At 42.2% G+C, this 230,686-nt stretch carries 185 protein-coding genes, 2 tRNA genes and 5 pseudogenes (2 of these 192 running past the window's edge); 83 read left to right on the forward strand and 109 right to left on the reverse strand.

The window, feature by feature from the left end; translation table 11 throughout:
- Positions 1-1,993, forward strand: the end of a protein-coding gene (locus tag NSTC745_RS15385; protein ID WP_445637907.1) for a PAS domain S-box protein. Its footprint begins 2,960 nt before the window's first position; the window shows 1,993 of its 4,953 coding nt (coding positions 2,961-4,953); its start codon lies off the left edge, out of view; it ends in the stop codon at positions 1,991-1,993.
- Positions 1,994-2,016: 23 nt separating this feature from the next.
- On the opposite strand, the gene NSTC745_RS15390 is transcribed toward NSTC745_RS15385, so the two are convergent.
- The 4 genes from NSTC745_RS15390 to NSTC745_RS15405 are packed head-to-tail and all read right to left on the reverse strand — an operon-like array spanning position 2,017 to position 4,003.
- Positions 2,017-2,310 (reverse strand): antibiotic biosynthesis monooxygenase family protein, encoded by a 294-nt coding sequence (locus NSTC745_RS15390; RefSeq protein WP_445637908.1) that lies wholly within the window; start codon positions 2,308-2,310, stop codon positions 2,017-2,019.
- Between the two features lie 32 nt (positions 2,311-2,342).
- The gene (locus NSTC745_RS15395; protein WP_445637909.1) at positions 2,343-2,483 is read right to left on the reverse strand and encodes an AAA family ATPase; all 141 of its coding nucleotides are present in this window, start codon (positions 2,481-2,483) and stop codon (positions 2,343-2,345) included.
- Positions 2,484-2,541: 58 nt separating this feature from the next.
- On the reverse strand, positions 2,542-3,075 hold the full coding sequence (locus NSTC745_RS15400; protein WP_445637910.1) for a GAF domain-containing protein: 534 nt from the start codon (positions 3,073-3,075) through the stop codon (positions 2,542-2,544).
- Between the two features lie 7 nt (positions 3,076-3,082).
- Positions 3,083-4,003: a metallophosphoesterase family protein gene (locus NSTC745_RS15405; protein ID WP_445637911.1), complete on the reverse strand. Its 921-nt coding sequence runs from the start codon at positions 4,001-4,003 to the stop codon at positions 3,083-3,085.
- Positions 4,004-4,139: 136 nt separating this feature from the next.
- Between NSTC745_RS15405 and NSTC745_RS15410 the strand changes: the two genes are divergently transcribed.
- Positions 4,140-5,078, forward strand: a complete 939-nt coding sequence (locus tag NSTC745_RS15410) for a hypothetical protein (protein ID WP_445637912.1) — start codon at positions 4,140-4,142, stop codon at positions 5,076-5,078.
- A gap of 334 nt (positions 5,079-5,412) precedes the next feature.
- A complete protein-coding gene (locus tag NSTC745_RS15415) occupies positions 5,413-6,243 on the forward strand; it encodes an ATP-grasp domain-containing protein (RefSeq protein ID WP_445637913.1) in 831 nt (276 codons plus the stop codon).
- Positions 6,244-6,344: 101 nt separating this feature from the next.
- Here the strand turns inward: NSTC745_RS15415 and NSTC745_RS15420 are convergent, their stop codons facing one another.
- Positions 6,345-8,477, reverse strand: coding sequence for a GAF domain-containing sensor histidine kinase (locus NSTC745_RS15420; protein WP_445637914.1), 2,133 nt, complete (start codon positions 8,475-8,477; stop codon positions 6,345-6,347).
- A gap of 311 nt (positions 8,478-8,788) precedes the next feature.
- Between NSTC745_RS15420 and cobN the strand changes: the two genes are divergently transcribed.
- Both cobN and NSTC745_RS15430 read left to right on the forward strand, forming a co-directional pair.
- On the forward strand, positions 8,789-12,904 hold the full coding sequence (gene cobN, locus NSTC745_RS15425; RefSeq protein WP_445637915.1) for a cobaltochelatase subunit CobN: 4,116 nt from the start codon (positions 8,789-8,791) through the stop codon (positions 12,902-12,904).
- A 9-nt stretch (positions 12,905-12,913) separates the two neighbouring features.
- The gene (locus NSTC745_RS15430) at positions 12,914-14,023 is read left to right on the forward strand and encodes a peptidoglycan-binding domain-containing protein (protein WP_445637916.1); all 1,110 of its coding nucleotides are present in this window, start codon (positions 12,914-12,916) and stop codon (positions 14,021-14,023) included.
- Between the two features lie 131 nt (positions 14,024-14,154).
- On the opposite strand, the gene NSTC745_RS15435 is transcribed toward NSTC745_RS15430, so the two are convergent.
- From NSTC745_RS15435 to lipA, 4 genes are all read right to left on the reverse strand, one after another.
- A complete protein-coding gene (locus NSTC745_RS15435; RefSeq protein WP_073643287.1) occupies positions 14,155-14,610 on the reverse strand; it encodes a Fur family transcriptional regulator in 456 nt (151 codons plus the stop codon).
- Between the two features lie 465 nt (positions 14,611-15,075).
- On the reverse strand, positions 15,076-16,326 hold the full coding sequence (gene sigC, locus NSTC745_RS15440) for an RNA polymerase sigma factor SigC (RefSeq protein WP_445637917.1): 1,251 nt from the start codon (positions 16,324-16,326) through the stop codon (positions 15,076-15,078).
- Between the two features lie 605 nt (positions 16,327-16,931).
- Positions 16,932-17,879, reverse strand: coding sequence for an NAD(P)H-dependent glycerol-3-phosphate dehydrogenase (locus NSTC745_RS15445; RefSeq protein ID WP_445637918.1), 948 nt, complete (start codon positions 17,877-17,879; stop codon positions 16,932-16,934).
- Positions 17,880-17,934: 55 nt separating this feature from the next.
- Entirely contained in the window at positions 17,935-18,819 is an 885-nt protein-coding gene (gene lipA, locus NSTC745_RS15450; protein ID WP_445637919.1) for a lipoyl synthase, read from the reverse strand.
- 136 nt (positions 18,820-18,955) lie between these two features.
- Here lipA and NSTC745_RS15455 point away from each other — a divergent pair.
- Positions 18,956-19,029, forward strand: a tRNA-Pro gene (locus tag NSTC745_RS15455).
- 16 nt (positions 19,030-19,045) lie between these two features.
- Here the strand turns inward: NSTC745_RS15455 and NSTC745_RS15460 are convergent.
- The 3 genes from NSTC745_RS15460 to NSTC745_RS15470 all read right to left on the reverse strand — a co-directional run bounded on the left by NSTC745_RS15460 (position 19,046) and on the right by NSTC745_RS15470 (position 20,767).
- A tRNA-Ala gene (locus NSTC745_RS15460) sits at positions 19,046-19,118 on the reverse strand.
- Between the two features lie 27 nt (positions 19,119-19,145).
- Positions 19,146-19,871 carry an HAD family hydrolase gene (locus NSTC745_RS15465; protein ID WP_445637920.1) on the reverse strand — a complete coding sequence of 242 codons (726 nt, stop codon included), beginning with the start codon at positions 19,869-19,871 and terminating at the stop codon, positions 19,146-19,148.
- Positions 19,868-20,767: a class I SAM-dependent methyltransferase gene (locus NSTC745_RS15470; protein ID WP_445638615.1), complete on the reverse strand. Its 900-nt coding sequence runs from the start codon at positions 20,765-20,767 to the stop codon at positions 19,868-19,870. The genes NSTC745_RS15465 and NSTC745_RS15470 overlap by 4 nt, the downstream gene beginning before the upstream one ends.
- A 271-nt stretch (positions 20,768-21,038) precedes the next feature.
- Between NSTC745_RS15470 and NSTC745_RS15475 the strand changes: the two genes are divergently transcribed.
- Together NSTC745_RS15475 and NSTC745_RS15480 are read left to right on the forward strand one after the other, a co-directional pair.
- Positions 21,039-22,220 carry an RtcB family protein gene (locus NSTC745_RS15475; protein ID WP_445637921.1) on the forward strand — a complete coding sequence of 394 codons (1,182 nt, stop codon included), beginning with the start codon at positions 21,039-21,041 and terminating at the stop codon, positions 22,218-22,220.
- Between the two features lie 334 nt (positions 22,221-22,554).
- Entirely contained in the window at positions 22,555-23,367 is an 813-nt protein-coding gene (locus NSTC745_RS15480) for a class I SAM-dependent methyltransferase (RefSeq protein WP_445637922.1), read from the forward strand.
- 104 nt (positions 23,368-23,471) lie between these two features.
- Here the strand turns inward: NSTC745_RS15480 and NSTC745_RS15485 are convergent, their stop codons facing one another.
- The 4 genes from NSTC745_RS15485 to NSTC745_RS15500 form a co-directional block, all read right to left on the reverse strand.
- Complete coding sequence (locus NSTC745_RS15485; RefSeq protein WP_445637923.1) at positions 23,472-23,909, reverse strand: hypothetical protein; 438 nt, start codon at positions 23,907-23,909, stop codon at positions 23,472-23,474.
- Between the two features lie 128 nt (positions 23,910-24,037).
- The gene (locus NSTC745_RS15490) at positions 24,038-24,907 is read right to left on the reverse strand and encodes a zinc metalloprotease HtpX (protein WP_445637924.1); all 870 of its coding nucleotides are present in this window, start codon (positions 24,905-24,907) and stop codon (positions 24,038-24,040) included.
- Between the two features lie 431 nt (positions 24,908-25,338).
- Positions 25,339-27,408 carry a potassium channel family protein gene (locus NSTC745_RS15495; protein ID WP_445637925.1) on the reverse strand — a complete coding sequence of 690 codons (2,070 nt, stop codon included), beginning with the start codon at positions 27,406-27,408 and terminating at the stop codon, positions 25,339-25,341.
- Positions 27,409-27,560: 152 nt separating this feature from the next.
- Positions 27,561-27,764, reverse strand: coding sequence for a hypothetical protein (locus tag NSTC745_RS15500; protein ID WP_445637926.1), 204 nt, complete (start codon positions 27,762-27,764; stop codon positions 27,561-27,563).
- Positions 27,765-27,805: 41 nt separating this feature from the next.
- Here NSTC745_RS15500 and NSTC745_RS15505 point away from each other — a divergent pair, with 41 nt between their 5' ends.
- From NSTC745_RS15505 to vapC, 3 genes are all read left to right on the forward strand, one after another.
- A complete protein-coding gene (locus NSTC745_RS15505) occupies positions 27,806-28,993 on the forward strand; it encodes an MFS transporter (protein WP_445638616.1) in 1,188 nt (395 codons plus the stop codon).
- 111 nt (positions 28,994-29,104) lie between these two features.
- Positions 29,105-29,365 (forward strand): hypothetical protein, encoded by a 261-nt coding sequence (locus NSTC745_RS15510; protein ID WP_445637927.1) that lies wholly within the window; start codon positions 29,105-29,107, stop codon positions 29,363-29,365.
- Entirely contained in the window at positions 29,362-29,769 is a 408-nt protein-coding gene (gene vapC / locus NSTC745_RS15515) for a type II toxin-antitoxin system tRNA(fMet)-specific endonuclease VapC (protein WP_445637928.1), read from the forward strand. Before NSTC745_RS15510 ends, vapC begins: the two co-directional genes overlap by 4 nt.
- 134 nt (positions 29,770-29,903) lie before the next feature.
- On the opposite strand, the gene NSTC745_RS15520 is transcribed toward vapC, so the two are convergent.
- Both NSTC745_RS15520 and NSTC745_RS15525 read right to left on the reverse strand, forming a co-directional pair.
- Entirely contained in the window at positions 29,904-30,035 is a 132-nt protein-coding gene (locus tag NSTC745_RS15520; protein WP_445637929.1) for a hypothetical protein, read from the reverse strand.
- A gap of 120 nt (positions 30,036-30,155) precedes the next feature.
- Positions 30,156-31,391, reverse strand: a complete 1,236-nt coding sequence (locus NSTC745_RS15525; protein WP_445637930.1) for an LL-diaminopimelate aminotransferase — start codon at positions 31,389-31,391, stop codon at positions 30,156-30,158.
- Positions 31,392-31,553: 162 nt separating this feature from the next.
- On the opposite strand from NSTC745_RS15525, the gene dnaN reads away from it, so the two are divergent.
- A complete protein-coding gene (dnaN, locus tag NSTC745_RS15530) occupies positions 31,554-32,717 on the forward strand; it encodes a DNA polymerase III subunit beta (RefSeq protein ID WP_445637931.1) in 1,164 nt (387 codons plus the stop codon).
- Between the two features lie 440 nt (positions 32,718-33,157).
- Here the strand turns inward: dnaN and NSTC745_RS15535 are convergent, their stop codons facing one another.
- The 9 genes from NSTC745_RS15535 to NSTC745_RS15575 all read right to left on the reverse strand — a co-directional run bounded on the left by NSTC745_RS15535 (position 33,158) and on the right by NSTC745_RS15575 (position 43,543).
- Positions 33,158-33,310 (reverse strand): lmo0937 family membrane protein, encoded by a 153-nt coding sequence (locus tag NSTC745_RS15535; protein WP_096539168.1) that lies wholly within the window; start codon positions 33,308-33,310, stop codon positions 33,158-33,160.
- Between the two features lie 303 nt (positions 33,311-33,613).
- Positions 33,614-36,922 (reverse strand): GAF domain-containing protein, encoded by a 3,309-nt coding sequence (locus NSTC745_RS15540; RefSeq protein WP_445637932.1) that lies wholly within the window; start codon positions 36,920-36,922, stop codon positions 33,614-33,616.
- A gap of 362 nt (positions 36,923-37,284) precedes the next feature.
- Positions 37,285-38,463 (reverse strand): TRC40/GET3/ArsA family transport-energizing ATPase, encoded by a 1,179-nt coding sequence (locus NSTC745_RS15545; RefSeq protein WP_445637933.1) that lies wholly within the window; start codon positions 38,461-38,463, stop codon positions 37,285-37,287.
- Between the two features lie 229 nt (positions 38,464-38,692).
- The gene (locus NSTC745_RS15550; RefSeq protein ID WP_445637934.1) at positions 38,693-38,974 is read right to left on the reverse strand and encodes a hypothetical protein; all 282 of its coding nucleotides are present in this window, start codon (positions 38,972-38,974) and stop codon (positions 38,693-38,695) included.
- A gap of 203 nt (positions 38,975-39,177) precedes the next feature.
- Positions 39,178-39,918 (reverse strand): Uma2 family endonuclease, encoded by a 741-nt coding sequence (locus NSTC745_RS15555; protein ID WP_445637935.1) that lies wholly within the window; start codon positions 39,916-39,918, stop codon positions 39,178-39,180.
- A 159-nt stretch (positions 39,919-40,077) separates the two neighbouring features.
- Positions 40,078-40,464, reverse strand: a complete 387-nt coding sequence (locus NSTC745_RS15560; protein WP_445637936.1) for a DUF2358 domain-containing protein — start codon at positions 40,462-40,464, stop codon at positions 40,078-40,080.
- Between the two features lie 228 nt (positions 40,465-40,692).
- On the reverse strand, positions 40,693-41,253 hold the full coding sequence (locus NSTC745_RS15565) for a hypothetical protein (protein ID WP_445637937.1): 561 nt from the start codon (positions 41,251-41,253) through the stop codon (positions 40,693-40,695).
- Positions 41,254-41,284: 31 nt separating this feature from the next.
- Entirely contained in the window at positions 41,285-42,211 is a 927-nt protein-coding gene (locus tag NSTC745_RS15570) for a phosphodiester glycosidase family protein (RefSeq protein ID WP_445637938.1), read from the reverse strand.
- 84 nt (positions 42,212-42,295) lie between these two features.
- Positions 42,296-43,543, reverse strand: coding sequence for a DUF4912 domain-containing protein (locus NSTC745_RS15575; protein WP_445637939.1), 1,248 nt, complete (start codon positions 43,541-43,543; stop codon positions 42,296-42,298).
- A 791-nt stretch (positions 43,544-44,334) separates the two neighbouring features.
- On the opposite strand from NSTC745_RS15575, the gene NSTC745_RS15580 reads away from it, so the two are divergent.
- The 4 genes from NSTC745_RS15580 (at position 44,335) to NSTC745_RS15595 (ending at position 51,245) form a co-directional block, all read left to right on the forward strand.
- Entirely contained in the window at positions 44,335-47,685 is a 3,351-nt protein-coding gene (locus NSTC745_RS15580; protein ID WP_445637940.1) for a PAS domain-containing protein, read from the forward strand.
- 306 nt (positions 47,686-47,991) lie between these two features.
- Positions 47,992-48,489, forward strand: a complete 498-nt coding sequence (locus NSTC745_RS15585; protein WP_445637941.1) for a response regulator — start codon at positions 47,992-47,994, stop codon at positions 48,487-48,489.
- Positions 48,455-50,344 (forward strand): response regulator, encoded by a 1,890-nt coding sequence (locus tag NSTC745_RS15590; RefSeq protein ID WP_445637942.1) that lies wholly within the window; start codon positions 48,455-48,457, stop codon positions 50,342-50,344. Before NSTC745_RS15585 ends, NSTC745_RS15590 begins: the two co-directional genes overlap by 35 nt.
- 415 nt (positions 50,345-50,759) lie before the next feature.
- Positions 50,760-51,245, forward strand: a complete 486-nt coding sequence (locus NSTC745_RS15595) for a nuclear transport factor 2 family protein (protein ID WP_445637943.1) — start codon at positions 50,760-50,762, stop codon at positions 51,243-51,245.
- A gap of 220 nt (positions 51,246-51,465) precedes the next feature.
- Here the strand turns inward: NSTC745_RS15595 and pyrR are convergent, their stop codons facing one another.
- From pyrR to NSTC745_RS15610, 3 genes are all read right to left on the reverse strand, one after another.
- A complete protein-coding gene (gene pyrR / locus NSTC745_RS15600; RefSeq protein ID WP_445638617.1) occupies positions 51,466-52,008 on the reverse strand; it encodes a bifunctional pyr operon transcriptional regulator/uracil phosphoribosyltransferase PyrR in 543 nt (180 codons plus the stop codon).
- Between the two features lie 141 nt (positions 52,009-52,149).
- Positions 52,150-53,133, reverse strand: a complete 984-nt coding sequence (gene cbiB, locus NSTC745_RS15605; RefSeq protein ID WP_445637944.1) for an adenosylcobinamide-phosphate synthase CbiB — start codon at positions 53,131-53,133, stop codon at positions 52,150-52,152.
- Between the two features lie 75 nt (positions 53,134-53,208).
- Positions 53,209-53,652, reverse strand: coding sequence for an Rrf2 family transcriptional regulator (locus NSTC745_RS15610; RefSeq protein WP_096539147.1), 444 nt, complete (start codon positions 53,650-53,652; stop codon positions 53,209-53,211).
- Positions 53,653-54,152: 500 nt separating this feature from the next.
- Between NSTC745_RS15610 and NSTC745_RS15615 the strand changes: the two genes are divergently transcribed.
- A complete protein-coding gene (locus NSTC745_RS15615) occupies positions 54,153-54,566 on the forward strand; it encodes an AbrB family transcriptional regulator (RefSeq protein WP_096539146.1) in 414 nt (137 codons plus the stop codon).
- Positions 54,567-54,717: 151 nt separating this feature from the next.
- Here NSTC745_RS15615 and NSTC745_RS15620 read toward each other — a convergent pair whose 3' ends face one another.
- Positions 54,718-56,589 (reverse strand): chloride channel protein, encoded by a 1,872-nt coding sequence (locus NSTC745_RS15620; RefSeq protein ID WP_445637945.1) that lies wholly within the window; start codon positions 56,587-56,589, stop codon positions 54,718-54,720.
- A gap of 548 nt (positions 56,590-57,137) precedes the next feature.
- Here NSTC745_RS15620 and NSTC745_RS15625 point away from each other — a divergent pair.
- Complete coding sequence (locus NSTC745_RS15625; RefSeq protein WP_096539144.1) at positions 57,138-57,521, forward strand: hypothetical protein; 384 nt, start codon at positions 57,138-57,140, stop codon at positions 57,519-57,521.
- A gap of 230 nt (positions 57,522-57,751) precedes the next feature.
- Here the strand turns inward: NSTC745_RS15625 and NSTC745_RS15630 are convergent, their stop codons facing one another.
- The 4 genes from NSTC745_RS15630 to NSTC745_RS15645 all read right to left on the reverse strand — a co-directional run bounded on the left by NSTC745_RS15630 (position 57,752) and on the right by NSTC745_RS15645 (position 62,755).
- Entirely contained in the window at positions 57,752-58,759 is a 1,008-nt protein-coding gene (locus NSTC745_RS15630; RefSeq protein WP_445637946.1) for a hypothetical protein, read from the reverse strand.
- 262 nt (positions 58,760-59,021) lie between these two features.
- Positions 59,022-60,638 carry an ArnT family glycosyltransferase gene (locus tag NSTC745_RS15635; protein WP_445637947.1) on the reverse strand — a complete coding sequence of 539 codons (1,617 nt, stop codon included), beginning with the start codon at positions 60,636-60,638 and terminating at the stop codon, positions 59,022-59,024.
- Between the two features lie 459 nt (positions 60,639-61,097).
- A complete protein-coding gene (locus NSTC745_RS15640) occupies positions 61,098-62,390 on the reverse strand; it encodes a recombinase family protein (RefSeq protein WP_445637948.1) in 1,293 nt (430 codons plus the stop codon).
- A gap of 104 nt (positions 62,391-62,494) precedes the next feature.
- Positions 62,495-62,755 (reverse strand): hypothetical protein, encoded by a 261-nt coding sequence (locus NSTC745_RS15645; protein WP_096534244.1) that lies wholly within the window; start codon positions 62,753-62,755, stop codon positions 62,495-62,497.
- A 248-nt stretch (positions 62,756-63,003) separates the two neighbouring features.
- On the opposite strand from NSTC745_RS15645, the gene NSTC745_RS15650 reads away from it, so the two are divergent.
- Positions 63,004-65,058 carry a tetratricopeptide repeat protein gene (locus NSTC745_RS15650; RefSeq protein ID WP_445637949.1) on the forward strand — a complete coding sequence of 685 codons (2,055 nt, stop codon included), beginning with the start codon at positions 63,004-63,006 and terminating at the stop codon, positions 65,056-65,058.
- A 74-nt stretch (positions 65,059-65,132) separates the two neighbouring features.
- Here the strand turns inward: NSTC745_RS15650 and NSTC745_RS15655 are convergent, their stop codons facing one another.
- The 3 genes from NSTC745_RS15655 to NSTC745_RS15665 form a co-directional block, all read right to left on the reverse strand.
- Positions 65,133-65,861: a hypothetical protein gene (locus NSTC745_RS15655; protein ID WP_445637950.1), complete on the reverse strand. Its 729-nt coding sequence runs from the start codon at positions 65,859-65,861 to the stop codon at positions 65,133-65,135.
- Between the two features lie 273 nt (positions 65,862-66,134).
- Positions 66,135-67,724 carry a DUF1565 domain-containing protein gene (locus tag NSTC745_RS15660; RefSeq protein WP_445638618.1) on the reverse strand — a complete coding sequence of 530 codons (1,590 nt, stop codon included), beginning with the start codon at positions 67,722-67,724 and terminating at the stop codon, positions 66,135-66,137.
- 497 nt (positions 67,725-68,221) lie between these two features.
- Positions 68,222-68,347: a hypothetical protein gene (locus NSTC745_RS15665; RefSeq protein WP_445637951.1), complete on the reverse strand. Its 126-nt coding sequence runs from the start codon at positions 68,345-68,347 to the stop codon at positions 68,222-68,224.
- Here NSTC745_RS15665 and NSTC745_RS15670 point away from each other — a divergent pair.
- Both NSTC745_RS15670 and NSTC745_RS15675 read left to right on the forward strand, forming a co-directional pair.
- Positions 68,346-68,483, forward strand: a complete 138-nt coding sequence (locus NSTC745_RS15670; protein WP_445637952.1) for a hypothetical protein — start codon at positions 68,346-68,348, stop codon at positions 68,481-68,483. The genes NSTC745_RS15665 and NSTC745_RS15670 overlap by 2 nt on opposite strands.
- Positions 68,484-68,622: 139 nt before the next feature.
- Positions 68,623-68,955 carry a hypothetical protein gene (locus NSTC745_RS15675; protein ID WP_445637953.1) on the forward strand — a complete coding sequence of 111 codons (333 nt, stop codon included), beginning with the start codon at positions 68,623-68,625 and terminating at the stop codon, positions 68,953-68,955.
- A gap of 32 nt (positions 68,956-68,987) precedes the next feature.
- Here NSTC745_RS15675 and mnmA read toward each other — a convergent pair whose 3' ends face one another.
- The gene (gene mnmA / locus NSTC745_RS15680) at positions 68,988-70,043 is read right to left on the reverse strand and encodes a tRNA 2-thiouridine(34) synthase MnmA (RefSeq protein ID WP_445637954.1); all 1,056 of its coding nucleotides are present in this window, start codon (positions 70,041-70,043) and stop codon (positions 68,988-68,990) included.
- Between the two features lie 331 nt (positions 70,044-70,374).
- On the opposite strand from mnmA, the gene NSTC745_RS15685 reads away from it, so the two are divergent.
- The gene (locus NSTC745_RS15685; RefSeq protein WP_445637955.1) at positions 70,375-71,232 is read left to right on the forward strand and encodes a hypothetical protein; all 858 of its coding nucleotides are present in this window, start codon (positions 70,375-70,377) and stop codon (positions 71,230-71,232) included.
- 274 nt (positions 71,233-71,506) lie between these two features.
- On the opposite strand, the gene NSTC745_RS15690 is transcribed toward NSTC745_RS15685, so the two are convergent.
- Positions 71,507-71,692 carry a hypothetical protein gene (locus tag NSTC745_RS15690; RefSeq protein WP_445637956.1) on the reverse strand — a complete coding sequence of 62 codons (186 nt, stop codon included), beginning with the start codon at positions 71,690-71,692 and terminating at the stop codon, positions 71,507-71,509.
- Positions 71,693-71,888: 196 nt separating this feature from the next.
- Between NSTC745_RS15690 and NSTC745_RS15695 the strand changes: the two genes are divergently transcribed.
- Positions 71,889-75,419, forward strand: coding sequence for a WD40 domain-containing protein (locus tag NSTC745_RS15695; protein WP_445637957.1), 3,531 nt, complete (start codon positions 71,889-71,891; stop codon positions 75,417-75,419).
- 20 nt (positions 75,420-75,439) lie between these two features.
- Here NSTC745_RS15695 and hemL read toward each other — a convergent pair whose 3' ends face one another.
- The 6 genes from hemL to hemF (NSTC745_RS15725) all read right to left on the reverse strand — a co-directional run bounded on the left by hemL (position 75,440) and on the right by hemF (NSTC745_RS15725) (position 82,133).
- Positions 75,440-76,738: a glutamate-1-semialdehyde 2,1-aminomutase gene (gene hemL / locus NSTC745_RS15700; protein WP_445637958.1), complete on the reverse strand. Its 1,299-nt coding sequence runs from the start codon at positions 76,736-76,738 to the stop codon at positions 75,440-75,442.
- Positions 76,739-76,898: 160 nt separating this feature from the next.
- Positions 76,899-77,471 carry an SOUL family heme-binding protein gene (locus tag NSTC745_RS15705; protein ID WP_445637959.1) on the reverse strand — a complete coding sequence of 191 codons (573 nt, stop codon included), beginning with the start codon at positions 77,469-77,471 and terminating at the stop codon, positions 76,899-76,901.
- 35 nt (positions 77,472-77,506) lie between these two features.
- Positions 77,507-78,253, reverse strand: a complete 747-nt coding sequence (locus tag NSTC745_RS15710) for a DevA family ABC transporter ATP-binding protein (RefSeq protein ID WP_445637960.1) — start codon at positions 78,251-78,253, stop codon at positions 77,507-77,509.
- Between the two features lie 106 nt (positions 78,254-78,359).
- Positions 78,360-79,550 (reverse strand): ABC transporter permease DevC, encoded by a 1,191-nt coding sequence (gene devC / locus NSTC745_RS15715; RefSeq protein ID WP_445637961.1) that lies wholly within the window; start codon positions 79,548-79,550, stop codon positions 78,360-78,362.
- A gap of 136 nt (positions 79,551-79,686) precedes the next feature.
- Positions 79,687-80,877 carry an ABC exporter membrane fusion protein gene (locus NSTC745_RS15720; RefSeq protein WP_445637962.1) on the reverse strand — a complete coding sequence of 397 codons (1,191 nt, stop codon included), beginning with the start codon at positions 80,875-80,877 and terminating at the stop codon, positions 79,687-79,689.
- 218 nt (positions 80,878-81,095) lie between these two features.
- Positions 81,096-82,133, reverse strand: a complete 1,038-nt coding sequence (gene hemF, locus NSTC745_RS15725) for an oxygen-dependent coproporphyrinogen oxidase (RefSeq protein ID WP_445637963.1) — start codon at positions 82,131-82,133, stop codon at positions 81,096-81,098.
- A gap of 389 nt (positions 82,134-82,522) precedes the next feature.
- Here hemF (NSTC745_RS15725) and NSTC745_RS15730 point away from each other — a divergent pair, with 389 nt between their 5' ends.
- Positions 82,523-82,702, forward strand: a complete 180-nt coding sequence (locus NSTC745_RS15730) for a hypothetical protein (RefSeq protein ID WP_445637964.1) — start codon at positions 82,523-82,525, stop codon at positions 82,700-82,702.
- Between the two features lie 180 nt (positions 82,703-82,882).
- Here the strand turns inward: NSTC745_RS15730 and NSTC745_RS15735 are convergent, their stop codons facing one another.
- From NSTC745_RS15735 to NSTC745_RS15780, 10 genes and pseudogenes are all read right to left on the reverse strand, one after another.
- Positions 82,883-83,788: an alpha/beta fold hydrolase gene (locus NSTC745_RS15735; protein ID WP_445637965.1), complete on the reverse strand. Its 906-nt coding sequence runs from the start codon at positions 83,786-83,788 to the stop codon at positions 82,883-82,885.
- Between the two features lie 48 nt (positions 83,789-83,836).
- Positions 83,837-84,829 carry a porphobilinogen synthase gene (hemB, locus tag NSTC745_RS15740; protein WP_445637966.1) on the reverse strand — a complete coding sequence of 331 codons (993 nt, stop codon included), beginning with the start codon at positions 84,827-84,829 and terminating at the stop codon, positions 83,837-83,839.
- Between the two features lie 158 nt (positions 84,830-84,987).
- Positions 84,988-85,974: a hydroxymethylbilane synthase gene (gene hemC, locus NSTC745_RS15745; protein WP_445637967.1), complete on the reverse strand. Its 987-nt coding sequence runs from the start codon at positions 85,972-85,974 to the stop codon at positions 84,988-84,990.
- Between the two features lie 5 nt (positions 85,975-85,979).
- Positions 85,980-87,032, reverse strand: coding sequence for a uroporphyrinogen decarboxylase (hemE, locus tag NSTC745_RS15750; RefSeq protein WP_445637968.1), 1,053 nt, complete (start codon positions 87,030-87,032; stop codon positions 85,980-85,982).
- A gap of 182 nt (positions 87,033-87,214) precedes the next feature.
- The gene (locus NSTC745_RS15755; protein WP_445637969.1) at positions 87,215-88,333 is read right to left on the reverse strand and encodes an aromatic ring-hydroxylating dioxygenase subunit alpha; all 1,119 of its coding nucleotides are present in this window, start codon (positions 88,331-88,333) and stop codon (positions 87,215-87,217) included.
- Positions 88,334-88,373: 40 nt separating this feature from the next.
- On the reverse strand, positions 88,374-89,798 hold the full coding sequence (locus NSTC745_RS15760) for a glutamyl-tRNA reductase (protein WP_445637970.1): 1,425 nt from the start codon (positions 89,796-89,798) through the stop codon (positions 88,374-88,376).
- A 97-nt stretch (positions 89,799-89,895) separates the two neighbouring features.
- A complete protein-coding gene (locus NSTC745_RS15765) occupies positions 89,896-91,329 on the reverse strand; it encodes an FAD-binding protein (RefSeq protein ID WP_445637971.1) in 1,434 nt (477 codons plus the stop codon).
- A gap of 5 nt (positions 91,330-91,334) precedes the next feature.
- Entirely contained in the window at positions 91,335-92,072 is a 738-nt protein-coding gene (locus NSTC745_RS15770; protein ID WP_445637972.1) for an L-2-amino-thiazoline-4-carboxylic acid hydrolase, read from the reverse strand.
- 767 nt (positions 92,073-92,839) lie between these two features.
- A complete protein-coding gene (gene hemF, locus NSTC745_RS15775) occupies positions 92,840-93,844 on the reverse strand; it encodes an oxygen-dependent coproporphyrinogen oxidase (RefSeq protein WP_445637973.1) in 1,005 nt (334 codons plus the stop codon).
- Between the two features lie 724 nt (positions 93,845-94,568).
- Positions 94,569-95,082 (reverse strand): annotated as a pseudogene (locus tag NSTC745_RS15780) (ISAzo13-like element transposase-related protein); the annotation flags it as partial.
- Between the two features lie 301 nt (positions 95,083-95,383).
- Here NSTC745_RS15780 and NSTC745_RS15785 point away from each other — a divergent pair.
- From NSTC745_RS15785 to NSTC745_RS15795, 3 genes are all read left to right on the forward strand, one after another.
- Positions 95,384-95,701: a hypothetical protein gene (locus NSTC745_RS15785; protein WP_445637974.1), complete on the forward strand. Its 318-nt coding sequence runs from the start codon at positions 95,384-95,386 to the stop codon at positions 95,699-95,701.
- Positions 95,698-96,531 (forward strand): hypothetical protein, encoded by an 834-nt coding sequence (locus NSTC745_RS15790; RefSeq protein ID WP_445637975.1) that lies wholly within the window; start codon positions 95,698-95,700, stop codon positions 96,529-96,531. The genes NSTC745_RS15785 and NSTC745_RS15790 overlap by 4 nt, the downstream gene beginning before the upstream one ends.
- 188 nt (positions 96,532-96,719) lie before the next feature.
- A complete protein-coding gene (locus NSTC745_RS15795) occupies positions 96,720-96,902 on the forward strand; it encodes a hypothetical protein (protein ID WP_445637976.1) in 183 nt (60 codons plus the stop codon).
- Between the two features lie 251 nt (positions 96,903-97,153).
- On the opposite strand, the gene NSTC745_RS15800 is transcribed toward NSTC745_RS15795, so the two are convergent.
- From NSTC745_RS15800 to NSTC745_RS15830, 7 genes are all read right to left on the reverse strand, one after another.
- Complete coding sequence (locus NSTC745_RS15800) at positions 97,154-97,339, reverse strand: hypothetical protein (protein WP_445637977.1); 186 nt, start codon at positions 97,337-97,339, stop codon at positions 97,154-97,156.
- Positions 97,340-97,688: 349 nt separating this feature from the next.
- Entirely contained in the window at positions 97,689-97,961 is a 273-nt protein-coding gene (locus tag NSTC745_RS15805) for a GlsB/YeaQ/YmgE family stress response membrane protein (protein ID WP_445637978.1), read from the reverse strand.
- A gap of 337 nt (positions 97,962-98,298) precedes the next feature.
- Positions 98,299-98,526 carry a hypothetical protein gene (locus tag NSTC745_RS15810; protein ID WP_445637979.1) on the reverse strand — a complete coding sequence of 76 codons (228 nt, stop codon included), beginning with the start codon at positions 98,524-98,526 and terminating at the stop codon, positions 98,299-98,301.
- A 335-nt stretch (positions 98,527-98,861) separates the two neighbouring features.
- Positions 98,862-99,962, reverse strand: coding sequence for an ABC transporter ATP-binding protein (locus NSTC745_RS15815; RefSeq protein ID WP_445637980.1), 1,101 nt, complete (start codon positions 99,960-99,962; stop codon positions 98,862-98,864).
- 89 nt (positions 99,963-100,051) lie between these two features.
- Complete coding sequence (locus NSTC745_RS15820) at positions 100,052-100,915, reverse strand: carbohydrate ABC transporter permease (protein WP_445637981.1); 864 nt, start codon at positions 100,913-100,915, stop codon at positions 100,052-100,054.
- Positions 100,916-100,917: 2 nt separating this feature from the next.
- Positions 100,918-101,826, reverse strand: coding sequence for a carbohydrate ABC transporter permease (locus NSTC745_RS15825; RefSeq protein WP_445637982.1), 909 nt, complete (start codon positions 101,824-101,826; stop codon positions 100,918-100,920).
- Positions 101,827-101,913: 87 nt separating this feature from the next.
- A complete protein-coding gene (locus NSTC745_RS15830) occupies positions 101,914-103,302 on the reverse strand; it encodes an ABC transporter substrate-binding protein (protein WP_445637983.1) in 1,389 nt (462 codons plus the stop codon).
- Between the two features lie 308 nt (positions 103,303-103,610).
- Between NSTC745_RS15830 and NSTC745_RS15835 the strand changes: the two genes are divergently transcribed.
- Entirely contained in the window at positions 103,611-104,378 is a 768-nt protein-coding gene (locus tag NSTC745_RS15835) for a GNAT family N-acetyltransferase (RefSeq protein WP_445637984.1), read from the forward strand.
- 145 nt (positions 104,379-104,523) lie between these two features.
- Here NSTC745_RS15835 and NSTC745_RS15840 read toward each other — a convergent pair whose 3' ends face one another.
- A complete protein-coding gene (locus NSTC745_RS15840; protein WP_445637985.1) occupies positions 104,524-107,634 on the reverse strand; it encodes an nSTAND1 domain-containing NTPase in 3,111 nt (1,036 codons plus the stop codon).
- 325 nt (positions 107,635-107,959) lie between these two features.
- Between NSTC745_RS15840 and NSTC745_RS15845 the strand changes: the two genes are divergently transcribed.
- Both NSTC745_RS15845 and NSTC745_RS15850 read left to right on the forward strand, forming a co-directional pair.
- Complete coding sequence (locus NSTC745_RS15845; RefSeq protein ID WP_445637986.1) at positions 107,960-109,843, forward strand: ArsA family ATPase; 1,884 nt, start codon at positions 107,960-107,962, stop codon at positions 109,841-109,843.
- A 45-nt stretch (positions 109,844-109,888) separates the two neighbouring features.
- Positions 109,889-110,173 carry a hypothetical protein gene (locus tag NSTC745_RS15850; RefSeq protein ID WP_445637987.1) on the forward strand — a complete coding sequence of 95 codons (285 nt, stop codon included), beginning with the start codon at positions 109,889-109,891 and terminating at the stop codon, positions 110,171-110,173.
- Between the two features lie 3 nt (positions 110,174-110,176).
- Here the strand turns inward: NSTC745_RS15850 and NSTC745_RS15855 are convergent, their stop codons facing one another.
- The 3 genes from NSTC745_RS15855 to NSTC745_RS15865 all read right to left on the reverse strand — a co-directional run bounded on the left by NSTC745_RS15855 (position 110,177) and on the right by NSTC745_RS15865 (position 112,239).
- Positions 110,177-110,338 (reverse strand): hypothetical protein, encoded by a 162-nt coding sequence (locus NSTC745_RS15855; protein WP_445637988.1) that lies wholly within the window; start codon positions 110,336-110,338, stop codon positions 110,177-110,179.
- 22 nt (positions 110,339-110,360) lie between these two features.
- Positions 110,361-111,686: a DUF6745 domain-containing protein gene (locus tag NSTC745_RS15860; RefSeq protein WP_445637989.1), complete on the reverse strand. Its 1,326-nt coding sequence runs from the start codon at positions 111,684-111,686 to the stop codon at positions 110,361-110,363.
- A 301-nt stretch (positions 111,687-111,987) separates the two neighbouring features.
- Complete coding sequence (locus tag NSTC745_RS15865) at positions 111,988-112,239, reverse strand: gas vesicle protein GvpG (RefSeq protein ID WP_445637990.1); 252 nt, start codon at positions 112,237-112,239, stop codon at positions 111,988-111,990.
- A gap of 212 nt (positions 112,240-112,451) precedes the next feature.
- Between NSTC745_RS15865 and gvpN the strand changes: the two genes are divergently transcribed.
- From gvpN to NSTC745_RS15960, 19 genes and pseudogenes are all read left to right on the forward strand, one after another.
- Positions 112,452-113,624 (forward strand): gas vesicle protein GvpN, encoded by a 1,173-nt coding sequence (gvpN, locus tag NSTC745_RS15870; RefSeq protein ID WP_445637991.1) that lies wholly within the window; start codon positions 112,452-112,454, stop codon positions 113,622-113,624.
- Positions 113,621-113,968 carry a gas vesicle protein gene (locus NSTC745_RS15875; protein ID WP_198126684.1) on the forward strand — a complete coding sequence of 116 codons (348 nt, stop codon included), beginning with the start codon at positions 113,621-113,623 and terminating at the stop codon, positions 113,966-113,968. Before gvpN ends, NSTC745_RS15875 begins: the two co-directional genes overlap by 4 nt.
- Positions 113,955-114,389 carry a gas vesicle protein K gene (locus NSTC745_RS15880; RefSeq protein WP_445637992.1) on the forward strand — a complete coding sequence of 145 codons (435 nt, stop codon included), beginning with the start codon at positions 113,955-113,957 and terminating at the stop codon, positions 114,387-114,389. Before NSTC745_RS15875 ends, NSTC745_RS15880 begins: the two co-directional genes overlap by 14 nt.
- Before the next feature lie 35 nt (positions 114,390-114,424).
- A complete protein-coding gene (gene gvpF, locus NSTC745_RS15885; protein WP_445637993.1) occupies positions 114,425-115,195 on the forward strand; it encodes a gas vesicle protein GvpF in 771 nt (256 codons plus the stop codon).
- A 321-nt stretch (positions 115,196-115,516) separates the two neighbouring features.
- Positions 115,517-117,340, forward strand: a complete 1,824-nt coding sequence (locus tag NSTC745_RS15890) for an AAA family ATPase (RefSeq protein WP_445637994.1) — start codon at positions 115,517-115,519, stop codon at positions 117,338-117,340.
- Positions 117,341-117,423: 83 nt separating this feature from the next.
- A complete protein-coding gene (locus NSTC745_RS15895; protein ID WP_445637995.1) occupies positions 117,424-118,113 on the forward strand; it encodes a GvpL/GvpF family gas vesicle protein in 690 nt (229 codons plus the stop codon).
- 240 nt (positions 118,114-118,353) lie between these two features.
- Complete coding sequence (gene gvpA, locus NSTC745_RS15900; RefSeq protein WP_086756007.1) at positions 118,354-118,575, forward strand: gas vesicle structural protein GvpA; 222 nt, start codon at positions 118,354-118,356, stop codon at positions 118,573-118,575.
- 79 nt (positions 118,576-118,654) lie between these two features.
- Entirely contained in the window at positions 118,655-119,350 is a 696-nt protein-coding gene (locus NSTC745_RS15905) for a gas vesicle protein GvpC (RefSeq protein WP_445637996.1), read from the forward strand.
- Between the two features lie 429 nt (positions 119,351-119,779).
- On the forward strand, positions 119,780-121,186 hold the full coding sequence (locus tag NSTC745_RS15910) for a response regulator (RefSeq protein ID WP_445637997.1): 1,407 nt from the start codon (positions 119,780-119,782) through the stop codon (positions 121,184-121,186).
- Positions 121,187-121,307: 121 nt separating this feature from the next.
- On the forward strand, positions 121,308-121,670 hold the full coding sequence (locus NSTC745_RS15915) for a response regulator transcription factor (RefSeq protein WP_445637998.1): 363 nt from the start codon (positions 121,308-121,310) through the stop codon (positions 121,668-121,670).
- A 14-nt stretch (positions 121,671-121,684) separates the two neighbouring features.
- Entirely contained in the window at positions 121,685-122,203 is a 519-nt protein-coding gene (locus NSTC745_RS15920; RefSeq protein ID WP_445637999.1) for a chemotaxis protein CheW, read from the forward strand.
- A 283-nt stretch (positions 122,204-122,486) separates the two neighbouring features.
- Complete coding sequence (locus NSTC745_RS15925; RefSeq protein WP_445638000.1) at positions 122,487-127,724, forward strand: GAF domain-containing protein; 5,238 nt, start codon at positions 122,487-122,489, stop codon at positions 127,722-127,724.
- 130 nt (positions 127,725-127,854) lie between these two features.
- A complete protein-coding gene (locus NSTC745_RS15930; protein ID WP_445638001.1) occupies positions 127,855-131,001 on the forward strand; it encodes a hybrid sensor histidine kinase/response regulator in 3,147 nt (1,048 codons plus the stop codon).
- 53 nt (positions 131,002-131,054) lie between these two features.
- Positions 131,055-131,413: pseudogene (locus NSTC745_RS15935) on the forward strand (four helix bundle protein).
- A gap of 62 nt (positions 131,414-131,475) precedes the next feature.
- Complete coding sequence (locus NSTC745_RS15940) at positions 131,476-132,495, forward strand: chemotaxis protein CheW (RefSeq protein ID WP_445638002.1); 1,020 nt, start codon at positions 131,476-131,478, stop codon at positions 132,493-132,495.
- A gap of 211 nt (positions 132,496-132,706) precedes the next feature.
- Positions 132,707-133,960 (forward strand): GAF domain-containing protein, encoded by a 1,254-nt coding sequence (locus NSTC745_RS15945; protein WP_445638003.1) that lies wholly within the window; start codon positions 132,707-132,709, stop codon positions 133,958-133,960.
- 137 nt (positions 133,961-134,097) lie between these two features.
- The gene (locus NSTC745_RS15950) at positions 134,098-136,320 is read left to right on the forward strand and encodes a hypothetical protein (RefSeq protein ID WP_445638004.1); all 2,223 of its coding nucleotides are present in this window, start codon (positions 134,098-134,100) and stop codon (positions 136,318-136,320) included.
- A 291-nt stretch (positions 136,321-136,611) separates the two neighbouring features.
- The gene (locus NSTC745_RS15955; protein ID WP_445638005.1) at positions 136,612-137,319 is read left to right on the forward strand and encodes a Uma2 family endonuclease; all 708 of its coding nucleotides are present in this window, start codon (positions 136,612-136,614) and stop codon (positions 137,317-137,319) included.
- An 883-nt stretch (positions 137,320-138,202) separates the two neighbouring features.
- The gene (locus tag NSTC745_RS15960) at positions 138,203-140,065 is read left to right on the forward strand and encodes a glycoside hydrolase family 2 protein (RefSeq protein ID WP_445638006.1); all 1,863 of its coding nucleotides are present in this window, start codon (positions 138,203-138,205) and stop codon (positions 140,063-140,065) included.
- 185 nt (positions 140,066-140,250) lie between these two features.
- On the opposite strand, the gene NSTC745_RS15965 is transcribed toward NSTC745_RS15960, so the two are convergent.
- Positions 140,251-141,822, reverse strand: coding sequence for an adenosine deaminase (locus tag NSTC745_RS15965; protein WP_445638007.1), 1,572 nt, complete (start codon positions 141,820-141,822; stop codon positions 140,251-140,253).
- Between the two features lie 141 nt (positions 141,823-141,963).
- Entirely contained in the window at positions 141,964-142,143 is a 180-nt protein-coding gene (locus tag NSTC745_RS15970) for a hypothetical protein (RefSeq protein WP_445638008.1), read from the reverse strand.
- A gap of 54 nt (positions 142,144-142,197) precedes the next feature.
- Between NSTC745_RS15970 and NSTC745_RS15975 the strand changes: the two genes are divergently transcribed.
- Positions 142,198-142,965: a DUF1350 family protein gene (locus NSTC745_RS15975; RefSeq protein WP_445638619.1), complete on the forward strand. Its 768-nt coding sequence runs from the start codon at positions 142,198-142,200 to the stop codon at positions 142,963-142,965.
- A gap of 298 nt (positions 142,966-143,263) precedes the next feature.
- Complete coding sequence (locus NSTC745_RS15980; RefSeq protein ID WP_445638009.1) at positions 143,264-144,400, forward strand: SpoIIE family protein phosphatase; 1,137 nt, start codon at positions 143,264-143,266, stop codon at positions 144,398-144,400.
- Here NSTC745_RS15980 and NSTC745_RS15985 read toward each other — a convergent pair whose 3' ends face one another.
- From NSTC745_RS15985 to NSTC745_RS16005, 5 genes are all read right to left on the reverse strand, one after another.
- A complete protein-coding gene (locus NSTC745_RS15985; protein ID WP_096534222.1) occupies positions 144,401-144,727 on the reverse strand; it encodes an STAS domain-containing protein in 327 nt (108 codons plus the stop codon). It lies immediately after the preceding gene.
- Positions 144,728-145,177: 450 nt separating this feature from the next.
- Positions 145,178-147,187, reverse strand: coding sequence for a PAS domain-containing sensor histidine kinase (locus NSTC745_RS15990; RefSeq protein WP_445638010.1), 2,010 nt, complete (start codon positions 147,185-147,187; stop codon positions 145,178-145,180).
- Between the two features lie 327 nt (positions 147,188-147,514).
- A complete protein-coding gene (gene grpE / locus NSTC745_RS15995; RefSeq protein ID WP_445638011.1) occupies positions 147,515-148,165 on the reverse strand; it encodes a nucleotide exchange factor GrpE in 651 nt (216 codons plus the stop codon).
- A gap of 144 nt (positions 148,166-148,309) precedes the next feature.
- Positions 148,310-148,801 (reverse strand): Dps family protein, encoded by a 492-nt coding sequence (locus NSTC745_RS16000; RefSeq protein WP_190956924.1) that lies wholly within the window; start codon positions 148,799-148,801, stop codon positions 148,310-148,312.
- 191 nt (positions 148,802-148,992) lie between these two features.
- The gene (locus NSTC745_RS16005; protein ID WP_445638012.1) at positions 148,993-149,256 is read right to left on the reverse strand and encodes a chromosome partitioning protein ParB; all 264 of its coding nucleotides are present in this window, start codon (positions 149,254-149,256) and stop codon (positions 148,993-148,995) included.
- 121 nt (positions 149,257-149,377) lie between these two features.
- On the opposite strand from NSTC745_RS16005, the gene NSTC745_RS16010 reads away from it, so the two are divergent.
- On the forward strand, positions 149,378-151,045 hold the full coding sequence (locus tag NSTC745_RS16010) for a SpoIID/LytB domain-containing protein (RefSeq protein ID WP_445638013.1): 1,668 nt from the start codon (positions 149,378-149,380) through the stop codon (positions 151,043-151,045).
- 237 nt (positions 151,046-151,282) lie between these two features.
- Here the strand turns inward: NSTC745_RS16010 and NSTC745_RS16015 are convergent, their stop codons facing one another.
- Positions 151,283-151,582 (reverse strand): ferredoxin, encoded by a 300-nt coding sequence (locus NSTC745_RS16015; RefSeq protein WP_445638014.1) that lies wholly within the window; start codon positions 151,580-151,582, stop codon positions 151,283-151,285.
- Between the two features lie 359 nt (positions 151,583-151,941).
- On the opposite strand from NSTC745_RS16015, the gene NSTC745_RS16020 reads away from it, so the two are divergent.
- The 3 genes and pseudogenes from NSTC745_RS16020 to NSTC745_RS16030 all read left to right on the forward strand — a co-directional run.
- Entirely contained in the window at positions 151,942-152,970 is a 1,029-nt protein-coding gene (locus NSTC745_RS16020) for a Gfo/Idh/MocA family protein (RefSeq protein WP_445638015.1), read from the forward strand.
- Positions 152,971-152,976: 6 nt separating this feature from the next.
- Positions 152,977-153,765 (forward strand): type I methionyl aminopeptidase, encoded by a 789-nt coding sequence (map, locus tag NSTC745_RS16025; protein ID WP_445638016.1) that lies wholly within the window; start codon positions 152,977-152,979, stop codon positions 153,763-153,765.
- 407 nt (positions 153,766-154,172) lie between these two features.
- A pseudogene (locus tag NSTC745_RS16030) lies at positions 154,173-154,493 on the forward strand (hypothetical protein); the annotation flags it as partial.
- Positions 154,494-154,554: 61 nt separating this feature from the next.
- On the opposite strand, the gene NSTC745_RS16035 reads toward NSTC745_RS16030, so the two are convergent.
- Complete coding sequence (locus tag NSTC745_RS16035; RefSeq protein WP_445638017.1) at positions 154,555-155,907, reverse strand: pentapeptide repeat-containing protein; 1,353 nt, start codon at positions 155,905-155,907, stop codon at positions 154,555-154,557.
- Between NSTC745_RS16035 and NSTC745_RS16040 the strand changes: the two genes are divergently transcribed.
- Positions 155,906-156,049 (forward strand): hypothetical protein, encoded by a 144-nt coding sequence (locus NSTC745_RS16040; RefSeq protein ID WP_445638018.1) that lies wholly within the window; start codon positions 155,906-155,908, stop codon positions 156,047-156,049. The genes NSTC745_RS16035 and NSTC745_RS16040 overlap by 2 nt on opposite strands.
- 93 nt (positions 156,050-156,142) lie before the next feature.
- Positions 156,143-157,684: a WD40 domain-containing protein gene (locus tag NSTC745_RS16045; RefSeq protein WP_445638019.1), complete on the forward strand. Its 1,542-nt coding sequence runs from the start codon at positions 156,143-156,145 to the stop codon at positions 157,682-157,684.
- Between the two features lie 1,347 nt (positions 157,685-159,031).
- Here the strand turns inward: NSTC745_RS16045 and NSTC745_RS16050 are convergent.
- The 6 genes and pseudogenes from NSTC745_RS16050 to NSTC745_RS16075 form a co-directional block, all read right to left on the reverse strand.
- Complete coding sequence (locus NSTC745_RS16050; protein ID WP_445638020.1) at positions 159,032-161,233, reverse strand: tetratricopeptide repeat protein; 2,202 nt, start codon at positions 161,231-161,233, stop codon at positions 159,032-159,034.
- Positions 161,234-161,622: 389 nt separating this feature from the next.
- The gene (gene psb34, locus NSTC745_RS16055; protein WP_445638021.1) at positions 161,623-161,793 is read right to left on the reverse strand and encodes a photosystem II assembly protein Psb34; all 171 of its coding nucleotides are present in this window, start codon (positions 161,791-161,793) and stop codon (positions 161,623-161,625) included.
- A gap of 226 nt (positions 161,794-162,019) precedes the next feature.
- Entirely contained in the window at positions 162,020-162,913 is an 894-nt protein-coding gene (locus NSTC745_RS16060) for a thiazole synthase (RefSeq protein ID WP_445638620.1), read from the reverse strand.
- Positions 162,902-164,134 (reverse strand): annotated as a pseudogene (gene thiO / locus NSTC745_RS16065) (glycine oxidase ThiO); the annotation flags it as partial. The pseudogene thiO and the gene NSTC745_RS16060, both read right to left, overlap by 12 nt.
- 92 nt (positions 164,135-164,226) lie before the next feature.
- A complete protein-coding gene (locus NSTC745_RS16070) occupies positions 164,227-164,601 on the reverse strand; it encodes a hypothetical protein (RefSeq protein WP_096534210.1) in 375 nt (124 codons plus the stop codon).
- A gap of 16 nt (positions 164,602-164,617) precedes the next feature.
- On the reverse strand, positions 164,618-164,956 hold the full coding sequence (locus tag NSTC745_RS16075) for a 2Fe-2S iron-sulfur cluster-binding protein (RefSeq protein WP_445638022.1): 339 nt from the start codon (positions 164,954-164,956) through the stop codon (positions 164,618-164,620).
- 76 nt (positions 164,957-165,032) lie between these two features.
- Between NSTC745_RS16075 and cimA the strand changes: the two genes are divergently transcribed.
- Positions 165,033-166,694 carry a citramalate synthase gene (gene cimA / locus NSTC745_RS16080; protein WP_445638023.1) on the forward strand — a complete coding sequence of 554 codons (1,662 nt, stop codon included), beginning with the start codon at positions 165,033-165,035 and terminating at the stop codon, positions 166,692-166,694.
- Between the two features lie 444 nt (positions 166,695-167,138).
- Here cimA and NSTC745_RS16085 read toward each other — a convergent pair whose 3' ends face one another.
- Positions 167,139-167,372 carry a hypothetical protein gene (locus tag NSTC745_RS16085; protein ID WP_096534207.1) on the reverse strand — a complete coding sequence of 78 codons (234 nt, stop codon included), beginning with the start codon at positions 167,370-167,372 and terminating at the stop codon, positions 167,139-167,141.
- A gap of 164 nt (positions 167,373-167,536) precedes the next feature.
- Between NSTC745_RS16085 and NSTC745_RS16090 the strand changes: the two genes are divergently transcribed.
- Positions 167,537-169,738 carry an NAD(P)/FAD-dependent oxidoreductase gene (locus NSTC745_RS16090; protein ID WP_445638024.1) on the forward strand — a complete coding sequence of 734 codons (2,202 nt, stop codon included), beginning with the start codon at positions 167,537-167,539 and terminating at the stop codon, positions 169,736-169,738.
- Between the two features lie 161 nt (positions 169,739-169,899).
- Here NSTC745_RS16090 and NSTC745_RS16095 read toward each other — a convergent pair whose 3' ends face one another.
- A complete protein-coding gene (locus NSTC745_RS16095) occupies positions 169,900-171,384 on the reverse strand; it encodes a hypothetical protein (protein ID WP_445638025.1) in 1,485 nt (494 codons plus the stop codon).
- 996 nt (positions 171,385-172,380) lie between these two features.
- Here NSTC745_RS16095 and NSTC745_RS16100 point away from each other — a divergent pair.
- A complete protein-coding gene (locus tag NSTC745_RS16100; protein WP_445638026.1) occupies positions 172,381-173,835 on the forward strand; it encodes an aminotransferase class V-fold PLP-dependent enzyme in 1,455 nt (484 codons plus the stop codon).
- 51 nt (positions 173,836-173,886) lie between these two features.
- Positions 173,887-175,185 (forward strand): sulfite oxidase, encoded by a 1,299-nt coding sequence (locus NSTC745_RS16105; protein ID WP_445638027.1) that lies wholly within the window; start codon positions 173,887-173,889, stop codon positions 175,183-175,185.
- Here the strand turns inward: NSTC745_RS16105 and NSTC745_RS16110 are convergent.
- A complete protein-coding gene (locus tag NSTC745_RS16110; protein ID WP_445638028.1) occupies positions 175,164-175,334 on the reverse strand; it encodes a hypothetical protein in 171 nt (56 codons plus the stop codon). The genes NSTC745_RS16105 and NSTC745_RS16110 overlap by 22 nt on opposite strands.
- A 42-nt stretch (positions 175,335-175,376) precedes the next feature.
- On the opposite strand from NSTC745_RS16110, the gene NSTC745_RS16115 reads away from it, so the two are divergent.
- Positions 175,377-176,156 (forward strand): sulfite exporter TauE/SafE family protein, encoded by a 780-nt coding sequence (locus NSTC745_RS16115; protein ID WP_445638029.1) that lies wholly within the window; start codon positions 175,377-175,379, stop codon positions 176,154-176,156.
- Between the two features lie 111 nt (positions 176,157-176,267).
- On the opposite strand, the gene NSTC745_RS16120 is transcribed toward NSTC745_RS16115, so the two are convergent.
- The 3 genes from NSTC745_RS16120 to NSTC745_RS16130 form a co-directional block, all read right to left on the reverse strand.
- Entirely contained in the window at positions 176,268-177,767 is a 1,500-nt protein-coding gene (locus tag NSTC745_RS16120; RefSeq protein ID WP_445638030.1) for a hypothetical protein, read from the reverse strand.
- A 150-nt stretch (positions 177,768-177,917) separates the two neighbouring features.
- Entirely contained in the window at positions 177,918-178,691 is a 774-nt protein-coding gene (locus NSTC745_RS16125; RefSeq protein ID WP_445638031.1) for a TIGR03943 family putative permease subunit, read from the reverse strand.
- A 96-nt stretch (positions 178,692-178,787) separates the two neighbouring features.
- Positions 178,788-179,840: a permease gene (locus NSTC745_RS16130; RefSeq protein WP_445638032.1), complete on the reverse strand. Its 1,053-nt coding sequence runs from the start codon at positions 179,838-179,840 to the stop codon at positions 178,788-178,790.
- 815 nt (positions 179,841-180,655) lie between these two features.
- On the opposite strand from NSTC745_RS16130, the gene NSTC745_RS16135 reads away from it, so the two are divergent.
- On the forward strand, positions 180,656-182,017 hold the full coding sequence (locus tag NSTC745_RS16135) for a sensor histidine kinase (RefSeq protein ID WP_445638033.1): 1,362 nt from the start codon (positions 180,656-180,658) through the stop codon (positions 182,015-182,017).
- A gap of 286 nt (positions 182,018-182,303) precedes the next feature.
- Here NSTC745_RS16135 and NSTC745_RS16140 read toward each other — a convergent pair whose 3' ends face one another.
- Positions 182,304-183,374: a Photosystem Q(B) protein 1 gene (locus NSTC745_RS16140; RefSeq protein WP_445638034.1), complete on the reverse strand. Its 1,071-nt coding sequence runs from the start codon at positions 183,372-183,374 to the stop codon at positions 182,304-182,306.
- 397 nt (positions 183,375-183,771) lie between these two features.
- On the opposite strand from NSTC745_RS16140, the gene NSTC745_RS16145 reads away from it, so the two are divergent.
- Positions 183,772-183,894, forward strand: a complete 123-nt coding sequence (locus NSTC745_RS16145; protein WP_445638035.1) for a hypothetical protein — start codon at positions 183,772-183,774, stop codon at positions 183,892-183,894.
- Positions 183,895-183,954: 60 nt separating this feature from the next.
- Here NSTC745_RS16145 and NSTC745_RS16150 read toward each other — a convergent pair whose 3' ends face one another.
- Positions 183,955-184,548 (reverse strand): Uma2 family endonuclease, encoded by a 594-nt coding sequence (locus tag NSTC745_RS16150; RefSeq protein WP_445638036.1) that lies wholly within the window; start codon positions 184,546-184,548, stop codon positions 183,955-183,957.
- Positions 184,549-184,763: 215 nt separating this feature from the next.
- On the opposite strand from NSTC745_RS16150, the gene NSTC745_RS16155 reads away from it, so the two are divergent.
- Positions 184,764-185,531, forward strand: a complete 768-nt coding sequence (locus NSTC745_RS16155) for a Uma2 family endonuclease (RefSeq protein WP_445638037.1) — start codon at positions 184,764-184,766, stop codon at positions 185,529-185,531.
- A 22-nt stretch (positions 185,532-185,553) separates the two neighbouring features.
- Here NSTC745_RS16155 and NSTC745_RS16160 read toward each other — a convergent pair whose 3' ends face one another.
- The 3 genes from NSTC745_RS16160 to NSTC745_RS16170 all read right to left on the reverse strand — a co-directional run bounded on the left by NSTC745_RS16160 (position 185,554) and on the right by NSTC745_RS16170 (position 186,708).
- Positions 185,554-185,895, reverse strand: coding sequence for a ribbon-helix-helix protein, CopG family (locus tag NSTC745_RS16160; protein ID WP_445638038.1), 342 nt, complete (start codon positions 185,893-185,895; stop codon positions 185,554-185,556).
- A gap of 226 nt (positions 185,896-186,121) precedes the next feature.
- Positions 186,122-186,439, reverse strand: coding sequence for a type II toxin-antitoxin system RelE/ParE family toxin (locus NSTC745_RS16165; protein ID WP_445638039.1), 318 nt, complete (start codon positions 186,437-186,439; stop codon positions 186,122-186,124).
- 5 nt (positions 186,440-186,444) lie between these two features.
- On the reverse strand, positions 186,445-186,708 hold the full coding sequence (locus NSTC745_RS16170; protein ID WP_445638040.1) for a type II toxin-antitoxin system ParD family antitoxin: 264 nt from the start codon (positions 186,706-186,708) through the stop codon (positions 186,445-186,447).
- Positions 186,709-186,880: 172 nt separating this feature from the next.
- On the opposite strand from NSTC745_RS16170, the gene NSTC745_RS16175 reads away from it, so the two are divergent.
- Positions 186,881-188,896: a hypothetical protein gene (locus NSTC745_RS16175; protein ID WP_445638041.1), complete on the forward strand. Its 2,016-nt coding sequence runs from the start codon at positions 186,881-186,883 to the stop codon at positions 188,894-188,896.
- A gap of 100 nt (positions 188,897-188,996) precedes the next feature.
- Entirely contained in the window at positions 188,997-189,737 is a 741-nt protein-coding gene (locus NSTC745_RS16180) for a type I restriction enzyme HsdR N-terminal domain-containing protein (protein WP_445638042.1), read from the forward strand.
- Positions 189,738-190,012: 275 nt separating this feature from the next.
- Here the strand turns inward: NSTC745_RS16180 and NSTC745_RS16185 are convergent, their stop codons facing one another.
- From NSTC745_RS16185 to NSTC745_RS16195, 3 genes are all read right to left on the reverse strand, one after another.
- Positions 190,013-192,226, reverse strand: a complete 2,214-nt coding sequence (locus tag NSTC745_RS16185; protein ID WP_445638043.1) for a phosphoketolase — start codon at positions 192,224-192,226, stop codon at positions 190,013-190,015.
- A 249-nt stretch (positions 192,227-192,475) separates the two neighbouring features.
- Positions 192,476-192,631, reverse strand: a complete 156-nt coding sequence (locus NSTC745_RS16190; RefSeq protein ID WP_445638044.1) for a hypothetical protein — start codon at positions 192,629-192,631, stop codon at positions 192,476-192,478.
- A gap of 359 nt (positions 192,632-192,990) precedes the next feature.
- A complete protein-coding gene (locus NSTC745_RS16195; RefSeq protein WP_445638045.1) occupies positions 192,991-194,475 on the reverse strand; it encodes an eCIS core domain-containing protein in 1,485 nt (494 codons plus the stop codon).
- A gap of 247 nt (positions 194,476-194,722) precedes the next feature.
- On the opposite strand from NSTC745_RS16195, the gene NSTC745_RS16200 reads away from it, so the two are divergent.
- The 6 genes from NSTC745_RS16200 (at position 194,723) to NSTC745_RS16225 (ending at position 202,234) form a co-directional block, all read left to right on the forward strand.
- Positions 194,723-194,962 (forward strand): hypothetical protein, encoded by a 240-nt coding sequence (locus tag NSTC745_RS16200; RefSeq protein ID WP_445638046.1) that lies wholly within the window; start codon positions 194,723-194,725, stop codon positions 194,960-194,962.
- The gene (locus tag NSTC745_RS16205) at positions 194,962-195,486 is read left to right on the forward strand and encodes a phage tail protein (RefSeq protein WP_096540383.1); all 525 of its coding nucleotides are present in this window, start codon (positions 194,962-194,964) and stop codon (positions 195,484-195,486) included. The genes NSTC745_RS16200 and NSTC745_RS16205 overlap by 1 nt, the downstream gene beginning before the upstream one ends.
- A gap of 23 nt (positions 195,487-195,509) precedes the next feature.
- Positions 195,510-199,001 (forward strand): hypothetical protein, encoded by a 3,492-nt coding sequence (locus NSTC745_RS16210; RefSeq protein WP_445638047.1) that lies wholly within the window; start codon positions 195,510-195,512, stop codon positions 198,999-199,001.
- Between the two features lie 33 nt (positions 199,002-199,034).
- Entirely contained in the window at positions 199,035-199,586 is a 552-nt protein-coding gene (locus NSTC745_RS16215; RefSeq protein ID WP_445638048.1) for a CIS tube protein, read from the forward strand.
- Between the two features lie 174 nt (positions 199,587-199,760).
- A complete protein-coding gene (locus tag NSTC745_RS16220; RefSeq protein ID WP_445638049.1) occupies positions 199,761-201,548 on the forward strand; it encodes a VgrG-related protein in 1,788 nt (595 codons plus the stop codon).
- Positions 201,549-201,841: 293 nt separating this feature from the next.
- Positions 201,842-202,234 (forward strand): hypothetical protein, encoded by a 393-nt coding sequence (locus NSTC745_RS16225; protein WP_445638050.1) that lies wholly within the window; start codon positions 201,842-201,844, stop codon positions 202,232-202,234.
- 207 nt (positions 202,235-202,441) lie between these two features.
- Here NSTC745_RS16225 and NSTC745_RS16230 read toward each other — a convergent pair whose 3' ends face one another.
- Positions 202,442-203,047, reverse strand: a complete 606-nt coding sequence (locus NSTC745_RS16230; RefSeq protein WP_445638051.1) for a PEP-CTERM sorting domain-containing protein — start codon at positions 203,045-203,047, stop codon at positions 202,442-202,444.
- Between the two features lie 259 nt (positions 203,048-203,306).
- Here NSTC745_RS16230 and NSTC745_RS16235 point away from each other — a divergent pair, with 259 nt between their 5' ends.
- The 5 genes from NSTC745_RS16235 to NSTC745_RS16255 all read left to right on the forward strand — a co-directional run bounded on the left by NSTC745_RS16235 (position 203,307) and on the right by NSTC745_RS16255 (position 209,724).
- On the forward strand, positions 203,307-203,720 hold the full coding sequence (locus NSTC745_RS16235) for a GPW/gp25 family protein (protein ID WP_445638052.1): 414 nt from the start codon (positions 203,307-203,309) through the stop codon (positions 203,718-203,720).
- A 131-nt stretch (positions 203,721-203,851) separates the two neighbouring features.
- Positions 203,852-206,053 carry a putative baseplate assembly protein gene (locus tag NSTC745_RS16240; protein ID WP_445638053.1) on the forward strand — a complete coding sequence of 734 codons (2,202 nt, stop codon included), beginning with the start codon at positions 203,852-203,854 and terminating at the stop codon, positions 206,051-206,053.
- Between the two features lie 101 nt (positions 206,054-206,154).
- A complete protein-coding gene (locus NSTC745_RS16245) occupies positions 206,155-207,186 on the forward strand; it encodes a phage tail protein (RefSeq protein ID WP_445638054.1) in 1,032 nt (343 codons plus the stop codon).
- 110 nt (positions 207,187-207,296) lie between these two features.
- Positions 207,297-208,496: a DUF4159 domain-containing protein gene (locus NSTC745_RS16250; RefSeq protein WP_445638055.1), complete on the forward strand. Its 1,200-nt coding sequence runs from the start codon at positions 207,297-207,299 to the stop codon at positions 208,494-208,496.
- A gap of 634 nt (positions 208,497-209,130) precedes the next feature.
- Positions 209,131-209,724, forward strand: a complete 594-nt coding sequence (locus tag NSTC745_RS16255) for a PEP-CTERM sorting domain-containing protein (RefSeq protein WP_445638056.1) — start codon at positions 209,131-209,133, stop codon at positions 209,722-209,724.
- 400 nt (positions 209,725-210,124) lie between these two features.
- On the opposite strand, the gene NSTC745_RS16260 is transcribed toward NSTC745_RS16255, so the two are convergent.
- The 8 genes from NSTC745_RS16260 to NSTC745_RS16295 all read right to left on the reverse strand — a co-directional run bounded on the left by NSTC745_RS16260 (position 210,125) and on the right by NSTC745_RS16295 (position 220,977).
- Positions 210,125-210,997, reverse strand: a complete 873-nt coding sequence (locus NSTC745_RS16260; protein ID WP_445638057.1) for a bile acid:sodium symporter family protein — start codon at positions 210,995-210,997, stop codon at positions 210,125-210,127.
- 156 nt (positions 210,998-211,153) lie between these two features.
- Positions 211,154-213,490 (reverse strand): arylsulfatase, encoded by a 2,337-nt coding sequence (locus NSTC745_RS16265; RefSeq protein ID WP_445638058.1) that lies wholly within the window; start codon positions 213,488-213,490, stop codon positions 211,154-211,156.
- Positions 213,491-213,493: 3 nt separating this feature from the next.
- The gene (locus NSTC745_RS16270) at positions 213,494-214,504 is read right to left on the reverse strand and encodes a formylglycine-generating enzyme family protein (RefSeq protein WP_445638059.1); all 1,011 of its coding nucleotides are present in this window, start codon (positions 214,502-214,504) and stop codon (positions 213,494-213,496) included.
- Between the two features lie 469 nt (positions 214,505-214,973).
- Positions 214,974-215,708: a hypothetical protein gene (locus tag NSTC745_RS16275; protein ID WP_445638060.1), complete on the reverse strand. Its 735-nt coding sequence runs from the start codon at positions 215,706-215,708 to the stop codon at positions 214,974-214,976.
- Positions 215,709-215,964: 256 nt separating this feature from the next.
- A complete protein-coding gene (locus NSTC745_RS16280) occupies positions 215,965-216,216 on the reverse strand; it encodes a hypothetical protein (RefSeq protein ID WP_445638061.1) in 252 nt (83 codons plus the stop codon).
- A gap of 51 nt (positions 216,217-216,267) precedes the next feature.
- Positions 216,268-216,882, reverse strand: a complete 615-nt coding sequence (locus NSTC745_RS16285) for a HEAT repeat domain-containing protein (RefSeq protein WP_445638062.1) — start codon at positions 216,880-216,882, stop codon at positions 216,268-216,270.
- Between the two features lie 62 nt (positions 216,883-216,944).
- Positions 216,945-218,960 carry an eCIS core domain-containing protein gene (locus tag NSTC745_RS16290; RefSeq protein ID WP_445638063.1) on the reverse strand — a complete coding sequence of 672 codons (2,016 nt, stop codon included), beginning with the start codon at positions 218,958-218,960 and terminating at the stop codon, positions 216,945-216,947.
- Positions 218,961-219,168: 208 nt separating this feature from the next.
- Positions 219,169-220,977: an eCIS core domain-containing protein gene (locus NSTC745_RS16295; protein ID WP_445638064.1), complete on the reverse strand. Its 1,809-nt coding sequence runs from the start codon at positions 220,975-220,977 to the stop codon at positions 219,169-219,171.
- Positions 220,978-221,299: 322 nt separating this feature from the next.
- Here NSTC745_RS16295 and NSTC745_RS16300 point away from each other — a divergent pair, with 322 nt between their 5' ends.
- Positions 221,300-222,691, forward strand: coding sequence for an MATE family efflux transporter (locus NSTC745_RS16300; protein WP_445638065.1), 1,392 nt, complete (start codon positions 221,300-221,302; stop codon positions 222,689-222,691).
- 108 nt (positions 222,692-222,799) lie between these two features.
- Here NSTC745_RS16300 and NSTC745_RS16305 read toward each other — a convergent pair whose 3' ends face one another.
- The 4 genes and pseudogenes from NSTC745_RS16305 to NSTC745_RS16320 form a co-directional block, all read right to left on the reverse strand.
- Positions 222,800-223,783, reverse strand: coding sequence for a D-alanine--D-alanine ligase family protein (locus tag NSTC745_RS16305; RefSeq protein ID WP_445638066.1), 984 nt, complete (start codon positions 223,781-223,783; stop codon positions 222,800-222,802).
- A gap of 259 nt (positions 223,784-224,042) precedes the next feature.
- On the reverse strand, positions 224,043-224,237 hold the full coding sequence (locus tag NSTC745_RS16310; protein ID WP_445638067.1) for a hypothetical protein: 195 nt from the start codon (positions 224,235-224,237) through the stop codon (positions 224,043-224,045).
- 165 nt (positions 224,238-224,402) lie between these two features.
- Positions 224,403-226,172, reverse strand: a complete 1,770-nt coding sequence (locus tag NSTC745_RS16315; protein ID WP_445638068.1) for an ATP-binding response regulator — start codon at positions 226,170-226,172, stop codon at positions 224,403-224,405.
- 742 nt (positions 226,173-226,914) lie between these two features.
- Positions 226,915-227,376, reverse strand: a pseudogene (locus NSTC745_RS16320) (RNA-guided endonuclease InsQ/TnpB family protein); the annotation flags it as partial.
- Positions 227,377-227,399: 23 nt separating this feature from the next.
- On the opposite strand from NSTC745_RS16320, the gene NSTC745_RS16325 reads away from it, so the two are divergent.
- The 4 genes from NSTC745_RS16325 to NSTC745_RS16340 form a co-directional block, all read left to right on the forward strand.
- Positions 227,400-228,005, forward strand: coding sequence for a YdcF family protein (locus NSTC745_RS16325; RefSeq protein WP_445638069.1), 606 nt, complete (start codon positions 227,400-227,402; stop codon positions 228,003-228,005).
- 429 nt (positions 228,006-228,434) lie between these two features.
- Positions 228,435-228,632, forward strand: a complete 198-nt coding sequence (locus NSTC745_RS16330) for a DUF2795 domain-containing protein (RefSeq protein ID WP_445638070.1) — start codon at positions 228,435-228,437, stop codon at positions 228,630-228,632.
- A gap of 275 nt (positions 228,633-228,907) precedes the next feature.
- Positions 228,908-229,696, forward strand: coding sequence for an SAM hydrolase/SAM-dependent halogenase family protein (locus NSTC745_RS16335; protein WP_445638071.1), 789 nt, complete (start codon positions 228,908-228,910; stop codon positions 229,694-229,696).
- A gap of 315 nt (positions 229,697-230,011) precedes the next feature.
- Positions 230,012-230,686, forward strand: the 5' portion of a protein-coding gene (locus NSTC745_RS16340; RefSeq protein ID WP_445638072.1) for a DUF1206 domain-containing protein. The gene runs 174 nt beyond the window's last position; 675 of the gene's 849 nt are visible here — the first part of the coding sequence; it begins with the start codon at positions 230,012-230,014; its stop codon lies beyond the right edge, outside the window.

Here is a 230,686-nt window from a genome sequence, read left to right on the forward strand (position 1 = left end):
AAATGGCCGTTGCCTAACGAAAATCTTGGATCGGTCAAATGACCAAACGCAAAATACTTACCTCCAAGATCTGTACGCCCAAGGTGCAAGTTTCAGGTGCATCCCAGATATCTACAACGCTGGGCTTCATCCTGCTTATATCAAACTCTTGGAACGGTTTCAGGCAAAGGCTTACATTATTGTTCCGATTTTATCTGGCGATCGGCTTTGGGGGTTGCTAGCAAGTTATCAAAATTCAGATTTCCGCCAATGGAAACCAGAAGAAGTCAACATAGTAGTTCAAATTAGCAATCAGTTGGCAGTTGCTTTACAGCAAGCGCAATTGCTGGCACAAATGCAAAGGCAATCACAAGCACTGCAAGAAGCTGCGATCGTTGCCGATGCTGCTAACCGCGCCAAAAGTGAATTCCTCGCCAACATGAGCCACGAACTGCGTACCCCACTCAACGCCATCCTTGGTTTTACGCAACTCATGAGCCACGATGATGCTTTATCTACCGAACATCAACAAAACCTAGCAATCATCAATCGCGCAGGCGAACATCTTCTCAACTTAATAAACGACATTCTGGAAATGTCTAAAATCGAAGCTGGGAGAATGACATTGAATCTCAGCAGTTTTGACTTAATTCACCTTTTGCAGAACCTCGAAGAAATGTTGCGTTTCCGCGCCACTTCCAAAGGATTAGAGTTGGTATTTGAATATACATCTGACCTTCCCCAAGTTATTCAAGCCGACGAAAGTAAACTGCGTCAAGTTTTGCTCAACCTCTTGGGAAATGCAATTAAATTTACTGATGCTGGAAGGGTGCTGCTGCGCGTGGGAATGGGGCATGGGGCATGGGGCATTGGAGATGAGGGAGACAAACAATTCAAAATTCAAAATGACGCTCTCTACGAGACGCTACGCGAACGCGGACACGGCTTAGCTGGGCTAACAACATTCAAAATGAAGAACCATTCTTCTGCGTCCTGCCTCCTACCTCCTGCTTCTGGCAATGCCCAATGCCCAATGCCCAATGCCCATCTCTACTTCGAGATCGAAGACACTGGTTGCGGTATAGCTCCACAAGAAATTAACTTGTTGTTTCAAGCTTTTGGGCAAACTGAAACTGGAAGAAAATCACAACAGGGTACAGGGTTGGGTTTAGCGATTAGCCGCAAATATGTGCAACTTATGGGGGGAGATATTAGTGTTAGCAGCGCTATTGGGCAGGGAAGTAAATTTAGCTTTGATGTTCAAATTGGTCTAGGCGCAGCCAGTGAAGTGAACGTCAAGCAGACTAGACGGCGAGTTTCCAGTTTAGCGCCTGGTCAAAATCAATACCGCATTTTAGTAGTTGATGACTCTACAGATAGCCGTTTAGTGCTAATTAAAATCCTCGACTCCATCGGTTTTGTTGTGGAAGAAGCTGCAAATGGTCAAGAGGCGATCGCACTTTGGGAGCAATGGCAACCACACCTCATATTAATGGATATGCGGATGCCGATTATGGACGGCTACCAAGCTACAAAAATTATAAAAACTAGAGAAATTCAGCGCAGAGAAAATATTTTGCAATGCCTCGTTTCCCATACCCATACTATAATTATTGCCTTAACTGCTCATGCCTTCGAGGAACAAAGAGAGGCAATGATCGAAGCGGGTTGTGATGATTTTATTAACAAGCCCTTTCGCGAGGAAGAATTACTAGAAAAATTGCAACAATATTTAGAAGTTCAATATATTTATCAAGAACAAAGCTATCAGAGCGTAAATCCAAACCAAGACAAAGCAGAATTAATATTAACGCTGACAGATTTAGCTCCGATGATATCTGCTATGTCATCTGAATGGTTGAAAAAGATACACAATGCCGCAGCTCAATGTAGCGATGACTTAATTTTAGAGTTGATTGAGGAAATCCCATTAGAAAATGCTGCCTTGCGACGCTTTATAAGCGATTTGGCTCATAATTTCCAATTTGAGAAAATTATGGAGTTGGCCAAATAATTACAGGGCTGAGTAATTAGTATCTAAATTTCAACTTTTTGAAAATGTTCAACTGTGGGAAATGGATCGTAAAAATGATGTAGAAGTTTTTTCCACTCTTGATACTCAACAGAACCTCGAAATCCTACAGTATGAGATTCTAAGCTTTCCCATCTCACAAGTAATAAATATTTTCCTTCTACTTCTATGCATCTGTGCAATTCATGAGATAAATATCCATTCATAGAAGAAATAATTTTGGCAGCTTTTTTGAAATTACTTTCAAAATCTGGTTCCAAACCTGGTTTCACATTCAGTATTGCAGCCTCAAGAATCATATAATGTTTGTTTAGCGAGAATTAAGTTTATGTTATACCGATTCTCCATCAAGAATACTCGATTTACCCACGCCATTAATACCAATAAGTACTGTTGGCTGGGTTTCATCGAACTCTAGTGTCAAATCGCTGATTCCACGGAAGGATTGCATTTTCAAACGCTTGACTTTCATAGTTTTTACTTGGCTGAACTTAATTTAATACAGCTAAGAAATCGGTTGCAAAAAACACCTAATTAGAAGCAGACTTGACATAATCAACTGTCAAAGGTGTGATTTTTTCCACAATCTTATTAATCACCACTCGTTCGTATTCACTCCAAATTCTGGGATGACCAAAAATGCTTGGTTGTAAAACACCCCAGAGTTGACCATCCTGTTGAATGTGGGCATGAATTAAAGCGCGATGCCCAAAGTTCTCCTGTTCAAATTTGCGATTTAAAACTTGAGAATCAGCCGTTTCCACATCTTCTACAAAGATTGAAGGTTTGCCACGCAGTGCAGCGGCAAACATGGGATCTTCATCTGAAAAAGATAGAGGTTGCGGTTCCCAATTTTCACTGTAAATCGTCGGTATGTCTGGCGTGCGAACCCAACAAAAGGCAACTTTACCAAGATTTAATTGGGGATTGTGCAAATATACAAAACATCGATCGCACTGCAAAAACTCAACCACAGCTGGTAACAATTCAGAAAATAGAACATCCGGTGTTGGAGATGATTCTATAATATTGGCGATCGCCGCAGGAATATCTGGCTGATTCATAGTCTAACTAAGCTAATTTTAATTGAATAATACCTTTATCAAAAACGCGATTATCGGTAGCGATCGCACTTACTTCTATTCTATCTGGATACACTTCATACGCCGCAAAACTCAACCTTTCGGCAGAATATTCTGTCCACTCAGAACGCCCCACAGGACGAGTACCCGCACCACCACCAGTAATTAAATAAGTGGTTCCATTAATTGCACGGGTGCGTTCGTAATGATGTTCGTGGCCATTTATATAAACTTGAACGCCGTATTTTTGAAACAGCGGAGTAAAAGTTTTAATAAACTCTGGATTACTTCCATATACACCAGATGCATAAATTGGATGATGCCCAAATACAACTTTCCAAGCGGCATTACTGCGACTTAATTCTTTCTCTAACCAAGGTAGCTGATTTTTCCAATCAGCATTACTATTAGTATCTAAAGCGAAAAATTGTACAGTTCCACGACGAAATGTATAATATCTTTTTCCGTTCATATTAAAACCGACATATTTCACTTGTGCTTCGCCATTTCCAGTGCGAATATCGTGATTGCCTAAACAAGCTTGAAATTTTACGCCCTGCTTGAGCAAAGCTTGATAGGGACGTTCAAAAACTGCACTAATTTTCTCAATTTCGCCGTTATTATAAATGTTATCTCCAGCTAAAACGACTAAATCATAAGGATTTTGTTTGTGATACAAATTCATTGCCCCAGCCACCGCATACTGTCCTTTAGCACCAGTTCCTGTATCTGCAACAGACACAAAACGTAATAACAAGTCTTTTTTCGGTGGGTTGGCGGCTATGGCTGTTGTAGAATCGCTAATCTCAGCATTTTGATAATTTTTTTGACTTAACATCCAGCCCAAAAATCCCGTACTTATAGCACCCAGGCTACTTAAAAATAAAAATTGACGGCGTTTCAGGTTCATAACTCACCAAATTTAATAAATAGTTAGTTTCCAGAGAAGTAATGTGCTTTTGAAGTGATACATTAAGGCAAAAGAGGCAGCACCAGTAATAATGTACGTTGTTTGTCTTTGATTCGCTGCTTTTGGTGAAAGTTCCATGTCACAAGACAATCCAAAACCGACCGATGAGCAGGTAAATAAACCTCCCCAAAAACCTTACCAGAGAGTTCAGCCAATTTGGAAGGCTAAAATTATCCAAATTCTTCGCGGGACAATTGGGGTTTTAGAAGTAACAGTCGAGAAACTGGAGACAGCACCGCCACCTGGCGCACAAGAAACTCCTGGTTTTTTGCAACAGCTTCAGTCGCGCTGGGGTGGACTATTAAGGACAGTCCGCTTATTTTTGCCATCAAATTTATCAACAAAGTTATCAGATACAGCTTTGACGGGAATTATTACTGGAATTGCCATAATTCTCGTTTGGACAACTACAACTATCTTCAGTAGTAAACCTACGGAAGTAGCAACACTTCCACCAGTTGAAGAGATTCCGACACCAACGCCAACCATAACTACTCCACCGGAGTCAGTCACGCCAGAACCACAGCCACCAGAACCACAGCCGCCAGAAGAAATTACGCCGCCGCCAGAAGAACTTACGCCGCCAGAAGCACAACAACCACCCCAAGAAATTACGCCGTCACCAGAACCAGAACCGGAACCAGAAGTAATTCCCACGCCAACGCCAACGCCAACACCAACACCAACTATAGAATTGACACCCGAACAAGCCTTAATTGTGGCTATTGAAAATCAGGTAGCGGAAATTAGCGATCGCATCGCCTCTGGTCTGATAAAGTCAATTCAAGCCAACTTCCGCACTAGTAATCTCACTGTCAAAATTAATGACGATTGGTACGCTCTGCCAGAATCTCAACAGGATCGACTCGCTGCCGAGATTTTACAACGTTCTCAACAGCTTGATTTTACTCATTTAGAAATTATCGACTCCCAAAATCGCCTGGTAGCGCGTAACCCAGTAGTTGGGAATGAAATGGTAATTTTTAAACGACAAACAATAAGTTCAACAACTTAGAAATTGGCGTTGCATATATTGAGAACCAGGATTTTTAGATTTCAATATCTAAATTCCATACCTTATTTGTGCAACGCCCTAAAAGCATAAAATTGTGAAAAAATAAAATAAAGAATAAATTATTTAATTAAGTATCAAATCTTTGTTTATCTCATTTTTGTATTCACTAGAAAATTGATGATAAACTATTGCATTATCTAATATATAGGTGTATTTTAGAGATTGACTTTTTCAAAAATTACAAAAAGGCTCAATTGATATTTATCAATTGCAGCAAAGCTTGTCTTGTGAATTCCTATAATCACCTAATTTAAAAGTAGAGCTTCAAGCATTTATGTTAGACAACGTTTCGCTACTGCTCCAAGCTTGTGAAAACTTAAATATCAGCTATGAAATTATTCATCCTACTGAAAATTTAATTAAAGTAAAATTGAATAATAAACACCATTATTTTTGTAATTATAGCACTCCGTTAATTAATCAAGCAGTAGCAAAGATTTTGAAAGATAAGGAATATACTTATCATATTTTAAATAAAAAAATTAAACTTCCTCGAACAATCGGTTTTCTTTCGCCTTACTGCGATCTTCAATATAAAATATACTTAAAATTTCCAACTATTGAAGATATTATATTAGAAATTCAAGATAACTTTAAAACACCTGTGATTGTCAAAAGAAATTCTGGTTCCAGCGGACACAACGTCTTTTTATGCCAGAATCAAGATGAAATTGAAAATGCTATAAAACAGATTTTTGATATCAATCACAAGTATGATTATGTAGCTCTTGCTCAAGAAGTAATTCACATCAAATCAGAATATAGAGCAGTTTTCTTAAATAAAGAGTTAGTTTTACTCTATGAAAAAGATATAAGTAACGCGAATTTTATAGGTAACTTAAGTCCTCTCCACTGGGATGGCGCTAAAGCCAAATATATCAGCGATCCACAAATATTGTCAGAAATTGATAATTTTGTCAGACCAATTTTTGAAGAATTAGACCTTGATTATTGTGGTTTAGATATCGTATTAGATAGAGATAATCAATATTGGTTAATTGAAATTAATTCTCATCCTAATTATACGATTTTTACCAGAGACAATGGTAAAGAATATGTGTTGAAAGTGTTTGAAAAAATGCTAACAAATTTAGCGTCAAAATAATTTAGAGCATTGGGTATAGGGCATGGGGCATAGGGAGACAAAGAAGAACAATTGTTAACTTCTAACTCCTCACTCCTAACTCCTAACTTTTAACTCCTAACTCAGCACTCACTACTGTGTACTTTCACTGCCTGAGTTGGTATCCATACAGTAAAAATTGAGCCAACACTCACCGTTGATTCTACTTCGATTCGACCGCGATGGAGTTCTACGAGTTGTTTAGTTAAAGCTAGTCCCAGCCCAGTACCTTCATAGCGGCGGCGATAGGGTGTATCGAGTTGCTGGAATTTCTCAAACAGTAGTGGTAATTTTTCTTCAGGAATGCCAATTCCGGTGTCTTCAACTTGAAAAATAGCAGTATCGTCTTCTACCCAAAGGCGTAGAGTAACATTGCCATTTTCGGGAGTGAATTTAATCGCATTAGTTAACAGATTCCAGAGAATTTGTTCTACTCGTTCGGAGTCAGCAGTAAAGCGATCGCGCTTTTGATCGATTTGCAAATCAAGTTTAAGATTTACTTGTTGGCTTGTTGCTTTTTGTCGCAGTGATTCTACAGCTTTTTGGGCAACATTCACCAAAGAAAACTCGGAAATGCTTAAAGCTGTCTTACCAGCCTCGATTTGTGATAAATCGAGGATGTCATTGATCATTTCTAATAAATGTTCTCCACTATCGTGGATTGTTTGCAGATAATCCCGTTGTCGTTGACTTAATTCACCCAAAGGCCAGCGTAACAACGTCGAAGACATGCCAATCACATAAGTTAAAGGCGTAAGTAATTCATGACTGATGGTAGCGAGAAATTCATTTCTCAGGCGGCTAGCAGCTTCGGCGGCTAACAAGGCGTCGCGTAACGCCCTTGTACGTTCAATAACTCGTTCTTCCAGGGTTTGTTTTTCTTGGGTGAGGGTTTGCATTAACTCAGCTTGATGAATAGCGATCGCTAATTGTTCGGCGATGGAAGTGAGCAAATTTTTTTCACTATCAGCCCACTGACGCGGTTTATCGCACTGATGAGCAATTAGCAATCCCCAAAGTTTTTCCTCAAAGATAATCGGTGCAGCCAACTTTGCCCGGACTTTGCATTCCCTTAAAAAATTTAACAAACACTCTTCTAAAGCATAAGTTTTTTCGACATCATCCACAGCTAAAGTAAAGCCTTGGCGATACTTCTCCCAACATTGAGAAGTTGGGAAAAAGCAATTTCTTTCTCTGTAATTCAATACCGATGTAATACTATCTTTACCACGGGCTTCATAGACAACATAACCCCGATATTTTTGATGTTCTTCTGGCAATGGGCTATTAGCTGGCACAGACATCGGGAGTCTGCGGTTATTGCGATCGCCAGAAAAATCCAAGTCTTGACTTTCTCCAATTGAGATTTCCGGTTTGATACCACTAGCTAAAATTCCCTCTGTTGTAGCCACTGCCGTACCATTGAAATCAGCGTTATCAAACTGGTATTGTTGAGTCTTGACTTTGGAACCCTGAAATTTATAAATTACTAATCTGTCTAATTCCAGAAACTCGCGCACCTGTGTAATTGCCGTTGCCATAATTACTGGCAAATCAAGGCTTTTGCGGATCTGCGTTGTTACTTGGTTTAACAGCTGTTCTTGGGAAACTTGTTTTTTTAGGGCATCTTCTACTGGCTGACAAATATAAACAGCCGGCCCAATTGCACTAGGAGGTGGTATTATTTCTTGGCTTGGCTGAGTTAGAAAATATTCTAATAACAACAGCGTAAATTTACTTTGCAGCGTCGGATCGTTAGGCTTAATAACTTGGCGATAGCCTTCGAGATTTTGATAAGTATTAGAATTGCACTCAAACAAATCTCTCAATTCTAATATAAAAGAGGCGATCGCCTCCATATTAAATGTCAATGTAGTAGAGACGCGATTAATCGCGTCTGTACAAGAGACAGAATTAATCGCGTCTGTACAAGAGACAGGGTTAATCGCGTCTGTACAAGAGTTATCAGCAGGTAGTTGTTCTCCCTCATCTCCCTTCAAATTCCCCAACAACAGCGCACTAAAACCCTCAGAAAGTACTACTGTAAACCTTTGGCTTTCCCACTCCACAGGTAGGCGAATCGACGCCAACATAGCTTCTGTCATTACCACCGGACTTCCCAGCGTTTGAGCCATCTGCTCTAACAATTCCCCAAGCTGATTGAATACAACAACAGGCAAGGTTCGAGAAAGGCTCAAATCAGGAGAACTCAGCATTTTCAATCATTCTGGTAAGAGAGGGCTGAATGCAAGGACGAAAGTTTATTTTTCTTAAGAAAAAACTCAAAACTCAGGAGCAAAGATAGAGATGCTCCGCCAAGGCGTCAGAATTCAGGAGAAATCAGAGCTTGAGTCGGTGATGAGTATTAGTCGAAACTTCGTCCACTTGTGGGCGAAACAAAGTTCAAAATTCTTCCTTGTTAAAACTCCATACATTAAAGTATGGAGCCTTCTGAATTCGGAATTCTGAATTCTGACTCCTTTTTTATTGTGTACTAATCAATAGTTTAAGACGGTAATAGAAGATTATGCATCGTATTAGTGGCATATCAGGTGGATTGAATCAGTCAGAGAGTTTAATTTTTATAGAACAAACTCCAGCGACCTTAGTCTTGATTACGGCTGCTGATACCGACATTCAAACCTTGGCGGCTGCGCTTGGCAAATTACCTGCACCCTTTCCCACATTCAGAGTCGCCAACCTGTTGCAATTGCAGCAACAATTAACTATAGATACTTACGCAGAGCAAGTTTTAGAACATGCCGAGGTAATAATTCTGCGCCTCTTAGGAGGACGTTCCTACTGGGCTTATGGCTTAGAAGTAGTGCAGGAAATTGTGCAACGTAATGGTACAACCCTCATTGTAATGCCCGGAGACGACAGTCTCGATCCCGAATTAATCTCCCAGTCTACCGTGCCTTTAGGCATTGTTAACCAGGTATGGCAGTATTTTAGTGAAGGCGGCGTAGAAAATTTTGTTAATGCTTTGCAATTTATCGCCGACACTTGTCTGTTAACTACATACAATCCTCCACCACCCCGGCGCATCCCGCGTGTGGGATTGTATGAATGGGGAGTGAGGAGTGGGGGAGCAGAGGAGCAGAGGAGCAGGGGAGCAGGGGAGCAGGGGAGCAGAGGAGAGTTTGAACTGGATTCATCCACTTCGGAACTGGATTTATCCACCTTTAAACTGGATTCATCCACCTCGGAACTGGATTCATCCACCTTTGAACCTCAAAGTTTACAATCCCCAGTCCCCAATCCCCAATCCCCAATCCCCAATCCCCAGTCCCCAATCCCCAAAGTCGGCATCCTCTTCTACCGCGCTCATTATTTAGCGGGAAACACTAGGGTAATCGATGCTTTATGCCAAGCCTTAGTAGAGAAAAATTTACAACCCGTACCAATTTTTGTTTCCTCATTGCGCGAACCGGATGTTCAAGTCGAGTTGAGTGAATTTTTTCAACCCAAAGAAGCGGAAGCAATTGGGCTGCTGCTCAATACCACCAGTTTTTCTCTAGCAAGGTTAGAAAGCGAGACACCCCAAACCGAACTATGGGAAAAGTTAGATGTGCCTGTATTGCAAGTTATCCTCAGCGGCGGCTCGGTTGAACAGTGGGAGTTACAGTTTAAAGGTCTTTCTCCCCGCGATATTGGGATGAATGTAGCGCTACCAGAAGTAGATGGGCGAATTATTACTCGTGCTGTGTCTTTTAAAGCGGTGCAAGCTCGTAATTCCGATTTAGAGACAGATGTGGTAGTTTATGAACCGCTGAGCGATCGCATCGAGTTCGTTGCTCAACTAGCAGCAAATTGGGTGCGCCTCCGTTCAAAACCACCCCAAGAGCGCCGAATTGCCCTAATTCTGGCAAACTACCCCAACCGCAATGGACGCCTAGCTAATGGCGTAGGACTCGATACCCCAGCTAGTTGTGTAGAAATCCTGCAAGCGTTACACCAAGCAGGGTATCAAGTAGAAAATCTACCTGCTCATGGAGATGAGTTGATTCAACGGCTAACATCTGGCATCACCAACGATCCCGAAAGTCGAGAATGGCGTCCGGTGCAGCAAAGTCTCTCTTGGGCAGAGTATCAACAATATTTCGCTTCATTACCGCCAGCAGTGCAACAAGGTATTAGCGAACGGTGGGGAAATTTAGAGCAGGGAAGTAATCAAGAATTATTCCCCCCTGCCCCCCTGCCCCCCTGCCCCCCTGCCTCTTTCCCCATTCCCGGAATTCAACTCGGCAACATCTTCGTGGGAATTCAACCACCAAGGGGTTATGATAATGACCCCAGTTTGAATTATCATGCACCAGATTTAGAACCAACCCATGCTTATTTAGCTTTTTACTATTGGGTTAGAGAATGTTTCGGTGCTGATGCTGTAGTTCATGTGGGCAAACACGGAAATTTAGAATGGCTACCGGGTAAAAGTGTGGCTTTATCGAGTAATTGTTATCCAGAAGTAGCTTTCGGCGCACTTCCCCACCTGTACCCGTTTATTGTCAATGACCCTGGTGAGGGTTCCCAAGCCAAACGCCGCGCCCAAGCTGCGATTATAGATCACCTGACGCCGCCCATGACTCGCGCAGAACTTTACGGTTCTTTGCAACAGTTAGAAAATTTAATTGATGAGTATTATGAAGCGGAAAGTTTAGATCCTTCCCGTTTACCAACAATCCGCGATCGCATCCGGGAATTGATTCTTCAAGAAAATTTACATCTCGATTTAGGAATCCAAAACGAAGAAATTTTAAATTCTGAATTTAGAATTTTGAATTCATTAGATGGTTATCTTTGCGAACTCAAAGAAGCTCAAATCCGCGACGGCTTACACATTTTTGGGCAATGTCCAAAAGGACAGCAATTAAGAGATTTAATAGTAGCGATCGCTCGCATACCCAATCGCTATTCTTCAGGTATTACCCGCGCCATAGCCCAAGACTGGGGTCTAGACTTCGACCCCCTCACAGCAGACCTTTCCATGACTAGCGGTCAATATTCCGTAGTCAATGGCACAGAATGTCGCACCATCGGTGATATTGTTGAAGTCCTAGAACAACACGCCGCCCTGCTAGTAGAACAAATCATTAACCAGAATTCAGAATTCAGAATTCAGAATTCAGAACTCCCAACTCCTAACTCCTCACTCTTAACTCCCCACTCAGCACTCAGCACTACCTTAGACTGGATACGCGATCGCCTCCTTCCCGCTTTACAAAAAACTGACCAAGAGATTACCTATTTATTACACGGACTCGATGGCGGATATATCCCCAGCGCCCCATCTGGCGCACCCACCCGCGGACGCCCGGAAGTTCTACCAACAGGTAAAAACTTTTATTCTGTGGATATTCGCGCCATTCCCACAGAAACAGCTTGGGATATCGGTAGGAAAGCCGCCGAAACCCTTGTTGAATATTACACCCAAGAACATGGCGAGTATCCAAAAACACTAGGCTTATCATTGTGGGGAACTGCCACCATGAGAACTGGAGGCGATGACATTGCCGAAGCCTTGGCTTTACTGGGAGTCAGACCTGTATGGGATGGTGCAGCCCGGCGAGTCGTGGATTTTGAAATTTTGCCTCTGGCAGTTTTGGGGCGTCCCCGCGTAGATGTCACCTTGCGAATTTCCGGATTCTTCCGCGATGCATTTCCCAACTTAATTGATTTATTCGCTCAAGCAGTGACAGCGGTGGCAAACTTGGATGAACCCCCAGAACAAAACCCTCTCGCCCTTGCAGTTCGCCAAGAGACTGATTTGTGGACTCAACAAGGTTTAACTTTAGAAGCAGCAAAAGTGCGATCGCTTTATCGCATCTTTGGTTCTCGCCCAGGTGCCTACGGCGCCGGACTCCAAGGCCTAATAGAATCGCAAAACTGGACAGATGACCAAGACTTAGCCCGCGCCTACATCAACTGGAGTTCTTACGCCTATTCCTCAGGAGGGGTAGCAGGGGAGCAGGGGAGCAGAGGAGCAGAGGAGCAGGGAGCAGGGGGAGCTGAAACTCTTCCTAATTCCCAATGCCCAATGCCCAATGCCCCATTCCCAATGCCCACTCCCGAAATCTTCGAGCAACGCCTAGCCCAAATGCAAGTCGTACTCCACAATCAAGACAACCGCGAACACGACTTACTCGATTCTGATGATTATTACCAATTCCAGGGAGGCCTAACTGTTGCGGTGCGTTCTCTACAAGGAAAAAATCCCCAAACCTATTTCGGGGATCATTCTATACCCGCCCAACCGCGAATCCGCCAACTAAGAGAAGAAATCGCACGAGTGTATCGTTCTCGCGTAGTTAATCCTAAGTGGATTTCGGGAGTCATGCGTCACGGTTATAAAGGTGCTTTTGAAATGGCAGCAACAGTGGACTATTTATTCGCCTATGATGCTACAACTAAATGTGTCGAAGATTATATGTATCAAGGCATTGTACAAGCTTATTTACTCGATCCGGTTGTTTTAGAATTCATTGAGGAAAAAAACCCATATGCACTGCGTGATATTGCTGAAAGATTATTAGAAGCACACAAGCGCAATTTATGGCAGGATGTAAATATAGGAACACTAGAAACCTTGAGAAACCTAGTACATCAAGCTGAAGCAGTTATCGAAGAAAAATCAATGGTGTAGGAAAAAAATATGGAGAATCTTGCGTATTTACACCTAGCTCACGCCTATGAAGACGGCACGCCCAGTGAACTGATTTCCCTCAGTTCTTTGTTAAACAATGCAACTGCACCAGACTGGGGACGGCTTTCTGGAAAGGCTTGGAAGTATATGCTGCCCCTTGCTCTGTCTTTGTCTATTCTTAGTGCTGTCAGCAGCGTCATGGCACTGGAAAGAGGCGACCAAGGGCCTTCTGTCAGAAATTTACAACAAAAGTTAAAATCAGCAGGTTTTTATCAAGCTCCCATTACCCAAGTATATGACGCATCCACAGAACAATCTGTGCGCCGCTTCCAAAAGGCTGCTGGCATACAAGTAAATGGTGTTGTTGGATCGACCACTTTACAAAAATTAGAAAGCTGGCAAGCTAAAAAGCCTAGTCCCACAACTACACAAGCTAAAAAAACTAGCGCTACAAGTTCAGCTAGTTCAGCAACCAACCAACGCCGCGATTCTAACTATTTGATGAAGGGAGATGAAGGCGAAAATGTTAGAGTTTTGCAAGAACGCTTAAGAGTCGCAGGCTTCTATTACGGGAACGCTACGGGAATATTTGGCCCGATTACTGAAGAATCTGTTAAGCGCTTCCAAGATTCTTACAACTTAAGCGTTGATGGGATTGTTGGCCCGGCAACATTGAGTAAATTGCCACCAGTTGGTGTTGGTGATGGAGAAGAAGCTCCTAAAAAGGTAGCAGATCGAAGCAAACTCCGCCTTGGCGATCGCGGTGAGCCAGTAAGATTACTTCAAGAACAGCTAATTCAAGCAGGATATTTAGAGGGAGAGCCAAATGGCTACTATGGCCCCTACACTGCCGATGCCGTCAAGAGATTTCAAGCAGCTAATTTTTTGGCAGCAAGCGGTGTTGCTGGCCCAACTACTAGAGCTAAATTATATAGCTCGATAAATACTGCCCCAAAAAGCGACTTTAGCGTCCTGGAAATCCAAACGCGATTGCGGGAGCGCGGTTTTTATAAAGGCAAGCTCAACGGTGTAATGGCAGATGACACCAAAAAAGCAATTAAACAAGCCCAAGAATTCTACGGCATTAGCCTCAAGGATCTTAAGAGCGGACGCTTTTAGCATCCGCTTTGGTGTTGTTAGTATCAGTCCTCAACTGGTTGCTTGCCTCCAGTAACAGTAAACAAAGGAACTGCTCAAAATTCCATTTATTTGGTTAATTTGAGTAGTTTCGTTTTTTATCTACCCAACTGCTAAAGCGGCATCAGCGCTCGTTGGCACTTGGGACATACAGCATGGATGGTCATTTGACAGTCAAGTAAATGAAAGCCTTCTTTTTGAGCAGTTTTCGCCCCAATTTTTAAAATAGAGTCGTTTTTAAACTCAATCGTTGAGTTACAGCGAACACAAATTAAGTGATGGTGGTGATGTGGATAGGGCTGGTTGAGTTCATAATGCTTATGTCCCTCACCTAGTTCTAGTTCCCGTAGAATCCCCATTCTCGCCATCAACTTCAAAGTCCGATAGATAGTTGACAGACTGATCCCTTCGCCATCAGTTTCTAACCGATGATAAAGATCTTCCGCACTCAGATGTTCACCTTGCGGAAGTTCTTGAAAAATGTGTAAAATTGTTTCGCGCTGCGGAGTTAAACGCCAGCCTCGTTCGTTCAGTTCTGCTTTGAGTGAAGTAGTTGTGTAGGCAGTCATAGCTAATATTTCTCAACAAAGCTTGTTAGTTGAGAATATAACAAATCTTGGGAGCAATTTGCAACAATCATTGCTTATTGAGAATCTTTACTAAAGGCTCAAGAAAAATTCATCAAATATTGATAAATAATCAGCTAACAATCGATCCCCACCTTCAAGATATTCTGAGCAAAGGTCTGGGGAAAGTGCTGTAAGCTTAGATGCAAATAATTAGCCATAAGCTTGTAATAAGTTTTGTGTATGCCGATCGACATGGAGTCTCAATACTTGTCGGGTTTTGGGGAAAAGGGGAAAGAAAAAACCTTTAACCTTTTCCCCAAATCCAATTCCGAGTTAAAAATCCACTGAAGCAGCAGTATTGCATACAGTCTTTTATTGCTAGTCACATGACAAGACACAAAGTCTGAACGTGGCTTGCCGACGTTCAGACTTTGTAAAAAAGGACTAATGACAAATGACCATTGACTAACTTAGAGACTCCAAATAATCGCGGATGAGGTTGCGGCGCTTGGGTTGGCGTAGCTTTTGCAAAGCCTTGGATTCAATTTGTCGTACTCGTTCCCGTGACAAATCGAGAGCGCGTCCAATTTCTGCTAAAGAATAAGGATGACCATCTGCCAAACCAAATCGCATCAAAATTACGTCGCGTTCGCGGCTAGTCAAATCTGACAGAAGATGATGCAAGTCTTTTTGTAAAGATTCTCGCATTAACATCTCTTCTGGAGTTACATTGTCAGTTTCTAGTAATTCTCCTAACTCAGTATCTTTATCTTTTCCTACTTTGGTTTCCAAAGACACGGAGCGAGGAACCCGCAACAAAACTTCACGTACTTGAGTAGGTGTCATTTCCAACTCAGTTGCTAGATCCTCTAGAGTCGGAGTGCGACCTTTTTCTTGAGCAATTTTGCGTTGGGCTTTTTTGATTTTGTTTAATTTTTCTGTAATATGAACAGGTAGGCGGATTGTGCGACTAGAAGTAGCGATCGCCCGTGTAATTCCCTGACGAATCCACCAGTAAGCATAGGTGCTGAAGCGATAACCCTTAGTGGGGTCAAATTTTTCTACAGCCCTTTCTAAACCTAAAGTACCTTCTTGGACTAAATCCAACAATTCCAAACCACGATTTTGATACTTCTTAGCAACAGACACAACCAGGCGAAGATTAGCCTTAATCATGTGTTCCTTTGCCTGGAGTCCTTGGGACTGGATTTGTTCCAATTCTTCTACTGTCAACTTGGCAATTTCAGCCCAGCGACGTTTACCCTCTGCCAAAATCGGTCTGAGATCCGATACCATGACACCAGCAGTGGCAGCCCACCTTTCCAAAGACGGTCGATGTCCTAGTTCTGAAGTCAAACGCTCTTGAACTTCAATTAACTTTTGATAAGGTGAAATTACCTCATCTCCTTGCTTTGCTGCATTAGCAAGCACTATCCGCATCCGCAAGTAGCGCTGAACTTTTTGAGCTTCTGAAACCTCTTCATCCCGCCCTAACAACCTAACCCGACCAATTTCCTGAAGATATAGACGTACAAGATCTGTACTCCGGCGGTTAGCGTTAGCAGCAAAGCTAGCATGGTCTACAGAAGCCATTTCTAACTCTTGTAGATCGTCTACCGATAACTCACTTTCGTCAACTGTGAGATCCGAGTCCAAAACCTGGCGGGACTTTTGGGTATTGTAGGCGGCATCTGCATAAAAAGATGTTGCTGGCATAAAACGTCTCAATGGCTCCAGGTAACAATAGATTAGGGTCAGCTTAAGATTACGGTCAGCTATTCAACTGTTGCTATTGTTCCCGTGATTTACGATGAACTAACACGGTAGAGAATTCCATTACTATTAATTTTTTGATAAAATTAGGGTAATGGTTTTATTGAATACAGTATTACTGAACTTAATCGGCTGCTAAGTTTCTGATTGAACCAATAGCTATTCAATTCCGCAGCAAGGCTTTCAATATCTAAACTACTTAGTTAAGATTTCAAATTTGATGGTTTTTGATAGTTACTTTTGTAACATTGTATAAACATAATTCAGTGAATATCTTGTTTATATTTGTCATAGTCACATTTACATGGCTACCAAAGTAATATCCTGACGATTTATCAATTTTTTCTCAGGATTATTTGGGAATAAGTTTAACTAATAGATCTGGAAGAACTGATTAGTGGAGGAAGAAGACGCGGTGACGCAAAAACAGAAGAAGAGGCAGCGCTGAGAGACTTTTTGCTATGAAGCCTCAGTATCATCAATGGTGTCCGTGTCCCCGCGTCCCCGCATCCCCGTGTGCTCTTTCCCTGCGTCGCCGTGTCTGCTTATTAGTAGTTATACTCAGGTTTGATATCTCGCAGCATCAGTTCATCAAGTGCTTGTCTGGGTGTGATATCACCCTGAAGTAAGCGATAAACTTGCTCGGTAATTGGCACAGCAATGTTTTGTTGCTTGGCTCGTTGTATCAAAACCCGACAAGTGTTAACTCCTTCAGCGGTTCCTTGTAAATTTGCCAGAATTTCTGTGAGTGTCTTACCGCCAGCTAGCTGATAGCCGACTTGGTAATTGCGACTTAAGGGACTGTTGCAGGTTGCTAACAGATCTCCTAGACCGGATAAACCATAAAATGTTTCCGTCTTCGCGCCCCAGTCGTTACCGACGCGAATTATTTCTGTAAGTCCGCGGGTGACTAAAGCAGCTTTGGCGTTAGTTCCTAGTTGTAAACCATCGCACACACCAGCAGCGATCGCAATCACATTTTTCAGAGTTCCCCCTAGTTCTACACCAAGGGGATCGAGATTGGTATATACCCGGAAACGATGTGAAGAAAATACTAACTGCACTACTTCAGCAGCCGTGGGAATATTACTCGCTACCACCGTTGCTGCTGGTAATTCTTGTTCAATTTCTTTAGATAAATTCGGCCCTGATAGAACAACTACTGCATGGCTAGGGAATATTGTTTGCCAAATTTGCGACGGGGTACAGGTGGTTTCGGGGTCTAACCCTTTCGTTGCTGTGATGAAAATTGTTTCTGGAGAAAGGGGAAAAGAGTGGACTTGGCAAGCAACATCTCTGACACCTGTCATAGAGATAGCCGACAGGATTATTTGGACATCTTTTAATACTGCTTCAAGAGTTTGAGAGCCGTGACGCGACCAAAGACGCACCTCATGACCATTCGCCGCTGCTAGATTTGCCAGCGCCATACCCCAAGCACCCGCACCCAGAATTGCAAGGGAGAATTTTGAGTTGGAGTACATCTGCTCACTCATAACTTTATAATTCCTAACTCCCAACTTCCAACTCTCAACTCCCAACTCCCAACTCCTAACTCCTAACTTTTGAGCGTGGATAACGTTCCATCAATTCCCTGACTTGTTCTGCGTGATATGAGCTTCTTGTCAATGGTGAAGAAACAATTTGTAAAAATCCTATTTCTTCGCCGAATGCCTTCCAAGCAGCAAATTGTTCTGGGTGGATAAATTCATTTACTTTCAGGTGTTTTTGACTGGGTTGGAGGTATTGCCCAATTGTTAAAATGTCGCAATCTACAGTTCGTAAGTCTTGCATGACTTGGCGAATTTCGGCATCGGTTTCACCGAGTCCAACCATGATACCGGATTTAGTGTAAGTGCTAGGAGAAAGTTGGCGAGTTCGCTGCAATAATTCTAATGTGCGATCGTAGTTTCCTTGAGGACGCACCCGGCGATACAAGCGTGGGACGGTTTCCGTATTATGGTTTAACACCTCTGGTGCAGCTTGTAAAATCACCTCTAAAGCATCCCAATTACCGCACAAGTCAGGAATTAGCACTTCAATTGTGGTGTTGGGTGAGACGTTACGAACTGCATTAATACACCCTACAAATTGAGATGCACCGCCATCTGGCAAATCATCTCGGTTTACAGAAGTGATTACCACATGATTAAGTTTCATCCGCCGAACAGCTTCCGCTAGCCGCGCAGGTTCAGTGGGGTCTAGTGCTTTAGGTTTTTTCTCAAAATCGATATCGCAGTAGGGACAAGCACGCGTACAAGCCGGCCCCATAATCAAAAAGGTGGCAGTACCAGCGTTGAAGCATTCACCAATATTCGGACAGGACGCTTCCTCGCAAACTGTATTGAGGGCTAAATCCCGCAAAATGTCTTTAACGTTACCGATGCGCTCACGCTGAGGTGCTTTCACCCGCAACCAGTCTGGTTTTACAGTCACAATCCGCTTTTACCACTAAAGTTATACAAATTTTATGGTAGCAAGCAAAGCCTTTGGTGAAGCGATCGCATATAGATGTAATTTTGTTATTTGGCATAGCTTGTGATATTTTAGATTTATAATGCCATTTTTATGGCGGGATGTAGCGCAGCTTGGTAGCGCACTTCGTTCGGGACGAAGGGGCCGCTGGTTCGAATCCAGTCATCCCGATTTGTAGAGCGACATATGGAGAATAGGGAACTCGAATCCCTGACCTCTGCGGTGCGATCGCAGCGCTCTACCAACTGAGCTAATTCCCCGTAATCAATTCACCAATCAATATTTTATCATTCAGTTACTGATGGCTGGGACTGTTTTTGAGAATAAACTTCCTCGACGCGTTCGAGTTCCAAATCGCTGAGATAATCTACAGTCCAGTTACAGCAGCGCTGAAGCATGTGGAAGGGGTAAGTATTCGCTACACCCACAACTTGCATGTGCGATCGCTTTGCTGCTTGAATACCAGCTGGTGTATCTTCAATTGCTAGACACTCTTGGGGTTGCAGATTCAATTCCGGATATTCTTGGTTCAACTTTTTCACCGCCAGTAGATAACCATCGGGTTCTGGTTTACTGGTAGTGATGTCATCACCCGCCACAATAATTTTAAAATGTTCGGTCAGTTTAACCCGATTGAGTACCAGTTCTATTTCTTTGCGAATAGCACCGCTGACTAATCCTAATTTCAGATTGCGCGATCGCACTTTAAATATCAAGTCTTCTACACCTGGATATAAAGGCAGTTTCTCTATTTTTTCCAGTTCTAGTGCGTAAGCTTCGGCTTTGCGGTGCAGCAGTTGAGTTAAATATTTTTCGGTAACGACTCTACCACGATTGGCGAATAGTTGAGTAAAACAAGCGCTATCGGTGCGTCCCAAAGAAGCTTGACGCTCATCAACCCGCTGCGGCTGGAGATTTTCTTGAATGAGAATCTCATCAATCAGTTGCAGGTGGATGCGCTCATCGTTAATGATGACACCATTAAAATCAAAGAGAACTGCCTTTAAACTCATGCGATTATGCCAAAAGCTGGCGATCCAAGTTCCTCCAAATTATTATTATCTATTGTGGTGTCTATTGAACTTGCACTATATTGACGGATATTTTCGGATGTTATGGGTTTAATGCCGCTAGTTACCTGATTTATCCACCAAACATCTTGAGTTCGCACTGCTTCAAATCCTGCTGCACCCATATTCGCTTCAACGCTACCATTGGCATATTCACGAATATATGGTTCTTCAAAAAGGTCATTGAGCCATTCTAATTGACGCAGAGTCTTTTGATTGCCATCTTGAATTAACACTTGTCCTCCAGTTACCAGCAACCGGAAGCTTTCTCGCAAAATTGCTAATGATACTGCATCTGGTATTTCGTGAAATAGTAAAGAAGCTATCACCAAATCAAACGAAGCATCACTCAAACCGGTTTTCTCAGCATTCCCATGTCGCCAGACTATATCTAAACCAGCAGTTCGGCTTTTATCTTCTGCCCTTACCAACATATAAGGTGATAAATCCAAACCAATAACTTCAGCTTCGGGAAAAGCCTGTTTTAACATTAAAGTAGTGGTACCCGTACCGCAACCTAAATCGAGTATGCGTCGTGGTTTCACCTTCACAGCATCAATTAAAGCCTGACGAACAACACTTTCGCTAGGCGGCAGAACATATTGGGTTATGGGATCGTAAGTAACTGCTGCATCGGAGGTGAGATATCCGCCCTTAATTCCGTGAAAATTTTGGCTGCTGTAGTACGATGGAATTATGACATCAGCTCGGCGAAAGCGATCGCTTTCTTTCTCCCAATCAATACTCTGTTGATAACGCCGCAACCCATCTTCATCAATGAAAAAACGCGCTACAGGCGATAAAAAACGTTCCCAGATTGTATCTTGACGCACTGCCATAGGTATATCACCAAGTGTAAAGACTGTTTTAATTAGAGTCATTTTCTTTACAAATTTTAATACATATTTTCATTTTGTGGCGATCGGGCTGACGCTTAAAACCGAAACATACTACACTTATAATACAAAATGGTATTTGTAAGCTGGGCATTAATAATGTTGACTGAGGAATTTGCTGTCCTCCCCCTGCCCCGTGCCTCCTACCTCCTACCTACCTGATGCCAAATTACCAATTTAAAAACTAAAATTGAAAATCCAAAATTAGAAAATTATGCCCTACGAAAAGTTAGAAATTACTACACCAGCACCCGTTTTATCTTGGGCGAATCACGCTTTGGGGGCAGAAGAAACCAAGATGGCAAAGAATGTGGCATCGCTGCCATTTGTATTTAAACACCTAGCTTTAATGCCAGATGTTCATTTAGGTAAAGGCGCTTTAGTCGGTTCTGTAATTGCCACCAAAGAAGCAATTATCCCTGCTGCTGTGGGGGTGGATATTGGTTGCGGGATGTGCGCTATCAAAACGCCATTTACTGGCGAACAATTGGAAGGTAAACTCAAAAAAATCCGCTTGGATATTGAAGCAGCAATTCCTACAGGATTTAACGAAAACAAAGATGTTGAAAAACCTGTCACCAATTGGCAAGGCTGGAATGATTTTAAAGACTTGCATCGCGGCGTACAAGACATCCAAAGCAAAGCGATGAAACAAATGGGTTCTCTGGGTGGAGGGAATCATTTTATTGAAGTGTGTCTCGATACAGAGAATCAAGTTTGGTTAATGTTGCATTCTGGTTCGCGCCACATTGGCAATAATCTAGCTCAGTGTCACATTAACACAGCCAAGGAATTAGCCAAGATGGCAGGTGAGAAATTACCAGATCCCGATTTGGCTTACTTTGTCGCTGGTACGCCAGAATTTCAAGCATACTGGCACGATTTACAATGGGCGCAAGAGTATGCGCGTGTCAACCGCGATGTGATGATGGCGCGTTTTAAGCACATAGTCGAGAAGCATGTTGCAGGTGGAAAGGCTACTAAACCTTTATTAGAGGTGAATTGTCATCACAATTACGCCGAAAAAGAAGTGCATTTTGACGAGGATGTTTACGTTACTCGTAAAGGTGCAGTCCGCGCCCAAACAGAAGATTATGGCATTATCCCTGGTTCAATGGGGGCAAAGTCTTTCATTGTTAAAGGTAAAGGTAATGCCCACAGCTTTTGTTCTTGTTCTCATGGTGCAGGCCGTTTATTGTCTAGAAATAAGGCAAAAAATGTCTATACACTTGATGATTTGATTGAGCAAACTCAAGGGGTAGAATGCCGAAAAGATAGCGGGGTTTTGGATGAAATTCCTGGTGCTTATAAACCGATAGAACAAGTGATGGCAAATCAAGCAGATTTGGTTGAAGTTGTAGCAACGCTAAAGCAAGTTATGTGTGTGAAAGGATAAAAAAGGGGAAAAGGTTAAAGGGTAAAGGGAAAAGGAATGAACTATCCGCCCAGGATTTCATTTACTTTTAACTTTTATCCTTTGTGTTACCGTTATTGATAAATTAGCTAGGTGGGTAATTCCCACCTTCTTGATTTTTGTAACCTAGAGTTACACACAAAAATATATGATTGTGTTGAGTAAATCAACTTAACAAATTGAGCGATCGCCAAGTGCTAACGAAAATAAATTAATGACCGATGCTGCTCAATTGCTAGGGTTCCTATTAACGAAATAGACAATAGCTTTACTGGTCATGTATTCTGATACTGAATCAGTAAAAAGCAATAACATTATGCCAAATAACCAATACGAGCAACAGTACAAGAAAAAAGTAATTGATTTTTTTGATAGCAGAACTACCTACGATAACGATCGCACAATTCATCGCGCTCTTCCTTTACTAGATTTAGTCCCACTGCAAAAAGGACAAAAAGTATTGGATATGGCAACAGGTACAGGTATCATTGCCATTACTGCTGCACAACTTATCGGTTCTGAAGGAAAAGTAATTGGAGTGGATTTTTCTTCAGGAATGTTAGCTCAAGCACAACAAAAAATTACAGAATTAGGCTTACAAAACATTGAACTAATAGAAGCCGATGCTGAGTATATTGACTTTAATGATGAAAGTTTTGATATTATTCTTTGTTCTACAGCAATAGTATATTTTAAAGATATTCCTGCCGCTCTACGGAAATGGTATCGTTACCTGAAACCAGGAGGAATCGTCGGTTTTTCTTGTTGCTCTGAAGAATCTTGTGGAACGCCACTGATTATTGAAATTTGTGGCAAACATGGCATTTCACTGACGAGTATTAATGAGCCAACAGGTACACCTGAAAAATGCCACCACCTGCTTGCAGAAGCTGGTTTTGAAAATATTGAAGTGAAGATTCAACAACTAGGTTACTATCGTAATCTAGACCAAGCGGGAGAATGGAATGGAGGATGGTTTCATCCTAGAGAAAATCCTTTATTAAAGGTTTCCTCAGAGCAAATGGTAGAATTGAAAGCAGAATATCGTCAAAAAATTGAAGCAGAAGCAACCGAGCAAGGATCTTGGTATGAAAATCTGACTTTTTTTGTAAGTGGTCGAAAGCTTTAGAGCAAACTTTAAATCGGAGTTTTTTCGTAGATTAATACTAAAACACAATAGGGTAGCACAGTTAGCTGTGCTACCCTAAATTAATCTGCGATCGCATTATCTATTTAATTTTGAGAATAAGGGTGATTAAAAGCTTCCCAAGCAGCTTTAGCAGCCTTTTGTAGGCGATAATTAAAGTCTACTAAATCTTTCATCATTAAGTACCAATTTCTTTGGGCTTCGTCTTGAATCACCACCCAAGCATTTTCTAATTGAAGGCGATCGCGTTCTATAACTTTCCTTCCTTCAATCAATTCTCTTGCTCGACGCACAGTATTTAAATAGGTTTCGTGAGTGAGAGTACCTGCGGAATCAGCCTCAGTTTGAGCGCGTCTTCTTAGAGCCTCAATCAGTGCTTTGGTTTCGCGCTTTACTTCATCACTTTCACCAGCCATTTCAATTTCCACTAATTCATCAGTTTGAGAACTGATTTCTACAATTACTGTAGTTTCAGTAGATTCAACAAATGTAGCTTCAACGGATTCGATGTTGTTATAAGTCATCTTTAAAACCTCCTTAATTACAAAGCTTTGTCATTTGTCAGTTGTCATTTGTCAGTTGTCATTTGTCATTTGTCACATGTCAGTTACTAATAACCAATGACCAATGACCAATGACCAATGACCAATGACTAATGACCAATGACTAATGACTGTTGTTCTAATTTTAGTAATGCCGCAACTCGCGCTTCCGTAGCAGGGTGACTGGAGAATAAGTTACCCAAAAATTGTCCAGAGATTGAATTAATAATTAATAATGGCTCGAAAGCTGGATTAGCATTTAAAGGCATCTGTCTGGCTGTAGCTTCTAGCCTTTGTAAAGCTCTAGCTAAAGCGCGGGGATTACCAGTTAATTTAGCAGAACCGGCATCAGCAGAAAATTCTCTTGTGCGTGAAATTGCCAGTTGAATAATTGTTGCTGCTAATGGCGCAAGCATTACTGTTAATAAAACACCCAAAGGATTTCCACCTCTGTCGTTGTCTCGCGAACCACCGCCGAACCAAAGGCTGTAACTCACCATTTGTGCTAGGAATGAAATCGCACCAGCTACTGTAGCAGCAACCGCTTGTGTGAGGGTATCACGATTAATAATATGTGTGAGTTCGTGGGCAATAACGCCTTCGAGTTCGTCCTCTGGTAATATATTCAAAATCCCTTCGGTAACAGCAACAGCAGCGTGTTCTGGATCGCGTCCTGTAGCGAAGGCGTTAGCAGTTTCACTAGGAACAATATAAACTCTCGGTGTAGGAATATTCGCACGACGAGACAACTTTTCTACCATTCGATAAAGTCCCGGTGCTTCCCTTTCACTTACAGGTTGCGCCTGATATACTGCAAGGGCAATTTTATCTGATTGATACCAGGAAAACAGATTTGTTACTGCTGCTAAGCCGATTCCAATTAACAAGCCAGTAGTACCACCAATTACCCAGTAACTAATCGCGATCAAAAGACCACTTAGTGCAGCTAGCAAAGCAGCTGTTTTGAATTGATTTCCCATATTTTTGCTCTCCTGCTAATGCTGTATGGTTTTTCTAGAAAACAGCATTCATTAAGCCACACTTTGATTGTATCCAGCTAGAATTAGATAGTAGGATGCAGAAAACCTATCCAATATGTACGGTTTTTACCCTGCAATTTATAAAGAAGGATTCAGAATTCAGGAGTCAGAATTCAGGAGGAATTAAAGTCGGAATCTTGGATGAGTGTTGTAAACTCGAAGCCTTAGCTTCGACTTTTTGCTTTCTTAGTGAAGTCTTCACCAATTGTGATTTTGTATTATTTATTTTTCCTAAAATATAATAGAATGCAATAAGAAATTGCATCTGTCTGTAGTGGTACATTTTCTGAATAACTGACAATATTAATTTTCCAAAAAAGAATTCATAATTAAATCATCCGCACTGTTGATTCTGAATTCTGCATTCTTCTTCAGTTATCAGAAAAGGGTTTCAACCGAGCTGTAACCCTTAATTTAGTGAGTCTCCGCACTAGGCGCAAAGCTTGTTGTTTATATAATGCTTTTGGTAGTTGTCCAGGCAAATTATCCATCAATTTTCTCGCTGTGCCGATGCTGCATCCTGAAATTATACTTATTTCGTTAGCGCCATCAAAAATAGCATCTTGAACTAACGCTTTTTCGATTTCTACTTGCCAAGTTCTGTTATACATTTCGCCTCGCTCAATGCGCTGAAGGCTATTAGTATTGGCTAGAACGATGAGGCGATCGCCAACAGCAAGTTGTATATTATCAGAAGGCATTAACTTGACTGGCGATCGCTTGAAACTTTGGTATAAAATTGGCACAACTCCATAACCATAGGCAACCTCAGCCAAGAGTAATCCGTTGAGTGTATCGCCAGCTTCAATGGCGTACTCGACTACCAAAATAGTTTGACTATCAAAGTTAAACAAACTGAGAATATTTTCTCCGAAAGCCGCAGCCGCAAAAACTTCTGCGGAAATAGCAGAGGTGCAAATTACTTGAGCATAAGGAAATAACCGTGCGACATTATCGCGAAAATTTCGGTCGTAAGTCCGAATAATTACACGAGTTGTAGGACTTTGAGCGTGTACCATCAAAGCTATTTCTAAATTCTCCATGTCATCGTCTGTAACTACAACGACACTTTTACTATTAGCTAGATTTACTCTGCCTAGAGCATCGGTAATATTATCAATAATTAGTGGTATTTTGTGGAAAAAATCGGCGTCCAGTGCTGTGTTACTAATACCCACCAGAGGTTGTTTGAATTCTTCTAATAAAGCTGCAACTCTTTGACCAACTCGATTTAATCCAATCAATACAACATGGTTTTTTACGGGTATTAATGGTTGGTAACTCTTGAAAAATTGAAACCTGGAACTTAAGAGAGCATCAGTAAGCAATGCATATAACACCCCAACAAAGCCTACACCAGTTAAAGTTAGTCCCAGGCTAAACAATCGCAACCATCCAGGGATATGTTCTGCTTTTTCTGGTGGGGTTTTAAAATTAATGTCGCCAAATAAATCTCCGTATCCTCCTAAAAGTAAGACAGCAGTACCATAAAATGCTTCTACTATATTACTTTCAGGATAATTTAAGATATAAATAATTGTTCCAAGACACCAAAGAAAAAGTATTGTAAGTCCGCAAATTATTGCCACCCGCAAACTTTGATAACTATGTAATTTTCGCCACAAATATGGAATTTTATGTTTGAAATTATTCCAGACTTTGCCGAAAGCAACTTCTTGCCATAACTGCTGCCAATTATGCTGACGCTTAATAGCAACTTTTTTTAAACTCTGAAGTTGCTCTTTAACTTCAATATAAATAATGGTATCGTCTGGACGTAATTTTGCTTCTGGTTCCCATTGATGAAATTCTTTAGGTAAGATAGATGAAGCGTTAGTGTGATGTAATACCCTACGATGTTGAGTATTTAGTTCGTGTATATGCAGTTGATTGCACCAGCGATCGTGCATTTGAATTTGATGCTTGACTACCCGAAATTGGTGTTCTTCCAATTGGAAATAGCCAAGATGATCGTCTCCAAGGGCTGCAACAGCAAAGCCAGAAGCAGAAATTTGATTCGGCTCAAAGGCAATAAAATTACCAAGAGTCTGACTTAAAAGTTGATTGAGATTTTGTTTGTCAGAACGTATCACTAAACGAACTTGAGGATTTAAAAGCCGCGCCGCAAAGGCAGCTTCTATATTTACTCTTTCATTACCAGTGGCTAAAATTATAGTTCGGCACTGACTAATATTTGCTTGTTCTAAAACACTCGCCTCACGGCAATCTCCAATAAATAAATTTTCTAATAAATTTAATAAATTTCGGATTTGCAAATTTTTAGGTTGTTCTAAATCGATCGCACTAACAACAGCACCATACTCTTTGAGGATAGCAACACAATGCTGACCCAAACTTCCTAACCCGCAAACTAAAAACTTATCTAGTTTTGTTTGAGAATTTTCAACAGGCTGGTAATTAGTTTCTGATGATGACACCATAACTTCGCCCAGGCGTATCAGATATTGCTATTCTAAACTTTCGGGTGCGTAGTCATAAAGGTTGTGAGTCGATAGCTTGTCCTTAGGGAACTTGAAAAAATAAATAATCTACTTAAATTTGTTAACCGTTGACTGTTCGCTGGCATTGTGACTCAATGCAATGGCATTGCTACTCGATGTAATGGCATTGTCACTTGATGCAATGGCATTGTGACTCGATGCAATAGCATTGCCATTAGATGCAATGGCATTGTCACTCGATGCAATGGCATTGTTACTTGATGCAATAGCATTGTGACTCGATGCAATGGCATTGTGACTCGATGCAATAGCATTGTGACTCGATGCAATGGCATTGTTACTCGATACAATGACATTTGTCAGAGAAACACGCAATATGCAGCTACAAAATAAATTTTTTCAGGAAATTCCCCGTACCGTTTGGGTGTTGGGGTTCGTCAGTCTGCTGACAGATATAAGCTCCGAGATGATTAATTCGCTGTTACCGTTATTTCTGGTGTCAGCTTTAGGCGCGAATGTGTTGACTGTCGGCATTATTGAAGGGATTGCGGAAGCAACAGCTTCAGTTTTGAAAGTCTTTTCGGGAGTATTGAGCGATTACTTGGGACATCGCAAAGGTTTAGCGGTGTTTGGATATGGGTTATCTACCTTTGTTAAACCTCTATTTGCTGTAGCTACCAGTCCAACTGGGGTGTTGATAGCGCGATTTGGCGATCGCTTTGGCAAAGGTATCCGAGTCGCACCCCGCGATGCTTTAGTTGCTGATTCTACTACATCAGAGGTACGCGGTGCAGCCTACGGATTGCGTCAATCTCTCGATACTATCGGCGCATTCTTGGGGCCTTTAATAGCATTTGCCTTGATGGCTGCTTTTGCAAACAACTTTCGCCTGGTTTTTTGGCTAGCACTCATCCCAGGTTTCTTGGCGGTGGCTTTATTAACAGTGGGAGTCAGCGAACCGCGAACAAATGAAACCGAAGCCAAGCGAAGCAATCCTTTGCAATGGCAAGCTTTACGCAGCTTAGGTGAAAAATATTGGGTACTTGTAGCAGTGGCGCTGCTATTCAATTTAGGCAACTCCAGCAATGCGTTTTTGTTGCTGCGAGCCGAACAAATAGGCATCTCTGCTTCACTGATACCGTTGACATTTGTAGTGATGAATATGGCTTATTCCTTCAGCGCCTACCCAATAGGAATACTTTCCGATCGCTTCGGTAAATTTGGGTTACTGGTAAGCGGATTTCTCCTATACGCTTTAGTTTATCTGGGCTTCGCCTTCGTACAAGCACCTTGGCAAGTTTGGGGATTGTTTGCCCTTTATGGTTTGCACTTGGGTATGAGCAAAGGATTGCTGTTGGCGCTAGTAGCAAATAGCATACCTGCAAATCTGCGCGGCACCGCTTTTGGATTTCTCAATTTGGCTATAGGAATAGCACTTTTACCTGCTAGTTTCTTAGCTGGTGGATTGTGGGAAACACTGGGAGCAAAGGCAACATTTATTGTTGGGAGCTTGTTGGCGATCGCATCTGTATTATTGTTAGTTTCTCAGAGAAATAAATATTAAATTCGGTCAAAAGCAAAATGCCATCACTTCAGATGTGCTGAAGACTATTTATCAAACTTTAAGACTAAGAACTGAGATGCTATATTTAATCAAATAATAGGGAGTTAGAGTATGGAAAGTATCAAAATACGTTCTTATGTAGGCGAAGACGGAGTGTTACATCTAGATATCCCTCTAGAAATGAAAGAAACTGAATTAGAAGTCACAGTGACATTGAAACCTATAAAAAAACAAACTGCTTCTTTAGAGGACGAAAAATTAACTCAATTAGAATGGCATGAGTTTATTGATAAGACTTATGGTTGTTTAGCAGATGACCCAATTATGAGACATCCTCAAGGAGATTATGAAGAAAGAGAAGCGTTAGAATGATTTATCTTTTAGATACGAACGCTTGTATTATTTATCTTAATGGTAGAAATCTGAGTTTACGGCGCAGGCTAGAAAGCCACAGTGATTTAAATATTGTTGTTTGTTCTACTGTTAAAGCTGAATTATTTTATGGGGCAAAGAGAAGTAATAATCCAACTCGCAATCTAGCTTTACAAAAAGAGTTTTTGAATAGATTTATTTCTTTGCCGTTTGATGATATTGCAGCAGAAATATTTGGCGATATCCGCTCTCACCTGGCTAACTTAGGAACTCCCATTGGCCCTTATGATTTACAAATTGCAGCGATCGCTTTAGCAAATAATCTTATTTTAGTAACTCATAATGTAGATGAATTTAGCCGTGTGCCAGGATTACAGTTTGAGGATTGGGAAATAGAAAGATAAGTATGCAATTGCTCAAAATACTCCCTACTGAATCAGAATTCAGATATTCCGTTGAGTCCTCATTGATTTTGTAGCATCAATTTTAATACGATCGATTAATTGGGGGAAACGATCGATGTCTACTTGCCCATTTACTAAATCATTGCTTCCAATTCTTGCAAAATAGATTCAAATTCTTCCCAGCTAACATCAGGAATAGTTACAGTGCTACCAGGCGACAATTGCATCTGGCTAACAGGTTTGACAACGGGAATGGCAGCAGTCATAACCAAAATATAAGTAAGCTAAATCTCAATATTTACCTATCAGGTTGCGGTGGATAATATACCCCACCGTAACCTTTACTAATAGAATGAGTTTAACAAAAGCAGCTAAAAGCGATCGCTCTACACTTTAAACTTCTCAGTAATGCGTTTCATCGCTTCTTCGACATTCTCGCGGCTATTGAACGCGGAAATCCTAAAGTAGCCTTCACCCGCAGCGCCAAAGCCAGAACCGGGTGTTCCCACAACGTTGACGGTTTGCAGCAATTTATCGAAGAATTCCCAACTGGATAAACCATTAGGCGTTTTCACCCAAACGTAAGGTGCATTCACGCCACCGTAAACTGATAATCCCGCAGCTGTGAGTTTCTCGCGGATAATTTTGGCGTTTTCTAAATAGAAACTAACCAATTCTTTGATTTGTGCTTGTCCTTCTGGGGAGTAAACCGCCTCGGCTCCCCGTTGGACGATGTAAGAAACGCCATTAAATTTGGTAGACTGGCGACGATTCCACAGTTTCCACAGTTCGACATCAGAACCATCGGCGGCTTTGGCTGTAAGTGTCTTCGGTACCACAGTTAACGCGCAACGAGTTCCTGTAAAGCCTGCATTCTTGGAGAAAGACCGAAATTCGATCGCAACTTCTCTTGCACCTTCAATTTCATAAATTGAATGGGGAAGCGATGCATCGGTAATGTAAGCTTCGTAGGCTGCATCAAAGAAAATAATTGAGTTATTAGCTTTGGCGTAGTCCACCCATGCCTTTAAATATTCCTTTGTAGCAGTTGCGCCAGTAGGATTATTGGGAAAGCAGAGATAAATTAAATCGACTTTCTTTGAGGGAATCTCGGCGGTAAAGTTGTTATCAGCAGAAATCGGTAGATAAACTAAACCTTCAAACTCGCCTTTATCGTTAGCATTCCCTGTATTTCCCGCCATAACATTAGTATCTACGTATACGGGATAAACGGGGTCGGTAACGGCTATAGTGTTGTCATGACCAAAGATTTCCAGAATATTGCCGGTATCGCACTTAGAACCATCGGAGATAAAAATTTCCGATGCATCGATTTCGGCTCCCCGTGCTTGGAAATCTTGAGCAGCAATTTTTTCTCGCAACCAAGCATAGCCTTGTTCTGGGCCGTAGCCTTTGAAGGTATTGCGATCGCCCATTTCTTGGACAGCTTTAATCATCGCTGTCCGGCAAGCTTCTGGCAGAGGTTCAGTAACATCACCAATGCCCAACCTGATGATTTTAGCATCAGGATTAGCTTCGGCAAAAGCATTCACCCGCCGAGCAATTTCTGGAAACAGATAACCTGCTTTCAGTTTCAGGTAGTTGTCGTTAATACTTGCCATACTAAATTATGAAAAACGCCCTAAAATAGCTTACTGCTAATTTATCAGGGCGATAACTTTTGAGTAGGGATGAGTAATTCTGTCTGAATCCTGAATTCTGGATTCTAAATTCTTTATTGTGGATGAATGTTAGGATATTTTTTCACCAGCTGGATCTGACTTATGAAATTAGTTTGCGCCCAAAGCGACCTCAGTACAAACCTCTCACTCGTCAGTCGTGCTGTGCCTTCACGACCGACTCATCCGATACTTGCCAATGTGCTGTTACAAGCGGATGCAGAAACTAACCAAGTAAGCTTAACAGCATTTGATTTGAGCTTGGGTATCCGTACTAGCTTTAATGCTGAGGTATGGGAAGGAGGAGCGATCGCCCTTCCTGCTAAGATACTTGTAGATATCATTTCTCGTCTTCCAGAGGGAGAAATTACTCTCGATGATGGCTCGGACGCCACTAGTCCAACATCAAGTGGGGAAGGTGTGAGTGTAACAATCACACCCAAGAGTGGATATTATGAAGTACGAGCAATGACTCCAGAAGAATTTCCGGAACTACCTATAATTGAAAATACAGAAGTAATCCATCTCACCACCACTGCATTAATCGAGGGATTACGGGGTTCATTATTTGCCACCAGTGCTGATGAAACCAAACAAGTACTTACGGGAGTGCATTTAACAGTTAAACAAGATACTTTAGAATTTGCAGCTACCGACGGACATCGCCTAGCAGTAGTAGAAACGAGCAACGAGCGTCCTCTAGATGGAACTAGCCAATTAGAAGTCACAGTCCCAGCTAGAGCATTACGCGAACTACAACGAATGCTAGCTCACAACGCCTCATCTGATGAAACTGTAGCTTTACATTTAGATCGAGGTCAAGTCGTGTTTGAATGGCAGAATCAACGCTTGACTAGTCGCACATTAGAAGGGCAATATCCCACCTATCGACAACTGATTCCGCGTCAATTTGAACGACAAGTCACAATAGAACGGCGACAATTCATCAGCACCTTAGAGCGAATTGCTGTGCTAGCAGACCAGAAAAATAATATTGTCAAACTCAGCATTGATAGCGAAGCCCAAGAAATTGTTTTATCTTGTGAAGCTCAAGATGTGGGTAGTGGTAGAGAGCCAATGCCAGCACAAATTTCTGGGGAAAATATAGAAATTGCTTTTAATATTAAATATTTAATGGAAGGCTTAAAAGAATTACCATCTTCCGAAATTCAAATGCATTTGAATCAAAGTCTAACTCCAGTGATTTTTACGCCACTGGGTGGTTTGAAAATGACTTATTTAGCGATGCCAGTGCAACTAAGAAGTTAAAATTGATTGAAAATCTTGGCAATTACAGCAATTTGCAGTTGAATAGAAGACCACAGTAGGGGCACAACAATGTTCATTGGTGTCCACTTAAGCTCAAACGCTTATCCCACAGGCATTTTACCCCACCCCCAACCCCTCCCCTTGCTAAGGGGAGGGGAGGTTTTGCGCCAGCAAAACCGGGGTGGGGTAACGCGGATCTTGATGGTAAGTGAGTAGAACTCGCTTATTAGGTTTTCACCAGGGTTTCAGGTTAAGTTGACACCAATGAACATTGTTGTGCCCTTACGATAATTTAGTATTCAAGTATGTATTCCATCCAAATGAAAAGCGCTGTAATTGTGGCTGGCGATCGCCAGCCACAAGCAAAACTGAAAGTTAATCTCTCAACTAGTCTATAAACACAGAGAATTAATTCAAAAACGATGTTGTAATTTCTTAATTTACACATCACGCGTTTTGAGAAAATTGTAAATAGCCAGTGCAATAGCTACAAGCAATACCGCATGAATTAAATTTCCGGCAATATGAAGTACCAATCCTAATGCCCAAAAAGCAACCAGCACAACAACAACGCCCCAAAGTATACTCAACATATATTTGCTCTTATTAAAGTGATTTTTACTTGTTCAGATATATTATCGTCTCGGTTAAGTTATATTCTATTTGTCCTAAGATAGGTTTTAAAATTTAAATCATCTATCTTGAGGATTAAAATTCACTCTAGCAGTCGGTTTTGAGGCCAACCTAATAGGTAGTTACCTGAAATCGTCGTAGAGACGTAGCATTGCTACGTCTCTACATTCTTTTTCACCAGATGTATAGTTTTCTTGCAATATATTTATTTACAATAATCCAATTTTAAAAAATTGCTTGCCAATCTCCGAAACTTGATGGTACTATTTGCTAATTTGTTTTATCGGAATTTCAATCCAAAACTCTGTACCTAATCCTGGTTGCGAATCGCATTTAAATACACCGCTGTGTTTTTCAACAACGATTTGATAACTAATTGATAACCCTAAACCAGTGCCCTTTCCTACTGGTTTAGTAGTAAAAAATGGATCGCAGATTCTTACTTTCAGGTCTTCGGGTATTCCTGGGCCGTTGTCTTTTATGCGAACTACTACACTCTTGATATTACCTTCTATTTCCCCAACAGTAGTAGTAATGGTAATTTGACTGGTATGAGTTTTAGATGTATCTCTATATTCTTCTAAAGCATCGATCGCATTGCTTAAAACATTCATAAATACTTGGTTCAACGGCCCGGCATAGCATTCCACTAAAGGAAGCTGACCATACTCTTTGACTAATTTAATTGCCGGACTTTCTGGTTTTGCTTTCAAGCGATGCTGCAAAATTAGCAAGGTGCTATCAATACCCTCATGGATATCAACTGGTTTTTTTTCTGCTTGGTCAAGGCGAGAAAAATTCCGCAAACCCGAAACAATTTGCCGGATGCGATCGATACCAATTTTCATTGAAGAGAGAGTTTTCGGCAAATCCTCAGTCAAAAATTCTAAGTCTATTTCTTCTGCGCGATCGCGAATTTGTGGGTCGGGGTTAGGGCAGTTTTGCAAATATAAATCTAGAATTCCCAGCAAATCATGGGCATATTCGCTGACATGATTAATGTTGCCATAAATAAAGTTCACTGGGTTATTAATTTCGTGAGCAACACCAGCTACCAATTGACCCAATGAAGACATTTTTTCTGTCTGAATCAGTTGGGTTTGAGTTTGCTTTAAATCCTCCAAAGCTTGAGCCAATTTTTCTTTCTGCTCTTTAGTTTGATTGAGCAATTCGATTTGTTGGAGTGCAACCCCAAGCTGATTGGCAATTTGAGTAATAAACTGAATTTCTGAAGTTTCCCAGTGACGGGGTTCAGAGTTTTGGTAAGCTGCTAGCAAACCCCAAAGTTTCTGCCTAATGAAAATTGGGGCGATAGCATAGGCTTTTGCTTGAATTTCCTCTAAAGCCCCAACGTGACATTCAGAGTGATTCGCTTCATAAATATTATCAACTACAAAGGTTTCATTATGGCGATATCGCCCACCTTGGGTTTGCTGCAAGTAGCTATCTCGCCAAATTATATTAGTACCAGGATTTACTAACTTTATCCAACCTTCATTCACAAACTCAGCAATGTATTCGCCACTCCAATCAGCTTGGAAGCGGTAAACTGCAACTCGATCCGCTTGTATTGATTTACAGATTTCTTGAGTAGTTGTCTGAAAAATCGCATCTAAATCCAGAGATTCTCTAACTTTGGCAACAACTTCAAACAATACCCGTTGTTGTTCTGCTGCTTGTTGCAAATCTAACGCCTGTTCTCGTGTCTGAGTAAGTAATTCAGCTTGCTGGAGTGCTACCCCCATTTGAGCCGCAATCTGACTGAGAAAGTGAACTTCTGGGGCTTTCCATTGACGAGGACCAGTGTGTTGATAAGTTGCCAGTAAGCCCCAAAGCTTTTGACCAACAAAGATCGGTGCAAGTACAAAAGCGTAAATTTGAAACTGCTCTAAATTGTCGATATGACATTGAGTAAACCCGATTTTGTAGATGTCATCGACTGCAAATGTTTCATTGTTGCGGTAGCGTCCTCCGTGTGTATCTTGTAAGTAGGTGTCATTCCAAATGGTATTAATGCCTAGATCGGATTCATTCGACCAGTATGGACTAGAAGCCTCGAAATCTCCGACAAATTCGCCACCCCAATCAGCATCAAAACGATAAACAGAAACGCGATCGGCTTTGATTAATTGACAAACTTCTTTAGTAGTTGTTTGAAAAATTGTGTCTGTGTCCAAAGATTCACGAATCTCGGCAATAACTTTAAACACAGCTTGTTGTTGTTCGGCTGTGCGTTGTAATTCGATTGTGCGTCTTTTAACTTGATGTTCTAAATTTTCATTGAAGACTTGTACTTGTTGGTACAATTCATACTGCTGAACTGCGGAAGCGAAGTGTTTACCGAGGTTTCTAGCCAGTTCAATTTCTTCTGGCGTCCACGGCTGCAACTGTGCTTTTTTAGATTCGCGCCAAGCTTCAAAAGATCGCCGGGGGTATAATTGCCTCTGGTCGCTGTCATACTGTCCCGCCCACAGGGTTTCGGTATCTATTTCGTTACGGAAAATACTTAAATAACCCAACAACTGCTGACGATAGTGGAGTGGAATCACCAGCATACTGCGAATTTTAGTTGGTTCAAAAGCAACTTGCAAACTTCGCCAGCCTGGAGTTTGATAAATATCTAAAATCGGCCAAACATCATATTCTCCAGAGGAATTGAAGCGTTCCTGCCAAGCACTATACTGCTCTATGAGTGGATATATGGTTTGTCCTGGTACTACAGGTTGCTGACCGCAGGTATACAGTTTTATACAAGTATTTCCAGGGATTAAGCATTCTGTAAAGCTGGCGACGCTACCATTGTGGTAATCAAAAGCTGCACTTCTAATGCAAAGCCGACCACCAGCACCATCAAAGGCGGCAACAGCAGCTTCGAGGGCTGGCTGCAATACAATTGTCGGTAGTGAATGTAGCAGGCTAGCAATGCGGTTAACGATCGCTTCTTGTGCGGCTGTTTTGCGGACTTGAGCCAAGAGGGTACTTTGAGCGATCGCCACTGAGAGTTGATCGACTACTATTTGTAATGCTTCTATTTCCGATTCTAAAACCAAACGCGCCTGGGAATTATGAGACACCAACAGTCCCCAGAGTCTATCTTGGTAAAGAATAGGGGCTACCATACTAGACTTTACCCCCATTGCTTTTAAATATTCAATATGGCAAGGGTCTACGGGACGGTAACAGATTTCCTCTCTCGTGGTTTCTCCATTTTCCAGATCGTATAAGTGACTTTGACCAATTTCTTGAGTATCAACATTGACAACAGAACGCACCCGCGATTTAACAAAGAGTTCGCGGGCGGCGGGTGGAATATCATCAGCAGGGAAATTTAGTCCTAGTAGCGACGGTAAACGATTGTTGTAGATAGACTCAGCAATGACCTGACCGCTACCATCGGGATGAAATTTGTAAATCATCACTCTGTCAGTTTGCAGTAGCGATCGCACCTCTGCTGTTGTGACTGTGATAATATCTTCTAATTCTAAACTTCGCCGGATACGGTTTGTAATCCGGTGGAGTAAAGTTTCTTCATGGCGAGTTTCCCGCCAATCTTGCTCAGAGTTCGAGGTCATTGCTGATAATATCTTCAATTAATAATTTGGAAATACATCATGATTAAAAGAGAATTCAGAATGGCTGCGCCCCGCTGCGCTAACAGAATTCAGAATGTAATCAGTGGGACACTTAAACTCCTTTATTGATTCACGAGCCGCTAACAGGGCTTCTGAATTCTTTATTCTTAAATCTAATGATATTTTTGAATTAATTTCATCAATTTGTCTTCAGTAAAACTACGGCAAATCACTAACTAAATTCATAAAAAATTAAAAGAAAGACGCAATTTTACTTGCGTCTATTTCCGATATTAGAAAAGATGTTTGCTTTTTAGTTTTAAGTTTTTGTTGATCGTTTATGTCTCAACAAAATTAAAATCTTACATTGGTGCAAAGCTAATTTTTAGATAGTCATTTTCCATCTTTGCTCCTGCTGGTTGTAGTGCTGCTAAGGCTTGCGGCAAAACTAAGTTACGTCGATGATTGCCAATAGTAATATTTAATTCGTCACCAGTTTTACTCAGTTGAACCTGGTTTTTAGGAATGCCAGGTAAATAAAGTTCTAAACTGTATTGATTTTTCTCTTGTATGACTCGAATAGTCGTTTCTTGGTAATAAACTTGAGTTGGATCTTCATCTTTATAAAGGGTTTCCTTCAACCGTTCTAATGCAGCCAATCCGCACATCTCCTCAGAAAAAAGCGGAACTTCTTTTACTGGTAAAGGGTGGAAATTATCATGAATTTCTTGGCGATACTGCTCCTGATTTTCCTTCCAACGTTGAAAGAATGGGTCTTTTACTTCGCTTGGAATGATGCGATTTGCCACAACTAAATCTGTGGCAACATTATATAAACTCAAATAAGCATGGGCGCGGAGAGACTCTTTAATCACCATTTTTTCGGGATTAGTCACAAGACGCACTGAGGTTTGAGTATTATCTGTTAATACTTTTTCTAGAGCTTCAATTTGTTCGTAAAACTCATAAGGCGCATCCATTACCTCTTTATCTGGTAGCGAAAAACCAGCAATTGGTTTAAAAAAGGGTTCGACCAAAGGTCTAAGTGCTACCGAGATATTTTGAAAGGGTTTGTAAAAACGGCGCATATACCAACCGCCGACTTCTGGTAAACTCAGCAAGCGCAGTGCTGTGCCGGTGGGGGCTGAGTCGATAATCAAGACATCAAACTCGCCTTCATCGTAGTGGCGTTTCATCCTTACCAAGCCAAAAATCTCATCCATACCTGGTAAAATTGCCAATTCTTCCGCTTGTACCCCTTCTAAACCTCTGGCTTGTAAAACTTGGGTAATGTAACGTTTCACCGCACCCCAGTTTCCCTCTAGTTCTTGCAGCGCGTCTAATTCTGCACCCCACAAATTTGGGCGAATTTTTCGGGGTACATGTCCCATTTCCAAATCAAAACTGTCTGCCAAAGAGTGAGCGGGATCTGTACTTAACACCAACGTCTGATAGCCTAATTCTGCACAACGGAGTCCAGTTGCAGCAGCAACGGAAGTTTTACCTACACCGCCTTTCCCAGTCATTAAAATTACACGCATGGATGGTTCTTTCCTGCCTGAGGATTTTTTACATTTATTTACAATTATCGGCTGTTTAAGGAAAATAAATGCTGCTTCAGCACGTTTAAGCGCGAACAGTTCAATAATAAATACAAGGGATAATCCAGCTATATTGCGATATTGACTGCTATTTATATAGTAGTGGATTAGGGAAATACGGTAGGAGGCGGTAAGTCAAAACCAAAAACTAACCTAATATCTGCTGTATTTACCTTAACTCATCTGTTGGGTTTTGCTGTAATAGCAGATCGAGCTTTGTTTCAATTGCTGAAAGTTTTTTGAGAATTGTGGGTCGATCGCCATCAACAGCGACTAGTAAATTAGTTATCTTATCTTGTATGTTGGTTAATTGTGCCACTGCATTTTGAAGTTGGATCATTCCTTCTCGGAGTTCTTGGCGTTCCTGTCGGGCTTCACTGATTTCATCCAACATAGCTTGGACTGTTTTAGCATTACTCTCAATTAGATGTTTGAGTTCTTTATCAGTCATTGCGATCGCACTTTGAAGTTGAATTTATTATTTATCATAAGTTGTAGGTTGAATAGAGCGATCGCTAAACTCAATATTTACAGCACAAGTCAGAAGTCAGAATTCAGAATGAGAAGAGACTTTCAGTCAGTCCAGCTACTACTAGATGGTGTACTTGACTTTCCTTGAAATGTGCTACAAACACAAATTTTCGCAGTGACGCACTACTCTAACTGTTCAGTATCAACCCCCAACCCCTTCAATCTAGCTTTGAGTTGTTCCACTTGCTGCTGTACAAGTTCCCTCTGTTGTCGTTCAGCCTCAGCTTCTCGTTCTGCTACTTGCGCCCTTTCTTCTGGAGTCGCTATTAACTGCTTATCCGCGTTGAAAAACCGTAATTTTGACTCATAAATTCCTAAGAATAACTCTAGTTGCTGACTCCACAACCAACCATCAGCATTTGCTTCCAAAGGTTGATACTTACCACCCACTAAACGAAAGCCTTTAAACTCCAAAGTATCGGGGTGAAACCAAAAATATTCCGGCGTGCGAAAAGTCTCTTGGTAAAGTTCAAACTTCAGACCTTTGTCAACTTTGGCAGTGCTGTTAGAAAGTAATTCAATAATCACATTTGGATATTTTCCTTGTTCTGCCCATAAAACCCAACTTTTACGGGGGCGATTTTCACATCCCAAAACAACAAAAAAATCTGGGCCTCTAAAGTCTCGCTTGGTAATCTGCTCCGGACTAAAATAAATCGTTAAATTTCCAGTAGCATAAAAATCAGTCCGGTTACGCCACCACCACTTTAAACAAGCTAATAGTAGTTCGATTTGGTCGCGGTGCAGATCGCTTTCCAAAGGAGGCTCATCACTCCATAACTCACTAGGTGGAATGATAATATCTTCTGCTTCCGTATGTATAGTTAATTCACCGGATATTTCAGGATTTTTAGCAGCCGTCATAAAGATTAATGGCTTTATTTGTTGCCTCTAGTGTAATAGTAATCCGCTATTAAATTCTTCCAATATCGATAGATATTTGGTGAAATTAAATATACGTTATCCAGAACCCTTGTAGAGACGTAGCACTGCTACGTCTCTACATTCGTTTTCGCCAGATGCCTAATTTTTTGAAGAGAAAAAATGCTGCTTTACCACATCTAGGCGCGAACAGTTCCAATAATCGATATGAGAGACAATTAAACCATCAGAATTGAGAGTTAATTCACTCCAACCAGGAATATAAATACGTGGCTTCCAAGGGACAGGGGTATTCCAACTGAGCGTCCACTCTGTTTTAATTGTGTTTCCCAAACGTTGTATATTATGTAAATCCATCTTGGGATTTAAAAACCAAGTTTCAATAAAATTAATCATTACTTTATAGCGTTTGACTCCCCGAAATTTATTCAATGGGTCTTGAAAATAAACATCTGGAGCATAAATACTATAAGTTTGATTGACTGGGAATCTTTGATAGTCTTCTTTGAGGATTTCAATGATATCCATAATTTATTAAGAAGAATTCAGAACTCAGGAGTCAGAATACAGGAAAGTTATTTTGTGCGACTTTTGGGCGAATATTGCTTTCAAACCGGACTTGTACTGCTACGCTAACCCCCTTGATGGGCGAAATTATTATTAAATCTTCTTTCTTATTAAAACTCTATCGCTTTATGGGTAGAATTTTCATCAATTCTGAATTCTGACTCCTGAATTCTGAATTCTTATTCAAATTTATACCTCGTCCCATAAGCGTTCTAACTGACGCCGCCAAGCAGCTAGGGTTTGTTCTTGGGCTTGGGCGGTTTGGTCGATTTCGCCCATGATTCCTTCTGCATAAAAGCGTTCTAAGTTTTGGATGGTAGCTTGCAAAGATTGTCCTTGCAGTTTTGCTGCTTTGATAACTTGGCGGATGCGGGTTTCAACTAACCGATTGAAGGCATTATCTATACCTATTTCATGTAGAGAAACTAGTCGAGCGATCGCTCTTTCAAAATCTACTTTTACCAAAGTGGTAATGTTATGGTGAAACACTGCCCAAATTTGCCCATCATGCAAAGCATACCGCACTTCCTGGGTTTCATCAAAGTTAGCTGACAAAAATTCTGCCAAAAAAGGTTGGGCTTCTTGTAATGGTAATATTGGTAGCAAAACTCGCAGCCAAGTATTATCTTTGGACAATAGCACTAAGAGTTGAAAACTATAAGTGTTTACTTCCCAGGAATCAGGAGCGATTGCACTAACATTTGTGCCAAATAATTCTGTTAAACTAGCCGTAATTTCTTCAGGTGTCATATGTATTTTTTAGAGCAAGTTGTAATTTTTTTTATTTTTTATAAATCAAAAAAACTGAACCAATCGGCCCATAATTTTCTACATAGATTTTTTGGTTGTAATACAATCCTGGGGACATACCTCCATCAAATAAAATTCCTTCTTGAATCTTCCCCAAACAGTTGTTGTTAGCAATGCCCTGCAAGACATTATCAAATTTATCTGGTAGTAATTCTTGATTAATGTTAGATAGTTCTATCTCGGAATTAGCTTTCGCGTCATTTACTAATAGTATTACATATCCTTGATTAGTAATAGCTGCCATAGACCGATTAGTTGCACTTTTACAAGCAAATTCTCCCAAATCTTGACAAATATCTTTAAATTTACCCTGGCGATAAAATCTACCATTTCCTCCTACTAAATTGTAATTGAGAACTTCGCTGTTTCTTCTACCAGCTTGGATAGTAGCTTGCCGCTGCGTGGGCGAACCTCCTGATATACCAAAGGAAGAACGTTTATTTTTAAATGCTCCTGAATATTCTACGCCACGAGAAATATTTAAGCCTTGTGGTTTATCGGCGGTATCTATATAGTCGGCGTTAATTGCCGCAATGGGTAGCTGTCCATTTAATTTAGCATTATCGCCAACTATGAGTTCGCGAAATTGTTTTGCTACATATTCTTTTCGTAATTTTCCTTGAGTATCTTTGGCGTAGAGTTTATGAGATAAACCAAGATTAACTTTAAAATCTAATTCTGGCGATTGAGGATTAAAAATAATTACGTGGTTAATACCTTTGGAATTTTTCTGCCCTTGATTATTAGTTTTAAAAAAATCAATACTGAATTTGGGATTTTTGCCAGGACAAATTTTAGAGGCTTTTGGAACTGAATTAGCTGCAATTTTTTGACAGCCTGATAAAAAACTGGCAGCAGCGATCGCTATAAATAACAAAAGTAAATTTTTTTTTAACATGATCGTACAAAAAACCCGCTACAGAATTACTATAGCGGGGAATAATTTAAAATTTCAGTCTGGAGTTAATCTGAGAACTAAAACTTAAGAAAACCACTCTAAAACGGCTTCTTCTTTGGTGTTAGTGTTCCGGGATGGTGTTTCACGATTGAATTTCATTTGAATTGAGCGAGTTTGCTCGCCATCAGCAGCCACAGCCACAATTGGATAGTCAATTAAACCATCTTGGAAGGACATCTGGAAGCGGAATGTACCATCTGGATTCAGTTGAATTGGACGGCCGCCAATGGTTACGGTAGCATCGGGTTCGGTTGCACCGTAAACGATCAATTCAGCATCGGCTATTAACCAGAACTTGCGCGGACGCACTGGTACGGCGGAAGCTGAGAAGCCTACACCCGACATTCCCACACCGGACATGGTTAAACCAGATGTGGTGGGAACAGCCCACATACCTACACCAGAGGGGAATATGTAGGAACTGATAGCTTGTTCGTGGCGTACTGAACCAGCTTGTTGCATGGAGCCAAACAGAGAACCAGCAACGCGTTGTGCTTCGGCAGATTCGGCTAAACCAAAGATTTGGTCGTAGATGGGGTTACCGCCATTTACACCATTTGCAGCAGTCGCAACTTTCTTAGCGGGTGGAACCAGTTCGTATTGAGTTGTGCCGCGTAAATTTTCTTCAAAGTTGACGGTGATGAAGACATCTTCAATCCAGTCAGAAGGATATACGGGAGGAATATGTACTCTGGCGGAACGAGCGAGTACCAACCAACGACCATCAGTAGCACGATAGCCAATATCAATGACATAATCGCGATCGCTGACTGGAATTGGTAAATACCATTCTCTTGCTAGTTCGTCAGCAGGATATTCTTGAATGCTGTGGGGACTTTGAAAATCGATATTGATGTCGGTAACGTCATAAATCCGCAGTGCCAGTTGTTGTCCCCCTTGGCGGCGCAGTTCTTCTTTGTGTTCATTGGGAACATCCCAGTAAGTGTAAGCCCATTGAGGATCGCGGGGTAAGAGTACAATCCGGCTTTCACCATAACCAGAAGGCAGATCTGGGAGTCCTTCATCAACATCAGCAAGAGATCCACCAGTTCGATCTTCCTGACCTAATTCAAACTTAGCTGCTTCCACGGTTTCCTGTGCCTCCAATGAACGAGATGGACTGAGCGAAATTTTGCTGCGCTGGACTTCTTGAATTGATGCCAGCAGTTGGGATTTACGCATTCGGCTATAGCGAGAGATGCTATATTCGCTGGCGACTTTACGTAGTTGCCGTAAGGTCATCTCCTCTAGTGGCGGGCGTTCTTTTGCCATTAATTTTGGCCTCCAGTAGTTTAAGCGGTAAATGATTTTCCCTGGTTAAAGAATGCGATATAAAATGTCATCCACTCCAGATGAATTTCTTATTCCTGACTCCTGGTTTTGCCCAGTTTTTAAGTTTTTAGTCTGTTTTTAAATTGAAGTCGTTTCCTATCAATTCCTTTAGCTATGCCGAAATTAGCATTTCTTTGGGATCGGAGGATCTGTATTTGTTAAGTCAATATTAACCACTAAGCATATCTAGGGATCAAGGGGTTTGAGCAGATTTTTTGGCTATTCCACGAATTTATCAGCCCTTGTGGGATCGCAATGTTATGATTTTATGACATTTGCATGAGGAGCGGCTGATTTTCAGGCAAAAATGTCAAGATTTCATAACATTAGTTTCAGGCCAGCCCAAAACCGCGATCGCAAAGGACTTTTGAGTCGGGAGCGGGGATTGTAAGAGTCACAGATTGAGAAATTAATAATTGTACTCAGTACAATAAGGTCTAGACCGTGTTTTCACCAAGAACGGAACAGGGAGAAAGAATCTATTTTCTTCTAACAAAATTAAATAGTCTAAGTCCTCTACTAATTGGATGGTAAATTCCAATTACTCGTGGGCGTTAGTGAAGTGTTACACTGCAATATGCGTAATACTTATTTTAAGTTCTCTGTTCCCTTTTACACTTTTATACTGTTTCACTTTCAGGTTGATATAAATACCTTGGTAGGGTAGCAAAGCTGTGCGCCTAATTCGCCAAAATTATCCCTGAAAATTCTTTGACAAATAACAAAGACAAATGACTAACCTGATTTTGGTTGTAGACGACGATCGTTTAACGCGAATGTATCTGTGTGAGCTATTGAAACAAGCAGGGTATCAGGTAGTAGAAGCGAGTAACGGTTTAGAGGCGATCGCTACCTATACTCGTCTACACCCAGATCTAGTCCTGTTAGATGCCATAATGCCAGAAATGGATGGTTTTAGCTGTTGCGCTCAACTGCAAGCACTCTCCGATGACAAAAAGGCACCAGTATTAATAGTTACCGCTTTTGATGACCCGGCAACCGTGGAAGAAGCTTTTGCTGTGGGTGCAAGTGATTTTATTACTAAGCCGATTCAATGGCCGATATTACGTCAAAGATTGCGCCGTCTTCTAGAAGCTCATCGTAATAAGCAGCAATTACAAGAACAAACTGCCCAGGCACAACTGCGGGAAGCGCAGCTGGTATTAGCATTAGAGTCTGCTGGCATGAGCATTTGGAACTGGGATCTTTTAACTAACGAAATTAGTTATTCAGGTAACCTAGAAACAGCTTTTGGCTCGGAAAGAGGGACTTCTAACGACACCTACGATACTTTTGTTAACCGCGTTCATCCCCAAGACCGCGATTTTGTGAGGCGATCGCACCAGCAAGCTATAAAAAATGAGGTAGGATATGATATCGAATTTCGAGTGATTTTGCTCGATGGTAGCATTCGCCATTTAGCAAGCAAAGGAATTGTCTGCCGGGATGCGTTAGGTGTGGCTGTGGGAATGTCTGCAATAGACGTAGATATCACCAAGCGCAAGCAAGTAGAGGAAGCACTAGAAGTTCATGCTAACCAGCAAGCAATGGTGGCAGAACTCAGCCAAATAGCCCTAGCTGTTACAGACTTAACTACACTGATGAACTTATGCGTGAGCATCGTTGCCCAATGCCTAAAAGTTGAGTATTGTAAAGTTTTAGAACTACTGCCAAATGGTAATGCATTACTGCTAAGGGCTGGAGTAGGTTGGCAGCCTGGTTTGGTGGGAAAGGCCACCGTCAGCGCATTGATGAATTCGCAAGCGGGGTATACCTTACTTTCTAGCGGCCCGGTGATTGTCAATGACCTCCGAAGCGAAACGCGATTTAATGGGCCGCAACTACTATTCGACCATCAAGTAGTGAGCGGAATTAGCGTGGTGATTCATGGCAAAGAGCGTCCTTTCGGTGTCTTAGGGGCACACACAATCAGACACCAGACTTTCACCAAAGATGAAATTTACTTTCTCCAATCTGTTGCTAATGTTCTCGCGGCTGCCATTGAGCGTCAGCGGGTGGAAAACGCCCTCAAAGAAAGCCAAGAACGCTGTCAGTTAGTGGTGCGGGGTACTAATGATGGTATTTGGGACTGGAACGTTCAAAACGATCGAGTATTTTTTTCAACTCGTTGGAAGGAAATGCTTAGTTATGAAGAAGACGAAATTGCCGATGAATTAGATGAATGGGCAACACGAGTACATCCAGATGATAAAGCATTTGTCAGACAAGCGATCGCCGATCATTTTGCTCAGATTACTCCGTTTTTCATCAGCGAACATCGAATTCAGTGTAAAGATGGCACTTACAAATGGGTTTTGAATCGCGGTCAGGCAATCTGGGACGAAGATGGTAATGTAGTGCGGATGACTAGTTGTCAAACGGATATCACCGAACGTAAATTAGCAGAAGAACAATTGCGTCAAAGCGAAGAACGTTTCCAAATAGTCGCCCGTGCTACCAACGATGTGTTATGGGACTGGGATTTGCTGACTAATAAGGTATGGTGGAATCAAGCTTTACAAACATTGTTTGGTTACTCCCTTGAGCAAATAAGTTTTACTGCTGATTGGTGGAGCGAACATATCCATCCAGACGATAGACACAGAATTGCTCGCCAAGCGCGTGCTTTAATCGAGAGCGGTGAAAAGTTCTGGTCAAATGAATACCGCTTTCGCCGCAGTAACGGTTCCTACGCCTACGTGTTCGATCGCGGTTACGTAGTCCGCGACCAAACAGGTAAGCCAGTGCGAATAATGGGGGCAATGATGGATATTACCGAACGCCAAGCCGCCCTGCGCGAACGCAATCGCGTGCAAGCAGAATTACAACGCCAAAATATGCGATCGCAACTATTCGCTAATATCACCTTCAAAATTCGTCAATCTTTACAAATCCATGAAATTCTGCAAACGAGCGTTATAGAAGTGCAAAAGCTAGTGCTTGCCGATCGAGTATTAATTTTGCGCGTACAGCCAGATGGCTCTTTTTTAGCGGTTCAAGAAGCAGTAGTTCCTGGTTTGCCTATTGTTATGGGGCAGGAAATTGCTGACTCTTGCTTTCGTGACAATTACATCGAGCATTACCGCCAAGGGGGAATTAGTTCCATTAGGGACATCAGGGAAGCGGATATCCAACCTGACTATATGGAATTGCTGGAACGATTCGCCATCAAAGCCAACCTTATAGTCCCGATTTTGTTGAAAAATGAACTCTGGGGGCTGTTAATTGCCCATCAGTGCGCCCATCCCCGCGAGTGGACTAGCTGGGAAGTTGAGCTTTTGCAACAACTAGCAGATCAAATCGGTATTGCTTTAGCTCAGAGCCAAATTCTAGAACAAGAAATTCGCCAACGGCAAGAACTCGCCCGTTCCAATCAAGAATTGCAGCAATTTGCATTTGTCGCCTCCCACGATTTGCAAGAACCACTGCGTAAGATTAAAACCTTTGGCGATCGCCTCAAAGTTACCTATGGCGACATCTTGGCCGAACAGGGGCGCGATTATTTAGAACGGATGCAGAATGCTGCTAACAGAATGCAGACATTAATTGAAGACTTGCTGACACTTTCACGGGTTACTACCAGGGCCCAGCCTTTTGTATCGGTAAATCTGGCAAAGATCGCCCAAGAAGTATTGTCTGATTTAGAAATCTATGTCCAGCAAACTAAGGCAACTGTGGAAATCGGAGAGTTACCCACTATCAAAGCCGATCCCCTACAAATGCGCCAATTGCTGCAAAATCTCATCGGTAACGCTCTCAAATTCCACCGCCGAGATGTACCGCCTGTAATCAAAATTTCTGGCAGCATTTTAAACAATCAAACAAATAAACTGTGTAACAGTTCTGACCTTTGCGAAATAGTTATAGAAGATAATGGTATTGGTTTTGAAGAAAAGTATCTCGATCGCATTTTCAACGTTTTTCAACGTTTACACACTAATACTGAATACGAAGGGACTGGTATAGGTTTAGCTATCTGTCGGAAAATTACCGAGCGCCATCATGGAGCGATCGCAGCCCAAAGTACACCAGGGAAAGGATCGAAGTTTTTTGTCACATTGTCGGTTGATTCTCTGGCTTAATTTTTCTTCCTAGAGAGGGATTAAGACCAGACCCAAAAATTAGCTTAATTGTACAATTGTGACCTCTAATTTCTAGGACTTATTGATTGTATAGATTAGCCATTATGTTAACTATTAATAAGATTCAGTCGTTTTCAGTTTTCTACTACCACTGCAACATCCAGCTTGTTGTTAAAAAATGAAGCTTTCATAGCTCAATATATAAATTGCATATTTGCTTATTTTTGTCAATGTGCGAGTTGCCATCTGTGCCAAGTTAATAACTTGATTCATACTAATAAACCAATGCAAAGGAGACGATGCATAGTGAAGGGTCGAGAAACAAACGTCACAATTTTAATGGCTGATGATGACGAAGACGACAAAATGTTGGTTCGGGAGGCATTGGCAGAAAGTCAATTGTCAATCGATCTGTACTTCGTTAGCAATGGTGAAGACTTGATGGACTATTTATACCACCGCGGTCGATATGCTAGCAACAGCGGTAAACCGCCTCCAGGGTTAATTTTATTAGATTTGAATATGCCGAAAAAAGACGGTTTTGAGGCGCTCAAAGAAATAAAAACTGACCCACAGCTGCGGCGAATTCCTGTTGTTATGCTATCAACATCGAGCGACCAAGAAGATGTATATCATACCTACGACTTGGGTGCAAACTCCTTCATCATTAAGCCAGTGACTTTTGCTTCTTTAGTAGAGGTAATGAAAACTCTAGGAAAATACTGGTTTGAAACTGTAAAACTGCCAACAGAAGTAATGGGAGACAAACATGGACAGCAGCCCCATCAAAGTTCTGTTCGTTGATGATGATGAAGATGATTATATTTTGACTCGTTATTGGTTTAGCGAATTCCAGGTAGCAAAGTGCGAACTGCAATGGGTGGATAATTATGAAGCAGCCAAAAGTGCGATTGCTCTACACCAACATGACATTTATCTTGTAGACTACCGTTTGGGGCCGCACAATGGACTAGAACTATTGCGCGAAGCCATTGCCAACGGCTGTTCTTCTCCGATAATTTTACTCACCGGTCAGGGCGATTGGGAAATAGATTTAGAAGCCATGAAAGCTGGAGCCGCAGATTATTTGGAAAAAAGCCAATTGACGGCACCTTTGTTAGAGCGTTCCATCCGCTACGCCATTGAACGCAAACAAACAGAACAGAAAATTCGCGAACAAGCTGCTTTACTCGATGTTGCCACCGATGCAATTTTTGTCCGCGATTTAGACGATAAAATTTTATTTTGGAACAAAGCTGCCGAGCAACTGTACGGCTGGAAAAAAGAAGAAGCCATCAATAAAAAGACACGAATTCTCTGGCAAGAAAAACATCTGTGTCAAGTTCAAGAAGCACTCAGTATTTTGATGAAAAATGGTTCTTGGGAAGGAGAGCTACATCAAAAAACAAAATCAGGTAAAGAAATTATTGTTGAAAGTCGTTGGACATTAGTGCAAGAATTCAGTAAAAAAACACAAACTATCCTCGTCGTAAATACTGATATCACCCAGAAAAAACAACTAGAAGCCCAATTTCTTCGCGCCCAACGATTAGAAAGCATTGGTACCTTAGCCAGTGGTATCGCCCACGATTTGAATAACGTTCTAGCGCCGATTTTGATGACAGCCCAGCTGTTAGAGGCACAAGTCAATGATGAGCGTTCTCGGCGACTGCTGCCAATATTGATTGCTAACGCTAAACGTGGGGCAAATTTAGTCAAGCAAGTATTATCTTTTACCCGTGGGCTGGAAGGCGATCGCACAATCTTACAATTAAAGCATTTAATAATAGAAATTCAGCAAATTATTAAAGAAACTTTTCCCAAATCCATAGAAGTTTTTACCCAAATTTCCCCAAATCTTTGGACTGTATCTGGCGATGCTACGCAACTGCATCAAGTACTGATGAATCTGTGTGTCAATGCTCGTGACGCAATGCCAAATGGCGGAGCTTTAAAAATCTCTGCAGAAAACCTTTTCGTTGATGAAAATTTTACCAAAATGCATATTGATGCTAAAGTTGGCCATCACGTTGTGATTAGCGTTGCTGATGGGGGAATTGGTATTCAAACAGAAATATTAGATCGGATATTTGAGCCATTTTTTACTACTAAAGAAGTTGGCAAAGGAACTGGTCTTGGTTTGTCTACAGTGCTTGGTATTATTAAAAGCCACGGCGGTTTTATCAACGTATACAGTGAAACCGGCAAAGGCAGCCAATTTCAGGTATATTTGCCAGCCCAAGATGCAACGGAGACTATAGAAGAACAACACCAAGAATTACCTCCAGGTCAGGGAGAATTAATTTTAGTTGTCGATGACGAAGCAGCCATTCGAGATGTGACAAAAACATCTTTAGAAAGTCATAACTATAAAGCAATTACAGCCAGCGATGGTATCGAAGCTATAGCCTTATATGCAGAATACCGAGACAAAATATCTCTTGTATTAACTGATATGCTTATGCCATCTATGGATGGACTAACTACCATCCGCACCCTGCGAAAAATTAATCCAGATGTCAAAATTATCGCCGTCAGCGGATTGAGTTCAGCAGATAAAATTGATGCTGCTTATGATATAGGAATCAAAGCCTTTTTGTCTAAGCCTTATACAGCTAATCAATTATTACAAACTATTAGTACAGTTAAAAAAAGTTAGGAGTTGAGAGTTAAGAGTTAGGAGTTAAAAGTTAGGAGTTAAGAATTGAGAATTAGGAGTTAATCAAATTCCAATCCTTGTAAAATGTGTTAGATACAGATTTCGAGATGATTGGTTATAAAAAATAGAGTTCAGATAAGACCAAAATACTTGTAGAGACGGCGATTTATGAGTCAGCGCGTTGCGGAGCGAGTATGGTCTTGGGGGTTTCCCCCATGAACAACTCGCGTTGGGGTTCCCCCCGTTGTAGCGACTGGCATCGCGTCTCGAAAACCCATAATTTGTATAATTAGTCCTCAACTGAACCGTATTGGGTTATAAAAAACATAGCATGAACGCATAAATGTTCACAGCAGCTAATATCGGCGAACGTTCCAGGGAGAAATAAGTTCTCAAACGGTTCAAACAGCTGGGAATGAAGTCAAAATGCTATACATCGAATTCACGTAATTTTACCACTCACAACTTTTCAACACCTTCTAACTCTCAACTCCTAACTCCTAACTATTTAAATCCCATGACCAAAGATGAAGTTTTAGCCGCTAATACAGCTTTTTATCGAGCTTTTGAAAGAAAAGATATTGAGGCGATGAGTGCAATATGGTCACAGGGAACTGGTAGTTTTTGTATTCATCCTGGAAGTAGAGTGTTACGAGGTTGGAAAGAGATTCGCGCCTCTTGGGAGCAGATATTTAAAAACACTGCTTATATCGAAATCAGCACAGATGTAATTGCTACAGAAGTAACTGATAATATCGCTTATGTTGTGCTGATAGAAAATGTCTTTCAAGTCGTAGGTTCGAGAAGACTCGAAGCACAATCAACAGCTACAAATGTATTTCAGCTTTTGGGCGGTAAGTGGTATTTAGTTCATCATCACGGTAGCCCAATTTTGCGGTGAGGTGTGAGGGATTAGGAGATAGGGACAAGGGGAAGCAGGGGAAGCAGGGGTAGAAATAAGGGACTTCCAACTAAAAAAATATTCCATCGCATTTAGGGCAGGGGGGCAGGAGGCAGAGGAAAGGAACAGTCGCGTTGAGTCCAGAAATTGGAATAATTTATTTTTTAGAGTTCCCTAACTAATGACAAATGACAAATGACAAATGACCAATGACAAATAACTAATCTCCCATCAACTCTACTGCATCTCTTCCATCACAATCTTGTAAGTAAACTTTGACAATTTCTTCTTTAGCGGTAGGCAGCTGCTTACCAATAAAATCTGGGTGAATTGGTAACTCACGATGACCCCTGTCTACCAACACAGCCAAACGAATTACCTCCGGTCTTCCGTACTCATTTACAGCATTCAAAGCCGCACGAATTGTCCGTCCTTTGAAAATTACGTCATCCACCAGAACAACGGTTTTCCCCGTCAGGTCAAAAGGAATATCGCTTTTAGCAGGAGTTCGCAAACCAATTTTGTCAAGGTCATCTCGATAAAATGTAATATCCAAAGCGCCGACGGAAACAGGTACACCTTCAAGGGTTTCAATCTGACGCGCCAACAATTCGGCTAATAACGCACCCCTAGTATATATACCGAGAAGCACCAATTGGGATAAATCGCGCGACCTTTCTACAATTTGAGATGCAAGGCGAGTCAAAGTACGGCGAATTTCTTCTGATGAAAGGATCTCAACTACTTTTGCAGACATAGCTATCTTTGGGGAATAGGGCATTGGGCATTGGGCATTGGGCATTGGGCATTGAGCATGAGGATGAAGAGATGAAGAGATGAGGAGATGGGGGAGTGTTGGGAGATTATGAAAAAGCTTCCCGCCGCTCCCACTCTTCCCTATGCCCTATGCCCCATCTCCCATGCCCCATGCCCTAATTAAGATGATAGCGATCGCTATCCCTAACCATAATAAAAAACAATATCGAGTCAGTTGCAAAGCATTGTAAATAGAATTCGGGGTGATGAGATAAATAGCATCTCCTAGTAATGGTTTATATTTAGCTACCCCACGATACCAATTTTTACCACCCATTTGTACACCTAAAATCGCAGCGTAGGCGCACTCACTCCAACCAGAATTGGGACTAGGATCGTTAATTGCATCCCGGCTACAAATTCGCCAAACATACATCGGCCTCCCCGATAACAGCGCAAGGGTAATAACTGTTAACCGACAAGGTAGCCAAGTTAAACAATCTTCCAACCTGGCACTAAACCATCCCAAATAAGTATAAGGTGCTTCCCGATAACCTACCATTGAATCAAGGGTACTGCTGGCTTTGTATGCTAAAGCTAACGGAATTGGCCCCACAAATGGCACAAAGACACCAATAATTGCATAAAAAAGTGGAGCCATTACCCCATCAGTAGCATTTTCAGTGACCGTTTCTAAAATAGCTCGCAAAATTTCTGTTTCTGAAAGATTTTGTGTATCTCGACCAACATAATTACTTAAAATCTGACGCGCTTGTTCTAAATCTCCTGCCGTTAAAGGTTGTAAAACAGCTACTGCTGCTGTTCGCAAACTCCTCGCAGCAAAACAACTAGCCAAAAGAATACTTTCTAAAGCAATTCCCAACAGCGGATGCACCCATTTGGCACTTTGAATCAGAAAAAAACCAACAATACCGCTACCAATTATGAGAATAATGCCTAGTAAAATTCCAGCTAGGCGTTGTGTTAGAGAATTTTGACACAGATGCAGAAAAAATTTGCTTAACCGAGAAATTACCCATCCCATAAATTGTACGGGATGAGGCCAACCCCAAGGATCGCCAATTAAGTAATCTAAAAATGCCGCAATGATTAAAACAACAGCGGATGTCATTAGTCATTTGTTAGTTAACAATAATCAATGCCCTGTTTGGCCAATGCCCTATGCCCAATGCCCTATGCCTAATAACTAAACCACAAAACTTGCTTCTTCTCCAAGGGAAGCTTGCCAACTACGAGCATCGTAATAAAGGTCTGCCAGAGTAATACTGTACAAAGCTTCTTTGAGCTTTTGATTAAGTCTTTGCCAAAGGGTAAATGTTACCCAATCTTCAGCTTGTGTTGGTGCTGGAGTGCCATAGGGTAAATGAGTAATGCTCTCGCCCACTGCTTCTAAAATTTGTCCTATAGATATTTGTATGGGTTCTCTTGCCAATTGGTATCCGCCGATGCTACCACGAATTGAATTCACTAACCCAGCACGACGCATTTCTATTAGTAGTTTTTCGAGGTAAGGAGCTGGGATATCTTGGCGTTTGGCGATCGCTTTTACAGATACAGGGCCATATTTTGGCTGTAAACTCAAATCTAGCAACGCCTTCACACTGTAATGTCCTCTGGTAGTTAGTTTCATTGTTGTTTGTCCTCTGTCAGTTGTCCTTTGTCATGTCCTCTCTTACAAAGTTTTGATGGTCGGAAATCTCTCTTCGAGACGCTACGCGAACCCAAGAGACTTTGCGTTTTGTCATTTATTTAGATCTATGACTAATGACTAATGACTAATGACCAATGACCAATGACCAATGACTAAGGATCAGTTTTGCTTATCATTGTCTGAGTCAGTTATGATTTTCAGCAACTAGTCAACCTATAATAGGTTAGTTTAGAAAACTTAAACAAATATAGTTTAGCAGTAATTCACAAACTACATATATATAGTTATCAGCATTGCCAGCATTCTATAAAATAAATTGTTGGGAAAATATTTAGTAATCGCATAACAATTCTGGCTTTTAGTGTAATATACTTGGCTATGTTGAGATAAAAACTAAAGGATTATCTTCCTATTAGCTCAACCTCAGCTAAAATAAAATCGATTCAAACACTTCAAACATTCGTTTTCGACCTAAGTTGATGCCTAAACAGAAAAAAATTGAACCCCTAGTCGGCGAAGAACTGCTCAGAAAAGTCAAAGAGCTAGAGAACGAGAGCAAGGAAGACAAAGCCAAGAAGTGCGGCTACTATACCGTTACCAAAAATGGTATAGAGCGCGTCAATATGATGAAGTTCTTAAATGCCCTAATCGATGCCGAAGGCATTCAGTTAGACAGTACACCAAGTGCTAATGGGCGCGGTGGACGTAGTGCTAGCTATAGGATTAGCGTGCAATCTAATGGCAACTTGCTTATAGGTTCGGCTTATACAAAACAGATGAATCTCAAACCAGGAGATGAGTTTCTTATTACTTTAGGTAAGAAGCACATTCGTTTGAGACAAGTAGATCCAGAAGATCGGGAAGAGGATGAAGCTCTAGAAGCTACTGCCTAATAAATAGTCATTAGTAAATTGTCAATAGTCATTTGTCTTTGTTAGAAAGTTCTGAGGGTAGATTTTTCTCCATCAGACTTTGCGCTTTGTCTTTTGTCATTAGTCATCTGTGAAAACCAATGACTAATGACCAATGACTAATGACTAATGACTAAGGTAAATAGTGGCGCAGTGCTTTGCGGGTGACTGCTAAATTGCACGTTAATGCAATTTGCTCTTTTTCTAGCAAACCTAAAATGCGATCGGGTTTGTCTCGTGCTACCACTGGTAATTGATGCAAACCTCGCAGACTCATGCGGTCTAAAGCTTCAGATAATAGTTCATCCTGCCATGCGTAAATAATTTCAGTAGTACAAATGTCCTTGAGAGTTTGACTGGATAAATTATCTGAAATTTCAGCTGGTAAATCTGGGTAAGTTTGCCAAAGAGCAAGGGCACGGTTGATATCTTCTACAGAGAGGATACCAATTAATTGGTCAGCTTTATCGACTACTAAAGCACTTCGAGTGCGATCGCGGAGCATTTCCACAGCTGCTTCTAACACACTCAAAGTTGCAGGTAATTTTTTTGGATAGGGATGCATAGCATCTTCTACCAAAATTTCCTGCACAATTTCTGCTCGTTCATCTTTCAATTCCGAAAGACCAATTTGTTGTAGATTGGAATTAGAGTTAAAAGTTGGTTTAATCCTTTCTACTAACCAAACACTCAAACCGACAGCAGCCATCAAAGGTAAAACAATGCGGTAGTCCCGCGTTAATTCAAACAGCATTAAAATAGCCGTTAACGGTGCCCTGACACTCCCAGCCAACATTGCCGCCATTCCTACCATTGCATAAGCTGGAGGAGCTGCCATTTGGTCACAAATTGTTGGGAATAGCACAGCTAAAATTTTGGCGTAAGCCGAACCAAAAGAAGCACCTAAAAACATAGCTGGTGCAAATAAACCACCGATAAAACCGCTACCGGCGCTAATTGCAGTCATCACTAATTTCACCACCAGCAGCACAACTAATAGGTGCAGTGAAAATTTGACATCCTGAAGCATTGCCTCTACAGTTTCATAACCAACGCCCAGAATTTGCGGGAAGTGCAAAGCCACTGCGCCAACAATCACACCGCCAATAATTGGATGAATTGGCTGAGGAATTTGTCCTAAAAATTGAAAGCCCGGAACTTTGCCAGCAAAGCAGGCTTTAGCCAAACGAATTGATTGAGTATAAGTAAGAGAAATTAAGCTAGCCCCTAAACCCAAGCCAAGATAAAGGGGCAATTCTAAAGGACTGCGGACTTGGTAGGCAGGTAAATCAAAAGCGGGTTGTGCCCCCAAACCAATTTGAGCAATTAAAGCTGCTACCACCGCTGCCAGTAGCACCACACTCACAGCAGAAGTAGCAAAGGATGTAGCTCCCATCACCACCTCTAAGGCAAAAAATACCCCAGCGATGGGAGCATTAAACCCAGCCGCTAATCCGGCAGCAGCGCCAGCGCCCAACAGTAAACGTCGTCGTTCCTGAGATACGTTGAGGATCACAGACAACAACATACCAAAATTTGCACCAATTTCTACACTGGGCCCCTCTGGCCCTAGAGAAGCACCGCTTCCCAAAGAAACTGATGCAGCTAACATTTTGGTAACTGGTCGTAGCGGTCGCCTGATCTCTGTTCCCTGAGAAGCGGCGATAAGAGATGAAAGTCCAGGGCCGAAATCTTGAGTACGCCAGCGCATCAAACCAACGATTAATCCGCCGAGAGTGGGAACGCAAGCTAGAGTCCAAGCACCCCAGACACCGATCTGACCCATCAAATTTTCTAGCATTAAATGGTGGATCAGCTCGATCAAATAGTGAAAGGTGACTACACCCATACCAGTGCCACCGCCAATTAGCATGGCTAAAAATAGCACAACGGTTTCTGGGGATGGTTGAAAACGATTGATTAGGTGAGCTAAGCGGGCAGAAGGTGTGGGAAAGGCAGGTTGTTCCGTTACCTTCCTCAGTTGAGTGGGAGGCAAGAGAGTCATTGATAGGCAGGGTAAATGTAAGAAAAAATTTAAATTTTTATCTGTTACTTCTCATTGTGAGCCATTATTTAGCAACCAGACAAGTAGACTTTATTTACTCCATTGACAAAGCCATAGCAAAAAATGTCACTATGCAAAATTTTTGTGGGGAAAATAGTTAAATGGGAGACAATTATTTAGGGGTCAGCGATGCCTACGCTTTTTGCTAGCCTCAGCTGATGGAGTAGAAGTCAACGTCAACCCTGTTTTCCCTAGAGACAGCAGAAGTTCTATGAGCCAGAAACATTAATGAGAAGCCATTTTTGCCTAAATCTAGCTATACTCGTGTTGCGACCATTGAGCCATCCTTGGTAGTAATAAAATGTATGTGTGATTCAGCATTGATGTAAAAATATACTTAGAAGTCATAGGAGTGCTAGATAAGGAAACAACGAGACAAAACTTATAAGATAACCATCTCCCTTTGTCTGTGCTTATCCCTGTCTCACTTTCTCCTTGTCCTCTTCGTTGACCCCAATTCAATATAGCTATTCTTATAGAGCGAGTAAATGAATATACACACGTTTGATAATCATTATGTTACTTGCCCGATTTGCCAAAGAAATGCCACGCCCAAACCAATTAAAACGCGTATTGGCTTGTTTTGTTGTCCCTATTGCCAAGAACGGCTAGTAGTTTGCCAAAGCGGTCATTATGTCCGCGATCCGTTTACTTGGAGACAAATGATGGTGTCTTCGTCGCTGCGTCGTCAAAGCCGACCTTTGGCTAGGATTGTCAGGGATTTTGTCTTACTTAAGCGTCCTATGGTGGCCTTTGCTGTAGGAAGTGCAATTTTTTTTAGTATGATTGCTATCACCCAGGAAAGCACGAGTTCCGATCGCCAAGTGCTTCCTACAGAGCAAATTAAAAAACCACAGGAAAAATCGCCATAATATTGGTTTTTTACCTATGATGAATCAGATTTTACTTTAATCTTTCTAATTTTGCAATCAATAATATTTATTTCAAGCAGTGTTCTATATTTGTCTAATAAATAGAACACTGTTTTATATATATAAATCCGGTTTGATTCGGAAAATTTACTTGTGTAGGCACAAAAGGCAAGAAGCGTTAAGCTATAACCCAACCTTTGTATCTGAGAAGTGGCGAAGGTATCGACTTTCTACGATGCATTATCAGGGAATACTTCGGGTGAGAACATTGCCCATAATGACTGATAGTAAGGGACAAAATAAGCAGCCTGTTGTGGTTCCAAACGAGAACAGATCTCAATGCCTAGCAGCTCGATTAATTGCCTTACTAGATCCCACCTGACTTTTAATCGGGGATATAGCATCACGCATAGTGGAAATAGCTCTTGTTGGACAGCGCTAATGTTATTTTCTAAAATACAAACCCACAGATAAACCTGGAACATCTCCACATCACGCACGCTAGAGATCTTGATGTTAGCGTCATCTAAACGACCTGTGGAACACTCATAGCTCGGATACAGCTGCACTACCCGTTCTACAATCTTGGTGGCAATTTCAGTGCATAACGGCAAGATTTGTTGGACAGCTTGTAACGGTGGCGCGTCGTAAGCGTGTTTTGCTGCTGCTTGGTAAGCACGCTGGAGTGGCATGTAAAGATGATCGTCAATCACCTTCAAGTAAACACTCAACGATGGTTGCTGATTTGGTGGCGTCAATTGGAGGAGCATTTGCCCGCTGTAGTGGAACTGCATACTAATAAACCCCATAACTCTGGGATCGTCTGCTATGTATTTGTGTCGAATATCTCCCAAATCCTTGGCAATCCATGTAGAAAACTTCGGCGGGGGAATTTGTTGAGCATAGGCACTGAGGGCAGTTTGATAAATTTGGTGAGCATCTTTTGTTACCGCCCACGGGTCGATAGATTGAGGGTCAATTTGATGTCGAATAATCTCTTGAGACAAAAGCGCCTCGGTTTTTGCCCAAGCTTGAACGCTCGTGGTTCGGAGTGTCTGCATTAATGTTGTTGCAACTTCAGCAGCTATTTCACTCCGATTGAGGACTTCGACTCGCTCGTCGCGTTCAGCTAGCTTTCGTAAATATTTCTTCGCCCATGCTTGTGAAAATTGTTGGTTTGCTGCTGCCTCAAGCCCTCCTGTTTCTTCTGGAGAGAATGAGATATTTTCTAGTTTCATGTTTAATGAATTAAATATTTCTTAATATTTATCAGCATAGAAAAATTCATCTCACGGGCAAAACCGCAAGATTACGGAGTTCATCATTTCTTCAAAATAGTAAAAGGGCAACAAAGGGAAAGGGGTATGGTTCGACCCTTCTCTACGAGAGGCTTCGCCAACGACAAAGCTCAGGACAGGCAAGCTCACCAACCGGGGAAAAGGGGAAAGATTAAATTTATTCCTTTTCCCTTTAACCTTTTCCCCTGGCCAATGGCCAAATCTATAAACGATTTGTGTCTTTAGTAACTAATTTCCAATCTTCAGCTTGGTCGATTAGCTTGATTGACTCTAGTTGCAGATTTTTGAAAACAGATGTGTGAAGCAGGAAGTAGGGTTGACCGTTGTAGTGCCAATAATATTGCAGTTCGCCAACAGAAGCGGGAATAATGGTGCGATCGCTGTAATAATCCAACGAGGGACGAGAGTAGGGAAAAGATGTATAAATCTTCTTCGCAGCTGGATTTGCCCGCACGATCATCGCGGCTACTGGTTTAACTGGATAAGCCTCAGATAACTCCCAAACCCAATAATTCGATTTCATTAACAGTAGCAGCGAAATATAGCTTCCCCAGAACAAAATTTTCAGAAATTGCCCGTCGCCTCGCTCTGCCAAAATAGATGCTAAGGTCATTGTTAAAGCTACTGCTGCAAAAATTAGCTGTAAGTCGGTTTTCGGTGTTGTACCCCAACTAAAATAAATGCTGCCCGTAGAAGCGACTACGGCCAAAATCGCCAAACCTGCTACCCAACTACGGGGATAGGATGACACTAAAGGCAAATTTTCTGTCTCTGCTAACTGGATACCAAAAGCTAAGGCTAAGCTGGGATAAATCGGGAATGCATACCAGGGAAGTTTGGTAATCATTAAAGAAATTACCAGTAAATAAATACCACTCCACGCCAGTACTAGTTTTGCCCAGCTAAGGTTGCGATTTTCCCAAGTTAGACGTACAGTTTGCGGCAAGAATAATAACCACGGCCATGTGTACTTAAAAAGTTCAATGATATAGAACCAAGGTGGTTCAAAATTCATCTCTGCGACTGTGCCAATTCGGATCGATGAATTTACAAGACCAACTTGGGCGAAGGTATAACCATAGTGAATTAGTTGGGCGCCGTACCAACCAACCACAGGTAAAATGCCGATTAAGATGGCTATCCAGAAATAGTAACAGGTGAGTAATCGTGGTGTATCCCAAAATAAGAATACGATCGCGATCGCACCTAGCAATATGCCCACCAATCCTTGAGTCAGACAAATTAAGCCAAAACCGATGCCAACACCAAGGCAATAACGTAAATCGCGGCGCGATCGCAATACGCACAACATCATCACCATCAAAAAACTCACCACCGCGCCATCTAACATCGCCAAACGTCCATGACGCACCACTGGTAGCATTGTTAGATAGATCGAGGCACTATAAATAGCCGCCCAACGTTGGCGAAATAATTCTCGACCAATACAATACAGTAAAGGTACTGAACTTGATGTTAAAATTGCTCCGGGAAGCCGCGTAGTGAATTCATTTTCGCCCCCTAGATAATAAGCCCAAGCAATTAGCAAATGCATTAAGGGGGGCTTGTTATGGTATGGTTCGCCTCCTAGCGTTGGGTAAAGCCAGCGCATTGAGCCTGTTGGTGCGTGCCAAATTTCTCTGGCGACTTGTGCCACGGTGCCCTCATCCCAATCTCGCAGGGGTAATCCTCCTAGATTGACGCTAAACAGTAACACTGCTGCTAACAGCAACACGACAAGCCATACCCAATCAACCCATCTGCCAACTGTGCGATGCTGTTTTTCTAGATGACCCCAAATAAAGCTTCCTTCTTGCATATTCTCTGGTAATCATTTTACTTGCTGGTTTGATTACATAGAGACCAAAGCGAATCTCCAATGTTGTCACCCAGTAACAACGTCTGTTCTTAACTATTGCTAGTTTTCAAGATTAACTCAACTTTCTTTAATTAGTACTATTTTTCCGGGAAAATTATTTTAATTATTTAACGATCATTTTTATAGATAAATACTAAAAATAAGACGTATAAAAGCTGGCTCAATTCTTTTGGCTGATTCTGTAAATAAATCTACATTGTCTAATATTTTCTCCAGCTTTTTTGTTACTACTAGTATGATAATATTACATAGTATAATTCTGAATTAAGAGTTGTGCGATCGCCGAGAGTAATACACCAAAACCTTTGGTTGGTGCGTTATCTATGTCTCAAAGAGAAAAACAATGTAAAGACGTAGCAGTGCTACGTCTCTACAAGGGTTCTCCTGAATTCTGAATTATTAAAAAATAAAAATAACTTGCAAGTGCCATTTTTGCTCTTGGCGAACAATTTCAATTTCTTTAATGAATTCCCGAAAGTAAAATCGTCGTTCTGTTTCGGATAAATCTAACCAGAATTGCGGAATTGAAACAGCAACAGCAACAGAACGCAAATTAACGGGGGGGAGAATTGCCAACTTGGCTTCGAGTGCAGAAATTTCTGTGAGGAGTTTATAAGCCCTTAATTTTGCTGTTTCGGTATCTAAAATTCCAGTTTCAATTAAAGTAGGTAACTGAGTAAGTATTTCTTGCTGACGAGCGATCGCTTCACCTAAACTATTTTTAACTGCATCCAACTGGGGAAAATTCATTCCCGCTACAGCTAAGGGTAAATCGCGACAAACTATTTCAATTGTCTGTTCTAAAACCTCTTGATAAGGAATACCTGCACACTTAGGGCGTCGGGGACAGCTAAGACAACGTAAATACAGATACTCTTGGTCTTGGTTGCGTTGGGTGACACGGGTAACCGTCAGATGCGATTGACACTCGCCACAGACGACCAATCCAGCTAAAGAACGTGGCGCACTAGCAGTGCGGGGTGGTAAACGACTGTTACGGCGTAAAAGTCGGTCAACTTGGGCAGCTTCTTCCTTAGAAATGATGGGAATATGGGTGTAGGAGATAATTTCACCATTTTGGTAAGCTGTATTGCCACGATAAACTGGATTAGTTAACCAACGGCGTCCAGTGGTAACAGAGATTTTCTTGCCGTATTTCTTCGCCAAATAACGGACAGAACCTCGCAAAGAACCGTAGAGTAAAAAATGGTCAAAAAAATCCTTCACCACTGGTGAAGTACTGCGGTCAATGGTATATTTTCCCTTACCTCTGCGGTAGCCGTAGGGAACTTTACCGGGTGGCGGTGCAGCATCGAGACGATTGCGGGCGTGTCCTTGGCGGATGCGACGACTGCGTTGTTCGCGTTGGATTGCGTGTAGCAAATTCAGCAAGTCAGCGCCAAGAGGCGAATTCTTTGAGGTGTAGGGTTGTTCAATAGCAATTACCGCTACTCCCATCGCTTCGAGTTCATTGAGGCGATCGCTTACTTCTTCTAGATTATCTCCCAATTCTTCCAAGCGACGAATCAGCAGATAATCTGCGCCTTCAGTTTGGCAATCTGTGAGTAATTGTTGTAGTTGCATTCGCTTGCCCAAATCTTGATAGACTCGATCTACTTCCCATCCCCAACTGCTTTCATCGGGGGAAGATTCTAGTAGAGGATCGGTGTAAGAATAGGCAATGATTTTCATTGGGTATGGGGCGTTAGGTCTATTGTATGTCGGGGTGCGTTAGCCTCCGGTGGAACACACCCTACATTTACTGCATAATTGAAAATCCCAAATCCAAAATCGGATTACGCATGAAGGTTGGCTTGTTCTTGCAACCAAGGATCTACTGGTTGTCCATCTTTGCGGCGTAATTCAATTTCCACTACCATTACTTGTTTTGAACCAGGAGGCGCAGGTTTTTGATGGAAAATAATATCATAATCTAGTGGATTATGTTGGCGTTCTTTCAACCAGTCTTGCACTTTAGTTGTGGCAAATAATGATTGTCCCTGCTCAAACATTCGGGTAATCTGCATTTGCAGTGTATAAGGATTAATGCGACCCATTTGTTACCGCCTTTGTTAATTGAATAAGAATTGAGAATTCAGAATCAAGAGTGTGAAGGCCTCAATTTTAAGTAGAGATTGTAAAAAATTAGATATCCCATAAGAGGTAGTTACTGAGATATCAGGTGCGACAGATGAACTCAATGCCTATCCTTTAGTATATTTCACCAGATTACTACTTAATTTTGTTATAGATTGGAGAGAGGCACGCCGCTTCAAGAACTGACCAAAAGATTGAGATGGTTGTTATGAAGAGTAAAAATCAAGCTATTTTCGCTTTATTTCTAAAAAGCGCTATTATCTTTTCACCTTTACTACTATCTGCTAGTATTGCCAGCGGACAATCTGCGCCATTATCCAAACCAGTAAGAACTACTGCTGCGGTGTTATCAAGTCAGGAACGCGAAGAATTAACGCGACTACGAGCTGAAAAGCAAGTTCAATCTGATTTGAAGAGTGCTTTTAGCCGTACAACTATTTTAATCAATATTTGGCTAGTTATATTAAGTTTATTTCCGTTGGCTATCATTGCTTTACTTTGGCTATTGCGACGAGCCATTATCCGTGAAATTGTTGAGCGAGCAATGCAACAATTAGATGGAGTAGAAAAATTACAAAGTCAGCTAACTAATGTTAAACAAGATGCGGAAAATCTGATTCAAGAAGCTAAAAAAATAAATTACGATTTAGAACATGAAACTGCTGCTATTCAAGAAAAAATTAAAAATCAATCAGAAAATTTATCTCTTGTAACATCTGACATAAGTTTAGTTAAAAACCAAATATTAAATCGGTTAGAATCGGAAATTCAAAAGTCTCAAGAAAATATAGCATCTTTAGAATCAAAATTTGCTTCGGCGTTATCTAACTTAGAATTGGAAGCTCAACAACAAAGAGATTTAGCACTGGAAAATCTCGGAAAATTAGCATCTAGTTTGTCTGAAGAACTGTCTACTTTAAATTTGGGTATACAACAACAGCAAGAATTAGCAGTTACCGATCTAGAATTATCAAAATCTGAGTTCGCATCTCAACTGTCTGAATGGCAATCTGATACTCAACAGCAAAGGGATATAATTCTTGAAAGTTTAACTAAATTGCAGTCAGAATTTGTTTCGCAGTTATCAAATTTAGAAATAGATGTTCAACAGCAAAAAAATGTCGCGTTTGAGAAATTAGATAGTGAATTGAAATCTCAAATATCAGAATTACAGACAGATGCTCAAGAGCAAAAAAATAAACTTATTGAAAATTTAACATCACTGCAATTAGAGTTTAGCGATCGCTTGTCTCAATTAGAAGTAGACGCTCAAAAATCTAAAGAGTTAATTATTGAGAATTTAGAAAAATCTGGTTATGAATTTAGTTCGCAATTCTCAGAATTGCAATTCAATGCCCAACAACAAAAAATTCTCATTTTAGAAAAGTTAGAAAAATTAGAAACAGAGTTTGTATCTCAGTTATCTGACTTACAATTGGATGCCCAACAAAGAAAAGATCTCATTCTGCAAGAATTAATTGAGATGACATCTGCATCCATTCCCAAAGAAGTTGAAAAAACAAAAGAAGAACAGCCGCAGTCACTGGAATTCACAGTAGAAGAATATGTAAAACAGGCAGATGCGCTGTTTTCTGAAAAACGTTATCAAGATGCGATCGCCATTTACAACCAAGCAGTTAAAACCCAATCTGACGACCCTGTTATTTGGTTAAAACGCGGCTTAACTCTCGGAAGATTAAAACGCTACAAAGATGCCATCGCCTCTTACGATCGCGCTATTCAAATTGAACCAGAGTATCACCAAGCTTGGTGCGATCGCGGCGTTGCTTTTGGTTATCTACAACAGCATCAGCTAGCCTTTGATTCATTTGATAAAGCTACACAAATCAAGCCTGACGATGCAGTTGCCTGGTTAAATCGCAGTCTTTCGCTAATAGCATTAGAACAATATGAGGAAGCAATCCCATCTTTAGAAAAAGCCCTAGAATTACAACCAAATTCTCCCAAAATTTTGGATAAATATGGCTATACCCTAGTCAGGCTGGGACGCGATGATGAAGCGATCGCCAGTTTTAATAAAGCATTAGAAATTAAACCAGATTATGCCAGTGCCTATTACAACAAAGCAACCTGTTACGCACTCCAAAGACAAATAGAACTATCTTTAGTAACTCTGCAACAAGCGATTGAACTTAATCCCAGATACAAAGAAGAAGCAGCAAGCGACCTAGATTTTGATGATATCGCCGAAGATCCGCGCTTTCAACAATTAATTGGAATATCTGACAAAATTCAGAATTAATTTGTCTAATTTATGGAAGCAGTGCTGGGTGTTGAGTGTTGGGTGCTGACTGAAGAGTTATTCCCCCCTGCCCCCTACTCCCTACTCCCTGCCTCCTGTTCCCCAGACATCGCTTTGAGTTTCGACGTAAAAGACTCAGAGCGATCGCTTTTTTCTGGTGTAAATTGCCCTATTGGGGGACGAATAGCCGCAGGTGATAGCAGTTTTGGCGGTTCATGAGAGACTGATGATACATCTGATGAAGTTTGCCTTTGGCTAACAGCAGGCGGTAGCCTAAGCAAAGAAGCTGAGTCACTTGCAGTGGTAGACTTGAGGGCGCTTTTATCCTCCCTGGCTTGGTGCTTGTCTTCTTCGGCTAGAGATGTCTTTTGTTCGCGGCCGTTCAGTTGTAGAGTTGTAGTATTACTTTTTTGATAACCATTGCTAAGTTTCCCAGGCGGTAATTTAGGCTTCGTTACTTTCTCAAAAACTGGATTTTTCTTGACTGGCGGTAAGGCTGGCGCAGCCAATGAAGTTAGGCTTTGGGGAAACTTGCTACAAACCATACGCTCAAATTCCATGTTGAAATGATATGTAGCCTGTTCCCGACGCTGCCAAAATACTAAAATTTGCTGCACAGAAACCGCTTTATAACGACCTTGATATAGTGCTTCAATCACTGCCAGGTGTAGCCAATTCAGTGGGTATTGCGTTTGCCAACGTTCAACTAGCTCATTGGCAGTATACCCACTGAGATCAAAACTATAGTGAATTAATAACGCGATCGCCAAATTGGCAGAGGTATCTGGAAGTGTTGTTAACATGAGGCTGTTAGCTTTTGGCAATAGGCCTAAGATTTTTCACCCATCGCATATAGCGTATCGTGCTTTTAACTACATGGTTTTTTACCAGAGTTCTCAAGTCGATAGGCAGTGTTTCCCATTCTACTTGTCAACTGGTCAAATGCAAGAGTCTATAGAGTGATTTAACAGTTATCTTTATTACTTAGCAGTCCTCTTCGTTGACAGTTGTATGCCCCTACCATGCATTGTATCCATCAAAACCTGATAAATCCTCGATTAATTGATTTTGAATTCTCAATTCTCAACTGTGAATTCTTCTTTAATCGCAGGCGTTCGCCCAATGGCGACTAATGCCTGATAAACCATGGCCGCAACTTCGCCGCATGTTGCTGGACGTAAAGGTGCAAGCAGTTTTGGGTCTGGATAGTTGACAATTATTCTTTTATGTGTTGCAGTAGCAACAGCTTTTTCGGCATAGTCAGGAATAGTATGGCGATCGCTATACACTTCTAAAACATTGTTATCAGCCTGTGGTAGTCCCAGTCCGTTAACTAAAGAGACAATCACTTGTAGCCGTTTGACATTTTGATGGGGGTGGAAAGTGCGATCGGTAAATCCACCAACAAAGCCACCCCTAGCCGCAATTTGGATAGCATTATACGCCCAAAAATCTTTGGATACATCTACAAAATCCGCTGCTGGGCGTTTAGCAGTAGGCTTAAAAGCAACCGCCACCAAAGCCGCATATTCAGCGCGAGTCATCAGTTTATCTGGCTGGTACGTATCATCAGGCAAACCGTGAATTAAATCCATACTCCGCAATGCCTGAATGAATGGTTCTGCCCAATGGCGATCTGGTTGAACAGACGCGCTTAAAGAGGACGCGGAGAGTGGGAGAGGCTCTGAAGCAAAGACAGAGGAAGACACAATGATTGTTTGTAATACATTCCCCGCATTCTCTCTGCCTGCGTCTTTGTGTCCCTGTGTCTTTGCGTCCTCTTTAAGAGCAATTAATTCCACCAATCCTTTGACTAAAGCAGGATTCAACTGATTACCTACACAAACAAGCTTTTGTGTAGTGACATTGTGTAAATCAAATTCAGTATTATCACAAAAAATATTGTCACCTGGATCTTCGTTACTACCTAAATCAGGGGTTGCATTACCATTGACAAATAGACCACCTTGAGTGTTTTTAGCAATGAGATTTTGACGCAGCACAGGACGGGCATTGCGAGAGAGTGCGATCGCTGTGCGATTTTCTGATAATTTGTTATTGGCGATCGTTGGAGCCGCAAAATCGCTAACTACTATCCCCAAAGGGTTTCTTTGAAATATATTTTCCAATACTTCGCCCTGGCTATGACCTGCCATCACTAAGCCACTGGCAGTATTTTGCACAAATACATTATCTAAAATGGTTGGTTTAGCAGCCCCAGTGGCAAACACGCCTTCACGTCCACAGTTACTTAAAGTATTGTTGGCTAAAGTAGGCGCACCCGATTCAATCCAGATACCAGTACCTTTTGCTGAGGTATTCGTGACAGTTACACCTAAAATACTGGCATTTTCCAACAACAGCAGCGCGATATTTTGCATTCCGAAACTGGGGCTTTGATACTGACCGCTTCCAGAAATTACAATCCCCGCTCCTTTATTAGCTTCATTACCTACCACCTTCACTCCCCCACGGATAACTAGAGGAAATGCCTCGCCACTAGCTACGCTATAAATGGCAGATGCTAAATGAATGATTGTAGGGATTTTAGTTACTTTTAAAGCACGAGTGAGGCTTTTAAACGGACTTAACTTGGAACCGATATTAGTATCATTCCCTGTCATAGGGTTGACATAGAGTGTGAGAAGAAGGGTAGAGTTCACCATTGATGATTGAGGGTCAGTTGTTTGAATTATGACAATCATAAATAACACTACTTCTATCAAACTTTGGGGAGCTAGTATCCCTATGTGTACAAAATGTATCTGCTTTGCCCTTTGTCCAAGCAGATAAGCGTACACAAAAGTTATAGACTCTCATGCAACATTCCAAGTTCTCATTTGGGCGTTCCGGCAGAGGGCAGGAGGCAGGAGGCAAGCCTCTTAACCAATTATGTTTATGCGTCAATACAGTTCAGATAAGACCAAAACACTTGTAGAGACGGCGATTTATGAGCCAGCGCGTTGCGGAGCGAGTATGGTCTTGGGGGTTTCCCCCATGAACAACTCGCGTTGGGGTTCCCCCCGTTGTAGCGACTGGCGTCGCGTCTCATAAACCCACAATTTTGTAGAATTAGCCTTTAACCCAGGCGTATTGGTTTATCCGTTGCCTCGCAATTGAGTTGCGAGGTATAGCAATAGCCAAGGTGGTTAGAAAATTAAGGTTAAGACATGACGCCAGTCGCTACAACCGGGAGCCATTGCGCCCTTGCGGCTTTGCCGACTTGTACCGCTAAAGCGGAACCCGTAGGGTAGCAAGCGGCGTGGGAACCCCAACACGAGTTGTTCATGGGGAACCCCCAAGACCACACTCGCTCCGCAACGGGCTGGCTCATGAATCGCGTCTCTACAAGTAATCTATTTGTCGGATTATTTTTTGCAATTTTTATCAATATAATTACAGCGATCGCCATTCCAAAACTATAAATTTATCGACTGCCAATATTACTAGAAACCCAATTAATTTCCATAATTAATATTTGCAAAACTCCAATTATCCTCACTACAAGTGAAAGTCAATTTCAAATACAATAAAACTATGATTCTTCAGGCGTAAGCAATCAAAATGACCGAAGACAAAAATCGTATCAATCGCATAGAAGACCAACTTATTGATATGCGTCTAGCAGTCAGCGCGCTTTTGGAAACTGTGACGCAGCATCAACGTAATTTTGAGACTATACAGCGTAATTTTGAGACTATGCAGCGTAACTTTGATACTGTTTATACAGAAATTAGAGACATCCGTATCGATATGCGAGAAATGAGAGCCGATATGCAAGAAATGAGAACTGATATGTTGCAAATGCAATCAGAAGTTCGCGGATTACAAACAGAGAATCGCCGCATTCTGGATATTTTACAGAATCGCAACTCTGAAGATGATTCTTTGGTGTAAGAATAAAGACGTTGCATTGCAACGTCTCTACATTAGCTAAACTGTTCGATAATTCCGCCACCTAAGACTTTTTCTCCGTCATACCACACCGCAGCTTGTCCGGGTGTGATGCTGAATTGGGGTTCGTCAAACACCAAACGCACGCGGGAGTTTTCCAGAGGAATCACCGTCACTGGTGTAGGTGTGGAACGATAGCGAATTTGCACTTCGGCATGAATTGGAGTTGATGGTTCGGCAATAGAAACCCAATTTACTCGCCCTACAGTACATTCTGGCTCAGTTACTTTAGTGCGATCGCCAACAACAACTCGATTATTCACCGCATCTAATTCAACCACATACAGCGGCTCGGCAGCAGCAATTCCCAAACCTTTGCGCTGTCCAATTGTATAGTGATGAACGCCATCATGCTGTCCCAAAACTTTGCCTGTGGTATCCACAATATCGCCTGGTTTTGGCGCTAAATATTTATCCAGAAATGCCCGCATAGAACCGTTACTTTCTACTAAGCACAAGTCTTGACTTTCGGGCTTATCAGCAGTTTGTAAACCGTATTCAGCAGCGATACGACGCGTATCAGTTTTTTCCAATTCGCCCAAAGGAAATATACTCGCCTCTAGCAAATCTTGAGACAAATCGTAGAGAAAATAAGACTGGTCTTTGTTACGGTCAACAGCCCTTATTAATTGGTAACGTCCAGTAGCTTCGTCATAATTAATTCGGGCATAATGACCAGTAGCAATGCGATCGCACCCCAACTTTTCGCGGGCATACTGCACCATTGGCCCAAACTTCACCGTTTTATTGCACTGAGAACAAGGCAAAGGCGTGATCCCAGCACTGTAACCAGTCACCAAATAATCAACAATATTTGTTTGGAAGACATCCCGAATATCCACAACTTCGTGGGGAATGCCTAATTGTTCACAGATAACAGCCGCGTCGATCGTGCCTTCAGAGCAACATTGACCTTTGCCTTTCATTAGCCAAAGAGTCAAACCAATTACTTCATAGCCCTGATTTTGCAGGATAGCAGCGGCGGTGGAACTGTCAACACCACCCGAAAGACCAACGACGACTTTTCTCATACAAACCCAACACGGTAGTTGCGTGGTTGTCCAATTGTAGCACAGACTCTTCAAAGCCTTACCAGTAAAGCGCTTTGGTTAACTGTTGACTGTTGATTGTTGACGGTTAACTGTCAACTGTCAACGTGAAATTCCATCTCTTTTGAGGGTGGATGAGCTTAACAGCAACCAAATAGATAGTTGTCACTCACTTACTTATCTAAGATTAGTAACAGATGTATTGTTTAGAACCTAAATGAGGTAATTTAACACTAACGCTATCTAATTGCTACAACAGCAAACTAATTATTTCCTGAAGGAAATTGCCATTTAGATTACTTTCTAACTAATTATGTCTAGTGCAATACCAAGTCAATTTATTCGATCGCAAATCTTCTCCTTGTTAATGGGAGGATGTTTAGTGCTGATCCCTAACTCTACTCCAGCACAAGCACAAATTTCTAATAGCAACCTGCTACTGGCTCAAGAATTTGAACCTTTACCGCCAGTTCCCTTTGGTCAACAATCCCCACAGTTACCACCGGCGGAACCAGCGCAGGATTTTCAACCCTCGCAACCAGAGCAGGATTTTCAGCCCTCGCAACCAGCAGAAAATTATCAACCTGAATCGAATTTTCAGCGTTCTCAACCAACACAGTTTAGTCAATATAACCAAAACTTTGAACGCTACTTAGTTTTTGTGGATGCAAGCGATTTCCAGACCCTAGAACAAATACGTCGCCTAGAACCGAGTGCTTACATTCGACAATATCAAGGACGTAATGTCATTCAATCAGGAGTTTTTAGCAGAGTATCTAATGCTCAACAACGGGTGAATGAGTTACAGTCGCGAGGCATTTATGGCGCACGAATAATCAGCTTTGCAAACGGACAAGAAACCGGCTATTTTGATGGAGGTAATAGAGGTAGCGATCGCCGTTCTGCAAATATCCCAAAACAAGTCTCTAGATATTTTGTCGCCATTCCCACCACTTCACAAGAATTACCTGCGATCGCCGCTCAAATTAGACAGACTTTAGCCCAATTCAGCCAAAATTTAGGACGATCTGGTGGAGTCCTCGAAAGAACTCAACCACGAGGCCCACACGTAGCAGTAGGGCCTTTCGCTGACCGAGTACAAGCAGAAGAATGGAACAAGTATCTCCGAAGCATCGGATATAAGAATGCTAGGGTTTATTACGGCAAGTAAGCTTCCCCACGGCTAGAAGCCGGGGGCTTTCAGGCAGTTTTGCGGTTAGCTCCCACTCTGGCACAAGCTCTTATAAAGGGGGGAAACAAGAAAAATCCGGTTCCCTCACGCCACTTGCTTGGCTGTCGGCACCGTAAGGGCGCAGTGGCTACCCTTTCTAAGGGGAGGGTTAGGGAGGGCTAAAAAATATTTGATACATCAATCGTGACTTTTCAAACATCCTCTGAGTAGTGTTTCCAGAACTTATTTCTATTAAATAATTAAAGCGATCGCCTTACATTGAGCAGTAGAATGCGAGATCTAAAAATAGCGCCTCACAAGTTTTTGCAACACAACCTGTATGAGTGTTGTTATGCCGCTCAATGGACTTGCGACAGGGTTGGATTGTAGTCTGTGAGCCATGTTCGCTACCACCATAGAACGCCCTCACATCACCTTCGGTCAAGGGGCATTGAGCCATAGCCGATCGACTAAGCCAGGGTTAGAATCTTAATTGCAGAAAACGTTTTGGTCTGCGTTGCAATTTGATTGCTGGGCTTTTCAACTATCAACTTTTACTGTTTTCTTGATTCTTGCAAGAGGTCTAATATATTTATGGGTGAAAAAGTACTTAAGTTCTGTGCTAAATATATTTTTGTTTGTAGAGGAATTTGGGTATGCCAAGACGTAAACGCGGAATTATACTCACTTCTGTTGGTTTACAGAAATTTGAGGAAGCAAGGCACAAGCTTGAGTTTCGAGATAATTTTGGCAAGAGATTCACTCTTGAAGAGTTAAGCCACCGCACTAACTTAGATCCTCTAACAATTAGAAAAGTTTTGAACCGTAGGAAGGGAGTTGACAAGCGAACACTTGAGGCTCTCTTTCTTGGTTTTGATAGCTTTTTATCCGAAGGCTACTATTCAAACTCAGATCCCAATGGCCGTCAAGATTGGGGGGAAGCTGTTTCTGTTTTAGCATTTTACGGACGTACAGAAGAACTCAGTACCCTGGATGAATGGCTGCTGAAGGATTCGTGTCGGTTAGTTACCATTCTTGGAATGGGTGGAGTCGGAAAAACTTCTCTGTCGATTAAATTGGCAGAACTAATGCAAGACAAATTTGATTGTATTGTCTGGCGATCGCTGTATGACGCTCCACCTATTGATACATTCTTGGCTAGCATCATTCAGTTTCTGTGTGACGAACAAGAAACTGAGGCACAATTGCCAGAAAGCGTCAGCGAAAAGATTTCCCTGTTGCTTAACTGCTTTAAGGAGATGCGCTGCTTAGTCGTGTTCGATAATGTAGATGCTGTGTTACGCGATGGGAATAGAGCAGGACAATATAGGGTTGGATATGAGCAGTATGGGGAACTCCTCGAACGAGTAGGCGAAGCAAACCACCGCAGTTGCTTACTACTGACAACGCGAGAAAAACCGAAAGAGGTCGCCTCTCTAGAAGGAGAAGCCTTGCCAGTGCGAACTTTGCGATTGGGTGGACTTAAAGAAGGAGAGGGAGAGGAAATTCTTAAGAGTAAAAGGCTTAAGGGTTCAGAAACTCAATTCAGCGCACTGGTTACACGCTATGGAGGCAATGCCTTAGCCTTAAAAATTGTCGCAACTACAATTCAAGATTTATTTGATGGTTATATTTGTGAGTTTTTAAAAGAGGAAACCACCGTATTTGGCGATCTCCGCGATTTATTAGAGCAGCAATTTGAGCGTTTATCTGATGGGGGAAAGCATGTAATGTACTGGCTAGCGATTAATCGGGAGCCAGTTACCCTCTCCAAATTACGAGAAGATTTAGTATCGCCTTTTCCCCAACTCAATTTAGTTGAAACGCTGGAATCTTTGGGAAGGCGATCGCTTATTGAACGACATACAACTTGCTTCACCCTACAGCCAGTCGTCATGGAGTACGTAACAAGTCGCTTGGTCGAACAAGTTTCTGAGGAGATTGCTAACCAGGAGTTCTCGCTTTTTAAAAGCCATGCTCTGATCAAAGCTACTGCCAAAGACTATGTAAGAGAGACTCAAATTCGTCTGATTCTCTACCCCGTAATTAACAGGTTAATTCCAGTTTTTGAAGGCAAAAAAAACTTGGAATATCAACTGACTCAAATCTTACTCAAGCAGCAAGAGAAGTCACCTTTGGAGCCGGGATATGTAGCAGGGAATATTTTTAACTTACTCAATCAGCTAGGAACTAATTTAACAGGCTATGATTTTTCTGGTCTAACTATTTGGCAGGCTGACCTCCGAGATGTAAATTTGCAAAATACAAATTTTGCTTACGCCAATCTAGCCAAGTGTACGTTTACTGAAACTTTTGGTGCTATTCATGCGGTAGCTTTTAGTCCTGATGGAGAACTTCTGGCGCTAGGTGACAGTAATGGAGAAATTCATCTTTACCAAGTCAGCGATGTGCAACCAGTCTTCATCTGCACGCGACACAAGAGTTGGATAACATCACTGGCGTTCAGCCCTGATGGTAAGATTCTCGCTAGCGGCAGCACAGATTACACAATAAAGCTATGGGATGTTAGTACTGGTCAGTGCCTTCGCACCTTAGAAGGGCATACAAATGAGGTTTGGTCGGTTGCATTTAGCCAAGATAATTGCACATTAGCAAGTGGCAGCGATGACTGCACCGTGAAGCTATGGAATAGTAGCACTGGAGAATGCTGGAAAACACTTGAGGGACATTTGAGTTGGGTACTCTCTGTTGTCTTTAGGGGAGATGCTCAACTGTTGAGCGGTAGTGACGATCGCACCGTTAAATTGTGGGATATCAATACTGGAGAGTGCATTCAAACGTTTCAAAAGCATCATAATAGTGGAATCCGGTCAATTACCCCCAGTCCAGATGGTCAGATACTAGCAACTGGCAGCGAGGATCAAACTATTAAGCTATGGAAGACTCAAACGGGTGAATGTCTCAAAACACTTGTGGGGCATTCTAATCGAGTTTTTTCTGTGGACTTCAGCCCGCAAGGCGATTTTTTGGCTAGTGGCGGGCACGATCATACGGTGAAGTTATGGAATGTCAATACGGGTGAATGCTTCAAAACGCTGCAAGGACATTTCAGCTGGGTCTTTTCAGTTGCCTTTAGTCCCCAAGGTAAGCTTTTGGCTAGTGGCGGCCACGATCAAACTGTGAAGCTATGGAGTGTCGAGACAGGTGAATGCCTCAAGACCCTACAAGGATATACCAATCAAATACTCTGTGTTAGTTTTAGTCCTGTTAGTGCCAGTTTACCAAGCATTGGTCAAATTTTTGCTAGTAGCAGCCGCGATCGCACTGTGAGATTATGGGATGTTGCAACTGGCGAATGCCTCCAAGTGTTAAAAGGACATTCCAACTCGGTTCATTCAGTTATCTTTAATCATCAAGGAAATATCCTAGTCAGCAGTAGTGTAGATAAAACAGTAAAGCTATGGGATGTTTCTTCAGGTCAAACCTTAAAAACCTTACAGGGACATCGCGCCGCAGTTTTATCGATTGCCTTTAGTCCAGACAGCCAAACCATCGCAAGTGGCAGTGAAGACTGTACTATAAAACTATGGGACATGCGTTCTGGTCGAGCTTTAAAAACCTTACAGGGACATAACGCTGCGGTTTGGTCAGTTGCTTTCATCTCTCAAGGCGAGATATTGGCGAGTGGCTCTTGGGATCAAACAATCAAATTGTGGGATATTCAGACGGGTGAGTGCCTCAGAACATTGGCAGGACACACGAGTTGGATTTGGGCAATTGCGATCGCTCCCGGTGGTAATATTCTGGCAAGTGCCAGTCCAGATCGAACAATCAGGTTGTGGAATCCAGACACGGGCGAGTGCCTCAAAGTTTTACAAGCAGACACAAACTGGTTGCAATCCATCGCCTTTAGCCCTGATGGCAGAATACTGGCTAGCACGAGTCACGATCTGACAATCAAGTTGTGGGATGTCTCTACAGGTGAGTGTCTGAAAGTTTTGCACGGACATACAGGCTTGGTTTGGTCGGTTGCTTTTAGTCCAGACAACCAAACCTTAGTTAGTGGCGGTGACGATGAAGCGATTAAACTTTGGGATATCGCAGCAGGCAAATGCTTAAAAACCATGAGAGCAAGTAAGCCCTATGAACAAATGAATATTTTCGGAGTTAAAGGTTTAACTGAGGCGACAACTGCCACGTTGACCTCTTTAGGAGCAGTTATCTAAATTCCAATCATTAGCCTAGCTCACTGAGACATAACTATTCGGACTGCTTCAAGGGTGCGATCGATGTCTGCTTCGGTATGAGCTAAAGAAGTAAATCCAGCTTCAAATTGAGATGGAGCTAAATAAATTCCATGTTCCAACATACCGCGATGGAAGCTAGCAAATTTACTTAAGTCAGACTTTTTGGCATCTTCATAATTGCGAACTGGGCTTTCGTTAAAGAAGAAACCAAACATGCCGTTAATGTGACCGCCGCAGGCCGCGTGACCTGTTTGTTTAGCAATTTCGAGTATCCCATTTGTGAGTCGCTTTGTAAGGCGATCGAGATACTCGTAAGTTCCAGGTCGTTGCAACAACTCTAGCGTCTTAATTCCTGCCGTCATTGCCAGTGGATTGCCCGAAAGCGTTCCGGCTTGATACACGTTTCCGGCTGGAGCAACCATCGACATAATTTCTTGGCGACCGCCATAAGCGCCTACGGGTAGACCGCCACCGATGACCTTACCTAAGGTAGTCAAGTCAGGAATAACACCAAATTTTTCCTGCGCTCCACCGTAAGCGATGCGAAATCCCGTCATCACTTCATCAAATACCAGCAGCGCTCCATACTCTTGCGTCAGTTTTCGCAAACCTTCAAGAAAACCCGCAGCAGGTGGAATAAAACCTGCATTTCCAACCACAGGTTCAACAATGACACCAGCAATTTCATCGGGATTTTGCTCGAATAATACTCTTACTGCTTCTAAATCGTTGAAAGGAGCAGTCAGCGTGTTGCTAGTCACGGATTTCGGTACGCCAGGAGAATCGGGCAAGCCAAGGGTGGCAATGCCAGAGCCAGCCTTCACAAGAAACATATCGGCGTGTCCGTGGTAGCAGCCTTCAAACTTGATTACTTTCTCCCGCCCCGTAAAAGCTCGCATTAGACGAAGCACAGCCATACAAGCTTCTGTGCCGGAGTTGACAAAACGCACCATTTCGATACTGGGAACAGCATCGATTACCATCTGTGCCAGTACATTTTCTAGATAACAGGGCGCACCAAAGCTAGTTCCTTTTTCCAAGGCATCGTGGAGAGCAGCAATAACTTCAGGATGAGCGTGACCGCAGATTGCAGGCCCCCAACTGCCGACATAATCGATATATTGATTGCCATCCACATCCCAGATGTAAGCATCCTTGACGCGATCGAACACAATCGGCTGTACGCCAACAGATTTGAAAGCCCGCACGGGAGAACTGACTCCTCCTGGCATTAATTTTTGGGCAGCAGCAAAGATTTCTTGCGATTGGGTGGTTATGAAGCGAGTCGTTGCAATCATAATTTTTTCTCCTGAGATTTTGGCTTGGGTTCTAGAGTTAAAAGTTAATAGGACTTACGCGCAGTTTGTTTTTCTTCCACTCGATTACCTTTTTGTAGATAATGCGATCGCAAAGAGCGAGAATCTAGTTATTAAAAGTGACAATCAAAACGTGCAGATATTATTTCAATTCGAGCATGACTTCATTGCGTCTGAATGCGGGCAAGATGAAGGGAGAGTCATAAAAAGCATAAATCGGTTTACCTTTTGTCTCGATACCTTGCCGAGCCAGAAAAGCAGATAATTTGGCTTCCTTTTCTTTCAATTGTTCATCCCCAGCCGAGCCGGAGAAACGAATTGCCGCAACTTTGTTGCTGGGAACTTCTTTGATAGTAATGCGAGAATCTTTTGGTTTCGGCAGCGTTGCCAGGGTGTATTCTGAGGGCATTACGAACTGTACCGCCCAAGTGCTTGTAGCAATATTTTCTCCCGCTTGTTGTTGAATGACGGGCGCAGTCATAGCGATTTTTTCACTTGGCTGAGATTGCGTGACGGGCGCAGTCATGGCAATTTTTGTTACAGACGTGTTTTCCCCAAATATGTAAGCGGCAAGAATAGAAAATGCAGCTTTGTTTGCTCGATCTCTTTGGGCTTCAATGAGTGTTTCGGCAACAATTTTTGGCTCGTATTGCCGGATTTCAATATCATCATAGGATTGCAATACGCAATATTTTGGTTCTTCGGTTTGACTCATCAGACTTCCACAAATAATTAAAATTAATGCGTTTCTTACTTTCCCACTTCTTGTACTAACCGTCCATCTTCCATGTGGATAATGCGATCGGCAATATCGAGAATTCGATTATCGTGAGTGACTAGTAAAATGGTGCAACCCTGCTCTTTAGCTAAACGCTGCATGATATCTACAACATCGCGACCTGATTTTTTATCAAGAGCAGCAGTGGGTTCGTCGGCAAGAACAATTTTAGGATGACTGACTAGGGCACGAGCGATCGCAACTCGCTGCTTTTGCCCTCCAGAGAGACTGTCTGGATAATAATCGATGCGATCGCCCAAACCAACACTTTTGAGAGTATCCGTCGCCAGCCGATCTATATCTTGCTTTAGGTATTCATCGTGCAGTTCTAAAGATATTCGGACATTCTGCTTTGCTGTTAAGAAAGTCAACAAATTGTGTGCCTGAAAAATATAACCAATCTGCCGCCGCACTTCCATCAATTGCCGCTTACTAGCCCCACACATTTCCTGTCCCAAAACTTTCAAGTTGCCTTCTTTAGCGGCTCTCAATCCACCTATTAGTGTTAGTAAGGTGGTTTTCCCAGAACCAGATGGGCCAGTCATAATCACGATTTCTCCAGAATAAATGTCGAGATTAATATCAAACAAGACTTGCTTGCAGAGTTGTCCCCGACCAAAGTAGTAATCGAGATGGCAAACTGAAATAACTGCTTGTTGGGAAGTATTTTTAACTTTGAGTTTTGAACTTTGAGTTACGAGACTAATTTCTTGCAGCATGAGAATTCAACTGTAAATTTGGGTTTCGTTCTAGAAAACTATGAGTTTTGAAATAGGATATTTTGCTAAACTTCAACTCAAAAATCATCACTCGATCGCTCAAAACTTAGAAGATATCAGCCGGATCGGCTGCTCGTAATTTTTGTATGGCAAGCGTTCCCGCTCCAATACACATAACGAATGTCAACACTAGCACAGTTACCGCACGAGCTAGTTTCATTGCAGTCGGTAAAAACGTCACGGATTGAAAAAAAATGTAAAATCCACTTGAGAGCAAAAAGCCGGGAATAAAACCCAAAATTGCTAAAATAAAAGCTTCTTGAGCGATAACTTTAATTAGATATATATCGCTGTAACCCATTGCTTTTAAAGTTGCATATTCGGGCAAATGATCTGAAACATCAGTATAAAGAATTTGATAAACAATGACTGCTCCAACTAAAAAACCGATTGCGACACCAAGGTTAAAAGTCGGACCAATAGAGGAGCCTATAGACCAATATGCACTTTCACGAGCAGTGAATTCAGCGATGTTTAGTACTAGTAAATCATCCGGTAGCTTGGCTCGTAAATCAGCCTGAATCTGCTCAATGGAGGCATTTGATTCTACGTCAATAATACCAAGATCGATGTCGTTTGCTTGGCGTTGGGGAAAGAGTCGTAAAAAGGTAGAATCACTAACGATCAAATTGCCGTCAGCAGAAAAAGAAGAACCGAGCTTAAATAATCCGACTATTTGAATTTGATAATCGTTAGTTTGGACGATAAGCGGATTCTGTTTTTTCAGCAAACTAGGAACGTCTCCAAGCTGAGGAACCAATCCAGCTCTATCAAATAATGCTCGATTCAATAACTTCAGTTTATTCAATTGTCCATTGACTTCTGGTAAGTCAAATGCTGGCTGATTTGGATTGATTCCATAGACGAAAAGTTTGCGGCTAGCTAGATTTTCAGGATTTCGCCACGATGCTTGACTCACATATAGCGTCGCCAGGGATTTTACACCGTTAACACCTGCTATTTTATAGAGTTTATTTCTGGAAAAACTTTTGATAGATTGCAAGTTATCAGACAGTTTATTGACTAAAAATAAATCTCCTTTAAGCGTGGTATAGGGAGTAACTTGCGAATCAAATAGTGCATCCCTAACTCCCAGTTGAAAAAACATTAAAAAATCGGCAAAGGCGATTCCTGCTATAGCAACTAACAATCGAGTCTTTTGACGGCTCATTTGCCGCCAAGCAAGTGGGGTTTTACGAAATAATTTACCGAATATAGTCAAGTTGCTTCGCTCCAATTCAAAATTATAAATTCAAAATTTAAGCAACATATCTTTGGGTGAAGTGAAGACGCGATGAATCGCGTCTCTACAAAATGGTTTGCTTGCCGCATTATTTTTGATAATTAGTATTAAATTTGCTTGTTCGCTTTTATTAGTTGATATTGTTATTCGGCTGAATGGCAACCTGTACTTGCAAGTTAGTTAAGTTTGCAACTTGTTTGCTAGCTTGGGGATCGAGTGCAATTCTCACTTCAACAACTTTGCGATCGAGGTTTTCTCCAGGTTCGCCGCTAGTGACTTCTTGTTGGATCACCTGTAGTCCAATCAGCCGAACGGTTCCGCGCAACTGTTGGGAGAACGACTCACTCGAAATCGTTGCCTGTTGACCTTCACGAACTTTGCCAATATCAGTTTGATATATCTCTGCGATCGCTTCCATCGAACTGGTTTGTCCGAGTTCGGCAATGCCTTTTTCGCCAACGACTTCTCCGGGTTTGGCCTTAATATCGAGAATGCGACCTGCTATAGGTGCGCGGATATAAACTTCAGCGAGATCGGCTTCAGCTTTTTTGGCTGCGGCGATCGCTTTATTAACCTCAGCCTCAGCTGCTTGCACGTCTACCGGACGTACCTCAGCAATCTTATTTAGGTTTGCCTTAGCTTGCTCGATTTGCTGCCGTAGGGTATCTACACTCTTATTTTGGTTAGCTCTAGCTTCGGTAAGCTGTGCTTGCGCTGTTTCTAAAGCAAGTTGTTTTCGATCTACTTCCACAGCAGAAATCGCGCCATTTTGGTAAAGCGAGGAATAGCGACTATACTCAGTATTGGCAGTTTTAACTTCGGCTTGCCAGCGAGAGATGGTGGCATCTCTAGTAGATATTTCGCCCTTTAACTCTTCTTCAAGGCGATCGATTTCAGCTTTTTGGGCGGCAATCTCTCCAGATTTGGCGCCAGCTTCCACCTTGGCTAACTCTGCTTGGGATACTTTGACTTGTGCTTGTGCTTCCAGTAGAGCATTTTGCAGCCGATCGCGCGAATCCATAATGGCGATCGCTTGACCGGCTTTAACGCTACCGCCCCGCTGTACGAGTAGTTCGGCTACGCGATCGTTGCTTAAGGTAGCAGGCACGGATACTTTGATAACTTCCGTTGCTGGTTCTATCCGCCCTAAAGCAGTAATTTCTTCAATCTTTGGTCTGGGTTGCACAACTTCAACAGATTTGTTGGTTGGTTTTGATTGAGAAACACCGTAGAAAGCGATAATTCCTGTAAGGGCACTACCAGCAACAACTACAGCCAGCATCCATTGTGTTGAAGGTTTTGAGAGCGATTGTAAATTCATGTCAATCCTTCAAATTTCAGCGAGGACTTTAGTAAAATTGTCCTTGGTCATTAGTCATTTGTCCTTTGTAAATACGAATGCCAAATGACGAATGACAAATAACTAATGACAAATAACTAATGACAAATGACAAATGACGAATGACAAATGACGAATGACAAATGACAAATGACCAATGACAAATGACAAATGACATTCTTATGTTTTGACGGCAACAGTTAAACTACAAGAGATGTCAGGCTTGCCCAATCTTGAGGCTTTAAGAATACTTCGTATAACTCGGCTTCTGGGGTGTTTGGTTCGGGTTGATAGCCGTATTCCCAACGCACTAATGGAGGTAAAGACATCAAAATCGACTCTGTGCGTCCGTTAGTTTGCAACCCGAAAATCGTGCCGCGATCGTAAACTAAATTGAATTCAACGTAGCGTCCGCGCCGATATAATTGAAAATTACGTTGGCGATCGCTATACTCCATTGACTGCCGCCGCTTGACAATTGGCGTGTAAGCAGGTAGAAAAGCTTTACCGCAATCTTGTGCGAATGCAAATAATTCTTCCCAATTGCGGGTTGCTGGGATGCCAACGCGATCGCTGTTATATGCGGCTGTTCCTTTGGGATCGGGGCCTCGGTAAAGCTGACCTTCACCGTCTTGATAGTCAAAAAAGATGCCGCCAATGCCCCGCATTTCTTGACGGTGTTTGAGATAAAAATACTCGTCGCACCAAGGTTTAAACACTGGATAATATTCGGGATCGTGCGCGTCACAAGCCTGCTTTAATGTGTAATGAAAGTGAGCTGCATCTTCAGCAAACGGATAGTAAGGCGTTAAATCGATGCCGCCGCCAAACCACCAAACCGGGCCAGCTTCAAAGTAGCGGTAGTTGAGATGAACCGTTGGCACGTAAGGATTGCGCGGATGCAATACCATTGAAGTTCCGGTGGCATAAAACTGATGTCCATTAGCCTCTGGACGTTGTGCCAAGATTGAAGGCGGCAAATGAGAACCCCAAACTTCAGAGAAATTAACTCCACCTTGCTCGAATACTGCACCATCGCGGATGACGCGCGATCGCCCGCCACCTCCTTCGGGTCGTTCCCATGCATCTTCAGCAAACGTGCCTTCGCCATCTAGCTGTTGCAAACCCTGACAGATTTCGTCTTGCAGCTGTCGCATGAACTGGCTGACTCTAGCCTTGGCATCAACTGGAAGTAGAGGTTTGGATTGAGTTGCTTGAGGAGTTAAAGTAGTGTTCATGAGTAATACCTATTTTTCCTATTCCTAATAGCAAACATTTTTGTTTAGCCTCCTAACTTCTTAGATCCCCCTAAATCCCCCCTTAAAAAGGGCGACTTTAAGAGACTCTTTGTCCCCCTTTTTAAGCTACGGTGTATACACAAGTCTCAAGTAGTTGATAAATCCTGGTTTTACCCCACCCTAACCCTCCCCTTATAAAGGGGAGGGAACTAGATTTCTTTTTCCCCCCTTTATAAGGGGGGTAATTCGACTTGTGTATACACGGTAGCTTTTTAAGGGGGGTTGGGCGGATCTAAGACTTTGAAAACACGCCCTAGCCCTTCTTAAAAAGGCTACCGCGTACACAAAAATCTTTTAGAGTTGTTGGGTTACGTAGGGAAAGTTAATTTTTGCAGGTCGATGCATCAAAGTTGCAGGTCGATGCATCAAAGTTGCAGGTCAATGCATCAAAGTTGCAGGTCAATGCATCAAAGTTGCAGGTCGATGCATCAAAGTTGCAGGTCGATGCATCAAAGTTGCAGGTCAATGCATCAAAGTTGCAGGTCGATGCATTAAAGATAAAACTTTAAGAACTCTTGGTGTTCTTGGCGGTAGCCTACGGCAAACTGCTGCGCGATTAAGCAAAGTTGGCTATTTTTGAGTAAGTCCTATCCTAAAAGAAGAGAGGCTTTGAATCTTACTCCCATTCCCTTGTAAGGAAGGGAGTTAGGTCTGTATTGTACTCAACTAAGAAGCGCCATATCAAAAATTTACTGCTTCAACACAGGCAAAAACTTGCGAATTAATCCGATTATTACTTCCGGCACTTCCAGTTCTGGATTCAACCCAACATTTTCTAGTTCGATAAATGCTTGGATTGCTTGTGGATTTAGATTTGCAAGGCGACGCCCTACATCCGGCCCTGTAAACTTCGCTTGGTTTCCCCAAATAAAGATGGTAGGCGTTGTCAATCTTGGAATGTATTCTGATAGATCGAAGGATGAGTTACCTTGTAAAAATGACAAAGCAGCATACTCGGCATTTGGCTGCTGCGCCGATTGCACAAAAGCTTCTACAATTTCGGGAGAAAGACGATTGGGTTGAGCAAAAACTCGCTCAAAAAAGTCACGAATGCCAAAGCTGCTGACTTGTCCTGCATAAAGAACGCGATCGAGAATAGGAACACTGGCAATTTGAGCGAAAAAACTATTGCTATAGTATTGTCTAAAGTCTTTAATGCCTGACGGAAGCGTAAGAATGAGCGATCTAAAGAGGTCGGGACGTTTGACCGCGGCTCGGATTGCAAAAGCTCCAGTTAGGGAAGAAGCAATTATTGTTACAGGGGCTTGGCACGTCTTCTCGATGAACTCAATTAGCATTGCGATGTAGTCGCCTGGAAGATAATTTTGTTCAAGACGATCCGATCGCCCCCAGCCAATCAAGTCGGGTGCCAACACTCTATAATCTCCTGCAAATGCTGGATACACCTTCGACCACCCGTAGGCAGATGCTCCACCTCCAATACCGTGGAAAAATATCAAAGTTTCGTGTAACGTGCCCGATGGCGTATCGCCCACTCCATCGGTTGCCCAAAGTTCACCTTGGTTAGTGTAATAAGCCATCTTTCCCAAGCTAATTAAAACGGAGCGTTGCACAAAACCGAGTGGAATGAACATAATAAATTCCTCCTCTACACGAACGACATGAAATCGAAACTAGAAAGTTTAATTGCCAAGTTTTGCTAACCAACGGGCAGCATCTTTGGCATGATAGGTGAGAATCAAGTCAGCGCCAGCCCGTTTAAAACCAGTCAATGTTTCCATTACCACCCGTTCTTCCTCAATCCAACCGTTGAGGGCAGCAGCTTTAACCATCGAGTATTCGCCAGAAACGTTGTAAGCAGCAACGGGTAGATTACTTGCTTCTTTGACGCGCCAGATAATATCCATGTAGGCCAAGGCTGGCTTGACCATTAACATATCTGCGCCTTCGGTAATGTCGAGTTCGATTTCTTTTAAGGCTTCACGACCGTTACCAAAGTCCATTTGGTAGGTTCTGCGATCGCCAAATTGTGGTGTAGACTCAGCAGCATCTCGGAAAGGCCCGTAGTAAGCCGAAGCATACTTGGCGGCATAAGATAATATCGGCGTATCTTGATAACCCGCTTCATCTAAACCCGAACGAATGGCTTGCACGAAACCATCCATCATTCCCGAAGGCGCGATGATATCTACGCCAGCTTTGACTTGCGAAACTGCCGTTTTTTTCAGCAATTCCAGTGTCGGATCGTTGAGAACGCGCCCAGTTAAATCACCTACTTCTAAATAACCGCAGTGTCCGTGAGTAGTGTATTCGCACAGACAGGTATCGGCAATGACGATTAATTCTGGGACTGCTTGTTTGACGGCGGTGGCAGCTTGCTGCACGATGCCGCAATCGTGCCAACCGCCTGTTGCCTCTGCATCCTTGTCTTCAGGAATGCCAAATAAAATAATGGCTGGAATGCCGAGGTCGTAGACTTCCTTCGCTTCTTCCACGATTTTGTCTACAGAAAGTTGGTAAACTCCGGGCATGGATTTAATTTCATTGGCGATCACCTTACCCGGTACGGCAAAAAGCGGGTAGATTAAATCGCTGGTTGTCAGGATCTTTTCGCGCACCATCCGCCGCAATTGGGGATGGCTTCTCAGCCGACGCGGGCGATGAATTGGAAACATAATATTAAAATGAACGATGAAATAGCCAATAGACTTCTTACAAAAGTGTGGTAAGGGGGAAAGCAGCTCACAAAAAATCCTTTCCCTTTAATCGCATTTTTCCCCTGCCTCCCTGCTCCCCTGCTCCCCTGCCCCCATGCCTACTTAGTTGCAAGCCCCTAACTCCGCTGGACTGTCTGGAAAATTTCAGTCAAAATCTCTGTTGCTCCTTGTTGCCGCAAGTTATGAGCTAATTGAATACCTAAATTTTCCGCTTCGCTAGCAGTGCCTGTAACAGAATTTTTGACTAGACGTTTGCCATCGACGCTGGCGACTAATCCTGTTAATGTAAGATTATTGTCGTCGAGTTGCGTATTAACACCGATTGGTACTTGGCAACCGCCTTCTAATTCTCGCAAGAAGGCACGTTCGGCTAAAACGCGATCGCGGGTGGGAACGTGTTCGATTGCTTTGAGTAATGACAGTACTTGCAAATCCTCAGCGCGGCATTCAATCCCTAACGCTCCCTGACCGACGGCATAAAGAGAGAGTTCGGTGGGCAGAATTTGATGAATGCGCTCGCTCATTCCCAATCGCTGCAACCCTGCTGCTGCCAAAATCAGCACATCGTACTCTCCATCATCCAACTTTGCCAAGCGCGTATTTAAGTTGCCGCGCACGTCCTTAAAAGTAAAGTGGGGGAAGTGATAACGCAATTGTGCAAGGCGGCGTAGGGAAGAAGTACCGATGACTGTGCCTTCTGGCAGGGTATCGATTTGCTTATCTTTGTGTTTTTCATGCACAACTAAAGCATCTGCCGGATTTTCCCGTTCTGTTACGGCTGCTAACGCCAATCCATCTGGCAAACAAGTAGGCAGATCCTTGAGAGAGTGAACCGCAAAGTCAATCTCCTGGTTGAGCATTCCTAATTCGAGTTCTTTGGTAAATAGTCCCTTATCGCCAATCTTGGCTAATGCCACATCCAAGATGTTATCGCCTTGGGTGGACATGGTGTGGACTTCAAAGGAAATATCGGGAAAGTGCTTTTGGAGTTGTTCTCGAACCCAGTAAGTTTGTACGAGTGCGAGTTGGCTTTTACGAGAACCGATGCGGATGGTACGAACGGGAGTCGAGATGTGAGATGAAGCGGGTTGAACTGGAGTCATAACTTTTAGTTAAGATCGTTTGACGAGTAGCTGAGTTGTTTGACTGTCTCGAAAAAGAAAGCAACATTCTCTTCGGGAGTGTTCTGTAAAATCCCGTGACCGAGATTGAGGATGTGCTTTTGGTTCCCCGCTTTGCGGATCGTGTCGAGAATGCGATCGCGGATCAGTTCTTTAGTACCAAACAACACGCACGGATCGATATTTCCTTGGACTCCAATATTTGCACCAAGTCGCTGTCGCGCCACTGCCATATCCACAGTCCAGTCTACGCTGACGATATCAACACCCGATTGCGCCATTAACTCTAAAATTCCAGCACTGTTGTTGATATACAAAATCAGGGGTGTATCCGGGTGTGTTGCTTTAACCTGTTGCACGACTCGTTGCAGGTAAGGTAGAGAAAACGTCTGGAAATCTTCAGGGCTGAGTTGTCCCGCCCAAGAATCAAACAGTTGCACGACTTGGGCACCGGCATCAATTTGGTAGCGGGCGTAAACTGCGATCGCATCTGCCAGTTTCCCTAAGAATTGATGCAGCATTGCAGGTTCGCAAAAAGCCATCTTCTTAATAATGGCGTAGTCTTTCGAGCTTTTACCTTCAATTGCATAAGCAGCTAATGTCCAAGGTGCGCCCACAAACCCCAAAACGGTAGCTTGAGTGTTAACTTCTTGGCGTAGCGTCCTCAGAATTTGCTGCACGAAGGGTAAAGAAGCTTCGGGTTCGAGGGCAGTCAGCGCCTCAATTTGTGCTGGCGTGCGGATTGGTCGCTCGAATATCGGCCCTTTACTTTCAAGAATATCAAACGAGATACCCATACCAGGCAACGGCGTGAGGATATCTGAGAACATAATCACCCCGTCGGGTTGGAAGGCATGGAAAGGTTGCAGCGAGATTTCCACGGCTAGATCGGGGTTTTCGGAGCGATCGCGAAACGAAGGATACTTCTGACGCAAATCTCGATAAACTTTCATGTAGCGACCTGCTTGGCGCATCACCCACACCGGAGGGCGATCGAGTACTTCACCTCGCGCCGCTTGCAGTAACGTATAACTCCCCATGTATTTCTCCCTGAATTTAATAATTTGAGCTGAAGTTAAAAATTCTGGCGTTGCATAAATGCAGGATGAATTGAGATTGTTAGCCTAATACGGTTTAGTTAAGGCTAAATTTTTTTAACGAACCGCCAAGGACGCCAAGGACGCAAAGAGAAGAAAGAAATGCTTAACTGAACCGTATTGCGTTATGGATGGAAGAAATAAGTCAAATCCTCTTCCCTTCTGCCTTCTGCCTCCTGCCTCCTGCCTTGTTTCTGAGGAGAAGGTTGGATTAAATTTCCGTTCGAGTTGTTTGATGGGTTTCGATCGGGTTTCATACCCCATCCCATCGCCAAACATTTTTGCCGAAGTTTGCGATAAGCAAGAGATAAATTATCGCAAGGAACGTGAACTTCGTCTGACAACTTATCTGGAACTGCCATCGGATATTCAGACTCAACCACTCCCTTATCTTCCATCACAACTTTGTAAGCTGCCCGCTGAAAGATGCCATCAGCCCAAGGGAAAGTTAAAAAACTGCGGAACTGAATTCGCTTAGTAATGGTGGTGCGATCGTCAACAGGAACGTGAACAGTAAAATTAACTAGCTTGCCACGACCGAAGTCAACCACTAAGCGCGTGATATTGGGCATATAAAAGCCCAGAGTCACCTTTACATTAGCTTTCAATGGGCGAAAGACAAAGGCGAAAATGTCTTTGGCTTTGGTATAATCTCGGACATTAACTTTAGCGTGACCTTCCCACTCCCCGATATTCAGCTCGTAATCTTCCATTTTTTGCTCTAATGCAAACCCATTCCCGAAAGACTTGGAATGAATAATAGATACGTGAGACATATCCATATCATTCTCTAGCGTGCGGGTGTAGTGAGCGTTGAGTTCGTATTCAAAGAAAATTTTCTGTAACCTTGGGTCTTCAAATTCTGGCAATGGTGGGATTGGCGGACGTTCTTCTTCTGGTAAATCACCATAAAATAGCCAGATAAAACCGTATTTTTCCTGTATTGGATAGCTATCTACACGAGCATTCTTAGGAATAGGAATTCCGGGTTGATTAGCAGGAATATTAATACATTTCCCATCTGCTTGAAACTTCCAGGCATGATAGGGGCAATAGACACAATCATCTTTTACCCAACCGAGAGATAAGGCAGCGCCACGATGGGGACACCGATCTTGTAAAGCGATTAGTTGTCCTTTAGCGTTACGGTAGAAGACAAATTTCTGATTTAATATCCGAACTTGCTTGGGCTTTGTGGTAACGGCGGCGCTGAACTCACAAGCGTACCAGAAGTTTTTTAACATACTTGCTTCCTGTTATTGCTATTAAGAATCATGGAGTTTCTTAAGTTACGCTTTGAGCAATAACTTCTTCAACTTTTGCATGGACTTCAATACTTTCAAGTCTCATTTGAGTAACATTGATGTTTTTTGCTGCTATCTCTACGGTGCTGATTGATAAAGAGGATGTTTGGGCAACAACATTAGATTGCACCTCTGCCGTATCTAGATTAAACAACACTTGTAGAACCTGGAGGACAAGACGTTGAGCTTCCAAATCTCGCTGCGTCCGCAATTGCACCATTGGTTCGTGGAGAATTTTGTTGATAATCCTTTGAGTTAGGGCTTCGACGGCTTCTTGATGTTTTTTAGCAAAATCAGACCCCATACGCGACAAAGCTTTTTCTAACTCTTGTTCGCGAATTTTTTCCATTTTGTCTCGCAAACAGCTAATAATGGAAACAGTTTCTCGCGATCGCAACCAAGTTTGAAACGCTTCTAAATCCACTTGGATTAATGCTTGCGCCTCTATTGCCATTTGCCTGCGACTTTCTTGATTCTGGGCAACAACGGTTTTTAAATCATCAACATTAAACACCCGAACGTGAGGCAACTCATTAACGTCGGCATCAACGTTACGAGGCACTGAAATATCAACCAGCATCAAAGGCTGTTCGGGTTGCAATGCAGCTTTGAGTTTGGCTCTATCAAGCAAGGGTTCAACTGAAGCAGTGCTAGTAAAAACTAAATCTGAAGCTGCCACTAATGACATCAATTCAGCAAGCGGATAATATTGCACTCCAACATCACTAAATTGATTCGCCAATTCCTCGGCGCGTTCGACGGAACGATTGACAATGGAAATTTGAGTTGCGCCTTTAGCGATGAGATGTTGTACCAGTCGCCGAGCCATGTTACCAGCGCCGACAATTGTCACTCGACAAGCCGATAACTTCTCTACTTTGATTTGGGCTAATTCTACTGCCGCAGAGCTAACCGAAACCGCACCCGTACCAATTGATGTCTGCGTTCTCACCCGCTTTGCAGTGGTAACAGCTTGCTTGAACAACTGATTGAGGATGCGTTCGCCTTGATTGTGTTGCTGAACTAATTGGTAGGCGTGTTTAACTTGAGCCAGAATTTGTCCTTCTCCCAACACCAAGCTATCTAAACCAGAAGCAACTTGCATCAAATGTTTAACAGCATCTTGCTGTAGCAGAGTAAACAAGTATTGATGTAAGTCTGAAAAAGGCAGTTTACTGTACTCGCAAAGAAACTCCGTCACCTCAGCAGCTGCTCGGTCTATCTTGTTGACAACTACGTAAATTTCTAAACGATTGCAAGTGCTAAGAATAGCAGCTTCTTCAATGTGAGAGTATTTACACAGTTGGGCGATCGCGTTTTCAATTTGCTCCTCTGGAATACTCAGTTTTTCCCGAATTTCAACTGGAGCTGTTTTATGACTAAGACCTACAAGTGCAATATTCATGTTTCCTCTTTTGAAGTTTGTCCTCTTCTAGAGCCTCGGTCAAGTAATATGGATGGTGAATTAGAGTTGATTTTAAACAAGATGATTGAGAAGTGACTTATACTGCGATCGCAGATTTTGTAGCAACTTCCTTAACAAATTGGTTTTCCGGTTGGGCAATCTGTTCGTATTCAAAAAAGCCAGAGTTAAATGTCCCTTTGGGATCGTACTTCCTTTTAATTTCATTAACTTTTGGCCAGTAATCGCCAAATTGGCTTTGCCACTGTTGAATAGTAAAATCTATCCAGCAAGTTAAATATCTTTTTCCACCCATTTCTAAACTCAGATTACTCAGCTTTTTCAATTCAGCTAAGATGGGTTGAACTTGCGATTTTGGAATGCTGGGATAAATTCCAAACCCAATAATCAGTTCTTCCTCTTTTGGTAAACTAAACATCGGCATCTTATTATTGCGGTTTACCAAACAAAAGCAGCCCATCTGCGCTTTACTAATATCGAGAAAAGAAGGCAACTGTTTGAGAGCCGTTTCGATGTAATCTTTAGCCGATGAGGCCGGAAGAAAAACATCCATCCAAGGGTGAGCAATATCCTTGCTATCTACTTGAATCATTGGTTCAATGAATTTTTCAAATCCCAAGTCTTCAGTATGAATATGACGATAGAAATTTAAGCCAGCAAAAATTTCTTTATCATCAATAGCATCAGGAGAATTTGCTTCAACAGTAATCCGCAACGTGTAAAACCACTGAATCAAAGGTTGCATTATTCCTGTTACTCTAGATAATCCTTGCAAACAGGGAACTGGGAAAGATACGAGATGATCTACTCTTTGTTCGGTTACTAAAATCCGTTTGTCATGCAAAAGAGCATCTAGGTTGTCATAGAACAGTAAATAAGTGCGAGTTTGAGAGGGGAAAATTCTAAGTTTGTGCTGAATTTGGGTAATAATTCCAAACTGACCGTAACCGCAAAGTACGTGATTAAAAAGTTCGCTGTTTTCTTCAGGCGAACACCAGAGAATCTCGCCTTCTGCGGTTACAACTTCTACACCAAGACAATTATCAGCTTGATTTCCATAAAGAAAAGAGGCTGCACCTATACCACCCGCAGAATGAGTTCCTCCTACAGAAACACCAAAATAATTGGTTAATACAGGAGGAACTAAACCATCAGGAATACAAGCATCGATTACTTGATTCCAAAAAGTCCCCGCATCAGCTTTAAACCAAAGTTGCTCTTTTTGGATATCTCGAATTTTATCGAGATTTCTCAGATTTAAAACGATTCCATCTTGGTTTAAAGACTGACCGCCTAAGGAATGTCCCGCAGCACGTGAAGAAACTACTAATCCTTTTTGAGCGGCATATTTAACAGTTTGGGCAATATCGTTAGCGTTTTGAGGAGTGACAACAACTTGAGGAGACTTTTGGAATATACCACCAAAATCTTGAGAAACTTCTGTCAAAATTTCTGAAGCGTTGCTGACTTCACCTGCAATCAAATGCTTGAGGTCTTGAATGATGCCATTCATAAAAATTACGATCCTTTAGAAAGAGACGTTTTTAAAAGATTTATCCCAATCTGCAAGATTTTAGGAGTCAAGCGAATCAAATCGAGAATATGAGAGAATAAGTTGGGTGATTTTTGTGGCTTTACTTCTAACCCTTTGACAGGTCTTTCATACTTGAACATACAAACGCAGTCACCATCTGCCTGTTTACTAATAATTGCGGCTTTCATCCCAGGAAATGCTCTCCTGGTTGCTTCTTGTTCCATCTCACAAATAACTCGGCAAGGACTTTCAAGCCCATATTCTTTGGCAATTGTCAGAACCGGACAAACTCGTTGAATTTCTAGTGCAGCATCTTTTCCTGGTTGGGAAATATCTACAACTTGCATTTTGAAGCCCATGATCCGAAAGATCGGAATTGCATCGGTAAAGCCTTTGGCTATGGTGGTATTGTCAATGAAAGCACCCATGAACGCCTTTTGATGAGCGGGGTAGGCTAACATCATTTGTTCAAAAGCTGCATCTTCTCCAATTTCATCTGCCAGCTTTTTGTAGGCTGCAAATCGATTCCTAAACATACTTACTGCTTTAGAAGAATCCATTTGCATCACGTCGTTCATGGTAATGTCGCCAATACCTATAACGTTGTCCATTGGCACTTCTCCGTATTTTTTACTAATTTGAATGGCTTGGAAAAACGAGGTTATCAATGGGCGATCGCTGCTATATTGAAGATAGCGATCGCCATCAACTCTTTTGCTCATAAATTCTTCCGATTGACTACATAAACTTGTCAATCAAATCTTTGGTATCCTGCTCAAAGATGGAGTTTATTATCCTGACTAATTCAGGGCTAGCATGTCCTTGGCGATTCAGGACTAGCATGAATAGAACTCCATAAGTATAGTAAAACGAGCGTCAACGCTAGATATCTGCTAAAAAACATACACAGGAATACAATGTCAACTTCCCGCAGTTGTTCAATGGAGAAATAACTCAACCATTGAATTGGTAAAAATTTGGTAATTTCAGTTTTGAAGTTGACGACTTCAGTTGAGTTAGACCCACGAAATGATTTGTTAATTTTTAGCCAAATACTCGTCGGCAATTTTTCCATAAACACCTTGTAACTTCCTGTTTAGAGGCTATCTCTAAATAAATGTGAAGAGTAAAAATTAGGCGCTTCTTATACCATTTCACTCAATTTTCGATCCAAATTACTTTTCTTATTTCCCTGCAATCTGTATCAATCTTCAGGTCAAACGGCATTAGGATTTGGGTAGCCATGTTTTCAAATCTGCTGTTAACGCCTTTACCAAAAAGGGGAAAAGGGCAAAAATAAAGAACTTTTCCCCACAAGTTATGGAGCAAGTGTTTTTAAATATGGAGAACAAAAAAGAAGATTGAACAGACACGTAGTGCGTTCGCCCTTGGCGTCTCGCACAGAGAAAAATCAGTGTCTATATTTGCAACCCCTGCTTTTAAGGGCAGGGCTTTCCTTTCCCCTTTACCTTTCCCCCTTTCCCTTTCTTTATACCCACTCTTGGGGATTCCTCAGTACCTCTAGAAGCTTTGCTTCTTCGCTATCAGCAGCGGGTTGGTCGTTATAGTTCCAAAAAGCTTCTCCAGGCATACAATTAAGGACACTTTGGGTACTCACGATGCCGCTTGCCAATCCGAATCGAACACCTCTGTCATGCAGAAGAATAAATTCGGCATAACGTCCGCGTCTGATGCGCTGCCAATATTTCTGCTCTTCGGTAAACTCTATATCCTTACGTTGTTTGACAATCGGAAAATAGGCAGGAATGAAAGCTTCAGAACAAGTTTTTACAAAGGAAAGTAGAGTTTCGGCATCGGAATCTTGTAAATTGTCAAAGAAAATTCCACCTACACCTCTACACTCACTGCGATGAGGAAGATAAAAGTATTCATCACACCACTTTTTCAAGCGTGGATAGAGTTCTGCATCGTGTTGGTCGCAAGCTGCTTTATGTACTTGATGAAAATGAACTGCGTCTTCTTCAAATAAGTAAATTGGTGTTAAATCACCTCCACCGCCAAACCACCAAGAACCAAGTTCAGTACCATCACCCAATTGGAAGTACCGATAGTTAACGTGTGCTGTCGGCACCATTGGATTATATGCATTAATCACAACACTAGTACTTGTCGCGAAGAAAGAAGTACCTTTTTCATCTGGCGTTATAGTTGTTGGGTCAGCCATCACAACATCCGATCCTCGGAAGGTGACACCAGGAGGTAACTCACCCTGCATTGATACGTAGTTGATACCTACTTTTTCAAATACATTGCCACTCCGCAGCGACTTGTCGATATAGATAGCACCGTTACTATTTTCACCTTGTACCCATTGTCCTATCTCATCTCTTGTCCAGCGTTGTTCGTGAAGTTTACTTCCATCTATTTCCTCAATAGCTTGGCAAACATTATCGAACATATCTAACAAAAAACTTTCAACTCTATTACTAACTGGTGGTTGCTTGACTGCTGGATTTTCAAGAATTTGAACCATGACAACTGACCTCGTTGTGACTAAATAATTATTTGCAAAAAAATCAATCTTGGAGTCTATAAAAATTGGAAGTTACTTCTCAACCTTTCATCTTGAGATTTCATTAATTAACTGTGTTTGCCTTGTAGCAAAACTATGGGAAGGAAGGAGCTAGGATTTCGCGTTACCTAAGTCCTTTCGCTATCTATTTTTTTACTTTAGTCAGATTTTTACTAGTGAAGATCTAGACTTTTAGGAAAATTATAAAGAAAATATTAAGAATGAAATGCCCAGCTTAGAGAAGAAAAATCAGATAATTTCAATAGCTACAACCAGTCAGACTTCAAATTAGTATTTGGCATGATTTTAATTTAACTAAAAAATAAGTTATTTTTAGCTTATTCTTAACTTAAGTATAATCACTATCTCAGTCTTTAGATAGACGACAGAATATTATTGTAAAATTACTAGCGTTTATACGAATTTTTTAGCTTTTTCAAGATTGGGCAATTCCAGAAAATAAAATATACAACAAATCAAAATAATCATTTTCACAACTGACAAATCGGTTGCCGTGCAAGATAAACATCTGTACTCAAGAGTAACAAATGGGTGTAGCGAGCAGAATTCTAAACCTTTTTAATGTACCAAGCCTAAATTATTTGTGAGAAAAACTAAGATAAACGATCGATGAGAAAGGACATTCAAGACTAAAATTCTCACGAACCAACTAGTATTGCTATAGAGCTAATTGCTCAAAAATTGCATCAGTTTCAGGTATTTTTTTGAGGTTTAATTTTGGCAATCCCCTTGAGGTGATACCCTAAATCATTTAACTTGACACGAATTGTTTCTGAAGTTGGTAATTCTTCATCATTATAACCAAATTTCTCAATCAATTGATGCCTCACTTCAGCCGCAGAAAGGCGTATATACAGTCTTTGGCTTGGAAGACTTGGATCTATTTGGCTTTGTGAATCGATTAATTTTTTGATATCTTCTAAAAGATTAGGCAGTTTTACTTCTGCTTTATAACGCCCTCTACTGCGATAGTTATCTAGGCAAGTGATACTAGTAGTTAATTCTTTAATTCCTTTACTAATAGTTACACGATTCCACCCTAACTCTCGCTCGGCTAGAGACTGTCCTCCGTGTCCTAATGCTACAACTGTTCGTGCTATAAATTTACGTCTGTCTGCACCTTTTAATTGCTGTGCGGTTTCCTTCAACAACTTTTTCAGTGAATCTGTTAATTGCATTGACACCTCTGCCCACCCAGAAATTCAACCATCATTGAATCTAATACAAAAAAGGGTAATAAACTAGCCGTTGGCGGCCTCTCCCTCCCATTTGGTAATGATTATTGTTAAAATTGTATATTTTATTTTCTGGATTTTCCCTGGAATACGTGCAGTTTTGTGAGTAGTAAATAACTTTTTTCTTAACTTCACTAGTCTTTACTGGTGAAATTTTTTAGAAAACTTACCCTAGATAGCAAAGTACTTTTGAACTTTCGTTCTTGTAACCTGGATGTATAAGGAGAACCTAGAGGCATATGCGGTGATTAAAGGTAGTATGCCGAAAGCGCTTAAGTTTCGGTTTAAAGCCCTCTGTGCACAAAATGGATTAAAGATGAGCGAAGTTTTGGAAGTATTGATCGGCCAATGGGTACAGGCTGAGGGGCCAACTTCTTCTTTCATGACTAACACCTTGGATGAGAACCAAGACAATATCACATACATCAAGGCATATATTCCCTCCTCCCTCAAAACACAATTTAAAGTTCTTTGTGCTCAAAGAGAGGTTATGCAACGCTTTATCCTCTACAACCTTATTCGTGAATGGGTAGAAACAACCCATGAAAGAAACTTGCCATGAATCTATTATTCCGTTCAACTAACATCGACAAACCTAACAAAAGTAACCAATTAAGTCTAAAGAGCAGTAATCCCTTTATCCAACTGATATTTAACAGGGACAGTATATCTAAGACTCGCAAGCTTCTAGATAGAGCTATAATATTTGCTGCGAAAAATACATTACCAAACTGCAAGCCACCTGCCTTAACTCCCTCCCGCTGGATTTGGCAACTTGCCGCTTCTTACCATTTAACTCACTCTACTGGAGTCTTAATGGAAGAAGCAGCTCAACGCTTTGCTGTATTGGGACGTTGGAGTTTAGCACAGTGGGCAGCCCAGAAAGCTCGTGAAGAAGAAGGCCACGATCGCCTTGCCTTACTTGATATTCAGTCGATGGGATATGAGGCGGAAGCTGTAGTAAAAGCACTCATCCCTCCGAATGCTATTGCTTTGCTGAGTTTCTTCACTCAGAGCGTAAAAGCAGCAGATCCAATTAGTTGCGTTGGGTATTGCTACACTATGGAACGTCTAGCAATGAATATCAAAGCAGAGCATATCCAACTAGTGGAAGCGATACTACCACCTAATACACATGCTACTCGCTGCCTGCGAATGCACAGCTGTTTAGGTGGTGACGTAAAGCATGTGGAGGAGACAGTCAAAATAGCGGCAGCACTAACTCCAGAGGAGCGCACTAGCATAACTGTCGCCTGCTATGAAACTGCGCTGTTGTACTTCAACTCGCTGAAGGAGAAGTATATATCAGAAGTGGAATTACAGCAGATATTGAATCAGTTCAAGTTAGATGCTTGTAGTAAGAATAATTCTATTCTTGAACACATTTGCTAGTGCAAATATCGCTAAACAAAGATTAATTTGTTGGCGTTACAGAGAAAGCGGGATGATTTAGGATAAAAACTCTTTGCCTGCTTCCCCTGTACAAGAATTGCTTGCCAAAATTTATCCACTTGTTGTGGAACCCCAATTTGTTTAACCAATTCTTAATCGCATACTTCAAACAACCTGAGGAAAATACAATGAACGTCGCAATTACAAGCTTTGGACAGCAAATTTTCGGCTGGAAATCTTTCGGTTACTTTTTAAAGCACAACTTCAAGACTTGGTTTCAAGTTCCGAATGACGACGAAATTGAACTGGAAGAATTTTTGAAAAATCAATTCGGCCAAGGACTATTTTTTAATATTCCTTCCTCTTTCTAAGCTGACTTTTCACGGAATGTGGAAAAGGGAAAATGGTTCGCGTAAATTATACGCGAACCAATCCTAGAGAAAAATTACTGTTAATTTTAGATATTATACTTCTTGCAAAAGTTACTTAAGAAGATTGGGTTTAGGCTTGCAAGACTTAAACAAAATAGGAAAAAATGGATTCTCTGATATTTACTATTAATTGATTCCAATTTAATTTCTTACGCACCTTGATAACCTGAGTACATAGCTTTATATGCTAATCACGGAGTAAAAGAGCTTAACTTATATTTCTCTGTTTGTAAAACATTACACTCGCATTGCGGTCTATTATGTACCCAAACAATTTGGGAACCATCAAATAACGGAATTTCTACTTGCCACCACTCCCCACCCCGTAGGCGACGATACCAGCGAAAGTTTGAGTAAGCCCAATCCAAAAATTGCATAAGCTAATCTGAAGCTATCTTGTGCTTGGTGTCAGCGACTTTATGTCTACCCCCGTATAGGGTTAGCGTTATCAAAACAGAATTTAGGAGTCAGTCGTCAGAATTCAGTATGAATTCTGTACGCGTGGCGGATAGAGCAGCGATTCGCCGTGTCCGCGAGCATCTGAATAAACGGGTATAAAACCCCCAACTTTGTTGAAATTTAGTGGTCTACAATGAGTGGGGGATTAACCCGCCACTCATTGATTCTGACGCCTGAATTATTCTTCAATGTTTTATTAAATTCAGGGAGAAAAATAGTTAAATTAGCTCCCTGATTTTTATTATTAATTGAGCAATATTTAATTTTTTACAAAGCACTGCGACGATTTAGCAAGTTCCACAAGAAAACAGCGATAATTGCGCCAAGAACTGCTACTGCAATACCAGGAATGCTGAGTGTGGGGGCGGCTAATGTCAAGGTTCCTGTACTGAAGAATACACCCAAACTACCACCAACAAAAGCACCGATAATTCCTAATATGATTGTTCCTAGAATTCCGCCACCTTGATGACCGGGGTAGATAGCTTTTGCAATAGCACCAGCGATTAAACCTAAAACAATCCAAGCAAGAATATTCATTGTTTTAATTTGATAAACGTTTTTGATTGATGAATACAGAATAGCAATCCAAACATTGACATTGAATCTACCAGCAGAACCAATTATTAATAGCCTTGAGGATGAATGCTATTACTTCTCGTGATGAATTACCTAATTAAATGAATGATTTGCCAGGCTAGTAGGGTGCGTTAAGCGTTGCTATAACGCACCGAAAGACATGGTGTCCTGCGGCTAATCTGTACTCTCTCAAAGTCCTAAATCCTTGCTCCCGCAGTAACACGCCCTACCTTAATACTTAGTTTATAAATAGGCTCTGAATGCCAGAAATAGTAATACTTTGACCTCCTACCTCCTGCTATACACCAGATGTAATGCGTTTGTAGCGTTTACGTTCTGTTGACCACTTGTTACATGCTTGTGTAACTGTTTGTCTGTCTTGTTGTGATAAAAGCTCATCTGGTTGACTGTAAGCTAAAATTTGTGCTGCTTTTCGAGCTTGTTCGTACTCCACACCGTATTTGACTAATTCTGTATGAAATATTTTTTCTTTTTCCTCAACTGAGATCCAAAAATTCTGCTGCATAAACTAAGGTTTAAAATATGGTTGTCAAATTACATCTAACCTCTTCTACAATCTCTGTTGTTCTTTCGCCGGACTGATTTGACAACCAGACCAAGATAACTTTTGATTTCTAATATTACAAATATTAAAGTTTTTTAACTTTAGCTTAAGAATATTTGAAAAACTGACAAGATTATGACGTTGGGGAAGCGATACACCATGATTACATCGAATTGTCACTACCAAACTCAGTTGGAATTCATAATAAAGCACTAAGAAAGTTGCTATCGTTTTCCCAGTACAAAGTATTTAATAATACCAACTAAAGCTTAAAGGTTATTGCTTGGGTGAGGTTACTACCCCCTTACACCTAACATTTGCCTCCTGACAAGAGCATGGCCAGACTGAACATCAAACCAGTGAATATCTTCAAGAGGCAAGGTCAGTATAATCTCCTCAGTACTCCAATTTTGGTCTGTTGGTAACAAAGCGCGTAGTATAATTTCTTCAGTTTGTGAACCTTCGACCTTGATACTGACTAAATAGTGCATACCCAAGTTTTCTACTAGATACACTCGTCCTTGAATAGTTTGGGTATCACCGGGTTGGGCAATGCGAACGTTTTCTGGGCGGATACCTAGCACAATCTGGGATGGTACAGTTGGTATATCTGGCAAAGGGACTTGGAAATTACCTAGTATAGCGTATCTTTCTTTACAAAGTAGAGTCAGCAAATTCATCTGAGGACTACCAACAAATCCAGCTACAAATAAATTAGCTGGATGGTTATAGATGATTTCGGGCGGGTCAAGTTGCTGGACATAACCATCGTTGAGCAAAGCTACTTTCGTGGAGAGTGTCATCGCTTCTGTTTGGTCGTGGGTAACATAGACTACAGGGACTTTTTGCTCTGCAAAAATTTGCTTGAGGTCGGCCCGGACTCGTTCCCGCAAGAGCGCATCCAAGTTACTTAACGGTTCATCTAGCAGGTACACATCGGCGTTACGCACCAAAGCACGGCCGACTGCAACACGCTGTCGTTGGCCTCCAGACAATTGACCAGGCTTGCGGTTGATTAACTCTGCTAATCCTAAAATTTCTGCCACTTCTGCCACTCGCTGTTTAATTTCTGGAGGTGGTACTTTTTTGAGCTTGAGTCCAGAAGCGAGGTTTTCGTAAACTGTCATGTGCGGATAAAGTGCATAGCTTTGAAATACCATTGCGATGTTGCGATCGCCTGCTGATTTATAAGTGACATCCACGTCGCCGATTTTAATCTGACCGCGAGTCGGTTCTTCCAGACCTGCAATCATGCGGAGGACAGTGGATTTGCCACAGCCAGAAGGGCCAAGTAAAGTCAGAAACTCATGGTTATCTACTGTTAAGCTAACGTCTTTGACTGGGACGACTTTGGAAGTATAGGTTTTATTCAAATTTTTGAGTTCGAGTTTAGCCATTTTTTATTTGTTATTTGTCATTGGTCATTTGTCATTTGTCATTTGTCATTGGTTATTCTTCTTTGTCCCCTTGTCCCCTTGTCCCACCCTTATCCTTTGACAGCACCAGCAGTCAGACCTTGGACAATCCGGCGCTGGAAAAACAAAACTAGTAAAACCAGAGGTAACGTTCCTATAACAGTAGCAGCAGCGATCGCACCGTAGGGAATTTCAAATACTGTTGCACCACCCAACTGAGCCGCAGCAACGGGAATTGTCTTCATTTCTTCACGGGTCATAAACGTGAGAGCGAAGATAAACTCATTCCAGGCAAAAATAAAAGTGAGAATTCCAGTAGTCACTAAGGCGGGAAGGGTCATAGGCAACACGATTTGCCACAGTAGTTGAAAGGTGTTGTAGCCATCGACCCTAGCAGAATCTTCTAAGTCTTTAGGCAATTGTTGGAAAAAGCTTCTCAGAACTAGAATTGTCAGGGGTAAATTGATGGCAGTGTATGGTATAATCAACGCCAGATAGTTGTTCCCCAGTCTGAGGGCTTGGATAATTTCTAACAGTCCCAGGAACAACAGAATTCCAGGAAATAAAGTCACCATCAAAACGCTAGCGAGAATAGCTCGTTCGCCCCAAGGGCGTAACCGTGCCAAGGCATAGGCGGCGGGTGCGCCGATAGCTAAAGCCAAAGCTGTAGAAGTAATCGACACAAAGGCACTGTTAAAGATGTAGCGCCAAAATGGACGACGAGTGAATAACTCAATGTAATGGCTAAAAGTGAATCGCGTAGGGAAATAAACAGTCGGAACGGCGGCAATATCTTCATTAACTTTAAACGAGGTCAGCAATTGCCATAGGGCTGGCGCTAGGCTGAATAACATTACGAATGCAACAGCTATTAAAAGCAAGATTTTTTTCACAGAAAACCTGGTTTTTGCTGTTGGTTGTGGAGTCGAACTCATGGTTAAATAACTCCTGATGTTTTGGCGCGGGATTTATTAAGTAAGAAACTAGCGATCGCCACCGCAGCAATTAATATTAGAAATGTCACTACTACCAGAGCCGCTCCATAACCAAAATCTAAGTAGCGCATCACCGTTGAATAGATGTATAGCGACACCACTTCAGTTGCACCACCAGGCCCACCCCCGGTCATCACCGCAATCAAGTCGAAAATACCGAAAGCTTGAGCAAATCGAAATAGCACTGCAATTAAAATTTGTGGCAGCAGCAGTGGCAGAGTAATATTGCGGAAGCTTTGCCAAGGATTTGCCCCATCGACAGAGTAGGCTTCGTAAAGGTCTTTTGATATCGACTGCAAACCAGCCAACAGCAGAATACTGATAAAAGGTGTAGTTTTCCAAACATCAGCAAAGATCGCTGCGCTCATAGCCAGAGTTGGATCTCCTAACCAGTTAATTCCAATTTTAATCAGCCCTAACCGCCGCAGAATATCGTTGACAACCCCAAACTGGTCGTTAAAAATCCAAGCCCATGCCAGACCAATCAAAGCCGTAGGCAAAGCCCAAGGTAGAATGGCAGTTGTCCGCACTATGCCCCTTCCAAAAAACGCCTGATTGAGAACTAGAGCAATCAAAAGTCCTAGCAGTAGTTCTAAAAGCACGGATGCTGTTGTGAACGTCGTCGTTGCCCACAAACTCTGCCAGAAACGACCATCCCCCACCATCCGCACATAATTATCCAAACCAGAGAATACCGGTTGTAGTTCCGTTCCCAAATTCCTAGTGAATACACTTAACCAGAACGCTCGTAAAATGGGATAGGCAAATACAAACAACAACAGCAATAATGCTGGTGTTAGTAATATCCAAGCAGTCCGTTGTTCCCGGCTTCGGAGTGTAATATTAGTCATTTGTCATTGGTCATTGGTCATTGGTCATTTGTCATTTGTCATTTGTCATTTGTCATTGGGTACTGGTCATTGGTCATTGGTCATTTGTCATTTGTCATTTGTCATTGGGTACTGGTTATAATTTTTTCCCCCTGCTCCCCTGCTCCCCTGCTCCCCTGCTCCCCTGCCCCCTGCCCCCAGTAGTCGCCGCGTTTCATTAGCAGCAGCTTGCATTGCTCGTTCTGGATTTATCCTACCGGATAGCGCAGCGCTGAGATAACGCTGCAAAATATCGGATGTCTGGGCATATTGGGCAACAGGCGAACGTAAAACTGCATTGTCCACAACCTTTAGTAATTGGGGGTAGTGAGGGTATTTGGCAACAATCTCTGGGTCTGTAAATAAATCCCGGCGACTTGGCACATAGCCTGCACTCAAAATGAATCGGCGCTGTGCTTCCCGACTGGTAAAGTACTGAATTGCTTTCCAAGCTTCTTCGGGATGTTTAGAAGATTTAGAAATCCCTATACCCCAGCCTCCTAAACAAGCTGCACCAGTTTTACCAGGAGCATGAACCATCGGTTTAATTGCTATTTTGCCTTGAATTGGCGAATTCTTTTCTTGGGCTAAAGGCCATGCATAGGGCCAGCTACGTAAAAACGCTACTTGACCGCTTTGGAATAAGCGTCGGGTGTCTTCTTCTTGGTAGGTTGTAACTCCAGGAGGAGAAACGCCCTGGCTGACGGTACTACGCAAAAATTCAATAGCCTGTAATGTTTCTGGTCTATCCAGCCCAACCTCCAACGTTTCCGGATTAACCCAGAAGCCACCAAAGCCATTAAGGACTTCTACAAACATTGCCACGAGTCCTTCATATTGGCGTCCCTGCCAAACATAGCCCCAATTCACCTTGTCTTTCTTCTGCAAGGTTTGGGAAATTTGGAGCAAATCTTCAAAAGTTTCTGGCGGTTTCAATCCTGCTTCTTTGATTAAATCTTCCCGGTAGTAAAGCATTCCCACGTCGGAACGCATGGGAATGCGATATAGTTTGTTCTGGTAACGCCCGCCTTCTACATCCTTGGGTGAAAATGCTGCCAACTCTTGCTTGGAAATGCGATCGTCTAAGGGTAGTAACCATCCAGCAGCAGCAAACTTGGGCGTCCAAATAACGTCCATATTCACCAAGTCATAAGGGGATTCACCTAGTATAAAAGATGAGGTGTAGAGGTCTTCGAGTAAATTTGTGGCATTGGGCCCCTCAACTAAGTTAAGCCGAATGCCTGGGTTCTCAGCCTCAAAGTCCCTAATCAAACCCTCCTTCCAAGGTTGGGCATCAGGGGCGGTAATTAACATATTGAGGGTAACTGGTTCTTGCGGGAGTGCTACCCAATTGAACAATACGATCGCCAACAGAATTGTCAGAAAAATTCCTATATCCAAAAACCAAGTTTTTTGGATGAATTTTTGTAGCTTGTTTATTGGCTTTTGATACAACATTATCAATGTAGCGATCGCTAGTAGTAATAATTATATAGTTACAGCAGTTTTCATTTGCATGAGGTACAGAGTAACTGTTGCAAGCAGGAGGCAGGAAGGAAAAGAAGAATTTCTGGCGTTGCTGAATCAAGGGATGATTCTTGTGGGGTGGGTCGAAAAGCCCGCCCGAAAATACAAGGGACGGGCTTTGCGACCCATTCCACAAAACTAGTAAAATCATCCCACAAAGGGAGCAACGCCGAAAATCATTACCAGAAAGAGTGACACAAGAGGGTTATACCTGTTGCAACAACTTGATATACGTAGATATGGACATACAATTTAGCCCTGTCACATTTTCTGAGATTCGTGAAGCGGTGCAAAGCCACCTTGCGGCACTCCCTGCACGCATTGATTCGTTCCTGGAGAAACATATCCTTGCGTCGCACCATTATCACATCTTCATTGCTCGCCAATCTGCCGGCTTTGCGTCAATTCATGGTGAAAGTTTGCTTACCCAATTTAGCCTGACCGATCGACATAAGCGCTATGGACAAGCCGTGTTTCAGCAACTACGCAAGCTAGAACACGTCTCTGCGGCACTCGTTCCAACGTGCGATGAGTTTTTTCTCGCTCATGCGCTTGATGATTACCGCCAACTTACAAAACAAGCATACTTTTTCAATGTCGTTCCAAATCAAGACCATACAGCAACTCAATCATTTTCGTTGCGCTTGGCTAACCCCGAAGATATTCCCTTCATTCAACAGCACGCGGGTGAGTTTTTCACGCCTGTCGAGAAGCATCTCGCAGCACACACACTGTTTCTGGTACGATCTAGCGATGAGTATGTCGGATTTGGGTTGATTGAATCGAGTAGCCTTTATGGTGATGTCGCCAGCATCGGTATGTACACGATCGAACACTTTCGGCGCACTGGTATCGCAACTGCCACAATCACGTTATTAATAGAGGAATGTCGGCGACGGAAACTACACCCAATTGCTGGGTGCTGGTATTACAACCATCTGTCAAAGAAGACTTTGGAGCGGGCAGGTATGTTCGCCCAAACAAGGCTGCTAAAAATCGATTATTAGTTAAAGGCTTATTCAGACTCGCTAAATATATTAATAGTTTGGTTTTTTCACCTCGTTCGACTTAATTGTCCCGTTGTATACTCATTTATTTGTAAGCTGCTGTATCTTTGAAGGCGATCGCGTAATTGTCTTTACTGCCTATCTTTTATTGATTCCATACATATTTTTGACAAGTTTGGCGGGCAATTTCTAAATCGCTACCATTTTCAGGATTTTGAAAAATGGGATGATAACGTAAGCTGTTGCAGCAAACTTGCAACCACTCTTCCCAGCCACAGCACCACAAGCGCACTGTTCCATCAAAACTACCACTGGCAATCAGTTTACCATCAGGGTTAAAAGCTGCGGATTTTACCCAATACTTATGCCCACGCCAAGGTTGACCAATGGGATTACCTTGAATATCCCACAAGCGCACTGTAGAATCATTGCTGGCACTGATAATAAAGTTGCCATCAGGGCTAAAGGCGACAGAATTCACTTCTTTTTCATGCCCGTGCCAAGGTTGACCGATAAGGTTGCCGTGAATATCCCACAAGCGGACTGTAGAATCATTGCTGGCACTGATAATAAAGTTACCATCAGGACTAAAGGCGACAGAATTCACTTCTTTTTCATGCCCGTGCCAAGGTTGACCGATAAGGTTGCCGTGAATATCCCACAAGCGGACTGTAGAATCATTGCTGGCACTGATAATAAAGTTACCATCAGGACTAAAGGCGACACAATTAACTTCTTTTTCATGCCCGTGCCAAGGTTGACCGATAAGGTTGCCGTGAATATCCCACAAGCGGACTGTAGAATCATTGCTGGCACTGATAATAAAGTTGCCATCGGGACTAAAGGCGACACAATTAACTTCTTTTTCATGCCCGTGCCAAGGTTGACCGATGGGGTTGCCTTGAATATCCCACAACCGCACTGTAGAATCATTGCTGGCACTGATAATAAAGTTGCCATCGGGACTAAAGGCGACACAATTAACTTCTTTTTCATGCCCGTGCCAAGGTTGACCGATGGGGTTGCCTTGAATATCCCACAACCGCACTGTAGAATCATTGCTGGCACTGATAATAAACTTGCCATCAGGGCTAAAGGCGACACAATTAACCCAATTCTCATATTTGCGCTGCGATCCCCCGATGACCCGATCTTGTAATATTCGATGTAGCTCCCACAAGCGCACAGTTTTATCGCCACCACTGACAATTAGCTTGCCATCGGGACTAAAGCTTAGGGAATTAACTTGTCCTTGATGTCCCCGCCAAGGTTGAGTCATGGGGTTGCCATTAATATCCCACAAGCGTATTGTCCGATCGCAGCTACCGCTAACAATAAACTTGCCATCAGGGCTAAATGCTACAGAATTTACATGTCCTTCATGCCCGCGCCAAGGTTGACCGATGGGATTACCTTGTATGTCCCACAACCGCACTGTAGAATCACTACTACCACTGACAATAAACTTGCGATCGGGGCTAAAGGCGACGCAAATAATTTTTGCCTCATATCCGTGCCAAGGTTGAGTGATGAGATTACCTTGTAAATCCCACAAATACACCGTCCCATCAAAACCAACACTGATAATGCGTACCCCGGAGGGGTTGGCGCAGTCATCGCTATTTGGGCTAAAGGTGACGGAAATAACTCCTTCCTTGTGTGCGCGCCAGGGTTGAGTAACGGCGTTACCTTCTAGATCCCACAAACACACCGTTCCGTCAAAACCAACACTGATAATGCAATCGCTATTTGAGCTAAAGGCAACAGAGATAACTCCTTCTTCATGTCCCTGCCACGGTTGAGTAATGAGATTACCTTGTAGATCCCATAAACACAAAATTCCGTCAATACTGCCACTAACAATAAACTTGCTATCAGGACTAAAGGCTAGGCAATTTACCTCTTGCTCGTGTCCGCACAAAATTTGAGCGGTAGGATTGCCTATGATATTCCACAAGCACACCGTAGAATCATTACTGCCACTGGCAATAAAATTGCCATCAGGACTAAAGGCTACACAATTCACCTCTTGCTCGTGTCCGCGCAAGCTATTTGCCTCTGTGGGTGTGTTCATTGCTTCCTTTAAACTTCCCAAAACAGGAGCTAAAAGCTGGTTTGGGTATTTTTCTAGATTTTCACCCATTGTTTGAATTGCCAGCACCAAACCCTCTAGCGGTTGGACATGAAGTAAATTCAAAACCCTCGCGGATTGCTCGCGCAGTTTTAATTCAGTCAGTGCAAGGTTTAACTTTTCAATCTCTTGTTCCTTTTCTTCCAAATGGCAATCGTGCCATTCAACACTAGTATTAATAAATTGATTAGCTTGTTCGTTTAAATAACCAAAGGTTTGCTCTTTTAGTTCTTTATAAGTCTTTATCTTCAAAACCCGGCTGGCAATATTTTCCTTCTCCCACAGTACATTTAGGGTGTATTGCAGAAGTGGTAAAGAATCATTTTGTTGGTGAAAATCATGAATAATTTGCTCAACGAGTCCTTGTTCAAAGGTAACGCCATTTCTCGCAGCAGGTTCAGCGATCGCTAAGTTTAATTCACCATCACTCATGCTACCGAGCATACAACTATATTGATTATAGATACTCGCAAGTTGGGGATATTCACTAAATCTATCTACAAAATTAGATTGCATTGTTAAAACAATTTGGACAGAGCTATCTTGCTGCTGGAGCAGTTGAAAGAGACTAGCAAGAAATTTATCGCGTTCTGGCTTTTGAGTTTTCGTAAACAGTTCTTCAAATTGGTCAATGAAAATGAGAACGCCCTGAGAATATTGTTTGAGTAACGTGACAACTTCGATTAAAGAATTTTTTCTGACTTTTCGAGCAATATCCGCTATTTCTAATTGTTTTCCATAGGTAAAAACCAGACTCTTATAGAGAGATTTAAAAGGACTTTCATCTGGCTGAAAAGTTAGATTAGTTAAGGAATTTTGATTATCTTCTAAGTAAGGGATTAAACCTGCACGAATCAATGATGATTTGCCACTACCTAATGCTCCTAAAAGCAAGATTACATTATCTTTTTTTAAGCGATCGCTCAGATTATCAATCCACTTATCTCGACCAAAAAATTTGTCTTTATCTTTGATTCCAAAAGTTTTTAGTCCTATGTAAGGAGAGTCTGTTTTGAGTGAAAAAAGATGAATCTCCTCAGACTGACTATCAGAAAAAAAGTTATATTCAGAAATACTTTGGGCATCATATCCAATATTTATATTGCCTTTATAACTGTTAACCATCTATATCTCCTTACCTTTGCACACCACTGGCTAAATCTTTTCCTTAGTTATAGTCCCTCGGCTAATCGTTGTAAGTACTTCAACAAAAATAATTACCGAAGAAAGACAGGAGGCGGGAGGCACAAGGAAGAAAATACAATTCTTGCTCTCTGCCAAAAGGGTCTAATCTTAAAGATTGTCTTATGAAGCTTTCCCTGTCCCAGCCGTATATAGAAGTTTTCTGAATCCCATCTGAGAAAAATTAAGGTTTTAAATACCTTTATTCAGAGAAATTACTTAAGGAAATTCTAAAAATATGTAGTAACTTTATCCTAAAATGCCGGAAATGACAAACGAGATGGAAATTTTTGATAACCTACACCTTGCTATGTTTAGCGGCAAAGGTGGAGTCGGAAAAACGACAATCTCCTGCACCTTTGCATATCGTTGGGCGCAGAAATTTGTCAACGAGCAAATTCTTTTAATCTCAACCGATCCGGCTCACTCTCTTGGAGATGTCTTACAAGTTAGCGTTGATGACATTCCTCGTCCTGTAGCGGAACTACCCAATCTATTAGTAAGGGCGTTGGATGCAAAGCTTCTGCTACAAAAGTTTAAAGAACGTTACGGTCAGGTTTTAGAACTTTTAGTAGAGCGCGGTAGTTTTGTTGAAGGCGAAGACTTGCTTCCAGTTTGGGATTTAAATTGGCCTGGACTAGACGAATTGATGGGTTTGTTAGAGATCCAACGTCTTCTCAACGAACAACAGGTAGATCGAGTAGTAGTGGATATGGCTCCTAGCGGTCATACTCTCAACTTGTTTGGCTTGATGGATTTTTTAGACACTTTCCTGCACTCTCTGGAACTGTTTCAAGAAAAGCATCGGTATATTAGCAAGACCTTCGCTGGGAGTTACACACCCGATCGCGCTGACGAATTTTTGCATACCCTAAAAGCTGAACTTTCCCAAGGTCGTCGTCTGCTTCAAGATCCTACCCATACAGCTTGTTTGTTAGTTGCGATCGCCGAACCAATGAGTTGGTTGGAGTCAAAACGATTCCTAGAAGCCTTACAAACCATGCAGATGCCTTGCGGAGGCTTGTTTGTCAACCAAGTCCTTACCAGTGCGACTGACCGCGATCGTTACCAAGAACAACAACCACTCATCGGCCAGTATACGGATCTTGCTAACGGAAAGCCGATTTTTATCGTGCCACAGCAAGATAAGGAGCCTTTGGGAATTGTAGCCCTCAGCCATCTGATCGACCAAATCCATGTTCCTCAGCTTGAACCGCTATTTCCTATCGATCTACTCCCAGTTCAATGGCCGGAAACAATTCCTCCTAGCTTTGGAGATTTTCTCACCCAAGGTCGCCGCCTGTTACTAATTGGCGGTAAAGGTGGAGTAGGCAAGACCACAGTAGCAGCAGCGATTGGTTGGGCTATGGCTCAAAAACATCCCGATCGCAAAATTCGCATGGTTTCCATCGATCCAGCCCACTCCTTGGGCGATGCCTTTGGTCTGAGTTTGGGACACGAACCGTATCAAATAACTGCCAATCTTCGAGGTCAGGAAGTAGATAGCGATCGCCTTCTGGAGCAATTCAGAGCCGATTACCTGTGGGAACTGGCCGAAATGATGAGTGGCGAAACCCAAACAAGCGAAGCTATTGAAATGGCTTATGCTCCTGTTGCTTGGCGCAAAATTGTCGAGCAAGCTTTACCGGGGATTGATGAAATGCTTTCCTTGTTAACAGTAATGGAATTGCTAGAGCAACAAGAAGAAGACTTGATTATTTTAGACACTGCTCCTACAGGACATCTTCTGCGTTTTCTAGAAATGCCAACTGCACTAGCAGACTGGCTAGCATGGATTTTCAAACTCTGGATCAAGTATCAAAATGTTCTTGGTCGTACAGAGTTCATGGGGCGTTTGCGAACTTTGCGACAGCGCGTAGTCAAAGCCCAAAAAGTGCTAAAAGACCCACAACAAGCAGAGTTCATTGGGGTAACACTTAACCAGGCTAGCGTACTTGCCGAACAACAACGCCTATTCAAATCTCTGCAAGAAATAGGTGTGAGCCAGAATTACCTTGTTGTCAACCGCTTTACTTCTACAGCAACCATTAATTGCGATTTTCCAGGTTTAACAATGGTTCGCTTACCAGTGCTTCCTCGCTCAGTTCAGCCTTTAGAACGCATCCAAGCAGCCGCAGGCTGTTTATTTTAACGGCTAATTAGACTAAATACTTTCATACCTAAAGAGAAATTTATTATGCATCGCACTCCAAATCGCGGACAAATTCAAGCCAAACTTAGCTCAATGCCTCCTCAACGTTCACAAGCAAGAGTTTACTTAAATGCTTACAAAATGATGTTGGAAAAAGAGCGTTTAGAGCAGGAACTACAGAAACTCGAAGCACGCCGACATCAGATTCAGCAGCGTCTTGCTATTTTAAATAGTCAAATCATTGCTGAAGAAGACAAGACTCATCAGCAAGCAAATACTGACTTAGACGACAATACACCAAAATTCAACACCATAACATTGGAATACTAAGTACTAAGATTTCATCTGCCTATTCTTCGCAACTTCCTTGCTCAGAGGATGTTTTAAAAGTCGAAACCAGCAGGGGCGATCGCGTTTTTGGATATCTAAATCGTGGGGGAAGACGACATTGGGATGGCAACTAGTGTAAGCATTTAGGTTAAAGTCAGCTTTCATTCCCACTTTGCTAAAAAGATGTTTAAGTTTGCACACTAAATTCTTCAGGAGCAATACCCCAATTTACCCAACAAATAGCATCTTGTGCTGATTGAATATCTGGTGGTACGCGCAATACATGAATCCTTTGGGTACTAGGACAGGTCATTTTTAACAAATAAATTGGTTCTATATCTATATCGGAATTAATTTTAAAAAGTGTGTATTCTTGCCAGGAATCTAATTCAACTGCTTGTAACTGTTCAATAATTCCAGAATAGCCAATACCTTGAATTAATATGCGCCGCAGTTCAGCGTTCTTTTCTTCTAATAACCATTTTGGTTGCCATTCCTCTGGGTGTAATTTACCATATTTCTCTGGTAACTTCACACCGTGATATGCATATATGCTATATCCGTCAGCAAATTGAACTGCTGCTTCTCCTTCTGCATGAATACGCTGTTCATTATCATAGGATATTTTTATAGGTCGATCGCATACAAAGCAAACCTTCTCATAAGGAAATATCCATCCGCAGTGGATTGCTAACGATTGAGCAACTGTCCAGTTATCAGCTTTATAATCACACCCAATTTCAGAAATGTAAAAGTCTATATAGCTATTTTCTCGCGCGCATAATTCTGTGGCAATCATTGATGGTTCATCTGCTTTACTGTCTGAGTTGTCATGTAGATAGTACTCGTCTAATAGCCGATCAAGTTCATGATAGTTAAAAGACGAATAATAGCTCTGATTTTTCCAAAATCCTTCTAGGTCATCCCCGAAATTCTCAATTACATTATTTAAAATAATATCATTTAACTTTTCATTAGCAATAATTATGCTAGTAATAAATTGCTCAATCTCATATTTAATACCTTTACCTATTTGATTAAGTAAAATTGCTTTTCTAGATTTTTGTTTAATATTATCAATTATCGATGATATTAATATAGTCATGAACACAGCCAATAAATTTGTTAAAGTGACTATTATTGACAATTTACTAATGCTTATTGCCAAGTTTGAATAAGTATGCCAATTAAATATAAAAACTAGTGCAGTAAACATAAAAAATAAAGTAAATTTATGATAACGTTTGTTAAATAATATATTCATTGAACTAAAATCATTAAGAGAAAGCTTCTGTAAAAGCTCTATCTTACTTAGTAAAATTTCAGGACTATCTAAGAAAATTATTTTTGGTTTTTGCTTACCTAGTAGAGTGTAAGCATCTTTAATTGCCTGAGCAGCTTTTTCAATATCAATTCTTCCTGTAGAAAGGGCAATATTTCCCCACTTATTTTTATAAATTGGAATTAATGATTCTTGTTCTAGAGTTAATTTTTCAAATTTTTGATTAGACATTTTAATTCAAAATAATTACTATCTAATTCTGGTTAAACTTATATATCCAGCTTCTTGAACAAGAAGATTAGCATCTAAACTCTGTAATATTTCAGTTAAATCTTGCCAAAATTGATGATTTTTTAATTCGAGCCTTGTCATAGTTATGTGGGTTTAATGTTCTGTTACCAAAGCAGGGAAGTGCAATATACTATCAATGAATTTTGCATGAAATCGGCGTAGGCATCGCCACCTTTACCTAAGACTTTAGATTTCAAATCGTAGCCAGATAATAAATCACACAAGCTAGGAAAGAATTTCACTACTCTTGTGTCTCATCGCGTTCCTGCTTTTCTGCTTCCAGAATCGCTAATAAAAGAGCTTCTTCCTGAATTTCAAACTCTTCTTCAGCAATTTCTCCCATATCAAAAGCAAGTTGGAGTGCAAGAAGCTGCTTGCTGAGATTTTCTTTATCATCAATTTCAGTACTTGCTTGTTCTAAAATTTTTTCCCCAAGCCACGTTACCCCCATTAATGGGCCGCTAATCGGTAATAGTAAAAAGCGCAGAACCATATCACTTTACACTTGTGTGGATTTATTAAACCTGTCCTCGCAAGACCGTAATCATGCTGATGACATAAATATAAAACATTACTAGTCTTGTGTTGATGCCAAAATCCGTCAGATTTGAGTCCAGTTAAGGCTTATTGACATCCGTATTTTATATATCCGATGTACAAAAAATTACTTTTACAAAAAATTCCTATTGAGGAGGTACTTAGAGCTTGACAACAGTATTAAATGCATCTCCCCAGCGATTTGTCAATACCCCTGCTATTCAACGCGTCGCTCAACGTGCTTTGCGCTATCTACAGTCAGGTTTTTCAGTGCATTTACGTGGTGCGGCCGGAGTCGGGAAAACTACTCTGGCAATGCATCTAGCTGATTTGCTCAACCAGCCTATCATCCTGTTATTTGGAGATGATGAGTTTAAAACCTCAGACTTGATTGGTAATCAATTAGGTTACACCCGCAAAAAGGTTGTTGATAACTTCATCCACAGCGTTGTCAAAGTTGAGGATGAACTCCGACAACACTGGGTTGATGCACGATTAACCCTAGCTTGTAAAGAAGGATTTACGCTGGTTTACGACGAATTCAATCGATCGCACCCAGAGGTAAATAACGTTTTACTCTCCGTACTTGAAGAAAGGCTATTAGTATTGCCAACAAACCAACATCGAGCCGAGTATATCCGCGTTCATCCTCAGTTTCGGGCAATCTTAACATCAAATCCTCAAGAGTATTGTGGAGTTCATGCAACCCAAGATGCTTTGATGGATCGTGTTATTACCATCGATATGCCTCCACCTGATGAACTGACTCAGCAGGAGATTGTAGTTCAGAAAACAGGCATAGATTCCGAGAAAGCAGACAAAATCGTGCGCTTAGTGCGGATGTTTTGGAGTCGCTCTGGCTCTGGACAAGGCGGTGGGTTACGTTCCTGTCTGATGATTGCTAGAATCTGCCACGAACACGAAATTTCTGTAAACTTTGAAGAGCCTAACTTCCAAGATATTTGTGCTGATATCCTGCTTTCTCGCACGAATCAACCTCGTATGGAAGCAACTCGGCTACTGGAAGAGGTTTTGAGTGAATTGTATCGAAGTACAAATACTCAATCTCAGCCGGCAGAAGAGATAATACCAGACAGTCAAAATCAGATTGTATTGGAACAACGAGTACCTTACGAGCATGAAGTTTATAACTACTTGTGCAAGTCTCCAGGAAGGCGTTTCTCTGATTTGGCAGCAGAATTAGGGATCGATCGCAGTCAAATTGTAGCTGCACTCAAGTCTCTCAGAGAGCAGGGAGTATTATTGCAAATGCAGGGTAATGCAGAACTGCCAAACATATCACAAGTGGCTTTTGATTCAGGCCATTTAATAAACAAATGAGTACTCATACTAACCGGGGAGTTATCACAGCAACTCAAGGTTCTACCTTGGCAGATATTCTCGAACGGGTTTTAGATAAAGGCATTGTTATAGCAGGAGATATTTCTGTTTCCGTCGGTTCCACAGAACTGCTCAACATTCGGATTCGTTTGTTGATTTCTTCTGTTGATAAAGCCAAAGAGATTGGAATCAACTGGTGGGAGGGCGACCCCTATCTTAATAGTCAAACTCGCACTTTATTAACAACTAATCAACAACTTCAAGAGCGTATTGCCAGTCTAGAAACAGAACTGCGATCGCTCAAAGCACTCAATCCTATCAATCATCAGAATGCAGGCGATTAGCAAATCAAAAGGTTCCGATTCCGGTTTAGCACCGTTATTACTGACGGTTGTCGAACTGATACGCCAACTCATGGAAGCTCAGGTGATTCGGCGTATGGATGCTGGCAACCTCAGCGACTCTGAGTTAGATCGGGCAGCTGAAAGCCTGCGACAGCTTGAACAACAGGTTGTTAAGCTTTGCGAGGTATTTGATATTGACCCAGCCGAGCTAAATATTAACTTGGGTGAAATAGGAACTTTACTTCCCCAATCTGGAGGATATTACCCTGGCGAAACCTCTAGTCAACCCTCTATTCTAGAACTCCTCGATCGCTTATTAAATACAGGTGTGGTAGTTGAAGGTGACTTGGACTTAGGACTGGCTCAATTAAACTTAGTTCATGCCAAGTTAAGACTAGTACTTACCTCTAAACCCCTGTAACTTTTTATCTACATTCTTATTGGTAATACATTCCTATGAGTTATGGCTTTTACATTTATGGAATTTTGACCTTGCCTGCTCCGCAAGATTTAAATTTAGAAGGGTTAGATCGGCAACCCGTACAAATTAAAATTTTGGATGATTTTGCAGTAATCTACTCCGAAGCACAGCAAGAGCGTTATTTGGCAAGTCGTCGTAACCTGCTAAGTCATGAAAAAGTCCTTGAGGAAATCATGCAAGCAGGCGATGTCTACGACGGGCTACGCCAACGCAATTTACTACCCGTACAATTTGGACTTTTGGTTGCAAGCTGGGAAACGTTTACACAACAATTAATTCGTCCTCATCAAGAAGAATTAACGCAATTACTAGCAAAGTTATCCGGCCGTCGAGAAGTTAGCGTCAAAGTTTTTTGGGATACCGAAGCAGAAATTCAGGCATTGTTAGCAGAAAATCCAGATATCAAAACCGAAAGAGATAAATTAGCGGGTCAACCTCTGAATATGGAGCAGGTAATCCAAATAGGACAAGCCATCGAACAGGGAATGAGCGATCGCAAACAAGGCATCATCAATTTATTTCAAGGCACGCTCAACTCCATTGCGATCGATGTAGTGGAAAATAATCCCCAAATGGACACAATGATTTACAACGCAGCCTACCTAATTCCTTGGGAAGCAGAATCACAATTTAGCGAACAGGTTGAAGCACTCGATCGCCAATTTGAAGAACGCTTGCGAATTCGCTACAACAATTTCACCGCCCCCTTTAACTTTGCTCGTCTTCGATTATTCAGTTCCAACTAAACAGCAATAAAAATTGAAAATCAAAAGACCTCTTGCACCAATCAGATTATGGCTACTCACAGTTAAGTGAGGTACAGAACGAATGTTTTTAAACGCAAAGGAGCGCAGAGTCAAGCGCAGAGTTACGCAGAGGTTTACACAATTTAGAAAGCGCAGTACTCATTATCTCAGTAGATTAGGAAACGCTAGAAACAGGTTACTTCTCTGTAACTCTCTGTGCCTCTGCGTCTCTGCGTGAGATAAAAAATTCTTCTTTCCAACATTCGTGCAACAAGCCTATTGAAATTAAATTTTTCTCTATCTTTTATTTAAGTAAAATCAATGGACGACATATTTAAAGGATTTGAACAGCTATTAGAAATCGCTAAAGCATTAGAAGAAAAAGCAGAGAAAGGCGAATTAAAAACTTCTATTCAAATTCGCTCTCATAATCTCAGTAGTATTCCCCGACAAGGCAATATTCCGAGACAAAATAGTTCTAGCCGAGTCCGATCCAATTCCACCGATGCAGCAACACCAATGGATGATGCTGAAGTCACCTCCCCATCACCTCGGACAAACTCAAAAACTTCTTGGCAAAATGTCGGCGGCTTGGGTGATGTTCTCAAGGAAATCAGAGAGTTAGTTGAAATTCCCCTAAAACGTCCAGATTTATTAGCAAAATTAGGCTTAGAGCCTCCCCGTGGCGTTTTGCTAGTTGGCCCGCCCGGTACAGGAAAAACTTTAACAGCCCGCGTTTTGGCAGAAGAGTTAGAGTTAAACTACATTGCCATCAATGGCCCAGAGGTGATGAGCAAGTATTACGGCGAAGCAGAAGCTCGTTTGCGAAGCATTTTTGAGAAAGCAACTCGTTCGGCTCCCTGCCTGATATTTATTGATGAAATTGACAGTCTCGCCCCAGATCGCAGCCAAGTAGAAGGTGAAGTTGAAAAAAGACTAGTAGCGCAGTTGCTTGGATTAATGGATGGGTTTGCCAAAACCGAGGGCGTACTCGTATTAGCGGCAACAAATCGTCCCGATTATCTCGATCCGGCGCTGCGTCGTCCGGGACGCTTCGATCGCGAAGTTCATTTTCGCGTTCCCGATCGCAATGGACGATTGGAAATTCTCACGATTTTAACAAGTGCCATGCCCTTGGAGGCTGCGGTTGATTTAGGAGCGATCGCCGATTTAGCCGTCGGTTTTGTCGGTGCGGATATCAAAGCACTTTGTCAAAAAGCAGCCTACATTGCCCTGCGTCGTCAAGTCCCTTCGCTCAACAGTGCCATTCCTGAGAACATGACTGTCATCCACCAGGATTTTCTCGAAGCAATTAAGGAGATAAAACCCTCAGTTCTCAGGTCTGTAGCAGTTGAAGCACCAAATGTAAGTTGGGATGACATTGGTGGTTTGGATGATGTGAAACAAAAACTTCAAGAATCTGTAGAGGGCGCACTCCTCTATCCCGAACTATACGAACAAACCAAAGCCAAGCCTCCTCGTGGGATTCTATTGTGGGGGTCGCCGGGAACGGGAAAAACATTACTGGCAAAAGCGATCGCTTCTCAGGCTAGAGCCAACTTTATTGCTGTGAATGGTCCAGAATTACTCAGCCGATGGGTAGGAGCCGCAGAACAAGCAGTCAGAGAACTCTTTAGCAAAGCTCGACAAGCATCTCCTTGCGTTGTGTTTGTAGATGAAATTGATACCTTAGCACCAGCACGGGGACGATTCAGTGGTGATTCTGGAGTTAGCGATCGCGTTGTCGGTCAACTGCTCACCGAATTGGATGGGTTGCATGAATGCCCGAAAGTCTTGTTAGTCGGAGCAACTAATCGTCCAGAAACCCTCGATCCTGCCTTGCTTAGAGCCGGAAGATTGGACTTACAAATCAAAATCGATCTACCAGATCGAGCCAGTAGATTAGCGATTTTACAAGTTCACAATCTAGATCGTCCTCTGGTTGATGTCGATTTAGAAACTTGGGCAACAGTTACCGAGGGTTGGAATGGTGCAGACTTGGCTTTATTGAGCAATCAAGCTGCTTTAAGTGCAATTCGTCGATACCGCGCCCAGGGATTAAGCGACTCCAGTCTGATTCACATTACCAATGATGATTTTCAAGTTACATACCAAATGCTTGCTAATCAGCATCAATCTGAATAGTGATTCATCGCATTGAAGGCTTATAGATCCCCGACTTATTTAAGAAGTCGGGGATCTGAACACCCCCAACCCATCGAAAATTTATGTCAATATACGCCTATGCTCTTCTAGTACCGATCGCCTCACCGCTTGTTCTCCCTGTAGGGATGGAAAGGAATACCGAACTCGTTTATTCTTCTGGTTTAGCTGCGATCGTAGAGCCGGAAATCTCATTGGAAGCATTACAAGCAACCGATGAGCGTTTACTTCAATCTGTATTAACCCACGATCGCGTAATTCGAGAACTCTTTCAACAAACTCCCCTTCTTCCCTTACGCTTTGGCAGCGGTTTTAACTCTGTTGAAACACTGCTGAATCATCTAGAAAAGCACCAACAGCAATATCTAGAAACCCTAACTCAGCTAAGAGATAAAGTTGAGTACACTTTAAAAGCTACACCCTGTGATTTGCCTGACGATTCTGACACTATTGATGCTAGAGGAAAAGCCTATTTATTAGCTAAAAAACAACGCTACCAAACACAGCAAGCATTTCAAGCACAACAATGGCAACAGTGGGAACTCTTGAACCAGTTAATTCTTAAAACCTATACAAAAGTTACCTCTGAGACTCGACAGCCAGATGTGCGACAAATCCACTTTTTAGCACAGCGCAACAATTCAACGGTTAGTACGGAGCAATTTCCCCTTTGGGAAGTACAATGCTCGCGCTGGCAATTGGCGCTGAGCGAACCTCTGCCACCCTACCATTTTCTCAAAAATACTCTCATATAAATTCATAAAAAATAATATTTAAAATTTGTCAAGAAAACATCAAGACAAGATGATTTTTCCTGTTATTTTTTGTGTAAAAAAATATTGTTAACTTTTTAGTATTTTTTTATTTTATTATATTTATCTCAGATTTTTGGGAACACTAAACTCAGGAAGAATAAAACACATTGTGTAAGTTTTACCTACTGCTCAATCGGAGCAAGTTGAAACCAATAATTAGAGTTATGTGAGGAAAATAAAATGGCTGTTGAAAAAGTTAACTCATCTTCAAGTCTGGCTGAAGTTATTGACCGCATTTTAGACAAAGGAATTGTAGTTGATGCTTGGGTACGTGTTTCTTTAGTTGGTATTGAATTACTAGCAGTCGAAGCTCGCATTGTAATTGCTTCAGTTGAAACTTACTTAAGATATGCGGAAGCAGTTGGTTTAACATCTCAGGCTGCTGTTCCATCTGCTGCTTAATATCACATTAGAAAAAGGGAGTCTTAATTTATGGCTCCCATTTAATTTTTCTAGTTAACAAAATAGGAGATTTCAGCTGATGGCTCTCAAGAATTTATGGGAACAAGAGCGACAAGAGCGATTGCAAATAACTGCTGAACGCCGTCAACAAGTTAACCAGTGGAAACAGCTAACTCAACAAGAATTGCAGCTGCAAGCAGATTTGCTTCATCAAGAATTGAGCAATTTTGTTACCAGCCTTCACAACAACAGAAAGTTACAACAGCAGCAATTTCAGCAAGAGATTGTAGAGCGCCAATTAGAAATATTGCAAATAAAAACAGATGTCTGCCAACGCCAACAAGAATACCGCCAACAGCGGGCAGCAAAGGCTCAGGCATTATTCCAAGATTTGCAAAATTTCCGAGCAATTTTACATAAAAATGTTTGGGGCGAGCGCACTCACGAACAAGTAGTTTCCCCACCTCCTGTTAAAACAGAGAAATTAGTGGCAACGGTTCCAAAGTGGTCAATCTCTCGTTCTGGAATTAAAGCTACTGGTTTTCGTCCTTCCGTCAATACTATGACTAGAAAAGTGCCTACATCGAATGCAGATACTAAATCTAAAGTGCAGCAATATATTCAGCAAGCTGAAGGTGCTACTCTAACAGAAATTGAAGAGGTAATAGGCTTAACCAGGGTGCAAACGATAGATATCCTGCGCTCCTTAATCAAGCAAGGGATACTAGAACAACGCGATCGCCAATACTTTATTCGGCAACAAGCAATTTCTTGACAAACTGGATTCAAGCTCATTTTTTGTAATTGCAGACTAGCGGTTAGGCCATCGCTTGTGGCTTTTGCCTGAAGCCGACATAGTACGCAATTGATAAGCATTAAAGCTGGTCTATGCTTTGTAATATTCAACATTTCCATCTTTTTAAAGTCTGTATTGACAAGCAATTGTCTCAGTATATGTAACATTGCAAAAGTAATATAGATAACTTTGTTCTAATTAAAAAAAGAGCTTAAATCTTTGTTCGAGCTTTTGGCTTTGAACTTTAAAAATGTTCGGATTGGAAAGGAATATAACAAGCTGGGGTAGCTCAATTGAAGTTTTGAACTGTGCTATTGGCGATCGCAGGATGAGGTTAGTAAGCTTGATTGTTTGAGAAATTCTAATCTAAATGCAAAACTCAAGATATATAAGGAGGTGCGATCTATTGTGCATCAATTGATCGAGCAACTTCAAACTAAATTATTCACAGGCAGACTGAATCTTGAAGCAAGGGACGGGCCGACTTGGACGCTATATTTTCGTTTAGGACGATTAATTTGGCAGGGTGGCGGTTCCAATGCCGATGAGCGATGGCGACGGCACTTGTCGCAATACTGTCCTAATCTGGATGTGGCAAAGTTGGAGGGGCTTGTATCTCCCCAGGACAGTTATCGCGAGTATTGCATTCTGAGTAAATTGCGAGAACAAAAATTAATCGAACAACAACAACTTGTTAGCCTGATTACAAGCTTAATAGCTGAAGTCCTGTTTGATATAATCCAGTACGTTGAAGCCAAAAGAAATGGCAACAATCCAGCAGGGCTGTTGTCACCTAGTACCGTTGTTGGTGCAGTTCCAGGGTTTCTCCTAGCTGTACTACCAACTGAGGAAGTCTTAAAACAAGCTACACAAGCCTGGCAAGAATGGCGAGATGCAGGATTGGCAAGTTACTCGCCTAATTTATATCCTGTCATTGACAAACTTGAACTACTCCAAGGACAAGCATCCGCTAAACAGATTATTTCTCTAGTTGATGGCACAAAAACTTTACGAGGTCTAGGGCAAAAAACCAATCGGGATGTCTTAGCCTTGACTCGGTTCTTGATGCCATTAATAAAAGCAGGGGCGATCGCTTTTTCACCCATCCCAAGCCCCAGGAAGGTTGGGATTCAAGAAGCTGGCAACCCGTCCAGTGCACTTAATAATCCCAATTCTTTACCCAAGAGTGAAGAAAACACTGTTATACAAGTTGCACCCCCAGCGGCTAACAAACAAATTGTCAGTCCGTCCAGTCCAGTTAACAATCCCAATTCTTCACCGAACAGAGAAGAGAACACTGTTATACAAGTTGCCCCCCCAGCGACTAACAAACAAATTGTCAGTCCGTCTAGTACAGTTAATCATCCCAATTATTCACGGAATACAGAAGAGAACACTGTTATACAAACTGCCCCCCCAGCAGCTAGCAAACCAATTATTGATGCCTCAAGACCTTTAGTAGCCTGTGTAGATGATAGCCCGACGATCTGCCGCAGTTTAGAGGAAATTCTCAGCCAACAAGGTTACCGCTTTGTTGGCATTCAAGATTCCTTGACGGCAGTTTTAAAGCTAATTAAAAGCAAGCCCGACTTCATTTTTTTGGATCTGTTGATGCCAAAAGTGAATGGCTATGAAATTTGTTCTCAAATCCGTAAAACTCCAAGTCTTAAAGATGTGCCAGTTGTCATCTTAACGGGGAAAGATGGAATAGTAGATCGGATGCGAACAAAATTAGTAGGCGCGACCGACTTTTTGGGTAAACCCGTAGAGGCAGAAAAAGTACTTAATATGCTGCACAAGTATTTAAGCGTTTAGGTTAGACAAATCCGAATTTTAATCTCTTTCTCTGTGCCTGGAGCGTCTGGGCGTGAGACAAAAAAAGTCTCCTGCCTTCTGCCTTATTTTCAAATTCTGAATTAAATAGTTAGGAATAAAAATGAAAAAAGTTCTATTAGTTGAAGATAGCCTCACAGAATCCGAAAAGATGACACGTTACCTGGAACAAGGAGGATATTCAGTTTATGAAGTTCGCAGTGGTGAAGAGGCTCAACTGCGGTTAAAACAACAAAAACCTGACTTGATTTTATTGGATTTGATTTTGCCAGGTCAAAGTGGATTTGAATTTTGCCGCAAGTTGAAAGCCGATCCGATAACAAAAGCAATCCCGGTAGTGATTTGCTCAACTAAAAACACAGATGTTGATAGAACTTGGGGGACTATGAGTGGTGCCGATGCCTATTTAGTCAAACCTGTAGATGAAAATACCTTGCTCCAGACTGTTAGTAAATTTATTCGCTAAAGGAAACTGGGGCAATGGTACAGGCCAACGATCGCTTTAGAGAGTTACCCATTCTGGAAAACTCTCCCCAAGGAAACAACCAGAGGTTTTTAAGATTTCCGTTAAATGGAAAGGTAAATGGCTTACTCTCACTAGCCGATTTGCGGGGAGTAATTCAAGTTGCGCTCACAGAGATTTTACCAGTGCCGCAGACCGCAGAATTTTTGTTAGGCATCATGAATTGGCGGGGAGAAGCTATCTGGATTCTCGATCTAGCAGGTTTACTGGGAGCAACACACTGGTGTCGGCGAGAAAATGTACGCAACTCAGGCATGGCGATGCTGGTTCAAGTCCAAAATCAAACTATCGGGCTGTTGGTGGAGCAAGTCAATACCATTGAAGTTTACGATTCCCAAGAACGGTTAGCGATTTCGGCATCGATGTTACCCGCCCGACTCAAATCTTTCTTACAGGGTTACTTTATGGATGCTCAAGGTAGCCCTTTGATGTTAGTTGACACCCATGCTGTGATTCAAGCCCTTCAGTCTCTTTAACACTAGACCTCTTGCAAAAATAGTTTTGCACTCTTGGGGGAAAGGGTAAAGGTAAAAGGGCAAGGGGGAAAGGGAAAAGGGCAAGGGGGAAAGGGGAAAGGGAAAAGGTAAAAACCTCGCCCCGCACTTCGTGCCGCTACGCTAACGTGGGCTACTTGTTCATTCCTTTTCCCTTTTCCCTTTAACCTTTTCCCCTCTTTCTTACCCCTTTTCCCGACTTCTGCAAGAAGTCTACTCTGCATTCTACTTATTAACTCCGACAACTTTAATAGCAAGAAAGATTATGGTAACGCAACCCAATCTTAGACCTAACCAACCACACTCAACTTCAAGCAACGGTCATCAAGACATCAGTAACGGGCATACCGTTGTACCTACACAACAGCAAGTTATTTCTACTCTAGAAGAATTGCGAACTGAACTAGATCAAGCTGATTGGGTGGAAACAGGGCCATTGCGAGACAGAATTCGCAAGTTAAAAGAATTGGTAAATGTGTTGCCATATCAAGACAAAGGAGATGGATTAGAGGTAGAGCAAGTACAGGCGATCGCTAGTAAAATCCGCCAATTTTCCGATCTAGATACTTTGCTTGCTACTGCTGTCATGGAGGTACAAAACGCCCTGCAAGCCGATCGCGTGGTGCTGTATGAGTTTACGAATCCGACACTGGGGATTGTTGCTGCGGAGGCGATGAGGGATGGCTTTACGCCAATGCTGAAGGAAAAACTGCCCGCCGTTACTTTTGGGTTAGGTTCTAGCAAGCTTTATCAACAAGAAAAATTAGTAGCGATCGCCGATACCTACACTGCAAGCTTGTCTCCTTACCAAAAGCAGCTTGTGGATCGGTTTCAGGTCAGAGCTTGTTTGAGCTTGCCAATCTTAGCGAAAGACGGGGTTTGGGGTTTATTGGTAGTGCAGCAATGTACTGCACCTCGCCAGTGGCAGAATGCGGAAATTAAGCCACTAAAATTACTCGCGCAGGAATTAGAAGCGCAACTGCAAGTTGCCGCGATTCAAACTACATTACAACAAGAAGTAGAAAAAGACCAAATCCTTACCGATGTAGCGAGTAAAATTCTCCAGTCCAAAGATGTGGATACCATCTTTCGCATTGCCACCCAAGAAGTGCGACAGTCATTAAAATGCGATCGCGTAGCAATCTATCGTTTCCAGCCAGATTGGAGTGGAGAATTTGTTGCTGAATCTGTGGGATCTGAGTGGGTTTCTTTATTACAAGAACAGCGAAACAACCCTGCAATTGTCAAAAACGTTAACTATTGCAGTGTGAGGAACTTTGCAGACGAAGGGGGATTAGTTGGGACAACAGGGCGATCGCACGATAGCTACATTCAACACACCCAAGGCAAAACCTTCCATCGCGGACAGGTCTATCGAGTCACTAATGATATCTACAGTGCTGGTTTTTCTGACTGCTATATCAAAATTTTAGAAAGCTATCAAGCCAAAGCATACATCATTGTTGCCATCTTCCAGGGAGAGCAGTTGTGGGGCTTGCTTGCTGCTTATCAAAATTCCCAGTCTCGTCAGTGGAGAGATAGTGAAGTGCGACTGATGGTGCAGGTGGCATCTCTATCTAGTATTGCTATTCAACAGTTGCAATATCAGCAACAACTTTATCAACGCTCTGAAGAGTCAGCCAAACTAATCGAACGAGAACGTACTGTTTTCGGCATCATTGAAAAGATTGGACAAGCAACGGAGCTTCGTACCCTTTTCCGCACTACCACCCAAGAATTACGGCGATTTTTAAAATGCGATCGCGTAGTCGTTTATCAATTTTATCCAGACTGGAGTGGAGAAGTTATCGCTGAATCTGTGGCTGCTGGTTGGTCGTCCCTGTTGGATATTCAGGAACAAGAAACCATTTTAAAAACAGGCATGGTATCTTCAGAGCGTTGCAGTGTTAAGGATTATGGCTCCCCTGGGAAACTCGATGCCGATACATATCTCAAGGAAACCCAGGGTGGAATCTACGCCAAAGAAAGGCGCTTCCGCAAAGTTAATGATATTTATGCTGCTGGTTTTTCACCTTGCTATGTAGAAGCATTAGAGAAATTCCAAGCCAAAGCATACATCATTGTTCCCATTTTCCGCGCTGGTAAGCTTTGGGGTTTGTTAGCAGCCTATCAAAATTCAGATGTTCGCAAATGGACTGATGAAGAGACTGGCGCTTTGTTGCAGATTAGCGAACCGTTGAGCATTGCCCTCCAGCAAGCTGAATATATCGAACAGCTACGGTTAAAAAATTTAGAAATGGCCCAAGTAGCTGAAGTAGAAAACGCCATTGCGCGTATGGCGGAGAGAATGCGTCAGTCCCAACAGCTAGAAACGCTCTACCGCACCACCTTGGCAGAATTGCGGCAATTGTTCAAATGCGATCGCCTGGCAATCTATCGCTTCAACTCTGACTGGAGTGGTGAATTTATTGCCGAATCTGTAGGAAGTGATTGGACACCTCTAATTGGCCCCGATGTCAAGACTATCTGGCAAGATGAATACCTACAGCAAACCCAAGGTGGGCGATATCGCAACAATGAAACCCTTGCTGTCAATGACATTTACACTTCTGGTCATACCCAGTGCTACATTGACCTACTGGAGCAGTATCAGGTTAAAGCCTACACCATCGCTCCGATTTTTACTGGAAACAAACTTTGGGGTTGGTTAGGAGCCTATCAGAATAGCGGGCCGCGACAGTGGAATTCCGAAGAAGTGCGATTGCTGACCAAATTGGGTATTCAGTTGGGTTTAAGCGTGCAGCAAGCCGAGTACATCGAACAACTGAAAACGAAGAATGCAGAGTTGGCGCGAACAGCAGAAGAAGAACAAGTGCTGACAGGGATGGTAGAAAAAATCCGTCAGGCACAGGATACAGACACAATTTTTCGGAATTTGCTGCCGAGTTTACGCAAACAACTACAGTGCGATCGCCTAGCAGTATTTCGCTTTCATCCCGACTGGAGTGTAGAGTTTGTTGCCGAATCCGTAAAAGATCAATGGTTGTCTTTAGCTGGTTCCGGCATCAAAACGATTTGGATGGACGATCACTTGCAAGAAACTCAAGGCGGACGCTATCGCAATCATGAAACCTTTGTTGTCAATGATATTTACACTGTCGGTCACGTTCAGTGCTACCTAGAGATATTAGAAAAAATCCAGGCCAAGGCTTACATAATCGCGCCTATCTTTACTGGAAGCAAACTCTGGGGCTTTTTAGGAGCATACCAAAATACTGGTCCCCGACACTGGAAGCCCAAGGATGTGCAACTGTTGAAAAAAGTAGCCGTGCAAATGGGTATAGGCTTGCAACAGGTTGAGTATATCGAACAGCTCAAGAAGAAGAATGCAGAGTTAGCCAGAACCGCAGAAGGCGAACGAGCCTTGACAAGGCTGGCAGAAAAAATCCGCCAAGTTCAAGAGCTAGATACGATTTTCCGCAATACCTTACCAGAATTGCGATCGCACTTGGAATGCGATCGGCTTGCAGTGTATCGCTTCAATCCAGATTGGGGTGGAGAGTTTATTTCCGAATCCGTAAGTCGTGAATGGGTAGCTTTGGTTGGCCCCGATATCAGGACTATATGGGAAGACGAACACCTCCAACAAACCCAAGGTGGACGCTATCGCCACAACGAGACGTTTGTTATCAATGACATTTACACTTCCGGTCATGCCCAGTGCCACATAAAAATTCTCGAACAATTCCAGATGAGAGCCTATATCATCACCCCGATTATTGCCGGCAACAAGCTCTGGGGTTTGTTAGGAGCATATCAAAATGACGGGCCGCGGCAATGGCAAGATAATGAAATCAACTTAGTAGCGAAAATCGGTACGCAGTTTGGCGTAGCCGTCCAGCAATCGCAATACTTACAGCAAACCTTAAACAAGAATGAGGAACTGATAAAACTGGCAGAACGAGAAGTAGCAAACGCCAGATTTTCCTATCGCTTGCCAAGTCGGTTAACAGAGATGGCTCAAACTCATGGTGATGTTCTGGAATTTGTTCAGTTTGCCACCCACGAACTTCGCCAACTGCTGAAAGTAGATCGAGTTGGGGTTTACCGTTTTGAGCCTGATTGGTCTGGAGAATTTGTAGTTGAGTCTGTAACCGGGGATTGGCCGAAGCTTGTGGGAACTAGCCTTGCCAGAGTTAGAGATACCTTTCTCCAGTACAACAAAGGCGGGCGTTATGCTCGCAAAGAAAGTTTGCGGGTTGACAATATCTATACTGTCGGTCATGACGAATGCCACATCCAATTGTTAGAAACGTGGGGAACTAAAGCCTACATGATTGCGCCGATTTTCCAAGAAGATCGGCTATGGGGGCTGATGGCAGTTTATCAAAATAGCGCAGCGCGCCAGTGGGAGCAATCAGAGGAGGATGTTCTCAACCAAGCCAGCGTCCAGATTGGTATTGCCCTGAATCTTGCAGAGTACCTAAAACAAGTGCGTATCCAAGAGCAGCAACTAGCAGAAGCAGCAGAACGCGAACGCACTGCACGGGAAAAACTGCAACAAGGAGCAGTACGCGTTCTCATGGCTTTAGAACCATCCTTCAGAGGCGATCTCACCGTTCGCGCTCCCTTATCTGAAGATGAAATTGGGACGATCGCTGATGGTTACAACACTACAATCCAAAGTTTACGAGATTTAGTGCGACAAGTGCAGATTGCTGCCAGCAAGGTGAGTGAAAATTCCAGTAGTAACACGACCTCAGTAGTACAACTATCTAACCAAGCTCAACAGCAAGCAGAACGGCTCGAACGCGCTTTAGAACAATTACAAATGATGGTAGCTTCCACCCAGGTAGTTGCTGTTGATGCCCAAAGAGTAGGACAGGCGGTACAAGAAGCTAATAGAACCGTCCAAGCTGGGGATTCTCTGATGGAAAGAACCGTAGATGGCATTTTGGAGATTCGGGAAACCGTGTCCGAAACAGCTAAGAAGATTAAACGCCTCGGTGAAGCTTCTCAGAAAATCTCAAAAGTAGTCAGCCTGATTGAAAACTTTGCCACTCAAACTAATTTGCTGGCTCTGAATGCGGCGATTGAGGCTACCCGTGCTGGAGAGTACGGTAAAGGCTTTGCGGTGGTTGCAGATGAAGTTCGTTCCCTGGCTTATCAGTCAGCGAGTGCCACCACAGAAATTGAGCGACTCGTGCAAGAAATTCAAAGTGGAACCAACGAAGTTACCGAAGCAATGGAAGTAGGGATTACCCAAGTCGTCCAAGGCTCGAACTTGATTGATGAGACTCGTCATTCCCTGATTGCGATCGTGGCAGCTACCAACGAAATTGGTGGACTGGTACAAGGAATTACTCAAGCAGTTTCCACTCAAAGTCAGCAATCTCAGATATTGACAGAAGCGATGATGGATGTATCGGCGATCGCTCGCAAGACTTCCCAAAGTGCCATCCACATTTCCGAGTCTTTTGAGGAACTACGGATGACTTCACAACAACTGGAAACCAGCGTTAGCCAGTTCAAAGTTGACTAATAGTTCGCCAAGGAAACTTGGTGGGGTAAAGGGAAAAGATGTTTACTCCTTTAACCTTTAACCTTTCTCCTTTTCCCGGCCCTCACCTAACAATTTTGGGTTGGCAGACTACTAATCTCGCAAAACTGTTATGAACACCGATCCCAGTAATCAAGCGCAGTTAGAGCAGGCTTTTCTGGCTGAAGCGGCAGAGTTGTTGCAAACCATTGAGCAAAGTCTGATCGGTTTACTTGATGAAAAAACCACAGAAAAAGTTCACGCTTTGATGCGAAGCGCCCACACTCTCAAAGGGAGTGCTGCCAGTGTTGGACAAGAAACGATTAAGACAATTGCCCATCATTTAGAAGATGTATTTCAGGCGTTATACCCTCAAGAGTTGGAAATCGATCCAGAATTGGGTGCTTTGCTTCTAGATGCTTATGAGTGCCTGCGAACTCCATTGAGTGCAACCTTGATGGGCTTATCCTACAATGAGGCAGAAATACTCGATAAAACTGCCTCAATCTTCGCCCAACTCCAACATAAACTAGGCGACTTTTTTGGTCGTGAGGCTCCGCTTCCCAGTTCGGAAGAACTTGGCTTTGATGTGGTAGAGTCAATTTTTTCGGGGAGTGTAACCCAGGATTTGCAACAGCTGGAAGCTGACATTCAAAGCCAAGATCCGCAAGAAATTCAAATAACACTCAACTCTCAAGCAGAATTTTTTGCTGAACTAGCAGCGTCTTATAGCTTATCTGGATTGGGAGAAATTGCCCAAGCGACCCTAAACGCGCTCAATCAGCATCCAGACAAAGTACTGCAAATCGCTCAGGTGGCTTTAGAAAATTTTAAAGCGGCTCAAGCATCAGTACTCGCAGGCGATCGCATTCAAGGTGGAGAGATATTTCCCCAATTGCGGGAATGGGCAGGAATAACTACTCCTGTCCCAGAACCGCAAGGGCAGCCAGTTGCGATCGCTACCCAGCCAACACAAACGACTACAACTGAAAATCAGCCATCTCCTCTCCTCAGTGCCAGCGAAGCCGAATCAATTTGGTCGTTTTTCCCGAAGCGAACTGATAACTCCGTAGCGAAAGCACCAGAGGTACTCGAACCAATTTCTCAGGATTCAGCAGTAGCCCCCTCTGCCATAGATCGGATTTTACAATCAATCTGGATAGGAGATCCCCAGACATCCTGCCGCTACACAGACTCAGAACGGCCCACCTCTCCACCACCAGCACCAAGCCTCCAGGCTCAGTCATCGGCATCGCTTCCTAGTATCCGGGTAGCGATCGAACAACTCGATCGCCTCAGTCACACGATTGGGGAATTGCTAATCAACGAAAACCAACAAAACCTCCAATCTAATCACATTCACAAAGCAGCTCAAGAGACTCTACTACAGTTTTTGCATTGTCAACAACAACTTAGTAAAGTTTCTACTTGGTCGGATCGACAACTGCTTCCCGAACGCGCAAAGCAGCGATACCCACGCTGCTCAATTGTCCGTACTTCCCCAACTACCCAGGCACAATCTAATTTTGATGCCTTAGAAATGGATAGCTATAGCGAGTTGCACATTCTCCTGCAAAATCTGACAGAAGACATGGTGCAATTAGGAGAACGGATTGAGACTTTCAATACTTTAGTTCAGCAATCTCGCTTTAGTCTCGGCAAGCGCAAGCAATTGCTCTCAGGAGCGCAGGAAGATTTGCTGCAAGCCAGAATGGTGCCGCTGGGAACAGTTTTGAATCGATTTCCTCGCCTCCTACAACAGATGGTAGCAACTTATCATAAGCCTGTTGAACTCAAGCTTGACGGTACGAAAGTACTGGTGGATAAAGCCATTTCCGAGCAGCTGTACGATCCCTTGCTGCACATGATTCGCAATGCCTTCGATCATGGCATTGAATCAGTAGAAACCCGTAGACAGCAAGGTAAACCAGAAACCGGAACAATTACAATTCAAGCTTATCATCAAGGCAACCGCACTACTATTGAGGTAAGGGATGATGGGCGAGGCTTTAACTGGGAATCGATTCGTAAAAGAGGTATAGAAAAACACTTTTTAACTTCAGAACAAGCCGCCTACGCCTCCGAAGACCAACTGGCAGAGTTATTATTTGAACCGGGCTTTTCTACTGCTAACCAGATTGGTGAGTTATCTGGTCGCGGTATCGGCTTAGATGTGGTTCGCACGCAATTGCAAGCTTTACAAGGTTCGATTTTGGTGCGATCGCTTTCAGGACAAGGAACCACCTTTACCTTGCAATTGCCCCTGAGCTTGACAACAGCACGCTTGCTCGTTTGTCAATCTCAAGGTATTACTTATGCCTTGCTGTCTGAAGGAATTAGCCAAGTTTTATTACCGCAGCCAGAGCAGATTCAAGTCCAGCAATCATTGCACGGACAAGGTATACAAAAATTCTGGCAGTGGGGAGAAGGGCAAAATCAGCAACTAGTTCCCATCCGCCCGCTTGCCAATTTGCTGGATTACAAATATCCTTTATTCACCCAAGACCACAATTTAACCCTCAGTCCTTTTCCAGTCAAACAACGCAACACCGTCGAACCTCTGCTACTGTTGCAAACAGAGCAGCAATACCTGTGTTTGCAAGTCGATCAGATTTTAGTCGAGCAGGAATTAGTAATTAAATCCCTCGGCAGAGTCCTGACTTTACCTAGTTACATCCAAGGCTACAGCGTGTTAGGAAATGGTAGCCTCACCCTCATCGTTGACCCATTGGAGTTAGTTCGTCAAACCTGGGAGACAGATATAATCGCGACTTCCCCGGCATCAAGTCTTACAACTAAACTCTTGCCTGCGCCTGAGCCTGTTCTGACTCTAGAGGGGCAGCAATCCGAGCTAACTATAATACAACCGCAGCAACAGCCAATAGAAGTCAATACAGCCGTTGCTCAACCTAACCGACTGACGGTGTTAGTAGTGGAAGATTCGGTTGTCCAAAGGCAAAGTTTGGTGCAGACGCTCCAGAAAGCCGATTATCAAGTGTTACAAGCAGGTGATGGTCGAGAAGGAATCGCGCAAATGTTGCAACACGGTAATGTCAATCTAGTGATTTGTGACATTGAAATGCCACGTATGAATGGATTTGAGTTTTTAGAGCACCATCGCCAAGACGAGCGTTTGTCCGGGATTCCTGTGGTGATGCTAACTACTCGTAGCGGCCAGAAGCATCGCCAATTAGCTTTAGCTCTAGGGGCAAAAGCTTACCTAACTAAACCCTATTCCGAACAGAACTTCCTAGCCACCATCGCTGAACTGATTAAGTAGAAGGCAGGGGAGCAGAGGGGCAGAGGAGCAGGGGAGCAGAGGAGTAGATGGAGATGGAAAAAGAACCAATTAAAAATCATCAAGACTTGAAAGTTTATCAAATGGCATTCGATGCAGCCATGAAAATCTTTGAACTCACTAAAAAATTTCCTGTCGAGGAGCGGTATTCATTAACCGATCAGATTCGTAGATCGTCACGTTCTGTTTGTGCAAATCTGGCAGAAGCTTGGAGAAAGCGTAGATATGAAGCAGCTTTTGTGGCTAAACTCAATGACTCTGAAGCAGAGGCAGCAGAAACACAAACATGGATTGAATTTGCTGTTAAGTGCAATTATATGGAATCTACAATCGGCTCTTAGGTGGTTTGGTGAATATGATTACTGACCCCTCACCTTGGCTAATGAAGCGTTAATATTCTTTCTCCCCTGCTCCCCTGCTCCTCTGCCCCTCTGCCCCCCTAACACCAACCGACTTATGCTCAACACTCCCTTTCCGTTTAAGCGATTATCTGGCGCTGTGACCGAAGCCAACTCATTACGAGTCGTTGTTTTTGCGATCGCAGACTATTTATTTGCCCTACCAGTTGGTGCAGTTCTCAAGGTGATTGCTTGTCCTCCTATTAGTAGTACGGTTGAAAGTGGGATCGGGATGGTCGATTTGGGAGCGCAAACTATTACGATTGTGGACTTGCGCCAGAAGCTCATTCCGCAATTACAAACCCAACAGACACACCAAGTTTCTGCGGTTGACACTTCAGGACGCTTTTTACTTCTGACTCAAACGCGGACTGGAGAACTTTGTGGCATTCCTGTGGACAAGCCCCCTGCTTTAATTGATATTCCTTTGGAAACTGTGCGTCCGGTGCCTTGGTCTTATCGGCAAGTGGCAGAATTAAACTTTGTTAGCCACATGGCTGTCTTGTCTGTAGCAACAAACGAAGAACCACTCAAAGTCCTGCTTCTAGGTATGAACCAGATATTAGCTGATAAGTTGGGCTTGCCTGGGACAACTTCAACCTTGGCTCCTGGGCTGACACCATGCGAACAACGGCAAAGATTTCTGCGTTTTTCCTTGGGCGGAGGAAGTGGATTGCTACCATTCCACTCAGTACTGGACACGATTCATATCGCTAGCCAAGAAATTTCCCCAGCCCCGGCCTTACCAAGTTGGATTTTAGGTTTCTATAATTGGCAAGGACAGATGTTGCGGCTGGTTGACTTAGAACATTTGCTTGGTTATGCACCGCTTTTTAAGCGACAGTCACGACCAGAAAAGCCAATAGTTCTGGTTGTTGAGCTTCAAAATCAGGTAGTCGGGTTTTTAGTCGCTCATGTCTTAGATGTAGAGTGGCAGGATTTACAGCAAACACAATCGGCACCAACCGACTTTTCCCCCAACAAACTACTAAATTTTGTTCGAGGTATTCTGCCAGGCGATCGCTGGATTTTAGACACCAAAGCGATCGCCCAGACATTGCAATGGCAAACCCACTGATAAGAGGCAGGGGGCAGGGGGAGGAGGGCAGGGGGAAGTTAAAGGTACAAACCGAACTTCGTTCCGCTCCGCTAACACCCGGAAGTGGCGTGAAAGCTCCCTTACTCCTTTTCCCCGTTGGTTGAAACTTCACCCACAAGTGGCGTGATTTTCCCCTTGCTCCCTGCTCCCCTGCTTTTTTATTTGACTTGATGCTGCCAAGGAGTTTTCTGTGACGATCGCAACTTTAGACCCGAATTTTGAAACCCAGCCTGACAATCAAATCCAGATAGAAGAAATTTTGGCTAATGTGGCTGTACTCAAAGCAGTCTTTCAATCTGCTAAGGGGCCAAAGGTCGCTCAATTGCAGCACAAGGTAAGTCAAATCGAAGCTTTTATCCAAGCTTTGGCTAAGGATTCGCCCAGTGACAATGATGATAATGTTCAAAGGGCTTTTCAGTTCCAGCGAGAACAACTGGCGGCAATTGCTCGGCAAATGCAGCAGGCAAAAAGTCAAACCGCACTTTTGGAAGCTACAGTCACCGCCTTGCAAGATGTTCTCAGTGCCGATCGCATCCTGATTTATCGTTTTGAGGAAGATAATCGCTCTCGTGCGATCGCTGAAGCTATACAACCGGGTTGGACATCCTTGCTCAACCAATCCCTACCGATAAATTTGCTTGTTACTCAACCCGATGTTAGTGACCCAACTGAAGTATTAGAACTAACCCCGCGCCAACAGCAATTTTGGCAACGCTTTCAGGTGCAAGCGAGTCTGTGCTTACCCTTGATTGTCAAACAACAGCCTTGGGGTTTGTTAGTTATTCAGCATTGCCTTACACCCCGACAATGGCAAGAAGCAGAGCGCAGTTTGCTACAACAAGTAGGAATGATGTTGACAATTAACTTGCACTCGGCTGAAATAGTAGCTCCACCTGCTCAACAGCTGTCACCGCCTCCCGAAAAGGCTGAATCCTGCGATCGCTCACAGTTATTAGTGCCATTGCAGCAGGTGAGCCAAGCCGTACAAGAAGGAGTAAGAATCGCCGAGCAAGAGCACGAGTATTTAATGTCTATTCAAGATACTGTTGCTTTTACAAATAAACAGCTGCAATACCTTGGTGAATTTTGCCAGCAAGCTTCTGGTTTTGTCGGCCTTGTGGAAGGCTTGAGTAGCAAAATTCAGATTTTGTCCTTGAATACAGCTATTGAAGCAACAAAAGCTAACGAGCAGGAACTAAGTTTGCTAGCTGCTGCCGAACAGGTGGAAATTCTCGCCCGCCAAGCCCGCGAAAGCACCTTAAATATAGAAGAATGGTTCCAAGAACTCCAAGTAGCAACAAGAGACGTTACTTCTGCTATCGAACCGTGCGATCGCCAAATCAGTGCGGGGCTGGAGTCAATCGCGCAAATCCAGGAGCAATTTAAAGCGATCGCCCAGATTGCTGCTTCTACCCTCAAATCAATAGACCTCTTGCAAAAGTAACTTTTGCAAGAGGGGGAAAGGGAAAAGGTTAAAGGTTAAAGGGAAAAGGGTTTTTCTTAACCCTTTCCCCTTTCCCCCTTCCCCTTTTCCCGACTTCTGCAAGAAGTCTATAGAATTGTCACAAACCAGGAGTTTCGATGAGTACCGATTTTGTCCCCCAACCGCAGAACGACGATCGCTTTCTAGAAGAAGCGATCGATTTGTTACTGTTCTTGGAACAGGAGTTGCCTAACTATACAAAAGACAGTAACCCCGGTACAGCTTTGGCTCTCATGGAAGCTGCTGGCTCTCTGCATTCGATTGCTATAGCAGCCGAGCTAGATACGATTGCTATAGTTGCGGCTGCACTAGAAGAGATTTTTCAGCTTTTGTATCAGTATCGAGCAACTATTGACGGCACAATTGCCTCTTTGTTGTCAGAAGGATTAGATTGCCTACAGATGCTATTGATGGGATTTTTAACAGCCTCGAAAATTGAGGAAGTAGAAATTCTGGAGCGTATGTCTGCCATTGTTGCTCGTCTGCAAGCAGAGTTTAGGGATTCCCAGGAAATAAACCTTGAGACATCGGTAGAGCGATCGCAGGAACATCAATCAGTTATTCAGTTTGACGATTCCTTGGCCGAAGTAGAATCTTCTGCATCTCTACCAGAGCAAGTTGTGGTTAAAGACAAGGAACTAACAAGTCAAATTACACAACCCATTAGTGGCGTTTGTGACTTAGATACTGAGCAGCTTCCCGTCAAAGTAGGGGAACTAGCAAACCTGGAGGAGTATGGGGAAGAAGATTTTCAGGCTTGGTTGGGAGATTTTTTCCTGCCTGCTGAAATATCTGAAGCATCCTTAGTTAAATCTTCGAGCGATAGCCATACAATCTCTTTGCAAGAATTCATTCCCACCATTATTGCAACCAGTATTCCAGCCGCCACACCCATTAATCTTGAACATCTCGAACAACTAAACGCGCTGATTGCAACATTACTAACTAACTACGATCGGCAAGCTTGTCACGAAGAACAACAGCAACATACCATCGGGCAGTTGCTCCGACAAGTGAAGCGATTACAACGCCTGTTGGACAATTTGCAGGAATGGTCAGGACGTTTAGCAGCAATTTCAGATACTCTTTCCCCTCTAGCTGCTTCTCGCTCTCAGCAATTGTACAGTACTCTGCAATCTGTTTTGGCCCAAGCGTCTCAGGTGGCATCAACTGTTCATTCCCTGAATAACGATCGTCACCAACTCAAACAAGAACTCATACAGCGGGAAAATTTACTTAATCAATCTGCTAATTTAGTCAAAAAAGTTACAACTGTTCCTTTAAAAGTAGCCTTAGAACCATTGCATCGGCTTTGGTCTCAGTTACAAGCTCTACAAGATAAGTCTGCTAGACTACATTTACAAATTAGCGATATCCAAGTCGATCGCACGTTTAGCGATCGCCTCCGTGTCCTCCTGTTGCATATCAGTTGCTATTTACTAGAGCAAAGTATAGAGTCTTCCCAAACACGCCAACAGCTAGGTAAAAATAGCAACGGTATTATTGAAATTCAAATCTATCAGCAGGGAAATCAACTAATTATTGATGGCTGTGATGATGGCGCTGGACTTAACTTATCTCAAATTTATCAACAGGCTTTAGCTCAAGGATTCGCCCTGACAAAACCAGGGGATATTTTACAACTGACTGAATTAATACTTGAACCAGAGGTTTCATCTGTTTTGTGCGATCGTGCTGCCCTAGAGTTAGGAGCAGAATTAACTGAAGTTTGCAAGCAATTAACAGCTATTCAAGGAAGAATAGTATTGAAGTCTAAAGCTGGACATGGTACAGCCTTCTCGCTGCAAATTCCCCTGGAGCAAAAAATTGCTCAACTTATCATCTGTCAAGCTAACTCTAGAGTCTATGCGTTTGTTGCCGATTCCGTAGAGCAAATTTGTCTATCCCAGTCCGAACAAATTCTCCAAACTCAAGCGGGACGCATGTTATTTTTGCAGACTTCTGACACCAGTGGCTTCAGGAGTGACGATTACGAGAATCCAACAACGGAAATGCTCGTTCCTATCCATTTACTGACTGATGGGCTGATTTGTCCTAATCACCTTCCCGGCGAAGTTACCACTTACAGTACAGATACACTAAATGCTTTCAAGCAGGATAAGCCGTTATTAGTATTTCGTTACTTAGACAAACGATGTGCTGTAGAAGTAGATTGCATCATCGGCAAGCAATCCTCTACAATCCATCCTCTGGGGGAAGCAATCCCAGTTGCTCCTTATATCCAAGGCACTAGCGTTCTTGCCAATGGACAACTTAGCTTGGTTTTGGATGGTCGCCTTTTTACAAAATCTCTAACTTGACACTCCACCGCCCTATAATGGCTTTGGTCATAAAGGCAAGGTTTACGAGTCGCAAAACTTGATTTACAAGTTGTTGAGATTGCGGCGCGTTTCACTTTGGGACAACGCACCCGACATTAGAGATGCGATCGCATAATCGCAGGTGTGCAAGATGTGAATTTCAAAATTTACATTAAAATTTTGGGTGTTGCTGATTTAAAGTATGAATGCAAAATTTAAACAGTCCAGGGAGTGTCCTAGACAAACGTTTGTTACAGTCAGAAGTATCCAATAACTTGTGAGGATTGGCAAATGGTTAGAGAGTACTCACCCCAAACACAATCCAATTCCACACAGGGACATCTACCTCCACTTCAAAGTGGCGATCGCTTGACTCGTCCGGAATTTGAGCGACGCTATGCGGCTTCTAGCCATATCAAAAAAGCAGAACTAATCGAAGGCATCGTTTACGTGGCATCTCCCTTACGGCACGAACAACATGGCAAACCCCATAGTCGAGTTATTACCTGGTTAGGAGTCTACCAGGCAATGACTCTTGGTGTTGACTTAAGCGTTGAACCTACAGTACGCCTAGATTTAGACAACGAACCTCAGCCGGATGCAGTGCTGTTTATTGAAACGAAGGCAGGTGGACAGACTCAATTGAGCAGTGATGGTTATATTGAAGGATCGCCTGAGTTAATTGTGGAAATTGCCGCAAGTAGCGCCGCCATTGATAGAGGCAGCAAAAAGCAGGTTTATCGCCGTAACGCGGTGTTGGAGTACATCATCTGGCAATCCTACGAAAATCAAATTGAATGGTTTTGCCTAACAGACGGAGATTATCAATTGCTATCTCCCAGTGCAGATGGGATTATTCGCTCTGGGGTTTTTCCGGGGTTGTGGTTAGCGGTGGAGGCGCTGTTAAACAATCAGATGGCACGGGTGTTAGAGGTATTGCAGTTGGGATTAAACTCACCTCAACATGCAGAGTTTGTGGAGCAATTGGGTAAGAAATAGAAAGGCGATCGCTTTTCTATGGCTTTGTTGTATGAAATAAAAGAAAGACACACCAATCTGGCATTATATTACTTGACAAACAAAACAGCATTTTTACTTATAACGGCATCTAGTATAGTTCTATCCTTTCGGTAGAAGCCAAACTAATCAAAGTATTTTTATAATATTAACTAATTAAGTTTTTGGTAACACACAAATATTTGCTTTGTGTGTTACCAAAAACTTATGCAATATTAAATTAATGTAATAACTTAAATATTAACCGAATCTGGCAAATATGTAAGCGGCAGTTAGGGACGAAAGATGCAAGATTAATTGTGTATAGGAAGCGGGGTTATATCTATGGAGATGTTTGCTATAATTGATAGTACAAAGGTTTAAATGGCTGGCTAGTCAACTTAAAACACTAGCTCGTCAAAGCAGCTTTTTAATTTAAAATAATTAAAATAAAATAATTAAAATTTGCATATATAGCAGTCGTATTTTATTTGTGAAAAATATAGAAGGAAACGTAGACGCGCCAGCGGCTTGCCGCAGGCTAACGCAAAGTACGCAGCGAAAAGTCTGTAGCTTGCTTTTTGCAGGGTGCGTCGGCTTTTGGCGTAGACACCCTAAAGGGGGCTTGTCGTCAGACATCGGTTAGCGCAGGATCTTCGACGCAGCGCAAAGTCAGAGCGGAGGTTTCCGACCATTTGAACTTTGCAAGAGAGGAGCGTCACTTTTTGAGACAAAGTACGCAACGGGAAGAAAGAAGAAAGAGATATGTAATTTTTACAAATGATTTAGGATCGCTATAACAAAAACTATTAAATTTAATAATACTTTTAATCAATATCGTTTTTCTTAAAAGAGACTAATTTAATGCAAATAAAAAGAGGTTTTTATGGAGTTATTAGATATTAATAATAATGGAGTTGCGTTATCAGTTAACAGCAATGGTAAGAATGCTCCCGATTGGAAAAAAATAACACATCCACGTCCACAGTTGCAGCGATCGCCTTGGCAAAGCCTCAATGGTTTGTGGAAGTTTGCATTTGATGACGAAGGAAAATGCGTTCAACCCAGTGACCTGAAGCAATGGACTCATCAGATAGAAGTTCCATTTGCTCCTGAATCAACTAAAAGTGGGATAGGTGATACGAATTTTCACCCGAACTGTTGGTACGAGCGCGAATTTGCCATACCAGAAGGAGATGGTAGATTGCTGTTACACTTCGGTGCAGTGGACTACCGCGCTAGTGTCTGGGTTAACGATCGATACATAGCTGAACATGAAGGCGGACATACCAATTTTTCCCTCGATATTACCCACGTCTTAAATGACAGTGGAATCGCAAAAGTCACAGTGTGGGCACAAGACGATCCGCAAGACCTCGCTAAACCTCGCGGTAAGCAAGACTGGCAATTGCAGCCGCACAGTATTTGGTATCCTCGCACGAGTGGTATTTGGCAGACAGTCTGGATTGAGCGAGTGGGTAAGACTTATCTTGGTCACCTGTGCTGGAATTCTGACTTTGAGCGATGGGAGGTTGGTTTTGAAGCGGGGCTAGCGGGTGATGTACCTGCTTGTGGCGTACAAATCAAGATGAAATTGAGCATTGGCGATAAAGTGTTGGCGAATGATACCTACGAAGTGTTAAACGGGGAAATTAATCGCCGCATCGCCTTGGGCGATCCTGGGATTGACGACTTCCGTAATGAATTGTTGTGGAGTCCAGAAAAGCCAACGCTAATTGATGCGGAAATTCAACTGTGGAGCAACGATCGCCTACTGGATGAAGTAAAATCTTACACCGCAATGCGAACAGTCAGCGTACAGCGCGATCGCTTTATGCTCAATGGTCGCCCTTACTATTTACGCTTGGTTCTCGATCAAGGCTACTGGCCTGATACGCTGATGACTCCACCGAGCGATGAGGCTTTGCGACGTGATGTAGAACTGATCAAAGCAATGGGTTTCAACGGAGTACGCAAACACCAAAAAATTGAAGACCCTCGCTTTTTATATTGGGCAGATGTTTTAGGCTTATTAGTATGGGAAGAAATGCCTAGCGCTTATCGCTTTACTCGCAAAGCAGTAGAACGCATGACGCGGGAGTGGAATGAAGTCATCAAGCGAGACTCTAGCCATCCATGTATTGTTGCTTGGGTGCCTTTTAATGAATCTTGGGGAGTGCCGAATTTAGTGGAAACAGCAGCTCACCGCAACTATGTTTTAGCAATGTATCACTTAACCAAAACCCTAGACCCAACTCGTCCAGTAATTGGTAATGATGGCTGGGAAAGTACAGATACAGACATTCTCGCAATTCATGACTATGACACCAAACCACAGCAATTAGTTCGTCGTTACGGGCCAGAAGTGAAGCTGTCGGATATGCTTAATCATAAGCGCCCTGGAGGACGTATCCTCACGCTGGACAATTATCCACATCAAGGGCAACCAGTAATGCTCACAGAATTTGGTGGTATCGCTTATGCCCCTGATGAGAAGCCAAATGCAGCTCAAGCTTGGGGATATGAACGCTGCTGGAGTGTCTCTGAGTTAGAAATGAAATACAGCGCCCTCCTCGAAACCGTCAATAATATTGAACTATTCAGTGGATTTTGTTACACACAATTTACTGATACTTTCCAAGAAGCTAATGGTTTGTTGTACAGCGATCGCACACCAAAATTTCCCCTAGAGAGAATTCGGGCTGCAACCCTCTCAGGAGAAGGATTTTGCACTCCCAGTAGGTGTTAAGATTGGGGATGCTGGGCGAGACAAATACAGAACTTACGCACTCAGATCCCCCAACCCCCTTCAAAAGAGGAGCCACTGCGGTGGGCGGGTTTCCTGACAGCCAAGCAAGTGGCGTGGCTTTACCCTTTTCCCCCAAGAGTGCAAAAACCAATGAAAGCAAGAGGTCTATTTTTCTTAAAAGTCAATCAAAGCGAGTTCTGCAATGACTCAAACCGAGCAAATTCTGACTCTAGTTGCCATTGAATCCGCGCGTGCTCGTTCTTGTACAAAAAAGTACTACATCCCTTAGAAATAGAGGTTTCACCAGGAGTATCGCTTGCACAAGCTGGAACCATTTCCTTAAACTCAGGCGACTTCCAGAGACTATTTCCCGGAGCAAAACTGTATTCTAAGCTATTGCGAGCCAGTTGCTTGAGGTCTTTATATCCCAGCCCATATCTGGTTGCCGCTAACAGATACTCATGACTCAAATCAATGCGGGAAATGCCTTCATCATCGGAAGCAAGGGTCATTGGTACCCCAGCTTTCCAATACTCCCCAAAAGGATGTCGATCTCCTTGGACATTCAAAATGACCTCATTACTGGTCAGGCAGATTTCGACTAACACGTTGCGTCGCTTCATTTGCTGCATCAAATCGAAGGGACGCTCCTCAAAAAGAATATCCACACCATGTCCAATCCGAGATGCTTGTGCTACTTCTACAGCTTGCCGAATATGGAAACGTAAATTCTCGGTGGTCACCAATCCTAGGGTTAACTCTCCAGCATGGAGCGCGACCTTGACATTGGGAAATTGGCGTTTAAAAAATTGTAGTATTTGCATTTGCAGGGTGTAGTCGCGCAGTGCAATCGGGTTATCTTCCGGGGCGACGAGATTGATGCCAACGACACGCTCTTGTGATGAAGCTAATTCAAAAGCATAAGCTAACTGAGCAAACACTTCGACGGGCGACTTTGTTCTTGTCGTTTGCTGTAAATAGCGTACCGTCACTGCACATCCGGGCTGTGCCGATGGAGTGCCGCAACCTAGTGTTTTTGAGACTTCGCGCTCCAACTGTACTATTTGCTGGCTGCCAAGTGTCACTAGTTTGGTTAATCCCCCTTTGAGCAATTGACGGTACATCTGTTGGAAATCTTTATTCCAACCAACTTCACGCCCTAGCTGTCGAACTTCACTGCCCTGAACGGTAAGCATTAGCTCTAGATAATTAATATGCTGCGAAGCTGCCCGATTCGCTACTTTTGCGACCATATCATCCCGACGACTCGCAGAGTCTGAAATTGCCCCAAAACCACTAAAAGCTTCAAAAAATTGGTCGTGTCCGGATTTTCCAGCAAATTGGAGGTTGCGAGTAGACCAACGATTTATCAGGGAATCATAAACAGATGTTCGGTTCAACAATTCTGAGGCTGGAAAATAATTATTGTCTTGCCCGCAAGCTAATGGTTCAACTAAAGTTCCCGCTTTTGGATTCACACAATACCCATCGGTAGCAGCCCACTCCAAATAGTCTTCTGCGTACACAGCCCCGCTTAGATGAGTGTGGATATCTCCGCCCTTCGGCATTCGCTGTACAAATGCTCGTAAAGCCCCTGGTTGAGCGCGATGGGCTTCAAACCAACTAGCAGCTTGAGCTTCTCTTTGAGCCGAGGACTGCTGTGAAGTAGATGGGGCTTGAGCTACTGCACTGAAGATCAAACAGCTAGAACTCGTTAATACTCCTAAAAACAAAGATAAGGGCGCTCGCCTATGCATATAGATATATTTTTTGTCCGATGAAGATATACAAAACCTTACTACTCCAAAGAGAAAGGTCATTTAATTTTTACAGCAATTTAAGGTTATGTAAGCTTTTTAACCATAGAGACGATATACGTAAATTTACGGACAAGTCTGTTAAGGCATTTTAGGTTTACCCTGACACAAGAAAGTAACGCTCACAGTAGCAACAAGCGCTAAGAAGCTGAAACTAGAAGTCGATTCAGGAACAGACTTGGGATTGTCAATTTTGAGAACTTGTCCAACTCCTGGGCGATCGCGTTTAAATCCCAATGCTTTTTCGATAATCCTTCCCACGGTTGCAATCCCCGTCTAACATAAATATTATTCGTGAAGCGATCGCTTATCGGCATGGACTGGAAAGAAGTTAGAGGTAACTGGGTAGTCATTCCCCGAAATCCCATAGGTATCATCCATTTTCTAGGAGGTGCTTTCGTCGCCACTGCACCGCACCTCACTTATCGCTGGCTACTAGAACAACTGGCAAGTAAGGGTTACGTTGTCATTGCCACGCCTTTCGTTAATACCTTGGATCATACAGCGATCGCCAAATCCGTGCTGCTCAACTTTGACCGCACCCTCGAACGCTTACATGACTCTGGGGCATTACGCAAGCTTTACTTCCCCATTTACGGCGTTGGGCACAGTATGGGCTGTAAACTTCACTTATTAATAGGTAGCCTGTATGAAGTTGAACGCGCAGGCAATATTTTAATATCCTTCAACAACTACGCCGCTAAAGAAGCCATTCCCCTAGTAGAACAATTCAATTCCACTTTGAAAATTGAGTTTACTCCCTCACCATTGGAAACTAACAGACTTGTTCTAGAGCGATACAATATCCGACGTAATTTATTAATAAAATTTAGCAACGACACCATTGACCAATCAGCAGCTTTAACCAAAATCTTGCAAGAACGCTTTGCTGAAATGGTGACAGCACAAACTTTACCAGGAACTCACACAACACCTCTAGGTCAAGACATCAAATGGCAAGCTGGAACATCTTTCACTCCCTTTGATGCCTTAGGGCAATGGTTCAAGCAAGAAGCATACCGCGACTTGAATCAGCTAAAAACCAGCATTCTCCTGTGGCTGAATCCGCTTGCACCTCCATAATCTTTTATGACTTTAAAAAATCGTAAATTCGACGGAAAAATCAAAATATGTTAGTAGTATTAATACAGGGATATTACTAATATATTACTAAATTTTGATTGCCATATTATCTATCTATTTTTTTGTCTTCGTTACGACGGCAATAGCTCATTTTAGAGACCAAAAAGACCGTACTGGCTGTTTTTTGCAGTTAGCGAACAAATTAGGTTTTCTTCGAGCATTAAGGGAGTAGTTCAGATGAGAGTTTATTTTTCTATATTGAGAGCAAATTTTTAATTAGTTGTTTCTGCAACGTTCTATGTATCAAATACTAATAATTGATGACGATCCTTCAATAAAAATACTCCTGAAAAGGATGTTGGAAAAACAGGGGTATGAAGTAATTGCTGCCAGTAGCGGCGAGGAGGGAATAGAAAAAGCGCTGGCTTGCCATCCAGCACTAATTATTTGTGATTGGATCATGCCGGGGTTGAATGGTCTGGAGGTCTGCCATCGCATTAAAACAGACCCGAAATTTTCCACCACATTTTTTATTTTATTAACATCATTAGATTCAGTTGCCGATTGTGTTAAAGGATTAGATGCTGGTGCTGATGATTTTATCTCCAAACCCATTGAACACAACGAATTGCAAGCACGGGTAAGAGCAGGATTACGCTTGCATCAATTAAGTAGAGATTTGCAGACTCAAAAGTTGCTTTTAGAATCAGAAATGTCAGAAGCCGCAGAATATGTGCGATCGCTCCTGCCTTTTCCCATGAGTGAACCCTTCAACATAAATTTTCGATTCATTCCTTCACGACAACTCGGCGGTGATTGTTTCGATTATTACTGGCTTGATGCTGATTATTTAGCAATTTATTTATTAGATACTGCTGGACACGGACTCAAAGCCACTCTTCCCTCGGTTTCCGTGATGAATTTGCTTCGTTCTCGTGCCCTCAAAAGTCTCAATTACTATCAACCTAGTGATGTCTTAAAGGCTTTGAATGATACCTTTCAGATGAATTATCAAAATGACAAGTACTTTACAATCTGGTACGGAGTTTACAACCGAATCAATCGCCAGTTAATTTATGCTAGTGCAGGTCATCCACCAGCAGTTTTAATCACCGGCGCATCTCCCAGAAAATCCGAAATTCAACTCTTGAAAACCCCCGGTATGCCAGTTGGGATGTTTCCAGAAGCAAAATATATTGATGCGTTTTGCAATATTGAAAAATTCAGTACCCTTTATATTTTTAGCGACGGTGCTTATGAAATCACTAAATCAGATGGTACGCTTTGGAGTTTAGATGCTTTTATTCAGCTATTAGTTAGCTTACAGAGTTCTGTTGATCGCCAACTCGAACAGGTTCTGAGTTATTTAATCGCTCTCAACTCCAAAGATGGTTTTGATGATGACTTATCTATTTTGCAAGTTAAATTTGATTAATTAATTTTTGGACAATAAAACCTGATTAAAGGCTTCTTGGGTAGGAAATATTTCAAATATCTTATCCATATTAGTCAATTCAAATAGTATCCTGACTTGCTCATTAATTGAACAGATAACAAGCTGAATATCTGCTGCTCTCAAGGTTTTGAAAGCTAAGACTAAAGCTCCCAAACCCGAACTATCCATAAAAGTTACATCTTGAAAATCAAGTAAGACAGTTTTCACGCCAACTTCGAGAATTTTAGTAATATTTTGCCTAAATTCTTGTGAAGTTGTGGAGTTCAGACTCCCACTGAGTTTAATAACTTTGACTTCTTCTTTCATAATTATTTCACGCTGATTTGTGTAAATGTTGTTTGGATTTTGCTATTATATACCGATAGTAAGATTTTTTAACTACCTAAAAATAAAGAATCAAAATCAATGCTGCTAAATTGTTCATTTTTTGAAATTACTAACTGAAATTTTGATAAATATTGGCTGTTGATTGTTTATTTAATTAAAATAGCGATCGCTCTAAAATGTCTTCGTATAAATCTTTCTAAAAATATTAGACTACTCACAATTTAATAATATTATTTAGAAATATGTTGATTTTATTTAAAAGATTGATAAATTGTTATAGCTGCTATTTACTTTATTTATGTTTAATAATCTACATAATTCGATGAATTCAAGTTCCAATTTGAAAAACTAAAGCCAATAATTTTGATTTAGGTTAACGCCAAGCTCAAACATACAAATTAAATCGCTTTCTGGCATGAAGTTAGTAGTTTATTTTTGGCTCAGAGGAATAGTAACCACAAATTCAGCCCCATTTCCTGGCTGCGAAATGCATCCTAAGCTCCCACCATGCTTTTGTGAAATAATTTGGTAGCTAATAGACAAACCCATACCAGTGCCTTTACCAATGGGCTTAGTACTAAAGAACGGGTCAAAAAGTCGCTGTTTCACTTCCTTCGGTATTCCCAATCCATTGTCAGCAATACGAATAACAACTTGTTTTTCCTTGGTGAGTTCAGTATGAATGCGAATCGTTGGAATTAGGCATAGGGCATTGGGCAAGTAGGAGGTGTGGGAGGTGTGGGAGGATGGGGAAGAAATCTTTCCCCCCTCTCTCCCCAAACTTCCTTGTCTCCCCATCTCCCCACTTCCTATTCCCCATTCACTATTCCCCATTGCCTCCTCTAAAGCATCGATCGCATTTGCCAAAATATTCATAAATACCTGATTGAGTTGCCCTGCATAGCATTCCACCAAAGGTAAATTACTGTATTCTTTGACAATTTGAATGGCAGGGCGGTTGGGTGTAGCCTTGATCCGATGTTCCAGAATCATCAGAGTACTATCGATTCCCTCATGGATATTTACTTCTTTCATATCAGCTTCATCCATGCGAGAGAAATTACGTAAGGATAAAACGATCTCTCGAATTCGTTGGGCCCCAATCTTCATTGAGTTGAGGAGTTTGGGCAAGTCCTCTATCAAAAATTCTAAGTCAATCTCTGCTGCTAATTCTTCAATTTCAGATATGGGATGGGGATGGAGTTGCTGATAGAGCCGAATGAATTCCACTAGGTGTTGAATGTAGTCGTTGGCATGGGTGAGATTGCCGTAAATGAAATTCACAGGGTTATTGATTTCGTGAGCAACACCCGCTACCAACTGTCCCAAACCTGACATTTTCTCACTTTGGACAAGCTGCATTTGAGTTTGCTGGAGTTCATTGAGAGCTTTTTCTAAGTCTTGTGCCTGCTGCTTTAACTGAGTTTCTGCTCGTATACGCTCAGTGATATGAACCGTTGTTCCCACCAACCGATAAATTCTACCCTTACTGTCTTTGAGTGGATTAATTGTAGTTAGCGACCAAATTTCTTCACCTTTAAAATTCACGCATTCTTCGTAGGTAATAGCCTTACCTGCTTTCAGACAAGTTGTATATCTCTGACGAACTGCCGCACCGTCCACAACACCGAGTATATCTTCTGGTGTTTTACCAATTACTTCTGTGGCGCTTAGACCAACCACACGTTCTGTGGCTAAGTTCCAATCTGCGAAGCGAAAGTCACTATCTTCTAGAACATCCACTACAAATATCAGATGTTCAGATCCCTCGTAGACAGTGCGGAGAAATTGCTCTTTCTCTTGGAGTTGCACTTGTGCCAGTTTACGTTCGGTGATATCAGTAATTGCACCAACAAAACCAACGTTCTTACCTGTGGAATCTTTCAGAGAATAAGACCTGAGAAAAGTCTGCATAATCCGACCAGTAGCAGACTGTTGCTCAACTTCACCTATCCAGGGCTTACCCGAAATAGTAACTTGCCATATCTCCTTAGCAACTGCCAAGTTAGTAAAGATAGCACAAAAGCCCCCAAATTTCATGAAGTCCTGCACAGTTTCACATTCATACAATTTGGAAAACGCCGAATTTTGGTAGATGTGATTACCCCCAGCATCCGCTATGCCAATAGCATCGCTGGAGCTTTCTAGGGCTTGCTTGTAAAGCATTAATTCTGCTTCTACCCGTTGCCGTTGAGCAATCTCAGCTTGTAGTGCCTCGTTAGTTTTGATTAATTCTTGAGTCCGTTCTTCTAATTGTCTTTCCAGTTGTGCATAAGCTTGCTGGAGTCCCTCGTGGGTTCGTTGAAGCTTCTTGATATCGTTAACAATTTGTAATAGAAAGGCAATAGAAACATTTTCCTGTTGGTTTTCGACTGGACAAGTGCTGACGAGTTCCCATAATTGATTGGGGAACTCATTTGTTTTGTTGTCCTTTTCCATACCCTAAGTCCTGTTTGTAACTGGAGTTTAGATGCACCTTCCCCTTCAAAAAAGTTATCTGAGGCATCGCTTCTGCTGTTTTAGTATTCCCTGTGTCTGTTATTTCTCAACAGACAATACTAAAACTGAGAATTTTATGATTTATAACTCCCCACTGTTAACTTATAATTCCTGACTTTCTCAGGAGATTGGAGGGACTGGGAATTAGGAGGCAAGGGAGGATATAGCAACGCTTTGGGAAAAGGGTAAAGGTTAAAGGGAAAAAAGAGATCTTTCCTTTCCCGCTTCCCCATTGCCTTTTGCCCTTTGCCCTTTGCCCAGTCCCTTCTATACAGGACTTACTTTAGCTCTATGAAGCAGCTTGCCACCTTGAAGGTAACCAGTGTAGCGTACCTTGACTATTTCTCCAGGTTGTGCAGTTCCGTCCATCAATTGGTGTAGTTGGGGATCGTAGGGTAATTCTGTTCCTACAGATGCGATCGCTTCCACTCCCCACCCTTGTAAAAGTTTTTCTAAGGGTTTCTGCACCAATGGCACTATTTTCACTGCTGCTAGCTGTGGATTTTCCTGGGCTTTTTGTGCTGCTGTTGGCCATTGCAACAACAAAGACTCCAGCATCTGTAAAGTTGACTGCTGGAGTTCTTGTAGTAATATTTCTCGCTGCTGTTCTAATTGAAGTTGCAAGCGATCGTATTCTATTTTTAAATTTGTAATTTCTTTTAATAATTCTTGATTAGCAGCTGGATTTTGTAATAATTCTACACTTGAAAAATTTGTGATTAATTCACTCAATGGTATCTGTAGCACTGGCGACAGCTTCAGCAGCACATCTACCCGCATATGCTCTAGTTTTCCTTGCCGTAACCGCAAAATTTGACGCTCTGAAACACCAGCAGCACGACTGAGCGATTTAAAACTAGAAATACCCACTCGCTGCATTAAATTTTGTAACTTTTGGGTGAAATCAATATTGGGCATGGGGCATGGGGCATGGAGCAAGGGGCAAGGGGCAAAGGGGAAGGGGGAAGGGGGAAAGGAAAGATCTCTTTTTTCCCTTTAACCTTTACCCTTTTCCCAAAGCGTTGCTATATCCTTGTCTCCCTCAGCCCCTATGCCCTATTCCTATTCTTCCAGCAAACTTCTCAACATCCAAGCTGTTTTTTCGTGTACTTGCATCCGCTGAGTCAATAAATCGGCAGTAGGTTCGTCGTTAACTTCGTCCACTACGGGGAAAATAGACCGTGCAGTTCTGACTACTGCTTCTTGTCCTTCAACTAGCAACTTAATCATGTCCACAGCTTTAGGAACTCCAGGGGTTTCTGGAATCGAACTTAATTTGGCATATTCGCTGTAGGTTCCTGGTGCGGGATAGCCAAGCGCTCTAATTCTTTCAGCAATTAAATCAACTGCTAGCGCTAATTCTGTATACTGGGTCTCAAACATCAGGTGCAATGTTTGGAACATCGGGCCGGTTACATTCCAATGGAAATTATGAGTTTTCAGATACAGTGTGTAGGTGTCAGCCAACAGCCGAGATAATCCCTCGGCAATTTTAGCCCTACTCTCTTCGTCAATGCCGATATTCACGTTTTTGACTGTTACTTGTGATGACATAATTTTCTCCTAATTGGGTTATATGTAATTGGGGACTGGGCATTGGGCATGGGGAATGGGAAGAGGACAAGGGGACAAGGGGACAAGGAGACAAGGGGACAAGGAGAAAGACTTACTCTAACTTCTCCTCTGCTCCTCTGCTCCCCTGCCCCCCTGCCCCTCTGCTCCCCTGCCTCCTCTGCCCTCATCCTCTATGCCAAGTGCATCTTCAAAACGCTACGGGGTGCTTTACGGACTCTGGCTAAAACGGTTTCTTTGCCTAAACGCTGGCAAGCTTCATACCGATGGCAACCAGAAAAGCCATAATATTGTCCATCTACTTCTAGAACATCTATCGGTTCTTGCTGCCCAATCTCGGCAATCGATTGCATTAAGGCTTGTACTTTATTCGGATCGTTTGCACGGGGCAACGGACGTTTAATCTGATTTAATGGAATTTCTTGGACTCTAACCATAAGGAGTTTATCGACTAGTTTTGTTTTGTACCTTTATATAAATCATAATCGTTATGACTTTGTTTTGCAAGTAAGTGATATTTATTTGGGCAAAACTGGTAATGGTATCATTGGAGCACTCATGCGACAAAAAGACCGCGTTACAAAGCAATTGGAAAATCAGCTTCAACGCCGCATTCAGGGGCAAAATCAGGGAGCTATGAAATTTTCCTTTTGGCGTTTTTCCTACACTCTGGTGGCGACATTTAGCCTATCGGGACTGACTGCGGCATCGACGCCTGAGAGCAACATCCGCGATGTAGAACTGAAAATTGGGATTGTGCAAAGATTTGGCGCCGAAGCCACAGCGAAGTTGCAACTGGAACCGACAAAGGGCGATCGCTTAAAGCTAAAATTTCAAAGGGGTAACAAGCAGGAAGTTGTGGTTACCAGTAAGCCTGTCAAGCTAGAAAGAGTTATGCAAGCTTTACCCCAGCCAGCAGTCGAAGAAGTGGTAGTCTTGGGTACATACCGCACCTTTGAAACTGCGGAGGATAGTGCGAAAAAATGGCGTTCTCAGGGAATGGAAGTGGAAATAGCCCAGCCAGAACGCTGGCAAGTTTGGGCGAAACGCGACGTTTACAGCACTCCTTTATTGCGACGGTTGTTGTTGCAGAACATCCAAGCTGCTAATCAAGAAAAAGCATATCTTGATACTAAAGTTTTGAAACAAGTACCGCGAGTTAGTTGGGTAGTGGATGGTAAGCGTTACAGTCCGAATGAGTTGGAAATTAGCACTGAGAAAAACTTGATTCGGGTGAATAAAAGCGATAAACCACAGAATGCTCGTCTCTATGCAGGGCGGTTAAATTTACAACCAAACGCTTACGGAACGTACACTTTAGTTAACCAAGTACCCTTAGAAACTTATTTGCGTGGCGTTGTACCTTATGAAATAGGCACTGATGCACCAACAGCAGCGCTAGAAGCGCAAAGCATTCTTGCTCGTACTTATGCCTTGAGAAATTTACGTAGATTTGCGGCAGATAACTATCAGTTGTGTGCTGATACACACTGCCAAGTTTATTATGGGTTGAATGGAGCAGCACCGAAAACAGACCAAGCGATCGCTACAACTAGAGGTAAAGTACTGACTTATAAAAACGAACTAGTAGACGCCTTGTATTCTTCCACGACTGGCGGTGTTACCGCCTCCTTCAGCGATGTCTGGAATGGTGAGGATCGTCCTTATCTGCGTCCTGTAGTCGATGCTGCGACTAATCTTTGGAACTTATCGAAGCAAAGTTTAGCTGATGAAAAGAACTTTCAAAAGTTTATTAACATGCAGCAAGGTTTTAATGAAACCAAGTGGAATATGTTTCGTTGGCGCAGAGAAACCCGTATAGAGGATATTATCAAGGATTTACAGAAATTTTTGCGGGTCAAAAATAGCCCTCATGCCAAATTTAAGAAAATTCAGGCTATGGCTGTGGTGAAGCGAAGCGAGAGTGGACGCATCCTCGAACTCGCAATCAAAACTGATAACAGCACCTTTATTCTTCATAAAGACGAAGTTCGCAGTGCTTTTGCTGCTCCCACAAGTACGCTTTTTTATATAGAACCCTTAAACAAAGGCAAACCAGAACTATGGGGATACGCCTTTATTGGTGGTGGGTTAGGACATGGAGTCGGCTTGAGCCAAACTGGCGCTCAAAATTTAGCTAAACTTGGTTGGTCGAATCAGAAAATTTTGCAATTCTACTATCCTGGTACTGAGATTAAAATGCTCAGTAAAGAAGTTAAGCTGTAAAGCTAATTAGCATGGCAATTTTCTTAAGAGGGAATAAGCAACAGGCAATATCTATGTTAATAAAGCAGGAACACAATAAATTTAATGTTCCTGCTTTGTTATAAAATTAGGCTTTTCGTCAAACTATCATGAGAAAAAACACATACTATTAGGAAAATATTTCTCCTAAATTCGCTGCTTGTATTATTTGAACATGAGTAACTCTTGCAAGAGATTTATTGTTGAAACGCCTAATTATTAGTAGAGTTCTTCTTCTTTGTGAGTTTCGATTGTTACATCAGAGGTTGGATAAGCAACACAGGTTAGTACATATCCAGCTTCTATCTGGTCGTCATCTAAAAATGACTGATCGCTTTGATCGACGGTACCTGAGATGAGTTTACCTGCACAGGTGGAGCAAGCACCAGCGCGGCAAGAGTAGGGTAAGTCAAGACCAGCTTCTTCAGCAGCGTCTAAAATATATTCATCATCAGGAACATCAATGGTTTTGTTTAGGCCTTCGGCTTCATTGACTAGTGTGACTTTAAAACTTGCCATTGGATAATCCTCTCTTTTTGAAACGGCAGTATAAGTTATGCTAAAGCAAATTTCACGGCTGGTCTGATAGGATTAGCCGCCCTTTAATATTTGCTTCAATTCTGATACTACGAGAAAAATTAAACTATGTGACTTTAAATCGACCGCGATTAGTAATGAAATTTAGTTACTTCATACCAATAAGTTTTGTTTATATATTCTTGTTGGATGGGGCATGGGGAAAGGGGTAAGGGGAAAAGGGGAAAGATTAAATTTATTCCTTTTCCCTTTTCCCTTTAACCTTTAACCTTTTCCCCTGCCCCCTGCCCAATGCCCCATGCCCAGTCATTAGAGGATCGAAACCAGAACTAGTGAGGATCGTGTATAATTCAGAAGCAAGTTTGGAAAAAGCGAAAGTGCGTGTAGGTTTGGTAGGAACTGGATATGCAGCAAAGTTTCGGGCTGAGGCGTTGCTGAATGATGAGCGAATCGGGGAAGGGCAAGCTGCGCGATCGCACTTAGTCGCAGTTGTTGGTCATACAAGAGAAAAAACTCAAAGCTTTGCCAGAGAGTACGAAATTGAAGCTTTGAGTTCTTGGCAAGAGCTAGTAAAACGCCAAGATATAGATTTGGTGGTGATTTGCACAGTAAATCGAGATCATGGTGCGATCGCTCGTGCAGCACTTATCAATGGCAAACATGTAATTGTCGAGTATCCGCTTTCCTTGGATGTGGCAGAAGCCGAAGAACTCATCGCCTTAGCGAAAGCACAACAAAAACTTCTCCACGTCGAACACCTAGAACTTTTGGGTGGCGTGCATCAAGCTTTGAAGCAAAACTTAGCCAAAATTGGTGAAGTATTTTATGTCCGTTACAGCACCATCAATCCCCAGAATCCTGCACCCCGCAAATGGACTTATAATCACGAGCTTTTCGGTTTTCCGTTAATTGGTGCTCTGTCGCGCCTACATCGTCTCACTGATTTGTTTGGTAAAGTATTTAGTGTTAACTGTCACCAACGATATTGGGAAACAGAATCAGAATATTACCAAGCCTGTTTATGCACCAGCGAACTCTGCTTTTCTAGTGGACTTTTAGCCCAGGTAGTCTATGGCAAAGGCGAAACTATTTGGCAATCAGAACGCAAGTTTGAAGTTCACGGTGAAAAGGGTGCTTTAATTTTTGATGGCGACACAGGAGTTTTCATCCAGCCAGGTGAAACAACACCTATAGAGGTTGGCCCCCGTCGGGGTTTGTTTGCCAAAGACACAATTATGGTGTTAGACCATCTTTTAGATGGTACTCCTTTGTACGTGACCCCAGAAGAGAGTTTGTACGCCCTCAAGGTTGCTGAGGCTGCCCGAAGAGCTGCACTGTCAGGGTTAACTATATTTATGAAAGATATCTAGGCTAACATGAAAACCGAATTTATTGTTATTTTATCCCAACGAGAATTAGACAAAATGCGTCAAGCCGGACGCTTAGCAGCCAAACTTCTAAAACATCTCGAACCAATGGTGAAGCCGGGGGTTAGCACTTTGGAAATCAATGATGAAGCCGAACGTTGGACGCAAGCGCATGGAGCAAAAAGCGCACCCCTGGGTTATAAAGGTTATCCCAAGTCGATTTGCACTAGTGTAAATGAGGTCATCTGTCACGGCATTCCGAATGCCAAGCAAATCCTCAAGGACGGTGACATTATTAATATTGATGTGACGCCGATTGTGGAAGGTTACCACGGCGATACATCCAAGACATTCTTTGTTGGTACTCCATCCCCAGTAGCGAAAAAGCTGGTGGAGGTGACAGAAAAGTGTTTGCGCTTGGGTATTGCGGAAGTAAAACCAGGGGCACGCATTGGCGACATTGGTGCAGCTATTCAAGAGTATGCTGAAGCACAAGGCTTTTCTGTGGTGCGAGATTTTGTGGGACACGGAGTCAGTAACATTTTTCACACTGCGCCGGATATTCCCCACTATGGTACGCGGGGTAAAGGCAAGCGACTCAGACCAGGGATGGTTTTTACCATCGAGCCAATGATTAACGAAGGAACTTATGAAGTCGAGGTTCTGGGCGATAAGTGGACTGCTGTAACGCGCGATCGCAAACTTTCTGCCCAATTTGAACATACCTTAGCTGTGACTGAAGATGGCGTTGAAATTCTCACTTTACCTGAAGGCGAGAATTACTGGGGTGTTGGTTGACGGTTGACTGTTGACTAGGGTAGGAGGCAGCAGGCAGGAGTTTGAATTCTTCCTCCGTGAATTTTGAATTGGTGGCAGTTTTATGTTCATTAAACTGCTCAAAGGTCATCTTCGATGCTATGCAACTTCAAATATTTAAGACTAGCCCTTTCAAGGCGAGCGACCAAGATACTTTATTTCAGTGCTACCATCCTGAGTTCTACGCTCAGATTTTGGTTTTTTGAATATTGAAATAACTAATCTTCGTTCCAAATTTCACCACCTTGAAAGGGCTAGTCCTAATATTTTTGATGTGTGGAACAGTGGCAATGAGTTGTATAGTGTATTACGGATTTTGAAGTGTATTAGTCAATTAGCAGGAACTAATTAATAAACTGAGAAATTTAAATTTGCTTGCCACTCAACTCATGAACGAAGAACTAGAAAGAGCAGATAATGATAGTCCGTGGAAAGAAATTTTAGAAGCTTACTTTCCCCAAGCAATGCAATTTTTCTTTCCTAAAACCGCAGCATTAATTGATTGGGAACGTCCCCACGAATTTCTAGATAAGGAGTTTCAACAAATAGCAAGAGAAGCCGAACAAGGTAGGCGATATGCAGATAAATTAGTCAAAGTTTGGCAAATTGAGGGACAAGAAATTTGGCTATTAATCCATATATAAATCCAAGCTAAATTAGACGATAAATTTGCCGCAAGAATGTTTTCTTACAATCTGCGAATTTTTGATAGCAATTCTGATGCTTTGGCAGAGCTTTCAAAAGCTCTGCTCCTGAATTCTTAGCTGATATCTATCGTCCCAATTTATTGGGAATACCTTCACAACCACCGGGAATAGTGGCTCTGGTTGCTTCGCCACCCCAAGCACAACAATAATATCTGACAGACTCAGACATCCTTTGCACATCAGTGAAATCAGCTTTTTCTATCACTGCGCCAGTTTGTTCGCCTGTTTGATAATCTGGTGGTTCGGTGCGGCTGCGGGGCGATGCTTTTTCTACTACACCGTAGAATAAACGAACTCCGTTGAAGTCAGCCCCAGTGAGATTGGCATCATATAAAATTGTGCGCGAAAGGTTGGCTTTTACTAAGTCACAACCGGCAAGATTAGCGCGGACAAGATTAGCTTCGCTGAGATCAGTCCAACGCAAATCGGTACCAGAAAGGTCGGCTGCTGCAAGCATTACGCCTAAATCGATGACGCGCACACCTTCTAGACGATCTTCGGCGTAACCACCCATACCATCGAGAATAGCTCTACCTAATCGACTGTCGCGTTTTAGGGGTGATAGTAGCTTGGAACGCGAGAGAAAGCGGAGAATTTTGGCTTTACCACTGCCATCGACACTACTTAAGATTGCCGCAGTGCGTCCTTCAGCGATCGCTCTTTCTTGAGGCCAATCTTCTAATAATCCTTCTTCATCTAATACTAAGTCTGAAACGCCTTGGAAATAAGAATCAATGGTTTGCTGCTGGGTAATAATATTTTGCTGGACTGTTAGCAGATTTTGTTGAATTGTCAAGTCTTTAGAAATTACGTATTGTCGCCAAGCTACGTAAACGGCAATGATGGCGATGAGAATTTGCCCTAAAGCGCCAAACCATTCAGCTAGACTACCAGCGGTTTCCCAGTTAATCTGGCGTCCTAAAGCAAGCAAGCGATCGCCTATACCTGTAAACCTGATCGAGCCGATGATGGCTATTATTAGTCCCAAAAAGCCAACGAACAGCGTCCGTTCTTGGGGTGAAAACCACTCGTCAAAAACTTCTAGGAACCAAGGCAATAATATTGCTAGGGATAACAGTAAAGTTACCAGAGTTCCGACAAGGCCGACAATCCAGTTATTGAGAATAATACCGATAAAAGTGGCGGCGATCGCTACAAAAATTACCAGCAATGCTCTGGGTTTAACTGTGAATTGCTTGGCAAGGGATTGTCTGAAGCCAGAACGAGCTTGTTTGAGAGCTGTTGTATGTTGCAGAGATTGCAAAGACGAAATAGCAGCTAGAGCTTGTTGTGTCGCTAATGCTTCTGAGGTGACATGATGCTCAGTTGCAGCACCATCAAAGTCATCTGGCTGCAAGTCCTGTTCTGAGATAGGTTCTGGGGTTGGTAGATTTGAGGAATTCGATTCATTCGTCATGTTTTCTATTTTGCCCCAGCAGACTCAGTTCAACATCTGTTTTATCAGAAATTGTCCGCAGTTACAGTTAGCGGCGTTAACTTTCCATTCGGTTGTAGAGTTGATTGGCGATCGCTCCATTGCTCATCTTATCAGTATCTGAAAAATTTTTTGTTACAAATATTTGCACAGGTTACATGCCATAGATTAACCTGTAATTCAACCAATCAAATATAAATCGGATACCTAAATAACAATGATATCAACGCAAATATCCCGAAAAACCATCACATTTTTAACACTGCTAGCAGCAGTTGTTACTGTTGCTGGGTTACTTTGGTTCAAATTTCAATCATCGCCAGAAACCCCAAAAACATCAGCAGCCACCTCGAAAAACGCTTTACCTTCGGAAGCTTGGCGAAATACTCAATTACTCCGTACCCTTGCCGAACCTTCTGGACGTACTCAGTGGATTACTTCCCTAGCAATTAGTTCTGATGGCAAAATCCTTGTGAGTGGTAGTGACGATGGCACTCTGAAACTTTGGAGTTTGGAAAAAGGCGAACTTCTCAGCACCCTTTCTAAACATTCTGGTTCTATCAAATCGGTTGCTATTAGTCCCGATGGCAAACAAGCTGCTAGTGCTAGTGAAGATAAAACAGTAAAACTATGGGAATTAAGCACCGGAAAGCTGCTACATAGTTTTGATGACTATACAAATGAAGTTAAGTTTATTGCCTTTAATGCTGATAATCAAAGCTTAATTAGTGTCAGCAATGAAAAGGAAAAGGATAGTGACGCTAAGACTAAAAAAACCATTAAAATCTGGGATTTAAATACTCGTAAAATAGTCACAACCTTATCTGGAGGCGCAGGAACAGTTAATGCTGTTGCCTGGAGTCCAAAAAAGCAAATCTTAGCTATTGGTAGTGATGGAGCAAACACAGTTGACCTTTGGGACTTGAAAAATAAAAAACAACTAAATACTTTGATGACAGAATCTCCCAAAGTTGTCGCCCTTGCCATTGATATTGACGGTCAACTTTTAGCTGATAGTGGAAATTTTGGTAGCCTACAATTGTGGAATTTAAATTCTAACAAAGCAGAGATGCCTTTTGGAGGCGAAGATAATAAAGGTAACTATAATCTATCAGGAAATAACGGTAGTATTCACAGTATTGCTTTTAGCCCAGATGGAAAGACTCTTTTCACTGGTTCTAGGGATTTGACAGTCAAAATGTGGAATATTAGTAACGGTGAATTGATTCGGGTTCTGAAAAATCATGCTGCTTGGGTAGAAGCGATCGCTATTACTCCCGACGGCAAGACTCTTGTTACTGGTAGTGCATTAGGTGAAATCAAACTTTGGCAACCCTCTTCTCAAGCAGGTACAGTGAGAAAAGAAGTAGCTGAAAATGTGAGAAAGTTGTTAGGAACTAAAGATTGTCAAGAGTGCGATCTCAGTGGTGCAGATCTAAGAAATTTCAACTTAAATGAAGTCGATTTGTGCTGGGCAAATCTCAGCGGTGCGAATCTTAGTGGTGCCAATCTCAACGATGCTAAATTGCAAAATGCAATTCTATTTGACACCAATCTCAAAGATGCAAATTTAGAAAATGCTAATCTGGAAGGTGCAAATTTAGAAAAAGCAAATCTAGAAGGTATAAATTTAAAAAATGCAAAAACGGCTGGAGCAATACTGCCTAATACCAAAGTAAATTCAGACAAAAATCAGATAAAAAATGATAAATCAGCTGAATCATTTAAACCTGATGTCAACAATAAAAAAGCCCAATAAATATAATACGAATTTCAAAAAAAAATGCGATACACAACTTGTAGAGACGCGATGAATCGCGTCTTCAATCATCACAATCATTAATTGAATTGGTATAATTTGTTTCATAATCTGTGAGAATTCATACAAATTTAAAATCAGAATCTGACAGATGTATGCTTGGTCATTTATAAAGTAAATATTAAGTAGGGTGTGTTACGGCTATGTCAGGATTTGAGCGTTTGAGAGAATAGGAGTTAGCCGTAACGCACTGTATTTATTGGTGCGTTAAAGCAGCGCTTAACGCACCCTACAACTGATGTGGGCAGTGAAAAGGGGTACATGTTTGAAATTACCCTTTCCCTTTCCCCTTTAACCGAACCGTATTGGCTTTGGCGGGGTGAGGTTCTTCGGTTTCAACAACACTTAATTACAAAAACACATCCTTTAATAAGCCCAGAATAACCAGTTCTAGAACAACTTTAGTTGAGCTTATACATGGACATGTTTTTCTCGAAATTTGTGTCTTTGTATAAATAAAACTAAAGCTGTTCTAGAACGACTTATTTTTAAATTATACAAAGTCATCGAATGATAAGTCAAAAAGAATTTTTTCTCGAACAACTTATTGTTAATTTATTAATCAACACGTTTTTGTCGAACTGACACCTTCTCAAGTGACAAATCAACACGTTTTTGTCGAACTGACACCTTCTCAAGTGACTAGTCAACATGTTTTTGTCGAACTGACACCTTCAGTAGACCGAAAACTTTTGCGATGCCTTCTCTACGAGACGCTTTGCGTAGCTTGCTTCTCCGGAGTACGGCGGGCGTAGCCATCCTTTAGATATTCCGATCTCAGACATCGGAGTAAAAATACAAGGACAGTTAAGACCGCTAAAGCGATTAATCATAATATTTAAATATTTAGATTTTTATAAAAATTTTAGATAAATTTTGCTTATAAATAATCCAGAATTGTAAAAGCAGGGCTATGGCAAGAATACCTTGAAAAACTTGAAGTTGTATTGCTTTAGCTTGAATAACTGGCAATTAATAAAATTAATCTTGTTTTTCCTTAACTATCTTAACTGTCCTTGTGTAATTAAGGGCGATCGCTAGATGATGCAATCATGGTCTGCAATAAAGCCAAAGGTCAATTTATAGTTCATCCAGCAGAAATCGCATTGAAAGCTCTCCATTCTGAAGATGCTTCTCCTTAACTCTACTTTCGCTGAAGTTATACCAATAGAACTTACGCACTCAGATCCCCCAACCCCCTTAAAAAGGGGGCTTTAGACTTCCCCCCTTTTTAAGGGGGGTTAGGGGGGATCGAGGTTTGAGGCTTCAGTGCGTAAGTCCTAACTGCTATAGCTTTGACAAAATTTCTGGTAATAACTGACTCGGAACTTTCGATAAAGCTAGATTTTGCCCCTGTATCCCTAATTCATTGTGAAAAGCACGAATGGTTTTCACCACATAATTGAAGGCTGTTTGATAAGCTTCTGGTTGTTTGCTCAATCCATTTAAAGCTTGTAAATGATGATCTAAGGCTATTTCTAGATGTTGAGAACGTGTTGCTTTATCACCGTTAAAGGACTTATCTGTTACTAGCTGATAGTGTGCCAGTCCCAAGTTATTATGAGAAGCAAACAAATCAAAACTTAAAGGATTGCCACTTAGCGAATGAGCTAAAGCTATAGCTTCTTCATAAGCATTAATACATAGTTTTAGATATTTTTGCTTTGCTTCTTGAGTTGTTTGAGATAAATTTGCTAAATGCCAATAAGCAGTACCTAAATTATTTTGCGTGGCGGCGCAGGCGCCAGGAACATTAGCTGGAGTGCGATATTTCAGAGCTTCGTTATAGACATCAATAGCGAGTTGTAAATTTTCGGCGGGTTGTTCGTATTGTGCCAGATTCCAATAGGCAGTACCGATGTTGTTTTGAATCATGCCATATTTGAGCGGTTCCTCTTGGGGATTGTAATGTACAAGTGCTTGCTTGTAAGCTGCGATCGCTTTCTTTAAATGCACAATCGGTTGATTATATTGCCCTAAATGCCAGTAAGCAGTACCCAAATTATTTTGGCAGGCTGCATACTTTAATGAATCCATATCCGCTGTGCGATAATTGAGAGCTTCGCTATAAGCTAAAACTGCTTGTTGCCAATTTTCAGCCGGATGAGAAAAACGAGCTAAATCACCATAAGCTGTGCCTAAATTATTTTGCACGCGGACGTAAGTTTCTGGATGTGTCTGGGGTGAAATTGTATCTAAAGCCAACTGATAAAATTCTATTGCTTGTTCTATATATGTTTGTCCCTCTTCAGAATTAGGCGGTGTGCGGGATAACATCCAATAAAGTGTACCCAAGTCATTCAAAATATCTGGGATTTGTGGTGAAGTTTCGTCATAGCTAATTGCTTCTTGGTAAGCGAGAATTGCCACCATCAAATTTTCTAAACTTGACTCTCCTTGCTCGATCCGAAGGCGGTATAAATTACCCAGACGATGATAAGCTTCTGCGAGAATTTCCCCAGGAACTTCCTGTAAATGTAATTCTTCAATATCCAACAAAATCTGCTGTGGTTGCCAGCGTTCTTCCGTGTCTTGAATAATCTTGGTGTTGATTGATGCAAATACTAATTCCGTCAATTCGCTGCTAATATGAGATAAAGAAGACAGCAATTGGCGATCGCTTCTACTGCCAGATCTAATAGCGGATTCTTGCTGTTGTGCCCCAGCCTTTGATAAATCTACAATCGATGGCACGTCTTCTTGGCTTTTATCTACCTTCTTGTCTGGAAAATCAGAACTATTTTCAAATTTTATTTCACTAACTGTTGGTTTTAGTTCTCCTTGGCTAACAGATTCATCTAAAATCGAATGCTCAAGATTCCCCACATCCAAATTTTTAGAATTAGAAAAACGTTCTGGATAGCCTGAATTTTGAGTTGCTGGTGTCGGTTCTCCAGCAAACACAAATACGCCAGTACGCCAACGCCAAAACTGTGGCGCTGATTGTTGGATAGCAGACAGCCAAGGACGCGGTATCCACAACACCAAGTTAGATTCTAAAAATCGACTGGATTCTTGCGTAGAGAAATATTGCTCGCTTAACCGAAGATAATGTAAAAATAAACGCTGTGTTGCTACCGGTTGCTTGGTCAGCTGCTCCACCCCTACAATTTGAAATGCAGGTATTGGAGAAGGTCTTCCTGGAGTATCTTTTGATGCTCCAACAATTGGCGGTGGATAATTAGCCAACCATTGATTTATTTGAGCGAAGGGATTGGGATCGGTTAAATTTAAACGTAACGTAACTAATCGCGGATAAGCTGGAGTGCTATTTTCTTGCGTATTTAATGGCTGATATAGCACTTGCCCCACAGGATAAGCCAATGTAGAATGCAAACGCGCTGCTACTTGGTTTCTTAAGTGTAAATCATCACATACTGCTAAAAAAAGTTGTCGCCGTAAACCAAGACTTAAGGCAAGTTTTAAGCGTTGGTAAACTTGCCGATTCCAAGCAAAGTTGTTGTTGTGTGCAGTGTCATTCACGCTCATGGCGGCTAAAGAGCCAAAATCAGAGTATATGTCACCTTTAGAGGCGCATCCAAAGCCCTTCGGGCGGGGAAAAGGTTAAAGGGGAAAGGGGGAAAGGGAAAGGGGCAGGGGAAAAGGTTAAAGGTTAAAGGGAAAAGGTTAAAGGTTAAAGGGAAAAGGAATAAATTTAATCTTATCCCCTTTTCCCCTTACCCCTTTCCCCAGCCCCATGCCCCATAAGTCTCTAAACAAGACTATTTATCGCAGTTTTGTAGACTGATAAAGTATGTAATTATACTTAATTACTATCCTAATTTTAACAAAAAATAAAAAAGCAGGTTCCTCCTGAAATCGGAACCTGAAAAACTAGAAAAATGAAATTTTATTAAAATGTTTTACACTCAACCGTTCTAGGAAACTAAGAAAGCGACTGAAATTAAGCCACCAACCAAAGCTATACCAGCGATTCCTATTATGATATAGGTTCGCTTTTGCCCCTCTGTAGGAGGTTCTGCTTGATAAACCTTTGGTTCTCTAGCAAAATTGTTCAGGCGGCCGCCCTCTTCGGTTGTATAAGGCATGAATTGATTCCTTTATCTTTATTCTTCATCTAATGTTACATAAAATGGTAGATCCGCTCTGAAAATGCTAGACAAATCGTTACATTAATGGGGATGGGGCATGGGGCAGAGGGGCAGAGAGGCAGAGGGGCAGACGGGCAGAGGGGTAGAGAGGAAATATTATTGTCACTGCTCCCCTGCTCCCCTGCTCCCCTGCTCCCCTGCCCTATGCCCTATGCCCCATTCCTTAACTAGTAATCGTCCCAGTGAGGGGCGAACTAGCGCTGGCGTAGTCTTTGATGGGCATTCTGCCTGCAAGGTACGCTAAACGACCGGCGACTGTGGCTAAATTCATGGCACGAGCCATTGCGGCGGGGTTTTGAGACAGGGCGATCGCACTATTAATCAACAAGGCGTCTGCTCCCAATTCCATTGCCTGGGCGGCTTCTGAGGGCGAACCAATGCCAGCATCTACCACCACTGGTATGCCCGCATTTTCGATGATGATTTGGATGTTGGCGGTTGTTTTCAGCCCTTGTCCAGAACCAATGGGCGACGCTAAGGGCATGACTGTGGCACAACCGACATCTTCCAATCGCTTGGCTAACATCGGATCGGCGTTGATATAGGGCAATACTGCAAAACCTTCTTTAACTAGTTGTTCTGCTGCTTGCAGCGTACCAATGGGATCTGGAAGTAAATATTTAGGATCGGGTATTACTTCTAACTTTATAAAATTGTTATCTTCCTGTCCCAACAATTTCGCCATTTCTCGCCCCAAACGCGCCACCCGAATCGCCTCTTCGGCAGTTTGACAACCTGCGGTATTGGGCAACATCCAGATTTTTGTCCAATCCAAGGCTTCTGCTAAACCTTCATGTCCGGGCGCTTTGGTTTGTACTCGTCGTACTGCGACGGTAACAATTTCGCATTCACTGGCGGTAACGCTTTGCTGCATTTCTTCAATGCTACGATACTTACCAGTCCCAGTCATCAAGCGGGATTGAAAGGTTTTGCCTGCAATAACCAGCGGTGAATTTGTAGAGACGCGATTCATCGCGTCTGTGGATGTGGATATCGCGTCTGTGGATAGTGTGGAAGTACGATGTCCGTTAGAAAAATTAGCAGAGTGAGTGAGCATTGGAGTTGGGGTAGATGGCTGGGACTGGAACCGAGAATAATGGAAATCAGCAAGTAGGGAGTCAGATTTTTGTTCCAAAATAAAATCGGCTATCAATGCTGCTGTTACAGGCGCAAGTAAAATCCCGTTGCGGTAATGACCAGTGGCTAAGGTTAAATTGTGACAATGGCTGGCCCCCAGGATGGGTAATTCGTCGGGAGTGGCTGGGCGAAATCCCCACCAAAACTCTTGAATAGGATAATTCTTTAACTGCGGATAAACCTGGATGGCAGCTTGTAATAATGTTTGAATGCCGTCTGGGGTGTTGTGGGGTGTAAAGCCAACATCTTCATTTGTTGCCCCAATAATCAAGGAGCGATCGCGTCTCGGTACAATGTAAATATTTTGTCCATATAAAATCCGCTTCAAGGGCAATTCCGGTAACAATTCCGGTACTCTCAGACTTAGCATTTGCCCTTTTCTGGGACGCACTGGTAGCGGTAACAACTCATTCGACCAAGCACCAGAGGCTAAAACATAGTGAACGGCGCGAATTACCCCAGCATTAGTTTGCACGCCAACAACTTGTCCCTGTTGTTGTAAAAATCCTTCTACTGTAACGCCGTCTTTGAGTTCAACACCAACAGACTCCGCCGCTGTCCGCAGTACGTGAGCTAGAGCCTTATTATCAACTTGTGCATCCTCAGGATACCACCAGCCACCAACTACTTCTGCTGCCAATCCTGGCTGATATTGATGGATTGCTTGTTTGTCTAACCAGTAAGCGGGGGAAGGAGGGGCAGAGGGGCAGAGGTCTATGGCAGGAACCCCTAACGCGGGACGGGGGGGCAGAGGGGCAGAGGAGAAGTTACTGTCGTTCCCCCCTGCTCCCCCGCTCCCCTGCTCCCCCGCTCCCCTGCTCCCCTGCTCCCCTGCTCCCCTGCTTTCTTCCAAAACAGGCGCTAGGATACCACAAGGCCAATAGTTCGTATTTAAGCCGGTCAATTCTTCTAGTTTACGCGTCCAGTCGGCATATAAAGCACGCGATCGCCAACACAAGGAACGCATTGCGCCATCCGGGATTTTTTCGGCATCGGGCGCCAACATCCCGGCGGCGGCGTGGGTAGCAGCAGCCTGGAAATCACGACAAAGCACGGTGACATTTGTCCCGCGCAGTTTAAGTTCAATGGCGATCGCTAAACCAATAACGCCGCCACCAATAATTACAATTTCACTAGTCATTAGTCATTTAGTCATTGCTCACTAGCCATTTATCATTAGTGCATGACTAATAAATCATAACTAATAAAGGAATAACTAAAGACTAGCAACCTTTACCACAAAGCTCGAATTGGCTCGGTACCAGAACTGCTGTTTGATGGTGTGTCTGTTCCAGAAGTGTTTGTATCAACTTCTGTTGTAGTGTCAGAAGGATTTTGAGCAACGCTGGTTCTGTTGTCAGGTCTTGGGGCTACAATAGAGCGTCTGTTGCCATTTGTTTGGGTTGTTTCAGTTTCCTCAGTTGCAGTTTCATTGTTCTGGCTGCCTGCACCGCTATTAACATTAATATTAGCTGGCAGAACTTTCGCTGCTTTGCCGCCGGGATTGTTGGCGGTTTGTACGCCCATAGGAAAGTTGATGCCTAGTAATGTACCAAGCAGAATGGCTAGACCTCCAGCCATTAATATTAGGGGTGTCCATCTACCCATCTTGTTTTACTCCTTTTTAACCTTTTGGTGTCCACACTATTCGAGAACCTTGTCCCCAAAATCCATCAAATTTTGTCACATTTACGTCGCCTAAAATCTGCGTTTGGCAAGCTAAACGCAAGTCTTTTGTAGGAAAATGGGGAGGAAGCGAACGACGCGTGCGATCGCGCCAATTCGGTGCTGATACTTCGCCCTCTACCTTAACCGCGCAGGTACCACAACTGCCAATACCCCGACAGTTTATTACCTTAGCACCGTCATTGTAGAGGTTAATACCATTTTGCAGCAAAATGTTGCGGAGATTGCTTCCTTGCTCGCACTCAATTGTTTTACCTTGAGCTAGTACCTTAGGCATTTTTTAAATTGCCAAACTGGCTTTTTGTTGTATATTGACATATTGCCTCGAAATTTGTCTCGTCGGCCCAAGTTTTATGACCACAAATTCCTCTCCTCAACTTTGGCTTTATGACACTACACTGCGGGATGGCACTCAGCGCGAGGGGCTATCAGTATCGATAGAAGATAAGTTACGCATTGCCAAGAGACTCGATAGACTGGGAATTCCCTTTATTGAAGGCGGTTGGCCTGGTGCTAATCCGAAGGATGTACAATTTTTCTGGCAACTCCAAGAAGATCCGCTCAAACATTCAGAAGTTGTCGCTTTTTGTTCGACTCGACGCCCCAACACAACTGCTGCCGAAGAACCTATGCTGCAAGCGATTCTCGCTGCGGGAACTCGCTGGGTGACAATTTTCGGCAAGTCTTGGGATTTACATGTCACAGATGGACTCAAGACGACATTAGAAGAAAATTTAGCCATGATTCGCGACACAATTGAGTACCTCCGTTCTCAAGGGCGTCGCACGATCTACGATGCCGAACATTGGTTTGATGGCTATAAGCAGAATCCAAGTTATGCTTTACAGACATTAGAAGCAGCGATCGCATCTGGGGCTGAATGGCTAGTCCTGTGTGATACTAATGGCGGCACTTTACCCCACGAAGTTAGCCAAATTGTGGAAACTGTCATTAGTCATTTGTCATTAGTCGTTAGTCAAGAACCAATGACAAAGGACAAAGGACAAAGGACAATCCCTCAAATTGGAATTCACACTCATAATGATTCGGAAATGGCGGTTGCTAATGCCATAGCAGCTGTGATGGCAGGGGCAAAGATGGTACAAGGGACAATTAACGGTTACGGTGAGCGTTGCGGTAATGCTAACCTCTGTTCGTTGATTCCTAATTTACAACTTAAACTGGGCTACAGTTGTATCACAGAAGACCAGCTAACACAACTTACAGAAGCGAGTCGATTTGTCAGTGAGGTGGTTAATCTTGCTCCTGATGAACACGCCCCCTTTGTCGGACGTTCGGCTTTTGCACACAAAGGTGGTATTCATGTATCGGCTGTGGAACGTAATCCCCTGACTTACGAACACATTCAACCAGAACAAGTCGGGAATCGTCGCCGCATCGTAATTTCCGAACAGTCGGGACTCAGCAATGTTTTAGCCAAAGCCCGCAGTTTTGGCATTGAATTAGACCAATTAAAGGCAGAGGCAAAACAAATTCTCCAGCGCATCAAAGATTTGGAAAGTGAAGGATTTCAATTTGAAGCAGCAGAAGCCAGTTTTGCACTGTTAATGCATGAAGCTTTGGGAAGACGCCCCAAGTTTTTTGAAGTCAAAGGTTTTCAAGTCCACTGTGACTTGATTGAGGGGAAAGAAGCTAGCAACGCCTTAGCTACAATCAAAGTCGCTGTTGACGGTAAAAATATTTTGGAGGCGGCGGAAGGTAACGGCCCGGTTGCGGCGTTGGATGCAGCTTTACGCAAGGCTTTGGTGAACTTTTATCCCCAAATTGCAACTTTCGATTTGACGGATTACAAAGTGCGGATTCTCAACGGACATACGGGCACTGCTGCCAAAACCCGCGTGTTGGTAGAATCGGGGAATGCCCATCAACGCTGGACTACGGTAGGAGTTTCTACCAATATTTTGGAAGCTTCCTATCAAGCGGTGGTGGAGGGCTTGGAATATGGTTTGTTGCTGCATTCCCAAGCCGAAGCAGCCGTGAAAGCTTCTAGTTGATAAAAATTGCTGTGTGGTGTGAAGGAGTTGATACTCTGTTACCTATGATAAATGGGAGGTTATGGCCTCCCATTTTCGGAGAGTAATTTTGGGCGATCGCGCCTAGCTTAACATTCATACAAGGGAAAATCTTGGTGTTATTTGATACTAATCAAATGCTTAAGTGCGCTATCGCCTTAAACTGCTAGCTATAAAGCGTTGACAAAAAAAAGACCCCCAGTACAAACTAGGAGTCCTTCCCCTGAAGAAAGTTTAAAAGCGTTGTAGAATTCATTAGCAACATCAAACGCTAATATGGTTAATTAAATTGCTTGTGAGCCGTGAATCCAAAGTAGCAAGCGAATCCAGACAGATAATTATTCATAGCGAAATGCGTAGGCGCAGCCTGCCGCAGGCATCGCCAATTTCCAATATTTATATCCTCAATCGTGAGGCGCTTTCATTCTAAGAGAACTTTTCCCAGGCTTGGGCAACTAATTGGCTCAACCAGCGGCGTTGTTGCTGGTCTAGCAGAGGATCTTCCGCTAACACCTGAGCAGTTAATTCTTCCAAAGATTGACCCTGAGCGCGGACAATCTTAATAACTCCAGCGATCGCACTGGCAACTAGTTCCTCATCAATCGGCTGTTGTCGGAGAGCTACAATTTCCTGGGGGCTGTCTGGAATGGGATAATTCATGGCGTAGGTTTACACTTTTACAAAATGAACAATAAATTTGAGCAAATATTAAAATTTCTTCACTGAATCTTTACGTAACTAACTAATAGGGCGGAGTTTACCTTATTTTGTGCCTTCATAAAATCTGTCATTGTGAATAGATCCATCGGAGATGTCAGGAAAAGATGAAAGAAATCCTTTATTTAGAAGTTCCAACAGCGGATATCGCTGCTGTGCGTCAGTGGTTGCAAACAGATTTTCAGCCGATATATGGGGAAAAAGTGCTGACAACAGAAGGCTTCCGCCTCAAAATTACTACCGCTACTACAACTGCTGGCGTGGCGATTTCTCAAAACTTGCCTGAAGAACTTTCTGTATTTATTTGGCCAGTGCAACGAACTACCTACCTAAAAGTGTTTCGTTGGGCAGAACAACCCTTTCCTCAAGAAAAAGAAATCCTGCAACAGCTGACCAAAGAAATCAGAAGCCGTTTTCCAAATCATTATCCGGAACCCCCAGCCATTGATTTATCGCAGCAATCGATTTTTGAGGCTCTAGCCCCTTACTATCCCCTCACCGTTAAGTATTTTCAGAAAATGCCCAACGGAGAATATGACCTTAAACGCGCCTACTGGTGGGAACAGCGATGGCGGCAAGGGGTACGAAATCCGCAGCAGCCGCGACAGGTGGTGTTTTTGAGGGCTGGGGACTGGGGAGATGGGGAGATGGGGAGATGGGGAAGTGTGGGAAGTGTGGGAAGTGTGGGGAGTGTGGGGGGAAAGATTTCTTCCCCATCCTCCCGCACCTCCCACACCTCTAATGCCCAATGCCCCATGCCCAATGCCCAATACGACATCATCTACATCGGCGGCGCACTAGGCGTCATCCATGCAGCAGTGATGGCAAAACTTGGATATAAAGTCTTGCTAGTGGAAAGAATGCCATTTGGGCGGATGAACCGAGAATGGAATATTTCCCGCGATGAGATTCAAAGCTTACTTAATCTGGGTTTAATCACCCCCGCAGAGTTAGAGACCATCATTGCTAGAGAATACAAAGATGGATTCAATAAGTTTTTTGATGCTAATAATCCAAAGAAACTGCGATCGCCTGTATTGCACACACCCACAGTGCTAAATTTAGGCTTAGATTCCGAAAAGTTGCTGCAACTATGTGGGCAAAAGTTGCAAGCGGCAGGCGGAGAAATTTGGGATGAAACAGAGTTTATCCGTGCAGATATAAATGAATCACAAGTCGTCCTAAAAGTCAAGCATCTATGTAGTGAAATTGAAAAACAAGTAAGTGGTAGACTACTGGTAGATGCGATGGGAACAGCTTCCCCCATTGCTTGGCAATTAAATGGCGGCCGTGCCTTTGACAGCGTGTGTCCGACGGTAGGGGCAGCTATTGAGAGGGGATTTGAACCAGGGGTATGGGATTCGGAATTGGGAGACGTTCTTAACAGCCACGGCGATATTTCGCGGGGAAGACAGCTAATTTGGGAATTATTTCCTGGAGCAGAAGATGAGCTGACGATTTATTTATTTCATTACCACCAAGTCAATGCTGAAAATCCTGGCTCTTTGCTGGAGATGTACGAAGACTTTTTTACAATATTGCCAGAGTATCGCAGATGCGATGTAGACAAATTGGTATGGAAAAAGCCGACATTTGGGTATATACCGGGGCATTTTAGTGTCGGGAGTGGCGATCGCAAAGTTGCCTTCGATCGCTTGATTGCCATCGGTGATGCCGCATCGCTCCAATCTCCCCTGATTTTCACAGGTTTTGGTTCCCTGGTTCGCAACTTAGAGCGGTTAACAAAGCTGTTGGATATTGCTCTCAAACATGACTTATTGAGCTTCCGACACTTGAATCGAATTCGCGCCTACCAAACTAACGTTTCAGTCACATGGCTATTTTCCAAGGGCATGATGGTACCCACAGGAAAATTTTTACCACCCCAACGAGTGAACTCCATGCTTAACACCTTCTTTGGACTGTTAGCAGAAGCACCTCCAGAGGTGGCAGATAATTTCATCAAAGACAGATGTGATTGGTTAACCTTTAACCGCTTAGCACTCAAAGCAGCCAAGAAAAATCCAGCCTTGCTTTTATGGATTTGGGAACTTGCTGGATCTAAAGATTTAGTGCGATGGCTTGGTAGTTATTTTACTTTTTCTCGTCATGCCCTAATTAGTGCTTTACTGAGTGCCTGGTTTCCACAGTTTTTGAACCAGGTAGGTTCTTGGCTAGAACCCCGCAATCCCGCATTATGGCTGCGCCTGCAAGCGATTAACTACGCAATCGCCACAGGCAAACCGCGATCGGCTACTCAGGTAGCAAAAACTAGCCCAAAAGCGATAATTAAGAAATTTAGTCATTAGTCATTGGTCATTAGTCAATAGTCATTAGTCATTGGGCATGGTGCATGGGGTATGGGGCAAGAAAGGAGTGTGGGAGGTGGGGAGGATGGGGAAGAAATCTTTCCCCCCACACTCCCCACACCCCCTTGTCTCCCCCCTCTCCCTTGTCTCCCTCATCTCCTTCATCCCTTCGTCCCCTTGGGCGGAAAATTAGGCAGTTCCACAGATGCCAATGACTTGCGCCCTTTAGGTGGACGTTGGGGATAAACTACGGGTGAGGGTGAATTAGCATCATTGGCATTATCCCCTGATGATTCTGGCGGCAAATCCAACTGTGTCAATTGTGGAACCTCTGACCAATAGTCTTCAGTTTCTTCAACAAATATCTTGGGGGTAGATGAAGCGGGTGTAGTTGTAGGCGGGTTGATTTCTGCTTGCAACTGCTCCTGTTGGGGATTTTCTACTTCCTCATCATCCTCTAGAATTGTTGCTAAAGTTTCCCACACAGGCGCATCGCCCACATTACTATCCACATCTGTCTTCGCTGGAGCTGGTGGTGATGTAGGTGCAGGCTGGGAGGTGAAGAACATTTGGATGAGACTATCCAATTGTTGATCTAAGTTTGGTGACTCTACAGGTGAAATAGTTTCTGTTGTATCTGAGGAATCATCAATTTCTGGAGAGGAAGGTGGTTGCGCTGATTTTGACACCTCTTCCTTAACTGACCAGTTCCAAGAGGATGAAGTCGGAGTGGGTTGATTTCTTTGAAATGGCAGCGTTGGTGAGGGTTCTGCCCATGAATTATTGGGATTATCGCTCAAGGATTCTGATTCTGCTGACCAAGGTTTAATTGGCTGTGCATTGGGAAACAAAGACCTAGCTTTTCGAGAAAATCTTCCTTGTGTGGAAGTGATGTCTTTAGGATGTTTTGCAGTATCTTCTAAAGAATCATAGCCAGGAACGGGTGTATCTAGACATTTCTCCAGAGCCGCCTTAAATTGCAGGGTCTGGCGTTGTTGGCGCATGAGTCTAGTGCGTAACTCGCGGCAAGCATTTTCTGATTGCAATAACTTCTGAGACTGTTCGTCGTTGTTGGTGTGTAGCAACGTACATTCTCGTTCCAGCTGGGCAAGGCGTTGCTGACTAATTTGTAGCTGTGCTTTGTGAGTTTCGATAAAAACTTCTTGGCGTTGAACAGTTTGTACCGCGGTTTCTAATTGTTGAAATAGCAACTTTATCTGTTCTTGAGCGGCAGCTAATTCCTGAGCTTGTTGGTTGAGCATCGATTCAGTGACGCTAGAACGCGTTTTCTGCCATTGCAAAACCTTTTCAGATTCGGCTAGGTTGTCTTTTAGCTGCTCTACTTCTTCGTACAACTTATTGTTAGCCCCACGCAATTCTTCGTTCAATGCCAGCAACTTCTGAAATTCTGAGTCAAGAAGTGCTTGTTTACCGCTGTCAGGCTCTGCAACCCAGTCCTGCTGGGTAGTATCTTCCGAAATTTGTGTATCTTCAGCTGGCATGAGCAGTGGCAATTTGGAAATTGCCATATTGTCATTAGGCATAACAGAGTAAAAGGGGCAATTCGCCTGCTTTGATTGTGGCGAATTAGCAGAATTTAGGGATTCGATCGCAGTCCCCTTATTTGAGATGTCAGCTTCATTCATCACTCTTGACCCACTCGCTTAAAAATATTCAGCAGTGCTGGCGTTAGCATTGCCGATCGACTGTGGCCGATCGGGATTTGCTCTAGAAGCTAAGTTTAACTCTCTCTATGGAAGAGTAATTAGTCATCAATCGGTATTACCTATTTTCTATCTAGATTGATGCCGTTATAACACTATGAGCCTCTTTTCCGTCAAGAACAGTAGAGCTTGGGAAAGCGGTAATCCTGAGATAGGGGAGACGGCAAACGCCAAAATTGAAAACTAAATTGTATTGCTTGATTTAGTTTTTTATTATCACAAACTTCATTACCTCGTTTTTGCTTATAATTACATCTATCCAAAGATATACTTAAGATACACTTAAAGGGACATTTTTCTATTGGTTTATTTTTTACTGGAGATTCATGCCTGTGCAAACATTTACTATTTCATGGGAATTTTTGAGTTTTGGGCGATCGCTATTTAATCTCAGCAAACGACTAAGGAGTCTTTACGAAAACCGTTATGTCAGGAAATTGTGATAAATACGAATAAATACTCGAAGCTATTTTGAACATGAGTAAAAAATAATATAAGTGTAATATAAAACTTTTTTGAAGATCGATCTCAACTTAGTAGAAGATTTTTCAGGGAGAAACACATTGCTGGTAATCATTCTAAGCTTAGTTAGCCACAAACTTTTTGTATGCAGTTGCATTCAATTTGTGAAGTTTATTTATTAACTACAGGAAACTTAGTTTAAGTATAGTTAATTACATAAAATTATTTGTTACAAAGTATAAAAAAATTAAAAAATACCTGTTATTTAAGTACTAATACTGCTTACAATCCTTAATTATTTATTAAACAATAAAGGAAATCACTGACTTGACTTTCGATAATTAAGTAACTTAAAACACTATAAATCCTAAAGTGTAATTTGATTATTCTGCGAAAGAAAGCTTTGTGTTGTTGGGCTTGTCAAGAAATAAAAAATTTAGAATAAAGGTGCTAAAAATGACCGATATATTTACATTAGGTGCAAAAATCAAGCAAACAAACGCTCAGTTACCAATATTTGCAGAAAATTTTGATAGCTTTTGGGACAAAGAAATTAAACCGTTATTTACAGATGAATCTCTGTCCTTTAAAGTGAAAACTTTGAATGGAAAATATGTTAAGTACGTCAATTTAGATAATGGAGCTACAACCACTCCCTTTGCAACTCTCAAGCAATATATAGACGAAATGCTCGATACCTACGGTAGCGTACATCGGGGTTCTGGGCAGAAATCGGTCATCACTACACGAGAATATGATGCTAGTCGCAATATCGTTCGGGACTTTGTGGGTTCGTCTTTACAAAATTATGTAATCTTTGCGAAAAATACAACAGAAGCAATTAATGGAGCCGCTACACTCTGGGCAAAAAAACCCGGAAAAATTTTAGTTTCTGATATTGAACATTCATCAAATTTATTGCCTTGGATAACTAGAGACGAAGTTGTGCAGTACAGAACCCAGCCAGATGGAAGTGTCAGTCTGACTAAAATTGAAAATATTTTCAAGGCACATCAAGATCTTCCTCAAGCCGAGCAAATTAAGTTACTAACCATTACAGGTGCTTCGACAATTACAGGTTACAGACCTCCGATTTACGAACTAGCAGCTTTAGCACATCGGTACGGTGCAAAGATATTCGCGGACGTGTGTCAATTAATTCAGCACGAACGAGTAGACATGCGTCCAGATGATGACCCATGTCATTTAGATTTTGTAGCTTTCTCCGGACACAAAATGTATGCGCCTTACGGAACCGGTGTTTTGCTGGGGCCTAAAGAATTTTTTGATAGTTCCTACCCTTATCAAATCGGCGGTGGAAACCTGCCCTATATCACCAGAAACCTAGAAATCAAGCGTTTTTATACAGAACGCGCCCACGATCCTGGGACGCCAAATGCGATGGGTGCGATCGCCATTGCCAAGGCGATTCAAATTATAGAAGGACTGGGGCGTTCGCGCATTGCTCAGTACGAACATTCGTTAGTTGAGTTTACATTTACACGACTTGCGAGTATTCCCGGCGTGAAAGTACATATTGCAGGAGATAATTTAGCCCATGTTATCCCCTTCGATATCGACGGGTTTGACGGACGTTTAGTCGCAGAGATTCTGGCACAAGAATACGGTATTGGAGTTAGGGCTGGGGCTTTTTGCACATACGAATACATTCGCAAACTCAAGAATATTTCAGACGAGCAAGACCTTGAGATTGCCAAGGAAGTAGACAAAGGAATTACCCGCAACATTCCTAGTATTATCCGAGCTAGCTTTGCTGTATATAATACATTGGAAGATTGCGATCGCTTTATTAGTGCGATCGCGCAAATAGCCAAAAACGGATTTGATTACTATTTGCCCTACTACACGCAAGATGAAACTACTGGTGTTTGGACAGTGATAGACAGATAGTCTTTTTTGAGCATTGGGCATGGGGTATGGGGCATTGGGCACGAGCGACAAATGACCAATGACAAAGGACAAATGCAAATGACAAATGACCAGGAGGATTATCTACAGGAGCGAGTTGAAGAGTACATTTGGCAAAAAAGCGCGGATGCAGGTATTTCGCGGCAGCGCTTTCTGCAAATATTAAGCACTATGATTGGTGCAACAGCCATTGGAGGGGTGGCTAAACCAGCGCCTGCTTATGCTAACGCGGATGCCAAAACCAAAGAAAGTAAAATATTTAAGCCATTACCACCAGGATATATCTCTCATGGCCAGGGCACATTAGAGATGAACTGGGAAACGATGTATGGGCGTGGCTACATAGTACCGAACGATTGGTTTTACGTTCACAACCGCAGTACCCCTCCTCCCTTTGACCCGTCTACATGGCGCTTGCAGATTCATGGAACAGGCGTTTCTAAGCGTTGTGAGTTCACTTACGATGAAATTATCGCCATGCCATCGATTTCGGTCACTTGCGCCATTGAGTGTGCTGCAAATGGTCGGCGCTTCTTTGAAGAAGCTTACAACACACCACTCTCTGGAACGCGGTGGAGGCTTGGGGCCATTGGTGTGGCTGAGTGGACTGGTGTACCACTTGGATTATTATTAGAGCGAGCTGGACTCAAATCCACGGCAAAAGATGTACTCGTTGAAGGCGCAGATTTAGATTCGCTAGATTCAAAGGCAACTAATAAATCCAAGTTCAGCACTGTAGTTCCGATTAGCAAAGCATTAGCAGATAACTCCCTCATCGCCTACGCAATGAACGGAGAACCATTACTCCCAGATCACGGTCAGCCATGCCGTGCCTTATTTCCTGGTTGGGGAGGAAACGCCAATGTTAAATGGATTGAGCGCATTGAAGTTTCCGAAATGCCGGTATACACCCCGTGGGTGACGGAGCAAATGGTGTTGATTGGTGCAGACTACCCAGCTATTACTCCGTATAAAGGCAAGCTGATTACATATCAAAATGTTAAGAGTGCCTTTGAACTGGCTTGGCCAGCTAAACTTGCTGCTGGAAGTTACTTACTGCGGGGACGTTCTTGGTCTGGGAAAGGAAAGATTGTACGTGTGGAAGTCAGCCTTGATGGTGGCAAAACTTGGCAATTTGCACGACTAAGAGAACCAAATTTTCCATTTGCATGGGTACGTTGGGATATTGAATGGAACCCAGTTCCCGGCGAATATTTTCTGCAAGCTCGTGCTACTGACAATTTAGGTAACACACAGCCGACTACAGTTCCGTGGAATGACGGTGGGTTGCTCTATGGAGGCGTTGTTAGTCATCCGGTGAGAGTGAGGTGAGTGGGGAGATGGGGAGTGTGGGGAGAGAGGGGGGATGAGGGAGTGTGGGAAGTGTGAGGAGTGTGGGAAGAGAGGGGAGAGAGGGGAGTGTGGGGGGAAAGATTTCTTCCCCATCCTCCCACACCTCCCACACTTCCTGCTTGCCCCATGCCCTATTCACCTATATGAGTTTTCTACAAAATGAATTATTTATGAATGATTTTAGTTGGTTGATTTTAATGGCTGGGGGTTTAATATCTGGAGTTATAGCTGGACTTTTAGGAATAGGTGGGGGTATTATCACAATTCCTCTTTTAGTCACGCTAGGTTATACTCCCGTTCAGGCGATCGCTACTAGTAGCCTTGCTATTGTAATTACCTCAATTTCTGGAAGTTTACAGAATTGGTGGATGGGGTACTTTGACTTTAAACGAGTATTTTATTTAGGAATTCCAGCTTTCTTAACTACTGGAATAGGCGTATATTTCGCTAATCAAATTCCATCTTATATAATACTTTTTACATTTGGAATTATACTACTTGCTAATATCTATTTAATTGACCTCCGCAAGCAACTTTCCTTAAAGCAAATAGAGGATACAGCACTAATATTTAATCCATTAGTTTCTAAAATTGGTACTGGAGGAGCAGCAGGAATTTTAGCAGGTTTATTTGGCTTAGGTGGCGGTACGATTATGGTGCCACTGCAAATGTTACTTTTAGGAGAAGAAATTAAAGTAGCAATTCAAACTAGTTTAGGCGTAATTGTTATCACTGCTTTAGCTGCTTGTACGGGACATACATTAGAGGGAAATATTCTGTTTATTCAAGGTCTAATTTTGGGATTTGGAGGACTTTTAGGCGTTCAAATGAGTACTCGCGCATTACCAAAATTACCAGATTATACTGTCAGTTTAGTGCTTCGTATTTTCTTAGGAATACTATCAATTTATATTTTTTGGGAAGCTTGGGCAAATTATCAATCGATCTAAAAGGGACTGGGCATTGGGCAAGGGGCAAGGGGCAAAGGGCAAGGGGGAAAAAGAAAGATCTCTCCTTTTCCCTTTTTCCTTTCCCCAAGGCGAAGCCATCTCCCCATCTCCCTAAGGCAGCCACCGGGGACGAAATCCCGCTAAGGGGAGTTGTTCTGGTCTAATTTCGACGGTTGCAGCGTCGGCGATGGGTAATAGTGGCATTAACCATAGGCTACTAGTAGCGATCGCATCTCCGTCATCTGTTTTCAAAGTGTTTGTAGGCAATGTTGTCGCCGGGTTTGTCTGCGGTACTACTTGGTCAAATAACAAGCCCAAACCATCAGCAGATAAACTCATTTGCACATTTCGCTGTTCGGGAGGGAGTAACAACAGTGGTTTTTGTTGCCCAGTTTTCAGGTCAATTGCGACTACATAAGGTTGTTCTATGTATTGTTCCTTGGATATTAGCTGTGTCAACAAACAGTAGAGGGTAGGTGAGGCGGTGTCAAATTGACAGCTGACTATTGACCCTGTTGTTTTTACTAATTGTTTCTGCACGCCTTGATTTGTGACTAAAAACAAATCCCGCGTGTAATCTGTATTAAATTTTACCATTGCTGCTTGGGAACCATCTTTAGAGAAAGCCTGTACTAAGCCAAATTGCGGTAGAAAATCTAAGGGTTTACTGGCATCTCCTTGCAGTGGTAAAATTGCTGCTCCCTGTCCTTGGGCAACTGCTACGGCTTTACTATCTGGGGTAATCGTAAAGTCTCCCCCCGGTTGGCTTTGCAAGCGTTTGGGGGTAGGTTTTTCTCCCGAAGCGTCGCTGGTTGCTGGCATAAACCATAGTCCAAAGTCGCCGGGATTAGCTTTGTTAGCCCGTTGGATAACAATAGTTTGGCCGTCGGGTGATAAGTCAAATTTCAGGTTTTGATAATCTTTACTATCTAAAATTAGGTCAACTCTGCCAGCTGGTTCTACTTCTCGCCCAGATTTACCAGAAACGCCCGTTGTTACTGTGTATAGCTGGGCTGAAAGTAAGTCTGAGTTCTTGCTGGTACGAGCCGAAAATAAAATTTTCTCCCCATCTGGAAATGACTCAAAGTCCATGACTATTAAGTCTTTGGGGGTAAGTACCCTTTTTTGCTCTTGGGTTAAGTTGTAGAGAATTAATCTTCCTTGTTCTTCTTGCTCGGTTCCTATGTAAAGAATGACGCGATCGCGCGTGCGGAAGCTACCCACAAAGGGTTGGATTGTGCGGTTTGTACCTTCTTGCTCGGCAAACTTATCTTTGGCTCCCTGTAACTGGACTTTATAGTTTGTGCCATAGGGTGCTGGTGTGAGCAGTGTATAAACCATTCGCCGCCCGGCCCAACTGAATTTACCTGCTAGAGGCGGGTCGATTTTCAACTTATCCTCTACGCTTTTGGTGTCCATTGGGCGACTAAAGGTGAGAGTAAAGGAATTATCTTCTGCACCGATTTGTTGATTTTGCCAAGTAAAATCTCGGACGCGAGCTGTTACTACATCACCTTTCAACATTATCAACCCAATCAGCACACTCAGCAGTAGCATCAATGCGATCGCTATCCGATCCAGTGGTTGAATAAATGCTTTTGATTTAGTCATTTGTCCTTTGTCCTTTGTCCTTTGTCATTTGTCATTTGTCCTTTGTCCTTTGTCATTTGTCAGTTGTCAGTTGTCATTTGTCCTTTGTATAAAACTAATGACCAATGACTAATGACTAATGACTAATGACTAATGACTAATGACTAATGACTAATAACTATAAGGATTCTGTGGTTGAGGAATTTTTTTCAGAGAAGTAGCGGCAATGGTAAGTTGACGTTTACCTGACAAATTCTCTGTTGTCATTTGCCCTTCTACTTCTAGCCAAGTATCGGGAGAGTAACGTTCTTGATTATTTGGGAGTTTGACGGGCAATCCTATAGGATAAGCGTCTGCTGCACAGCAAGTTAAAACAAATCGTGCTATGAACAAATATTCTTTTCCCAGATCTGGCGGGTGAATGACAAATCCTTGCACCTTGACTTTTTGTCCTGTGTATGAATCTGGTTCTGGATAAACATTTAGGGTGCGTACCCAGTCTACAAGCGATCGCTCCTCTGGACGAACAGTTACCCGAAAGGCTTGGGGCTTAACGCGTGTGGTTCCCAATAAATCAGCCGTTACACCCCTTTGCAGTGCTTTGTCGCTAGCAAAAACTTGGGGTGTAATGATGAAACCCAAAATCGCTGTCATCAATAATAATGTACTGCCCCAACCAGGGGGAAATAAACTAATATGCTGGGTGTTTGGTACGATATCACGGCGGCGTCGTTGCCATAGTTCCAGCATTTTGAAAAAACCAATAATAATCAAGCTAATGCCAGATACAATTACCAGCCAAAAATAATTTGGATGAATTAATAGACTCAGCTTGTTAGTTAGCCAATATCTCAACATCAAAATGCCCCAAGCTGTAATTGCTAGGGCATCCAGCCAAGGAAGTAAAAGAATTGGAATTTTAGGTTTGGGATTTTTTTTAGTCATTGGTCATTGGGCATTGGTCATTAGTCATTGGTCATTAGTCATTGGGCATTGGTTTTATACAAAGGACAAGTGACAATGACAAGTGAAAAAGAGTTTTTAAAAGACGTGCAAGTTCAGGAAAAGTGTGAACAGAAATGTTAATTGTCCTGCTAAGGCAAATAAGTAAAAGACGGTTTTGGGTTTAAAAATCGATAACATCAAACCCACACCTTTGATGTCAATCATCGGGCCAAATACCAAAAACGCCAGTAATGAACCACTGCTAAAAGTTGAAGCAAAAGACAGGGCAAAGAAAGAATCAACTGTAGAACAAATTGACACCACTACTGCTAATATCAGCATGACTACAATTGAACTAATGGGGCCAGCGCCCAAACTGAGAATTAATTCACGGGGGGCTAGGACTTGAATAGCTGCAGCGATCGCACTTCCTAAAACCATGACTCCGCCTAATTCCCGCAATTCTTGAACGCTATTATCTATCACTAAACGCAGTTTATCTGCAAATGGTTTTTTAGGGGATGAGATGATGGTAGGCGGTACTGAATTCGCATCTATCCGCAGCGGTATACCTGCTTTTCCTCCTAAAATATAAGTCCCTGATTGCAAGATATTCGGTACTGTTGATTCCTGTTGTACTTGGTAACCTTTACCACGCCGTTTAGTTTCAGGCGGCGCGGGAGGATTATATTTCATATACCGAGCGATCGCAGGTTGGACTATAGGATTTAAGTCCTTTTGAAAACTGAAAACAAAGCCGATAATTGTGGCAATTAATAGGGAAAATACAACCCGTAATACTACTATTTCTGGCTGATCTCGAAAGGCTGTCCAAGTTGCCCAAATCACAACTGGGTTAATTGTTGGTGCGGCTAGCAAAAAACCAATTGCCACTGGTGTGGGTACTCCTTGAATTAGGAACCGCCGCGCTACTGGCACATTCCCGCACTCACACACCGGAAATAAAAAGCCGATTAAACTGCCAACTAAAGCACCCAACAGCGGATTCGTGGGCATTTTTTCTACTAATTTGCGCTCATCAACGAAAAACAGCAGCAAACTGGAGAATAAAACCCCAAGAAGCAAAAAAGGCATCGCCTCGACTAGCAGACTTAGAAATAGCGTAAAACCATTGTTGAGTTGATTCATGGGCGTCGCTGTCAAAAGCGGTTTTGAGTTTTAGGGTTCTGCCTAGTCATTCTATCGAAATGGGGATCGAAAGCAGTTCGGAAAAATTAAATATCATTTAAATAACAAGCTGTCGTGCGGTTTTTATTATCGCTTAAGCGCTACAACCCTTGATTTTAAAGCATATAGGGATATTTCTCTGAGTGCATTTACTGATGATAACCATTCCTAAGATTGTTTAAGTTCAGAAATTGTTCCGATTATAGGGGGCAAGTAGCTGCATAGATGATTTGAAATTTACCTATGTTTATACTGACAGTAATTTCCTGAATCAGATATTAGCTGGGCTATATTTTCATCAAGTATTTACAGTTATTCAACATTTGGGGATCGCTCTTTGTCATTTGTCCTCTCTTACAAAGTTCTGTACTTTGGGAGATGGCACAGCTAGAAGTTGGCACAGACAGCAAATCGCTACTTTATCACCAAAAGCCGACGCACTCTGGGAGGTCTTGCTACAGACTTTGCGCTTTTTCCTTTGCTAATGCCCCTTGCCCAAATATCATTTGAGCTTTGGTTGAATTTTTACTACAAAAACTTTAAAAAGGCAAGAGCAAATTTTAGAAGATAGCAATGCGGGAGTGTGGGGAGTGTGGGGGGATGGGGGAGTGTGAGGAGAAAGAGAATTTATACCCCCCTCTCTTCCCACACCCCCCACACCTCCCACACCTCCCACCCCTCCCACCCCTCCCAATGCCCCACTCCCTTTTAAATAATGACAGAGGCTAAGATATTAGCTTATTGTTGACTTGTTTTAGCCAAAATCAGGGTGTCTAGTGCCAGAAGAATTCAGTTGTTATCATATTTCACCGCCATTTTTGTCTGTTGGTAGCGATCGCGATCTCAATTTAGATTCAACTCTCCAAGAACTACCAATGTACAACTTCCCCGTGGAAATTAGTTGTACTGCAAGGGAAGTGGCTCCTTTTTTGGAAAAATATCCGCTGCTACCAGGAATAATTTTGGTAGAGCAGGGAAAGTTCGTGGGAATGATTTCCCGGCGACGACTTTTAGAATTTTTGATTCGCCCTTATGGAGAGGAGTTGTTTATTCAGCAACCATTAGGTGTTCTCTACGGATATGCACGGACACCGATTTTGCTGCTTGGAGAAACGACATTAATTTTAATTGCGATGCAACTGAGCTTGAAGCGATCGCCAGAATTATTATCAGAACCAATTGTAGTGCAAACTGCTTGTGGTGCTTACAGATTATTAGATGTGCAGGAATTAAATTTTATTTCTTGGCAAATTCGCGGCATCAAAAATTTTGTGCGATACGAACGCAGCCAAGCCCAAATGATTCAAAATGATAAGATGGCGAGTTTGGGACGTTTGGTAGATGGGGTAGTACACGAAATTTTAGACCCCGTGGGTTTTATTTGGGGTAACATAACTTACGTCTCAAATTACAGCCAAGATTTACTCAAGTTGATAGCAGCTTACGACACAGAATTATCATCATTTTCTCCGAAAATCGACCAAATAAAAGAAGAAATTGAATTTGATTTTTTAGAACAAGATTTATTGCGATCGCTTGCTAGTATTCGTACTGGAGCCGAAAGATTAAAAAGACTTGTCACCAGTTTACAAAACTTCTGCCATCTTGATGAGCTTTATCCTAAACCCGTAGATTTACACGCCTGTATCGATAATATAATTTTATTAATTAATAGCCGAATTCAAGGAGAAATTGAAATCGTCAAATCTTATGGGCAACTGCCACCAGTGTATTGTTTTATGGGGCAGTTAAATCAGGTTTTAATTAATCTTTTAAGCGAAGCTGTGGATACTTTACTCAATGAAGCAGTACGACAGCAGTTGCATCTAGAAGATACAAAAACTATTCAAAAACCCCAAATTAAGATTACTACAGAAGTTATTTCACAAAAGCCAAGTAAACCACATGCACCAGATTCTCGCTGGATTTTAATTCGGATTGCTGACAATGGCCCTGGAATGCCTCAAGAATTGCTAGAGCAAATTTTAGAATCTTTTTCTTTGGAAACAAAAAATGGTAAAGAAACTAGTTTAGCAGTCAGTTATCGAATTGTAACTGTGAAACATGGCGGTAAATTTAATTTACGTTCTCAACAAGGTAAGGGTACTGAATTTGAAATTATTTTGCCCTTGGTTTGATTCAAGTCCCTTTGGGAGAGGTAACAGGTAACAGTGGGGTTTGTGTCAATACTTGTCGGGTTTTTGGGAAAAGGTTTTTTCTTTCCCTTTTCCCCTTCCCCTTTAACCTTTTCGCCAAACCAAATTCTGAGTTCAAAATGCACAAAGCGAGTAGTATTAGGGTTTGTGTTTCTTACACTTTCTAGTACTTTTTTAACAGACACAAGAAAAACCTGCCCGTAATATTAACTCATCCTCAAATTACAGGCAGGTTGGAAAAAACTATAAAAATCGATAGATGCAATTTTCAACTAACTGAAATAGGTTGGCCGCTAGAGAGAACCAAAGGAAAATTATGGACATTGGGAGCGTGCATTGCACTTATACCAAGATTGGCACGGTTGAGTATATCAGCGTCGGTTCTAATGACTTCACCTCGGCTATCTAAGATGGAATGATTAAAGTTAAAGCCATTGAGATTAAATGCCATCGAACATACACCCATCGCTGCAAACCAAATACCCACCGTTGGTAAAGCTGCTAATAAAAAATGGAAAGCACGATGATTTTTGCTAGCAAAGGTAGGAATCAATAAGCGTCCCAAGAAAGCATAATGTCCTGCCAAATAATTGTAGGTAAATTTCCGCTGACCCAACTTATATCCAGCATTAATTGATTCATTTTCATCAGTATTCCGAATTAGTGTTGAAGCCACTAAAGAACCATGCAAAGAACTCAATAATGCGCCGCCAAAAATACCTGCAACACCCAACATATGGAACGGATGCATGAGGATATTGTGGTCGCCTTGGAAAGCCAACATAAAGTAGAAAGTGCCAGCAATTCCCAAAGGTAAACCATCAGAAAAACTACCTTGACCAATAGGATAAACTAACAAAACCGAAGTAGCGGCAATAACGGGTGCAGAATAGGCAACCGCTATCCAAGGCCGAATTCCCAAACGATAACTCAGTTCCGAAAATCGTCCTATTAAACACCAAATACCAATGAGAAAATGTAGCACAATCAATTGATATGGCCCGCCATTGTAGAGCCATTCATCCATTGATGCAGCTTCCCAAATAGGATAAAAGTGCAAACCAATAGCCGCGGAAGTCGGCACAACTGCGGCTGTAATTAAGTTGTTACCATCCATCAGCGAACCCTTGATTGGCTCGCGTATGCCATCCATATCTACACTAGGAGCGGCAATAAAAGCCAAAACAAAACAGGTAGTGGCGGCTAGCAAGGTGGGAATCGCCAACACACCAAACCAGCCGATGTAAATCCGATTTTCTGTGCTAGTAATCCAGCTACAAAAACTATCCCAAAAATCAAAAAAATTAAATTCTTTTTGGCGTTGAACAATGGTATTCATGATCTGTAGCTCCTAAGCAATTCCAAGTTCAAAATTTTGGCGTTGCTGAATCAGAGTATGAATTGACTTTTTTCGATATAACCAAACAACAATTCTTTGCGCCTAAGAAAGCGGTAGCGCCTAAAGGTAAATGCGTGAGACTAATTTATACTTTCAATCAGCAATGCTGTTTTCTCAAGCAATGTCGCTGATTATATATGTTGTATATGACGTATATAGCGAAAATACTAGTAATAATTACGATTGATATACAACACAAGTAGTATGAAAAAGTTCTGAATTTTCAAGCTAGCTCAAGCAATAGTTCAACATCTTCATCTCGAAGTTAAAACAAGAATTTGAGGAACTTGTGAAGAAATACCGTCCTTATTAAAACTTAAAAAAAGTATACAATTAGATGCCATTGCTAGAAGATAAATTGCGCGATCGCCATCAATATAGTAAGTGCATCCTTAGGCTTAGCCTTGCAGCCTGGCAGGAAAATTACAAGGGAATTGATGCGGCTTGGTTACGCATCTGAGTTGTGAGAAAATTGGTTTTTATTTTATCTAGTTTTTTAGCAAAAATTTGCATTCAGATATTATTGCCGAATTCCTTTGAGAAACTCAATTCTTGCCTCAATTATCGAAGGCATTAAAACACAACGTGCTAACAAACTTATATCTAAATCTGGTAGTAATTTGCTTTGAGTAGTTTGCTCATAGTGATTATTAGTTAAGTAATATACAGATATCTGATTATTTTCCCAAAACCAGACTTCAGAAATGTTAAAACGCTTATATTTTTCTAGTTTATCTATACTGTCACTAGTAATATTTACTTCAATTGCTAAATCGGGATTTTCTTTCTTTTCCCCTAAATAATAAGATTCATCCGGTTCAAATGAAGCACCCTTTTCTTTAGCGCGACGAGTAGCACTGCCTACAGGAATAAAATTTATACCTAATTCAAAAAGATATAGTGCTAGCAATATAGCAATAACACTTTTAATAGTCTCGTGTTGTTCGCCAAGAGTTATAAATTCCACACACCCATCAAGATAAGTTATCCGCAAACCAGGTGCCTCTGCTATTAAGGCTTCAAGTTTCTCAAATTCTTCCCAAGTGTAATGACCAGGTAAAAGAAACCGCTGTTCTTCGACGGTAGTGATTTTGTCTAGAGTTTGTGGAATCATATCCTTCTATGAAATCAAAGTATATGATAGTTGGTTATTGAGCGATCGCTCCTGATAAATTAATGCGATAATTCCAATATATTGACTATAAATAATACGGCGATCGCTTTTAAAAACTCCTCTTTATCTGATAGATAAAACAGTTAACCATCAACGTCGATTGTTTCTAGTACCATAAATATATTTGCTGCGGGCTATGCCACTGATAAACAGCTATGTCAGAAACTACCTTACTTGCAACCCTAATTGAAATTCCACCCACCCAAGCGGAACTCCCTTATGATGATGGTGTCCCAATGGAAAGCGCACGACATAGAGCTGCTATGAACTTGTTGATAGATGCCTTAATTCCTTGGTTGGCACAGCGAGAAGATGGGTTTGTTGGCGGCAATATGTTTGTCTATTACAGTCTGGCGCAGTTACGCAACAAAGACTTTAAAGGCCCGGATTTTTTTGTAGTGTTGGGTGTCCCTAAAGGCGAACGCAAAAGTTGGGTGGTTTGGGAAGAAGAAAAAGCGCCGGATGTAGTGATTGAATTGCTTTCTGAAAGTACAGCCGCCGCAGATAAAAATGAGAAAAAGCTGATTTATCAAAATCAAATGCGCGTGCCAGAATATTTTTGGTATGACCCCTTTAACCCAGATGATTGGGCAGGTTTTTCTATCCAACAGAGAGTTTATCAACCTTTGGCTGTTAGCGATCGCAATCAATTGGTAAGTGAATCTTTAGGGTTAGCCTTGCAGCGATGGCAGGGAAATTACAAGGGAATTGATGCGACTTGGTTACGCTGGGCAACTTTGGACGGAGAATTACTACCAACGCCTGAAGAATTAGAACGCCAACGAGCAGACAAAGCAGAGTCACAGTTATTACAAACGGCACGCAACTTACTAGTGGGTGGGATGGCGGTAGAACAAGTGGCGACAGTTACAGGTTTAGATGCCTCAGCTATTGAGCAATTGATTTCAACATCTGGATTATGAAAAAATGGGAAACACTGACGCTTTAAGCTGAAATACGGCTATCATAAATATCTTTGACTATTTCCTCAGCAGTACGTTCATCTTCCCAAGGGCCAAGCCTTTCCATAAATGTATCTAATGGATGCGGTTTTGGCTGCTGTTCAGATGGAAAAATCACTTCATTCACTATCAGTTGATTTGCTTCTGTAAGTCCTAATTTTTCGGTTTCTTCTTTAGCTATAACCATAACTTGCATCAACCTTATAGCCTGACGCAGAACATCACTTTTATTTCTGCCTGTTTTATTTACTAATTCGTCTAATATTTGGTTTAGTTCAGGTGATAAATCTAAGTTTAAGCGAACCATCTTTTGAGTATTAGTCATGGTTCCATCCTTATGTAAAACGTTAAATATATTATAGTTGGCTGTTGGGCGATCGCGTCTGATGAATTAATGCGATAATTCAAATATGTTTAGTTTAAGATAGTGGGGCGATCGCTTCCAATTTAACTTTAATATAAAGCATCGGTAATTTATTATAAAATGTATCTATATTCTTAAATTTCAAAGGTTGTAAACTTCAATCTTTTATTTTCATAATAAATTACAGTTATAAGTCTTCTTCAAAAATTGATTCAAGGTCTCTTGCTCCATGAATGACTCGTAGAATATCAACTGCTGATTCCGTGATGCGGTAAAAGATAAGATATTTTTTAAATCCTTTGATAGATATTTGTCGAATATTTCCTAGATTAGGATGGAAAAATTGGCATACTTTACCAATAGCTGGGGTTTTTGCTAATTGTTTAAATGTTGCTTCGGCTGCTGTTAAAAAACGGTCTGAAACATCTAAGTTATCCTGCGCTATGTACGTTGCTAAGTCTATTAAGTCACGGATAACTTGAGGTCTTTTTTTTATTTCCAACATCACGGCTAAACTGCACCTTGACGTTTGTTAATTCTTTCCCTGATTGTTTGGCGTATATCTTCCCAATCTTTAACTGTCATTTCTGTTGCATCTCCAGAGTTTAATCCTTCCAGAAGCATTGTTTCAAGACGTTCTTTCGCTCTCTGTTTTTGGTCTTGTCGCACTAATTCACGAAAATATTCGCTGACACTGCTGTAACCACCTTGAGCTACCTGTTCTTCTATATAAGCTCGCATGGTGTCAGGTAAGGAAATATTGATACTTTTCACAAGGGTTATTTCCTAAATCTATTTTTCTATATTATGACAATTTTTGCCATTTTATGCCATTGCATAGGATATTCTATTTGGAATGAGCAGATCGTACCTTCTTGTTAGATTTTCATGCTATCTGGGCATATTGTAATTATCCAGCAAGTAGCATTAAAACAGGGTAAACATTATGTTGACTATACAGTGGCAAGAAGAAATCGCATCGTTACAGCAAAGCTTGAGACGTGAAATTACCAAAATATCAGGTGGATCGCAAATTAATGTAATTAAGTATATTTGTATCAATAACTTAAAATCAAAGCTAGAACGATTAGAAGAAATTGACAAAATTCTGAGTATAGAAAAATATAAAATTGTTTTTATTGGTACTATTGGGCAAGGTAAGACAACCGCTATTTGTCATCTTTTTAATTTAATCAGTGACTTTAAGGTTTCCAAAACTGATAATGGCAAAACTAAAGATGTCATCGAAACTAGAGAGTTACTTTCAACTGGAGGAGGCAGAACTACTATATGTGAAGTAATTATCAAAGCAGCCGATAAGACTTACATAGAAATAGAGCCTTATACAGTTGATGAAATGGAGAATCTTATTTTTGAATTCTGCGACTATATTGCTAGTAAAAATGATACGCAGTCAGAGCAAAAAATAATTATTTCTGAAGAAATTGAAAGAGCTATCAGGAATGTTCTAGAACTCAAACAAATTAAGAAATCTGTTCCTGATGGTGAGAAAAATAAAACTATTAGAATCGATAAAGCTAAAGAGTTATTTGATGAGTCAGGAATAGAGGTACTAAAAAAGACTGCATTGAATAATGCAAACCTTGAATCTAGAATTTCCACTAAAATTGAGTTTAATAATCAAACTAGAGAGCAAGATTGGATAAAAAATACATTTGATGATATAAATAATGTCCGGTTGAAGGATTTTGCTATTCCAAGAAAAATCTATCTTTATGTGAGCTATGATGTTCTATCTGGCTCAAATTTGTCTCAGTTCGATTCTGTAGTTGATACTAAAGGACTTGATGAGAACCCAATTCGTAAAGACTTGCAGAAATATATTGATAGTCAGGATAGTATCTGTCTTTTTGTAACTCCCTTCAATGCTGCTCCTGAAGTTAACATTACAAAATTAATAGGTTATCATTTGACATCTAAATCAAAAGAATCTCATCATAGATTTGTAACTTTAATATTACCACATAAAGGTGAGCCTGAAAAGGTAAATGGTGCTGATGGAGATAGAGATTTAGGCATAACAATCAGACAAGACGAGGTTCACTCTACATTCAAAAAATTGAATTTAGATTTTTTTCAAGAAAATATTTTGTTTTACGATTCTTTGCGATACTATCGTGACGATATAGTCAAGCTGAACGAAAACTACGATAAAGAAGATGTGCAGGCAGATAAAAATGATTTTATCAGAGCCATAGCAGGTGTAGTAGAACGTAGACGTAATCTTTTATTAGACGAAATCAAGAATATTCGAGAAAGCTTTGGGAAAATCAAAAATGGTGATGCTTTGACAGTATCAGAAATCAAAGCAATTGAAAATGCAATTTCTAAAATAGAAAATGTACGAGACTTGAACAAAAGAATAGCTAGTCATGTTTATGAAAATTTTGTTGAGCAATATGTTGAATTCTATCGTATCACCTATAAAGCGTGGAATACTAAACACGCTATTCATAGAAATTTTGGATATTATGAGCCAAGGGATATAGATATATACTATGACGCAAAAGTTTTTGCAGAAGGAATAAATGAAGATGAAATGCTAAAGAAATTTACTAGAGAAGTAAAGCAGGAAGTAGAAAATATTTTGTACGAGCTTACATCTGCCAATGAATCTTTAAAGACGCTTATACCTGAATTAGTAAAAGAGTTTTACGGATTATATGACGAGTTTGTATACAATGTAGGGACAGAAATTGAAAAGGAGTTTAGAGGAAAATTGGAACCTCAAAGTGAAAATTCTAAGTTTTGGAGTTCTCTAATTGAAGAGAAAGGTAAAGAAAAGCGAAGTAAAGGAGAAACATATACAGGTAATGTATGTGAGATATTTAAGCAAGAGATGGAAATAAAACTAAATTTGAATAAATTTTTCCAGAATAAAGCTGAAGAACATTGGAAAAAATTAGTTAGTAAAATACTAAGTTTCTTTGGACAAAAATAGAAAAGTTTGGAATTGCACAGTTAGTCTACACTTTAGGGCGCAATTATATTGCGCTTCTAAAAAAATTGTATCCGCTATTAGTTAATTTTAATAAATATTTATGACATATTTAAATGAAGAAATAGAGCAAAAGCTGGACATATATATTAAAAAATATAACCAACAATATACAAAATGTTTAATAAGGGGGATAGAAATACCAATTAATGGCAGGCCAGAAGAGTTGGTGAGACAAAGATTTATTTATTTTCTTATTAACGAAAGTAGATTATTGTCAGATAAAATTACTATTAAAGTCGAAGCTAATAACCATGATATAGAAATATATAAAAAACAAAAAAATGAAAATTTTAAGCCACATCAAAATCCTTTAATGATTGTGGAAGTAAAAAGAGAAGATGTGAACTTACAAAATCACTATAATCAGATACAAAGATATTTAACAAATTCTGGCTGTAATATTGGGATTTTGTATAATTATCATGAAATTATTAGTTTTATAAAAAAGGATAATCAGTTTCAAATATATTATTTGAACAATTTGACAGAGATAGAAGAATTGCTATTACAGTCAATCAGCAGTATTGATTGTGATTTATTAGAATTTGAAAATGCTCAAAATGGAAATATTGAAAATTTTATTTATCTTATTAAGAAGTATGGCGAATATACTAATCATACAATAGTTTTTAAACTTAAAAATCAGTTATCTGCAATAGATGGATATTTATTTGCCATAGGAGATAACAAAATTTATTACAAGATGTGTGGTCAATATTCTAAAAAGCAACAATTCTTTGATTACCAAGAATTTGAAAAACTAATTTCTATCATTTATTAAAAAACCTTTATTATGAAACCATTGTAACCAATATCACTGTATCTATAGGAATCATACTTGAATATTATTAAGTATACTGAGAAACAAACCTTTGTATGGCAAGCTTCTAGCCAATTTGATTTTTCATAAATCAAATATGAATCCTATATATTTCTTACTGTTCTTTAAATAGAAAAACGCAAATATACGCATTGACGCAATTTCTCAGCATACCTATACGTATATTTGCGGTAAAATGAAAAGCGATGCCTACGGCTGGCTACGCCTACGCACCTTTAATGCACTAACTCGATCGCTCTTTTTGTCAAAGCTTCAGCAGTCAATCCATTAAAGGCCATCAACTCACCAGCACTAGCTGTAGTTTCGCCACGTTTCCAGGCAAAAGTATCGCGCTTGGCTGTACTGCGTAACAAAATTGGTTCCAGCATCGCCGGCGCACCACCTGTCACAGCAATTAGCGCATCGCCATCAAATAATGCGGAAAATTTCGCATCATCCAAGAAATCGCCATCGGGTTCCGAACAGGTATCCCAAGCAGTATCATAAAGACGATATAAACGTCTGGGGTTAATCACAGAAACTATCTTCGCACCAATACCTTCATTTTCTAAGAAAGTAGCGGCTTCAAATACTGGCATTAATGTCATATCGCCAATGACAGCGAATACAACTTGTTTATCGCCAGGGACTTCATGCAACACCACTGCGCCATCTTGTAAGCCTTGGCGACTTTGTTCTAAAGTAATGCGAATTGGCAATGGTGATTTACTTGCAGTAATTACAATTCCCTTATTTTTAGTTTGCAATGCCCAGTCATAACAAACTTGGATACTGTTAGCATCGGGAGGAAATAATGGAAAAACATTTCCATTTCGCATTAGCGAAGCAAAGTAAGCTTCAATTTCCGGACGTTGGTGAGTCCAACCGTTACGCCCTTGCTCTAATGCGCCTGCTGTGAATAAAGTAATAGTCGAAGGAGTTTGACGGCGCAATTCTGCCATTGCTTGGGTGACAGTTTGCCAAATTGGTAATCCGTTGATGGCAAAAGATTCGTAAGAACACCACAAAGTTCTCGCACCCATTAACGACAAACCAGCTGCTAAACCCGCACAAGCATCTTCACTCAAAGGTTCGTAAACTTGTCCGTTTGGCGCTTGGTTATATAAATCGTCGGTTGTTGGGTGGATAATTTTTAATGCTTGGTTGATGTTAGCAATTCCCGATGCTTCGTTACCGTCGGCGTTGGTGACAAGGAAATTTTTATCTTTTTGTCCAACTATTCCTACCAATCTTCCCATTGCAGTTGTCGAAACTTTTGGTTCGCCACCTACTGCATATTCTTCTAAAGGTAATTCGCCTAATTCTGGCAATGGTAATTCAAATTCTGTGACTACTGTTTTGGCTGCGGGGCCTCCACCTGCGCGTTCAGCGTTTGTTCTGACTAATTGCCAAGCTTCGGCAGGTAAAGCGCGAGTCTGCAATGCAGTGACAATATGCGGTGCATCCAGCGTATCTTTAGGATAAAGATTGTGAGATTTTGCACCGCGGGCGTGGACTCCTGCACCTTTAAGTTGTTTAATAATAAAAACAGTAAGCTTGCCACCCAATGCCGATCGCGCTGCTTTATCTACACCCTCAAGTACTGCTTGGGTAAATGCTAGGCGCTTTTCAAAGGAAAAAGCGGTACTATCAATGTAATCGCCTGGTTGGTTTCGATCGTCGAAATCTTTTGCATCCACTAACACCACTTCCTCAAAACCGTTACCTCGCCAATATGCTTGCATTTCTGCGTTGGTTTTGAGAGAAACCATGCTGTGATGTTCTTGGCTGTAACCATTCCACACCAGTATCGGCAAGAAATTGGTGACAGTAGGATAAGCAGTATGGAAGTGTGCGATCGCACTTACAATATAAGGCTCACCCAATCCGCCATCGCCAACTGTAAAGGGGAATAACTTATCTTTGTGCAGTTTTGCAGCAGCTAAGGCAAAGTGTTGTCCTTGTCCCAAAGGCCCGGCAGGTGCGAGAATACCAGGTATATAACCAGAAAGGTGTCCTAAAAGACCGTGCTTTTCGCGGAAGCGATCGCGCAATTGTTGGACTGTATAAATTCCCATATCCTCTAACGAGCGATCCAAGAACATGGCACTATAAAATCCGGGGGCGTGGTGTCCGACTTCGGTGATAATGTTCTTGTGTCCCAGCATGACAAGAGATGCGTAAGCTTCCGCTTGGCTGGCAAATCCGCCGGGATGTCCAGAGGCTTTACTACCAGTAATTTGTAAAGTTAGATAGCGTAGGGCATCGGCAGCGAGTAAAGTTTGGTATACTGCTGCTGCATCGGTAGGAGATGCGATCGCTACATTGCCCGATTCTATCGCAGGGGTGGCACCATAAGTTTCAAAATCTGGTAGTGCTTCGCCAAAATATTGAATTCCTTCAGAAAAATTGGGAAGCGCAGAAGAAGCCTTTGGGGTGATTGCAGTCATGCTGAGTACCTTATGACGATGAAATGAAACTGTAGATGCTCGTTGAATTCAACAAAAATTCTACATCGTTTGATGTTGTAACAGTTTATTGCTTTTTTGCAACGTCAGGATAAGTACTTTAAATGGTACGCAAGCAAAAATTTCGTTAGTTTCGGTAATAAAAAGATCTTGAAGCAGCAAAAAAATACTAAAACATAATAAAAGCACCCCATTAAGGAATGCTGTAATGGGATGCCGTCAATTGAGAGATTACCTACCGAGTAATGCTATTATCTGTTCAAGTTTCATTTTCACCAAATGCCAAGCTAGTAACTCTTCCTGCTTGTATCTATCTGGGTAACGCATTCTTTTACCTTCCAGGGAAATTCTAATCAACGCTATTTGTTCTGCTGTCGGAGAATTCATCTTCATCTATCGCTGAACCAAACACCTGAATAGAAGCAAGTGTTGGTGACTTTAATCCTCTCCCTTCCTCCATCTGGTTTACGGCGATCAACGGGAAGGATAGCAGGGAAGTAATGCACTAGATTTTCGATCCCCCCTAACCCCCCGATAAATTGGGGGGAACTAGAGTCTTTTGCCCCCAATTTATCAGGGGTTGGGGGATCTAAAACCACGGTAAATTGAGTGTTTGAGCTTAAGTTGACACGTATGAACTGTGCCACGCCACTACAAGATAGGCGATCGCTTGACCTTTAAGACAGTCGCTAGAAGATCGGGCGATCGCACTCAGTTGTGTTCTACGCAGATGTTTCTGTAGACCTTTATCTCTTGACCTTTATCTTCTCTTTGCGAATTATCGCCACTAAAATTCGGTGGTTTCCTTGAATAACGTCTGTTCCAGATACTTCCAGCGGCGGCCATGAGTCAGCACTTGATTCGCCAAGGTTAGTAACCCTTTCCAACGTATCTTGGGCCCGATCCCTCTCGAAACGTCTCAACTCTTGATTTTTTGCCTTTTCCGTTAGTATTTCTTTTAGGCTCTCCATTGAACTGACTGTCCTATACTCTTGGAGATCGGCTCTCAGATCGAAAATGTTCGGATCGACTAGCTCGACTTTCTCTTCCTCCTTCTCTTTCTTCGCTCCTCCTTCTCCCAACTCTACTGGTGTTTGGTTATAGTCCTCATCTTCAGTGTAGTAATATTTTTCATCAAAGTCATATCGCACCTCCATTCCCTTCAGCCGACCATTGAGAACCATAAACACCCCACCACTAACCTGCCGCAACTCCACACCCGTTACATCGTCTATATGGGTCGCATCATTTTTCCCTTCTGCTTTCACTGGCTTCCTCTGGATTTCCCCCATCTGTTGTGAGTTGGTTTGTTGCGTCGGAGGTGAATTGTGCAGTATTGAGGAATACTCCGATCGCTCCACCATCCCCCCACTCTGCTGCACAACGTGAGTTAACTCATGGGCCAATAATTCCTGTCCGCCTCGACTCCCAGGATTATATTCCCCCTGTCGAAAGAACACATCCTCTCCAGTAGTGAAAGCCCGGGCCTGAATTGACTGATTCAACTCATCTGATTGACTATCGGTGTGAACCTTCACTCCACTGAAATCAGCGCCAAAGGTCTGTTCCATCTGGAAACGGATATCGTCAGCCATCGGCTGTCCCTTCCCCTTTGCTTGGTTGATGGACGCTTCCAAGTTTGGGCTAGCAGCCATCCCAGCTTTCGCCTGACGCTGCACCATTGACGACATTTGTAATTCTTCTTCCTCTTCCTCTTCCTCTGGTGCAGACTCTCGTTGCAGCGTACTATTGTCCAGAGATTTCATTTGTAATTCTTCTTCCTCCTCTTCCTCTGGTGCAGACTCTCGTTGCAGTATGCTATTATCCAGAGATTTCATTTGTAATTCTTCTTCTTCCTCTGGTATTTCTTGTCGTTGCATCAAAGGCGTGATGGAATTTGCCAGAGGTTTCATTTGTAATTTTTCCTCTTGTGGCATTTGTTGGCGCTGGATAGATAGACCATTTCCAACTTGTTCCAATCTTCCCACAACCTTCTGGGCGACTGTATCAGCTTGTTGCTCGTAAATATCTCCTGGCTGATTAACCGTGAGTTTGGTTTGGGGACGACGTAGCGGTATTCGACTAATGTCGTGTACTAGAGGGTTATCTACCGCTGGTTGGGATGAAGCACCAGAGGACTCTGAACCAAAACCAGGTATTGATTGTCTGAGTGCAGGTATTGAGAACGAATCTGCGGTAGTTTTTTTGGGCTCAATGATGCGTTCTTTCATTTTTTTCTAATGCCCAACCAGTTAGTAAATGAATATTTTGCTGATATTAAAATCTAGAGTACAGCGATCGCACTTGTAACACAACTGACCAGCTTTTATTGGGCATAGGGCATGGGGCATAGGGCATTGGTCAGAACGCTAATGACCAATGACTAATGACTAATGACCAATGACTAATTCGACTTTTGGCTACTTTTGATTCTGATGCACTACCTTTAGCCTTGATTTAGGAAGAGTTTTTTTATTTATGGACTCATATCAGGAACAAACTTTTTTCACATTTAATGGAGACGTTGGTGGTAGTGCTGGATACGCCGGGGTTTCAGTGACTTCTGATGCCAGCAAAGTAGCTCAAACTGCGAGTAAATACCTCAACGATTCACTGTTGCTGAACGAACTTACAGAGCATGTGTATAAACTTTTGCAAGATGATTTGCGATCGCAGCGCGAAAGAATCGGTAATTATAGTTCTCAAAGGTGGTTTTAATGGCTGGAAATGGTAATAACGGCAAAGTTACTCACGAATTAAATTATGTTACTAGTAATCGTTTTTATGTAGAAATAGATAGTTCTATTGCTGCATCTTTCAGTGAATGTACTGGCTTAAGCGTTCAAATTAAGAAAAACGTTTTTCAAGAAGGTGGGGTCAACGACCAGCAAAGAATTTATTTAGGTCATACAGAATTTGCAGACATAACTCTTAAACGCGGAGTTACCGACCATCCTGGTTTTTGGAATTGGATAAATGCAGTTTTTGACGAACAAAAGAGAACATCCCGACGGAATGTCAATATTCTGATTTTTAATCAATCTGGCGAAACGATGATGAGTTGGACTTTGATTGGTGCTATTCCAGTAACTTGGAAAACACCTACACTCCAAGCCGATGGCAAAGCCGTTGCTATTGAAGAATTAACTTTAGCGTATGAAGGCTTAAAAGTTGCCAGAACTACGGGAGGAGGTAATTCTGTAGAACGAAATGAAAAAACAGGATATTTCGTTTCTAGTTAATTTGCAATTTTTCAACTATAGCTATGCAAATCATCAAACCGCTATTAACAAACAATATTCATCCACTGGGTGTAATATCATCTTTATCTAATACTCCCAGACTCATATTTAGAAAAGAGTCTGACTTTCTGCATTCGCGCAGTAATTTACTCAGCCCCATACAAACAAGATCGCCATTAGTCACATCTTCTCAATTTTTATTATCTCGTGAAGCAGAACCATCGATACAATCAGTAATCGGCTGGGATAGTTGGGATAATCCAGATATCGATGTTAAATTTCCATTTATTGATTTTGACCCTTTTCAACCAATCGATTCACAGGAAAATAATAATTTTAATTCTACTGAAATAGCAACAAACAATATTCCAGAAATACAATCTAGTATAAGTGAGAATAATATAATTAATGATGCCTCAGGAGAATTAAATATTCAAAAGCAAAGTAAAAATAAAAGTCAAACTAAATCTAAATCAAAACAAACCAACAAATCTCCACAAAAAGCCAAAACAAAATCTCCAAATAAAAAATCAACTAAATCATCTGCGGCTAAGAATGTTGTACAAGCTGCTGATGAAACCAATATTGCTATTAATCCTAATCAGGATATCTTTAGAGCATCAAACGATGCTTTATCTCCTGATGCTAATTCAAGTATTCCCCAAACAAAGAATGAATTTCATCTATTAAAATCTCAAAGTCCCGATCCTCTCTTTACTTCTACGCCTCTGAGTGAAGACAATGCTCTCACATCACAACAAGATACTGCTTTAGATAATACTACAATTGATAATAATTCTGTTAACAATATTACGCCTAGTATCACGTCATCTACTTGGTATAATGTTCAAGAACAGCCAACTTTGTTTAGGAACATAGCTAACGAAGAACCGCAAGTAGTTTCTGATTTGTTATCTAGTTTACCCAATACAGAACAGTCTACTTCAGAAATAATTGCGCCCTTACAACAAAATAATAAATTAGGCGAAAACACAAGTCAATTATCAGAGAATTCGCCTAGAGAATTTCCTTTGTCTAATAATATTGGAAAAACATTTACCTCGCCTATTAATTTTACCAACAATCAACAACTAGTCACTGAAACTTCAGAAGTAAGTCCAACGCTAATACAACAAGATATTGAAACTACTCAATCATCGCAAAAAGCTAATATCCCAAATATCTTAGTTAACCCAACGCTAATACAACAAGATATTGAAACTACTCAATCATCGCAAAAAGGTGATATCTCAGATATCTCAGTTAGCCCAACGCTAATACAACAAGATATTCAAACTACTCAATCATCGCAAAAAGCTAATATCTCAGATATCTTAGTTAGCCCAACGCTAATACAACAAGATATTGAAACTACTCAATCATTGCAAAAAGGTGATATCCCAAATATCTCAGTTAGCCCAACGCCACTACAACAAGTTATTCAAATACATGAATTTTCTTCTGAAGTTGAGGATAAAAATACCGCTTCTTTGAGAAATGTAATTCAAAAAAAAGAAATATCGGTAATCTCCAATGATCCACCAACCGAAGCAGCACTAAATTCAAATAATGATTTTGAGGAAATTACAGCAATTGAGCCAGATTTAATTTCAGAAAATTATATTACTAATTTTGACACAAGTAATTTTCTCCTTGATGATTATGCAATTACTTCGCCTAGTGTTGAAAATACCTTAGAGACTCATAGCAGTGCTACCCTACCGCCTGTCTCAGATATAAAAAAAAGTCCTATTGCACTAGAACAAGAAATTGATAGTTTTACAAGTGAGTCTTTAGTATCTGCACCGATTCAATTAACACCTGCTTCAGGCTACATTGAAGATACATCTAATTTTTTGAGCGATTCTGATAGCAATGAACAGTTAGCAAATTTAGAATCACAATCTACTGTAGCGGTTAATGTCTCAGATTTCCCAATAAATGTAATTTCACTACAACGTGACAATAATCTTGAGAGTAATACCAACGAGTCTATAGAAAGTCAGCTTAATTTGCCACTAGATGAAATAGATCGACCACCAATAGTTAGCAATATATTACCTGAAATTGGTGAAACACAAAAATTTAGTAATATATCGCCTGAAATTATTGAACCACCAATAATTAGCAATATATTACGTGAAATTGGTGAAATACAAAAATTTAGTAATATATCGCCTGAAATTATTGAACCACCAATAGTTAGCAATATATTGCCTGAAATTGGTGAAACACAAAAATTTAGTAATATATCGCCTGAAATTATTGAACCACCCATAGTTAGCAATATATTGCCTGAGATTAGTGAATCGCCAGTAGTTAGCAACATATCACCTAAAATGATTGAATCACCAAAAGTTAACAACATATTACCTGAGATTGGTGAAGTTGCAAAAGTGAGGGATGTGTCATCAAATGTTGAAGAAACATCGAGTATTTTCCGAAAAATAGTTGATAATCAAGAAATAGTAGAGTCAGAATTGTTAGGTGCGATCGCCAATCCTGAAAACTCTGCAATTTATACACCAGAGTATCAAGATATCCCAGAAAAACCAACTTTTTTACCAAATCAGTCAAGCACACCACCTCAATTTGAGCAAAACAACTCCATTCAAAATTTAGCAGCACCTAAAGGTTATGCTACTGGTGGTAAAGTAACAGACTCTCGCCTTGAAAATAATCAGCACATAGCACCGTCAGATACCGTACCTGCAATGCTGACACCTGGAGAGTTTGTCATTAATACCAGGGATGCACAAAAAAATCTCCCTTTACTACAACACATCAACAGCGGTGGGACACCTGACGATATTATTGTTCCAAGTTTAGAGACACCCAACGCCAAAGAATCACACAAAATAACTTCTCCACATTCGACTAAAGTCGATTCTTTTACAGACACTTCATTACAACTCAAATCTCAAGAATCTAATTCTTTAATTCCTTCTTCCTTGGGGTTGAATGTTGGAAAACAGAAACTTTCAATACTCAATTCTCCACAGTTTAATACTGTTGAAAATAAAACGACTGATTCACCCGTTACTTCACCCCAATATTCATCACCTCCCCTAATTTTTAGAAAAACAAATTCTACCGCTAATACACATTCGCAAAGATCAGATACGCCTTACCAATGGTCAAGTTTGCAAGAATTATTCAATAGCAATAATGATGAAGATGAATTCGCAAGCTTCGTTAGCAGTGGAGAATATAATAGTCAAAATTCTGAATTTTCTCATGTTTATACATCATCAGAATCATCACAAATGTTTGCGAAACACCATGCTGCGCCTAGAGGTTTTGCTGATGGTGGAGAAGTCACTGCACCCGCATCTGGAAATAGAGAGTCAGTAAGCGAAACAGTAGAAAGCACTTCTGCAAAAGGTGAAGAAGAGAACAAAGATGATACGGCCGATCTTGAAGCTTTAGCCCGCGAAATTTATAGTAGGTTACGCCAACGTTTAGAAATTGAACGAGAACGTCATGGCGGTTATCTAGGTCGTTTATCTTGGTAAATTTTATCCAATAAATCGAGGAGAAATAATCAAATGGCAACCCCAGCAATTATTGTTACCCAGAAGCGGAAACCACAACTTGAAAAAGCCAAACTTGTAGCTTATAACGGTGAATCTGACGATATTGAATTCATGTTTAATCCTACAGAAATTAGTTTTAGTCGGTCTGTTGAGTGGAAAAGCAATGATGGTAATAGAGGTACGGAACTTTTGCCAAAGGTGAATTTTTCTGGAGTTAAACCTTATACGTTTTCACTCAAACAGTTGTTATTTGATACTTATGAAACTAAAGAATCAGTGATGAAAAAGTATGTAGATAAGATTAAGAAAGGCGTAGAAACAATTAAAGGAGCGCGTGATAAACGTCCGCCTGTTTACATACTAACATGGGGAAATGAGTATTTTTATTGTGTAATTACAAAATTAACTTACACATTAAATATGTTTCTAAGTGATGGTACACCAGTTAGAGCAATGGTAGATATAGACTTGCAAGAAGTTGATAAAAATAACCTTCCTGGGGGAAAAGAATCTCAATCTAAAGGAAAAAACCGCAAAGCAGATCCGAAAGTTGCGAAAACGTAGTTCGGAGTTCGGAGTTCGGAGTTCGGAGTTGGGAATTTGAAGTCGAAATCAAAAACACGATAATGTTTTAAACATGGTTATAGCAATTCGCTAAATTTATTCTGAATTCTGAATTCTATATCCTAAAAATTTACCGATTTCAGTACAATATCTAATATAGAAAAATTGAAGATTATGCCTAACGCCAACCTTTATTTAAGCGATCCTTTAGTTGAGATAGAAGGGCAACCTGCGTCTCCTGAATTACTCAAAGATTTGCTGCAAATGACTGTGGAAGAAAGTGTGCATTTACCAGCAATGTTTACCCTGGTAATACATAATAGCTATATTCCGACATCTGACCGATCGCAAAATCAACCTTGGCGACACGAACAGGTTTTTAAAATTGGTAAGAAAGTAACTTTAGGTTTCAAATCGAGTACTACTCAAGACCAGAATTTTAGAAATGAAAAAACAAAAATCCTTGTTCAAGGTGAGGTCACAGGCCTCGAAGTTCATTTCAATGAAAAATCGGAAGCTAATATAATTGTTCGTGGTTATGATTTTTCCCATCGTCTTCACAGAGGCCGTTATAATCGCTCTTTTTTAAATACGACTGATAGCAATATCGTAAAAAAGATAGCTAAAGAAGTAGGTATAAATGTTGGAAAAATAGACGAAACTAGCGAAGTCCATAAGTATGTATTTCAAGAAAATCAAACCAATATGGAGTTTTTGCAAGAAAGAGCCGCGCGGATTGGTTTTGATTTATTTATTACAGAAGACAAGATAAATTTTTGCAAGCCAGAAAGTCAGGCGTCTTTAGATTTGAAATGGCTAGTTGATATTAGTAAATTTAGTACCCGTGTCACCAGTGCAGAGCAAGTGAGTTCTGTGGAGGTACGTGGTTGGGACTATAGCCAAAAACGATTGATTAGCTCAACAGCCAACAAAGAAAAGCAAATGACTGAAACAGGTAATAAGCTAGGAAGTAGTACTAGTGGTACATTTCGCAATCTTAAAGCTCCCAAAATGATTGTTGTAGATAAACCTGTTGCTACTAAAAAACAAGCAGAATTAATGGCTCAGGCTTTATGTGATGAATTGGGAGGAGAATTTGTTTATGCAGATGGTAAAGCATTCGGTAATCCGGAAATTCGACCGAGGCGGGTAGTTCGTTTGCAAGATTTAGGCGATCGCTATAGCGGCCAATATTATGTCACAGAAACACGCCACTTTTACAATGGGCGAGTTTATGAAACTGATTTCAGCGTCCGCGGCTTACGTGCTGGTAACTTATTCACAACTCTATCGACAAAAAAACATTTACAGCCATCTGAGACTTTATTAGTCGGAATTGTGACTAATAACAAAGACCCAGAGAAATGGGGTAGAGTAAAAGTCAAGTTCCCCACCATGACCGAAGACCATGAAAGCGACTGGGCGAGAGTTGTAGCTGTGGGAGCAGGGCCAAACAGAGGTTTCGACTGTTTACCAGAAGTCAACGATGAAGTATTAGTAGGCTTTGAACATGGCGATATTCACCGTCCCTACGTCATTGGTGGCGTCTGGAATGGTAAAGACGCACCGCCGGAAAAAGTAGATGATTCAGTTACCAGCGGTGTGAGATTACGCACTATTAAAACTCGTGTTGGGCATGTTTTACAGTTTGTTGAAGAAGATAAAGCTAGCAGTAAAACAGGTATTCGCGTCGAAACTAAAGCTGGTCACAAAATGTATCTTAATGATAGCGATCGCCATATCGAAATTAAAACCGCAGACGGTCATACAATCAAAATGGACGATAGAAGTAAATCGATTTCCATTGAAACCACAGGCGGTCATCAAATCAAAATGAACGACGCAGGTAAATCTGTTTCTGTAAAATCAACAGGTAATTTGTCATTAGATGCTGTTGGCAATATAGACATAAGCGCTAACGGTAACATTACAGTTAGAGGTGCAATCATTCGCTTGAATTAAGACTTGCTGAAAAAGATATAACTACCTCTAGACTGAATTTACACGATAGTCATAAAATTTAGTAAATTCTTTAAGTATTTGGTAAAAAATAAGAAGCTTATTCTGTTTTTTTGTCAAGGTTTTATTCTGGATAATTAGATAAACTCATCCAATTTAACTTTCTAGTTTTAGATTTTTATTGAATGAAAAATAGCTTACTTTTCTTACTTTTCTTACTGGGAATAATATCTGATTCTTGTTAAGCTGCGAATGTGATGTTATTCGCCCTCTAGATTGGTAAAAGTCTAAAACTTATGAAAAAACTCATTACGGCTTTACTACTCGTACTTTGCTTGACTTTCTCCATAGGACAGGGACAAGCACAAGCAGCAGAAAGTTGCGAAAACGTTCTGAATCAGGGATCTGCTACTATTGAATCAGGCTGGTTTACACAACAAGCTCCAACGATTGGTTGGTATAAAGGAGTTGTCACCACAGATGTGAAATATGATGTCTGTACGCCAACTGCTGTTATCAGAGTCAATGGTAATGACTGGAACAAACTCGTAAAAGATGGAAAATTAGACGGCTTAAGATATGAAGTATATCAATATGCCGAAAAAGATGGAAATTACCAGAATTTCTTATTTAGACAGATCCAAACTGGACAGCCACAGACAATCACAGCAGCCCAATTTAGACAGTAGACTTCTTGCAGAAGTCGGGAAAAGGGGAAGGGGAAAGGGGGAAAGGTTTGTTATTTTCCCTTTTCCCACAAAAGTGCAAAAAGCACTTTTGCAATAGGTCTAATAATAGCTGAAGTAACAATGTTAATAAAAAGCCCTTCCAGCTACAAACTGAGAGGGGTTTAGTTTTGCGTAAATTATCTTTTGTATTTAGACAGTTGCTATTAGCTAAATCACTTTTTCGAGATTCTTGCCAGTGAATTTGGATGATTTTTTGCGCTTGAATGCTGAAACAATACCCAAAGTACCGAAGGCGAGTAAACTAACAATAGAAGCGGGTTCAGGGACGGTAACTATAGTTGCAGAAAAATTAATGGCTAACTCACTATCTTCCGGCCCTAAATTTTCAAAACCTGGTATGAATGGAGGCGCAGAAAAAACCTCTAAATAACTTGGTATCGGCAAAAAACTAGCGAAAAAGGGACTAGAAAAATTTCCCCCAGAAGTGGAATATCCGAAACCATCACCCGTTAACTGCTGAGCATTAAGACTAATTAAATTATCAACCTCAAAAGGTTCGTTTCCTGGTATTGGAGTTCCGGTAGTTTGAAGGCCAGTAATTGTTTCACCATTTCGCGTACCAGTAATTCCTAAAATCTGGTAAAAACCCAAATCGTCGGGAGTGTCATTAGTAGTGAAAGTACCACTGGCGGTTACGCCAATACCAGAATAATTCCAGTTCCAATTTAAAGCAGAGGCGGCTTGTGTTGTGCCGAAAACTAATCCAGATATAGCAACAATAGCTGTGGCAGATAGTAGAGCTAAATTTTTCATGGAGGTTGTTAGTGGGATTATTTAGACAACGCCAAAAGTTAACGCAGATCTTGGAGATTGAGTCAAGCTACAGCGATCGCAAAACCAATGGCAGTTTACCATTAAACACATAGTAGAGACGTAGAGACGTAGCACTGCTACGTCTCTACCAAGATTTCGTGTATATTTTCCCCATCCTCGACCTTTGGCGAATAGGCTTTACCCTTTTGTGCCGATATCTTTGAAGATATACATTGTCAGAGCTGTCTAAGTGCCAGATATGGTTTATGGTCGTGAGCGAGCCTATTTGGGAACAGGTTGGGCTTATCCATTGCGCTTGAACGTGCAAGGTGGAATACAGCTTAGCCGTGAAGAACAAAAAGTTAAAGAATCTATTTGGATTATCCTCCGCACTGGAGTAGGGGAGCGGGTTTATCGCCCTACTTTTGGTTCGCGCTTGTCAGAGTTGGCGTTTGCACCTTTGAATACCGATACTCTGCTGCGAATTCGGATTTACGTTTTGGAAGCTTTGGAAGTTTGGGAACCACGCATTATTGTCGATGAAGTTCTCACCGAACCCGACCCTGTACGGGGCAGAGTAGATATCACCATTAATTATCGACTGAAAGAGGGTCACGATATTTACAGCTTTGTTTATCCTTTTTATTTGGTTTCAGCTGGGGAGGGAGCGTGAGAACAATTAAAAATTAAAAACTTGTACTGAGCGTAGCCGAAGTATTAAAAATTAAAAATTTCAGAAAGAAGACGCGATGAATCGCGTCTCTACAAAAGGGTTTATCTGTAACATTCTTTTTTTAAATTGGTATGAACTTTGACTTTTTACCAAAATTACCTTCTTCCAACTTAGACGATCGCGCTTTCGATGACTTAGTGGATGAATGTATAATGCGTATTCCGCGCTACTGTCCCGAATGGACAGACCACAATCTCAGCGACCCAGGAATTACGCTCATTGAGTTATTTGCTTGGTTAACTGACCAAATGTTGCTCAGATTTAACCAAGTACCCCGAAAAAATTATGTGGCTTTTCTGGAATTACTGGGCATTCGTCTCCAGCCTCCCGCGCCAGCATACACAGAATTAACTTTTTATTTAAGCGCCGAATTACCCGAAGCTTATACAATTCCCGCAGGATTAGAAGCCTCAACTATTCAAACTGAAACCACAGAATCTATTACTTTTAGCACAGATTTGCCGCTAGTCATCGGCAAACCCAGAATACAGCACTTTTTAACCGCCCAAACCACCGAAGATATTCCCCAATCTCTGCGAGAGAGAGTCACAAGTTCCTGGACTCGTCAACCTGACGGTTACTGGACAGGTAACGAACAGGCAATTTTTGAAGAGGAACCCCAGCCTGGTAACTGTTTTTATTTAGCGATTAATTCTGACGATTCTTTAGATGCTAACGTCTTAGAAATTGTTTTCCAAGGAGCTGCGGCCACCCCGGCTGGGATTAACCCCAATCAACCACCCCGCAAATGGGAAGCCTGGGATGGAGAAAATTGGCAACCAGTTTTATTAAAAGAATCAGATGATAAAACTCGCGGCTTCAGCTTTTATGAAATGGCTCAACAAGGTGGAAACCCGGCTCAAGGTGGAGAGGTGCGTTTGCATCTCCCGCAAATTTGGCCTGTAGCTAACTTTACTTCCTACCGGGGTCGCTGGCTGCGTTGTAGCTTTACCATCACAGAAACCAATCAATCAGGTTACAATCGTCCGCCACGAATTACTAGTTTAGCAATACGGTCAATTGGCGGTACAGTCAGAGCCAGTCATAGTACGCTGATTCTCGATGAACGCTTGGGAATTAGCGATGGTACACCCGGTCAAAGTTTCCAGTTACAAAGCTCACCAATTTTAGACCGCAAAGAAAACGAGTATATTTTAGTGACTCCTGCTAATGGTTTGCCTCAAAGATGGACTGAGGTGAGAGATTTTGCTGATTCTGCGCCGCATCACTTTCATTACACCATTGATTCCCTCACGGGTGAAGTGCAATTTGGCCCGTTGATTCGGGAACCCAGCCAACTCAAACAGCAAACACAAGTGCGAAGCAAGATTCAGCAACCACGGTTAGACGACACATTTGTGCAACTCAGTACTCTAGAAAACAGACAGTCTCAACATCAGTATGGGGCGATTCCTCCCCGTGGTGCAGAGATTAGAATAGTAGCATATCGCACAGGAGGCGGTAGAGAGGGCAATGTACAAGCCGGCGCAATTCAGTTTTTAAAGTCTGCATACCCATACGTTGACAGCGTAATCAACCTCATCCCAGCAATGAATGGTGCAGACGCAGAGTCGCTAGAACAAGCTGTGATGAAAGCGCCGCGGATTCTCCGCACCCGCGATCGCGCCGTCACTGCCGAAGATTTTGAAGTTTTAACCCAACAAGCAGGCAGAGGAGCGATCGCCCGCGTCCGGTGTTTGCCAGCGAATTCACGCAGACAGGCAGGTATAGTTAGTTTAGTAGTAGTGCCCTTTGCCAACACAGATGCGATCGCTCAAGGTGATGGCATGACACCAGAAGAATTTGGTCTGAGTCGCGCACTGCAAGACCAAATCTTGAGCTACTTAGATGAAAGACGCTTATTAGGAGTACAAATAGAACTCCAAGAACCAAATTACGTAGGTGTTTCCGTACAGACAGAAATTGCCCTAGAACCCACCTACGATAACCCTTACGCCAGAGAAGAAATTCGCCGCAATTTAAGAGTAGTACTGTATAAATATTTAAATCCATTAACCGGAGGACTCGATGGTCAAGGTTGGCCATTTGGACGACCCGTTTATACATCAGATATTGTCGCCTTACTGCAACAAACCCCAGGTGTGCGTCATTTAGGCCCCGTTTTACTCTTTCCCATCCGCAAACAAGGAGAAACTTGGAGACGACAATCATCACCAGAACAATTAGTTGACCCAGGCCCAGAAGGTTTGATCTGTTCTTGGGCTGATACAAATCTGCGTTCAAGTCACGACATCCAAATCATTAATCGGTGATTTGTCATTGGTCATTGGTCATTGGTCATTAGTCATTTGTCATTTGTCATTGGTTTTTCTCCCCATCTCCCCATCTCCCCATCCCCCCAATCCCCAATCCTATGGTTCAAAGTCGCTTTAGTCCGGCTGTACGGATTCAATTAACCCCAATGCAAATTCCCGAAGCTTTACCTGTAGGGGGCTTAACCTTTGCCAATGAGGAAAACGCTGATGCAGCAGGACGTAGTTTACTCTTGCATCCCGGACACCCAAGTGAGATGGTTGTCCAAGTGCAAAACTTAGAAGCGCGTCCTTTGCGGGTAAACTTCAGCGTTGAGGGAAACTTTCCGAGTGAGTGGTGTCAAATTGGTACAGAAGGTAGCGAGATTCCACCTCGCGGACAAATGGATGCAGTCCTCTACTTTTCTATTCCTGAAACATTTTTTGAAGATCGGGAAGCCATAAAACCAGGAAAAAAAGATAAACTAACTCTTAATTTTCGCAGCTTAGTTACTCTACACATCGACCAAGGTACAGACAACGAACAAATCCACAGAAGCGAATATTTTGATTTATACATCCGTCCCTACACAGCCTACATGGAATTCTTGCCAATTTTGTATCGTGAAGTAGACTTTATTGGTCGCTTCATGAAAATATTTGAGCAAGCTTTTCAACCAATAATTGATAGTTATAACGTCATGTGGGCAAACCTCGACCCCCTGACAGCACCGCAAGCACTACTACCCTTTATGGCTCATTGGGTTGCTTGGCAAGTCGATTCCGTCTGGGATCTCCAGCAACAGCGCCGTTTAATTCGTCGTGCAGTAGAACTTTATCGGTGGCGAGGAACTCGTAAAGGATTACGTCTTTATTTACATCTTTATACAGGCTTACCTCTAGACGAACATTTACCTAATGAAGCAGATAAACATATTAGTATTACAGAACCTTTCGGCCCCAGTTTCATTATCGGAGACGCACAACTCGGAAGTGCAGTTTTAGCAGGCGGACAACCATATCATTTTGTAGTTCGCTTGCGTTCCAACATTTCTAGCGGCATCATCAACGAACAACTAATTCAAAGAATCATCGAACAAGAAAAACCCGCTTTTTGCACCTACGAACTAACCATCGAAAATCCTCATAATTAAAAACTATAAAAACTCAATATTCTCTTTGCACCTCTGCGCCTCTGCGTCAGCTTTTCTTAATTTTGAATACTTCGGCTACGCTCAGTACAAGTTTTGAATTTTGAATTATTATGTCCCACCCCTTCCCACCCCCACCAATCAAATCCTTTGAGCGCCTGCAAGCCACAGACGGATTACTAATCAATGCCGAACGCTGGCGAGCAGCCCACGATTATCATCGTCTGCGGCAAAATGCCCAATATCAAAGTTTAAATCAACCAGGAATTGTCTGCGGTTTAGGCGTGCGACATATTCCTGCACCAAGCCAAGTAGAAGCCAGATATCGAGATGGACGTTGGGTACAAATTCAACCCGGTATCGCCATTGATTTAGCAGGAAATTTAATTGTTGTACCCAACTCCTATGACTTTCCCATTGATATAGAAGTAGCAACATCAGAACCAATCATGATCTACTTAGTAGTCAGCTATGTAGACCCTGATGAATTGCGACGCGCCCAGCAAAGAGATATTGTTCAAGAAACGTATCGAATTGACCAAAGAAACTCGACGCCAATCACCTCAGAAATCGAAATATGTAGAATCCTGCTGCAACCAGGACATACTGACATTACCCAACCTGCGGATGCGTTTTTTCCTGGATATAACAACATTGATTTGCGTTATCGCCGCCAAGCACAAATGCGTCCCCAAGCACTTGTAGCGATCGCACAAGCAAATCATAGCGATCCAGAATGTGCGCGTAATTTTTTCAGCCTTTCATACTTGTTACAAGCAGTAGAACCCTTATATCCGAATTTGCGGGGGGCTGATGAACCAGGTCAGGTTTCTTTATCAGAAAATATCCAAGATTACGATCTACTTTATCTCACTGGCGGACAAGCCTTATCTTTAAATAGTCTCGAATTTGAATCACTAAAAAATTACTTAAATTTAGGTGGCGTACTTCTAGTTGATGCACCAACAAATGGTAACGCTTTGATTGAAAGTACTCAAGCATTAGCACAACAATTAGAGAGTCCTTTAAGACCTTTAGAAGAATTGCAACGGAGTCATCCCTTAAGAACAAAACCTTTTTTATTTGCTGCGTTGCCATTGGTTAATCAACAGCAAATTAAACTTTTAATGGGTGGAGGAATTATTTTAGTAATTGGTGATTTAGCAAGTGCCTGGGGATTGGATAGAGATTTGGCTTTACCCCGATTAACCATTCGTACAGCTCAAGAACTGGGAATTAATATTCTTCACTATGCTTGGAAGCGGCGACAATTAATTGGTTTACAACAAGAAGATAATTCCGGTCAGTGGTAATACCAATAAGTAGGCAACGGGGAACTGGCAACAGGCATTGGTGTCAACTTAACGTGAAACCTTGGTCAAAACGCCATCGGCGAGTTCTACTCACTTACCATCAAGATCTGCGTTACCCCACCCCAGCTTTGCTGACGCAAAACTTCCCCTCCCCGATGCCTTGGGGAGGGGTTGGGGGTGGGGTAAAACGCTTGTGGGGCAAGAGTTTTAGCTGAAGTTGACACCAATGGGGAACGGGTAAGCCCTACTTACACAGGACTTACGCACAGGTAACGGAAAATCGTAGACGCAAAGCGGCTTCCCGCAGGGTAGCAACTGGCGTGGCACGGAGAAATAAGAGTTTCAGAGACTTATTGCGTAAGTCCTGTTACATACATGGCGATCAAAATTTTTTCATTGGGACTGCCTTCTGCCTTCTTTCAAGAAAGTTAGTATAAAATTATTGATTATATTATGTGAATTTAACTAAATCAGTGAAACTATCAGAGTTAAACATGCAACACTAGTATGTATGTAAAATCACTCTTCGTGGTTTAAATTGCCAGCAAGGCTGCTGGCAAACAATAAATACTGAGCGCATTTCAATATTGGTATATCTATCAGAAATCTTTTTTATTAAGGAACGTTGGTTTTTATGATTAGATTTCAAGCTCTCAATAAGTTGAGCAATGCTGGTGTAAAAGTCAAAAACATTGCTACAGCATTATTGCTAAGTTCTGGCGCAGTTTTAGTTGTCTCTCCTGCCCAAGCTGCTATTATCAATTACAATTTTAGAGTTGAAAGTCCTACCTTTACAGGGCAGGGCAGCTTTAGCTACGATGATACTACTTTTAACAACGATCCTATCCCGACAGCTAAAGTTCAGTCATTATCTTTTAGTTTTGATGGTGAATCAATTGTTTACAACAATACAGATGATGTCAATTTTCCAGATTTTCCCGTTGTGTTCCCGACTACTTTTATAACAGGTACTGACACCATAGGACTAGACTTTTTATTTAACGATAAAAATCCTTTAAGTGATTTAAGTTACCAGGTCTCTGGCGAAGACTTTCTAGTTTTTTCGAGAACCGATCCAAACACCGATCCTATTTTTGGCTCAGTTTTTTATACAAAAGTTGCAGTAGTCCCTGAACCTATGACTATGTTGGGCACAGTGGCAGTGGCTGGCTTGGGTCTGGGGATGCGCCGCAAACAGAAGCTGCGACAAAAAGCTACAACCAACTAGGCCGGTCGATACCCAATGCGATCGCACCTATTAAAGTCTGCGCCAGTTTGCAATTGTTAAGCTGCTACTTGGATATCATCTGTCCGTTAATGAAAGGGAACTCTTAACGGGCAACAGGTGAGTCCGCTTGCCGTCTTGGGGTCTCCGTTACGTTAACGTGAGTTCGACGGCTCTAAAAACCCCACTTCCATTCCTCTCCCCCACAGAGAGAGAGGCTTTAAAACCCTAATTTTTTCGTTGGAAACTAAAAATATTTCTGCCCCTCTCCGCCTCGGAGAGGGGTTGGGGAGAGGTTCATCGAACTTACGTTACGTTAGCGCAGCGTTAGCGAGTCTTCGAGCGTCTGTCAACACTAGATTTTGACGTGGTATTCCACCAATAATTAGTAATTAATAATTAGTTAAACCTCTACCTGTTTTATCTCTGCATTAGTTGGCTGGTCTATTTCTATGAACCTCGGCCCAAGAATGAGAACTGTAACCATCATTAATATACTCGTCACCATGATGATGCTCACCACGCTGGGATCTTCAAAATTGCTTGTACCCACTAATAATGCTGCGGCAAAATTGCGTTGAGCCGTTCCGACTCCTAACACTCTTTGGGTATCAACACCAGGGCCGCCTAAAAGATAACCTACGCTAAAAGAGAAGAGAATAAATACAGCACAAACAAAGATTGCACCTGTTTTTAATAAGGCAATGATATCGTTAGTATGAACTACTAATCTAACTACTAGACCTAAAAGCAATCCAGCATTAGATAATTTGAACAAAATTGGTTGAAGATTTACTGCGATCGCACTAAATTTAGCTTTAATAAATAGCCCAATTACCAATGGACTAACCATCATCAATAACAACGGTTTCGCAATCTCCCAAGAGTTGATTTGCACCCCTTCCACCACTAACGGCAATACAATCGGCATGTAAACGATTGTGCCCAACATTAGCAACATCATTAACCCCACAGAAAAAGCAATATTGCCCTTGACTATATGAGCGAGTTTTGGCAAAGCTGGCGGGCCTGATGCTACTGCCATAATCAGTAAACCATCTCTAAGGGGTTCGCTCAGATGTACTACTTGCAGCAGCAGATAGACAAAAAGCGGCACCAACACAAAATTTGTCAGCAGAGACAAGATAACAAGACGGCCGTTGCGGAGTGGTTCCCAAATCTCTTGTACGGTTAGGCGTAAACCCGCACCCAACATAGTGAAAACAATGAATGTGAGAAGTGCTAATTTATCGAGAACTACCAAAATTTCATTCATGATTTTGTTGATTGTTGGTTGTTAACTGTTGGCTGTTGACTGTTGACGGTTGACTGAGAAGTTATTCTCTTTCTCCCCATCTCCCCATCTCCCCATCTCCCCATCTCCCCATCTCCCCATCTCCCCATTTCCCCAGCCCCCAGCCTCCAGTCCCCATTACTTCAACTCAAGACTGACTTGCTGTAAGTTACCAGTAAAGGCGAAGGGTACTTGGTAGGTGTCAACGACGGGAGTACCTGTGTCTCTAGCGACATCAAAGGTTTCGTCTAGGGCTAAACGAAAAGCGATGGTTTTTTCGATTCGACCTTCGGCTACCTGTTGTTGATTGATGAATAATTTGCCGGTTCCGCCTGCACCTATTCCACCGTCATAATCAAAGTCGAACCTTAATGTCGATTTACCCGCAGGCAATTTTTCTCTTGATTGAATGATGTAGCGAACGGCATTTGCATAGTTGTAGATATATGTGGGCTTGCCATCTTCAAGGAAAAAGCTCCAACCAGCAAAACGTCCGCCTTGGGTTAAGAGGATACCTTCTGCCCCAGTTTCGGGAATTTCTACATTAGCTGTAATGCTGAAGGATCTGTTTTTCAGGTTTGGGGCGCTACCTTCTGGGATGCCAAATACACCAGGATAATAAGTAAAGTTTGTGCGTCCGGCGTTGAGACTGGGACGAATTTTGACATCAAACCGATCTAGAACGCGATCGTCTAATGGTAAGACTTGGTGTTCGCGGGCTTCTTTGAAGAACAGCTTTTGCAGTTTTTCTAGCTTGTCTGGATTTTCCTCGGCCAGGTTGTTGGCTTCGCTGAAATCTTCTGCAATGTTGTACAGTTCCCACTTATCTGTATCAAAGTCGCCTTTTACAGTACGTTCCCAAGGCAAGCGACCATGACGAGCCGCCGCTACCCAACCGCGATCGTAAATGGCTCGGTTGCCCAACATCTCGAAGTACTGGGTTTCACGGGTGGAGGGAGCATCAGGATTATCGAAGCTATAGACTAGGCTAGTACCTTCGATTGGTTGTTGCTTGACGCCATTCACTTCTTTGGGAGCAGTAATTCCCGTTACTTCTAAAATGGTGGGTGCAATATCAATTACGTGATGGAATTGGCTGCGGATTCCACCTTGGTCTTTAATGCCCTCACCCCAAGAAATTACCAAGGGGTTGCGAGTGCCACCAAAGTGGGAGGCGATTTGCTTTGTCCATTGGAAGGGAGTGCTAACTCCCCATGCCCAAGCCGCTGGAAAATGGTTGAATGTCTTGGGGCTGCCCAAGTCATCATAGGAAGCAAGCAGTTGTGGCAGATTTTCGGGTACGCCGTTGAAGAATTTCAACTCGTTGACGGTACCTGTTAAACCGCCTTCTGCACTCGCACCATTATCTCCCACGATGTAGATGACTAAGGTGTTGTCTAGTTCGCCAAGTTGGTCAACTGCATCAATTAACCGTCCAATTTCATAATCTGTATGCGCTAGAAATCCAGCAAATACTTCTGCCATGTGGGCAGAGAGTTTCTTTTGCTCTGCCGAAAGGGAATCCCAAGCTGGCAGTTCTTGGGGGCGGGGTGTGAGTTGGGCACTGGCAGGAATTACGCCCAGTTGTTTTTGGCGGGCAAAGATTTCTTCGCGCAATTTATCCCACCCTTGGTCAAATTTGCCTTTGTACTTATCAATCCAAGCTTTGGGGGCGTGGTGGGGTGCATGGGTGGCGCCGGTGGCGAGATAGGTGAAAAAGGGTTTGTCAGGAGCAATGGATTGTTGATTGCGAATCCAGGCGATCGCATGGTCTACTAAATCAGGTGTCAGGTGGTAATCGGGGTTATTGGCTGGTTTTTCAACTCGTTTAGTATTTTCTACCAACGCCGGACTCCACTGATTAGTATCGCCACCAAGGAAGCCGTAAAAGTACTCAAATCCTAATCCTGTAGGCCAGCGATCGAATGGCCCGGCGGCACTGGTTTCAAAGTCTGGTGTGTTGTGCCATTTACCGAAAGCAGCCGTGTTATAGCCATTTTGTCGCAGCACTTCGGCGACGGTGGCAGCACTCTTGGGCAAAATCGTTGTGTAGCCAGGATAACCTGTAGCCAATTCCTCAACGACTCCTGTATTCACTGAATGGTGATTGCGTCCAGTTAACAGTGCTGCCCTAGTAGGCGAACAAAGGGCTGTGGTGTGGAATTGGTTGTAACGCAATCCTGTATCGGCTAGGCGAGTCAAGTTAGGAGTTTCCACCGGGCCGCCAAAGGTACTGGCTTGCCCAAAGCCAACATCATCTAGTATTACTAGTAGAACGTTGGGCGCTTTGGCTGGGGCGGTTATTGGTTGGGGAAAATCTGGTTTTGAGTCTTTGTAGGTGATGCCAATTTTGCCCTTGAATTCTGGTTCGGGAATTGGTAAAACTTTCGATGTGGCTGCAAGGGCAGGGCTACTAACCGTCAGTATGATGATGGCGAGAGATACAATGAGCGATCGCCAAAGTAAATGCAACATAAACTAATTGGTAATTGGTAGGACTTGATTCAAGCTCTTAACTAAGCGAAATCCGATATGGGTAGTTCCGGTATCGGGGGCTTGAGATTCTCGTGCAGCCGGACGGAAGCGGCTGCAATAGTTAGGCGCACAGAGATAAGAGCCTCCTTTGATGGTGTGTAGGATGTTTTCTGTGGGTTTTTTGGGGTCAAAGCTTAGTTCTGGCCCTGTGGGATCGACGCTATGGTTTTTGTGGTTATGCCCTACACCAAACAAATCTGAGGTTAATTCCCAGACATTACCCGCCATGTCGTAAAGGCCGTAACCGTTGGCAGGGAAGGAACCAACCGGGGCGATACCTACGTAACCATCGCTTTTGGTGTTGAAAAAGGGAAAGATCCCTTGCCATGTATTGGCTTTTTTCTCAGAATATTGCTCGCCCCATGTATAAGTTGCGCCCTCTAACCCACCACGCGCAGCGTATTCCCATTGAGCTTCGCTAGGTAAGGATTTCCTTGCCCATCGGGCGTAAGCTGCGGCATCTTCATAGGCAATATGAACGACTGGGTAGTTTTCTTTGCCAGCGATGGCACTTTCAGGGCCGAAGGGATGCCGCCAATTCGCCCCAGTTGTCCAATGCCACCAACTCAGCTGCTTTGCTCCTGGCTTTGCTATCTCAAAAACCAAAGAACCCGGTAATCTCTGCTCGTCTGTTAAATCGGGAAACTGTTCTTTGGATAAATGCCGTTCTGCAACTGTTACATACCCTGTTGCTTTGACAAATGCCGTAAATTGTGCATTTGTCACTTCATATTTATCGATACAAAAGGAACTAACTTTAACATCAAAAGCCGATCGCTCTTCGACAAAACCAGAGTTATCTGACCCCATTGTGAATGTCCCTGCTGGAATCAGTACCATTCCTTGGGGACAGGGATTTTCGGTAGCGGCAGCGGGAGGAATGATGAATAAAAGTGCGATCGCCATTCCTGTTGCGAACAATAATCTTAAAAAACTTTTTCCTAGCTTGGACATGCTAAAAAATACCCCTCGTGGGGCTACGCCTACACTTTTCACCAACAACATGCAAAATTACTACAAGCTTTTACAACGCTTGCATCAGGTGGTATTTACTCTCAATCAAACACATCAAAATTAAAACTAACTTCTGCTCAAATACTTACTATATAAAGCTTATAAAGATTAATGCCCTGATTAAAAATCAAGACATACTAACCTTTAATCAAAATAATTTAGTTAAAGGAGAACGCAGAATACAGATTTAGAACCTCACCGCCACTCGGAGTGTAATTCATACTGAATTTTGATTTCTGAATCCTGACTTCTTTTTTAAACTACTGTATATTGATACATTTACTGTATTAAAACAATATTGATAAACTACCTCTTAGACAAAAATAAGTCAAGAGCTTTGTTGAAGACTTATAAGTAGTGCTTTTTTAATGTTTGGAGCGATCGCCTGTTCGCGGAGTATCTGCTGATATTACACAGCTCCGTCGCAGTGGTAAATTTGATAGTATCCAGCATTATTGTTCCATTGAGTTCGTATCCTGACGTTGCCGACTTCTGCTCTGGCGAACTGGGGCGTACCTTGGGAATCAAGACTAGTTTCGATGAAAGAATACTGCTGAGCCGTAACAAATGTAAAGTTTGCTACATTAAAATTTAATAGATTATCACTGTCATTGTCACTCAGTCCCAGCAAATATCCCTCAATTTCTTCGCGTGCTTCGTCGTTTGTCATGTATATAATCGTGCTGCGGGGGATATTGCCGCGAATAGCATGAATATTCAGTGCAGTATTAACATCGAAGTTATTAGGCGTATGGTTGTTGCGAAAGCTCGGCATCGTTGCGTTCGCGGCAGGAGGGGTGTAGTTTTGGGCTGCGTCTGAGTTGCGTTGAATGATGTTGGGAGCTAGTGTCCTAGAGGAGTGTAAATTCACCCTTTGTGCCATTCCATCGGCTTCTGGCTGACGCAATGATATTCGACTGATGTCGTGTACCAGAGGCTCTTTTATCGAAGTATCTTGGTCTAATAATTGTTCGCTTTGAGACTGCGCTTGTTGCAGATTTGATGACTTCTGAATTACGTCTGGTTGTAAACCAAACCCACGTACTGGATTCGCCAGCGTCGGAATATCCGGTGAACTTAGTGATGGATTGCTCCAACTTGATATTAGTGTTTTCTGCTTCTCAAGCCTCATGCCCTCGCTCATCAATCCTCCTGCATCAATTTAAACTTCCTTCTTTATTTAAACCTACTGGCGTGTCAAGGCTAAAATAGTGCTAGGACTTACGCAAAATATTTGTCAAACTCTCATTTCTCCGTGACCTCTGCGCCTCTGTGGTTCGATTTTCCGTTAGCTGTGCGTAAGTCCTGAGTGCATTAGTAAACTCTTGTGGGATGGGCATCCTGCCATTGGTGTCAACTTAACGTGAAACCCTGATGAAAACGTGATCAGCGAGTTCTACTCACTTACCATCAAGATCCGCGTTACCCCACCCCGGCTTTGCTGACGCAAAATCTCCCCTCCCCAAGGCATCGGGGAGGGGTTGGGGGTGGGGCAAAACGTCTGTGTGATAAGCGTTTGAGCTTAGATTGACACCAATGGCATCCTGCCCGCCCAGACGGGTGAGGACACCCATCCCACAATAAAATTGTAGGTTGGGTTGAACTAAGTCAAACCCAACACGAATATCTATGTTGGGTTTCGCGTTGCTCAACCCAACCTACTCCTAATGCACTATTTAAGCCTTGCCACGCTACGACGCATCTCAAACCTTTGTCAACCAAGCCTCCCATTGTTTGGCGGCTTTGTCGCGTTCTGCCTGCGGTGCTGCGGGATCGTAACTTCCCAAACTCTGCCACAACTGATTCCAGTCCTGCCCTTGGGGTAGCTTAGTGACTACAGCCTTAACAATTAAAAAAGCCCGTTGGCGAGTCAAATCATCGGGTGATTGCAGCAGAGGAACTACCAAAGGCAGGACATCTTTGCCCCCTTGCATGAGAGGATACATCGAAGCTGTGTAGGGATTGTGCAGAATATCTGGATAATCATCAAGGGTGGCGACCAAAGCCTTCAATGAGCGTTTATCGCCTAATTTATGTAAAGCAGTGGCAGCACGGGCACGTACTTCTGGATTACTGTCATGGGTAGCTTGGAACAAGGCATCGGCAGTGCTAGGGTCGGCAATTTCCGCCAATCCCTCAGCCGCCAAACGACGGGTGCGGGGGTTAGAATGACTCAAGGCTTCCAACAAAACAGGAGTAGCTTTTTTGCCTAAGCGGATTAATTCTGCCAAAGCCAAACCGCTAGTATCTTGGTCTGTGGAATAGAGCCGTGTTTTAATTTGCTCCATCGGTGTAGCGGTAGCATCTTGATTATTCATGTACAAATTTCCTCCAATAAGCAGTATCAAAACTGTCACGAATATTCCTGCCATTCTCCACTTCACGGTGTCGCCCCTCCTCCTGCGGCTGGTGCTGCTGCTGGCACGTGCTTAAAGCTCAAAACCACCCGACGATTGCCGCGACGATTTGCTTCTGCATCTTGGTTCGTAGTGGCATCAGGAGTGAAGTCTTCAGTTGCTCCAGAGCCTATAGTCACAGGACTAATCTGAGCTTCAGGTACACCCTTAGCACGCAGAGCATCTGCGACGGCGTTGGCTCTGCTTAAAGATAAATCTAAGTTGTGCTGAGAAGCACCACCACGCCTGTCAGCGAAGCCTTCGGGAGTGACTTGGACATCAGGGAATCGCCGCAGATAATCCAAGAATGTATCAATCTTGGCTGTTTCGGTGGCACTCAATACATCGCTGTCAAAATCAAAGTAAAAAATGACTGGCTCGTGAACGTAGAAATCTCGATGTTTCTCCAAAGCCGCATCAAAAGTGGCTGATTGTCCTTCCTGTACTGATGCGTTTTCATTCTGAACCACCCCAGACCGGATCTGGAAGTTCCAATGAAGGGAACCATAAGTCGTCATGGTGTCTTCGCCCTTGGCTACTGTCTCAAAATCAAAGTTAAGATCCGGGTTAGCTGGGTTGACTGTTGGGTATCCAGGTGCATCAGTTAGTTCTGCCGCTTTGATATCGCTGGGATCGTTGGAGCGTTTGTAACCGATAATGGCTCCGCCTGCGCCACTGGAAGAGGGTCGCGAAAGTCCAGGAGTGGCAGGATTTGGTTGGGCTGGGCCGTTGCCAAAGGGATACTGGGCAGGCAAAGCACTTCTGGCTGGGGCATCGGTTCCTGTACCACCGTGGGCAGGTGCATCATTGTGCAGTACATCTGTGAAATATCCGCCCTCAACTCCTGTGGTGGCATCAGCGGTGGTACGTAAACTAGCACCGCGAGCAGCAGGTAAAGACTGAGGTTCGATATTTGCGCCGGCTGCATCTGTCAGACGCACAATCTGAATCAGTCCAATTTGGTTGGAGTAGGGAGCAGTGACTGAGGGTTCAAATCCAATGGTGATAGGTAAGTTCGATCCACCTGTTGTGGCATTCACTTTAAACAAGCCGTTAGTAACATTGTATGTGGGGTTAATTGCCCGTTGAATTAATTTTCTCTGGGCTGCACCTGTTTGCTGCACTACATGAGTCAATTCATGAGCAGTTAAGGCATCATTACCTGGTGACTTACCCGCACCAAAGAAAATGTTTTGCTTGTAGGTAAATGCTTGGGCATTCAAATCCCGATTCATCTGAATTGCTTGGCTGCCTGTATGTACCCGTACTTGACTGAAATCAGTGCCAAACCGGGGTTCCATAAAGGAGCGCACCTCATTCGATAAGGGACTACCTCCACTTTCACTACTATTTAGCCGGCTTTCAAAGTCTTCTCCAACTTGGAAGCCTCCATCGGTAGCGAGTTGTGGCGATGCCTCTTGTTCTGAAGCCTTTCTTTGAATAGATGTATGTAGTTTAGTTTGCAATTCTTCCTCTTCCTCATCTTCTTCATCTTCTTCTAGCATTGCCTCCCGTTGCAGTAGAGGAGTTATGCCAGCTGCTAAAGGTTTGGTTTGCACCTCTTCTTGAGTGGATGCATCTTGTAAACCGATGCCACCCTGTCCGATTTTTGGCTCAGGTATAACCATTCGCATAACCCGATCGGCAACTGTATTGGCTTGCTGCTCGTATCGATCATCTGGTTCGCCAACGGTGAGTTTTGCCTGTGGGCGATGCAAGGATATTCGACTAATGTCGTGAGTCAAGGGTGATTGTTTGACGGCTTCTGGTTTAGCTTGCAATAATTGGTCTTGTTCTGGTTGGGCTTGTGCAAAATCGACCGATCGCTCAGTTAGTGTTTCAGGCGCAGTATTTATTTGCAAACCAAAGCTGCGTATTGGGTTCGCCAGCGTCGGAACATTTGGCGAGGCAAGGGAAGAATTCGTCGAATCTGATGCGGTTGATTTTTTGTGTTGCAGCGTGCCCAGCCGTTTAGCGGCTTGTCGATAGATATCGCTCATCTTACCCTTCCTCCATTAATACCTGAGCTAGGGCATATTATTTAAGACACATCATAGCAATTTGTTTTGTTGCGATCGCCATCAACTTAATGATTTGAGACCGATCTACTGTAGTTATACAGAATTGTTGAGTGTCGAATTTTCACTCAATCGAATTCCAGCTAACAAACCAAGTCCTTGAGGAAATTTTTTGGCAGGGAAATCTAGCCTAGAGGTAAGAAAAATCATCCGGTGTGCCTCTCCATTTTGCGGATTCAAAAACAGGTGTTCCATCTGGCAGAATTTTCAGAGGAAAATCGCCTTGTGTTGTGTTGTCATCCCAATTCCAGTCTGTGCTGTAAATATGTATTCCATGTCCATCATTCCCCGCATGGTCTATTGTCGGGCCGCTACCTGTCAAATTGATAGATAGGGCATCACCGTAACCAATGGACATTGAAGAACCCTTACGCATACTTCCGCCTCTAAATTGTCTCACATCCATTTCTTGACCCATGTTTGGCGGACTTAAGTTGGGAATTTGAGCCGCATCAGCACTCAGTTGCAGAGTTTCTTTGATAAAAGTTCCTCTCATATTGGTAAACTCAACCGCTCCAACTGTACCAACTAAATCTGCGGTGTGATCTCCACTGTCTGACCAGATAAACTCTACTGTCGTTTGTGTTTTTTGGTTTGTATTGAATAGTGTTTCAATCTCTAACTGAACTTTTGCTTTTACAGCATCCAAAATTGCTGCATCTATGGTGCCACCAGGGGCGTTAGGTGATGTTTCTGGAGTTGCTGGGGCTGGAGCGGTTCCTGGAGTTGTTGGGGCTGGGGCTGGAGTGGTTCCTGGAGTTGTTGGGGCTGGGGCTGGAGTGGTTCCTGAAGTTGGTGCAGCTGGGGCTGGGGTAGTTCCTGGAGCTGTTGGGGCTGGTGCTGGGGTGGTTCCTGAAGTTCCTGGGGCTAGAGGTACATCAGGATGCTGTCGTTTCCACTGTTCAACATAGGCGTTAATGATTCTATACTGGACAATCAACTGTAGTTTTTGTTTATCTACAGGTGACATATATCCGTTATCTAGCTGAACGCTTTGCACGCCGCTTTGTCCGGGAGCGATCGCACCTCCAGCCTGTGCAGCAGCTTGACCAGCTTGAACCACTGCTGCTGCTACGGTTGCTGCTTCTGCGGCTGCTTGTGATGTCAAAGTCGAACCCCAAGCAACTACACCGCCGATAAGTGGAACATTTTGTACAATCGGCTTTTGCTGGATTGAGTTGCTGACAGTTCCTTCTATTTCCTTCGCTTGAATAGATTGCTCTTTGTCTGCATCAGAATTACGTGCTGCGCGATCGCCCAGTTTATCAGCTTCTGCTTCCAAAGCCTCGTCTTGCACAACTGTGGCATTTCCCCCTCCAGACACATTTGGTGCATTCACTCGCCCTTGGCGCTGTTGAACTACATGGGTTAATTCATGTCCAATTAAAGCTTGACCAGATTCGCTGTTAGGGTCGTACTTGCCTTGAGCAAAATGTAAATTATTACCAGAGGCAAAAGCCTGAGACCCAAGCTTTTCTGCCTGTCCATCAGTATGAATTCGGACATCGGAAAAATCCGTGCCTAAAGACATCTGCATCTTTTGTTGTACAGGTTCTGGTAGATGTTGTCCGCCGCTAGGAGATACAACTTCTACTCCGTAGGATGTATCTTCCATGCCATAGCCTTGGACGACTGCATTCTCTGGGGTATTGTTTGCGCCTTGGCTGAATCGTGTTTGCGATCGCAGCGATATGCGACTAATGTCATGACTAGGGAGCTTTTGTTTGCTAGATTCTGCTTCTAATAATTGTTCGTCCGCAGATTCTGTCTCTTGCGAGTCGGTTACTACCTCATTTACTTTTTCTGATGGAGCAGTGTTTATTTGGGAGCCAAAACCCCGCGTTGGGTTAGCCAATGTTGGAATACCTGGTGAGACAAGCGACGAATTTGTAGAAGTTGATGTAGCTGTTTTTTGGCGGCCAATTTTGCGCTCGCTCATCTCACCTCTCCCCTAAATACTGTTTGAGTCGATCGTACAATTTCTCTAATTGCGTCGCTATCGACGTAAGTATAAATTATCTGATTTGGCAATTTTATTTAATGTATCTTTACGGTTCTTCATTAGGAAAACAGGGAACAGACAAATAGTGTATGTAATTAATTCTGTTTAGATGCTCCCAAAACCCTTACATCCAGAGGCTTTCTTTACATATTGCCTATTGCCGGTTGCCTGCTGTAAAATTTATTTCGGTTGTTTAGCTTAACTCTTCTTAACATAATAAGGTAAACTTTTTATAGCCCTACTTAGTGTTTATACCGGAATGGAGTTAACCTCAAAAGAACTTAAATCAGAGTTCATATTAGAAATCCAAGCTTGCTTACAATTAGCAGTTCCTTTAGTAATCACTCAAATCTTGGAAGCAGGGATTCCTTTACTGGATGGGGTGATGATGGGCTTGCTTAACAGTCAAGCCTTAGCGGCTGGTGCTTTAGGTGCAGTCACCTTTTCCACCCTAGCTTCCATTTGTCGTTCTACTCTCTCAACAGTAGGCGCGACTGTTGCAAATGCTTTTGGTGCAGGAAAAATAGATAAAATTAGCTGTGTTACGAGTCAGGGAATTTGGTTAGCTGCAATTATATGTTTCCCTGTAATGTTTATGATTTGGCACTTTGATTTTATCCTGATGCTGACTGGTCAAGAAGAAAACAACGTATTATTAGCTAAAACATATTTACAATCTATTGTTTGGGGTTTTCCTGCGGCACTCGGTTTTTGTATCTTAAAAGAAGTTAGCTCTGCTCTCAATCGCCCCCAATTCCTAACAGTAATTACAGTAGTAGGGTTATTATTGAATGCAGCTGCCAATTATATATTCATGTTCGGTAAATTTGGTTTACCAGCCCTTGGTTTAGCTGGTATTGGTTGGGCAAGCACGCTTATTTTTTGGCTGAATTTCATCGCCGCCGCTAGTTGGATTTGTTTGGATAAATACTTTCAAGAATACCAGTTTAATTCCGCTCTGTTTGAGTTTGATAAAGAGATATTTTTAGATATCTTCCAAACAGGCTGGTACTTGGGTTTGCAGTATGGAGCAGAAGTTGGAGTATTCACTGCGATCGCTGTACTCATGGGGTGGTTTGGCACAGATAAATTAGCAGCCCATGAAATTGCTATGGAGACAGAAAGTTTTGTCGAAACTGTGTCTATAGGTATTTCTTATGCCATCACCATGAGAGTAGGATTATTGAAAGGACAAAACGATTTCAAAGGTATAAACAGAGCAGCATTTATTTGTATAGCACTTATTACTGCTTTCACGAGCATTGTCGCAACACTTTTTTGGCTATTTCCCAACAACATTGTGAGCATATATTTGGACATCAATAATCTGGAGAATGTCGAGATAGTTCAGACTGCAATTTATTTTTTAGCTGTAGCAGCAATAGTTCAAGTATTTTATTCTATTCAAGCGATCGCTGCTGGTGCTTTAATCGGTTTAAAAGATACCCGCACGCCAACATTAATTACGATGTTTGCGTACTGGGTAGTTGGTCTAGGCGGCGGCTACCTGATGGCATTTAATTTAGGTTGGGGCGGCATAGGTTTATGGTTGGGTTTATTACTAGGAATGCTCATCGGTGCAGTACTTTTAGTCGGCCGTTTTTATTTTTTGACCACCGATATCAGCACAAAGCAAGAACAGGAGTGTTGAGTTAGGAGTTAGGAGTTAAAAGTTCTTCCTCTTCCTTGTCCCCCCCCTGCCTCCCCTGCCTCCCCTGCTCCCTCGCTCCCCTGCCCCCCTGCCCCCCTGCCTACTCCCTCAATACCTCCCCCAAGCAGACTCAACTATTCTGGCAATGATTTCTGTGTATGACACGCCAGCCAAACGTCCCATAATTGGTAAGTCTGAGCGGATATGGTGAAGTCCTGGCAATGGGTTAATCTCCAGAAACTGCAACACACCATTAACATCGCAGCGCATATCCACGCGGGCGGCGTCACGGCAATCAAGAGTATGGTAAACATCCAGCGCCAGCTGTCTTGCCTGTGCTGCCAGTGGTTCGGGGTCGATGAGCAAACGATAAGCTACCCGTTCCAAATATTCATCTTTGTTGAGGGTGGTGTAGGCAGAAGTTTCTGCTTGGTCTGTAAAAATTACTTCCATTACACCTACTACCCGCGAATTACTACCGTTGCCAATAATACCCACAGTTAATTCACGACCGGGAAGAAAGGTTTCCACTAGTACGGGCTGCTGGAATTGTTTGCGTAATAATTCGTAGGTCGTTACTAGTTGTTCGCGTTCTTTAACGAAGGAACGCCCGGTTATTCCTTTAGAACTGCCCTCAGCGACAGGCTTGAGGAACAATGGCAAAGGTAAGGATATGGCTTGTGCTTGGGCGGTGGAATTCACGACTTCAAAGGAGGCTGTGGGCAAACCGCGATCGCGTATTATCCTTTTAGCTAGTGCCTTATCTAAGGTGAGGGCGCAGGTAAGGGGATCGGAAAAGGTGTAAGGTTGAGCGAATAATTCACAGACTGCTGGAACTTGTGCTTCGCGAGAACGACCTTTCAAACCCTCAGCAATATTAAAAACCAGATTCCAGCGATCGCCTTTTGCTAACCTAAGAGCAAGTTCTCTACCATTTCCAATACGTTCGACTTGATGGCCTAACTCAAATAGTGCATTTTCTAGCCCAATGATAGTTTCTTCATCGTCAAATTCCATCACTTCATCAGCACTAAAACCAGCTTTAAGGTAGTCTGCTTTCAGGTCATAACAAAGACCAATAAATATTCCCATTAATGTATAACTTCCAATGAGTAAGCTTTCGTTGTTAACTGTAATCTACCAATGTCTGAATTGGCCGAATTTAGTTCATTAACAAAGGCAAGAGGCAGGAGGCCGTTTTTGTAATGAGGAATAAGTGCTGTTAAAGTGAAACGGTATTACACCCAATAGGGTTGGGATAAGCATTTTTCATCTCTGATGTCGGCTGGGAAAAGGGAAAAGGTTTGAAATTACCCTTTTCCCTTTCCCCTTTAACCGAACCGTATTGGTATTACACCTTTGTTGCATCGCCTTGCACCTTTGTTGCATCGCCTTGCATCTTTGTTGCATCGCCTTGCACCTTTGTTGCATCACCTTGCACCTTTGTTGCATCGCCTTGCACCTTTGTTGCATCGCCTTGCACCTTTGTTGCATTGCCTTGCACCTTTGTTGCATCACCTTGCACCTTAGTTGCATCGAAGAGCAAAAATCAATCTTCTGTGTCTTATACCATTTCACTAAAATTCTGATACAAATTCTTTCCCCTCTGCTCCTCTGCTCCCCTGCTCCCCCTGCCCCCCTGCCTCCCCTGCCTCCCCCGCTCCCCCACTGGCTTCAGCACGTAAGTCCTAAGAGTGTGCAAAGTTACTATTTACGGCTGAATTTTCTCCACTAGGGTGGCGACAACAGCAGCCAACTGTGTTGGTTCAATGGGTTTGGGAAAATGTGTTTGATAGCCAGAGGCGATCGCCTTGAGCTTATCTTCTTCCCGCGCAAAAGCTGTGACTGCTACTGCGGGAATCTGACCGCCGACTTCAATTTCCCAGTCCCTGACTTTTCGGATAAAATCGTAGCCGTCCTCTTGTGGCATACCGATGTCGCAAAGGATTATAGTGGGTTTCCAGCTGAACACTTGTTGCAATGCCTCTGCTGCACAAGTACAGGCTTGTACTTCTGCTCCTTGCTGCATGAGTACTGCTCTGACAATATCTCTAGCGTCGGGTTCGTCGTCAACTACAAGCACTCGGACTCCCTCAAGCCCGTAGAGGTTTTTTATCCGCCAAGAGGTACTATCTACAGGTGTCTTTGATAGGAAGCTAATCTTCTCCTGACGAACAGCCACCGGAAGTTTAACACTAAAAGTTGCTCCTTTGCCTTTACCTTCACTGTAGGCCTGCACTGTGCCACCGTGAAGCTCGACTAAGTGACGCACGATCGCCAGACCTAGCCCCAAGCCGCCAAACTCCCTTGTAGTTGAGCCGTCGGCCTGGCGGAAGCGCTCAAAGACGTGTGGTAAAAACTCTGCTTTGATACCCACACCAGTGTCCCGCACGATCGCCTCGACAAGCGAGTTAGCCTGCTGAAGCTGCACTTCAACCCGCCCACCTTGGGGCGTAAATTTAATCGCATTCGAGAGCAGGTTCCATATTACCTGCTGAAGCCGATTGGGGTCTCCTAAAACAGGTTCCACATTGGCGAGTTGTAGCTGTAAATCGATGTCTTTAACTTCGGCGGCGTGGCGCACCGAATCGACGGCACTGACAATTAAAGTGGCTAAGTTTAGTGGCTGTGGTTCGAGGCGGAGTTTGCCAATTACGATCCGCGACGTATCGAGGAGGTCATTTACCAGTTGTGCCTGGGCTTTAGCGTTGCGCTCGATGGTAGCGATCGCCAGCTGTGTCTTTTCTTGGTCGAGCTTCCCGCCACGCAGCAACTGGGCCCAGCCTAAGATGCCGTTGAGAGGAGTTTTGAGTTCGTGGGAGACGGTAATTAGGAACTCGTCCTTGAGACGGTTAGCCGCCTCTGCTTCAGCCCGCGCAGTTTCAACCTGCCTTAAGTGTTCGTCCCGCTCTCGCTGGCGCTCTTGCAGAAGGCCAGCCGAAAATTTTAAAGCTTCGCCTAACAACGCTACTTCTTTAATAGATGAGGGGGTGATGTGCGGATATTCACCTTTGGCGAGTGCTTCTGCGCCATAAGCAGCCGAGGCTATGCCCTGAGAAATCCAGCGCGACAGGACGAGGGCGCCCACGCCACTGATCGCAAGCAACGCCAAGCCAGAGACAACAACGAGCCACATCGCCTGGCGAGGCGGACTGTCAATGGCCTCAACAGGAACGAGGACAGCGGTTGTCCAGTTAGAGAAATTGGCTCGCCTAAAGGCAACGTAGACTGGCGCTCCCTCCAAATTGATTTCTTGGTAGACACCCTCACTAGCCTGAGTAATTCGTCTCAGAAAAGATGGAGTACCTGGCTTCCCCACAAAGCGATGAGAATTGCGAGTCCGGGCCACAACCACACCGCGCCCGTCAAGAATAGTACGCGTCCACTCCCCATCAACAGGTGTTTGTGTCTTGATAACGCTAGCGAGTCCTTGGGGAGTCATAACGGCAGTTAGCACATACTGTAGCTTGTTTGAGCGCATTACTGGAACGCGGACAGGGAATGCTAATTTCCGCTCCAAACTTCCAGGGACGAGATAGCCTACTGTCGGCTGATGTGTTTGGACAACACGTCGTAGACTTTCAGGTTCATTGGCTTTTGGTAGTGAAGCACCAAAGGGATAATTGCTGTTTACGATTTGTTTTCCGTCTGGCGTTAAGAGGATCGCATTTACCCAAGTCGGTTGCGTTTGTACTGTGCGCCGTGCCTCATTGTAAAAGGCTTTGAGATCGCCTTTGTCAAGGCTCTCAGAGGCCGCCAGTGCCTGGAGAGTCCTGGTTGTGCTGGAGATTTCGCGCTCTAGATCTTGGGTGAGATTGCGTGCCGCTAGCACCAAGCGGCGCTCTGATGCTGCACGCTCGTTGAGCGAGAGTCTGTATACAACAGCAACAGCGAAAAGTACAACTGGGAGTAAAGCCCCTGCTACGAGTAATACAAGATGCCACTTCAGAGTCAACGTGCGCCCGCCGACAGCATTCAAGTCATCATTTACACTTTTTTTTGGTAAACCAACTCCCAAGTCTGAGGGGAATTCGGTTTTATCTGATCTTTTCACGCTCTTTTGGTGAAAGCACACCAAGTTATTTGTGTGCTGTAATCATTTGGATTATAACTACCTATTAATTTAATGCTAGTGATAGTCCTGAAATATTTTCCTCGATCGCTGTATTTTTCGCCACCTAACTGCGTTTAGCAATATCTTAGGGAGTTTGACACTCCCCGCTCTAAAGAGACGGGGATTCTACATTCAACGACTCGCCGTTAGACGACAGGGTTACCCCAACCGCCCAAGAGGGCAAATCTCCTGTAGCGTAGCTTCCGGTGTGCCCCACCGTAGTTAGTCCTAATTTCAAAATGTTGATTGCTGCATTGATATCTCTATCTTCCACATATCCGCAATGAGGACAGACATGTGTTCTGGTGGATAGGGATTTCTTTACTTTCTCACTACAGTTAGAACAATTTTGACTTGTATTGTGGGGAGGTACAGCAACAGTCACCTTCCCATATTTATGTCCAAAATATTCTAGCCAACTGCGGAAAGTGTACCAACCAGCATCAGAGATAGATTTAGCTAGATGTCGATTTCTCACCAGTTCTTTTACGTTTAAGTCTTCATAGGCTACCAAGTCGTTAGATTGGATCGCGGAGTACGCTAATCGAATGCAATACTCTTTTCGCTGCCTTTTCTTTGCGCGAGACAATTTTTATGCTCAATTACAAAATTCCCAAAAAATGGTTAGTTTTGGTTACAGTGGCTTTGATATCTGCCTTGTTGCTGGCGATCGCATCTACAGCTTCAAGTATTTATTTATATGGCAACAGTAGTAATAATATCAAAGCCGATGCAGCAATTGTTTTAGGAGCAGCAGTTTGGGGAGAAGAACCATCTCCTGTTTTCAGAGAGCGAATTAACCACGCCATCAACTTATATAAAAATGGATTTGTTAAGACAATCATGTTTACTGGCGGAGTTGGCGAGAGTAACGAATCAGCGGAAGCTATAGTCGGAAAAAATTATGCGATCTCCCAACAGGTAAAAGCTGCTGATATTCTCACCGAAACTCAATCCCGCACAACTCACCAGAATCTAAAAAATGCTTTGGAAGTAGCGAATGCTCATCAATTGACTAAGTTTCTGATTGTTAGCGATCCATTACATATGAAGCGAGCCGTATTAATGGCACGAGACTTAGGAATGGATGCCTATTCGTCTCCCACACCTACTACCCGCTATCGCAGTTTTAACAGTCAAATGGAGTTTTTGAGCCGAGAAACTTGTTTTTACTTTATCTACTTAGTGTTTAAAATCTAGTACTTTACTTGATATTTTTAGCATCTTTAACTAAAAGCAATTGAATCTTAAGTTTTACTTAAAAATTGATAGAAACAGCCGCAGGGGAAAGAATTAGAGATTAATCATTTGTATCATGTATTTTGTGAAATGGGAGCGCAGCGATCGCTTTAGGCTCAAAATCTATCATTAGTATGATGCGGGCAAAGTGTTTAACAATAGAGAGTATAGTTGACTACAACAAGTATCAACCTTTTGAATTGACTAACCAATCGATCGTGTCTTAAGGGTAAGAGCAAGCAGATTTATCTCTAGAATTACAGCACATTGCAAATAAGTGAGATACAGAACTTACCTGGAATACGCTGTAATTTCAAATCTCCAACTTCAAATCGGATGATTTTTATCTGCTGAATTAGTACACAACTTCGGCTATTAAGGAGAATTAGCATGATGAGTACACTAAACTTAGCGCAGCTAAATAAAAGCTTGAATGAAGTTGAATATCCAATCAGCAAGAAAGATTTGATTAAAAATGCCGAAGAAAAAGGCTTTGATGAGAAAGTGCTTCGGGCTTTAAAGAAATTACCTTACAGGGACTATAACACCCTCACAGATGTTAGCGAAGCTATCGAACAGATCGAATAGTTGAAGAAGAATACAGAATGGGCTACGCCCCGCTGCGCTAACAGAATTTAGCAATCTTGACGCTCGAAGACCAAGCGATCGCCAACTCAACGACTTTCGCCATGTCCCCTTTGATGCCAATCTAAAAACTTGCGGTCAATGTAGTGCAGAAATCTTGCTCTTGAGTCGAAATTACATTTAGACTGCTGATGAGGCAAGTTAACAAATGCGTTTGAATACTACTGCCTGAGCATTGATTCGCAATTATTTTACTACTCATTAAGAGGAGGGGCAAAATGTTTATTTGCGTTATTGCAGACTACGGTACAGGAGATCCAGCATTTACTGAAGTTACACAACGCCTCCTCCTTGCTTTTCCCCATGCTCAAATTCATTTACTTTCGGTTCCGCCATTCAGTACCTTAGCGACAGGTTTCTGGATTGCTCAATTGGGACTTAACCCAGGCCCAGGCGAACGGCTGATTTATCACAATTGTGCGCCTCGTCAGGACGATCCCGAAGCCCGTCGAGACAATGAAGGAGAAGGACTAACCTATGCCCTTTTATCCAATGGTGTAAAAGTAGTGGGTGTCTTTGCAGGCTACACTCTCTCGTTTATCAAAGGCCATACCCAGGAATTGCGAGCTGTCAACGTTTCTCGTGGTGGTTCGCAGTTTCGCTCGCGGGATGTGTTTCCTGTCGCAGCCGCGGCCATCATGGGTGAAGATTTTAGCCTTTTGGGCGATCGCTTAAACAACGAGCAAATTCCAGATATTCCACCAGATCGAATTGCTTGGATCGATGGCTATGGCAACATTAAAACCACTATTCCGGCGCATACGCTTAACTTGCAGCCTCAAAGCAAAATTGTCATCCGTATTGGAGATGTGGTCAGTGACGCAGTGTATTCTGATGGCAGCTTCAAGGTGCCTCAAGGAACTTTAGCCTTTGCCCCTGGTAGTTCCGGTTGGTCAGTTGGTGAGTCAACACCATTACGCTTCTTAGAACTATTTCTGCGAGGAGGAAGTGCTTGGGAGCGCTTTGGCCGTCCCCGCGTGAATCAGCAGGTAACTCGAATTGCCTAATCTTAGTAAATAGCAAAGTTTTCTCTAATACTAACTCTATATGAAGATGCACAGAATATTAAATGTAGACGCGCAGCGGCTTGCCGCAGGCTACCACCAAGTACGCCAAGATAATTTTTCTGCTTGTAAAAGCTAAAAGATAATTATCAAGTTATCAGCAATATTAAATCAGATTAGACAAGCATTACTAACCAGCACTATTGCATATTTATTTACTTGGGAGGATGCAAAAGATTGCCATAATCTATACATTCTTAATGGATGAAATTTCAGTTATGCTCAAAAAATTTAATCCTAACCTGAATAGATAAAAATATGGCACTACGCGATCCAGTTCCTGAAAACGTTAAACAGCCAGTTAGAGAAGCGGCTTCTCATCTTTGGGTTGAGCAATTAGCAAGATTAGGCTATGCAGCAAAAGGTCTTGTTTATTTTATCGTGGGTTTACTAGCAGCACAGGCAGCATTTGGTTCTGGTGGCAAAACTACAGATAGTAGTGGTGCGCTAGAAACAATTGTCACCCAGCCTTTTGGTAAATTTCTCCTCAGTATCGTTACCCTTGGGCTGATTGGGTATGCACTTTGGCGTTTTGTGCAAACTATTCTCGATCCCGAATATTCCAGTCAACAGATGAATGGTAAACGAATTGTCAAGCGTCTAGGCTATGCTGTTAGTGCGATCGCTTACTTGAGTTTAGCCGTAACATCTATAAAACTAATTATTGGTTCGAGTAGTAGCAATAGCGATTCAGTCAAAGATTGGACGATATATTTTCTCAATAAACCTTTTGGAAGATGGTTAGTATTTGTTTTAGGTTTGATAGTTATTGGTGTTGGGATTTCTTTGCTTTATCAAGCATACAAAGGTAAATTTCGCCGCCATTTTAAACTTTATCAAATGAGTCGGAGCGAGCAAATTTGGGCGATGCGTCTGGGTAGATTTGGGATTGCTGCCCGTGGCATTGTTTTTAGTATGATCGGCATTTTTATT

The sequence above is a fragment of the Nostoc sp. DSM 114161 genome (assembly GCF_052692665.1).

Coding starts and splice junctions, on each gene's coding strand:
- NSTC745_RS15390 (WP_445637908.1), bottom strand. CDS start 2,310: ATGATTCTTGAGGCTGCAATACTGAATGTGAAACCAGGTTTGGAACCA.
- NSTC745_RS15395 (WP_445637909.1), bottom strand. CDS start 2,483: ATGAAAGTCAAGCGTTTGAAAATGCAATCCTTCCGTGGAATCAGCGAT.
- NSTC745_RS15400 (WP_445637910.1), bottom strand. CDS start 3,075: ATGAATCAGCCAGATATTCCTGCGGCGATCGCCAATATTATAGAATCA.
- NSTC745_RS15405 (WP_445637911.1), bottom strand. CDS start 4,003: ATGAACCTGAAACGCCGTCAATTTTTATTTTTAAGTAGCCTGGGTGCT.
- NSTC745_RS15410 (WP_445637912.1), top strand. CDS start 4,140: ATGTCACAAGACAATCCAAAACCGACCGATGAGCAGGTAAATAAACCT.
- NSTC745_RS15415 (WP_445637913.1), top strand. CDS start 5,413: ATGTTAGACAACGTTTCGCTACTGCTCCAAGCTTGTGAAAACTTAAAT.
- NSTC745_RS15420 (WP_445637914.1), bottom strand. CDS start 8,477: ATGCTGAGTTCTCCTGATTTGAGCCTTTCTCGAACCTTGCCTGTTGTT.
- cobN (WP_445637915.1), top strand. CDS start 8,789: ATGCATCGTATTAGTGGCATATCAGGTGGATTGAATCAGTCAGAGAGT.
- NSTC745_RS15430 (WP_445637916.1), top strand. CDS start 12,914: ATGGAGAATCTTGCGTATTTACACCTAGCTCACGCCTATGAAGACGGC.
- NSTC745_RS15435 (WP_073643287.1), bottom strand. CDS start 14,610: ATGACTGCCTACACAACTACTTCACTCAAAGCAGAACTGAACGAACGA.
- sigC (WP_445637917.1), bottom strand. CDS start 16,326: ATGCCAGCAACATCTTTTTATGCAGATGCCGCCTACAATACCCAAAAG.
- NSTC745_RS15445 (WP_445637918.1), bottom strand. CDS start 17,879: ATGAGTGAGCAGATGTACTCCAACTCAAAATTCTCCCTTGCAATTCTG.
- NSTC745_RS15465 (WP_445637920.1), bottom strand. CDS start 19,871: ATGAGTTTAAAGGCAGTTCTCTTTGATTTTAATGGTGTCATCATTAAC.
- NSTC745_RS15470 (WP_445638615.1), bottom strand. CDS start 20,767: ATGGCAGTGCGTCAAGATACAATCTGGGAACGTTTTTTATCGCCTGTA.
- NSTC745_RS15475 (WP_445637921.1), top strand. CDS start 21,039: ATGCCCTACGAAAAGTTAGAAATTACTACACCAGCACCCGTTTTATCT.
- NSTC745_RS15480 (WP_445637922.1), top strand. CDS start 22,555: ATGCCAAATAACCAATACGAGCAACAGTACAAGAAAAAAGTAATTGAT.
- NSTC745_RS15485 (WP_445637923.1), bottom strand. CDS start 23,909: ATGACTTATAACAACATCGAATCCGTTGAAGCTACATTTGTTGAATCT.
- NSTC745_RS15490 (WP_445637924.1), bottom strand. CDS start 24,907: ATGGGAAATCAATTCAAAACAGCTGCTTTGCTAGCTGCACTAAGTGGT.
- NSTC745_RS15495 (WP_445637925.1), bottom strand. CDS start 27,408: ATGGTGTCATCATCAGAAACTAATTACCAGCCTGTTGAAAATTCTCAA.
- NSTC745_RS15500 (WP_445637926.1), bottom strand. CDS start 27,764: ATGCCATTGCATCGAGTCACAATGCTATTGCATCGAGTCACAATGCCA.
- NSTC745_RS15505 (WP_445638616.1), top strand. CDS start 27,806: ATGCAGCTACAAAATAAATTTTTTCAGGAAATTCCCCGTACCGTTTGG.
- NSTC745_RS15510 (WP_445637927.1), top strand. CDS start 29,105: ATGGAAAGTATCAAAATACGTTCTTATGTAGGCGAAGACGGAGTGTTA.
- vapC (WP_445637928.1), top strand. CDS start 29,362: ATGATTTATCTTTTAGATACGAACGCTTGTATTATTTATCTTAATGGT.
- NSTC745_RS15520 (WP_445637929.1), bottom strand. CDS start 30,035: ATGACTGCTGCCATTCCCGTTGTCAAACCTGTTAGCCAGATGCAATTG.
- NSTC745_RS15525 (WP_445637930.1), bottom strand. CDS start 31,391: ATGGCAAGTATTAACGACAACTACCTGAAACTGAAAGCAGGTTATCTG.
- dnaN (WP_445637931.1), top strand. CDS start 31,554: ATGAAATTAGTTTGCGCCCAAAGCGACCTCAGTACAAACCTCTCACTC.
- NSTC745_RS15535 (WP_096539168.1), bottom strand. CDS start 33,310: ATGTTGAGTATACTTTGGGGCGTTGTTGTTGTGCTGGTTGCTTTTTGG.
- NSTC745_RS15540 (WP_445637932.1), bottom strand. CDS start 36,922: ATGACCTCGAACTCTGAGCAAGATTGGCGGGAAACTCGCCATGAAGAA.
- NSTC745_RS15545 (WP_445637933.1), bottom strand. CDS start 38,463: ATGCGTGTAATTTTAATGACTGGGAAAGGCGGTGTAGGTAAAACTTCC.
- NSTC745_RS15550 (WP_445637934.1), bottom strand. CDS start 38,974: ATGACTGATAAAGAACTCAAACATCTAATTGAGAGTAATGCTAAAACA.
- NSTC745_RS15555 (WP_445637935.1), bottom strand. CDS start 39,918: ATGACGGCTGCTAAAAATCCTGAAATATCCGGTGAATTAACTATACAT.
- NSTC745_RS15560 (WP_445637936.1), bottom strand. CDS start 40,464: ATGGATATCATTGAAATCCTCAAAGAAGACTATCAAAGATTCCCAGTC.
- NSTC745_RS15565 (WP_445637937.1), bottom strand. CDS start 41,253: ATGACACCTGAAGAAATTACGGCTAGTTTAACAGAATTATTTGGCACA.
- NSTC745_RS15570 (WP_445637938.1), bottom strand. CDS start 42,211: ATGTTAAAAAAAAATTTACTTTTGTTATTTATAGCGATCGCTGCTGCC.
- NSTC745_RS15575 (WP_445637939.1), bottom strand. CDS start 43,543: ATGGCAAAAGAACGCCCGCCACTAGAGGAGATGACCTTACGGCAACTA.
- NSTC745_RS15580 (WP_445637940.1), top strand. CDS start 44,335: ATGACTAACCTGATTTTGGTTGTAGACGACGATCGTTTAACGCGAATG.
- NSTC745_RS15590 (WP_445637942.1), top strand. CDS start 48,455: ATGGACAGCAGCCCCATCAAAGTTCTGTTCGTTGATGATGATGAAGAT.
- NSTC745_RS15595 (WP_445637943.1), top strand. CDS start 50,760: ATGAAGTCAAAATGCTATACATCGAATTCACGTAATTTTACCACTCAC.
- cbiB (WP_445637944.1), bottom strand. CDS start 53,133: ATGACATCCGCTGTTGTTTTAATCATTGCGGCATTTTTAGATTACTTA.
- NSTC745_RS15610 (WP_096539147.1), bottom strand. CDS start 53,652: ATGAAACTAACTACCAGAGGACATTACAGTGTGAAGGCGTTGCTAGAT.
- NSTC745_RS15615 (WP_096539146.1), top strand. CDS start 54,153: ATGCCTAAACAGAAAAAAATTGAACCCCTAGTCGGCGAAGAACTGCTC.
- NSTC745_RS15620 (WP_445637945.1), bottom strand. CDS start 56,589: ATGACTCTCTTGCCTCCCACTCAACTGAGGAAGGTAACGGAACAACCT.
- NSTC745_RS15625 (WP_096539144.1), top strand. CDS start 57,138: ATGAATATACACACGTTTGATAATCATTATGTTACTTGCCCGATTTGC.
- NSTC745_RS15630 (WP_445637946.1), bottom strand. CDS start 58,759: ATGAAACTAGAAAATATCTCATTCTCTCCAGAAGAAACAGGAGGGCTT.
- NSTC745_RS15635 (WP_445637947.1), bottom strand. CDS start 60,638: ATGCAAGAAGGAAGCTTTATTTGGGGTCATCTAGAAAAACAGCATCGC.
- NSTC745_RS15640 (WP_445637948.1), bottom strand. CDS start 62,390: ATGAAAATCATTGCCTATTCTTACACCGATCCTCTACTAGAATCTTCC.
- NSTC745_RS15645 (WP_096534244.1), bottom strand. CDS start 62,755: ATGGGTCGCATTAATCCTTATACACTGCAAATGCAGATTACCCGAATG.
- NSTC745_RS15650 (WP_445637949.1), top strand. CDS start 63,004: ATGAAGAGTAAAAATCAAGCTATTTTCGCTTTATTTCTAAAAAGCGCT.
- NSTC745_RS15655 (WP_445637950.1), bottom strand. CDS start 65,861: ATGTTAACAACACTTCCAGATACCTCTGCCAATTTGGCGATCGCGTTA.
- NSTC745_RS15660 (WP_445638618.1), bottom strand. CDS start 67,724: ATGGTGAACTCTACCCTTCTTCTCACACTCTATGTCAACCCTATGACA.
- NSTC745_RS15670 (WP_445637952.1), top strand. CDS start 68,346: ATGGGGAACCCCCAAGACCACACTCGCTCCGCAACGGGCTGGCTCATG.
- NSTC745_RS15665 (WP_445637951.1), bottom strand. CDS start 68,347: ATGAACAACTCGTGTTGGGGTTCCCACGCCGCTTGCTACCCTACGGGT.
- NSTC745_RS15675 (WP_445637953.1), top strand. CDS start 68,623: ATGACCGAAGACAAAAATCGTATCAATCGCATAGAAGACCAACTTATT.
- mnmA (WP_445637954.1), bottom strand. CDS start 70,043: ATGAGAAAAGTCGTCGTTGGTCTTTCGGGTGGTGTTGACAGTTCCACC.
- NSTC745_RS15685 (WP_445637955.1), top strand. CDS start 70,375: ATGTCTAGTGCAATACCAAGTCAATTTATTCGATCGCAAATCTTCTCC.
- NSTC745_RS15690 (WP_445637956.1), bottom strand. CDS start 71,692: ATGGCTCAATGCCCCTTGACCGAAGGTGATGTGAGGGCGTTCTATGGT.
- NSTC745_RS15695 (WP_445637957.1), top strand. CDS start 71,889: ATGCCAAGACGTAAACGCGGAATTATACTCACTTCTGTTGGTTTACAG.
- hemL (WP_445637958.1), bottom strand. CDS start 76,738: ATGATTGCAACGACTCGCTTCATAACCACCCAATCGCAAGAAATCTTT.
- NSTC745_RS15705 (WP_445637959.1), bottom strand. CDS start 77,471: ATGAGTCAAACCGAAGAACCAAAATATTGCGTATTGCAATCCTATGAT.
- NSTC745_RS15710 (WP_445637960.1), bottom strand. CDS start 78,253: ATGCTGCAAGAAATTAGTCTCGTAACTCAAAGTTCAAAACTCAAAGTT.
- NSTC745_RS15720 (WP_445637962.1), bottom strand. CDS start 80,877: ATGAATTTACAATCGCTCTCAAAACCTTCAACACAATGGATGCTGGCT.
- hemF (WP_445637963.1), bottom strand. CDS start 82,133: ATGAACACTACTTTAACTCCTCAAGCAACTCAATCCAAACCTCTACTT.
- NSTC745_RS15735 (WP_445637965.1), bottom strand. CDS start 83,788: ATGTTCATTCCACTCGGTTTTGTGCAACGCTCCGTTTTAATTAGCTTG.
- hemB (WP_445637966.1), bottom strand. CDS start 84,829: ATGTTTCCAATTCATCGCCCGCGTCGGCTGAGAAGCCATCCCCAATTG.
- hemC (WP_445637967.1), bottom strand. CDS start 85,974: ATGACTCCAGTTCAACCCGCTTCATCTCACATCTCGACTCCCGTTCGT.
- hemE (WP_445637968.1), bottom strand. CDS start 87,032: ATGGGGAGTTATACGTTACTGCAAGCGGCGCGAGGTGAAGTACTCGAT.
- NSTC745_RS15755 (WP_445637969.1), bottom strand. CDS start 88,333: ATGTTAAAAAACTTCTGGTACGCTTGTGAGTTCAGCGCCGCCGTTACC.
- NSTC745_RS15760 (WP_445637970.1), bottom strand. CDS start 89,798: ATGAATATTGCACTTGTAGGTCTTAGTCATAAAACAGCTCCAGTTGAA.
- NSTC745_RS15765 (WP_445637971.1), bottom strand. CDS start 91,329: ATGAATGGCATCATTCAAGACCTCAAGCATTTGATTGCAGGTGAAGTC.
- NSTC745_RS15770 (WP_445637972.1), bottom strand. CDS start 92,072: ATGAGCAAAAGAGTTGATGGCGATCGCTATCTTCAATATAGCAGCGAT.
- hemF (WP_445637973.1), bottom strand. CDS start 93,844: ATGGTTCAAATTCTTGAAAATCCAGCAGTCAAGCAACCACCAGTTAGT.
- NSTC745_RS15790 (WP_445637975.1), top strand. CDS start 95,698: ATGAATCTATTATTCCGTTCAACTAACATCGACAAACCTAACAAAAGT.
- NSTC745_RS15795 (WP_445637976.1), top strand. CDS start 96,720: ATGAACGTCGCAATTACAAGCTTTGGACAGCAAATTTTCGGCTGGAAA.
- NSTC745_RS15800 (WP_445637977.1), bottom strand. CDS start 97,339: ATGCAATTTTTGGATTGGGCTTACTCAAACTTTCGCTGGTATCGTCGC.
- NSTC745_RS15805 (WP_445637978.1), bottom strand. CDS start 97,961: ATGAATATTCTTGCTTGGATTGTTTTAGGTTTAATCGCTGGTGCTATT.
- NSTC745_RS15810 (WP_445637979.1), bottom strand. CDS start 98,526: ATGCAGCAGAATTTTTGGATCTCAGTTGAGGAAAAAGAAAAAATATTT.
- NSTC745_RS15815 (WP_445637980.1), bottom strand. CDS start 99,962: ATGGCTAAACTCGAACTCAAAAATTTGAATAAAACCTATACTTCCAAA.
- NSTC745_RS15820 (WP_445637981.1), bottom strand. CDS start 100,915: ATGAGTTCGACTCCACAACCAACAGCAAAAACCAGGTTTTCTGTGAAA.
- NSTC745_RS15825 (WP_445637982.1), bottom strand. CDS start 101,826: ATGACTAATATTACACTCCGAAGCCGGGAACAACGGACTGCTTGGATA.
- NSTC745_RS15830 (WP_445637983.1), bottom strand. CDS start 103,302: ATGTTGTATCAAAAGCCAATAAACAAGCTACAAAAATTCATCCAAAAA.
- NSTC745_RS15835 (WP_445637984.1), top strand. CDS start 103,611: ATGGACATACAATTTAGCCCTGTCACATTTTCTGAGATTCGTGAAGCG.
- NSTC745_RS15840 (WP_445637985.1), bottom strand. CDS start 107,634: ATGGTTAACAGTTATAAAGGCAATATAAATATTGGATATGATGCCCAA.
- NSTC745_RS15845 (WP_445637986.1), top strand. CDS start 107,960: ATGACAAACGAGATGGAAATTTTTGATAACCTACACCTTGCTATGTTT.
- NSTC745_RS15850 (WP_445637987.1), top strand. CDS start 109,889: ATGCATCGCACTCCAAATCGCGGACAAATTCAAGCCAAACTTAGCTCA.
- NSTC745_RS15855 (WP_445637988.1), bottom strand. CDS start 110,338: ATGAAAGCTGACTTTAACCTAAATGCTTACACTAGTTGCCATCCCAAT.
- NSTC745_RS15860 (WP_445637989.1), bottom strand. CDS start 111,686: ATGTCTAATCAAAAATTTGAAAAATTAACTCTAGAACAAGAATCATTA.
- NSTC745_RS15865 (WP_445637990.1), bottom strand. CDS start 112,239: ATGGTTCTGCGCTTTTTACTATTACCGATTAGCGGCCCATTAATGGGG.
- NSTC745_RS15875 (WP_198126684.1), top strand. CDS start 113,621: ATGAGTACTCATACTAACCGGGGAGTTATCACAGCAACTCAAGGTTCT.
- NSTC745_RS15880 (WP_445637992.1), top strand. CDS start 113,955: ATGCAGGCGATTAGCAAATCAAAAGGTTCCGATTCCGGTTTAGCACCG.
- gvpF (WP_445637993.1), top strand. CDS start 114,425: ATGAGTTATGGCTTTTACATTTATGGAATTTTGACCTTGCCTGCTCCG.
- NSTC745_RS15890 (WP_445637994.1), top strand. CDS start 115,517: ATGGACGACATATTTAAAGGATTTGAACAGCTATTAGAAATCGCTAAA.
- NSTC745_RS15895 (WP_445637995.1), top strand. CDS start 117,424: ATGTCAATATACGCCTATGCTCTTCTAGTACCGATCGCCTCACCGCTT.
- gvpA (WP_086756007.1), top strand. CDS start 118,354: ATGGCTGTTGAAAAAGTTAACTCATCTTCAAGTCTGGCTGAAGTTATT.
- NSTC745_RS15905 (WP_445637996.1), top strand. CDS start 118,655: ATGGCTCTCAAGAATTTATGGGAACAAGAGCGACAAGAGCGATTGCAA.
- NSTC745_RS15915 (WP_445637998.1), top strand. CDS start 121,308: ATGAAAAAAGTTCTATTAGTTGAAGATAGCCTCACAGAATCCGAAAAG.
- NSTC745_RS15920 (WP_445637999.1), top strand. CDS start 121,685: ATGGTACAGGCCAACGATCGCTTTAGAGAGTTACCCATTCTGGAAAAC.
- NSTC745_RS15925 (WP_445638000.1), top strand. CDS start 122,487: ATGGTAACGCAACCCAATCTTAGACCTAACCAACCACACTCAACTTCA.
- NSTC745_RS15930 (WP_445638001.1), top strand. CDS start 127,855: ATGAACACCGATCCCAGTAATCAAGCGCAGTTAGAGCAGGCTTTTCTG.
- NSTC745_RS15940 (WP_445638002.1), top strand. CDS start 131,476: ATGCTCAACACTCCCTTTCCGTTTAAGCGATTATCTGGCGCTGTGACC.
- NSTC745_RS15950 (WP_445638004.1), top strand. CDS start 134,098: ATGAGTACCGATTTTGTCCCCCAACCGCAGAACGACGATCGCTTTCTA.
- NSTC745_RS15955 (WP_445638005.1), top strand. CDS start 136,612: ATGGTTAGAGAGTACTCACCCCAAACACAATCCAATTCCACACAGGGA.
- NSTC745_RS15960 (WP_445638006.1), top strand. CDS start 138,203: ATGGAGTTATTAGATATTAATAATAATGGAGTTGCGTTATCAGTTAAC.
- NSTC745_RS15965 (WP_445638007.1), bottom strand. CDS start 141,822: ATGCATAGGCGAGCGCCCTTATCTTTGTTTTTAGGAGTATTAACGAGT.
- NSTC745_RS15975 (WP_445638619.1), top strand. CDS start 142,198: ATGGACTGGAAAGAAGTTAGAGGTAACTGGGTAGTCATTCCCCGAAAT.
- NSTC745_RS15980 (WP_445638009.1), top strand. CDS start 143,264: ATGTATCAAATACTAATAATTGATGACGATCCTTCAATAAAAATACTC.
- NSTC745_RS15985 (WP_096534222.1), bottom strand. CDS start 144,727: ATGAAAGAAGAAGTCAAAGTTATTAAACTCAGTGGGAGTCTGAACTCC.
- NSTC745_RS15990 (WP_445638010.1), bottom strand. CDS start 147,187: ATGGAAAAGGACAACAAAACAAATGAGTTCCCCAATCAATTATGGGAA.
- grpE (WP_445638011.1), bottom strand. CDS start 148,165: ATGCCCAATATTGATTTCACCCAAAAGTTACAAAATTTAATGCAGCGA.
- NSTC745_RS16000 (WP_190956924.1), bottom strand. CDS start 148,801: ATGTCATCACAAGTAACAGTCAAAAACGTGAATATCGGCATTGACGAA.
- NSTC745_RS16005 (WP_445638012.1), bottom strand. CDS start 149,256: ATGGTTAGAGTCCAAGAAATTCCATTAAATCAGATTAAACGTCCGTTG.
- NSTC745_RS16010 (WP_445638013.1), top strand. CDS start 149,378: ATGCGACAAAAAGACCGCGTTACAAAGCAATTGGAAAATCAGCTTCAA.
- NSTC745_RS16015 (WP_445638014.1), bottom strand. CDS start 151,582: ATGGCAAGTTTTAAAGTCACACTAGTCAATGAAGCCGAAGGCCTAAAC.
- map (WP_445638016.1), top strand. CDS start 152,977: ATGAAAACCGAATTTATTGTTATTTTATCCCAACGAGAATTAGACAAA.
- NSTC745_RS16040 (WP_445638018.1), top strand. CDS start 155,906: ATGTTTTCTATTTTGCCCCAGCAGACTCAGTTCAACATCTGTTTTATC.
- NSTC745_RS16035 (WP_445638017.1), bottom strand. CDS start 155,907: ATGACGAATGAATCGAATTCCTCAAATCTACCAACCCCAGAACCTATC.
- NSTC745_RS16045 (WP_445638019.1), top strand. CDS start 156,143: ATGATATCAACGCAAATATCCCGAAAAACCATCACATTTTTAACACTG.
- NSTC745_RS16050 (WP_445638020.1), bottom strand. CDS start 161,233: ATGAGCGTGAATGACACTGCACACAACAACAACTTTGCTTGGAATCGG.
- psb34 (WP_445638021.1), bottom strand. CDS start 161,793: ATGCCTTATACAACCGAAGAGGGCGGCCGCCTGAACAATTTTGCTAGA.
- NSTC745_RS16060 (WP_445638620.1), bottom strand. CDS start 162,913: ATGCTCACTCACTCTGCTAATTTTTCTAACGGACATCGTACTTCCACA.
- NSTC745_RS16070 (WP_096534210.1), bottom strand. CDS start 164,601: ATGGGTAGATGGACACCCCTAATATTAATGGCTGGAGGTCTAGCCATT.
- NSTC745_RS16075 (WP_445638022.1), bottom strand. CDS start 164,956: ATGCCTAAGGTACTAGCTCAAGGTAAAACAATTGAGTGCGAGCAAGGA.
- cimA (WP_445638023.1), top strand. CDS start 165,033: ATGACCACAAATTCCTCTCCTCAACTTTGGCTTTATGACACTACACTG.
- NSTC745_RS16085 (WP_096534207.1), bottom strand. CDS start 167,372: ATGAATTATCCCATTCCAGACAGCCCCCAGGAAATTGTAGCTCTCCGA.
- NSTC745_RS16090 (WP_445638024.1), top strand. CDS start 167,537: ATGAAAGAAATCCTTTATTTAGAAGTTCCAACAGCGGATATCGCTGCT.
- NSTC745_RS16095 (WP_445638025.1), bottom strand. CDS start 171,384: ATGAATGAAGCTGACATCTCAAATAAGGGGACTGCGATCGAATCCCTA.
- NSTC745_RS16100 (WP_445638026.1), top strand. CDS start 172,381: ATGACCGATATATTTACATTAGGTGCAAAAATCAAGCAAACAAACGCT.
- NSTC745_RS16105 (WP_445638027.1), top strand. CDS start 173,887: ATGACCAATGACAAAGGACAAATGCAAATGACAAATGACCAGGAGGAT.
- NSTC745_RS16110 (WP_445638028.1), bottom strand. CDS start 175,334: ATGGGGCAAGCAGGAAGTGTGGGAGGTGTGGGAGGATGGGGAAGAAAT.
- NSTC745_RS16115 (WP_445638029.1), top strand. CDS start 175,377: ATGAATGATTTTAGTTGGTTGATTTTAATGGCTGGGGGTTTAATATCT.
- NSTC745_RS16120 (WP_445638030.1), bottom strand. CDS start 177,767: ATGACTAAATCAAAAGCATTTATTCAACCACTGGATCGGATAGCGATC.
- NSTC745_RS16125 (WP_445638031.1), bottom strand. CDS start 178,691: ATGACTAAAAAAAATCCCAAACCTAAAATTCCAATTCTTTTACTTCCT.
- NSTC745_RS16130 (WP_445638032.1), bottom strand. CDS start 179,840: ATGAATCAACTCAACAATGGTTTTACGCTATTTCTAAGTCTGCTAGTC.
- NSTC745_RS16140 (WP_445638034.1), bottom strand. CDS start 183,374: ATGAATACCATTGTTCAACGCCAAAAAGAATTTAATTTTTTTGATTTT.
- NSTC745_RS16145 (WP_445638035.1), top strand. CDS start 183,772: ATGCCATTGCTAGAAGATAAATTGCGCGATCGCCATCAATATAGTAAG.
- NSTC745_RS16150 (WP_445638036.1), bottom strand. CDS start 184,548: ATGATTCCACAAACTCTAGACAAAATCACTACCGTCGAAGAACAGCGG.
- NSTC745_RS16155 (WP_445638037.1), top strand. CDS start 184,764: ATGTCAGAAACTACCTTACTTGCAACCCTAATTGAAATTCCACCCACC.
- NSTC745_RS16160 (WP_445638038.1), bottom strand. CDS start 185,895: ATGACTAATACTCAAAAGATGGTTCGCTTAAACTTAGATTTATCACCT.
- NSTC745_RS16165 (WP_445638039.1), bottom strand. CDS start 186,439: ATGTTGGAAATAAAAAAAAGACCTCAAGTTATCCGTGACTTAATAGAC.
- NSTC745_RS16175 (WP_445638041.1), top strand. CDS start 186,881: ATGTTGACTATACAGTGGCAAGAAGAAATCGCATCGTTACAGCAAAGC.
- NSTC745_RS16180 (WP_445638042.1), top strand. CDS start 188,997: ATGACATATTTAAATGAAGAAATAGAGCAAAAGCTGGACATATATATT.
- NSTC745_RS16185 (WP_445638043.1), bottom strand. CDS start 192,226: ATGACTGCAATCACCCCAAAGGCTTCTTCTGCGCTTCCCAATTTTTCT.
- NSTC745_RS16190 (WP_445638044.1), bottom strand. CDS start 192,631: ATGAATTCTCCGACAGCAGAACAAATAGCGTTGATTAGAATTTCCCTG.
- NSTC745_RS16195 (WP_445638045.1), bottom strand. CDS start 194,475: ATGAAAGAACGCATCATTGAGCCCAAAAAAACTACCGCAGATTCGTTC.
- NSTC745_RS16200 (WP_445638046.1), top strand. CDS start 194,723: ATGGACTCATATCAGGAACAAACTTTTTTCACATTTAATGGAGACGTT.
- NSTC745_RS16205 (WP_096540383.1), top strand. CDS start 194,962: ATGGCTGGAAATGGTAATAACGGCAAAGTTACTCACGAATTAAATTAT.
- NSTC745_RS16210 (WP_445638047.1), top strand. CDS start 195,510: ATGCAAATCATCAAACCGCTATTAACAAACAATATTCATCCACTGGGT.
- NSTC745_RS16215 (WP_445638048.1), top strand. CDS start 199,035: ATGGCAACCCCAGCAATTATTGTTACCCAGAAGCGGAAACCACAACTT.
- NSTC745_RS16220 (WP_445638049.1), top strand. CDS start 199,761: ATGCCTAACGCCAACCTTTATTTAAGCGATCCTTTAGTTGAGATAGAA.
- NSTC745_RS16225 (WP_445638050.1), top strand. CDS start 201,842: ATGAAAAAACTCATTACGGCTTTACTACTCGTACTTTGCTTGACTTTC.
- NSTC745_RS16230 (WP_445638051.1), bottom strand. CDS start 203,047: ATGAAAAATTTAGCTCTACTATCTGCCACAGCTATTGTTGCTATATCT.
- NSTC745_RS16235 (WP_445638052.1), top strand. CDS start 203,307: ATGGTTTATGGTCGTGAGCGAGCCTATTTGGGAACAGGTTGGGCTTAT.
- NSTC745_RS16240 (WP_445638053.1), top strand. CDS start 203,852: ATGAACTTTGACTTTTTACCAAAATTACCTTCTTCCAACTTAGACGAT.
- NSTC745_RS16245 (WP_445638054.1), top strand. CDS start 206,155: ATGGTTCAAAGTCGCTTTAGTCCGGCTGTACGGATTCAATTAACCCCA.
- NSTC745_RS16250 (WP_445638055.1), top strand. CDS start 207,297: ATGTCCCACCCCTTCCCACCCCCACCAATCAAATCCTTTGAGCGCCTG.
- NSTC745_RS16255 (WP_445638056.1), top strand. CDS start 209,131: ATGATTAGATTTCAAGCTCTCAATAAGTTGAGCAATGCTGGTGTAAAA.
- NSTC745_RS16260 (WP_445638057.1), bottom strand. CDS start 210,997: ATGAATGAAATTTTGGTAGTTCTCGATAAATTAGCACTTCTCACATTC.
- NSTC745_RS16265 (WP_445638058.1), bottom strand. CDS start 213,490: ATGTTGCATTTACTTTGGCGATCGCTCATTGTATCTCTCGCCATCATC.
- NSTC745_RS16270 (WP_445638059.1), bottom strand. CDS start 214,504: ATGTCCAAGCTAGGAAAAAGTTTTTTAAGATTATTGTTCGCAACAGGA.
- NSTC745_RS16275 (WP_445638060.1), bottom strand. CDS start 215,708: ATGAGCGAGGGCATGAGGCTTGAGAAGCAGAAAACACTAATATCAAGT.
- NSTC745_RS16285 (WP_445638062.1), bottom strand. CDS start 216,882: ATGAATAATCAAGATGCTACCGCTACACCGATGGAGCAAATTAAAACA.
- NSTC745_RS16290 (WP_445638063.1), bottom strand. CDS start 218,960: ATGAGCGATATCTATCGACAAGCCGCTAAACGGCTGGGCACGCTGCAA.
- NSTC745_RS16295 (WP_445638064.1), bottom strand. CDS start 220,977: ATGAGCGAGCGCAAAATTGGCCGCCAAAAAACAGCTACATCAACTTCT.
- NSTC745_RS16300 (WP_445638065.1), top strand. CDS start 221,300: ATGGAGTTAACCTCAAAAGAACTTAAATCAGAGTTCATATTAGAAATC.
- NSTC745_RS16305 (WP_445638066.1), bottom strand. CDS start 223,783: ATGGGAATATTTATTGGTCTTTGTTATGACCTGAAAGCAGACTACCTT.
- NSTC745_RS16315 (WP_445638068.1), bottom strand. CDS start 226,172: ATGCGCTCAAACAAGCTACAGTATGTGCTAACTGCCGTTATGACTCCC.
- NSTC745_RS16325 (WP_445638069.1), top strand. CDS start 227,400: ATGCTCAATTACAAAATTCCCAAAAAATGGTTAGTTTTGGTTACAGTG.
- NSTC745_RS16330 (WP_445638070.1), top strand. CDS start 228,435: ATGATGAGTACACTAAACTTAGCGCAGCTAAATAAAAGCTTGAATGAA.
- NSTC745_RS16335 (WP_445638071.1), top strand. CDS start 228,908: ATGTTTATTTGCGTTATTGCAGACTACGGTACAGGAGATCCAGCATTT.